This is a genomic window from Streptococcus sp. 27098_8_134, assembly GCF_041431675.1.
Classification (GTDB): Bacteria; Bacillota; Bacilli; order Lactobacillales; family Streptococcaceae; genus Streptococcus; species Streptococcus sanguinis_R.
In genome coordinates this window covers 346,029-576,714 of sequence record NZ_JAPVYD010000001.1, presented here as the reverse complement: position 1 = coordinate 576,714, position 230,686 = coordinate 346,029, and the positions used below count along the sequence as shown (strand labels likewise).

At 44.6% G+C, this 230,686-nt stretch carries 232 protein-coding genes, 3 pseudogenes, 1 riboswitch and 1 other annotated feature (2 of these 237 only partly in view); of the genes and pseudogenes, 206 read left to right on the top strand and 29 right to left on the bottom strand.

Features of this window, described 5'->3' with window-relative positions; all coding sequences use genetic code 11:
• The 32 genes from cobK to O3620_RS02585 form a co-directional block, all read left to right on the top strand.
• Positions 1-168, top strand: the end of a protein-coding gene (gene cobK / locus O3620_RS02740; protein WP_002919592.1) for a precorrin-6A reductase. Its footprint begins 582 nt before the window's first position; the window shows 168 of its 750 coding nt (coding positions 583-750); its start codon lies beyond the left edge, outside the window; the stop codon is at positions 166-168.
• A gap of 18 nt (positions 169-186) precedes the next feature.
• Positions 187-1,626 (top strand): uroporphyrinogen-III C-methyltransferase, encoded by a 1,440-nt coding sequence (gene cobA, locus O3620_RS02735; RefSeq protein ID WP_032912991.1) that lies wholly within the window; start codon positions 187-189, stop codon positions 1,624-1,626.
• 13 nt (positions 1,627-1,639) lie between these two features.
• Positions 1,640-2,407 (top strand): sirohydrochlorin cobaltochelatase, encoded by a 768-nt coding sequence (locus tag O3620_RS02730; RefSeq protein WP_002919589.1) that lies wholly within the window; start codon positions 1,640-1,642, stop codon positions 2,405-2,407.
• A gap of 9 nt (positions 2,408-2,416) precedes the next feature.
• Positions 2,417-3,118 carry a cobalt-factor II C(20)-methyltransferase gene (locus O3620_RS02725; protein WP_002919588.1) on the top strand — a complete coding sequence of 234 codons (702 nt, stop codon included), beginning with the start codon at positions 2,417-2,419 and terminating at the stop codon, positions 3,116-3,118.
• 69 nt (positions 3,119-3,187) lie between these two features.
• The gene (locus O3620_RS02720; protein ID WP_002898257.1) at positions 3,188-3,922 is read left to right on the top strand and encodes an energy-coupling factor ABC transporter permease; all 735 of its coding nucleotides are present in this window, start codon (positions 3,188-3,190) and stop codon (positions 3,920-3,922) included.
• On the top strand, positions 3,919-4,224 hold the full coding sequence (locus O3620_RS02715; RefSeq protein WP_002917642.1) for an energy-coupling factor ABC transporter substrate-binding protein: 306 nt from the start codon (positions 3,919-3,921) through the stop codon (positions 4,222-4,224). Before O3620_RS02720 ends, O3620_RS02715 begins: the two co-directional genes overlap by 4 nt.
• A 117-nt stretch (positions 4,225-4,341) precedes the next feature.
• Entirely contained in the window at positions 4,342-5,016 is a 675-nt protein-coding gene (locus O3620_RS02710; protein WP_032909763.1) for a CbiQ family ECF transporter T component, read from the top strand.
• A 62-nt stretch (positions 5,017-5,078) separates the two neighbouring features.
• Entirely contained in the window at positions 5,079-5,894 is an 816-nt protein-coding gene (locus tag O3620_RS02705; RefSeq protein ID WP_002919587.1) for an energy-coupling factor ABC transporter ATP-binding protein, read from the top strand.
• The gene (locus O3620_RS02700; protein WP_002919586.1) at positions 5,879-7,378 is read left to right on the top strand and encodes a cobyric acid synthase; all 1,500 of its coding nucleotides are present in this window, start codon (positions 5,879-5,881) and stop codon (positions 7,376-7,378) included. Before O3620_RS02705 ends, O3620_RS02700 begins: the two co-directional genes overlap by 16 nt.
• Positions 7,375-7,950 carry a cob(I)yrinic acid a,c-diamide adenosyltransferase gene (locus tag O3620_RS02695; protein ID WP_002919585.1) on the top strand — a complete coding sequence of 192 codons (576 nt, stop codon included), beginning with the start codon at positions 7,375-7,377 and terminating at the stop codon, positions 7,948-7,950. Before O3620_RS02700 ends, O3620_RS02695 begins: the two co-directional genes overlap by 4 nt.
• A gap of 11 nt (positions 7,951-7,961) precedes the next feature.
• Positions 7,962-8,393, top strand: coding sequence for a bifunctional precorrin-2 dehydrogenase/sirohydrochlorin ferrochelatase (locus O3620_RS02690; protein WP_002919583.1), 432 nt, complete (start codon positions 7,962-7,964; stop codon positions 8,391-8,393).
• A gap of 15 nt (positions 8,394-8,408) precedes the next feature.
• Entirely contained in the window at positions 8,409-9,662 is a 1,254-nt protein-coding gene (hemA, locus tag O3620_RS02685; protein WP_371601405.1) for a glutamyl-tRNA reductase, read from the top strand.
• The gene (gene hemC, locus O3620_RS02680; RefSeq protein ID WP_371601404.1) at positions 9,649-10,569 is read left to right on the top strand and encodes a hydroxymethylbilane synthase; all 921 of its coding nucleotides are present in this window, start codon (positions 9,649-9,651) and stop codon (positions 10,567-10,569) included. Before hemA ends, hemC begins: the two co-directional genes overlap by 14 nt.
• A complete protein-coding gene (locus O3620_RS02675) occupies positions 10,554-11,279 on the top strand; it encodes a uroporphyrinogen-III synthase (RefSeq protein ID WP_371601403.1) in 726 nt (241 codons plus the stop codon). The genes hemC and O3620_RS02675 overlap by 16 nt, the downstream gene beginning before the upstream one ends.
• Positions 11,266-12,237, top strand: coding sequence for a porphobilinogen synthase (hemB, locus tag O3620_RS02670; protein WP_002910526.1), 972 nt, complete (start codon positions 11,266-11,268; stop codon positions 12,235-12,237). The genes O3620_RS02675 and hemB overlap by 14 nt, the downstream gene beginning before the upstream one ends.
• 43 nt (positions 12,238-12,280) lie before the next feature.
• The gene (gene hemL, locus O3620_RS02665; RefSeq protein WP_371601402.1) at positions 12,281-13,579 is read left to right on the top strand and encodes a glutamate-1-semialdehyde 2,1-aminomutase; all 1,299 of its coding nucleotides are present in this window, start codon (positions 12,281-12,283) and stop codon (positions 13,577-13,579) included.
• Positions 13,572-14,156: a bifunctional adenosylcobinamide kinase/adenosylcobinamide-phosphate guanylyltransferase gene (gene cobU / locus O3620_RS02660; RefSeq protein WP_371601401.1), complete on the top strand. Its 585-nt coding sequence runs from the start codon at positions 13,572-13,574 to the stop codon at positions 14,154-14,156. Before hemL ends, cobU begins: the two co-directional genes overlap by 8 nt.
• The gene (cobS, locus tag O3620_RS02655; RefSeq protein ID WP_002922141.1) at positions 14,153-14,881 is read left to right on the top strand and encodes an adenosylcobinamide-GDP ribazoletransferase; all 729 of its coding nucleotides are present in this window, start codon (positions 14,153-14,155) and stop codon (positions 14,879-14,881) included. The genes cobU and cobS overlap by 4 nt, the downstream gene beginning before the upstream one ends.
• Entirely contained in the window at positions 14,878-15,450 is a 573-nt protein-coding gene (locus O3620_RS02650) for a histidine phosphatase family protein (RefSeq protein WP_371601400.1), read from the top strand. The genes cobS and O3620_RS02650 overlap by 4 nt, the downstream gene beginning before the upstream one ends.
• Before the next feature lie 55 nt (positions 15,451-15,505).
• Positions 15,506-16,609 (top strand): NADH-dependent flavin oxidoreductase, encoded by a 1,104-nt coding sequence (locus tag O3620_RS02645; RefSeq protein WP_371601399.1) that lies wholly within the window; start codon positions 15,506-15,508, stop codon positions 16,607-16,609.
• A gap of 116 nt (positions 16,610-16,725) precedes the next feature.
• Positions 16,726-18,321, top strand: coding sequence for an ABC transporter substrate-binding protein (locus tag O3620_RS02640; protein WP_371601398.1), 1,596 nt, complete (start codon positions 16,726-16,728; stop codon positions 18,319-18,321).
• A gap of 3 nt (positions 18,322-18,324) precedes the next feature.
• Complete coding sequence (locus O3620_RS02635; RefSeq protein WP_371601397.1) at positions 18,325-19,107, top strand: ATP-binding cassette domain-containing protein; 783 nt, start codon at positions 18,325-18,327, stop codon at positions 19,105-19,107.
• On the top strand, positions 19,104-19,874 hold the full coding sequence (locus O3620_RS02630; protein ID WP_125336452.1) for an ABC transporter ATP-binding protein: 771 nt from the start codon (positions 19,104-19,106) through the stop codon (positions 19,872-19,874). The genes O3620_RS02635 and O3620_RS02630 overlap by 4 nt, the downstream gene beginning before the upstream one ends.
• The gene (locus tag O3620_RS02625; RefSeq protein WP_371601396.1) at positions 19,864-20,847 is read left to right on the top strand and encodes a M14 family metallopeptidase; all 984 of its coding nucleotides are present in this window, start codon (positions 19,864-19,866) and stop codon (positions 20,845-20,847) included. Before O3620_RS02630 ends, O3620_RS02625 begins: the two co-directional genes overlap by 11 nt.
• On the top strand, positions 20,840-21,835 hold the full coding sequence (locus O3620_RS02620; RefSeq protein WP_002902484.1) for an ABC transporter permease: 996 nt from the start codon (positions 20,840-20,842) through the stop codon (positions 21,833-21,835). Before O3620_RS02625 ends, O3620_RS02620 begins: the two co-directional genes overlap by 8 nt.
• Positions 21,828-22,637: an ABC transporter permease gene (locus O3620_RS02615; protein ID WP_002902485.1), complete on the top strand. Its 810-nt coding sequence runs from the start codon at positions 21,828-21,830 to the stop codon at positions 22,635-22,637. Before O3620_RS02620 ends, O3620_RS02615 begins: the two co-directional genes overlap by 8 nt.
• 85 nt (positions 22,638-22,722) lie before the next feature.
• Positions 22,723-24,330 (top strand): nickel ABC transporter substrate-binding protein, encoded by a 1,608-nt coding sequence (gene nikA / locus O3620_RS02610; RefSeq protein ID WP_002902487.1) that lies wholly within the window; start codon positions 22,723-22,725, stop codon positions 24,328-24,330.
• Positions 24,331-24,421: 91 nt separating this feature from the next.
• The gene (locus O3620_RS02605) at positions 24,422-25,363 is read left to right on the top strand and encodes an ABC transporter permease (protein WP_002919563.1); all 942 of its coding nucleotides are present in this window, start codon (positions 24,422-24,424) and stop codon (positions 25,361-25,363) included.
• Complete coding sequence (locus tag O3620_RS02600) at positions 25,356-26,162, top strand: ABC transporter permease (RefSeq protein WP_002911839.1); 807 nt, start codon at positions 25,356-25,358, stop codon at positions 26,160-26,162. The genes O3620_RS02605 and O3620_RS02600 overlap by 8 nt, the downstream gene beginning before the upstream one ends.
• Positions 26,150-26,941 (top strand): ABC transporter ATP-binding protein, encoded by a 792-nt coding sequence (locus O3620_RS02595; RefSeq protein ID WP_002919562.1) that lies wholly within the window; start codon positions 26,150-26,152, stop codon positions 26,939-26,941. The genes O3620_RS02600 and O3620_RS02595 overlap by 13 nt, the downstream gene beginning before the upstream one ends.
• A complete protein-coding gene (locus tag O3620_RS02590) occupies positions 26,928-27,638 on the top strand; it encodes an ABC transporter ATP-binding protein (RefSeq protein WP_002919561.1) in 711 nt (236 codons plus the stop codon). The genes O3620_RS02595 and O3620_RS02590 overlap by 14 nt, the downstream gene beginning before the upstream one ends.
• Before the next feature lie 52 nt (positions 27,639-27,690).
• The gene (locus tag O3620_RS02585) at positions 27,691-28,266 is read left to right on the top strand and encodes a flavin reductase family protein (RefSeq protein ID WP_002919560.1); all 576 of its coding nucleotides are present in this window, start codon (positions 27,691-27,693) and stop codon (positions 28,264-28,266) included.
• A 32-nt stretch (positions 28,267-28,298) separates the two neighbouring features.
• Here the strand turns inward: O3620_RS02585 and queG are convergent, their stop codons facing one another.
• Positions 28,299-29,441: a tRNA epoxyqueuosine(34) reductase QueG gene (gene queG / locus O3620_RS02580; protein WP_002919559.1), complete on the bottom strand. Its 1,143-nt coding sequence runs from the start codon at positions 29,439-29,441 to the stop codon at positions 28,299-28,301.
• A gap of 189 nt (positions 29,442-29,630) precedes the next feature.
• On the opposite strand from queG, the gene O3620_RS02575 reads away from it, so the two are divergent.
• The 41 genes from O3620_RS02575 (at position 29,631) to recG (ending at position 70,681) form a co-directional block, all read left to right on the top strand.
• A complete protein-coding gene (locus O3620_RS02575; protein ID WP_002919557.1) occupies positions 29,631-30,272 on the top strand; it encodes a hypothetical protein in 642 nt (213 codons plus the stop codon).
• Between the two features lie 472 nt (positions 30,273-30,744).
• On the top strand, positions 30,745-31,467 hold the full coding sequence (locus O3620_RS02570; protein WP_002919555.1) for a hypothetical protein: 723 nt from the start codon (positions 30,745-30,747) through the stop codon (positions 31,465-31,467).
• A 306-nt stretch (positions 31,468-31,773) separates the two neighbouring features.
• Positions 31,774-33,090, top strand: a complete 1,317-nt coding sequence (locus O3620_RS02565; RefSeq protein WP_032912989.1) for a phosphoserine phosphatase — start codon at positions 31,774-31,776, stop codon at positions 33,088-33,090.
• A gap of 39 nt (positions 33,091-33,129) precedes the next feature.
• Positions 33,130-33,564, top strand: coding sequence for a EutP/PduV family microcompartment system protein (locus tag O3620_RS02560; RefSeq protein ID WP_080558718.1), 435 nt, complete (start codon positions 33,130-33,132; stop codon positions 33,562-33,564).
• Positions 33,565-33,627: 63 nt separating this feature from the next.
• Positions 33,628-34,722, top strand: coding sequence for a threonine-phosphate decarboxylase CobD (gene cobD / locus O3620_RS02555; protein ID WP_002919551.1), 1,095 nt, complete (start codon positions 33,628-33,630; stop codon positions 34,720-34,722).
• A complete protein-coding gene (locus O3620_RS02550; RefSeq protein WP_002919550.1) occupies positions 34,715-35,581 on the top strand; it encodes a hypothetical protein in 867 nt (288 codons plus the stop codon). The genes cobD and O3620_RS02550 overlap by 8 nt, the downstream gene beginning before the upstream one ends.
• Before the next feature lies 1 nt (position 35,582).
• Positions 35,583-36,650, top strand: coding sequence for a nicotinate-nucleotide--dimethylbenzimidazole phosphoribosyltransferase (cobT, locus tag O3620_RS02545; protein WP_002919549.1), 1,068 nt, complete (start codon positions 35,583-35,585; stop codon positions 36,648-36,650).
• 12 nt (positions 36,651-36,662) lie between these two features.
• Positions 36,663-37,262, top strand: coding sequence for a cob(I)yrinic acid a,c-diamide adenosyltransferase (locus O3620_RS02540; protein ID WP_002919548.1), 600 nt, complete (start codon positions 36,663-36,665; stop codon positions 37,260-37,262).
• Positions 37,263-37,521: 259 nt separating this feature from the next.
• Positions 37,522-37,670, bottom strand: a riboswitch (adenosylcobalamin (AdoCbl) riboswitch).
• A gap of 310 nt (positions 37,671-37,980) precedes the next feature.
• On the top strand, positions 37,981-39,123 hold the full coding sequence (locus tag O3620_RS02535; protein WP_002919547.1) for a 1-propanol dehydrogenase PduQ: 1,143 nt from the start codon (positions 37,981-37,983) through the stop codon (positions 39,121-39,123).
• A 96-nt stretch (positions 39,124-39,219) separates the two neighbouring features.
• The gene (locus O3620_RS02530) at positions 39,220-39,564 is read left to right on the top strand and encodes a BMC domain-containing protein (protein ID WP_371601394.1); all 345 of its coding nucleotides are present in this window, start codon (positions 39,220-39,222) and stop codon (positions 39,562-39,564) included.
• A gap of 24 nt (positions 39,565-39,588) precedes the next feature.
• The gene (locus O3620_RS02525) at positions 39,589-40,164 is read left to right on the top strand and encodes an ANTAR domain-containing response regulator (RefSeq protein ID WP_002902510.1); all 576 of its coding nucleotides are present in this window, start codon (positions 39,589-39,591) and stop codon (positions 40,162-40,164) included.
• A complete protein-coding gene (locus O3620_RS02520) occupies positions 40,164-41,600 on the top strand; it encodes a sensor histidine kinase (RefSeq protein ID WP_371601393.1) in 1,437 nt (478 codons plus the stop codon). The genes O3620_RS02525 and O3620_RS02520 overlap by 1 nt, the downstream gene beginning before the upstream one ends.
• Before the next feature lie 113 nt (positions 41,601-41,713).
• Entirely contained in the window at positions 41,714-43,147 is a 1,434-nt protein-coding gene (eutA, locus tag O3620_RS02515; RefSeq protein ID WP_371601392.1) for an ethanolamine ammonia-lyase reactivating factor EutA, read from the top strand.
• 31 nt (positions 43,148-43,178) lie between these two features.
• Positions 43,179-44,549, top strand: coding sequence for an ethanolamine ammonia-lyase subunit EutB (locus tag O3620_RS02510; RefSeq protein ID WP_002903902.1), 1,371 nt, complete (start codon positions 43,179-43,181; stop codon positions 44,547-44,549).
• A 16-nt stretch (positions 44,550-44,565) separates the two neighbouring features.
• Positions 44,566-45,486, top strand: coding sequence for an ethanolamine ammonia-lyase subunit EutC (gene eutC, locus O3620_RS02505; RefSeq protein ID WP_371601391.1), 921 nt, complete (start codon positions 44,566-44,568; stop codon positions 45,484-45,486).
• A gap of 15 nt (positions 45,487-45,501) precedes the next feature.
• Positions 45,502-46,155, top strand: a complete 654-nt coding sequence (eutL, locus tag O3620_RS02500) for an ethanolamine utilization microcompartment protein EutL (RefSeq protein ID WP_009659835.1) — start codon at positions 45,502-45,504, stop codon at positions 46,153-46,155.
• 15 nt (positions 46,156-46,170) lie between these two features.
• On the top strand, positions 46,171-46,734 hold the full coding sequence (locus tag O3620_RS02495; RefSeq protein WP_371601390.1) for a BMC domain-containing protein: 564 nt from the start codon (positions 46,171-46,173) through the stop codon (positions 46,732-46,734).
• 6 nt (positions 46,735-46,740) lie between these two features.
• Complete coding sequence (locus O3620_RS02490; protein WP_002901059.1) at positions 46,741-48,219, top strand: acetaldehyde dehydrogenase (acetylating); 1,479 nt, start codon at positions 46,741-46,743, stop codon at positions 48,217-48,219.
• Between the two features lie 34 nt (positions 48,220-48,253).
• Positions 48,254-48,535 (top strand): propanediol utilization microcompartment protein PduA, encoded by a 282-nt coding sequence (gene pduA / locus O3620_RS02485; protein ID WP_002898203.1) that lies wholly within the window; start codon positions 48,254-48,256, stop codon positions 48,533-48,535.
• A gap of 55 nt (positions 48,536-48,590) precedes the next feature.
• Positions 48,591-48,866, top strand: a complete 276-nt coding sequence (gene pduA, locus O3620_RS02480) for a propanediol utilization microcompartment protein PduA (protein WP_002896373.1) — start codon at positions 48,591-48,593, stop codon at positions 48,864-48,866.
• A 195-nt stretch (positions 48,867-49,061) separates the two neighbouring features.
• Positions 49,062-49,703 (top strand): hypothetical protein, encoded by a 642-nt coding sequence (locus O3620_RS02475; RefSeq protein ID WP_371601389.1) that lies wholly within the window; start codon positions 49,062-49,064, stop codon positions 49,701-49,703.
• A 23-nt stretch (positions 49,704-49,726) separates the two neighbouring features.
• A complete protein-coding gene (gene eutD / locus O3620_RS02470) occupies positions 49,727-50,353 on the top strand; it encodes an ethanolamine utilization phosphate acetyltransferase EutD (RefSeq protein ID WP_371601388.1) in 627 nt (208 codons plus the stop codon).
• A 31-nt stretch (positions 50,354-50,384) separates the two neighbouring features.
• Positions 50,385-51,032 (top strand): ethanolamine utilization protein, encoded by a 648-nt coding sequence (locus O3620_RS02465; RefSeq protein WP_371601387.1) that lies wholly within the window; start codon positions 50,385-50,387, stop codon positions 51,030-51,032.
• A gap of 14 nt (positions 51,033-51,046) precedes the next feature.
• Positions 51,047-51,328 carry a EutN/CcmL family microcompartment protein gene (locus O3620_RS02460; protein ID WP_002896356.1) on the top strand — a complete coding sequence of 94 codons (282 nt, stop codon included), beginning with the start codon at positions 51,047-51,049 and terminating at the stop codon, positions 51,326-51,328.
• A 16-nt stretch (positions 51,329-51,344) separates the two neighbouring features.
• The gene (locus O3620_RS02455) at positions 51,345-52,439 is read left to right on the top strand and encodes an ethanolamine utilization protein EutH (protein WP_002896353.1); all 1,095 of its coding nucleotides are present in this window, start codon (positions 51,345-51,347) and stop codon (positions 52,437-52,439) included.
• Between the two features lie 17 nt (positions 52,440-52,456).
• Complete coding sequence (locus O3620_RS02450; protein ID WP_002896350.1) at positions 52,457-52,906, top strand: cupin domain-containing protein; 450 nt, start codon at positions 52,457-52,459, stop codon at positions 52,904-52,906.
• Between the two features lie 396 nt (positions 52,907-53,302).
• Positions 53,303-54,052 carry a propanediol utilization microcompartment protein PduB gene (gene pduB, locus O3620_RS02445; RefSeq protein WP_371601477.1) on the top strand — a complete coding sequence of 250 codons (750 nt, stop codon included), beginning with the start codon at positions 53,303-53,305 and terminating at the stop codon, positions 54,050-54,052.
• Between the two features lie 21 nt (positions 54,053-54,073).
• The gene (locus O3620_RS02440; protein ID WP_371601386.1) at positions 54,074-55,735 is read left to right on the top strand and encodes a propanediol/glycerol family dehydratase large subunit; all 1,662 of its coding nucleotides are present in this window, start codon (positions 54,074-54,076) and stop codon (positions 55,733-55,735) included.
• An 11-nt stretch (positions 55,736-55,746) separates the two neighbouring features.
• A complete protein-coding gene (locus tag O3620_RS02435) occupies positions 55,747-56,415 on the top strand; it encodes a propanediol/glycerol family dehydratase medium subunit (protein WP_002898192.1) in 669 nt (222 codons plus the stop codon).
• 30 nt (positions 56,416-56,445) lie between these two features.
• Positions 56,446-56,961: a diol dehydratase small subunit gene (locus O3620_RS02430; RefSeq protein WP_002903911.1), complete on the top strand. Its 516-nt coding sequence runs from the start codon at positions 56,446-56,448 to the stop codon at positions 56,959-56,961.
• 98 nt (positions 56,962-57,059) lie between these two features.
• A complete protein-coding gene (locus tag O3620_RS02425; protein WP_371601385.1) occupies positions 57,060-58,916 on the top strand; it encodes a diol dehydratase reactivase subunit alpha in 1,857 nt (618 codons plus the stop codon).
• The gene (locus tag O3620_RS02420; protein WP_002910467.1) at positions 58,897-59,277 is read left to right on the top strand and encodes a glycerol dehydratase reactivase beta/small subunit family protein; all 381 of its coding nucleotides are present in this window, start codon (positions 58,897-58,899) and stop codon (positions 59,275-59,277) included. The genes O3620_RS02425 and O3620_RS02420 overlap by 20 nt, the downstream gene beginning before the upstream one ends.
• Positions 59,278-59,335: 58 nt before the next feature.
• Complete coding sequence (locus tag O3620_RS02415) at positions 59,336-59,869, top strand: heme-binding protein (protein ID WP_111676307.1); 534 nt, start codon at positions 59,336-59,338, stop codon at positions 59,867-59,869.
• A gap of 184 nt (positions 59,870-60,053) precedes the next feature.
• Entirely contained in the window at positions 60,054-60,767 is a 714-nt protein-coding gene (locus tag O3620_RS02410; RefSeq protein WP_125352167.1) for an MIP/aquaporin family protein, read from the top strand.
• A 133-nt stretch (positions 60,768-60,900) separates the two neighbouring features.
• A complete protein-coding gene (locus O3620_RS02405) occupies positions 60,901-62,100 on the top strand; it encodes an acetate/propionate family kinase (protein ID WP_125377425.1) in 1,200 nt (399 codons plus the stop codon).
• Between the two features lie 289 nt (positions 62,101-62,389).
• Positions 62,390-64,909: a preprotein translocase subunit SecA gene (secA, locus tag O3620_RS02400; protein ID WP_125357155.1), complete on the top strand. Its 2,520-nt coding sequence runs from the start codon at positions 62,390-62,392 to the stop codon at positions 64,907-64,909.
• Positions 64,910-64,929: 20 nt separating this feature from the next.
• On the top strand, positions 64,930-65,961 hold the full coding sequence (locus O3620_RS02395; RefSeq protein ID WP_002901054.1) for a 3-deoxy-7-phosphoheptulonate synthase: 1,032 nt from the start codon (positions 64,930-64,932) through the stop codon (positions 65,959-65,961).
• 1 nt (position 65,962) lies between these two features.
• Positions 65,963-66,994, top strand: a complete 1,032-nt coding sequence (locus tag O3620_RS02390) for a 3-deoxy-7-phosphoheptulonate synthase (RefSeq protein ID WP_371601384.1) — start codon at positions 65,963-65,965, stop codon at positions 66,992-66,994.
• Between the two features lie 107 nt (positions 66,995-67,101).
• Positions 67,102-67,464: a holo-ACP synthase gene (gene acpS, locus O3620_RS02385; protein ID WP_223315211.1), complete on the top strand. Its 363-nt coding sequence runs from the start codon at positions 67,102-67,104 to the stop codon at positions 67,462-67,464.
• Complete coding sequence (gene alr, locus O3620_RS02380; protein ID WP_371601476.1) at positions 67,454-68,560, top strand: alanine racemase; 1,107 nt, start codon at positions 67,454-67,456, stop codon at positions 68,558-68,560. Before acpS ends, alr begins: the two co-directional genes overlap by 11 nt.
• Before the next feature lie 105 nt (positions 68,561-68,665).
• Positions 68,666-70,681 carry an ATP-dependent DNA helicase RecG gene (gene recG, locus O3620_RS02375; RefSeq protein WP_371601383.1) on the top strand — a complete coding sequence of 672 codons (2,016 nt, stop codon included), beginning with the start codon at positions 68,666-68,668 and terminating at the stop codon, positions 70,679-70,681.
• Between the two features lie 713 nt (positions 70,682-71,394).
• Here recG and O3620_RS02370 read toward each other — a convergent pair.
• On the bottom strand, positions 71,395-72,357 hold the full coding sequence (locus tag O3620_RS02370; RefSeq protein WP_002919527.1) for an asparaginase: 963 nt from the start codon (positions 72,355-72,357) through the stop codon (positions 71,395-71,397).
• Between the two features lie 180 nt (positions 72,358-72,537).
• On the opposite strand from O3620_RS02370, the gene O3620_RS02365 reads away from it, so the two are divergent.
• A complete protein-coding gene (locus O3620_RS02365) occupies positions 72,538-73,929 on the top strand; it encodes a Cof-type HAD-IIB family hydrolase (RefSeq protein ID WP_032912987.1) in 1,392 nt (463 codons plus the stop codon).
• Between the two features lie 25 nt (positions 73,930-73,954).
• Here O3620_RS02365 and O3620_RS02360 read toward each other — a convergent pair whose 3' ends face one another.
• Positions 73,955-74,407 (bottom strand): universal stress protein, encoded by a 453-nt coding sequence (locus O3620_RS02360; RefSeq protein WP_002896311.1) that lies wholly within the window; start codon positions 74,405-74,407, stop codon positions 73,955-73,957.
• Between the two features lie 345 nt (positions 74,408-74,752).
• On the opposite strand from O3620_RS02360, the gene O3620_RS02355 reads away from it, so the two are divergent.
• From O3620_RS02355 to O3620_RS02300, 12 genes and pseudogenes are all read left to right on the top strand, one after another.
• Entirely contained in the window at positions 74,753-75,967 is a 1,215-nt protein-coding gene (locus O3620_RS02355) for a pyridoxal phosphate-dependent aminotransferase (RefSeq protein ID WP_032908228.1), read from the top strand.
• A 321-nt stretch (positions 75,968-76,288) separates the two neighbouring features.
• Positions 76,289-78,874 carry an SEC10/PgrA surface exclusion domain-containing protein gene (locus tag O3620_RS02350; RefSeq protein ID WP_080558672.1) on the top strand — a complete coding sequence of 862 codons (2,586 nt, stop codon included), beginning with the start codon at positions 76,289-76,291 and terminating at the stop codon, positions 78,872-78,874.
• A gap of 201 nt (positions 78,875-79,075) precedes the next feature.
• On the top strand, positions 79,076-79,864 hold the full coding sequence (codY, locus tag O3620_RS02345) for a GTP-sensing pleiotropic transcriptional regulator CodY (RefSeq protein ID WP_002896308.1): 789 nt from the start codon (positions 79,076-79,078) through the stop codon (positions 79,862-79,864).
• Positions 79,864-80,421 (top strand): cysteine hydrolase family protein, encoded by a 558-nt coding sequence (locus O3620_RS02340; RefSeq protein ID WP_002911884.1) that lies wholly within the window; start codon positions 79,864-79,866, stop codon positions 80,419-80,421. Before codY ends, O3620_RS02340 begins: the two co-directional genes overlap by 1 nt.
• 311 nt (positions 80,422-80,732) lie before the next feature.
• A complete protein-coding gene (aspS, locus tag O3620_RS02335) occupies positions 80,733-82,469 on the top strand; it encodes an aspartate--tRNA ligase (RefSeq protein WP_002919524.1) in 1,737 nt (578 codons plus the stop codon).
• A gap of 203 nt (positions 82,470-82,672) precedes the next feature.
• On the top strand, positions 82,673-82,975 hold the full coding sequence (gene gatC, locus O3620_RS02330; protein WP_002896305.1) for an Asp-tRNA(Asn)/Glu-tRNA(Gln) amidotransferase subunit GatC: 303 nt from the start codon (positions 82,673-82,675) through the stop codon (positions 82,973-82,975).
• Entirely contained in the window at positions 82,975-84,441 is a 1,467-nt protein-coding gene (gene gatA / locus O3620_RS02325; protein ID WP_002919523.1) for an Asp-tRNA(Asn)/Glu-tRNA(Gln) amidotransferase subunit GatA, read from the top strand. The genes gatC and gatA overlap by 1 nt, the downstream gene beginning before the upstream one ends.
• A complete protein-coding gene (gene gatB, locus O3620_RS02320; protein WP_002919522.1) occupies positions 84,441-85,874 on the top strand; it encodes an Asp-tRNA(Asn)/Glu-tRNA(Gln) amidotransferase subunit GatB in 1,434 nt (477 codons plus the stop codon). The genes gatA and gatB overlap by 1 nt, the downstream gene beginning before the upstream one ends.
• Before the next feature lie 144 nt (positions 85,875-86,018).
• On the top strand, positions 86,019-86,849 hold the full coding sequence (locus O3620_RS02315) for a GIY-YIG nuclease family protein (protein ID WP_002919519.1): 831 nt from the start codon (positions 86,019-86,021) through the stop codon (positions 86,847-86,849).
• Between the two features lie 525 nt (positions 86,850-87,374).
• A pseudogene (locus tag O3620_RS02310) lies at positions 87,375-87,923 on the top strand (PASTA domain-containing protein); the annotation flags it as partial.
• A 137-nt stretch (positions 87,924-88,060) separates the two neighbouring features.
• The gene (locus tag O3620_RS02305) at positions 88,061-88,417 is read left to right on the top strand and encodes a hypothetical protein (RefSeq protein WP_002915785.1); all 357 of its coding nucleotides are present in this window, start codon (positions 88,061-88,063) and stop codon (positions 88,415-88,417) included.
• 121 nt (positions 88,418-88,538) lie between these two features.
• A complete protein-coding gene (locus O3620_RS02300) occupies positions 88,539-89,585 on the top strand; it encodes a 2,3-butanediol dehydrogenase (RefSeq protein WP_032906405.1) in 1,047 nt (348 codons plus the stop codon).
• Positions 89,586-89,690: 105 nt separating this feature from the next.
• Here O3620_RS02300 and O3620_RS02295 read toward each other — a convergent pair.
• Both O3620_RS02295 and O3620_RS02290 read right to left on the bottom strand, forming a co-directional pair.
• Positions 89,691-89,795 (bottom strand): annotated as a pseudogene (locus tag O3620_RS02295) (transposase); the annotation flags it as partial.
• Positions 89,796-89,864: 69 nt separating this feature from the next.
• Positions 89,865-90,491: a TVP38/TMEM64 family protein gene (locus O3620_RS02290; RefSeq protein WP_371601381.1), complete on the bottom strand. Its 627-nt coding sequence runs from the start codon at positions 90,489-90,491 to the stop codon at positions 89,865-89,867.
• Positions 90,492-90,668: 177 nt separating this feature from the next.
• On the opposite strand from O3620_RS02290, the gene O3620_RS02285 reads away from it, so the two are divergent.
• The 33 genes from O3620_RS02285 (at position 90,669) to O3620_RS02125 (ending at position 116,357) form a co-directional block, all read left to right on the top strand.
• Complete coding sequence (locus tag O3620_RS02285; protein WP_002919511.1) at positions 90,669-91,358, top strand: hypothetical protein; 690 nt, start codon at positions 90,669-90,671, stop codon at positions 91,356-91,358.
• Positions 91,359-91,532: 174 nt separating this feature from the next.
• Positions 91,533-92,060 (top strand): YqeG family HAD IIIA-type phosphatase, encoded by a 528-nt coding sequence (locus tag O3620_RS02280; protein ID WP_032912986.1) that lies wholly within the window; start codon positions 91,533-91,535, stop codon positions 92,058-92,060.
• Between the two features lie 2 nt (positions 92,061-92,062).
• Positions 92,063-93,169 (top strand): ribosome biogenesis GTPase YqeH, encoded by a 1,107-nt coding sequence (gene yqeH, locus O3620_RS02275; RefSeq protein WP_002919508.1) that lies wholly within the window; start codon positions 92,063-92,065, stop codon positions 93,167-93,169.
• Positions 93,170-93,276: 107 nt separating this feature from the next.
• Positions 93,277-93,588, top strand: coding sequence for a ribosome assembly RNA-binding protein YhbY (yhbY, locus tag O3620_RS02270; protein ID WP_002896287.1), 312 nt, complete (start codon positions 93,277-93,279; stop codon positions 93,586-93,588).
• Positions 93,589-93,616: 28 nt separating this feature from the next.
• A complete protein-coding gene (locus O3620_RS02265) occupies positions 93,617-94,249 on the top strand; it encodes a nicotinate-nucleotide adenylyltransferase (protein WP_002919507.1) in 633 nt (210 codons plus the stop codon).
• Positions 94,246-94,845, top strand: a complete 600-nt coding sequence (gene yqeK, locus O3620_RS02260; RefSeq protein ID WP_002919506.1) for a bis(5'-nucleosyl)-tetraphosphatase (symmetrical) YqeK — start codon at positions 94,246-94,248, stop codon at positions 94,843-94,845. The genes O3620_RS02265 and yqeK overlap by 4 nt, the downstream gene beginning before the upstream one ends.
• A complete protein-coding gene (locus O3620_RS02255) occupies positions 94,842-95,345 on the top strand; it encodes a cysteine hydrolase family protein (RefSeq protein WP_002919505.1) in 504 nt (167 codons plus the stop codon). Before yqeK ends, O3620_RS02255 begins: the two co-directional genes overlap by 4 nt.
• A gap of 9 nt (positions 95,346-95,354) precedes the next feature.
• Positions 95,355-95,720, top strand: a complete 366-nt coding sequence (gene rsfS, locus O3620_RS02250) for a ribosome silencing factor (RefSeq protein WP_002919504.1) — start codon at positions 95,355-95,357, stop codon at positions 95,718-95,720.
• Between the two features lie 75 nt (positions 95,721-95,795).
• Positions 95,796-96,530 (top strand): class I SAM-dependent methyltransferase, encoded by a 735-nt coding sequence (locus O3620_RS02245; RefSeq protein WP_002919503.1) that lies wholly within the window; start codon positions 95,796-95,798, stop codon positions 96,528-96,530.
• Position 96,531: 1 nt separating this feature from the next.
• Positions 96,532-97,626, top strand: coding sequence for a nucleotidyltransferase (locus O3620_RS02240; protein WP_002919502.1), 1,095 nt, complete (start codon positions 96,532-96,534; stop codon positions 97,624-97,626).
• Positions 97,627-97,832: 206 nt separating this feature from the next.
• The gene (locus tag O3620_RS02235) at positions 97,833-98,636 is read left to right on the top strand and encodes a DUF6612 family protein (protein WP_002919501.1); all 804 of its coding nucleotides are present in this window, start codon (positions 97,833-97,835) and stop codon (positions 98,634-98,636) included.
• Positions 98,637-98,862: 226 nt separating this feature from the next.
• Positions 98,863-99,228, top strand: coding sequence for a hypothetical protein (locus O3620_RS02230; protein ID WP_002919499.1), 366 nt, complete (start codon positions 98,863-98,865; stop codon positions 99,226-99,228).
• Between the two features lie 267 nt (positions 99,229-99,495).
• On the top strand, positions 99,496-100,212 hold the full coding sequence (locus O3620_RS02225) for a YebC/PmpR family DNA-binding transcriptional regulator (RefSeq protein ID WP_002907099.1): 717 nt from the start codon (positions 99,496-99,498) through the stop codon (positions 100,210-100,212).
• Between the two features lie 375 nt (positions 100,213-100,587).
• Positions 100,588-101,730 carry a M20 peptidase aminoacylase family protein gene (locus tag O3620_RS02220; protein ID WP_032909758.1) on the top strand — a complete coding sequence of 381 codons (1,143 nt, stop codon included), beginning with the start codon at positions 100,588-100,590 and terminating at the stop codon, positions 101,728-101,730.
• Between the two features lie 117 nt (positions 101,731-101,847).
• The gene (locus O3620_RS02215; RefSeq protein ID WP_032909757.1) at positions 101,848-102,675 is read left to right on the top strand and encodes an amino acid ABC transporter substrate-binding protein; all 828 of its coding nucleotides are present in this window, start codon (positions 101,848-101,850) and stop codon (positions 102,673-102,675) included.
• 117 nt (positions 102,676-102,792) lie between these two features.
• Entirely contained in the window at positions 102,793-104,175 is a 1,383-nt protein-coding gene (locus tag O3620_RS02210) for a M20/M25/M40 family metallo-hydrolase (RefSeq protein WP_002919498.1), read from the top strand.
• Positions 104,176-104,191: 16 nt separating this feature from the next.
• Entirely contained in the window at positions 104,192-104,785 is a 594-nt protein-coding gene (locus O3620_RS02205; protein WP_371601380.1) for an MptD family putative ECF transporter S component, read from the top strand.
• A gap of 31 nt (positions 104,786-104,816) precedes the next feature.
• Positions 104,817-105,662 (top strand): S-adenosyl-l-methionine hydroxide adenosyltransferase family protein, encoded by an 846-nt coding sequence (locus O3620_RS02200; RefSeq protein WP_002896272.1) that lies wholly within the window; start codon positions 104,817-104,819, stop codon positions 105,660-105,662.
• Between the two features lie 11 nt (positions 105,663-105,673).
• Entirely contained in the window at positions 105,674-106,216 is a 543-nt protein-coding gene (locus tag O3620_RS02195; protein WP_002907093.1) for an ECF-type riboflavin transporter substrate-binding protein, read from the top strand.
• Between the two features lie 135 nt (positions 106,217-106,351).
• Complete coding sequence (locus O3620_RS02190; RefSeq protein WP_002896269.1) at positions 106,352-106,549, top strand: hypothetical protein; 198 nt, start codon at positions 106,352-106,354, stop codon at positions 106,547-106,549.
• On the top strand, positions 106,533-106,730 hold the full coding sequence (locus O3620_RS02185) for a helix-turn-helix transcriptional regulator (protein WP_002896268.1): 198 nt from the start codon (positions 106,533-106,535) through the stop codon (positions 106,728-106,730). Before O3620_RS02190 ends, O3620_RS02185 begins: the two co-directional genes overlap by 17 nt.
• Before the next feature lie 14 nt (positions 106,731-106,744).
• Entirely contained in the window at positions 106,745-107,233 is a 489-nt protein-coding gene (locus O3620_RS02180) for a DUF6773 family protein (protein WP_002910386.1), read from the top strand.
• A 141-nt stretch (positions 107,234-107,374) separates the two neighbouring features.
• Positions 107,375-108,361: a rhodanese-related sulfurtransferase gene (locus tag O3620_RS02175; protein WP_002910385.1), complete on the top strand. Its 987-nt coding sequence runs from the start codon at positions 107,375-107,377 to the stop codon at positions 108,359-108,361.
• A gap of 15 nt (positions 108,362-108,376) precedes the next feature.
• A complete protein-coding gene (locus O3620_RS02170) occupies positions 108,377-108,685 on the top strand; it encodes a putative quinol monooxygenase (protein WP_002903981.1) in 309 nt (102 codons plus the stop codon).
• A 239-nt stretch (positions 108,686-108,924) separates the two neighbouring features.
• On the top strand, positions 108,925-109,728 hold the full coding sequence (locus O3620_RS02165; protein WP_002919496.1) for a helix-turn-helix transcriptional regulator: 804 nt from the start codon (positions 108,925-108,927) through the stop codon (positions 109,726-109,728).
• A 56-nt stretch (positions 109,729-109,784) separates the two neighbouring features.
• Positions 109,785-110,198, top strand: coding sequence for a VOC family protein (locus O3620_RS02160; protein WP_002919495.1), 414 nt, complete (start codon positions 109,785-109,787; stop codon positions 110,196-110,198).
• A 9-nt stretch (positions 110,199-110,207) separates the two neighbouring features.
• On the top strand, positions 110,208-110,567 hold the full coding sequence (locus tag O3620_RS02155; protein ID WP_002919494.1) for a TfoX/Sxy family protein: 360 nt from the start codon (positions 110,208-110,210) through the stop codon (positions 110,565-110,567).
• A gap of 293 nt (positions 110,568-110,860) precedes the next feature.
• Positions 110,861-111,778 (top strand): DUF4299 family protein, encoded by a 918-nt coding sequence (locus O3620_RS02150; protein WP_002919493.1) that lies wholly within the window; start codon positions 110,861-110,863, stop codon positions 111,776-111,778.
• A gap of 180 nt (positions 111,779-111,958) precedes the next feature.
• On the top strand, positions 111,959-112,219 hold the full coding sequence (locus O3620_RS02145; protein ID WP_002898091.1) for a SemiSWEET family transporter: 261 nt from the start codon (positions 111,959-111,961) through the stop codon (positions 112,217-112,219).
• Positions 112,220-112,439: 220 nt separating this feature from the next.
• The gene (locus tag O3620_RS02140; RefSeq protein WP_002919492.1) at positions 112,440-113,201 is read left to right on the top strand and encodes a nucleoside phosphorylase; all 762 of its coding nucleotides are present in this window, start codon (positions 112,440-112,442) and stop codon (positions 113,199-113,201) included.
• Between the two features lie 9 nt (positions 113,202-113,210).
• Positions 113,211-114,896, top strand: a complete 1,686-nt coding sequence (locus tag O3620_RS02135; RefSeq protein ID WP_371601379.1) for an ABC transporter ATP-binding protein — start codon at positions 113,211-113,213, stop codon at positions 114,894-114,896.
• Positions 114,889-115,725, top strand: coding sequence for an energy-coupling factor transporter transmembrane protein EcfT (locus tag O3620_RS02130; RefSeq protein ID WP_002919490.1), 837 nt, complete (start codon positions 114,889-114,891; stop codon positions 115,723-115,725). The genes O3620_RS02135 and O3620_RS02130 overlap by 8 nt, the downstream gene beginning before the upstream one ends.
• Before the next feature lie 50 nt (positions 115,726-115,775).
• Positions 115,776-116,357, top strand: a complete 582-nt coding sequence (locus O3620_RS02125; RefSeq protein ID WP_002919489.1) for a hypothetical protein — start codon at positions 115,776-115,778, stop codon at positions 116,355-116,357.
• Between the two features lie 51 nt (positions 116,358-116,408).
• Here O3620_RS02125 and rsmG read toward each other — a convergent pair whose 3' ends face one another.
• The 5 genes from rsmG to O3620_RS02100 form a co-directional block, all read right to left on the bottom strand.
• Positions 116,409-117,122: a 16S rRNA (guanine(527)-N(7))-methyltransferase RsmG gene (gene rsmG / locus O3620_RS02120; protein ID WP_002919488.1), complete on the bottom strand. Its 714-nt coding sequence runs from the start codon at positions 117,120-117,122 to the stop codon at positions 116,409-116,411.
• Positions 117,123-117,203: 81 nt separating this feature from the next.
• Entirely contained in the window at positions 117,204-117,947 is a 744-nt protein-coding gene (locus O3620_RS02115; protein ID WP_002919487.1) for an ABC transporter ATP-binding protein, read from the bottom strand.
• Positions 117,948-118,004: 57 nt separating this feature from the next.
• The gene (locus tag O3620_RS02110) at positions 118,005-120,341 is read right to left on the bottom strand and encodes an ABC transporter permease (protein ID WP_002919486.1); all 2,337 of its coding nucleotides are present in this window, start codon (positions 120,339-120,341) and stop codon (positions 118,005-118,007) included.
• Positions 120,316-121,599 carry an MFS transporter gene (locus O3620_RS02105; RefSeq protein ID WP_002919485.1) on the bottom strand — a complete coding sequence of 428 codons (1,284 nt, stop codon included), beginning with the start codon at positions 121,597-121,599 and terminating at the stop codon, positions 120,316-120,318. Before O3620_RS02105 ends, O3620_RS02110 begins: the two co-directional genes overlap by 26 nt.
• Before the next feature lie 62 nt (positions 121,600-121,661).
• Positions 121,662-122,279: a TetR/AcrR family transcriptional regulator gene (locus O3620_RS02100; protein ID WP_002919483.1), complete on the bottom strand. Its 618-nt coding sequence runs from the start codon at positions 122,277-122,279 to the stop codon at positions 121,662-121,664.
• A gap of 153 nt (positions 122,280-122,432) precedes the next feature.
• On the opposite strand from O3620_RS02100, the gene O3620_RS02095 reads away from it, so the two are divergent.
• The 4 genes from O3620_RS02095 (at position 122,433) to O3620_RS02080 (ending at position 130,024) form a co-directional block, all read left to right on the top strand.
• The gene (locus O3620_RS02095; RefSeq protein ID WP_002915741.1) at positions 122,433-123,002 is read left to right on the top strand and encodes a LemA family protein; all 570 of its coding nucleotides are present in this window, start codon (positions 122,433-122,435) and stop codon (positions 123,000-123,002) included.
• 1 nt (position 123,003) lies between these two features.
• The gene (htpX, locus tag O3620_RS02090) at positions 123,004-123,900 is read left to right on the top strand and encodes a zinc metalloprotease HtpX (RefSeq protein WP_032912066.1); all 897 of its coding nucleotides are present in this window, start codon (positions 123,004-123,006) and stop codon (positions 123,898-123,900) included.
• Positions 123,901-124,360: 460 nt separating this feature from the next.
• Positions 124,361-125,242 (top strand): helix-turn-helix domain-containing protein, encoded by an 882-nt coding sequence (locus tag O3620_RS02085; RefSeq protein WP_002917577.1) that lies wholly within the window; start codon positions 124,361-124,363, stop codon positions 125,240-125,242.
• A 69-nt stretch (positions 125,243-125,311) separates the two neighbouring features.
• The gene (locus O3620_RS02080; protein ID WP_371601378.1) at positions 125,312-130,024 is read left to right on the top strand and encodes a glycoside hydrolase family 70 protein; all 4,713 of its coding nucleotides are present in this window, start codon (positions 125,312-125,314) and stop codon (positions 130,022-130,024) included.
• Between the two features lie 130 nt (positions 130,025-130,154).
• Here O3620_RS02080 and O3620_RS02075 read toward each other — a convergent pair whose 3' ends face one another.
• Both O3620_RS02075 and O3620_RS02070 read right to left on the bottom strand, forming a co-directional pair.
• Positions 130,155-131,396 carry a transporter gene (locus O3620_RS02075; RefSeq protein WP_371601377.1) on the bottom strand — a complete coding sequence of 414 codons (1,242 nt, stop codon included), beginning with the start codon at positions 131,394-131,396 and terminating at the stop codon, positions 130,155-130,157.
• A gap of 348 nt (positions 131,397-131,744) precedes the next feature.
• Complete coding sequence (locus O3620_RS02070) at positions 131,745-132,614, bottom strand: XRE family transcriptional regulator (RefSeq protein WP_371601376.1); 870 nt, start codon at positions 132,612-132,614, stop codon at positions 131,745-131,747.
• Between the two features lie 100 nt (positions 132,615-132,714).
• On the opposite strand from O3620_RS02070, the gene O3620_RS02065 reads away from it, so the two are divergent.
• Both O3620_RS02065 and O3620_RS02060 read left to right on the top strand, forming a co-directional pair.
• Positions 132,715-133,245, top strand: a complete 531-nt coding sequence (locus O3620_RS02065; protein WP_002904009.1) for a DUF177 domain-containing protein — start codon at positions 132,715-132,717, stop codon at positions 133,243-133,245.
• Between the two features lie 104 nt (positions 133,246-133,349).
• Entirely contained in the window at positions 133,350-134,828 is a 1,479-nt protein-coding gene (locus O3620_RS02060; protein WP_371601375.1) for a flotillin family protein, read from the top strand.
• Positions 134,829-135,083: 255 nt separating this feature from the next.
• On the opposite strand, the gene O3620_RS02055 is transcribed toward O3620_RS02060, so the two are convergent.
• From O3620_RS02055 to O3620_RS02040, 4 genes are read right to left on the bottom strand one after another with little or no spacing between them, the layout of a single operon-like run.
• Positions 135,084-135,377: a DUF5960 family protein gene (locus O3620_RS02055; RefSeq protein WP_371601374.1), complete on the bottom strand. Its 294-nt coding sequence runs from the start codon at positions 135,375-135,377 to the stop codon at positions 135,084-135,086.
• Positions 135,355-135,729: a hypothetical protein gene (locus O3620_RS02050; RefSeq protein WP_371601373.1), complete on the bottom strand. Its 375-nt coding sequence runs from the start codon at positions 135,727-135,729 to the stop codon at positions 135,355-135,357. The genes O3620_RS02055 and O3620_RS02050 overlap by 23 nt, the downstream gene beginning before the upstream one ends.
• On the bottom strand, positions 135,726-137,141 hold the full coding sequence (locus O3620_RS02045) for a Y-family DNA polymerase (protein WP_371601372.1): 1,416 nt from the start codon (positions 137,139-137,141) through the stop codon (positions 135,726-135,728). Before O3620_RS02045 ends, O3620_RS02050 begins: the two co-directional genes overlap by 4 nt.
• A 3-nt stretch (positions 137,142-137,144) precedes the next feature.
• A complete protein-coding gene (locus O3620_RS02040) occupies positions 137,145-137,822 on the bottom strand; it encodes an XRE family transcriptional regulator (RefSeq protein WP_247908778.1) in 678 nt (225 codons plus the stop codon).
• A 142-nt stretch (positions 137,823-137,964) separates the two neighbouring features.
• Between O3620_RS02040 and O3620_RS02035 the strand changes: the two genes are divergently transcribed.
• The 15 genes from O3620_RS02035 to trpA all read left to right on the top strand — a co-directional run bounded on the left by O3620_RS02035 (position 137,965) and on the right by trpA (position 151,168).
• Positions 137,965-138,453, top strand: coding sequence for a YcxB family protein (locus tag O3620_RS02035; RefSeq protein WP_371601371.1), 489 nt, complete (start codon positions 137,965-137,967; stop codon positions 138,451-138,453).
• 70 nt (positions 138,454-138,523) lie between these two features.
• Positions 138,524-139,072: a 16S rRNA (guanine(966)-N(2))-methyltransferase RsmD gene (gene rsmD / locus O3620_RS02030; protein WP_371601370.1), complete on the top strand. Its 549-nt coding sequence runs from the start codon at positions 138,524-138,526 to the stop codon at positions 139,070-139,072.
• Positions 139,062-139,556: a pantetheine-phosphate adenylyltransferase gene (coaD, locus tag O3620_RS02025; RefSeq protein ID WP_371601369.1), complete on the top strand. Its 495-nt coding sequence runs from the start codon at positions 139,062-139,064 to the stop codon at positions 139,554-139,556. The genes rsmD and coaD overlap by 11 nt, the downstream gene beginning before the upstream one ends.
• The gene (locus tag O3620_RS02020) at positions 139,543-140,586 is read left to right on the top strand and encodes a SepM family pheromone-processing serine protease (RefSeq protein WP_125348381.1); all 1,044 of its coding nucleotides are present in this window, start codon (positions 139,543-139,545) and stop codon (positions 140,584-140,586) included. The genes coaD and O3620_RS02020 overlap by 14 nt, the downstream gene beginning before the upstream one ends.
• Before the next feature lie 181 nt (positions 140,587-140,767).
• Entirely contained in the window at positions 140,768-141,349 is a 582-nt protein-coding gene (locus O3620_RS02015) for a YutD-like domain-containing protein (RefSeq protein WP_002932663.1), read from the top strand.
• Positions 141,346-142,434, top strand: coding sequence for a 23S rRNA (adenine(2503)-C(2))-methyltransferase RlmN (gene rlmN, locus O3620_RS02010; RefSeq protein ID WP_002911938.1), 1,089 nt, complete (start codon positions 141,346-141,348; stop codon positions 142,432-142,434). Before O3620_RS02015 ends, rlmN begins: the two co-directional genes overlap by 4 nt.
• A complete protein-coding gene (locus O3620_RS02005; protein WP_371601368.1) occupies positions 142,421-142,960 on the top strand; it encodes a VanZ family protein in 540 nt (179 codons plus the stop codon). Before rlmN ends, O3620_RS02005 begins: the two co-directional genes overlap by 14 nt.
• Positions 142,961-143,028: 68 nt before the next feature.
• Positions 143,029-143,264 (top strand) — a binding site (T-box leader).
• 63 nt (positions 143,265-143,327) lie between these two features.
• Positions 143,328-144,509 (top strand): tryptophan synthase subunit beta, encoded by a 1,182-nt coding sequence (gene trpB / locus O3620_RS02000; protein ID WP_371601367.1) that lies wholly within the window; start codon positions 143,328-143,330, stop codon positions 144,507-144,509.
• 402 nt (positions 144,510-144,911) lie between these two features.
• Positions 144,912-146,270 (top strand): anthranilate synthase component I, encoded by a 1,359-nt coding sequence (gene trpE, locus O3620_RS01995; protein WP_268697771.1) that lies wholly within the window; start codon positions 144,912-144,914, stop codon positions 146,268-146,270.
• Positions 146,267-146,830, top strand: a complete 564-nt coding sequence (locus tag O3620_RS01990; RefSeq protein ID WP_004187911.1) for an aminodeoxychorismate/anthranilate synthase component II — start codon at positions 146,267-146,269, stop codon at positions 146,828-146,830. Before trpE ends, O3620_RS01990 begins: the two co-directional genes overlap by 4 nt.
• 10 nt (positions 146,831-146,840) lie before the next feature.
• On the top strand, positions 146,841-147,845 hold the full coding sequence (gene trpD / locus O3620_RS01985) for an anthranilate phosphoribosyltransferase (protein WP_371601366.1): 1,005 nt from the start codon (positions 146,841-146,843) through the stop codon (positions 147,843-147,845).
• Positions 147,842-148,609, top strand: coding sequence for an indole-3-glycerol phosphate synthase TrpC (gene trpC / locus O3620_RS01980; RefSeq protein WP_371601365.1), 768 nt, complete (start codon positions 147,842-147,844; stop codon positions 148,607-148,609). Before trpD ends, trpC begins: the two co-directional genes overlap by 4 nt.
• The gene (locus tag O3620_RS01975; RefSeq protein ID WP_371601364.1) at positions 148,596-149,183 is read left to right on the top strand and encodes a phosphoribosylanthranilate isomerase; all 588 of its coding nucleotides are present in this window, start codon (positions 148,596-148,598) and stop codon (positions 149,181-149,183) included. The genes trpC and O3620_RS01975 overlap by 14 nt, the downstream gene beginning before the upstream one ends.
• The gene (gene trpB / locus O3620_RS01970; RefSeq protein WP_371601363.1) at positions 149,173-150,396 is read left to right on the top strand and encodes a tryptophan synthase subunit beta; all 1,224 of its coding nucleotides are present in this window, start codon (positions 149,173-149,175) and stop codon (positions 150,394-150,396) included. The genes O3620_RS01975 and trpB (O3620_RS01970) overlap by 11 nt, the downstream gene beginning before the upstream one ends.
• A complete protein-coding gene (trpA, locus tag O3620_RS01965) occupies positions 150,389-151,168 on the top strand; it encodes a tryptophan synthase subunit alpha (RefSeq protein ID WP_371601362.1) in 780 nt (259 codons plus the stop codon). Before trpB (O3620_RS01970) ends, trpA begins: the two co-directional genes overlap by 8 nt.
• Here trpA and O3620_RS01960 read toward each other — a convergent pair.
• A pseudogene (locus O3620_RS01960) lies at positions 151,137-151,292 on the bottom strand (prepilin peptidase); the annotation flags it as partial. The gene trpA and the pseudogene O3620_RS01960 sit on opposite strands and share 32 nt — an antisense overlap.
• An 82-nt stretch (positions 151,293-151,374) precedes the next feature.
• On the bottom strand, positions 151,375-152,274 hold the full coding sequence (locus O3620_RS01955) for a helix-turn-helix transcriptional regulator (protein ID WP_371601361.1): 900 nt from the start codon (positions 152,272-152,274) through the stop codon (positions 151,375-151,377).
• A gap of 78 nt (positions 152,275-152,352) precedes the next feature.
• Here O3620_RS01955 and O3620_RS01950 point away from each other — a divergent pair, with 78 nt between their 5' ends.
• Positions 152,353-152,802: an effector binding domain-containing protein gene (locus O3620_RS01950; RefSeq protein ID WP_011836639.1), complete on the top strand. Its 450-nt coding sequence runs from the start codon at positions 152,353-152,355 to the stop codon at positions 152,800-152,802.
• On the opposite strand, the gene O3620_RS01945 is transcribed toward O3620_RS01950, so the two are convergent.
• On the bottom strand, positions 152,796-153,458 hold the full coding sequence (locus O3620_RS01945; RefSeq protein ID WP_011836640.1) for an A24 family peptidase: 663 nt from the start codon (positions 153,456-153,458) through the stop codon (positions 152,796-152,798). The genes O3620_RS01950 and O3620_RS01945 overlap by 7 nt on opposite strands.
• 166 nt (positions 153,459-153,624) lie before the next feature.
• Between O3620_RS01945 and O3620_RS01940 the strand changes: the two genes are divergently transcribed.
• From O3620_RS01940 to O3620_RS01925, 4 genes are all read left to right on the top strand, one after another.
• Positions 153,625-154,140: a DNA starvation/stationary phase protection protein gene (locus O3620_RS01940; RefSeq protein ID WP_002900930.1), complete on the top strand. Its 516-nt coding sequence runs from the start codon at positions 153,625-153,627 to the stop codon at positions 154,138-154,140.
• A 91-nt stretch (positions 154,141-154,231) separates the two neighbouring features.
• The gene (locus tag O3620_RS01935; RefSeq protein WP_002898045.1) at positions 154,232-154,450 is read left to right on the top strand and encodes a YqgQ family protein; all 219 of its coding nucleotides are present in this window, start codon (positions 154,232-154,234) and stop codon (positions 154,448-154,450) included.
• A 1-nt stretch (position 154,451) separates the two neighbouring features.
• Positions 154,452-154,832 (top strand): rhodanese-like domain-containing protein, encoded by a 381-nt coding sequence (locus O3620_RS01930; RefSeq protein WP_002904037.1) that lies wholly within the window; start codon positions 154,452-154,454, stop codon positions 154,830-154,832.
• Positions 154,833-154,921: 89 nt separating this feature from the next.
• Positions 154,922-155,161: a DUF4190 domain-containing protein gene (locus tag O3620_RS01925; protein ID WP_002896181.1), complete on the top strand. Its 240-nt coding sequence runs from the start codon at positions 154,922-154,924 to the stop codon at positions 155,159-155,161.
• 32 nt (positions 155,162-155,193) lie between these two features.
• Here O3620_RS01925 and O3620_RS01920 read toward each other — a convergent pair whose 3' ends face one another.
• Entirely contained in the window at positions 155,194-155,919 is a 726-nt protein-coding gene (locus tag O3620_RS01920) for a 16S rRNA pseudouridine(516) synthase (RefSeq protein WP_002919454.1), read from the bottom strand.
• Between the two features lie 180 nt (positions 155,920-156,099).
• Between O3620_RS01920 and typA the strand changes: the two genes are divergently transcribed.
• The 13 genes from typA to ileS all read left to right on the top strand — a co-directional run bounded on the left by typA (position 156,100) and on the right by ileS (position 171,112).
• On the top strand, positions 156,100-157,947 hold the full coding sequence (gene typA / locus O3620_RS01915; RefSeq protein ID WP_002932699.1) for a translational GTPase TypA: 1,848 nt from the start codon (positions 156,100-156,102) through the stop codon (positions 157,945-157,947).
• Between the two features lie 23 nt (positions 157,948-157,970).
• Positions 157,971-158,240, top strand: coding sequence for a DUF3165 family protein (locus O3620_RS01910; protein WP_002898040.1), 270 nt, complete (start codon positions 157,971-157,973; stop codon positions 158,238-158,240).
• Between the two features lie 230 nt (positions 158,241-158,470).
• Positions 158,471-159,823, top strand: coding sequence for a UDP-N-acetylmuramoyl-L-alanine--D-glutamate ligase (gene murD, locus O3620_RS01905; RefSeq protein ID WP_032912981.1), 1,353 nt, complete (start codon positions 158,471-158,473; stop codon positions 159,821-159,823).
• Between the two features lies 1 nt (position 159,824).
• On the top strand, positions 159,825-160,895 hold the full coding sequence (locus tag O3620_RS01900) for a UDP-N-acetylglucosamine--N-acetylmuramyl-(pentapeptide) pyrophosphoryl-undecaprenol N-acetylglucosamine transferase (RefSeq protein ID WP_002919451.1): 1,071 nt from the start codon (positions 159,825-159,827) through the stop codon (positions 160,893-160,895).
• Positions 160,892-162,097, top strand: a complete 1,206-nt coding sequence (locus O3620_RS01895; RefSeq protein WP_002919450.1) for a cell division protein FtsQ/DivIB — start codon at positions 160,892-160,894, stop codon at positions 162,095-162,097. Before O3620_RS01900 ends, O3620_RS01895 begins: the two co-directional genes overlap by 4 nt.
• Positions 162,098-162,218: 121 nt before the next feature.
• A complete protein-coding gene (gene ftsA / locus O3620_RS01890; RefSeq protein ID WP_371601360.1) occupies positions 162,219-163,577 on the top strand; it encodes a cell division protein FtsA in 1,359 nt (452 codons plus the stop codon).
• Between the two features lie 16 nt (positions 163,578-163,593).
• Positions 163,594-164,871 (top strand): cell division protein FtsZ, encoded by a 1,278-nt coding sequence (ftsZ, locus tag O3620_RS01885; protein WP_011836648.1) that lies wholly within the window; start codon positions 163,594-163,596, stop codon positions 164,869-164,871.
• A gap of 8 nt (positions 164,872-164,879) precedes the next feature.
• The gene (locus tag O3620_RS01880; protein ID WP_002919449.1) at positions 164,880-165,551 is read left to right on the top strand and encodes a YggS family pyridoxal phosphate-dependent enzyme; all 672 of its coding nucleotides are present in this window, start codon (positions 164,880-164,882) and stop codon (positions 165,549-165,551) included.
• Between the two features lie 9 nt (positions 165,552-165,560).
• Positions 165,561-166,148 carry a cell division protein SepF gene (locus O3620_RS01875; protein ID WP_002896164.1) on the top strand — a complete coding sequence of 196 codons (588 nt, stop codon included), beginning with the start codon at positions 165,561-165,563 and terminating at the stop codon, positions 166,146-166,148.
• A 5-nt stretch (positions 166,149-166,153) separates the two neighbouring features.
• Complete coding sequence (locus tag O3620_RS01870) at positions 166,154-166,429, top strand: YggT family protein (RefSeq protein ID WP_002896162.1); 276 nt, start codon at positions 166,154-166,156, stop codon at positions 166,427-166,429.
• Positions 166,426-167,211, top strand: coding sequence for an RNA-binding protein (locus tag O3620_RS01865; RefSeq protein WP_002919448.1), 786 nt, complete (start codon positions 166,426-166,428; stop codon positions 167,209-167,211). The genes O3620_RS01870 and O3620_RS01865 overlap by 4 nt, the downstream gene beginning before the upstream one ends.
• Before the next feature lie 9 nt (positions 167,212-167,220).
• Complete coding sequence (locus tag O3620_RS01860; protein WP_002907042.1) at positions 167,221-168,015, top strand: DivIVA domain-containing protein; 795 nt, start codon at positions 167,221-167,223, stop codon at positions 168,013-168,015.
• Positions 168,016-168,298: 283 nt separating this feature from the next.
• On the top strand, positions 168,299-171,112 hold the full coding sequence (ileS, locus tag O3620_RS01855; RefSeq protein ID WP_002919447.1) for an isoleucine--tRNA ligase: 2,814 nt from the start codon (positions 168,299-168,301) through the stop codon (positions 171,110-171,112).
• A gap of 129 nt (positions 171,113-171,241) precedes the next feature.
• On the opposite strand, the gene O3620_RS01850 is transcribed toward ileS, so the two are convergent.
• Positions 171,242-171,697 carry a MarR family winged helix-turn-helix transcriptional regulator gene (locus tag O3620_RS01850; RefSeq protein WP_002919445.1) on the bottom strand — a complete coding sequence of 152 codons (456 nt, stop codon included), beginning with the start codon at positions 171,695-171,697 and terminating at the stop codon, positions 171,242-171,244.
• A gap of 22 nt (positions 171,698-171,719) precedes the next feature.
• On the opposite strand from O3620_RS01850, the gene O3620_RS01845 reads away from it, so the two are divergent.
• A complete protein-coding gene (locus O3620_RS01845) occupies positions 171,720-172,154 on the top strand; it encodes a GNAT family N-acetyltransferase (RefSeq protein ID WP_002919444.1) in 435 nt (144 codons plus the stop codon).
• 25 nt (positions 172,155-172,179) lie between these two features.
• Here O3620_RS01845 and O3620_RS01840 read toward each other — a convergent pair whose 3' ends face one another.
• On the bottom strand, positions 172,180-172,482 hold the full coding sequence (locus O3620_RS01840; RefSeq protein WP_002919443.1) for a DUF1827 family protein: 303 nt from the start codon (positions 172,480-172,482) through the stop codon (positions 172,180-172,182).
• Between the two features lie 67 nt (positions 172,483-172,549).
• The gene (locus O3620_RS01835; protein WP_002919442.1) at positions 172,550-172,999 is read right to left on the bottom strand and encodes an NUDIX hydrolase; all 450 of its coding nucleotides are present in this window, start codon (positions 172,997-172,999) and stop codon (positions 172,550-172,552) included.
• Positions 173,000-173,223: 224 nt separating this feature from the next.
• Between O3620_RS01835 and O3620_RS01830 the strand changes: the two genes are divergently transcribed.
• Complete coding sequence (locus O3620_RS01830) at positions 173,224-174,123, top strand: YafY family protein (protein ID WP_002919441.1); 900 nt, start codon at positions 173,224-173,226, stop codon at positions 174,121-174,123.
• Positions 174,124-174,182: 59 nt separating this feature from the next.
• Positions 174,183-174,797 (top strand): GyrI-like domain-containing protein, encoded by a 615-nt coding sequence (locus tag O3620_RS01825; RefSeq protein ID WP_002919440.1) that lies wholly within the window; start codon positions 174,183-174,185, stop codon positions 174,795-174,797.
• A gap of 48 nt (positions 174,798-174,845) precedes the next feature.
• On the opposite strand, the gene O3620_RS01820 is transcribed toward O3620_RS01825, so the two are convergent.
• The gene (locus O3620_RS01820; RefSeq protein WP_002919439.1) at positions 174,846-177,119 is read right to left on the bottom strand and encodes an ATP-dependent Clp protease ATP-binding subunit; all 2,274 of its coding nucleotides are present in this window, start codon (positions 177,117-177,119) and stop codon (positions 174,846-174,848) included.
• A 249-nt stretch (positions 177,120-177,368) separates the two neighbouring features.
• Between O3620_RS01820 and O3620_RS01815 the strand changes: the two genes are divergently transcribed.
• The 31 genes from O3620_RS01815 (at position 177,369) to icd (ending at position 211,464) form a co-directional block, all read left to right on the top strand.
• Entirely contained in the window at positions 177,369-177,599 is a 231-nt protein-coding gene (locus O3620_RS01815) for a DUF1797 family protein (protein WP_002896146.1), read from the top strand.
• Positions 177,600-177,789: 190 nt separating this feature from the next.
• Positions 177,790-178,644 carry a bifunctional methylenetetrahydrofolate dehydrogenase/methenyltetrahydrofolate cyclohydrolase gene (locus tag O3620_RS01810; RefSeq protein WP_002919438.1) on the top strand — a complete coding sequence of 285 codons (855 nt, stop codon included), beginning with the start codon at positions 177,790-177,792 and terminating at the stop codon, positions 178,642-178,644.
• Positions 178,641-179,414, top strand: a complete 774-nt coding sequence (locus O3620_RS01805) for an HAD hydrolase family protein (RefSeq protein WP_002919437.1) — start codon at positions 178,641-178,643, stop codon at positions 179,412-179,414. Before O3620_RS01810 ends, O3620_RS01805 begins: the two co-directional genes overlap by 4 nt.
• A gap of 94 nt (positions 179,415-179,508) precedes the next feature.
• Positions 179,509-180,351, top strand: a complete 843-nt coding sequence (locus tag O3620_RS01800; RefSeq protein WP_002919436.1) for an NAD(P)H-hydrate dehydratase — start codon at positions 179,509-179,511, stop codon at positions 180,349-180,351.
• The gene (locus tag O3620_RS01795; RefSeq protein WP_002919435.1) at positions 180,327-180,563 is read left to right on the top strand and encodes a hypothetical protein; all 237 of its coding nucleotides are present in this window, start codon (positions 180,327-180,329) and stop codon (positions 180,561-180,563) included. Before O3620_RS01800 ends, O3620_RS01795 begins: the two co-directional genes overlap by 25 nt.
• Positions 180,508-181,848, top strand: a complete 1,341-nt coding sequence (gene xseA / locus O3620_RS01790; protein ID WP_002919434.1) for an exodeoxyribonuclease VII large subunit — start codon at positions 180,508-180,510, stop codon at positions 181,846-181,848. Before O3620_RS01795 ends, xseA begins: the two co-directional genes overlap by 56 nt.
• Positions 181,826-182,038: an exodeoxyribonuclease VII small subunit gene (locus tag O3620_RS01785; protein ID WP_002896137.1), complete on the top strand. Its 213-nt coding sequence runs from the start codon at positions 181,826-181,828 to the stop codon at positions 182,036-182,038. Before xseA ends, O3620_RS01785 begins: the two co-directional genes overlap by 23 nt.
• A complete protein-coding gene (locus O3620_RS01780; RefSeq protein WP_002919432.1) occupies positions 182,035-182,910 on the top strand; it encodes a polyprenyl synthetase family protein in 876 nt (291 codons plus the stop codon). The genes O3620_RS01785 and O3620_RS01780 overlap by 4 nt, the downstream gene beginning before the upstream one ends.
• Complete coding sequence (locus tag O3620_RS01775) at positions 182,903-183,718, top strand: TlyA family RNA methyltransferase (RefSeq protein WP_002919430.1); 816 nt, start codon at positions 182,903-182,905, stop codon at positions 183,716-183,718. The genes O3620_RS01780 and O3620_RS01775 overlap by 8 nt, the downstream gene beginning before the upstream one ends.
• Positions 183,711-184,142, top strand: a complete 432-nt coding sequence (locus tag O3620_RS01770; protein WP_002911979.1) for an arginine repressor — start codon at positions 183,711-183,713, stop codon at positions 184,140-184,142. Before O3620_RS01775 ends, O3620_RS01770 begins: the two co-directional genes overlap by 8 nt.
• A gap of 8 nt (positions 184,143-184,150) precedes the next feature.
• On the top strand, positions 184,151-185,809 hold the full coding sequence (gene recN, locus O3620_RS01765; protein WP_002919428.1) for a DNA repair protein RecN: 1,659 nt from the start codon (positions 184,151-184,153) through the stop codon (positions 185,807-185,809).
• 52 nt (positions 185,810-185,861) lie between these two features.
• Positions 185,862-186,590, top strand: a complete 729-nt coding sequence (locus O3620_RS01760; RefSeq protein WP_002919427.1) for a metallophosphoesterase — start codon at positions 185,862-185,864, stop codon at positions 186,588-186,590.
• A 282-nt stretch (positions 186,591-186,872) separates the two neighbouring features.
• Positions 186,873-187,706, top strand: coding sequence for a DegV family protein (locus O3620_RS01755; protein ID WP_002919426.1), 834 nt, complete (start codon positions 186,873-186,875; stop codon positions 187,704-187,706).
• A gap of 112 nt (positions 187,707-187,818) precedes the next feature.
• Positions 187,819-188,094, top strand: a complete 276-nt coding sequence (locus tag O3620_RS01750) for an HU family DNA-binding protein (RefSeq protein WP_002896125.1) — start codon at positions 187,819-187,821, stop codon at positions 188,092-188,094.
• A gap of 332 nt (positions 188,095-188,426) precedes the next feature.
• The gene (locus O3620_RS01745) at positions 188,427-192,002 is read left to right on the top strand and encodes an LPXTG-anchored SHIRT domain periscope protein (RefSeq protein ID WP_002919425.1); all 3,576 of its coding nucleotides are present in this window, start codon (positions 188,427-188,429) and stop codon (positions 192,000-192,002) included.
• A 218-nt stretch (positions 192,003-192,220) separates the two neighbouring features.
• Positions 192,221-192,541 carry a hypothetical protein gene (locus O3620_RS01740; RefSeq protein WP_002896121.1) on the top strand — a complete coding sequence of 107 codons (321 nt, stop codon included), beginning with the start codon at positions 192,221-192,223 and terminating at the stop codon, positions 192,539-192,541.
• A gap of 203 nt (positions 192,542-192,744) precedes the next feature.
• Positions 192,745-193,188, top strand: coding sequence for a Fur family transcriptional regulator (locus O3620_RS01735; protein WP_002896119.1), 444 nt, complete (start codon positions 192,745-192,747; stop codon positions 193,186-193,188).
• 471 nt (positions 193,189-193,659) lie between these two features.
• Positions 193,660-194,403, top strand: a complete 744-nt coding sequence (locus tag O3620_RS01730; protein ID WP_002919423.1) for a hypothetical protein — start codon at positions 193,660-193,662, stop codon at positions 194,401-194,403.
• A gap of 149 nt (positions 194,404-194,552) precedes the next feature.
• The gene (locus tag O3620_RS01725) at positions 194,553-195,245 is read left to right on the top strand and encodes a phosphoglycerate mutase (RefSeq protein WP_002919422.1); all 693 of its coding nucleotides are present in this window, start codon (positions 194,553-194,555) and stop codon (positions 195,243-195,245) included.
• 209 nt (positions 195,246-195,454) lie between these two features.
• On the top strand, positions 195,455-197,521 hold the full coding sequence (gene pbp2b / locus O3620_RS01720; protein ID WP_371601359.1) for a penicillin-binding protein PBP2B: 2,067 nt from the start codon (positions 195,455-195,457) through the stop codon (positions 197,519-197,521).
• Positions 197,522-197,624: 103 nt separating this feature from the next.
• Complete coding sequence (gene recR, locus O3620_RS01715) at positions 197,625-198,221, top strand: recombination mediator RecR (protein ID WP_002897999.1); 597 nt, start codon at positions 197,625-197,627, stop codon at positions 198,219-198,221.
• 219 nt (positions 198,222-198,440) lie between these two features.
• Positions 198,441-199,487, top strand: coding sequence for a D-alanine--D-alanine ligase (locus O3620_RS01710; RefSeq protein WP_371601358.1), 1,047 nt, complete (start codon positions 198,441-198,443; stop codon positions 199,485-199,487).
• A 75-nt stretch (positions 199,488-199,562) separates the two neighbouring features.
• Entirely contained in the window at positions 199,563-200,933 is a 1,371-nt protein-coding gene (murF, locus tag O3620_RS01705) for a UDP-N-acetylmuramoyl-tripeptide--D-alanyl-D-alanine ligase (protein ID WP_371601357.1), read from the top strand.
• A complete protein-coding gene (locus O3620_RS01700) occupies positions 200,923-201,534 on the top strand; it encodes an NUDIX hydrolase N-terminal domain-containing protein (protein ID WP_293834989.1) in 612 nt (203 codons plus the stop codon). Before murF ends, O3620_RS01700 begins: the two co-directional genes overlap by 11 nt.
• Positions 201,535-201,641: 107 nt before the next feature.
• On the top strand, positions 201,642-202,328 hold the full coding sequence (locus O3620_RS01695) for a TIGR02206 family membrane protein (RefSeq protein ID WP_371601356.1): 687 nt from the start codon (positions 201,642-201,644) through the stop codon (positions 202,326-202,328).
• An 18-nt stretch (positions 202,329-202,346) separates the two neighbouring features.
• The gene (locus O3620_RS01690) at positions 202,347-203,033 is read left to right on the top strand and encodes a TIGR02206 family membrane protein (RefSeq protein ID WP_002913786.1); all 687 of its coding nucleotides are present in this window, start codon (positions 202,347-202,349) and stop codon (positions 203,031-203,033) included.
• A gap of 446 nt (positions 203,034-203,479) precedes the next feature.
• Positions 203,480-205,024, top strand: a complete 1,545-nt coding sequence (locus tag O3620_RS01685; RefSeq protein WP_002919415.1) for a peptide chain release factor 3 — start codon at positions 203,480-203,482, stop codon at positions 205,022-205,024.
• 336 nt (positions 205,025-205,360) lie between these two features.
• Positions 205,361-206,269, top strand: a complete 909-nt coding sequence (locus O3620_RS01680) for a magnesium transporter CorA family protein (RefSeq protein ID WP_002919414.1) — start codon at positions 205,361-205,363, stop codon at positions 206,267-206,269.
• A gap of 212 nt (positions 206,270-206,481) precedes the next feature.
• The gene (gene acnA, locus O3620_RS01675; RefSeq protein WP_002919413.1) at positions 206,482-209,145 is read left to right on the top strand and encodes an aconitate hydratase AcnA; all 2,664 of its coding nucleotides are present in this window, start codon (positions 206,482-206,484) and stop codon (positions 209,143-209,145) included.
• Between the two features lie 2 nt (positions 209,146-209,147).
• Positions 209,148-210,266 (top strand): citrate synthase, encoded by a 1,119-nt coding sequence (locus O3620_RS01670; RefSeq protein WP_002919412.1) that lies wholly within the window; start codon positions 209,148-209,150, stop codon positions 210,264-210,266.
• The gene (gene icd, locus O3620_RS01665) at positions 210,253-211,464 is read left to right on the top strand and encodes an NADP-dependent isocitrate dehydrogenase (RefSeq protein ID WP_002919410.1); all 1,212 of its coding nucleotides are present in this window, start codon (positions 210,253-210,255) and stop codon (positions 211,462-211,464) included. Before O3620_RS01670 ends, icd begins: the two co-directional genes overlap by 14 nt.
• A 32-nt stretch (positions 211,465-211,496) precedes the next feature.
• Here the strand turns inward: icd and O3620_RS01660 are convergent, their stop codons facing one another.
• Positions 211,497-211,895, bottom strand: coding sequence for a hypothetical protein (locus O3620_RS01660; protein WP_002919409.1), 399 nt, complete (start codon positions 211,893-211,895; stop codon positions 211,497-211,499).
• A gap of 357 nt (positions 211,896-212,252) precedes the next feature.
• On the opposite strand from O3620_RS01660, the gene O3620_RS01655 reads away from it, so the two are divergent.
• The 3 genes from O3620_RS01655 to O3620_RS01645 all read left to right on the top strand — a co-directional run bounded on the left by O3620_RS01655 (position 212,253) and on the right by O3620_RS01645 (position 215,676).
• Positions 212,253-213,824 carry a DEAD/DEAH box helicase gene (locus tag O3620_RS01655; RefSeq protein WP_371601355.1) on the top strand — a complete coding sequence of 524 codons (1,572 nt, stop codon included), beginning with the start codon at positions 212,253-212,255 and terminating at the stop codon, positions 213,822-213,824.
• Positions 213,825-214,212: 388 nt separating this feature from the next.
• On the top strand, positions 214,213-214,959 hold the full coding sequence (locus O3620_RS01650) for a DeoR/GlpR family DNA-binding transcription regulator (RefSeq protein ID WP_371601354.1): 747 nt from the start codon (positions 214,213-214,215) through the stop codon (positions 214,957-214,959).
• Positions 214,960-215,142: 183 nt separating this feature from the next.
• Positions 215,143-215,676 carry an isoprenylcysteine carboxyl methyltransferase family protein gene (locus O3620_RS01645; RefSeq protein ID WP_002902643.1) on the top strand — a complete coding sequence of 178 codons (534 nt, stop codon included), beginning with the start codon at positions 215,143-215,145 and terminating at the stop codon, positions 215,674-215,676.
• Between the two features lie 44 nt (positions 215,677-215,720).
• Here O3620_RS01645 and O3620_RS01640 read toward each other — a convergent pair whose 3' ends face one another.
• The 4 genes from O3620_RS01640 to O3620_RS01625 form a co-directional block, all read right to left on the bottom strand.
• Positions 215,721-216,587, bottom strand: coding sequence for a DapH/DapD/GlmU-related protein (locus O3620_RS01640; RefSeq protein ID WP_002902644.1), 867 nt, complete (start codon positions 216,585-216,587; stop codon positions 215,721-215,723).
• A complete protein-coding gene (locus O3620_RS01635; protein WP_002902645.1) occupies positions 216,580-216,843 on the bottom strand; it encodes a GIY-YIG nuclease family protein in 264 nt (87 codons plus the stop codon). The genes O3620_RS01640 and O3620_RS01635 overlap by 8 nt, the downstream gene beginning before the upstream one ends.
• On the bottom strand, positions 216,833-217,579 hold the full coding sequence (locus O3620_RS01630; RefSeq protein ID WP_002897979.1) for a tRNA1(Val) (adenine(37)-N6)-methyltransferase: 747 nt from the start codon (positions 217,577-217,579) through the stop codon (positions 216,833-216,835). Before O3620_RS01630 ends, O3620_RS01635 begins: the two co-directional genes overlap by 11 nt.
• Before the next feature lie 127 nt (positions 217,580-217,706).
• Positions 217,707-220,046 (bottom strand): cation-translocating P-type ATPase, encoded by a 2,340-nt coding sequence (locus O3620_RS01625; RefSeq protein ID WP_371601353.1) that lies wholly within the window; start codon positions 220,044-220,046, stop codon positions 217,707-217,709.
• Positions 220,047-220,203: 157 nt separating this feature from the next.
• On the opposite strand from O3620_RS01625, the gene O3620_RS01620 reads away from it, so the two are divergent.
• The 11 genes from O3620_RS01620 to O3620_RS01570 form a co-directional block, all read left to right on the top strand.
• Entirely contained in the window at positions 220,204-220,944 is a 741-nt protein-coding gene (locus O3620_RS01620; protein ID WP_002900842.1) for a 1-acyl-sn-glycerol-3-phosphate acyltransferase, read from the top strand.
• Positions 220,945-221,016: 72 nt separating this feature from the next.
• Positions 221,017-221,565 carry an HXXEE domain-containing protein gene (locus O3620_RS01615; RefSeq protein WP_169449407.1) on the top strand — a complete coding sequence of 183 codons (549 nt, stop codon included), beginning with the start codon at positions 221,017-221,019 and terminating at the stop codon, positions 221,563-221,565.
• Positions 221,566-221,712: 147 nt separating this feature from the next.
• The gene (locus tag O3620_RS01610; protein ID WP_032908863.1) at positions 221,713-222,393 is read left to right on the top strand and encodes a helix-hairpin-helix domain-containing protein; all 681 of its coding nucleotides are present in this window, start codon (positions 221,713-221,715) and stop codon (positions 222,391-222,393) included.
• Positions 222,377-224,617 (top strand): DNA internalization-related competence protein ComEC/Rec2, encoded by a 2,241-nt coding sequence (locus O3620_RS01605; RefSeq protein ID WP_371601352.1) that lies wholly within the window; start codon positions 222,377-222,379, stop codon positions 224,615-224,617. Before O3620_RS01610 ends, O3620_RS01605 begins: the two co-directional genes overlap by 17 nt.
• 128 nt (positions 224,618-224,745) lie before the next feature.
• Positions 224,746-225,873 (top strand): DUF805 domain-containing protein, encoded by a 1,128-nt coding sequence (locus O3620_RS01600; protein ID WP_004191883.1) that lies wholly within the window; start codon positions 224,746-224,748, stop codon positions 225,871-225,873.
• Positions 225,874-226,124: 251 nt separating this feature from the next.
• Positions 226,125-227,171 (top strand): DNA polymerase III subunit delta, encoded by a 1,047-nt coding sequence (gene holA, locus O3620_RS01595; RefSeq protein ID WP_002900833.1) that lies wholly within the window; start codon positions 226,125-226,127, stop codon positions 227,169-227,171.
• A 62-nt stretch (positions 227,172-227,233) separates the two neighbouring features.
• Positions 227,234-227,839 (top strand): superoxide dismutase SodA, encoded by a 606-nt coding sequence (sodA, locus tag O3620_RS01590; protein ID WP_002900832.1) that lies wholly within the window; start codon positions 227,234-227,236, stop codon positions 227,837-227,839.
• Positions 227,840-227,974: 135 nt separating this feature from the next.
• Positions 227,975-229,054, top strand: coding sequence for a serine hydrolase (locus O3620_RS01585; protein ID WP_282184977.1), 1,080 nt, complete (start codon positions 227,975-227,977; stop codon positions 229,052-229,054).
• Positions 229,055-229,185: 131 nt separating this feature from the next.
• On the top strand, positions 229,186-229,962 hold the full coding sequence (locus tag O3620_RS01580) for a YhfC family intramembrane metalloprotease (RefSeq protein ID WP_032908860.1): 777 nt from the start codon (positions 229,186-229,188) through the stop codon (positions 229,960-229,962).
• Positions 229,952-230,233 (top strand): autorepressor SdpR family transcription factor, encoded by a 282-nt coding sequence (locus tag O3620_RS01575; RefSeq protein WP_002900829.1) that lies wholly within the window; start codon positions 229,952-229,954, stop codon positions 230,231-230,233. The genes O3620_RS01580 and O3620_RS01575 overlap by 11 nt, the downstream gene beginning before the upstream one ends.
• Positions 230,220-230,686, top strand: the 5' portion of a protein-coding gene (locus O3620_RS01570) for a DUF1648 domain-containing protein (RefSeq protein WP_371601351.1). It continues 31 nt past the right edge of the window; only the first 467 of its 498 coding nucleotides appear in the window; it begins with the start codon at positions 230,220-230,222; its stop codon lies beyond the right edge, outside the window. Before O3620_RS01575 ends, O3620_RS01570 begins: the two co-directional genes overlap by 14 nt.

Below are 230,686 nucleotides of genomic sequence, written 5' to 3'. Positions count from 1 at the left end.
GCAGATGTCTTTGTTTCCAAGGAGAGCGGTACCGTCGGTGGTATTCGTGAAAAGATTGATGGCTGTCAAGAGCTGGGGATGGACTGCATTATCATCTCTCGGCCAATTGTGGCCTATCCTCAGATGGTTTCTAGCTTAGAAGAGTTAGAGGCTTATCTGACAAAATAGCTGATGAAAGGAGAAAAAATGTCCGGTTTAGTAACATTACTGGGAGCAGGTCCAGGCGATGCGGAGTTGTTGACCCTCAAAGGCAAGAGACGGCTTCAAGAAGCAGATGTATTGGTCTTTGACCGTTTAGTCAATCAAGAGCTCTTTCAGCATCTAAAGTCTGACTGCGAAAAGATAGATGTCGGTAAAAAGCCAGGTCAGCCTTGCATCCGACAGGAAGAGATTGAAAAGATTCTTATCGAAAAAGCCCGTCAGGGTAAGCGGGTAGTCCGCCTCAAAAGCGGTGATCCCTATATCTTTGGCCGAGGCGGAGAAGAAGGAGTCAAGCTGGTGGAAGCTGGTGTGGACTTTGAAGTGGTGCCAGGCATCACCTCTGCTGTGGCTGGTCTGACCTATGCAGGGATTCCTATGACTTATCGGGATGTAGCGACTAGCTTCCATGTCTTTACAGCCCATCTCAAGGATGAGACAGAAATGCTCAATTGGGAAGCAATTTCTGAGCTCAAAGGAACCTTGGTCTTCCTCATGGGCATGAAAAATCTGCCTTCCATCGTCCAAGAGCTGACGGCTAGAGGCTATGGCAAGGACAAGCCAGCCGCCATCGTTGAATGGGGAACCCATCCTCAGCAGCGCTCAGTGGACGGAACCTTGGGCAACATAGTCGAACTAGCGGAAGCTGAAGACTTTAAGGCGCCGAGTGTCATCGTGGTAGGTGATGTCGTGGCCTATAGACAGCAGCTGAATTTCCATGAGAATCTGCCGCTTTTCGGCCGGAAAATCCTCATCCAGCAGTCAGAGACGGGCAGACTTCCGCGTTTACTTAAGGATGCTGGAGCTGCGCTGACTACTTTCCCAGCTCGAGATTTGGTTGAAGAGTTAGACTTGCAGCTGCCGGATTTGGAGCAGGTAGACGGTCTCCTCTTTGCAGACATGCAGAGCTGGCCGCTCTTCTTGAAAGCCCTCCGCAAGGCAGGCAAAGACTTGCGCAGTCTGCCGCACATCCGCTTTGCAGCTATTGGTCATCATACGGCCAAGTCTATCGAAGCGAGCGGGATTGTACTGGATCGGATGACGCCTCAGCAGTCGGATGCGGATTTTGCAGCTGCTCTGGAAAAAGAAGGCGGCAACTGGTATATTCTGACAGCTGAGCATAAGAAAGCCAGTCTGGCAGAACTCTATTCGCTGCCGATTATTGCTAGCCATAGGCTGGCCTTTGACAGTCAGATTAACAGTGCCAATTGGTCAGAGATTGAAGTTGTCTGTCTTCCGAACTCTGCTGCGGCCATGAACTTTGTGGCGGCCAGTCAAGAAGCTGGATTTGACTGGACAGATGTTCCTATCGTTGTCATGGGTGCCAGCACGCGGGCTGTTTTAGAGGAAGCAGGCTTTAGCGAGATTGTTGAGACAGATGAAGCGACGATTGCTTCCATCCTTGATAAATGTCGGGAAATTCTCTGAAAGGAGGTGAATCATGAGTAAAGCTATAGTAGTTGTCAGTTTCGGAACAACCTATCCCGAGACCAGACGCAAAACAATCGAGGCTTGTGAGCAGGCTATTCAGGAACATTTTCCAGACTATCCGGTCCACCGAGCTTTTACTTCCAATGTCGTTAGACGGCGGATTAAGAAGCAGGAAGGGCTAGATATTCCTACGGTCAAAGAGGTGTTAGAGCAGCTCTTGGAAGCGGGCACTGAAGAGGTCTATATCCAGCCTCTCCATGTCATTTTGGGCAGCGAGTATGAAAAGATTCTTGCCCAAGCCAAAGAGTTTGAATCAGCTTTTAAAAAGCTGGTCGTTGCCAAGCCTCTGCTCAACAGTCAGGAAGACTATGAGGCTGTCAAGGATATTCTGCTGGAACGGTATGGCCATAAAGGTCATGATGCAGCAACCGTTCTGATGGGGCACGGCAGTCAGCATTATGCCTTTACAGCTTATGCAGCCTTGGATCATATGATGAAGGGAAACTCAGTCTATATCGGATGTGTAGAAAGCTATCCTCCGGTTGAGCTGATTGAGCAGGAACTGAAGAAAGAAGGTGTCCGAGAAGTTCATCTAGCACCCTTTATGCTGGTAGCGGGTGACCATGCGACCAATGATATGAGCTCAGATGAGGAAGGTTCTTGGTATCACTTCTTCAAGGAGCGGGGATATGAGGTCAAGGCCCATCTGGTCGGTCTGGGCGAATATCCTGAAGTTCAGCAGCTCTACATCCAGCATTTGGAAGAAATCATCGAATAGGAGGAAGGCATGGCAAAATTTTACGGAATTGGTGTGGGACCGGGTGATAGCGAGCTAGTGACTATCAAGGCCAGTCGGCTTTTGGAAGACTTAGATATTCTCTATACACCTGAGGCTAAGAAAGGGAGTAAGAGCTTTGCATTAGGCATTGCAGAGCCCTACCTGAAAGAGCATCTGGAAATCAAGCAGCGGCATTTCCCTATGGTCCGTTCCAATTCGACCAAAGAAGTCCAGTGGCAGGCCATCTCTGCTGAAATCGCAGAGGATGTGAGGTCTGGCAAGAATGTCGGCTTTATCACACTGGGTGACCCCATGGTCTACAGCACTTACAGCTATCTGCTGGCCCTGTTGGAGAAGGAAATCGACTGTCAAACCATCCCTGGTATCACCTCTTTCTGCAGCATGGCTTCCGAGCTAGGTCAGCCCCTGACCATGGATGAGGAGTCTCTGGCGGTCATGCCGGCTACGGCTTCTGCTGAGAAGATTGAGGCGGCGCTTGAGCTGCATGACTCGATTGTGATCATGAAGGTGGCAAATCACCTAGATACTGTCCTGCCCCTGCTCGAAAAGCTCGGTCTCTTGCAGCAGACTTTTATGGTTAGCAATTCTTCAACGGACAAGCAGCAGACTCTGCTGGGCCTTGAAGGAATCACACCAGAAACCAAGCTGCCTTATTTTACTACCTTCCTCGTGAAAAAGAAGATTTTTTAATATCAGAACCCATGTTCATGGATAGACATTCATCTTTTTGAGCTTAGGTTCTTAGTAAAGGAAAAAAATATGAAACTATTGAAAAATAAAAAAGTAACTTTTGTGGCCTTGTTGGCTATTTTGGCGGTACTGAGTACCCAGTCTGTGTCAGCTATGCATATCATGGAAGGCTATCTTCCACTCTTTTGGTGTATCTTCTGGTTCGCCGTATTCCTGCCTTTCTTTGTGGTCGGCTTGATGCGCATCAAGAAAATCGTTGCAGAGGATCCAAATTCCAAGACCATGCTAGCCTTGTCCGGTGCCTTTATCTTTATCCTGTCTTCTTTGAAGATTCCGTCTGTTACAGGATCCAGTTCGCATCCGACTGGGGTTGGTCTGGGGACAGCTATGTTTGGTCCGTCCGTTATCAGCGTTTTGGGAACCATCTGCTTGCTCTTCCAAGCCCTCCTCTTGGCTCACGGCGGCTTGACTACTCTGGGTGCCAATGCATTCTCAATGGCAGTGGTTGGTCCATTTGTCGGTTATTTTGTCTATAAGTTTGCTAAATCCATCAAGCTGTCTACACCGGTATCTATCTTTATCTGTGCGGTGATTGCGGACTTGGCGACTTATGCGACAACTTCTATCCAGCTCGGTTTAGTCTTCCCAGATGCTAACAGCGGTTTTGTTGGTTCTGCATTGAAATTCATGGGTGTCTTCTTGACCACTCAAATCCCGATTGCTATCGTAGAAGGATTGCTGACAGTTGTCCTCTATAACTTGATCTCAGAAAATATCAAAGAAAGAGCAGGTCTGTTCAAATGAAAAAATATAAGAATATCATCTTAATCTTGGCTGCAGTAGCAGTCACTCTAGCTGCCTTTATCTTTGCCCCTAAGGGTGTGGAATACAGTGGAACAGATGACGCTGCTGAAAAAACCATTAGCACTATCCAAAAAGACTACGAGCCTTGGTTTTCACCGATTTTTGAGCCAGCAGGTCCGGAAGTAGAGAGTCTGCTCTTTACCCTGCAAGGCAGTATCGGAGCGGGGATCATCTTCTATGTCATTGGCTACCACAAAGGGAAAAAACAAGGCCAACAAAAGGAAGTTTCTGAACATAAATAAAAGCCTTCAACAGTAAGAGCGAGCTCTGGTTCTTGATAGCGATTCAGCTTGTCTGGGACCGGAGTTGCTCTGTGCTGGGAGGTATTGCAAAACATAGCTAGAAAGGAGAGCTACCTCATGTTTGCGATTGATAAATACGCCTATCAAAACCGGTTGAAAAATCTGCCGGTTGCTTATAAATTTGTCATCTATGTACTCTTGTTAGCTGTCAGTTTTTCTGGTGTCAGGAGTCTGCAGCTAGGGCTCATTGTCTTGGTGGCGCCTCTGACTTGCTATCTAGCTCGGCTTCCGTGGTTGCGCTATCTAAAGTGGTATCTGCACGCCAGTATTTTTATTCTGATTAGTCTCTTGACCTTTATCTTGACCTATCAGAATAATCAGGAACAGCTCTTGCTGGCCTTGCCTTTAGGTCAGGGTTATCTGGGCATCAGCCAATCCTCTGTCCAGCAGACCATTTTTATCCTTTTGCGCATCTACTCATCCTTGGTTTCGACTTATTTCTTTGTCCTGACGGTACCTTTTGCTCAGATGCTGCGGCTTTTTAAAGCCATGCACGTCCCGCGGGTACTGCTAGACTTGATTGTCCTCATGTATCGCTTCATTTTCCTGGTCTTCTATGAGTTTGTGACCATTCGGGATACCTTGGACTTGAAATTCTCCTTTTACAATAAAAGGAAGCAACACCAGGCTTGGGGTAGATTAGCCAATACTCTCTTTGTCAAACTGCTGGATGATAATCAGCATTTAAATGAGGTGCTGACGCTAAGATTTGATGCAGAGCACAGTGAATAATGAAAGCGCATTTACAAGAAGACTGCTTTTATACTATAATGGAAAGTAGATAGGAAACTCAGATGTTACAAGTGAAGAATATTTCTTTTGCGTATGACGAAAATCCAACGCTGCACGATATTTCTATGGACTTCGAAGAAGGCCGGATTACCGGCATTCTAGGAGTTAACGGCTCAGGTAAGTCTACCATCATGAAAATCATTACCCGCCTGCTCAAACCGCAGAAGGGCAGCATTTTATATGATGGTCAGCCTGTGGGCGACTCTAAGAAGGCCTTGTTTCAGTATCGGCAGCATGTCAATATGGTCTTTCAGAATCCAGAGCAGCAGCTCTTTTATACCATTGTGAAGGACGATATTGGTATGGCCTTGGAAAACTTAGGCTATGAAGAAGACGAGATAGCAAGCAGAGTCGCGACGGCTTTAGAGATGATGGACATTTCCCATCTGCAGGACAGACCCTTACAGTATTTGAGCTACGGCCAGAAAAAGCGGGTGGCTATTGCAGGTATGCTGGCCCTGCAGCCCAAGTATTTGCTGCTGGATGAGCCGACAGCTGGATTGGATCCAAAAGGGCGGGACCAGATGGCTGAGACTATGAAAAAGCTAGTCCAGGCTGGAACCAACATCATCGTATCTAGCCATGACATGGACCTGATGTATGATTGCTGTGACTATGCCTATCTGCTGCAGAAGGGGCATTTGATTGCGGAGGGCAGTAAGTTTGATTTCTTCCAGCAGGGAGATTTGCTAGTAGAGGCAGGCTTGGCTGTACCTTGGATTGTCAAGCTTCATCAGACTATTCAGACGCCACTGGCAGAAAATGAAGCTGCTTTCTTTGAGCAGCTAGGAGGAAATGGAACATGGTCAAATCATTGATGGTACAGGGAACTGCCTCAGATGCTGGGAAGAGCATTATTGCGGCGGGGCTCTGCCGGATTTTTAAGCAGGATGGCCTGGAAGTGGTGCCTTTTAAGTCGCAGAATATGGCGCTTAATTCCTTTATCACCAAAAAAGGAGATGAAATGGGCCGGGCACAGGTCGTTCAGGCCGAGGCAGCTGGCAAAGAGCCGGATGTCCGCATGAATCCAGTCCTGCTCAAGCCCACCTCAGACCGCAAATCCCAGGTCGTCTTTTTAGGCCGAGTGCTGCGGGATATGGATGCAGTAGAATACCATGAATACAAGCAGCAGCTCCTGCCTAAGATTAAGGAAGTCTATGAGGAGCTGGGCGCTGAAAATGATATCATCGTCATCGAGGGTGCTGGCAGTCCAGCTGAAATCAACCTCAATGACCGAGACATTGTCAATATGGGAATGGCCAAGCTAGTCGATGCGCCAGTGATTTTAGTGGCGGATATTGATAAGGGAGGCGTCTTTGCCTCTATCTACGGAACGATTGAGCTCATGCCGCCTGAGGACCGCAAGCGGATCAAGGGGGTTATTATCAATAAATTCCGAGGCGATGTTGCCCTGCTGCAGTCCGGTATTGACATGATTGAGGAGCTGACTCAGGTGCCGGTCATCGGAGTCGTGCCTTATGCCCAACTGGATATTGACAGCGAAGACAGCGTGGCATTGGTACAGAAGAGCCGGCGCTTTGATACGAGAAAGAGTCTGGATATCGCAGTTGTCAGCCTCAAGCGCCTGTCTAACTTTACGGATTTCCACAGTTTAGAAATCCAGCCGGATGTTTCTGTCCGCTATGTCCAGCCTGGTGATGCGATTGGTCGGCCGGACCTCTTGATTCTGCCGGGCAGCAAAAATACCATCGAAGACATGAATTACCTGCGCGAGTCTGGTCTTGAAGCCGAGATTCTCGAGTGTCTGGAGCAGGGCGTGCGAATCTTTGGTATCTGTGGCGGCTATCAGCTGCTAGGGCAGAAGATTAGCGATCCACTTCACCTAGAGTCCGACTTAGAAGAGATTAGCGGTCTAGGGATTTTAGAGACAGAGACGGTGCTTCAGCCGGTCAAGCGGACGACTCAGGTCAGAGCCCTGCATGAGGGGCAAGAGCTAGAGGGCTACGAGATTCACATGGGTGAAACCCAGCTGGCGGATAGTCTGGAGCCATTCTCCATCATCAAGGAGCAAAATGGTGAGGCAACCGAGCGTCTGGATGGAGCTGTGGCTTATGGCGGGCAGGTGCAAGGAACCTACCTTCATGGGGTCTTTGACAATCTAGAATGGACTCGTCAGTACCTGAATGAACTTCGGCTGGCTAAGGGCTTAGAGCCGCTAGAGGACCAGCTTGTCAGTATCAAAGACTTTAAAGATAGAGAGTATGATAAGTTGGCAGATGTCCTGCGCCAGTCTTTGGACATGGAGCAAATTTATCAAATCATCAACAGAGAAGAAAAATGAGAATTTATACGAAATACGGTGACAAGGGCTTTACACGGCTCTACGGTGGGGATCGAGTATCCAAGACTCATATTCGGGTCGAAGCTTATGGAACGATGGATGAGCTATGCTCTCATCTAGGCTATGTCGTATCTGAGATGCGAGACTATCCTATTTTGGATGACCTGCGTCTGGAATGCGAGGAAATCCAGCAGCATCTCTTTGACTGCGGCAGCGACTTGGCTACGCCGAGGGAATTGCGTCCCTACAAGCAGGAGCCAGCCAATGTCAGCTGGCTGGAGGAGCGGATGGATGAATATATGCATATTCCTCCGAAAATCGACCGCTTTATCATTCCGGGCGGCCATCGGATTGCCAGTCTCCTGCATGTGGCCCGCACCATGACCAGACGCCTGGAGCGCCGTATGGTAGCTGTTATAGAGGCAGAAGAAGCGGTCAATGAGGTAGGATTAATCTATATCAACCGCCTTTCGGATTACTTTTTTGTACTGGCTCGCTTGGTCAATGACCGTCTAGAGGAGCCGGATACAGTCTACAAACGCAGCGCGAAAATCTTTCGGGAAAAGAAATAGGAGAAGCTAGCATGTATCCAGTCATGATTAATATCAGAGAGAAGAAAGTCGTGGTAGTGGGAGGCGGCAAGGTCGCAGCGCGGAAGATTAAGACCCTGTTGACTGAGCAGGCTGCTGTGACGGTGGTCAGTCCGACTCTGCATGCCGACATTCCTCAGGCGGAGGTCCAATGGCTAGCTAGACCCTATCAGACAGGCGATTTGAAAGGCGCGAAGCTAGTCTTTGCCTGTACCGATCAGGAGGAAGTCAACCGTCAGATTATGGAGGAGGCGGCACCCAGTCAGTTGGTAAACAATACGGGCGACAAGACCTTCTCTGACTTTTACAATGTAGCCATTGCGCGAAAGAAGGATGTATCTGTCATGATCTCGACCAATGGTCTCTCGCCTAGTCGCTCCAAGGAGATTCGCAAGAAGATAGAAGCAATTTTAGACCAACTTTAAAAGAAGGAAAGAAGCATGCACCTATTATATGTGGGTTTGACCCATCGGGAAACGCCGCTGACATTTTTGGAAAAAGCGCATTTTTCAGATCAGGAGGGGCTGAAAGCTCTGAAGCTCCTGAAAAGAGAAAAAAGTATCTTGGAAAATATTATTCTGTCCACCTGCAATCGGACCGAGCTCTATCTAGTGGTGGACCAGCTGCACACTGGCCGCTACTATTCCAAGCATTTTTTGGCAGACTGGTTTCAAATTCCTGTCAAGGAGCTGGAAGAGTATTTAGTCTTTCGTGAGGGGGATGAGGCCTTGCGGCATCTGCTGCGGGTTTCTATCGGATTGGAATCCAAGATTGTCGGTGAAAGTCAGGTCTTGGGCCAGCTCAAGCAGGCTTTCTTGACAGCGCAAGATGCTGGTACGACTGGAATTGTTCTCAATCAGGCTTTCAAGCAGGCGCTGACCTTTGCCAAGCGCATGCATGATTCTTATCGAATCAATGACCGGCCCATTTCTATCGGCCTAACTGCCATCCAAGAATTGGACCGACTGGGGCTGGATTACAGCACTAAAAAGGTAGCTGTGATCGGTCTGGGAGAGATTGGTCAGCTGGTGACTAAGTATGCACTCCAGCGGCCATTCGAATCCGTCATGCTGCTTAATCGGACAGTCAGCAAGGCCCAGCCTTTTCTGACAGAAGACAGGGTATCTGCCCATGGCTGGGATGAATTGGAAGCGGTGCTGGCGGATGCGGATGTGGTTTTTTCGGCAGTTAAAACGGACGAATACATTATCTTTCCCTCCATGCTTAAGGCGGATGCGGTCGTGTTTGATCTCTGTCTGCCTCGTTCCTGCCATCCGAGCTCGTCTCTCAAGCTCTATAATATCGAAAATCTAACCAATCAACTGGAGCAATATAAGGCAGAACGGCAAGAGATTGCCGGTCGGATTGCCTTGGAGATTGATGAGGAGCTGGTCAAGTTTGCTGACTGGCGTCAGCAGTTGGGCATTATTCCTCTGATTCAGGAAATCAGGGATAAGGCTTTGGAAGCTCAAGCTTCGGCCATGGAAAGCCTTAATCGCAAGATTCCGGATTTGACCGAGCGGGAGCAGAAGCAGATTTCCAAGCACATGAAGAGTATTATCAACCAAGTCTTGAAGGAGCCAATCTTGCAGCTCAAAGAGCTGTCAGTCGGAGAGCATTCAGACTATGACATTGCCTTGATTGCCAAGATATTTGGCTTGCACAGAGAAAGGGGAAAAGATGAAGATCATTAAGGTAGGAACCCGCAAGAGTAAGCTGGCCATGACCCAGACCCAACAGTTAGTGGACCAGCTCAAGGAGCTCCATCCAGAGCGGGACTTTGTCCTCGTACCCTATACCACAAAAGGAGATCGCTTGACCCACGTCAGCCTCCAGGAAATTGGTGGCAAGGGAGTCTTTGTCAAGGAAATCGAACGAGCCCTCTTGGCTGGTGAGATTGATATGGCGGTTCATAGTCTCAAGGACATGCCGGCTAAACTAGCTGAGGGCTGTGCGCTCGGTGCGATTAGTCAGCGAGAAGATGTCCGGGATTGCTTGATTTTCCGTCAAGCTGGCCAGACGCTGGCTGACCTGCCTGAGGGCGCTCTTATAGGAACCAGCAGTATTCGCCGACAGGTTCAGCTGCAGGCTCAGAGGCCGGATTTGACGTTCAAGCCACTGAGGGGCAACATTGATACACGCATTAAGAAGCTGGAAGAGGGTGAATACGATTCAATTGTCTTGGCTATGGCCGGTCTTAAACGTTTGGGCTGGCTGGACCAAAGCCGTCTTCACATTCAGCCTTTAGAGACCAGTCTTTGTCTGCCAGCTATTTCTCAGGGAGCTTTGGCAGTGGAATGCCGGGAAGAAGATAAGGAACTGCGGCAATTGTTGGCAACTGTTCAGGATGAGAAGACAGCTGCTGAAGTGGCAGTTGAACGGGCAGTTTTGGCTCAGATGAATGCAGACTGCACCTTCCCTATCGCTGCTTTGGCCCAGAAAAAAGGTCAGGACTATCAGCTAGAGGCCATGCTGGCCAAGGAGGACGGCCAATGTGTCTTTGTCAGCCTTCAAGGTCAGGATGGTCAGGAATTGGCAGAGCAGGCTGTACGCCAGTTAGCCGATAAGGGAGCAGTAGGAATGCCATGGTTAAAAAAATAATCTTTACCAGAGAGCAGGCGCCAGACTCTGCCTGGCTAGAAAAGATCAGACAGGCTGGGTTTGAGACGCACCATGTCCCTCTCATTCGCTGCCAGTCTCTGCCCTTGCCAGAAGCTGTCCAAGCAGTTCTGCCAGAAGCCGACTGGGTCTTTTTTACCAGTGCTGTCGCAGTAGAGGCTTTCAGTCCTTATCTGAAAGCTGACTGCCAGATTGCGACCATCGGGCCGCAGACCAGTCAGGCGCTGGATAAGCTAGGCCGAGACTGTGCTTTTCAGGCCAGCAGCCACTATGGTCTTGACTTTATTCAGGAGTGGCTGGCTTTGGCTCTGCCGACGCAGAAAATCTTGCTGCCCCAAAGCAGCTTGTCCAATCCCAGTCTGGCTGAGAAATTAAAAGAAGCAGGCCATGAGGTCTGGGCTTGGCCTATGTACGAAACGACCTCAAATCCTGCTGGTCAGGACCAGCTCGAGACCTATCTGTCCCAAGAGGATGTGATTTGGACCTTTGCCAGTCCGTCGGCTTGGCAGAGTTTTTGTGCTATTAAGCCCCATCTAGCATCTAGCCATCAGATTGCAGTGATTGGTCAGACAACGGCTCAGGTGGTTAAGGAGTCTGGCTATGGGGTAGATTACCAGCCCCAGAGTCCTTCTGTTGAGGAAATGGTCAAGGAAATAATCAAGAAAGAAGAGAAGAAGCATGGAATTTTATAGACATCGCAGACTGAGGAGAAGCAGCAGTCTGCGGCAGCTGGTTCGAGAAACCAAGCTGTCTGTGGATGATTTTATCCAACCCTTGTTTGTCAAGGAAGGGTTAACTGAAAAGCAAGAGGTAGCTTCCATGCCGGGAGTTTATCAGTTCTCCCTCGAGGATTTGCTGCCAGAAGTGCAGGAATGCGTGGACTTGGGCATTCGGGCTTTTATCGTCTTTGGCATTCCGTCAGAAAAGGACGAAATAGGCAGTCAGGCTTCAGCTGAAAATGGTATTGTCCAAGAAGCTATCCGTCTAATCAAGAAGCATTTTCCTGAGACGGTCGTCATTGCAGACACCTGTCTCTGTGAGTTTACCAGTCACGGCCATTGCGGTATTTTGCGAGGGGAGGAAGTGGACAATGATCTGTCTCTGACTAGACTGACAGAAGTCGCTGTCAGCCAAGCCAGGGCTGGAGCAGATGTCATTGCGCCTTCCAATGCCATGGACGGTTTTGTGGCGGCTATCCGTCAGGGGCTTGATGCGGCTGGCTTTGAAGACATTCCCATCATGTCCTATGCGATTAAGTTTGCCTCTAGCTTTTATGGACCTTTCCGAGATGCAGGTGAGAGTGCTCCGGCCTTTGGCGACCGCAAGACCTATCAGATGGATCCGGCCAATCGCTTGGAGGCTTTGAGAGAAGCCAAGAGCGATGAGGAGCAGGGAGCAGACTTTCTCATGGTTAAGCCGGCTCTGGCCTTTCTGGATATCCTTAGAGAGCTGCGCCAGGAAACCCGGCTGCCTCTGGTGACCTATAATGTCAGTGGAGAATACGCCATGGTCAAGGCAGCAGCTCAGCAGGGCTGGATCAATGAAAAAGCCATTGTCATGGAAACCTTGACCAGTATGAAGCGGGCTGGTGCAGACTTGATTATCACTTATTTTGCCAAAGATGCGGCCGGTTATCTGAAAGAAGGATAGAGACTGCGGAAAATCAGCAGTTTTCTAGATAAGGAGGACGAACTTGAAGAGAGAACATTCCAACCAATATTTCACAGAGGCTCAAAAGCTCTTTCCAGGAGGGGTCAACAGTCCTGTCAGGGCCTTTAAGGCTGTGGGTGGTCATCCGCTTTTTATCGAAAAAGCCAGCGGAGCCTATCTGCATGATGTCGATGGCAACCGCTATATTGACTACGTCCTGTCTTGGGGACCCATGATTTTGGGGCATGCTCCTAAGGATGTGTTGCCGGCAGTTGAGGAATCTATTTGGGAGGGGACCAGCTTTGGTGCTCCGAGTCCCAGAGAAATCGCTCTTGGCCAGCTGGTGCAGGAGCGTCTGCCTTTCATGGAAAGAATGCGGATGGTCAATTCGGGAACGGAAGCGACCATGAGCGCCATTCGGGTAGCACGTGGAGTGACCAAGCGATCTAAAATTGTTAAATTTATCGGCTGCTATCACGGCCACAGTGATTCCTTTTTGGTTCAGGCTGGTTCAGGCTTGGCCAGCTTTGGGATTGCTGATTCTGCCGGAGTCATTGCTCAGGTAGCTGGGGAAACTCTGGCCTTGCCGTACAATGACAAAGATGCTCTCAAGGCTTGCTTTGAAAAGTACGGAGATGACATTGCCTGTGTCATTTTAGAAGCCGTTGCTGGCAATATGGGCTTGATTCCTGCGGATGCGGACTTTATCAGTACTATTCGCTCCCTCACTCAGGAATACGCCTCTCTCTTCATCGTGGACGAGGTCATGAGTGGTTTCCGAGCTCATTATCAGGGGGCAGTCGGCCTCTATCAGACAGAGCCAGATCTGGTCTGCTTGGGCAAGGTTATTGGTGGCGGCTTCCCAGTCGCAGCCTTTGGCGGCAAGGCCGTCTATATGGATCAGGTAGCGCCTCTAGGCAGCATCTACCAGGCTGGTACCTTGTCGGGCAATCCAGTCGCCATGACGGCCGGTTATGAAACCCTGAAACAGCTAACACCGGAGCTCTTTGCTGAGATTGAAGAGAAAACAAGCTACCTCTGTGATGGCTTGCGAAATCTAGCAGACAAGTACAGTATTGATTTGCAAGTCGTATCAAAAGGGACCATGTTTGGCTTCTTCTTCAGTCAGAAGCCGGTTCTTAACTTTGAGGATTCTAAGGCGGCTGACCATGCTCAGTTTGCGCGACTGCACGGTCTCTTGCTGGAAGAGGGCATTTATCTGGCGCCATCTCAGTATGAAACCAACTTTATGTCCAGTGCCCATACTAGAGCGGATCTAGACCAGACCTTGGCAGCCTTTGAGCGGGCATTTCAAGAAATGAAAGAAGAAGCAAATGGCTAAGATTGTGTTAGTGACGGGCGGGGCCAGAAGCGGTAAGTCGGCATTTGCGGAGGAGCAGTTGGCGGACCGAGAACGGGTCTGTTACATTGCGACTGGCCTGCCTCGAGGAGAGGATCCAGAATGGCAGGAGCGGATTCGGTTACACCAAGAACGGCGGCCGGCTTCCTGGACAACTCAGGAACAGTATGCAGGGCTGGCGGACTGGTTGCGAGAACAGTCGCATCCAGTTTACCTGCTGGACTGTGCCACCCTTCTGACCAGCAATCGCCTCTTTGATTTAATTGCTCAGCATTTTCCAGACAAGCTAGAGCTGACCGAGGAGCATTTTCTCAGCCGGCAGGAGCAGTCTTTCCTGCTGCAGCTCTTGGAAGAAGAATGGCAAGAGCTATTGTCTACAATCCTTCAGACAAATGCTGAGTGCTGGATTGTAACGGACGAGGTTGGCCTGGGCATTGTCCCAGAGACCAGACTAGGACGCTTCTTCCGTGATGTGCAAGGCAAGATTAACCAACTGATTGCAAAGGAGGCGAGTGAGGCTTATCTAGTCATCTGTGGCCTCGCTCATCAGTTGAAATGATAAAGGCATTGATTATCTATACCCAATTTTTTAGCCGGATTGTGATTCCAAAGGCAGTGGATATCTCCTACCTGCGACGGGGACTTCCTTTTCTGACCCTCTTTGGTCTCTTGCTGGGTTTGATTTCAGGTGGATTTTATTTCCTGATGAGTCTAGTTCTGCCTGGAATGGTTGCTTGGGTTCTGACCCTTGCTTTCGATGTTCTGCTGACAGGTGGTTTTCACTTAGATGCCTTGGCGGATACGGCGGATGGGCTCTTCTCCTCTCGTAAGAAGGAGCGGATGCTGGAGATTATGAAGGACAGTCGGATTGGCAGCAATGGCGTTCTGGCGCTCATTCTCTACTATGCTCTGATGCTGGTTCTCTACCCTTATCTGCCGGAGCCTCGCTGGTTTATCGTGGCCAGTCTGACCATGATTGGCAAGGCCGGTCTGAGCCTACAGCTTTACCGGATGACCTATGCCAGAGAAGGCGGCGGCTCGGGGAATTTCTTCAGTGGCAGCAAGACTAGTCATATCCTGCTTGCCCAGCTTTTACCTTTGCTCCTGTCTCTGCTGGTTTTCAGCTGGAGAGGCCTTCTGGCTTACGGCTTGGTATTTCTGGGAGCAATTGGCTATCGTCGTTTCGTTTATAATAAAATTGACGGCCACACAGGCGATACGCTAGGGGCCTATGTCGAAATTGCACAGCTCCTCTATCTCTTGGGATTGGTGGTGCTAGGATGAAAAGATGGTATCTGATGCGACATGGTCAGACAGACTACAACCGCAGGCGCTGTTTCTATGGCAGCCATGACGTCTCTATCAACGAGCAAGGCCAAGCGGATGCCAAGCAACTGCGACTTTTGATGCAGGAGCGCACGGTTGATGTGATTTACACCAGTAGTCTCAAGCGGACGCAGGAAACAGCCCAGCTGGCTTTTCCAGACAGGCAAGTCCAGCCCATAGCTGACTTTGACGAGCGGGGCTTTGGACAATGGGAAGGCTTGACAGCTGATGAGATTCAGGCAGCCTTTCCAGAAGTCTGGCAGGCTTGGCTGGAAGCTCCCTTTGAGGTCACGCCTCCTGAGGCAGAAGTTTTCTCAGACTTTCAGACCCGAGTCTGGGCAGCAACGGACCGCTTGCTGGGTAGCGGGGAGGAATCAATCGCTCTAGTGGCTCATTTGGGAGTCCTTCGCTTGATTTACCAGCATTTAGTTGATGGAGAGGCTGTTTTTTGGAACATTGATGTCCCCCAAGGACGAGTGCTGCTCTTGGAAGAGCGGGACCAGACTTGGCAGGCGACCTTACTCTAAGGCTTTATTAATTAAAAACAAACAACAGGATTTATCTTGGGAAAGAGGTGACCAGATGAATACACAGATTCAGGATAAATTTACTTTTAAAAATGGTCAGACCATGCGCAATCGCGTTGTCTTGGCTCCTATGACCATCTGTGCTAGTGAGCCCGGTGGCTATGTATCTCAAGCAGATATTGACTTTTTTGCCCGCCGGTCGAGGTCGGTTGGTATGGTCATTACTGGCAGTACCTATGTTCATCCTCTAGGCAAGTCCTTTGCGGAGAGCTTCAGCGGCGCCGAGGACGATAAGATTGAGGGGCTTAGCCGTCTGGCCAAGGCCATCAAGGACCAAGGGGCTCTGGCTATTGTTCAGCTCTATCATGGTGGTCGTATGGTTCTGCCTGATTTGATTGACGGTCAGCCAGTAGCACCCAGTGCTGTTAAGGCTCCACGCGATTATCTGGCGGAGCCGAGGGCGTTCAAGAATTCTGAAGTAGAGCAGGTGATAGAGGACTTTCTGTCAGCTATTAGACGGGCGCTTCAGGCTGGCTTTGACGGGGTCGAGCTTCATGGCGCCAATACCTATCTGATCCAGCAGTTTGTCTCTCCCCATTCCAATGTCCGTCAGGACAAGTGGGGCGGCAGCCTTAACAACCGCCTGCGCTTTCCAAAGACCTTGCTGAAAAGAGCCAAGCAACTAGTCAAAGAAGAGGCTGACCGCCCCTTCCTGATTGGCTACCGCTTTTCTCCAGAAGAGATTGAAGAGCCAGGTATCCAGCTTTATGACACCCTGCAGTTGCTGGAGCAGCTCATCTATCATCAAGTGGACTATCTGCATATTTCGACCTCTGATGTCTGGCGATTGTCTATCAGAGATTCTCAGGACTCAGAGCCAGTGATTCAGAAAATTATCAAAAAAATTAATGGTAGAGTGCCCCTGATTGGTGTCGGTCAGATAGAGACCAAGCAGGATGCCCAGCGAGTATTGGATGCGGGGATTCCGCTTTTTGCCCTGGGCAAGGCCCTGCTCTTAGACCCCGACTGGGCAGAAAAGGTTGTCTCTGGCCGAGAGGCAGAAGTTATCCGAGCTTATCGCGATGAGTTGCAGGCTGACCTGGCTTTGCCAACTGCCTTTGTCGAAGATGCTAGAAGCTATCTGGAAGGAAAAGATTAAGACAAGCACATCCCCAAGGAGGAAAGAGGATGAGCAATCATTTGTTTTTCACTCGTCTGCTCTCTCATCTTCAGGACATAGAACCACCTTAGACAGAGAGCGAAGCGTATTTAGATTTGACTAGGACAGAACGTCTAAAAGTAGTTTACAAAATAGAAAAGGAATTTGAATATTTTATGAAATATTTAAAAAAAATAATGGTTTTAACCTTGGCAGGCCTAGCCCTAGCTTCCTGTGTAAACCCTAGCAAAACCAGCGAGCCTGCTGGCGATGGTGACAGCAAGACTGTGACTATTGGCTATACACAATTTCCAGAAAATATTGACCCAGCAGCGGAATACAATGGCTGGTTCACGGTCCGTTACGGAGTGGGAGAAACCCTCTTTAAGATGGACGACAAACTTGAGGTGAAACCTTGGTTGGCTGAGAAAATCGAAGCAGTCTCAGACCTAGAGTGGAAAATAACCCTCAAGGATAAGGTTGTCTTCCAAAATGGTGAAAAAATGACCGGTGAAAAGGTCAAAGCTTCTCTAGAACGTCTGGTTGAGAAGAGTGAGCGGGCAGCTGCTGATCTGGGCATTGACAGCATCTCTGCGGAGGGTCAAACCGTGACCATCAAGACAAAGGCTGTGCAACCTATCATGGCGAATCTCTTGGCAGAGCCATACTCCGCCATTGTCGATACGACTGGCAAGAGTGCATCTGACAAGGCTCCTGTCGGAACTGGCCCTTACATGGTGACCAAGTACACTCCTGAGAGCGGAGCAGAGCTCAAGGCTTATGATGACTACTGGGATGGCAAGCCAAAAGTTGCTAATCTGAAGATCAAATACTTCTCTGATCCAACAGCTATTTCTGCAGCCCTCAAGTCTAAGGAAGTTGATGCCGTCTATGGTCTGCCTTATGCAAATCTAAGTACCTACTCTTCCGACAAGAACTACAAAATCTCTGAAGTAGAAGGTTCCCGCTACCTAGCTTATTACTATAACTTTGAAAATCCTTACGTAGCAGATGACAAGTTCCGTCAGGCTTTAGATACCTTGGTAGACAAGAAGACCTACTCTGAATCCCTCTTTAAAGGCTCAGCTGTGCCTGCTGTTGGACCTTTCCCTACTGGCTTCGCCTTTGCCCTACAAAAGAGCGTCCATGAATTTAACGTAGAAAAAGCTAAAAAACTCTTGGATGAGGCTGGCTACAAGGATACTGACGGCGATGGCTACCGTGAAAAAGACGGTCAAAAAGTCAGCATTGAGCTGCTGTCCTTTACTCGTCTGCCTGAAATGCCGCTGGCTGTAGAAGCAAGCCAGCAACAGCTCAAGGAAGTCGGAATCGAAGCGACTATTAAGAAAGTTGAAGTCAGTGCCGTTGCCAGTGAAAAGGACTATGCCTTCACACCTTACGCGGTGGTAGCAGCTCCTATCGGTGATCCATATGCCTTCTTCAACAGTGCCGTTAAGACCAATGGTACAGCCAATATCGGTCACTACAGCAACCCAGAAGCAGACAAGAAAATCGAAGAGTTAGCGACTGAAACTGATCCAGCTAAGCGCAATCAGCTCAGCAAAGAAATCCAAGAAATCATGGATAAGGACTACGGCTTTACTATTATCGGCTTCTTCAAGGTCGCTCTGGTAATGGACAAGTCCGTCTCTGGTCTGGAATCCCATCCGACAGACTACTACCACGTCAGCAACAAACTATCAAAGGAATAAAACATGCTGGAAATAAAAGATCTTCTGGTGCAGTCAGCAGACAAAGTCATTCTCAATCGGGTCTCCCTCTCTCTTGCTGAGGGGGAGTCCCTTTCGATTGTGGGCGAGAGTGGCAGTGGCAAGTCCACCCTGCTCAAGATGCTGCTGGGTCTCCCACTCAGGGGACTGACAGTAGCAGGGGGCAGTATGGTCTTTGAAGGGCAGAAGATTCAGCCCCAAGACCATCGCATTTATCTGCCTTTTGTGGGCCGAGAAGTGGCTTGGATTAGTCAGCATGCCAGTCTCAGCTTCAATAACCGCCGTAAGATCAAAAAGCATTATCAGGACTTAGTGAAAAATCAGGGCCAGCAAGCAGCAAATTTCCGCCCCTTGGAAGAATGCCTAGAGATGGTGGGGCTGTTACCTGAAAAAGTTGTCAATAAGTATCCTTTCGAGCTCAGCGGTGGTATGATGCAGCTAGTCGGTGTAGCGCTAGCTCTAGCCAGCAGACCCAAACTGCTGCTGGCTGATGAGCCGACCAGCGCTCTGGATGTCCTGTCGAAAATGAAGCTGCTTGATCTCTTGAGCCAGCTTCATCAAGAGGAAAACATGGCTATTCTCTTTGTCACACATGATATCAGCGTAGCTGAGCATCTGGCACAAAAAGTAGTCGTCATGAAGGAAGGGCAGATTGTCGAAAGTGGTCCAGCCCATCAAGTTCTTCGCCATCCTGAGCAGGCCTATACCCAGAAATTGCTGAAGGCTGTGCCCAAACTGGCAGAGTTTAGAGAAAGGGAGCAGCTATGAATCAAGTATTGGTCGGTCGCCAGCTGACCTACGAGTACGGTCAGATTGGCGATCGGAGAGTTGGTGTCTTTGATATTGATGTTAGCTTAGAAAAGGGACGAGCTATGGGGTTGGTCGGAGAGTCAGGATCTGGCAAGAGTACCATTGCCAATCTTATCTGCCGCTTTTTAAAGCCGGACCAAGGGGAGCTGACTCTACTGGGCCAGCCAGTCTCTGCCTACAAGGATAGGGACTACTATGCTCGGGTCCAGTATATCGCCCAGCAGCCCCAGTCGACCTTTCATCCCAAGCGCAGCATTCAGCAGAGTCTAGAAGAGGTCTGTCGAAACTTCTCTCTCTATCAGCAGCAGTCAGATAGAAAGCAGGCCATCCATGATTTGCTGAGTTCGGTTGGTCTGACACCTGAGCTTGCCCAACGGCTTCCGCATCAACTGAGCGGAGGAGAATGTCAGCGGGCAGCTATTGCCCGTGCCCTGCTGATTAATCCCGACGTGCTCATCTGCGATGAAATCACCAGTGCTCTGGATGTGACCGTTCAGTATGAAGTCATGCAGCTGCTGGCAGATATTAAGGAGCGCTCGCAGACCTCCTTTCTCTTCATCTCTCATGACATCGCTCTGGTCAGCAATTTTGCGGAAGATTTGGTCGTCCTCAAGGACGGAATCGTGCAGGAGAAAGGCAGCATGCGAGAGGTCGTCTCTGCTCCCAAGAGTGACTATACCAAGCTCTTGCTCAGTCAGTACAGGGAGGATAAAGATGAGGATTAAGCAACAACTAGACTCTATGGCTCCATGCAGCAGCTATCAAGGAAGTCTGTCTATCACGGATGAGCTGGCTATCCAGTACACTCTGCTTAAAGGACAGGCTACCCAGCCCTTGCTGACCATCAGTGCTGCAGTCCATGGCTGCGAGTATGTCGGAGTTAAGGCGCTGATGGACTTGGCGCATGAATGGGACTTTAACTTTCAGGGCTCTGTCCTCCTCCTGCATGCAGTCAATGTCAGCGGCTTCTGGGCTCGGGAGACGACGCTTGTACCTGAGGACGGTCTCAATCTAAACAGGATCTTTCAGGACCAAGGGCCAGTTTCCAGCCTCAGCTATCAGATTCGGTCTGTGATTGAGAGCCAGGTCTTTAGTGTCAGTGACTTCCTCATTGACCTGCACAGTGGTAATCGGGAAGAACTGCTGACACCGCATGGTTACTATTCCCTGCGGGCAAATCCAGAGGTGGTCGAAAAGTCCTATCAGATGCTGCAGGCTTCTGGGACACCGATTATCTATCAATCTCAGGACCGTGGCAATCTTTACCACGCTGCCTCGGTGGACTATGGTTTGCCCAGTATCCTGCTGGAGCAGGGGGAAAACGGCACTTGTCTGCCAGAGGATGTGCTGGCTATGAAAGAGTCAGTCAAGCAAGTCGCCAGCTATCTTTTTGAAGGGACCATGCCCTATTATAAGCAGACACCGCTAATCTTTGACGACAGTTATTATCTATTCTGTCAGAGGTCGGGCTGCTGGATGTGCTTTGTCCGGCCCAATCAAACAGTACAGGCTGGTCAGGTCATCGGCGAAATCTGTGATATTTATGGCAATATTTTAGAAAAGGTGACTGCCAAGGAAGACGGTCTGGTCCTCTACCAGAAAGCGACCTTGGTCGTCCACCAAGGCGAAGTGCTGTTGGCTGTAGCTAGCAAGAAGCCTGGAAGCTACCAGACATATGAAAGGGAGGCGCATGATTAAATTTATTATCAAAACGATTCTGCAATTCGTCCTCATCCTGCTCTGCGTCAGCTTTATCTCCTTTTTACTGGTTTATCTAGCACCGGGAGATCCGGCTGAGAGCATCCTCAACGCTCAGGGCATTCCTTTTACCAAGGAACTGCTGGAAATCAAGCGGGCAGAGATGGGACTGAATGGCAGCTTTATGGAGCAATATCTGGCCTGGCTGGGCAGGATTGTCCATGGTGACTTTGGTGTGACCTATAATTCTGGAGCTTCGGTCTGGGAGCAGCTGGTTTTCTATTTTCCCAATACAGTCTACCTAGCTTTTTATACCCTGCTAGCGACTCTGGGGATTTCCCTGCCGACAGCTCTCTACACATCCTACCATGCTGGAAAGCCAGTTGATCGTTTCCTGATGGCTGGTCTGGCCTTCCTAAATGCCATTCCTAGCTTTGTTATGGGGATTATCTTGATTCTGATTTTTTCCGTTCAGCTGCACTGGTTTCCCATTCAGGCGACAGCCAATGAGCTGGGCTTGGTCTTGCCAGTCATAACATTGGCCATGATCATGTCCACTCGTTATATCCCGCAGCTGCGAACCGCTTTGATAGAAGTGTTGCATTCGCCAGAAGTAGAAGGTGCGCGTGGTCGGGGGATTCGAGAGGGGCATATCCTGCTGCATGATGTGATTTACAATGTTCTGCCCTTTCTCCTGACCTTGGTCAGTCTTTCTCTGGGCTCGCTCTTGGGTGGCGTGGCTATTATCGAGCACCTCTTTTCCTGGCCGGGCATCGGCAAGATGCTGATTGGCGTAGTTGCCAAGCGGGATTATCCCCTCATTCAGGGAGCAGTCCTCTTTATCACAGCTGGGGTCTTGACTGTAAATCTAGTCTTTCAACTGCTTACGGTTTGGCTCAATCCTCGCGTCCGACTGGCTCAGGAAAATCCCAAACTGCTGCCACGCACGAAGAAATTAAAAGCAAGCAAGGAGGGTTCGTATGGATAAGAAAATCAATCGAAAACTCTTGGTTTTGGGCGGCCTTATCATCCTAGCCCTGATCCTATCCTCCTTGGCTCCTCGTCTTTTGGGTGACAGTTTGACCAAGGTCAATCTGGGACAAGCCCTGCAAGGACCAAGCAGCAGTGAGTGGTTCGGAACGGACGCTCTAGGCCGGTCTGTCTTTGCGCGTGCAGTGAGCGGAGGTGCGGAAACAGTCCTGCCAGCCCTGATGATTCTAATGCTGATTGCGGCGGTGGGCTCCTTTATCGGGGTGACCAGCGCCTTCATCGGCGGGAAATTCGACCAGCTCATCTTGCTGGTTATCACGGCTTTTCAGTCTTTCCCATCTATCATTTTGGTCATTGCCATCGTCAGTATCTTGGGCATCGGTCTCCAGCAAACCCTCATCGCTATCTGCTTGACGGCCTGGACCAAGTATGCCTACCTGATGCGCTCCATGACCCTGCAGCTGAAAAATGAACCCTATATCCAGTCCTCGAAAATGTATGGCAATAGTTTTTGGACGACTCTGAAAAACTATTATTTCCCCAGTCTTTTTCCTCAGATTCTGACAACTATGAGCTTTGACATTAGCACCATTATCATGGAAATCGCTGGTCTCAGCTTTGTCGGATTAGGAGCTCAGGCACCGTCACCTGAGTGGGGAGCCATGATTAATGACGGCCGGATTTACATTCAGGAGGCCCCTTGGATTGTGGTCTTCCCTTGTATCTTGCTGATTCTGACCATTCTCCTCTTTACCAAGTTCGGAGACGCTCTGAACAGCAAGTACAACCGCATGAATTGATCATCAAAAAAACATAAACTATAGCCCCTATCTTTTGGGACTGCAATCATAAAAAATATGAATACAAGAAAGTGATTCAATAAAAATGAGAAAAAAATTATTTTTATTAGTTGTCCTCTTGCTGCCTTTATTCCTGGTAGCCTGCCAGCAAAACTCAAATTCTTCCAAACAAGCCAATGAGAAAGACAAACTCACCATGGTCTGGGGAGAGGACTTTGGGGATGTCAATCCTCACCGCTACAATCCAGACCAATTTGTCATTCAGGATATGGTCTATGAAGGCCTAGTCCGCTACGGTGACAATGGTAAAATCGAGCCAGCCTTGGCTGAAAGCTGGGATATCAGCGAAGATGGTAAAACCTATACCTTCAAGCTGAGAAAGGCAAAATTCTCAGACGACTCTGACTTTAACGCAGAAAATGTCAAACGGAATTTCGATACCGTATTTTCAGAGGAAAATAAGAAAAACCACACTTGGTTTGACTTCACCAATCAGCTGGAAAGCTATCGAGTTGTAGATGATCATACTTTTGAGATTAAACTCAAACAAGCCTACAGTGCGACTCTCTATGATTTATCAATGATTCGTCCAATCCGCTTCATAGCTGATGCTGCCTTCCCTGATGGAGACGACACGACCAAGGACAATCTCAAGAAGCCAATCGGAACAGGTCAATGGGTTGTCAAAGACAAGAAGCAAAACGAGTACATTACCTTTACCCGTAACGAAAATTACTGGGGTGAGAAGCCTAAACTGAAAGAAGTAACGGTCAAGATTATTCCAGACCCACAAACCCGTGCTCTTGAGTTTGAGTCTGGCAATGTTGACTTGATCTATGGAAATGGCGTTATCGGTTTGGATAACTTTGCCAAGTATGCCAAGGATGATAAGTACACGACAGACGTATCTCAGCCAATGTCCAGCCGCCTCATGCTCTTGAATGCCAAGCAGGAAATCTTCAAAGACAAGACTGTCCGTCAGGCTATGAACCATGCGGTTGATAAAAAGTCTATCGCGAAAGACATTTTCCGCGGAACAGAAACACCAGCTGATACCATCTTCTCTAAGTCTACACCACACTCTGACGCCAATCTGACTCCCTATGACTACGACATCAAACTGGCTGAAAAGATGCTGGATCAAGCAGGCTGGAAGAAAGGTTCTGACGGTATCCGCGAAAAAGATGGCAAGAAATTAAGCCTAAATGTTCCTTATATTTCTTCTAAGGCGACAGACAAGGACTTGGTTGAGTACTTCCAAGGCGAATGGAAGAAAATCGGAATTGACGTTCAGCTTAAAGCTATGGAAGAAGATGACTACTGGGAAAATGCCAAGACAGGAAACTTTGACCTGATGTTGACGTATTCTTGGGGAGCACCGTGGGATCCACATGCTTGGATGACCGCCCTGACTTCACCAGCAGACCATGGCCACCCAGAAAATGTTTCCCTAGAAGCTCTGCCATCTAAGCCAGAAATTGATAAAATTATCAAGGCAACTCTGGTCGAACCAGACGAGTCAAAAGTTGATGAAGGCTACAAGAAAGTCCTCACCATGCTCCATGATGAAGCTATCTATATCCCTCTGACTTACCAATCCGTTGTTTCCGTTTACCGCAAGGGAGAAATCGAGGGCATGCGCTTTGCTCCAGAAGAAAATGCTTTCCCGCTGCGCTATATTGAGAAAAAATAAAAACTGGCTTCATAACTACAAATTTTAATATAAAGGGAGTAGTGCTGCTGAGTTGAAAAGCTTATCAGCCGCCCCTTTTCTTTTAAGGACTATGAAAAAAGATTTATTTAAAAAAATAGTTTCTTTCCTAGCTGCCCTATTGATGATATCAGTATTGACCTTTCTCTTGGCCAAGCTATCCTCGGCTGATCAAGCAGAAAATTATTTAAGGGTATCTAAGATTCAAGTGACTCCTCAATCCTTGGAAAAGGCCAGAGAATATCTGGGACTCAATCAACCTTGGCCCCAGCAGTATCTAGCTTGGCTGACTAAGGCCCTTCGTGGGGATTTTGGGACGTCTTATCTATTAAAGGTTCCTGTCCTGCCTTTGGTGCTGGAACGTTTCCAGTCGACCCTTTCTCTGGGCTTGACTTCCTTTGGTCTCATTTTGCTTACGTCTATTCCTTTGGGAATTTTTAGTGCAGTCTACAAGGGTTCTCTCTTTGATAAGGTCACTCGTTTTCTATCCTTTTCCAGCGTTTCCATGCCTAGCTTTTGGTTAGGCTACATGCTGATTGTGATTTTTGCTGTTCAGCTCAGATGGCTGCCCGTTTCGGGCAAGCAGGATTTTAGCAGCTTGATTCTTCCTAGTCTGACCCTCAGTATGTCATTGATTGGCCAGTATACCGCTTTGATCCGCAAGGCTGTGCTGGAGCAGATGAACAGTGTCCATGTCGAAAATGCCCTCCTGCGCGGAGTCAGCAAGTTCTTCCTGGTCAAGAATCATCTCTTGAGAAATTCCCTGCCAGCCATTGCGACAGGCCTGAGCCTGACCTTGGTCTATCTCTTGACAGGATCCTTGATTGTCGAAGAAGTCTTCTCCTGGAATGGTGTCGGCTCCCTCTTTGTAGATGCGCTGCAGGCTGTGGATCTGCCCATTATTCAGTGCTGCATGCTTTTATTTGGCCTATTATTCTTGGGAAATAATATTCTAACCCAGCAGCTGCCGCTCTGGATAGACCCTAGAGTCAGAAAAAGGAGGAGCAATGTCTAAACGATTTATTTTTTCAAGTGTCATTTTGCTTGCCCTCTTCATCTGCGCTCTCTTTGCTCCCTATCTATCGAGTTTCGACCCCCAGCATGTGGAGATTTCAAAGAAACTAATGGCACCTGACGCTGTTCATCTGCTGGGAACCGATCAGCTGGGCAGAGATGTCTTGTCTCGTCTGCTGCACGGGGGTCGTTATTCCCTCTTTTTATCCTTGACTATCAGTCTGCTGGAAGTGGTTATCGGTGTGACAGTCGGCTTGCTGATTGGATGGTACCAGGGAAAGGCTGAAGCAACCTTCTTATGGTTTGCAAATGTTATTTCTGCCTTTCCTAGCTTCCTGCTATCGCTAGCTACTGTTGGGATATTGGGGCAAGGAATGACCAATATGATTCTAGCTATTGTCATCATAGAGTGGGTCTACTATGCAAGGGTGACGGCCAATCTGGTCAAGAGTGCCAAAGAGGAAGCCTATGTTATTTCTGCCCAGACTATGGGACTTTCTCAGATTCATATCCTCAAAACTCATATCCTGCCCTTTATCTACAAGCCCATTTTGATTATTGTGCTGATGAATATTGGGAATATCATTCTCATGATTTCTGGCTTTTCCTTTTTGGGTATCGGTGTCCAGCCCAACATTACCGAGTGGGGCATGATGCTGCATGATGCTAGAAGCCATTTTCAAACGGCAACTTGGATGATGCTGGCGCCTGGACTGGCTATCTTTCTGACTGTGGTCGCCTTTAATCTATTTGCCGAATGCTTTGAAGAGAAAGGCTGGAAACAGATATGGAAAAAATAGCTGTAAAGAAACTGACAGCCCAGATTGAGGGAAAGACCATACTGCAGGACATCAGCTTTGAAGTGGAGGCGGGGCAGTCTCTGGTCATCATTGGAGAGAGTGGTTCTGGTAAAAGCCTCTTAACCAAGATATTGATTGGCCAGCTGCCTTCATCCTTGAGCATGCAAGGAGAAGTTCACTATGGCTCCATGTCTCTAGAGCGCAACTCTCTCAAGGACTGGCAGCAGCTGCGGGGGAGACGAGTGGCCTATATGTCTCAAAATCCGATGGCTATGTTCAATCCTTTTCAGACCATTCAAAGTCATTTTTGGGAAACCCTGCGCAGCCATAGCAAGATTTCAAAAAGCGCTTGTCTGGCTAAGGCCATAGCTTCTATGAAAGAAGTCAGACTGGGAGAGCCGGAAGAGCTTTTGAAGAAATATCCTTTTGAGCTCAGCGGCGGTATGCTGCAGCGTGTCATGCTGGCTATCTTGCTTTGCCTAGAGCCAGAGACTATTATTTTGGATGAGCCTACTTCGGCGCTAGATATCCACAATCGCGAGCAGATTATTCTCATCTTAAAGGAGCAGTTAGCTAAAGGAAAGACCCTCATCACAGTGACCCATGATTATCATTTGGCGCAGGAGCTAGGAGGCAAGATGCTTGTCATATATCAGGGGGCTATCATGGAGGAAGGTCCAGTGGACAAGATCCTCGAAAGTCCTTCGCAGACCTATAGCCAAGACCTTATCTTAGGAAATCCATACGAACGGTTGGTGAGACAAGATGCTGGAATGTAGACATGTTTTTAAAAAATTCGATGGTAAAATGGTTGTCAAAGACTGTAACTTCTCCGTCCAGAAGGGTGAAATGATCGGTCTGATGGGCGAGAGCGGCAGTGGCAAGAGCACGCTGGCTAAATTACTGCTTGGCTTAGAAAAGCCCAGTCAGGGCGAAATCCTACTGGATAGCCAGCCCTACTCAGTCAAAAAGTCTGGCGTGAGAATTCTACTGGTCTTTCAAGACTCGCTTCACTCAGTCAATCCGAACTTTACAGTCGAGCAGGTCTTGACAGAGGCCCTGCCTAAGGATGTAGCTAGAGGAGAGATAGAAGCTATTCTAGAAGATGTCGGCTTGGAAAAAAGCTTTCTGAATCAGCCTGCGCGCCAGCTCAGTGGCGGTCAGCTCCAACGGATTTGCATTGCCCGCGGTCTGCTCTTAAAGCCAGATATTCTCATCTTTGATGAGGCTCTAAGTGGCCTGGATCCCATTGTTCAGGGAAGGTTGTTACGCCTCTTATATGATTTGTGGGAGAAATACCAGCTGACCTATCTTTTCATCTCGCATGACTTCAAGCTGAGCTATGCTCTCTGTCATCGTATTTTAGTCATGGCAGACGGGGAAATCGTTGATGAGATAAAGGACTTTGAGCTTCCTATCCAGGCTCATCACCCTGTGACAAAAAAATTAATAGGCGACAAGGGACATTTCAGTTGATGCATGCCCCAGCCAGCTAATCTATTTTAGAATTAAAAATAAAGGAACATATATGAAACGTACTTTTGAAACGAGAAAACTTTACTTCGGCTTTCCAGTCTTCTTTTTAGGCTATAAAGACGATGTGCACGGCTATAATATTTCGACCTCAAGCTCGGTTTATTCCTTGGGCAGCATGATGGTTATTGCCATGCGTACTAAGGGAAATGCCATTACAGAGATTACCAAACACCAGCAATTCACAGTCAATGTCCCTGAGAAGGATTTGACCAAAGAGTCTGAAATTGCTGGCTTCAACAGTCGCAAGGACAAGTTTGCTCTGACCGGTCTCAGCTACACAATCGGCGAGACGGTGGATGCTCCGCTGGTAGACCAATGCCCTGTGTCCATTGAGTGTCAGGTGCTGGATATGGTCGAATGCGGTGCCTTGACCAATGTCATCGCCCGTGTCACTCGGCGCGTGGTTGATGAGGACTTGATTGATGAGAATGATGCTTTCCGCAGCGACCGCTTTTCCCCTATCAGCTACATGGGAGACGGAGATGGCCGGCTTTACCGCTATTTCAGCGACGATTCAGTCAAGATGGGCTCCATTATCAAAGAAATCCGCAAACAAGAAGAAAAATAAAGAAACCGCTGGGATATTTAGGTCTCAGCGGTTTAGTTTTCTATCAAAAGTTTTTCTTCTAGGCCAAATTTCTCTAGAAAACGGTCTTGCTCTTCTTGGATTTGCGGGGTCGGATTTTTGATGCCCATGACCAGTTCTATCATCTCCGGATGGACCTCACGCACCAGCTGACACAGAGCCCAGATAGCTGTAGCGACATGAATCGGATTTTGCCCCTTGTCGATAATTTCCAGCATTTTAGGAATGGCAGAGCGGTCATTGGCATTTGCCAGAGCGATAATGGCATTGCGCTGCAGGATATTTTTCCCCCGCCAGCTGCCGGCCACATGACCGAATTTCTCTTTAAACTGACCGTTGGAAAGCTCCAAGAAAGGCAGGAGTTCTGGATGAGAAAGGTCGGGGTCAATCTCTGTCGCCAGAGGATTGTCCAAACCTTTATTGTAAGGGCAGCAAATTTGGCAGATATCACAGCCATAGATGACCGTTTTAATCTTCTTGCGAAATTCCAAATCCATGACGCCCTTGTCCTGAGTCTGAAAGGACAGACAGCGCTTGGCATTCATGCTGCCATCGCCAATCAGGCAGGAAGTAGGGCAGGCTGTCACGCAGCGGTTGCAGTCTCCACAGCCGTAGTCGACAGGCTGATCAGGCTCGATGTCCAGATTGGTAATGAGCTCTCCTAAAAACATATAAGAACCAAATTCCTTGGAGATGACCAAGCCGTTCTTGCCGATAAAGCCGATTCCTGCTCTCTGGGCTACAGCAGTATCGACCAAGGCGCCCGTGTCCACCATGCCCTTGTATTCAAAGTCAGCGGTCAGCTCTTCGATTCCCTTGGCAAGCCGGTCCAGCTTGTCCTGCAGGACATAGTGGTAGTCTAATCCCCAGCTGTTGGGGGTGAATTTGCCCCGCTTGTAGGCCGTTTTCTGAGGCTGTTGCTTGAGCTTGTGGGGGTAGGCGACTGCGATAGAGATGATGGTCTTGGCTGAAGCTAGACTCAGCTTAGGCTTAATCCGCTCCTCAATGTTCTTATGTTCAAATCCTGAATTTCGTCCTTCTTCTACAGCCAAGCGCAGCGACTTCTCCAGATAGTCAAAATCATCCGCTGTCGTAAAGCCAATCTTAGAAATCCCAATTTCTTTTGCTAAGTTAATAATGTCTTCTTTGATGTTCATTGTTTCTATTATAGCGGAAAAATGCCAACTTGGCGAATGATTGAGAAAGGTATCTATACTTTATTGATATACCAATATTTTATAAGACTTCCTTAGCCTATATACTGTATGATATAATGAAATATGGAATTTTTTTATAGAAAGTTCCGAAAAGTTTAGGGAATTTTTTTAATAAATGGGAGTTATAATATGAAAAAGAGATATTATGAATTTTTGAATGTTCTTGTTACGGATTGTAATCCAATCAGAAACTTAGATTTTTATAAGGCTGGTTTAGTTGAGTTATTTTTCATCTCACTGGTATTTATCGTTTCTATTTTCTTACGTGGTGAGATGCATGAGCGGAGCATGATGGTCATGCAGTTTACTATTGGGCACATCGCTATCTTGTTGCTAGCCTTCTTATTGTTCCAAAAGTTTTTTGATACCAAGGTACTGCAGGTCGTTCCGACTAGCTCTTACCTATTTCTTCATTTTGAATTGCTTTTTTGGGGTTCCATCTTTTTTGGTGAGAACTACTTAGCATTTTTTATGATTTTTATCATACTCAGCTTGTCTTATCAGCTGATCAATTTGCTCTATCAGATGGTGATCGTTTCAAAATTGAGATATTTTGAACAGAAACAAAAGATCAACATTTTGCAGATTCACGCCATCGTCCTGTGCTGCCTGTCAGCAGCAGTAGCAGTCATCACTCGCCTGTTTATGCTGTCAGGAATCTATATGATTATTGCATTAGTAGGCTTGAGCATTGCATTGACGCCCTTGTATCTATTGGGCTATGCACAAGTTTTCACAGGCTGGAGAAATCAAGTGCCTGATAAATGGTAGAATTGAAGGGGGATTGTCGAAGAAACGATTTCCCTTTTTTTATTAAGAGTGAAGAAGTAAATGTCAATGCATCCGCTATAACTGGATTGTTTATCAAGAAACATTTAAAATGGATAATAATTATACTGAGATGTTTAGAAGAAACAAAAATATCAATTCAGGAGTTGCGAAATGAATAAAAGATAATAAGACTTTTTAAATATGATTATTATAGATTATTCAAGTTGCCAACAGCTTATGATATAATTTCTTAGCTGTCTCTTGTTATTGGGCTTCTTTTCGTTGATTTTAGGTATGTTACCGCTCAGAGAAAGTTACGAAAAGCAAGATATTATTTTTGAAAAAATAGAAAAATTATAAACTGGAAGGTAATAAAATAAATGTCTATGTCTTCGAAAGAATTTAGGAAATTAAATGAATTCCTTGATTCATACATTAAATTACGTCAGAAAGTGTTTGGTTGGTCTCTTTAATGGTAAAGATAAATAGAAAAGATAAAGCAAAGATTACTAATATAGAAAGAGAAAGATACCATGGTCCTTTGATTACACATGGTGTCAGTTTAGGTTATATTAAATTATATCCATGGATTAGCTTACCAATTAGTTTATTTTTATATTTTGGTGGGGGCTATGAGGATAATATTGGCACTATTAAAGAAGTATTTCTTATATGCATTATTATTAATGTGACTAGTGCTTTTTTTGCTTGTTTTAACTCTTTAATCAATCGCTTTAAGTCGTTGACTTATATTTTAATTGCTTTAGTGTCCTGGACAGTACTGGTCTGCCTAACCTTTATCGGATTATTGATGTTCATCTCAAACGGAGATTCTATTAGTGCACGAACTGTCTATGATTCAGATTTGAGTCTATTTTATGTTATACCAATGTTGTTACTTTTTATCTTTGCTTGTGGCCTCTATGCTTGGTACTACCTCCCAAAGAATCAGGGGAAAGTCTGGGCTTTTAATCAAGTAAAAGAGGGAGATAGAAAGAAAACATGGTGGAATAATTTTGCTATAGCTTTTGCTGGGGCAACAATCATTCCTTCCCTCCTAACAGGCTATATTCAGAATGCCTTTGGTATTTTATTGGGAATTTTATTTACCTTGACTTTGCCAGCTGTTATGGTAGATGCGGTTTATGCAGCTATTTATATAAGGAAGCATCCGAAAAGTGATGAACTTATTTGAGGTATGTTTAGTAACTGACAAAAAGTTGAGTGGTGTTCCGAATATCTCCTATGTAGTTAAACATTTATAGCGTTTATATTCTAAAACTTTGCTAAGGCAGAGAAATAATTTTTCTCTGCCTTTATTTTTTTATAAATTTGAAAGCGCTTCATTGACAAAGTCTGCCAGATAGTTTATAATATAATAACAGTATAGAAAATGGCAAGGAAGCCTGATTTGATCGCAATGAAGCGAGTGTTTCAGAATCAAAGGGTTTTTCTATGCCATTTTTTTGCGCACTATTATTTTTTATGGAGGATTGTTTCTATGCGGACAAAAGGAATTGTGCTGCTTTGTAGTTTGGCTTTGCTTCTGGGAGCTTGTCAAGCGGGGAATAATAAGACGACGACGGAGTCATCCTCGGCTAAGACAGAGACAACGGATAAGGACAAGGCTAAGACTTTGGATAAGGGCGTTTGGGAAGACAAGCTTTATGCCCGCCTGACTAAGCTCATCAAGGAGAATGGGAACACCAGCTCTAGCTATGATAAAAATAAAAAACCTTATGCCGTCTTTGACTGGGACAATACGACAGTCATTAACGACATCGGCGAAGCAACCTTTACCTATCAAATTGAAAATCTGGCCTTTAAGATGACGCCGGAAGAATTTGACCAAGCAGTGCGGACCAATATACCGAGCGACGATTTCGTTGAGGATTACCATAACAAAGATGGTGAGCCAGTAAACATCGACAAGATTGCAGCTGACTTGCTTTCTGACTACACAGCTATTTACAATAGCTATAAGGGAATGCAAGGGGACAAGTCTCTGGAAGAAGTCAAAAAGACTGATGAATACCAAGACTTTGCTGCTAAACTCCGCTATCTTTACGAAGCGATTGGTGACACCTTCAGTTCTGACATCAGCTATCCATGGGTGACCTACCTCTATGCAGGTATGACTTCTGAAGAAGTTCAAGCCCTATCTGAAAAGTCTATTGACCAGGCTCTTGAGGACAAGCTGACTTCTGAAACCTGGGAAAGTCCTGAAGGCTTGAAAGGTGAATCAGGCCAAGTCAGTGTAACCTTCAAGCGCGGTGTTCGCTCAGTCAAGGAAATGCAAAATCTCTACAAGACTCTGATGGCCAACGGCATTGATGTCTATATCTGCTCAGCGTCTTATATCGATGTGATTATCCCTTATGCTAGCAATTCTAAGTATGGCTACAATATTCCTAAAGAAAATGTTACTGGTATGCGCCTGAAAAAGGATGATAAGGGTGTGATTCAGCCGGAATACGATACCAACTATGCTCAGACTCAGGGTGAGGGCAAGACAGAGACCATCAAGAAGCTGATTGCTGTCAATCATGACAATCAAGAACCAATCCTGATTGCCGGCGACAGTAATGGTGACTATGCTATGCTCACGGACTTCCCTAAACTGCAAATGGGTATCATCTTCAATCTTTTGAGAGACCCTAGCAAGGGAATCGGTCTTTTGCAAACTAAGGCAATTGAAACTTACGGCCAGGAAGATGCCCTTTACTATCTGCAAGGCCGCGATGAAAATAAAGGTGTACTGCTCAACGGCAGGGAAACTATCAAACTAGATAGTAAGGAAGCCCAGCTAAGCAGATAGCAGGCAGTTCCCTGTCATAGAGAGGAATGGATGCAAAATATGAAAAAAATCATGTTTGTCGGTCCAGTCGGAGTGGGTAAGACTACTCTGACCCAGCGACTGAAAGGCTTGGAGCTAAGCTACTTTAAGACTCAGGCTATTGAGTTCTATGATGCCATCATTGACACGCCTGGAGAATTTCTCCAGCATCGTAAGTATTATAATGCTCTGAACGTGACAGCAACAGAAGCTGATGTGATTGGTCTCTTGGTGGCGGCTTCCAATCAGATGCAGACCTTTCCTCAGGGTTTTTCTTCCCTCTTCAATAAAGAAGTGATTGGCATTGTTACCAAGATTGATATGGCTGAACAGCCGGAGCAAATCGAAAAAGCACGGCGGCAGCTGAAAGCGGCTGGAGCCAAGGAAATTTTTGAAATATCAGCGACGGAAAACGAAGGAATTGACCGTCTCCAGGCTTATCTGGAGTCAGACTAGGGACGAGAAGTCGAATATGGTATACTAGATTCTAACAAGGAAACGAGGAAGGAATGTCTATTTATGAAAGTAGAGCACGGAGGAAATGCGGCAGCTTTGGCTGAGGAATTTGGTTTTTCTCTAGAAGACTGTCTGGATTTCAGTGCCAATATCAACCCTTTGGGGATTTCTCCAAAGCTGAGAGCTTGTCTGACCGAGTCCATTGATTGGCTGGTTCATTATCCAGACATCAGCTACAGCCGCTCCAGAGAGCTTTTGGCACATCATCATGGCCTAGAAAAGGACAAGGTCCTGTTGGCAAATGGTGCGGTAGAAGTCTTTTATGAGCTGGCCCGCTTCTTGCGCCCAAAGACTGTCCTGACTCTGAGCCCTACTTTCATGGAATATGAAAAAGCCTTTTCGCAAGTGCAGGCCAAGGTGGAGCGCTTTAGCCTTCCTTCTCCATCCTATGAGTGGAATCTTGCTGACATGTTGCCGGCCTTGGATTTACTGACTGCAGGAGACGCTGTGCTCATCTGCAATCCCAATAATCCGACGGGCACCTTGATTCGGCGTACTGAGTTAGAAAAGCTAGCTGAGGACCTGCTGGAGCGGCAAATCTTTTTGATACTGGATGAGGCTTTTATGGACTTTCTGGACGATGAGGAGGCCTATAGCTTCGTCTCATGTCTGGCTGCCTATCCAAATGCAGTAGTGGTGCGGTCTCTGACTAAGTTTTATGCCATTCCTGGTCTGAGATTGGGCTATGCTCTTAGCTGCCATCCAACTTGCTTTGATGAGATAGAGGGGAGCCGCGCTCCTTGGTCGGTCAATGCTATGGCGGATCGCGCCCTGCCTGTCCTTTTGGGGGATCAGGCCTATCAGCAAGCTACCAAGCAGTGGCTTCGAGTAGAAAGAGATTTCCTTTTTCAAGGGCTGACTGCATTTTCACAGATTCGGCCGGTCAAGCCTAGTGTCAACTATATCTTCTTTGAGTATCTAGGTCGGCTGGACCTGCGTCAGGAGCTTCGGCAGAGAAAGATTTTCATCCGTTCCTGTCAAAATTATCATGATCTGACAGACCGGCATTACCGCATAGCCATCCGCAGCCATCAGGAAAATGAACAGCTTCTGGCTTGTCTGACAGAGGTCTTGGCGAAAGAGGCAGCTTATGACTAAGGGCATCGTTTCCTGTCCAGGTTCCTGCGGTGAGTTATTTCAAGGTTTAGTAGGAGAGCAGGAGGTTCTGCTCTCCTATGGGATTGAGAAGCGAAGTCGAGTGAGATTGGATGGAGCTTCTTCTCTCGCAAGGCAAGCCCAAGGTGAAAAGGTAAGGCGAGCTTTGGAGCTCCTGCCTGTGGCCAATGCTTTCTCTTTTGTTCAGGAGTCAGACCTGCCTATCAGCAAGGGCTATTCTAGCAGCACAGCAGATATGGTTAGCTGCTTGCAGGCAGCTGCTCTGGGGCAGAAGCAGCCTCTAAAGGCAGCGGATTTGACGCGTCTCTGTGCCAAGATTGAGCCTACTGACTCGGTGGCTTTTGCGGACTGGACGGTCATTAATCCCCTGACTGGTCAAGTGGTCTGGCAGACAGACTGGCGACCGGAGCTCTATGTTTATATCTTGGAGCCTGTGGAGATGGTGACTACCCTTGACTTGGTTCGGATGAAGGACAGTCCTAGCTATCCGGCTGAGGAATCCAAGCGCTTGCTTCCTCTCTTTCAGGAAGCTTGTCAGGAGAAGAGTCTGGAAAAACTTGGCCATTTGGCGACCTATAGTGCTTTGTTGAATAACAAACGGCTACCCAAGCCCTACCTGAAAGAATTACTGAATTTGGTAAAAGAATACCAGTGTTTAGGCCTCAATGTTGCCCATAGTGGTACATTGGTTGGTCTGTTGCTGAGCAGGGAACAGCTAGAAGTCTTGCCTCAGTTAGAGGCTGAACTAGCTCGCTCAGCCAGTGGGGCTTATTATCAGACTCGGACCTTGAGCAGGATTATTTTTGAAGGGGTGCAGCCGGTCAGGGAGGAGACAGACTAGTTTGAAAGACTTAGAAAAAATTATTGAGCAGATTCTTCCGATAGACAGAGACAAACTTCAAGAAGGCCAGAGCTACTGTGATCAGCTAGGAAAGCCGCCAGGTTCCTTGGGAAAGCTCGAGACTATCTATGCTCGCTTGCATGCCATGTTTTCTGGTCCCATTGATTTGGAGAAGAAGATTGTCCTCGTCTACGTAGCGGATAATGGCATCGTGGCTGAAGGCGTTTCAGCCAATCCTCAGGAAACGACCTATACTGTTGCTCGTAATATTCTAGCAGGGAAATCAGGCCTGTGCGCTATTTCCAAACATGCAGGTTCAGACATCTGCCTAGTAGACATTGGCTGCAAGAAGGATATTTTTGAGGAAAATAAGGACAAGGTCTGTCATGGGACGCGTAACATGCTCAAGGAGCCGGCCATGGCCCGCGAGCAGGCTATAGCGGCAATTCTAGTCGGCTACAAGAAGACAGAGGCCTTGATTAAAGACGGCTATCGTCTCTTTGGAACAGGAGAAATGGGGATTGGCAACACCACCACCTCAGCTGCTGTTATTGCTGCAGTTCTCGGTCTTAAAGCAGAAGACGTCACAGGCTATGGAGCTGGTCTGACTCAGGATATGAAGGCTCATAAAACTGCCGTTATCCAGCAGTGTTTGGATCGTCACGCTCCTTATGGAGATATTCTGGATCTGACCGCTAAGCTCGGTGGGCTAGATATGCTGGCGATGGCAGGCACTCATCTCGCCTGTGCCAGCTATCAGCTGCCTTGTGTAGTGGACGGTCTTATCTCTCTAACGGGGCTTCTGATTGCCCATCAGCTGACTCCTCATGTCTTGGACTATACCTTTGCTTCCCATGCTTCGACGGAGCCTGCTTACAAACTGGTCAGTGACTTTCTAGGACTGGAGCCTATGCTTTTGCTGGACATGCGGTTGGGTGAAGGCTCGGGCTGTCCTTTGGCTTTCTTTCTGCTGGAAAATGCTGTCTACACCATGGAGCACATGCCAACCTTTGCAGAAGGCAGCTTGAAAGAAGAAGATTATGTTGATATTCGCAAAAATGTGACTTAAAGGAGGAAAAATATGCAACTCTATACAAAAACAGGTGACAAGGGCTTGACCAAGCTAGTTGGCGGTCAAAGTGTCGCCAAGGATGCAGAACGGGTTAATGCTTACGGAACTATTGATGAGCTGAACTCTTGGATTGGTTATACTATTACCAAGCTGAACAAGGATGATAAGCTGAGAGATGAGCTACTCCAGCTGCAGCATTATCTCTTTGACTGTGGTTCAGACCTCTCTACTCCTAAGGGAGTTTACCCTTATAAGGTCGATCAGCAGCTGATTGACTGGATTGAGGAGAGGATTGATACCTACGCAGAAATTCCACCAGCTTTGGAAAGGTTTATCCTGCCGGGCGGTGACGAGATTGCTTCCATGATTCATGTGGCTCGGACCATTGCAAGACGGGCAGAGCGTCATATCGTAGGGGCTATGTGGACTACAGAAATTAACAATAATGTCCTGATTTTTGTCAACCGTCTATCAGATTACTTCTTTGCCTTGGCTCGAGTAATCAACTTTACTAAAAATCAAGAAGACATCGCCTATGAAAGAGGTGCTAAGGTCTTCCACAATATCACCAAGGCAGATGTTGAGCGTTGGGCAAGCAAACGCCAGTGACAAAAAGAAACAGAAAAAGTTCTGTCTTTCCAAATTGACTTTACCAAGTCTTGGAAGGACAGAACTTATTTTAATCTTCTAAAAAAGAAAGCCGCCTATACATCATTGTATCTTCATGCTAAGCTTCGTTGATTAGCACTAGCTTTCCAATTATTGACTCTGCTCCTTTGCAGAAAGACAAGTGAAACCTCATCTTTAGAAAATTAACGTACTTAAACGTAGAGTCAATAATGGAAACTAAGCTAAAATGTTTGTTCCAAACTGACATCACTACCTTACATCGAGGCATGAAATCTACTAAAATTTAAGAATAAAGACCTGACTTAAAGCTGAAAAGCTTATCACAGTGGCGGGACCGCGCTGGATTTGCACCAGACTTCCATACCCTTAAAAGTACTAAAATCAATTTCCTAGTAACTAAATTGTAACACCTTTCACAGGGAATTACAAGGAAAATGAACTAAATTTTAATAAAAATTTAATTCTTCAAATAAACTTGGCTTTGTAAGGAGATTCGGCAGTAAAAATTTCTTATATTAATGACTTTTTCATTGCCTTGAAAGCGCTTTTGTGTTATAATTCAATATAGTACAAAGGGGTACTGAAGATAAATAAGCAATGAAGCTATATGAAAATGCTGTGACGTGTGTAGGGGAGCAGTCTTATTTTCATATAGTTTCTTTTTGTTTAAAAATAGATACAACAGAAAGGAGAAAAGATGTATAAGATTTCCTATAAGACTGAATTGCATGTGGGAAAAGGCGCTCTGCAGCAATTAAGCCATTATAAAAACGAGCATATTCTAGTCGTTGCCGATCCTTTTTTGAAGACATCTGGCACGTTGGATGCCATTTTAGCCAACTTTGATGACAGCAATGACATTGTTGTTTTCACAGACATTGTGCCTGATCCGCCAATCGAAACGGTTGTGGCTGGTATCAAGAGTGCAGGAGACAAGCCAATCAGCATTGTGCTTTCTATTGGTGGCGGATCTGCCATTGATGCTTCCAAGGCTATGTATTATTTTGCCAAGAAGCAGGGTGCCTTCTCAGAGGCTATTCTCATCGCCATTCCTACAACAAGCGGAACTGGATCTGAAGTAACGTCCTTTTCTGTCATCACGGATGCAGAGAGAGGTACCAAATATCCTTTAGTGACCAAAGAAATCCTTCCGAATGTAGCTATCTTAGATGCGGATTTGGTTCTGTCACTTCCTGGTAACATCACGGCTGACACTGGAATGGATGTACTGACCCATGCCATTGAAGCTTATGTATCGACCAAGGCTACGGACTTCTCTGATGCCTTGGCTGAAAAGGCAATTAAGCTGGTCTTTGAATACCTGCCTAAAGCCTACAAAAATGGTCAGGATGTAGAAGCGCGTGAAAAGATGCATGCAGCATCCACTCTGGCTGGTATGGCCTTTAACACAGCTTCTTTGGGTATCAATCACAGTCTGGCACATGCGGCAGGAGCTAAGTTCCATGTACCTCATGGTCGTTTAAACAGTATTTTAATGCCCCATGTCATTCAGTATAATGCTGGTATCGAATTCAACAATCGGAACCGGCAGGCGACAGACAAGACTGTAGCAAGTCGCTATCAGGATATTGCCAAACTACTGGGATGCAGTGCTTCAAGCCCTGTGTCAGGAGTGAGACAGCTGGTTGAAGCTATCAAGAAGCTGCAGAGAAAGTTGGAGATGCCAACTTCTCTCAGAGAATATGGTGTGAAAGCAGATGCTTTTGCTCAGTACAAGGTAGAAATTTCAGAAGCTGCTCTGCATGATGGCTGTACTCCGACTAACCCTCGCGTCCCTACGGCAGAAGAACTGCTTAAAGTATTAGAGAAAGCGTTTTAATCCTCTGAATTGCTGTTATGCCAAAATTATTGTATAATGATTAAGAGCGTGCAGTACACTTCTGAAGGTTTAAAATCATGAAGAAGGTTTACTAAATTGGAAGAAAAACAAAGAATGATACAGGAATACGTTCCTGGGAAACAAGTGACCTTGGCGCACCTTATCGCTAATCCTGATGAAGTCATTTTTGAAAAATTGGGATTGCAGGCAGAAATCAAGGATGCGATTGGAATCTTGACGATCACTCCGAGTGAAGCGGCTATCATTGCGGTTGATATTGCGACCAAGGCTGCGGATGTTCAAGTTGGTTTTGTGGATCGTTTCAGCGGCTCTGTCGTGATGACAGGTGACATTTCTTCTGTTGAGGCAGCTCTCATTGCCGTTTTACAAGGTCTGGAAGAGATTTTGGGCTTCTCCAGCACTGTCGTAACACGGACATAAAAAATCAAACTGTCGAGGGGAAGTATGAAAGGCAGAATACTAATTGTTGATGATGATCCAATTGTAAGATTAGATATCCGAAATATATTAGAAGCAGCTGATTATGAAGTGGTGGCTGAGGCATCCGATGGCTTTGAGGCTATTGATTTGTGCCAGAAATATCGTTGTGACTTGGTCATGATGGACATCAAGCTTCCGCTTTTGGATGGCCTGACAGCGGGTAAGAAGATACTCGAAGATGCGTTAGCCTACAGTGTGATTCTACTGTCAGCCTACAGTGATGAACACTATGTTCAAAAAGCTAAAACCAATGGGATTAGTGCTTACTTGGTTAAACCTTTGGATGCCAAGTCCTTGATTCCTATGGTAGAGGTCTGCATTGAGAAGGGGCGCCAGCTTCAGCAGATGTCCAATGAAATGGTCAAGCTGTCGAAAAAGATAGACGATCGGATTGTGATTGAAAAGGCCAAAGGCTTACTGATGGCTCGTGATCATTTGTCAGAGCCAGAGGCTTTCAAACGCATTCGGACAATTAGTATGCAAAAGAGAGTGCCGATGATTGAGATTGCTAAATTGCTGGTGCTCCAAGATGATGTGTAATGATGTATAAAGATAAGATAAAGCAGCTTTGTCAGGAACAGACAAATTTGGATGAGGCTGATATCGAGCATCTTGTCCAAGAGGCTGACGAATTATTGAAAAACTCAGCTTATGCCAATGAAGATGTCTTCATTGATGTAAAGAATATCTTTTCGGAACATGCCATTGTCATCTTTCACAAAAAACCGGAAAGCAAGCTCAGCTTGTACGAAAACTCGGTCGTAGGTGCTATGGCCTATCTGGAAAATGAGCCAGGTGTTATTCGGACCTTGGAGACGGGCGCTCCCTCGATAGGGCTTTCGGCCAGATCGCAGGAGGGCTTAGCCATCCATCAGACGGTCTTTCCGATAGTGAGAGAAGAGCGCGTCATTGGAACGCTGATTATCGAAAGAAATGCTCCCCAGACTTTACCAGACCACTTTTCTTTAGATAAAGAGGACGACGGTTTTGAGTTGCGGAGCACTCCTGAGATTTCAGCTCAAGAGCAGTTTGTTTTATTTGATCATATAGACGAAGCTTGTTTGGTCTTTGACCGGCAGGGCTATCTCAAGTATTTCAATCAAGCAGCTGCCGACTCTTATCGTCATAAGCTGGGCTATATGGACTCGATTGAGGGAATGCACTACAGCAATCTAGTCTTAGACAGTCTGACTTTTGAAGAAATCCAGCAACTGGGACCGCAAGCCCCTCAAGAAAAACCTCACCAAGTTGAGGTACATTATGGCACTTATTGCTTTTTGGTCAAACGCTATCTGCTGGCTGAGAGTGAAAATGTGGTCATGATCTGTAAGGATATTACAGACATCAAGGAAAAGGAAGCACAGCTCTTAACCCATACAACTACCATTCGTGAAATGAACCATCGGGTAAAGAATAACTTGCAAACCGTTGTTTCCTTGCTGCGACTACAGGCTCAGCAAAGTCCAGGAGCAGACACCAAAAAAGCTCTTAATGACAGTATGAATCGTGTGCTCTCCATAGCGGCGACTCACGAGCTCCTGTCTTCTCAGCAGGATGACAGCATTCAGATTGAGCATCTGCTGAAGAGAGTTATCGAAAATGTTCAGCGTTGTTTTTCCGGGCATAGGGAAATAACCCTTACCTATAGCCTGGAACCGGAACTCTGTCTCGATAGCAGCCGGGCCACTTCACTGGCGCTAATCGTCAATGAATTACTGCAGAACAGCTATGAACATGCTTTTAAGGACAAAAAAAATCCAGAAAAACCGCAAATCCGTTTGCAGGTTGGACTTAAAAATGATATAATAACTTTAAAAGTACTGGATAATGGTAGCGGTTACAATAAAGAGCATTCCTTTGAGAATCATCTGGGTCTACTCTTGGTGGAGCGCTTTGTCCAAGGAAAATTGTTTGGAACCTTGTCTATCCACTCAGACCATGAGGGAACGGCAACGACCATTCGTTTTAAAAAATAAATACTACCAGACTAACAATGATGTCAGTCGAAAAAAGCAATGACGCTTGAAGAATGTAAATGAACTCTGTTTGTTTGCATTGCTTTGAGCGTCTTTTTTTGGAGGTTTTTAGTATGTCAGATAAAATTTTGAGTGTGGGGCTCGATATCGGGACAGCCACTACACAGCTGATCTTGTCAGAGCTTACCATCGAGAATATTGCTTCTGTGTTTACTATTCCTCGTGTCTATATTACAGATAAAAAAGTTCTTTATAAAAGTGAAATTATCTTCACACCAATTTCGGATCAACTCTTGATCGAGGTGGATAAGATCAAAAACTTTGTTCTGAATGAATATGCGAAAGCAGGCATTCAGAAAAAAGATATTCAGATGGGAGCAGTCATCATTACTGGTGAGACGGCTCGCAAGGAAAATGCCAGTCAGGTGCTCCAAGCACTGAGTGGCTATGCTGGTGACTTTGTCGTTGCGACGGCTGGTCCAGATCTTGAAAGCATCATCGCTGGTAAAGGGGCCTGCAGCCATCAGTATTCTCAAGAGCATCATACATCAGTAGTCAATATTGATATTGGTGGGGGGACTTCCAATCTGGCAGTCTTCCGAGAAGGAGATGTGATTGATACAGGGTGTTTTGATATCGGAGGTCGGCTGATAAAGATGGATCCGCAGACCCAGCGGATTAGCTATATTGCTCCAAAACTGCAGACTATCATTGCAGAGCAGGGACTTCAGCTGGCAGTTGGTGAAACGGTCCATCGGGCTGATTTGGATCGGCTGATTCAAGAAATGGTCTCCGTATTAGAACAGTCTGTAGGAATTGACAATCACAGTCCTTACTATGAGCTTCTACAGACCAACCACGGTCTCAAGTTGAACTATGATCTCCACTGCGTATCTTTCTCTGGTGGTGTAGCTGATGGAATATACTTGGAAACGACCTCGGCGGATGATTTCCGCTATGGGGATATCGGTATCCTGCTTGGCAGGGCGCTGAGAAAATCCAAGATTTTTGATCAAAAGAAAGTCATCCAGTCAGCTGAGACCATCCGGGCAACCGTTGTTGGAGCGGGCAGCCATACGACTGATGTCAGCGGCAGCACCATTACCTACATCTCTGATATCCTCCCTATTAAGAACATTCCAGTTCTCAAACTGGCTGCTTCTGATGAGCATGAGGATAAGGAGGGGCTGCAGCAGATTATCAAGGACAAGGTGGCTTGGTTCACACTGGAAAATGAAGTCCAGCAGGTGGCTTTGGCAATCAATGGAGAAAAAAGCCCAAGCTTCGCCCGGGTTTTGGAATACGCAGAGGCTATTGTCAAGGGAATGAGAGAAAGCATTGAAAAGAAAATTCCGTTGCTAGTGGTGGTCAGAGAAGATATGGCCAAGGTTCTAGGCCAATGTCTCTTTGCTCAATTGCCTAAGGATTATCCATTTGTCTGCATTGACTCAGTGGATGTTCAAAATGGCGACTATATCGATATTGGTAATCCAGTCATTGAAGGATCGGTCTTACCGATTGTCGTGAAAACATTGGTGTTTAATTAAACTTTTATTTACACAAAGGAGGAAGTAATCCATGATTTTGAAAACAAAATTGTTTGGTCGGCTTTACGAATTTAAATCCGTAAAAGAAGTGCTGGCCAAAGCCAATGAGTACAAATCCGGGGATCAGCTAGCCGGAGTAGCAGCAGAATCTGCTGAAGAGCGTGTCGCTGCTAAGGTTGTACTAGCTCAGCTAAAACTGTCTGATTTGTTCAATAATCCAGTAGTTCCTTATGAAGAAGATGAGGTAACACGGATTATCATTGACGACGTCAATCTTCGTACTTACGAAAAGATTAAGAATTGGACAGTAGAAGAGCTGCGTGAATGGATCTTGGATAACAAGACTAAGAACGTGGACATTCAGTGGCTGTCTCGTGGGTTGACTTCTGAAATGGTAGCAGCGGTTGCTAAGTTGATGACCAACTTGGACTTGATTGTAGCTGCCAATAAGATTGTCATTACCAAACATGCCAATACAACGATTGGTATGCCGGGAACATTCTCTTCTCGTCTTCAGCCTAACCATACCACAGATGATCCAGACGGTATCATGGCTTCTACTATGGAAGGTTTTGCTTATGGATGTGGGGATGCTCTCTTAGGATTGAACCCAGTAGATGACTCAGTAGAAAGTACCAAACGCGTCTTGCATAAGTTTAACGACTTCATCGAAGAGTACAAGATTCCAACTCAGCACTGTGTGCTAGCTCACGTTACTACTCAGATTGAAGCTATGAATCAAGGTGCTCCGACAGGATTGGTCTTCCAATCTATCGCTGGATCTGAAAAAGGAAATGAAGCCTTTGGTTTTGATGCTAAAATCATTCAGGAAGCTTGGGATACAGCTCTGAAAGTGGGAACAGCTGCTGGACCGAATGTCATGTACTTTGAAACAGGTCAAGGTTCTGAACTTTCATCTGATGCTCACCATGGAGCAGACCAAGTGACTATGGAAGCTCGTTGTTATGGCTTCGCTAAACGCTTCGATCCATTCTTGGTAAATACCGTTGTTGGATTTATCGGACCTGAGTATCTCTACGATTCTAAGCAGGTTATCCGTGCTGGTTTGGAAGACCACTTCATGGGCAAACTGACTGGTATCTCAATGGGTTGTGATATCTGCTACACTAACCACATGAAAGCTGACCAAAACGACGCTGAAAATCTCTTGGTTCTTCTCGGAGCAGCTAATGTTAACTACATCATGGCGATTCCTCATGGTGACGATATCATGCTTAACTATCAAACAACTGGTTACCATGAAACAGCAACCATGCGTTCGCTTCTCAATAAACGTCCGATCAAGGAATTTGAAGAGTGGATGGAAAAGATGGGCTTGATGGAAGATGGTCACCTGACAGAAATCGGCGGAGACGGCTCCATCTTTATGAAATCAAATTAGCAAGGAGGAAATCATTGTGGATGAATTGCAATTAAAAGAAATGATTCGCTCATTGTTAAATGAGATGGGCGGCGACTCAGCTGTTAAAGAAACAGCAGCGACTGACCAGAACAAAGCAGAAAAACCTGTGGTTTCTCTGCAGGAAGAAGTCAAACAAGACACTTCAGTGATTGAAGATGGCATCATTCCGGATATAACAGAAGTAGATATCCAGGAACAGTTCTTAGTTCCGAATGCCATCAATGAAGAAGCTTACCGGAAGATTAAGAAATTTACTCCGGCACGTCTGGGCTTATGGCGGGCAGGTGATCGTTACAAGACACAAAGTGTTTTGCGTTTCCGTGCAGACCATGCGGCAGCTCAGGATGCGGTCTTCTCCTATGTTTCAGATGACTTTATCAAGGAAATGGGCTTCATCCCTGTACAGACCAAGGCGACTACTAAAGATGAATATTTGACACGTCCAGATTTTGGCCGGGTCTTCCCTGAAGATCAGCAGGCGATTATCAAGGAAAAATGCAAACCTAATGCTAAAGTTCAGATTGTCGTTGGTGATGGTCTTAGCTCATCAGCTATCGAGGCTAACGTCAAAGACTTCCTGCCAGCTCTGAAGCAAGGTCTGAAAATGTTCGGACTGGACTTTGGTGAAGTACTCTTTATCAAGCATGCTCGGGTTGCAGCTATGGACCAAATCGCAGAACTGACTGGAGCAGAAGTTGTCTGTATGCTGGTCGGTGAGCGTCCAGGTCTGGTAACAGCTGAGTCTATGAGTGCTTATCTGGCTTACAAGCCAACAGTTGGTATGCCAGAAGCGAAACGGACCGTTGTTTCCAATATTCATAAAGGCGGAACACCAGCCGTTGAAGCTGGAGCCTATGTAGCAGAAATCATTAAGAAGATTCTTGATAATAAGAAATCAGGAATTGATTTGAAATAATAGGAGGTAGTGGCTTTGAAAAATGATCGATTAGGTGCAAATGTATTAAGTGCCCTTCTGATTTCAAACGTGGATGCAGGTTTGGCAGCTTCTTTGGAGCTGAAACCACATCACAGAAGCCTGGGAATTATCACTTCTGACTGTGATGATGTCACTTATGTAGCCTTGGATGAAGCAACCAAGGCAGCAGATGTCGAAGTGGTCTATGCTCGCAGTATGTATGCTGGTGCAGGCAACGCTTCAACTAAGCTGGCTGGTGAAGTCATCGGTATCTTGGCTGGTCCAAACCCAGAAGAAGTTCGCAGCGGTCTGGATGTAGCAGTCTATGAAATCGAAAATGGGGCTAGCTTCTACAGTGCGAATGATGATGACAGTATTCCTTATTTTGCTCATTGTATCTCTCGTGCAGGTTCTTACCTGTCAGAGGGGGCTAATGCAGAAGAAGGAACAGCGATTGCTTACTTGATTGCTCCACCGGGTGAAGCTATGGTGGCACTGGATGCGGCTTTGAAAGCGGCTGATGTGCAGGTTGGAGCCTTCTACGGACCACCAAGTGAAACCAACTTTGCCGGCGGACTTCTGGTCGGATCACAGTCAGCATGCCGAGCTGCCTGCGACGCATTTGCGAATGCAGTTATCGCAGTAGCAAATGATCCTAAAAGTTATTGATTAGGAGTTGATTAAATGGCAGATAGAGCACTAGGTTTAATTGAAGTAAAAGGTTATCTAGGTGCTGTAGTTGCGGCAGATGCGGCTTTGAAGGCTGCCAATGTATCATTGCTTAATATTGAAACGGTCAAAGCTGGTTTGAATACGGTTCAATTGATAGGCGATGTCAGTGCAGTCCGCTCAGCGGTTGATGCAGCAGTTGAGTTGGTACAGGATAAACCTTACTATCTGGCCAGCCATGTAATTTCTAGGTTGGATAACCAGACAGACCTTCTCTTTGTACCAAAGAGAAACAGTAAAACAGCTAAAAAAGAGATTGCTTCTACGGCGGAAACAATCCCTTCAGAAAAAACCGAAGAAAAGCCTCAGCCTGTAAAGGAAACTAAGGCTGAACCAGCAGAGAAGCTTGAAGGAGAGACAAGGACCTACACCAGAGAAGAACTGGAAAAACTAAAAGTCGTCGAACTACGCAGCCTTGCCTATCATCAAGAAGGTATCCGTCTCAGCAAGAAAGAAATCAAATTTGCCAACAAGAAACTTCTCGTTGAGACTTTGATGGAAACAATAGGAGAGGAGTAATTGCGGATGTTTTTAGAAGATAAAGATTTGGTATCGATTCAGGAAGTAAGGAATTTGATTCGGGATGCAAAGAAAGCCCAAGCAGAACTTGCTAAAATGAGCCAAGAGCAAATTGATACCATTGTAAAAGTGGTAGCGAAAGCTTGTTATGATGAGCGTGAACGCCTAGCTAAAATGGCGGCTCAGGAAACTGGCTTTGGCCGCTGGGAAGACAAGGTGTTGAAAAATGCTCTTGCTTCCAAAGGTATTCTTGAAGAAATCAAGGATATGAAAACGGTTGGGGTTCTCAGCGAAGACAAGGAAAAGAAAGTCTTGGAAGTTGGAGTTCCAGTCGGTGTCATTGCTGGCTTGATTCCATCAACCAACCCGACCTCAACGGTTATGTATAAGGCTTTGATCGCTTTGAAGGCAGGAAACAGTATCGTCTTCTCTCCTCACCCAAATGCTCTTAAGTGTATTGAGGAAACGGTGGAAATCATCAAGAAAGCTGCTAAGTCAGCTGGATGTCCGGATGGAGCCATCAGTGCGATTCATCGGGTATCCATCGCAGCTACAAATGAGTTGATGCGACACAAGGATACAAATCTGATTTTGGCGACTGGTGGAAATGCCATGGTCAAAGCAGCTTACTCATCTGGTACACCAGCAATCGGTGTAGGTCCTGGTAATGGTCCAGCCTTCATCGAAAGAACAGCAGATGTGCCAAAAGCGGTTCGTCAGATTTTGGATTCTAAAACCTTTGACAATGGTGTGATTTGTGCATCTGAGCAGTCTATCATCGTCGAAGAAGATATGAAGGAAAAGGTTGTAGCAGAGTTCAAGAAACAAGGTGCTTACTTTGTTCCAGCAGAAGATGCTAAGAAACTAGGCTCCTTCATTATCCAGCCGAGTGGTGCAATGAATCCGAAGATGGTTGGTAAAACACCTCAGGTGATTGCTGAGTTAGCTGGTATTTCAGTTCCAGCTGATGCTCGGGTCTTGATTGCAGAAGAAACTGGCGTCGGTAAGCAGTATCCATATTCTATGGAAAAACTAGCTCCAGTCTTAGGCTTCTACACTGTCAAGGACTGGTTGGAAGCTTGTGAGCTGAGCATTAAGATCTTGCATCACGAAGGTGCAGGCCACACTCTTGCTATTCATAGTCAAAACGAAGAAATTATTCGTGAATTTGCACTGAAAAAACCAGTATCTCGTCTGCTGATCAATACGCCAGCAGCTCTGGGTGGTGTCGGTGCAACGACGGGTCTTTTCCCAGCCTTTACTTTGGGTTGTGGAGCTGTGGGTGGCAGCGCGACATCTGATAATGTCAGCCCGCTCAATCTCTTTAATATCCGTCGTGTAGCTTACGGTACATCAGAACTGTCAGACCTGCGACAAGCAGAAAATATGGCAGTGGAAGAACCAAAAGCAGTAGCAGTTGACGGATCAAACGAAGAAGAACTGGTAACCTTGTTGGTTCAACGCGTATTGGAAAAACTAAAATAGTCAATATTAAACATTAAAATTGGAGGATACAATCATGGCAAACGCAAATGCATTAGGAATGGTAGAAACAAGAGGACTTGTCGGCGCAATCGAAGCAGCTGATGCAATGGTCAAAGCCGCTAACGTAACTTTAGTTGGTAAAGAACAAGTCGGCGCTGGATTGGTAACAGTCTTGGTTCGTGGTGATGTCGGCGCAGTAAAAGCAGCGACAGATGCTGGAGCAGCTGCAGCTGAAAATGTTGGTGAATTGATTTCAGTTCACGTAATCCCACGTCCACACGCAGAAGTAGAAGTAATCTTGCCTCATCAAGAATAAGATTACAGACTTTCGGATAAAATTAAAAACAAGAAAATAATCGGAGGAAATAAACATGGCAAACGCAAATGCATTAGGAATGGTAGAAACAAAAGGACTCGTCGGCGCAATTGAAGCAGCTGATGCAATGGTCAAAGCCGCTAACGTAACTTTGATTGGTAAAGAACAAGTCGGTGCTGGTTTGGTAACTGTAATGGTTCGTGGTGATGTCGGCGCAGTCAAAGCAGCGACAGATGCTGGAGCAGCTGCAGCTGAAAATGTTGGTGAATTGATTTCAGTTCACGTAATTCCACGTCCACATGCTGAAGTGGAAGTCATTCTGCCCAAATAATCTGGGACAGATAAATATTTGCTGAAAGGGCCTGTATTGTAGCGTTTAGGCCTGATACAGGCCCTGAGGCAAATAGAATACTCAGTGAAAATGAAGCTTATGGGCAGCAGCCCGATACTAGACAGAAATATTGATTTTCGGAGAGTATCAGATTGATTTTCACAGAGTATCAACGGAGTAGAAGGATGTGAATACATGTCAGTTTTTACAGAAGCTAAGATTAGAAAGCTTTATAGAGAATCCGTTCTCGCTGATAACGGTGTCTTTGAATTAAACAAAGATGAAAAACTGACGCCAGCAGCCAGAGGTTTTCTCAATGATCACCATATTCGAATTATCTGTTCAGGTCAGACCAAAGGGAAAACAGACTCAGCTGCTGATGCTATCAGGGTGCCGATTACAAACCTTGAGGACTCTGCTGTGTATCCACGACTATTTAGACTGACTAAACTTTATACTTGCTTTTTGAAGAACCAGAGAGAATTGCATCAGGCTTTTCAGGATGAAAAGTGTGAGCAAGTTGGCCAACTATTGAACATAGTAGAACAAATCGTCGGCCATCATATTCTGGATGATATTTCTGATTACCAGACAGACCTGCCTAGCAATGCAGAATTGCAGGCCATTCGGGTCAGTCGACAGCTCGATCAAGAAACGGTTATGATGAGTTATCAGGAGCCGACTTGGCAGCTGAATTGCTATGAAACATATATCGAAACGACCCTCCTGCGCAAAGAATTGGAGCAGGCTGCTGATGGTGACAGAGATCAATTTGCTTGTAAGGTTTCTCAATTATTAAAATCAATTGAAGTCTTGCTCTGGTTGATAGCAAGCTAATAACAAGAGAAAGAAGAACAGCAATGACTTTAGAAAATTTGGTAAATAAAGTAATTGATAAAGTTCAGGAAGAATTGCAGGGGTCATTTGAGGTAGAAGCGAGCGGACGTCATGTCCATTTGAGTCAGGAAGATTTGGAAGCCTTGTTTGGTCCCAACTATCAATTAACAAAAGCAAAAGACCTATCACAGCCAGGCCAGTTCGCTAGTCAAGAAAGGCTGACGGTTGTCGGTCCAAAAGGCGCTTTTCACAATGTGGTCATTCTAGGACCTGTTCGCAAACATTCTCAGGTAGAAGTTTCCCTGACCGATTGTTTGCAGCTGGGTACCAAGGCACCCATTCGCGAAAGTGGCGATATTGAAGGAACACCGGGTGTTATCTTGGGTCATGGAGACAAGGCAGTTTGTCTGGATAAGGGCCTGATCGTAGCTAAGCGTCATGTTCATATGACACCGGAAGATGCCGAACGTCTGAATGTAAAAAATCACGAGATTGTACAAGTCAGAGTAGAAGGTGCTCGTCCGCTGATTTTTGACGATGTGGTTATCCGTGTTAGTCCCAAGTTTGCGACTTATATGCATATTGACTACGATGAAGCCAATGCTTGTGGTTTCAAAAAAGGAACACGCGGACGGATTATTAAAAAATAAGTCGTATGAGCAAATAAAAGGTAGGTAAAGAATGGAAAATCTAGATCATTTAGTAGATTTGATTACAGACCGCCTGATGGAAAAGTTGAAGAAAAAGCCTCAGAAACCCTCAGTATACGTCATTGGAGGCGATAAGATTCCTGATTTATTAGAAGGGGAAGGCTTTCAAGTTGTAAAAGATTCTTGCACAGCAGAGATTGTTGTTGTTGAGACACTTGGTTTTGATGCTTTTCTGAGACTCTCATCCCTTTGCCCTTTAGCGGTAGAGGAAGCAGTCATTTTAAAGAGTCTTTTGAAAGGCAAAAAAGTCCTCGTGTCGGACAGCACCTTTGCTATTCAACAGTACAAGCAATCTTCTAAAGTGCACTTGTATCAGGAACTGCAGGGACAGCGAGAAAAGCTGATTCGCTACGGTCTGCAATTTTATAAAGAAGGCCAGCTCTTAGCACTCCTAGAAAGCAATCAGGCTGAAGAGCCTCGTCCGGAAGTGAAACGGGCGGTGGCAGAAGGAGTCAGCCCGAAGACTAAAGCTCCGGGCAAGCCGGTTTTGCTGACAGAGAAGAGGCTGAGAGAGATGGGCTTGCCTGAAAGCGGAAGCTTTAAAATAGAAAAAGGAATGATTGTGACAGCCTTGGCGAGAGATTATCTAAAACGTCAAAAAATAGAAATCATAGAATAAAGGAGTGGGTAGAGATGTTTGTTGGTAAAGTAAAAGGAAGCCTTTGGGCGACTAGAAAAGACGAAAATTTAAATGGTTTGAAATTTTTAGTGGTCGAACGGCAGCTAAATGAACATCAAAGTGACCCAGCTCTGCTTATTGTGGCCGACTGCATCGGTGCAGGCGAAGGAGACCAAGTAATGGTAACCACTGGCAGTTCTGCCCGGATGAGCCTAAATAAGACGAATATCCCTGTGGATATGGTCGTTGTGGCTATCATTGACAAGGTTGACTATCACAGTGATGAAGAATATTAGAAACTAAGGTAATGTTATGAGTATCAATGAAATTATCATTTATATCATGGTTCTATTCATGCTGATCGGTGCAGTGGATAAATGTATCGGTGGCAAACTAGGACTAAGTGAAAAATTTGAAGAAGGAATCATGGCTATGGGAGCTTTGGCTCTGTCTATGGCTGGGATTATGGTAATCGCTCCCCTCTTGGCGGATGTCTTGAAACCAATTGTCGTGCCTTTGTATGGCTTGGTGGGCGCTGACCCGTCTATTTTTGCGACAACCTTCATTGCCAATGATATGGGAGGAGCTCCTCTGGCTCTCAGTCTGGCTCAGGATCCAGCAGTAGGAAACTTTGCTGCCTTTGTACTGGGTTCTATGATGGGGCCAACCATCGTCTTTACGATTCCAGTTGCCTTGGGTATTATCGAAAAAGATGACCGTCCGCTTTTGGCTCGCGGAATCCTATATGGTTTGGTAACTGTTCCGATTGGCTGTCTCCTTGGAGGAATTTTCGTGCCAGGTCTGCCTTTTGGAACCTTGGTTGTCAATCTTATCCCGATTATCATTGTATCTGCTTTGATTTTCATAGGTTTGCTTTTGGCACCTAATGCCATGATTAAAGGTTTTGAAGTATTTGGTCAGATTATTGTTATCTTGGCAACGCTTGGTTTGGCCTTTGGTGCAGCGCAGCTTCTGACTGGAAATGAATGGCTCATCAGCCTCTATCCAAAAGGTGCTGAGACACTGAAGGAAGCCTTTGAAGTTGTCGGAACGATTGCCGTAACCTTGGCTGGAGCCTTTGGTCTGGTAGCTGTCTTTACCAAGGTAGCCAACAAACCGCTTTCTGCTATCGGAAAATCCCTAGGAATGAACGAAGTTGGTGCAGCTGGTTTGGTAGCTTCTCTGGCTAATAACATTGCCATGTTCCAGATGATGAAGGATATGGACAAACGCGGTAAGATTATCAACGTAGCTTTTGCCGTATCTGCTTCCTTTGTTATCGGAGATCACCTAGGCTTCACAGCTGGTCAAAAACCGGAAATGATTGTGCCGATGATGATTGGTAAATTTGTCGGCGGTATCACAGCGGTATTACTGGCTTTCTTCTTAACGAAGAAGGAAGCTTAGACTTGGAGGTATGAAGTATGGCAGATATTAATCGTTCTGACCTAGAAACATTGGTTCGTAAGATTTTATTGGAAGAATTAGCCACTAAAGATGGTGGGAAGAAAGTCAGCAAGGCAGGCGTAGCTTCTATCGCCCTGCCTGGTCTGGATGTTCGTCCAGAAGATCGCTTGGATACAGGTGATGCGAGCCATCAAGTTTATACGCGAGACTTGCTGACCTTAGATGAAAGCCCAAGATTGGGCTTGGGTCTGATGACCATGGAAAAGACAACTTTCCCTTGGCATCTGGACTATGATGAAGTGGACTATGTTATTGAAGGGCGTCTTGATATTATCGTTGGTGACGAAGTCATGACAGCTGGCCCTGGCGAAGTACTCTTTATCCCTAAAGGCAGCGACATTCAGTTCTCTGTCAGAGATAAGGCCCGCTTTATCTATGTGACCTATCCGGCTGACTGGCAAGGCTAGTTTGTTGGAGGTTTGAACTATCAGATTTACTAGAATGGCAGGACAGCGGCCTGCTGTCCTGCCATTCTGTAATGATGGAAAATAAAAAAACAGATAGAAGATGAGCAACCCTGCGAAAAGTTTATCATCTGTTATCTGTCTCTGCGATTGTTATTTTTGAAGGGAAAGGCCTGTCAAGTATATTTCTTGTAGGCTTAGCTTAGCATTCCTAAAAAAGTTGGTTAGGCTCTTTTTGAGAATGCAGAATTTTTTCCTTTATAAAAAACAACCATACTCATTTTAACAGAAAACCTTAGAATAATCTATTCTTTTGACCCAAAAAAAGTAAGAAAAAAAGAATCAGAAAGAGGCGTATAGCTATGGTGCTCCTCTTATCTGATTTGCCTATTCTCTAAAATTGTAAGCGCTTCAAAAAAACATGTCAGCGAAAGGAGCTGTCTTATGGAAAACAAATGCAATATTACAGAATTTGTCGGTGTTAATCCGATAGGCGATACAATTGGACTTGTCATTGCCAATGTGGACCAGCAGGTGCTGGATGCTATGAAGCTAGAAAAGAGCTATCGCTCAATTGGTGTAGTCGGTGCTCGTACCGGTGCGGGTCCTCATATCATGGCTGCTGATGAAGCGGTCAAAGCAACCAATACAGAAATTGTTAAAATCGAACTGCCTCGTGATACCAAGGGAGGTGCTGGACACGGAAGTTTGATTATCTTCGGTGGTGAAGATGTATCAGATGTCAGACGAGCTGTGGAAGTAACCTTGGAGGAAGTGGATCGAACCTTTGGCGATGTTTATGCTAATGATGCAGGACATATTGAACTCCAATATACTGCGCGTGCTAGCTATGCTTGCCAGACTGCCTTTGGTGCTGAATACGGCCGTGCTTTTGGATTGATTGTTGGAGCACCTGCAGCTATTGGTGTTGTTATGGCGGATACAGCTGTTAAGGCTGCAAACGTTACTGTTGTCGGCTATGCTTCTCCAGGAAATGGTGGTACCAGCCACTCAAACGAAGCCATCCTCTTTATCAGTGGGGATTCTGGAGCAGTTAGACAATCAGTTATCTCAGCGCGTGAAGTTGGACTGGCACTTCTAGGCAGTATGGGTGATGAGCCAACCAACTCACAGCCATCTTACATTTAAGAGTGAGAGGGAGGAAACGGTATGAGATCCAAACGTTTTGAAGTATTAAGCAAACGCCCTATCAACCAAGATGGGTTTGTAAAAGAATGGGTTGAAGAAGGTTTAGTGGCTATGGAAAGCCCAAATGACCCTAAACCCAGTATCAAGATTCAAAATGGAAAAGTGGTTGAGTTAGACGGCAAACCAAAAGAAGAATTTGACCTGATTGACCAGTTCATTGCCAATTATGGGATTGACCTGAGCCGAGCTGAAGAAGTTATTCAGATGGACTCACGAGAGATTGCCAATAAAATATTGACACCGAGTGTACCTCGTACAGAAATCATCAAGCTGACCAAGGCCATGACTCCGGCTAAAATCATTGAAGTGGTCAATCAGATGAATGTCGTGGAAATCATGATGTGTCTGCAAAAGATGCGGACCCGTAAGCAAACAGCTACTCAAGCCCACGTCACTAATGTTAATGATAATCCAGTGCAGATTGCAGCAGATGCGGCTGAAGGAGCTCTGCGTGGTTTTGCAGAGCAGGAAACAACGGTTGCCGTAGTGCGTTACGCTCCATTTAATGCTCTGTCTCTGATGATTGGCTCACAAGTGGGCCGTCCTGGGGTACTGACTCAGTGCTCCTTGGAAGAAGCGACAGAACTAGAATTTGGTATGCGTGGTTTTACGGCCTATGCTGAGACTATCTCTGTTTATGGTACAGAAGATGTCTTCACCGATGGAGATGATACACCTTGGTCCAAGGCCTTTCTGGCTTCCGCCTATGCTTCTCGCGGACTCAAGATGCGCTTCACTTCCGGTACAGGGTCTGAAGTGCAGATGGGACAAGCCGAAGGCAAGTCCATGCTCTATCTGGAAGCTCGCTGTCTCTATGTCACGAAAGCGGCTGGGGTTCAAGGAACTCAGAATGGATCAGTAAGCTGTATCGGTATTCCTGCAGCTGTTCCGAGTGGTATTCGGGCGGTCGTTGCTGAAAACTTGATTGCCAGCATGCTGGATTTGGAATGTGCATCATCAAATGACCAAACCTTTACTCACTCAGACTTACGCCGCTCCGTTCGGACTTTGATGCAGTTTGCACCAGGTACAGACTTTATCAACTCTGGCTACTCTGCTACACCAAACTATGACAATATGTTTGCCGGCTCTAACTGGGATGCGGAAGACTTTGACGACTACAATGTCTTGCAACGTGACCTGCGGGTAGACGGTGGTCTTCGTCCTGTACGTGAAGAGGAAGTTGTGAAGGTTCGGAACAAGGCAGCACGCGTTATGCAAGCTCTTTTCAAAGGCTTGGGCCTGCCGCCGATTACCGACGAAGAAGTCGAAGCAGCGACCTATGCTCATGGCTCTAAAGATATGCCAGAGCGGGATAAGGTTGAAGACATCAAGGCTGCTCAAGGTATTCTGGAACGCGGAGTTCAAGGGGCTGATTTGATCAAAGCCTTGGCTAATAATGGCTTCCCTGAAGTTGCCAATGAGCTGCTCAATTTGTTCAAGCAACGTGTAGCAGGGGATTTCCTGCAAACATCTGCTATCTTTGATCGGGATTGGAATGTTATTTCAGCGGTGAATTCACCGAATGACTATGTTGGTGTCGGTACAGGCCATCGTCTGGTCGGCGAAGAATGGGAAAAAGTCAAAGACATTCCTAAAGCGATTGACCCGCGTGATGTATAGGAGGAGCTAAGATGACAGAGATAAATGAAACTTTACTGCGCTCCATTATTGCAGAAGTGATGAAAGAGATGAGCGTCAATACCAACGAAACAGCTGCTGAAACAAGCGAAAAGCCTGTCACAAAGCCTGTGTCCAATGAAAAAGCTGTCATCCGTACAGTTGGTGTGGCTAAACCTAGCCAGTCAACGGATGAAGTCGTTATTGCAGTTGGACCTGCCTTTGGGGAACAGCAGGTGAAGACGATGGTGGACATTCCTCATACGGAAGTACTGCGTCAGCTGGTGGCTGGTATCGAAGAAGAAGGGCTCAAGGCTCGCATTGTCAAGGTCTATCGTTCTTCTGACGTTGCCTTTGTAGCGGTAGAAGGAGACCACTTGTCTGGTTCTGGCATTTCTATCGGTGTTCAGTCTAAGGGAACAACGGTTATTCACCAACGTGATTTGCCACCGCTCAGTAATCTGGAACTCTTCCCGCAGGCACCTTTGTTAACTCCTGAAACCTATCGTTTGATTGGTAAAAATGCTGCTAAGTATGCTAAGGGTGAAACACCAAATCCGGTGCCAACCCTTAACGACCAAATGGCTCGTCCTAAGTACCAGGCCTACTCAGCCTTGCTGCATATCAAGGAAACGAAACTGGTTAAAAGAGGAAAACCAGCTGATGAATGTCAGGTGATTTGATGCATATGATGTCTACAAGGAGAAATCAGAATGAGTGAATCAGTAGAAACATTAGTAAAACAAATATTAGCCGAGCTAAGCGACAGCGGCTCAACTAATCAAGGAGCAGCCAATCGTCCTGTCAGTTCTGATGAAGCGACAGCGGCTGATTATCCTATTTCTAAAAAACACCCAGACTGGATAAAGGTTGGTCAGGATAAGAAATTCGAAGATATTACACTGGAAAATATCTTGTCTGGCTATGTGACTGCAGAGGATTTGCGGATTAAGCCAGAGATTTTGATCAAGCAAGGTGAAATTGCTAAGAATGCCGGCCGCGAAGCAATCCAGTATAACTTTTCTCGGGCTGCGGAACTGACCAAGGTTCCGGATGCGCGTGTGCTGGAAATCTACAATGCCCTGCGCCCTTACCGGTCTTCCAAACAGGAATTATTGGACATAGCCAATGAACTGGAAAATCAATATGGAGCTGTTATCTGTGCGGGCTTTGTCAGAGAAGCCGCTGAAAATTATGAACGCCGCAAGAAGTTGAAAGGCGACAACTAATCCGGTTTTACCAAGGCTATTTTGGGTTGAAAAAAGATTATTGTCACTTCTTTTATAAATGCTGCTCAAAATAGCCTAATCTTGGTGGAGGTGAAAATGTGAAACGAATCATTGGAGTAGACATAGGAAATTCTTCGACCGAGTCTGCCTTAGCTGAAGTGCAAGATGATGGAAGCATTCACTTTCTTGCCTCAGCCATTGCGGATACAACAGGTATCAAGGGGACCAAGGAAAATGTCCACGGGATTTATCAATCTCTGAGAAAATTGATGGAGCAAACACCGCTTGAGTTGGGACAAGTTGATTTGATTCGGATCAATGAAGCGACGCCTGTTATCGGCGATGTTGCCATGGAAACCATCACAGAGACGGTCATTACTGAGTCTACCATGATTGGTCATAATCCCCGTACTCCAGGTGGTCTGGGTCTGGGGATTGGACTGACAGTGGATATTCTTGATTTGGTTCATCATCCGATTGATGGGAAATACATTGTAGTAGTGCCGAAGGTCATTGATTTTGACTTGGTTGCCCAGCTGATCAATGCCTATCTAGCCAAGGGCTATCAGATTACCGCTGCCATTCTGCAGGCGGATGATGGGGTCCTGGTCAACAACCGCATTAGCCAAAAGATTCCAATCGTGGATGAGATTCTCTTTATTGACAAGGTTCCTTTGGGCATGCAAGCTGCTGTTGAAGTGGTAGAGCAGGGGAAGGTGATTTCCCAATTATCCAATCCCTATGGCATTGCGACGGTCTTCGGCTTGAGCGCAGAAGAGACGAAAAGCATCGTTCCCATTGCCCGTGCCCTCATTGGCAACCGCTCGGCTGTCGTAATTAAGACACCAGCAGGTGATGTTCAGGCTAGGACGATTCCAGCAGGCAGTATCCAAATTATCGGTAAGGAGCATACCTTAAAGGTGGATATTTCCAAGGGTGCCGATGAGATTATGGAGAAAATCGTCTATGCTGGTGAGATTAGCAATGTTGTCGGAGAAGCGGGAACCAATGTTGGAGGCATGCTGGAGAAGGTGCGCCAAACCATGGCTGACTTGACCGAGAAAGAGCCTTCCGACATTTATATCCGTGACTTACTGGCCGTCAATACTTTTGCTCCGATTTCTGTGCGCGGTGGTGTGGCTGGAGAATTTTCTATGGAGCAGGCTGTCGGCATTGCCTCTATGGTAAATTCTGACAAGCTGCAAATGTCCATCATTGCCCAAGAAGTCGAACGTGAGCTGGGTATTACCGTAGAAATCGGTGGAGCAGAAGCTGAATCAGCTATCCTCGGGGCTCTGACTACACCAGGGACGGATCGCCCCTTGGCTATTTTGGACTTAGGAGCAGGCTCGACAGATGCTTCCATTATCGATAGCAGGGGTCAAATCTTGGCTGTCCATCTAGCCGGTGCCGGTGATATGGTAACCATGCTGATCAATTCGGAATTGGGACTGGAAAATCATCATCTGGCAGAGGACATCAAACGATATCCTTTGGCTAAGGTAGAAAGTCTTTTCCATATCCGGCATGAAGACGGGACTGTTCAATTTTTTGACAAGCCGCTGTCTGGAGATTTGTTTGCCAGAGTCGTCATCGTCAAGGAAAATGATGAATTTGTTCCTATTGATGACGGAGACTACTCTATCGAGAAAATCAAACTCGTTCGGCAGTCAGCCAAGGAAAGAGTCTTTGTTATCAATGCGGTTCGGGCTCTCAAGCGTGTCAGCCCCACTCAAAATATTCGAGACATTCCTTTCGTTGTCATCGTGGGTGGCTCAGCTTTGGACTTTGAAATACCTCAGCTAGTGACCGAAGCCCTCTCTCAGAATGCCATTGTAGCTGGTCGAGGTAATGTGCGTGGCTTGGTAGGGCCTCGAAATGCAGTAGCGACCGGACTGATTTTGACCTATGTCAGAGAGAAATGGGGGGCCGACTATGGAATTAGCTTATACTAGAAAGCCCACCATTAGGCTGATAGCTACGGACAATGCTCCTGCGGATAAGGTGGCACAAATCGGCTACGGTATCGAAGAGGAAGGTATCCCTTTTAGCCTAGTCAGTCCAGATGAACTTAGCGATCCTGTGTCACTAGCGCATGTGGCTGCAACTCAATCCCAGCTGTTAGTAGGGATTGCCTGTGACGGGCGAGACGCAGTCCTCCATTATCGTAACTTGCCGCTTGAAAAATTTATCTATCGTATCAAAGATTATTCCGCTATACCCGACCATGTCTTGCGCTTATTTGGTTCAAATGCAGCGCGTCTGGTCAAGGGAGTCCCGTTTAAAAAATCTGACCTGTTAGAAGCATCTTTTTGACTTGTTCCGATCGACTCAAAAAGATGGCCGAGCTAACTACTGAAAAGAGGTGAAATGGATGGCTAGAGATAGAGAGAAAGACGAGCTCAGCAGTCCAGAACTATCAAGCTGGGAAGGAAACTCAGAATTGCAGGACAGCATTATCCAAAAAGTTCTTGCCAGATGCCAAACCTTACTGGATAAAGAGCCTGTTCTTTTCACAAATATCTATCAGGATGCCTGGGAATTGGTAACAAGGGCCAGACGCAAGGCTGAAGAGCTGGGACTAGCTGTCGTGATAACGGTGGTTGATCCAGCAGCACAAGTCGTGATGACCTATCGTATGGAAAATGCCTTGTTAGTGAGTAACGATATGGCTTATAAGAAAGCTTACACAGCTGTCGGCATGAGGATGCAGTCCAAGGATCTAGCACCTTTAACTCAGCCTGGCCAGTGGCTCTACCAGCTGGAAACGATGACTGACAATAAGGTCGTTAGTTTAGCAGGTGGCATTCCTATTTATTGCCAGTCAGAGATGATTGGTGGTATCGGCGTCAGCGGAGGAAGTTCTGAAGAAGACCAGTCCATTGCTGAGTATGCTGTAGGTCTGTAGAGAAGCAAGCTAATTAAATAATATCAGAGGAGAGAATACCACTTGCAATCCATGCTTTGGAGCTAGGGATTTTCTCCTATTTTACGAGCATATTTCTCTTATACTTTCTTAGACTCTCTATTGCGCTGTGGAAGCAATATAGAGGAGAGAGTATAAAATATTTCGAAATGAAGGAGTATGGAGTATGGAAAAATATCTAGGTGAATTTTTAGGCACCATGGTTCTGATGGTTTTTGGGAATGGAATCGGAGCGTCTATCAGTCTTAATAAAAGCATCGCAAAAGGTTTCTCTCCCAATTGGTTTACCGTTGTATTTGGTTGGGGCTTAGCAGTGACCTTGGGTGTCTATACGGCAGGATTTTATAATACTGGCGGTCACCTTAACCCAGCTGTCACTATTGCCTTTGCGGTGGGTGGCATCTTCCCCTGGGAGCAAGTGGTGGGCTATATCATTGCTCAGATTCTAGGAGCCTTTGTCGGAGCGGCTATTGTAGTGCTCTTCTATTATCCCCATTTCAAAGAAACCAAGGCGGAAGAAGGCAACTCAGTTGGCGTATTTGCTACTGGACCAGCCATCCAGAATCCAGCATTTAATCTGCTTAGCGAAATCGTTGCGACTTTCTTCTTCATCTTTGCACTTTTGATGATAACGCACGGCGAAATCACGCCTGGACTCACTCCACTCTTAGTTGGCTTCCTCATTATGGCGGTCGGCTTGTCTTTGGGTTCGACGACAGGTTTTGCCCTCAACCCAGCCCGGGACTTCGGTCCGCGCCTTGCTTATGCCCTCTTACCAGTTCCGAATAAAGGAGATGCAAACTGGGCTTATGCTTGGGTGCCAATTGTAGGACCGACTATCGGCGCTGTCTTGGCTGTCTTAGCAGTCAATGCTATGTAATGTACAAAATAGTAAATAAGCTAGCCGACCATTTGAAGCTAGCTTATTTATCTAACAAGCAGCAATGAAAAGTTTCAGTTTTCAAAAAACGTTATTTGGAAAAATCACTGTTTTCATTGCTCAGGAGAAAAATATGTCTAAAAAAATTTTTGCGATTAATGCGGGCAGTTCGTCATTAAAATTTCAACTGCTCAGTATGCCTGATGAAAGCCTTTTGGTGAAAGGAATTTTTGAAAAGATTGGCTTAAAGGAAGGCATTTTTAAGATTGAATTTGAAGGTCAAAAAGAAAAGGAACTGCTGGCTATTCCTTCGCATCAATTTGCCGTGGATTACTTGCTGAACTTTCTTTTGGAGCGGAAGCTGATTGCTTCTCTGGACGAGATAGATGGAGTCGGTCATCGCGTAGCCCATGGCGGAGAATCCTTTGATGATTCTGCTTTGATAGACGAGCAAGTGCTATCCATCATTGAGAAGCTGTCCTTCCTAGCTCCTAGCCATAACCCTGTCAACTTAGTAGGGATTCGAGCTTTCCAAAAGGCCTTGCCGGAGACAGGACAAGTGGCTGTGTTTGATACGGCCTTTCATCAAAGCCTTTCAGAAGCCTATTATCTTTATCCTCTTTCCTGGGATTACTATCATAAATACGGTTTAAGAAAGTATGGTTTCCACGGAACAAGTCACAAGTATATTGCTCAAAAGGTACAGGAGATTTGGGAGGGCCAAGGAGAAGCTTCAGAGCATTTGAAGATTATCAACTGCCATTTGGGCAATGGTGCTAGTATCTGCGCCATTAAAAATGGTCAGTCTGTCAATACTTCAATGGGCTTTACCCCCTTAGCTGGCCTGATGATGGGCTCCCGCTCGGGTGACATAGATCCCATGATTCTTCCTTTTTTGCTAGAACAGGAAAAATTATCAGCCCAGCAATTAAGCGATGTCCTCAATAAAGAATCTGGTCTGCTGGCCATCTCCCAACTCAGCAATGATTTAAGAGATGTTTTGGAGGCTTGTGACAGAGGCGATGAAAAAGCTAGTCTAGCAGTTAATATGTTTGTCAACCGTATTGCTCAGACCATTGCAAGCTACATTACAGATTTAGATGGTTTGGATGCCTTGGTTTTCACTGCTGGAATTGGGGAGAATTCAGCCTTGATCCGCAGCTTGGTCGTTCAAAAGCTCAATTGCTTAGGACTTTCTTTAAATCAGGCAGCTAACGAGCAAGGACAGCTCTTTATCCAAAATTCCCAGTCGCAGGCTAAAATTCTCATTCTTCCAACCAATGAAGAATTGATGATTGCCCAAGACACCATGCGCTTGTTGGATTTTAAGTAGCCAAAAGAGGGGTAGAATGTCCAAGGAGTGTTAGACACTATCGGAAAAAGGTCTCTTTATCAAAAAGAAAAAACACTTGTTTATCCTTGTGCTGTTTGGACTCGAAAAGACAGAGTAAAACCTCTGCCTTTTCTTTTTTATCCTCTAATCTCCTGCTATCTCCCGGTTCTGTAAGCACAGTCTGATGGAGCTTTTTTGCTTTTTTCATTCTTGAAAGATATAGGAAAACATGCTATAATGAAAAGAACATTCTAAAAATCAGAAAGATTATTATATAGTAAGGAAAAAAATGGCGAATATTTTAAAGACTATCATTGAAAATGATAAAGGTGAATTAAGAAAATTAGAAAAAATGGCTGACAAGGTCTTGGCTTATGAAGACGAAATGGCAGCCTTGTCTGATGAAGAACTTCAGGCAAAAACAGAAGAATTCAAGAAACGCTATGCTGATGGTGAAACTCTCGATCAGCTCTTATTTGAAGCTTTTGCGGTTGTCCGTGAAGGAGCTAAGCGAGTGTTGGGGCTTTTCCCTTATAAGGTACAGGTTATGGGTGGGATCGTTCTCCATCATGGTGACGTTCCGGAGATGCGTACTGGTGAAGGAAAAACCTTGACTGCGACAATGCCAGTTTACTTAAATGCCCTTGCAGGCAAAGGTGTGCACGTTGTCACAGTCAATGAATACCTGACTGAGCGTGACGCGACCGAAATGGGTGAACTCTACTCTTGGCTGGGTCTTTCTGTCGGTATCAATCTGGCAGCTAAGTCTCCATCTGAGAAGAAAGAAGCATATGCTTGTGACATTACCTATTCAACCAATGCTGAGATCGGCTTTGACTATTTGCGTGATAACATGGTAGTCCGCGCTGAAAACATGGTACAGCGTCCGCTCAACTATGCTTTGGTCGATGAGGTGGACTCAATCCTGATTGACGAAGCCCGGACACCATTGATCGTATCCGGACCGGTTTCTTCAGATACCAACCAGCTTTATCATATGGCTGACCACTATGTCAAATCTCTGGATAAGGACGACTACATCATCGATGTTCAGTCTAAGACGATTGGTCTGTCTGACTCAGGTATTGACAAGGCAGAAAGCTACTTCAAGCTAGACAATCTCTACGATATTGAAAATGTTGCCTTGACTCACTTTATCGACAATGCTCTGCGAGCTAACTACATCATGCTCCTTGACATTGACTATGTGGTCAGTGAAGATCAGGAAATTCTGATTGTCGATCAGTTTACTGGTCGGACAATGGAAGGTCGTCGATACTCCGACGGTCTCCACCAAGCGATTGAAGCCAAAGAAGGTGTGCCGATTCAGGAAGAAACAAAGACTTCTGCTTCTATCACTTATCAGAACCTCTTCCGTATGTATAAGAAGCTGTCCGGCATGACAGGTACAGCTAAGACAGAGGAAGAAGAGTTCCGCGAAACATACAACATTCGTGTTATCCCGATTCCAACCAACCGTCCGGTAGCACGTATTGACCATTCTGACCTGCTCTACCCAAGTATCGAATCGAAGTTCAAAGCAGTTGTTCAGGATGTTAAAGAGCGTCATGAAAAAGGGCAGCCTGTTCTGGTCGGTACCGTTGCGGTTGAAACCAGTGATTATATTTCTAAGAAATTGGTAGAAGCTGGGGTTCCTCACGAAGTTCTTAATGCGAAAAACCACTATAAAGAAGCACAAATTATCATGAACGCCGGCCAACGTGGTGCGGTTACTATTGCGACCAATATGGCTGGACGGGGAACCGACATCAAGTTGGGTGAAGGTGTTCGCGAACTGGGGGGACTCTGCGTTATTGGTACAGAGCGCCATGAAAGCCGCCGGATTGACAATCAGCTGCGTGGACGTTCAGGTCGTCAGGGTGATCCAGGTGAGTCACAATTTTACCTGTCACTGGAAGATGAGCTTATGCGCCGCTTTGGTTCAGAGCGCATTAAAGCCCTCTTGGATCGAATGAACCTTAGTGACGAAGATTCTGTTATCAAGTCTGGCATGCTGACCCGTCAGGTAGAGGCAGCTCAGAAGCGTGTCGAAGGAAATAACTACGATACGCGGAAACAAGTCTTGCAATATGATGACGTGATGCGTGAGCAGCGGGAAATTATCTATGCTGAGCGCCACGATGTCATTACTGCTGACCGTGACCTCAGTCCTGAAATCCATGCTATGATTAAACGGACGATTAACCGCATCGTTGATGGCAGCAGCCACTCAGATCAGGATGATAAGATTGAAGCAATTTTAAACTTTGCTAAGTATAACTTGGTTTCAGAAGATTCTATTTCTGACAGCGATTTGGAAGGCAAATCTGACCAAGAAATCAAAGATTATCTGTTTGAACGTGCATTGGAAGTCTACGACAGTCAGATTGCTAAACTGCGAGATGAAGAAGCTGTACGTGAATTCCAGAAGGTCTTGATTCTGCGCGTGGTGGACAGCAAGTGGACTGATCATATCGACGCCCTTGACCAGCTGCGCAATGCTGTTGGACTGCGCGGTTATGCACAAAATAACCCAGTTGTCGAATATCAAGCAGAAAGCTTCCGTATGTTCAACGACATGATTGGCTCCATTGAATTCGATGTAACTCGTCTGATGATGAAAGCGCAGATTCATGAGCAAGAGCGCCCTCGGACAGAGCGGGCTATCAATACCACAGCTACCCGCAATATCTCTGCCAAGGCGCCAAATATGCCTGAGAATGTAGACCTATCTAACGTAAAGAGAAATGACCCTTGTCCATGTGGTTCTGGCAAGAAGTTCAAGAACTGCCACGGCCGCAAAAAGTAAACATAAAAGAAGGAGAATAGATGACCTTTAAAGCAACTAGTCAACCCATTGATGTGGCAGAAGTTCGCCAACTTGCTAAGCTAGAAGGCGACATGTTAGCTCGCAAGGAAAAGCGTGACCGAGAGTTGGAAGCCATTCTGCGTGGTCAAGATGACCGCATTCTCTTGGTTATCGGTCCCTGCTCTTCAGATAACGAAGAAGCGGTGCTAGAGTATGCCAAGCGTCTATCTGCTCTCCAAGAAGAAGTAAAAGACCGCATTTTCATGGTCATGCGGGTTTATACTGCTAAGCCTCGGACGAACGGAGATGGCTACAAAGGGCTTATTCATCAGCCTAATGCGACAGCCGCTCCTAGTCTGATTAACGGTATCAAGGCAGTCCGCAATCTGCACTATCGGGTTATTTCCGAGACAGGCATGACCACAGCTGATGAGATGCTCTATCCAGAAAATCTGCCTCTGGTAGATGATTTAATTTCTTACATGGCTGTAGGAGCTCGCTCGGTCGAAGACCAGCAGCACCGATTTGTAGCTAGTGGAGCGGATCTTCCGACTGGCTTGAAAAATCCGACTTCTGGTAATCTCAATGTCATGTTTAACGGTATCTATGCAGCTCAGAACAAGCAGAGTTTCCTATTCGCTGGTAAGGAAGTAGAAACATCTGGCAATCCCTTGGCGCATGCCATCTTGCGTGGTGCTCTGAATGAATACGGTAAGAATATTCCTAACTACTATTATGATAATTTGCTGGATACCATTGCTCAGTATGAAAAAATGGGCTTAGAAAATCCCTTTATCATCATTGACACCAATCATGATAACTCTGGTAAGCAGTATCTGGAGCAGGTTCGTATCGTTCGCCAGACTCTGATTAACCGAGACTGGAATGAAAAGATTAAGGCTACAGTACGGGGCTTTATGATTGAGTCTTATCTGGAAGACGGCCGTCAGGACGAGCCAGAAGTCTTTGGTAAGTCCATTACTGACCCTTGTCTGGGCTGGGCTAATACAGAACAGCTGGTTCGAGAAATTTATGATACATTAGGAAAATAGTATGGCATTTATCGAAAAAGGTCAGAAAATTGACATTGAGCAGATTAAGTCCAGAACCAGACTGACTGGTCAGGCCTTGACTCATAAAAACAAGCGAGACCAAGAACTAGCTGAGATTCTCAGTGGGGAAGACGAGCGTATTCTCTTGGTGATTGGTCCTTGCTCATCAGACAATGAAGAGGCTGTGCTGGAGTATGCCCGCCGTTTGTCAGAGCTGCAGAAGAAGGTCGCAGACAAGATTTTTATCGTCATGCGCGTCTATACTGCTAAGCCGCGGACCAATGGGGATGGTTATAAGGGCTTGGTTCACCAGCCGGATACTTCTAAAGCACCTAGTCTTATCAATGGTTTGCAGGCAGTTCGTCAGTTGCACTACCGCGTCATTACAGAGACTGGTCTGACGACGGCTGATGAGATGCTCTATCCGTCCAATCTTGTGCTGGTAGATGACTTGGTTAGCTATCATGCTGTGGGTGCTCGCTCAGTTGAAGACCAGGAGCACCGCTTTGTGGCGTCAGGTATTGACGCTCCAGTCGGCATGAAGAATCCAACTTCTGGTAATCTGGGAGTTATGTTTAACGCTGTCTATGCGGCACAAAATAAGCAGACTTTCCTTTTTCATGGCCAGGAAGTAGAAACCTCTGGAAATCCTTTGGCTCATGTTATTCTGCGTGGGGCAACCAATGAATACGGTAAGAACATTCCAAATTTCTACTATGAAAATATGCTGGATGCCATTTCCTACTATGAAAAGATGGGCTTGGAGAATCCTTTCATCGTCATCGATACCAATCACGATAACTCTGGCAAGCAATATCTGGAACAGATTAGGATTGTACGTCAGACCTTGCTGAATCGGGATTGGAACGAAAAGATTAAGAGAGCGGTTCGTGGTTTTATGATTGAGTCTTATCTGGAAGACGGTCGGCAAAATGAGCCTGAAGTCTTTGGTAAATCTATCACTGACCCTTGCCTAGGCTGGAACAATACAGTTCAGCTTATTGAAGAAATTTACAACACTTTAGATAAATAAGGAAAATTGAAAGGGACAGTCTTGACCTGTAAAGAGGACTAACTGTCGGGTGAAGACGAACTCAGCTGGCGGCCCAGCTGAGTTTTGTCGCCTTTCCAGAGAATGATATGATAAAAGGACACGGAATTGACATAGAAGAACTGGCTGCCATTGAGCGAGCCTATCTGAAAAATGCCCGTTTTGCAAAGAAGGTCTTGACGGAGGCGGAGCTTTCTCGTTTTGAGGAGTTATCCGGCAAGCGGAAAATAGAATTTCTAGCTGGACGTTGGGCTGCCAAGGAGGCTTTTTCTAAAGCTTGGGGAACTGGTATCGGTAAGCTCAGGTTTCAGGACTTGGAGATTTTAAACGACCGTCAGGGAGCGCCTTATTTTAGCCGGTCACCTTTTACTGGCAAGGTTTGGATTTCGATTAGCCACGCTGCTGGCTTAGTTACAGCCAGCGTTATTTTGGAGGAAAATGATGAAAGCTAGTCTGCATAGACCCAGCAAGGCAGTGATTGATTTAGCTGCCATTGCATTTAATATTAGACAATTGAGTGCCCATCTGCCTCAGAAGACAGAGAAGTGGGCTGTCGTCAAGGCCAATGCTTATGGTCACGGAGCTATTGAGGTTTCTAGGCACATTGAGCCCCTCGTAGATGGATTTTGTGTGTCTAATATCGATGAAGCCTTGGAGCTGCGCTCAGCCGGCATTGGCAAAAAAATTCTGGTGCTAGGAGTATCAGATCTGGCTGCGCTTCCGCTGGCTAGAAAGGGAAAGGTCTCTCTGACCGTAGCTAGTTTAGAATGGCTGGATCTAGCTTTAGCTGCGGAAAAAGACTTAACAGGTTTGAATTTTCATATCAAGATTGACTCTGGTATGGGGCGGATTGGTTTTCGAGATAGTCAGGAAGCTCAGGAGGCAATCCATCGCTTGCAGGCTGCTGGAGCTGTCGCGGAGGGAATTTTTACTCACTTTGCAACGGCAGATGAAGCGGAGCACCAAAAGTTTGAAGCCCAGCTAGCTCGTTTTCATCAGATCTTATCTGAGCTGGACAGTGTTCCTCCTCTCGTTCACGCTAGTAATTCTGCCACCTCTCTCTGGCATAGTGAGACTGTTCTAAATGCCGTCCGGCTGGGGGATATCATCTATGGTCTCAACCCCAGCGGAAGAGTCTTGGAACTTCCTTATGAATTCAAGCCGGCTTTGTCGCTGGTCTCAGAATTGGTACATGTCAAGGAAGTAGAGGCTGGAGCAGATGTTGGCTATGGAGCCACCTACACCAGCAAGTCTCAAGAGTGGATTGGCACCATTCCTTTGGGTTATGCGGATGGCTGGACACGGGATATGCAGGGTTTTGATGTCTTGATTGATGGTCAGCGTTGTCCTATTGTCGGCCGCGTTTCCATGGACCAAATTACAGTGCGCCTGCCTCAGGCTTATCCCCTTGGCACGCCGGTTGTGTTGATTGGAAATAGCGGAGCGGAGACCATTACGTCGACAGATGTGGCAGAAAAACGTGGCACCATTAACTATGAGGTGGTTTGCTTGATTAGCGACCGTGTACCGAGGGTCTATAAAGACTAAGAACATTAATGCAGGGAACCGCTTGAAGTATTTGATAATGTTCTAGCTTTTTCCCCCTGTCTGTGATTTTAGATCCGCAGCAGTATCAGAACTGAAAGAGGAATTATGAATTTACACCAACCTTTGACGGTTCTGCCTGGTGTGGGACCGAAATCAGCAGAAAAATTTGTCAAGCTGGGTCTAGAGACCTTGCAGGATTTACTGCTTTATTTTCCTTTTCGTTATGAGGATTTTAAGAGTAAGAATGTCCTAGACTTGGAGGATGGAGAAAAGGCGGTTGTTTCTGGCCAGGTCGTGACTCCAGCTAATGTCCAGTATTATGGCTACAAACGCAACCGCCTGCGCTTTACCATCAAGCAGGGAGAAGTCGCTCTGGCAGTTAATTTCTTTAATCAGCCTTATCTGGCAGAGAAGATTGAAGTGGGAGTTAATATAGCCGTCTTTGGCAAGTGGGACAAAGCCAAGGCTAGTCTGACTGGCATGAAACTTCTGGCTCAGGTAGAGGACGACTTGCAGCCTGTCTATCGGCTGGCTCAGGGAATTAGTCAGGCTAGTTTGGTCAAGCTGATTAAGACAGCCTTTGACCAAGGTTTGGACTTGCTCTTAGAGGAAAATCTGCCCCAGCCCCTGCTGGAACGCTACCAGCTAGTGAGCAGAGTTGAGGCTGTGCGGGCTATGCATTTTCCAAAGGATTTGACTGATTACAAGCAAGCTTTGCGGCGGGTTAAATTTGAAGAACTCTTTTATTTTCAAATGCAGCTGCAGGTCTTGAAGAGAGAAACCAAGGCTGTCAGCAATGGATTAAAAATTGATTGGCAGTTGGATGCTGTGGCCGAGAAAAAGAAGAGCTTACCTTTTGAACTGACTTCAGCTCAGGAGCGCAGTCTGACAGAGATTTTGCAGGATTTGCGGTCGCCTGGACACATGAATCGTCTGCTGCAGGGGGATGTGGGAAGTGGAAAGACTGTTGTCGCTGGTTTGGCTATGTATGCTGTTTATACAGCTGGCTTTCAGTCAGCTCTGATGGTTCCAACAGAAATTTTGGCTGAGCAGCATTTTGACAGTCTAGCTCAGCTTTTTCCAGAATTGAAGCTTGCCCTGCTAACTGGTGGGATGAAAGCAGCTGAGCGCCGGGAAACCTTGGCAGCGATTGAAAACGGTCAGGTGGACATGATTGTCGGAACTCATGCCTTGATTCAGGAAGCAGTCCGTTACCATGCATTGGGCTTGGTCATTATTGACGAGCAGCATCGCTTTGGGGTGGAGCAGCGCCGGATTTTACGGGAAAAGGGAGACAATCCTGATGTCCTCATGATGACGGCGACACCAATTCCCAGAACCCTTGCTATTACAGCTTTTGGTGATATGGATGTGTCCATTATTGACCAGATGCCGGCAGGACGCAAGCCTATCATCACTCGCTGGGTCAAGCATGAGCAGATGGAAGTCGTCCTCGACTGGCTGAAAAAAGAGCTCCACAAGGGCGCTCAGGTCTACTTTATTTCTCCCTTGATTGAGGAATCTGAGGCGCTGGATCTTAAGAATGCCATTGCCCTAGAAGAAGAACTGACAGCCTATTTTGGTCGGCAGACCCAAGTGGCTCTGCTTCATGGCAAGATGAAGAACGAGGAAAAAGAGGCGATTATGCAGGACTTCAAGGAAGGACGGACTGATATTCTGGTCTCTACCACGGTCATTGAGGTCGGAGTCAACGTCCCCAATGCTACGGTGATGGTCATTATGGATGCGGACCGCTTCGGGCTCAGCCAGCTTCATCAGCTGAGAGGCCGTGTCGGCCGAGGGAACAAGCAGTCTTATGCCGTCCTTGTTGCCAATCCTAAGACGGAGTCGGGCAAGCGTCGCATGAAAATCATGACTGAAACGACCGACGGTTTCCTGTTGGCTGAAGAGGATTTGAAAATGCGAGGCTCTGGAGAAATCTTTGGCACTCGGCAGTCTGGTATTCCTGAGTTTCAAGTGGCAGACATCGTAGAAGATTATCCGATTTTAGAAGAAGCCAGAAAGGTTGCCAGCCAGATTACAGCTGATCCGAACTGGCGGACAGATCCTAGTTGGCACTTGATTGCTCTTCATTTGGACAAGCGAGATTACCTAGATTAAGAGTTCTTTGGATTAAGTTTCCTGCAAGTTATTTATAAGTAGGCTTTAAGTTTGAGGAATTATACTATTGTCAAATCAAAGAAAGAGGTAGGACCAATGACAAAGTAAACATCCCTTAAAATCCTGTAACCAAAGCTTGAAGACTAGAAGACTTGCGAGGTATGAGCCACTCAAAGAATAAGAATAATTTAGAATTTTTTCATCATAAATCTCCTAACAATCACAAGCTTCACCCAATCGGTGAAGTTTTTTGTATTTAATTGAAAAGACTTGTTCCTTTCAAATAGTAGATAGGGATTGCTGCCGGATTTCGTTGACTATAAGCTTTCCCTAAGAAATCTATAAGAGATTCTTAAGTTTAGGGCTGTATCCTTATATCCAAGTAAGAACAAAAAGATTAGAGACCAAACTTGAAGCTAAACACTCCAAGAGTTTCGTTTTTGCTCTTAAAGAATGAATGATAAGCGAGGTAAAAGCTATGAAAGTTACAATCAAAGTCCACTATCCGAAGACATTTAAGCAAGCTCAGAAAATGGAGGTGACCTATGGTAAGTGACTATATTTTTGAAATTCTAGAGTCTCTGTTTGAGGTTATCTTCTAAGACCAGCGATCCAATGAAGTTTTCCCAGTGTTAGAATATGAAAGAGTCAAAAAAGTGCTAAGCAACCTTAGCAATTTTTGATTTAAAGAAAATAAATAGGGACTTTTTCTCTCAGCCTTCCATATAATCCCGGAGTTCTTGGCCTTTGAGTTCAGCGTTCAGGGCGATGAGCAGTTTGATTCTGGCTTTTTGGGCATTGAGCTCTTTGACGAAGAAGATACCAGCCTGGTGCAGCTGGACACCGCCTCCTTCATAAGCATAGACTGGCTCAGCGATTCCGTTGAAGCAGCGAGAGACCAGAGCGATTGGCAGTCCGGCTGCTATCATATCAGCCAGCTTGTCAGCTACTTCCTTGGGGAGGTTGCCAGCACCGAATGCTTCTATGATGAGGCCGTCTATTTTGTCTAAATCCAGCATGTCTAGCAACTCTGTCTTCATACCTGCATAAGCTGGAATGATGGGCACCAGACCAGAAATGCTGTTCAAGTCAAAGCGGACTCGAGGCTCCGCTGTCTTAAAATAGAGAATCTCCTGCTTCATAATCAAGCCGAGCGGTCCGTGAGTCGGTGTCTGGAAGGTGCTGACATTGGTCGTATGGGTCTTGGTTACATACTTGGCAGCATGTGCCTCGTCATTCATAACGACAAGCACGCCTTTATCACAGGCTTTTTCATCACTAGCCACCCGCAGGGCTGTCAGGTAGTTATAGACTCCGTCGCTCCCCAGCTCATTGGAACTGCGCATAGCCCCGGTCAGAACGACCGGAATCTTCGGCAGCTGCATAGTATCCAGAAAGTAAGCCGTCTCTTCTAAAGTGTCCGTCCCATGAGTAATGACCACTCCGTCAAATTGGTTAGCACTGGCTTTGATTTTCTGGTAGAGCTTGAGCATATGCTGGGGCGTGATATGGGGACTGGGAATGTTAAAAAAGTCAATGACTTCTGTCTCAATCCCTTCAAGCGGAACTGTCACATGGTTCATGGGGTTATCAGCATTGGTAACGACAGCCCCAGAGCCGTCAGCCTGCATGGAAATGGTTCCTCCTGTGTGCAGGACCAAGATTTTCTTTGTCATAAATCTTTTTTCTCCTTGTAGTTATGATGCAGATTTGAAAGCTTACATTCTGTTTTCATAGAGTTTTCAATCCTGTTGCATAGATATTACTCCAGCTTTTCTTTTCTGCAATTCATGTGATTGTATGTCATTTTTGTGTTATAATTTATTGTATCATAAAAGGAAAGAATGAGAAAATCAATGGAAGTAAAGGCCGTCTTTTTTGATATTGATGGGACACTGGTCAATGACAGTCGAACGGTTTTGAAATCTACAGAAAAGGCTATTCAGAGTTTAAAGGAGCAAGGAATATTAGTCGGTTTGGCAACCGGCCGCGGTCCTTTCTTTGTCAAACCTTTTATGGAGCAATTGGACTTAGATTTTGCTGTGACCTATAATGGCCAGTACATTTTTTCAAGAGACAGAGTGATTTCTGCCAGTCCCATTGACAAGCAGAGTTTGCGGGATTTGATCGCCTATGCTAAGAAGCATCGGAAAGAAATTTCCTTGGGGACGGCTGAGGCTATGCTGGGCTCCAAGATTATGTCCTTCGGCATGAGCCCTTTCTCCCAGTGGACTAGCCGCTTCATCCCTAAGCGAATGGCGCGAACAGTCAGTCATGGATTTAATAAGGTTATCAGTAAGGCCTTACCACAGCATGAAAAGGATCTCCTGCAGTTGATACAGGAGCCAATTTACCAAGCATTGATTTTGGCAAGCCCAGAAGAAAGCCGTAAGATTGAAGCAGACTTCCCTGATTTGAAATTTACCCGCAGCAGCCCCTATGCGGTCGATATTATCAATAAAGACACGTCTAAGCTAGAGGGAATTCGCCGAGTCGGCAAGGAATACGGCTTTGACATTCATCAGGTCATGGCCTTCGGCGACTCTGACAATGACTTGGAAATGCTATCGGGAGTTGGCCTATCCATTGCTATGGGAAATGGGACCAGCTCGGTCAAGGAAGTGGCCAAGCATACAACTAGCAGCAATAGTCAGGATGGGATTCATAAGGCTCTGGAGCATTTTGGTATCCTAGCGAGGGAAAAGGTCTTTACCAGCAGCGACCATCACTTTAATAAGGTTAAAGAGTTCCATAGTGTCATGGATGAAAGCACTCAAGAAGAACCGATTGCCTGGACGCCTCAGGACGCTCGCTATCGGGCAGGCTTTAAGCTGGAAGAGCTGGTCGAGTTTCTGCGAGCAGCTAGTAATTCAGAGGAAGACTTTAACAGTTCTGTAGCCTATCTCCATCAAGCGCTTGACAAGGCTGCTGACAAGGTTCGCTCCAAGAGTCAGGCTGAGGTTTCTCTAGTCGGTCAGGTAGATGCCTTGATTGATACTCTATACTTCACTTATGGCAGTTTTGTCCTGATGGGAGTAGATCCAGAGCAGCTGTTCGATATTGTCCATCGGGCCAATATGGGCAAAATTTTCCCAGACGGGAAGGCTCACTTTGACCCCGTCACCCATAAAATCCTCAAACCAGATGATTGGGAAGAAAAATACGCTCCCGAAGGAGCTATTAAAGAAGAACTGGAACGACAGATTCAGGCCTACCAGCGTAGCATAGAGCAGAAAGAAGAAAACTAGAGCAGTCATTGAACTGCTCTAGTTTTTATAAAGTTTTTTCTGGGTCTCTGACCACTAGCAAGTCAACCTTGGCGTGGCGCAGGATATATTCGGAGGAAGAACCGACTAGCAGCCGTTCAAAGGCATTGAGACCGGTAGCACCAACCATGATCAGATCTACCTTGTGCTCTTCTGGGATATCTGTAGCCAAGAGAGTCTTGGGATTGCCCATCTCAATGACAATGTCAACATACTTGATACCGGATTTTTGAGCCTTTTCTTTCAACTCAGCTGTCAGCTTTTTGGCATCTTCTTGTAAGTCTTCATAGACATCTGCATCAAAGGTTGAGACACTTTGCAAAGCCCGGGTGTCAATGACATGGGCGATAGTGAGACGAGATCCGTTTCGGAGAGCCACGTTAACGCCCTTTTCAAAGGCTAGTTCGGATTCGTGAGAACCATCTACAGCAACCATAATGTTTTCATATTTCTGAGTCATAGAGCTACCTCCTTTTAAAATGGTCGGCAAAGGACGTCGCATCATTCGCAGAATGATTGGGCTGACCAAAAATCAATCAGTCCATAACGTCCGAGTGATTTGCAACTATTTTCTTGTTTCTATTGTAACCCTTTTCAGAAAAAAAGTAAAGATAAAATGGAAATGCTGTCAGAAAATTGCAAGCTGAGAAAGAGTCCGTTGCTTTGAGGGATTAGAAAAGGAATGGGTCTTTTTGTTCAATAATTCTCTTTTTAATTACATGAAAAGCGAGTTTATTTTATTGTTGTCAATCGCTTTTTCTGGTGGTATAATGGTAACATTCTGATGAATAGAGGAAAAATAAGAATGAAAGAATTTGACAAGTCCAGCAAGCTGGAACATGTTGCCTATGATATTCGCGGTCCAGTTTTGGACGAAGCTATGCGCATGCGGGCCAATGGTGAAAAGATTCTCCGCCTCAATACAGGGAATCCGGCTGAATTTGGTTTTACCGCTCCAGATGAGGTCATTCATGATTTGATTATGAATGCGCGTGACAGTGAGGGCTACTCTGATTCCAAGGGAATTTTTTCAGCCCGTAAGGCTATCATGCAGTATTGTCAGCTTAAGAATTTTCCTAATGTAGATATTGATGACATTTATCTGGGAAATGGTGTCAGCGAGCTGATTGTCATGTCCATGCAGGGATTGCTGGATGACGGAGATGAGGTGCTGGTACCAATGCCAGACTACCCACTCTGGACGGCTGCAGTCAGTCTGGCTGGTGGGAATGCTGTTCACTATGTCTGTGATGAGCAGGCAGAATGGTATCCAGATATTGACGATATTAAGTCAAAAATCACATCTAATACCAAGGCTATCATTATCATTAACCCTAATAATCCTACGGGAGCGCTTTATCCTAAGGAACTGCTGCTGGAGATTGTGGAAATTGCTCGCCAAAATAATCTCATTATCTTTGCGGATGAAATTTATGACCGCATGGTGATGGACGGCAATGTCCATACGTCTGTGGCTAGTCTGGCTCCTGATATCTTCTGTGTCAGCATGAATGGTCTTTCCAAGTCGCACCGAATCGCAGGCTTCCGGGTTGGCTGGATGGTGCTATCTGGACCTAAGCATCATGTTAAGGGTTATATCGAAGGGTTAAACATGCTCTCCAATATGCGCCTGTGCTCCAATGTCTTGGCTCAGCAAGTCGTCCAAACCTCACTTGGCGGTCACCAATCTGTGGATGAACTGCTTTTGCCAGGTGGTCGTATCTATGAACAGCGTAATTTCATCTATCAGGCTATTCAGGACATCCCGGGACTGTCAGCCGTAAAACCTAAAGCAGGTCTCTATATTTTCCCGAAAATTGACCGTAACATGTATCGTATCGACGATGATGAGCAGTTTGTGCTCAATTTTCTCAAGCAGGAAAAAGTCCTTCTCGTCCATGGACGAGGCTTTAACTGGAAGGACCCAGATCATTTCCGAATCGTTTATCTGCCTCGAGTAGATGAGCTAGCTCAAATCCAAGAAAAAATGACGCGCTTCTTGCGCCAATATCGCCGTTAATAAGCGGATGCTACAAAAAGGCTGGACAAGGTTCCGGCCTTTTTCTTATCTATCTTACATATTTTTTAGTTTAATGTCTGTCTTTGAATTGCAAAAATAAAAAAATCAAGATGCTCTGAAAATTGAATTTGAGGTCGATTGGTAAAAATTATAGGCGGTTTTACCGACATTTTTTAGGAATTTGTCCAACATTTTTTATGTATCTGTCCAAAAATGCTTAAAAAAATGTGTTAGCGTCTTCCTTCCAGAAGACAAACATGATAGAATGTGTTTGTCAATGTTTTTAACAATGATGAAAAAGTGGAGGAGATTATATTGACAATGAAAAAGACACTTAGTGCTTTTTCTGTCAGTGCAGCGGCATTGTCTTTGGTGCTCGCAGAAGGAGTTCAGGCTGATCAATTAGTTGATAATCAGTCTTATTCTGATGCGCCCGTTAGTCAAAGCCAACCACAGGCGGAAAACACACAGAAGGATGAATCTGTTTCGAAAGAACAGGTAGACGCTGCTCAGGCTCTTGTACAAGAAGCCGACAGCAATGTTGCACAAGGGAAAGCTGATTTGGCTCAAGCTCAGGCAAATACTGCTGCGGCTCAAAGTCAGGTCGAGCAAGCACAAGCTGAAGCTAACCGGGCACAGGAGGCAGCTGATAAAGCTGGTCCGGAAGCTATTGAAACAGCTAGGCAAGAAGAGAGCAATCAAAAAGCTCAAGTGGACAGCAACAAGTCAGAACTGGCTAAAGCTGACCAAGCAACTAAGACGGCTGAAGCTGAGCGCGATGCCCAGGCAGCCAAGACTAAAGAAGCTCAAGAGCAAGCGAAAACTCAAGAAGGACGCCTTGCTAAAGCTCAAAATGACGTGAAGGAAGCTCAGGCCAACCTAAGTGGGGACGCTACAGCTAAAGCAGAAAAAAATGTGAAAGCGGCCCAAGACAAGGTGGCAGCTGACCAGTCTGCTGTTGAAACAGCTCAAGCAAAAGTAGCTACAGCTCGTCAGACTGACAGTCAGAAGCAGGCTGAGGTTGCAAAAGCTCAGAACAACCAGACTCAAGCTAAGACGGCTCGTGATGCTTCCCAAAAGAACTTGCAGGAAAAAACTGCTGCAGCTGAGAAGACTCAGTCAGATCTGAACCAAGCTCAACAGGCTTTGCAAAAGGCTCAAGCTGGAAAAATTACTACTGAAGCTTCTAGCAATAAAAACCGTGTGTCTATGACGCCGGAATACATTGCAGCCTTGAGAGAGCTAATCGCACCGAATTTATCAGAGCAAAAAACTAATGAGATTCAAAATAGACTGGCTGCACTTAATGCCAGTGCTAAGGCTCTCAATCGTTACGTAGCAGATCCTACAGATAGCAAAGCTTTGATTGATACCAACAATATTCCACAGAATGTTCGTCAGGAACTTTCACAGTTTGCTTCAGAACTCATCAACCAGCTGCGTGCTCAGATGGGAACAGGCGAAGTAGTTGTAACACCGTCTTCAATTGATTTCGCTGATAAGGTGGCAACAGAATACCGCAAAGACAACTGGAACTGGGATTTGATGGAGAAATACCATCACGATGCTAAAGCAATTAACCGCGTAGCGCGTGAATATGGTTTAATGACCACAAGTGCTGAGCAAGAGAGCAAAGGTCTCCAGTATTATGAAAACGCTTATATTTGGAGAGAAAAAGCTGGCCAAATGAGTGTGGCTGAAATGAAGAGACGAATCTATGATTCCGTTGTTGAATTCATGTTTAATGGCTATGAATGGCTACATGCTACCTCTATCTCTGGTCTCAATACTGGTCGCCAGAAAAACTATCTGGGTGTTGATTTCTCAATGGAAAGCGACATCACTATGGCTCATTTCACCATGGTGTCAGAAGATCAGGTCAAATATGCCAGCAAAAAGAACTTCAATGCCAGCCCGATTACAGGCAAAGCTGCAACAGCAAAAGTAGATCCGCAGGAAGTAGCTAAGGCTCAAACTGCCTATGACTCTGCCTTCAAAGCCAATCAACTGGCTCTGGCATCTAAGGGAGTTGCTCAAACCACTTACAATCGGAAGGCCGCAGCCTTAGAGCAAGCCAACCAGCAACTGGCTCAGGCACAAGCTAAAGCAGGTGAGTCAGCAACTGCTCAGGCTCAAGCAGCTCTTGCTGCAGCTCAAGAGAAGTTGGCAGCTGATCAAGCGGCTTTGGCAGTAGCACAAGCAGCCCTGCAAAACTCAAACTTGGATGACAAGACTAAAGCAGAAAAATTAACTCAGGCCCAAGCAGCTCTGACTGCTGTTCAAGCGACAGTTGCCGCAGCTCAAGAAGCTCTAAAAACCGAATCAGATAAGTTGGCTCAGCTAGACGCAGCTTTGAATGCAGCAAAAGAAAGAAAGACTACTCTTGAAAAAGCTGTTACAGATGCTGAAGCAGCTTTGCAAATGGCTAAAGAGTCATTGTCAAATCTTGAAAATGCAGAAGAAAACTTGGAACAAGCTAAAACTAAACTAGCCGCAGCTCAGGCTGCTTACCAAGCAGCTCTTACAGCTCAAACAGATCAAGAAGCAAAAGTAGCAGTTTTAACTGCAGTTCAAGCACAAGCTAAGGCGACATACGACTTGCTAGCTCAAACATATGCTGAGCAAAATAAGGAAGAAGATATTCGCTATTATCAGTCTGTTTTGGCTCACACAGAGGAGCGCTTCGCTAGCTATCCGCTTACTGGACAAGTAGGAGATCCTCAGCATACAGCTCTTGGAACTACTGGAGATGCTGGAAGTGCTAGCCCTGTAAATCATAAACAGGCAGCTGCTTCAGGTCATGTCTTACCTAAGACAGGGGAACATTCTTCTTGGCTTATTCTAGCAGGCCAAATGCTTCTGCTCATGGCTATGAAATTGTTCTACAAGAAACGTTTTCTTGATTAGAAAGAACAAAAGTAATCAAAAACAGTCAAATTCTTGACTGTTTTTTGTTTAATATAACTTGACATATCAAGACATATACCTGAAAAATTCTTTATTTTATAGAATTGTATGTAATTGTTTTTCAATAAAAAATTTTCAGATAATTATTGAAATTTCACTGCTTTTATGTTACAATGAAGCTAATAAATATGAGGTAAAAATATGGCCGATTTACTAGAAAAAACACGAAAAATTACGTCTATTCTGAAGCGCTCGGAAGAGCAGATGCAGGAAGATTTGCCCTATAATGCTATTACGCGTCAGTTGGCTGATATTATCCACTGCAATGCCTGCATTATCAATAGCAAGGGACGTCTTCTAGGCTATTTCATGCGCTACAAGACCAATAATGACCGTGTAGAAGCTTTTTTCCAAGATAAGAATTTCCCAGAGGAGTATGTCCAAGAAGCCAATCTGGTTTATGAAACGGAAGCTAATCTGCCGGTGACGCATGATTTGACGATTTTCCCAGTGGAGACCAAGGATGATTTTCCAGATGGCCTGACTACCATTGCTCCCATTCATGTTTCAGGTATTCGTTTGGGTTCATTGATTATCTGGCGCAATGACAAGGAATTTGCGGACGATGATCTGATTTTGGTTGAGATTGCCAGCACAGTGGTTGGTATCCAGCTGCTTAACTTCCAGCGGGAAGAGGATGAAAAAAATATCCGCCGCCGGACGGCAGTGACCATGGCAGTCAATACTCTGTCTTACTCAGAACTGAGAGCTGTTTCAGCAATTTTGGGAGAGCTCAATGGCAATGAAGGCCAGCTGACAGCATCTGTCATTGCTGACCGTATCGGGATTACCCGCTCAGTGATTGTTAATGCCTTGCGCAAGCTGGAAAGTGCTGGGATTATTGAAAGCCGCTCACTGGGAATGAAGGGAACTTATCTGAAAGTTCTGATTCCAGATGTCTTTGATGAAATTAAAAAGAGGGACTACTAATGGCTAAAGCACTGATTTCCATTGATTATACAGTTGATTTTGTCGCAGATGAGGGCAAGTTGACAGCAGGAGCGCCAGCACAGGCAATTTCTGAAGCCATTGCTCAAGTGACTAAGGCAGCTTTTGACAGAGGCGATTATATCTTCTTTGCTATTGATGCCCATGATGAGAATGATGCCTTTCACCCAGAAAGCAAGCTGTTTCCGCCTCACAATATCAAAGGAACTAGCGGTCGCAATCTTTATGGTCCTTTGGCTGATTTTTATGACAAGCATCAAGCAGACTCTCGGGTCTTTTGGATGGATAAGCGTCATTATTCTGCCTTTTCTGGCACGGATTTAGATATTCGATTGCGGGAAAGAAAGGTAGATACAGTTATTTTGACAGGAGTCTTGACGGATATTTGCGTCCTGCATACAGCAATTGATGCCTATAATCTTGGTTATCAGATTCAGGTGGTAGAGCCAGCTGTGGCTTCTCTGTCAGAGGAAAATCACAAATTTGCCTTAAACCACTTGCAAAATGTTCTGGGTTCGACTATAATAGATACAATTTAAAAGTAAAAGAGAAGCAGAGTAGGCTTGCTGACTTGCACAGAGAGTGCTGATGGCTGAGAGCAGCACCAAGAAAGCAAAAGCCGAAGAACATGTTTCGTAATCTTTTGTGTGATTAAGCACAAACGTCGCTCACGTTACGAGTTCAGAGGCTGCCTTTTAGGGCGGCGAATAACAGTGGTACCACGGCTTTCGTCTGTTTTAGAGACGGAAGCTTTTTATTTTGCAGTAGGTCCAGTGAAGACGATGGGGAAATATAGCTAATATCCTGAACAGCAGGGTGGAGCTACGAATTGATTTGAGAGGGAAAGAACATGAAAGAAATTTTTATCGGAAATTATGGTTTAGAGCAGGTCGGACAGACCATGACCGCAACTGGCTGGGTGGCCAATATCCGCAATCACGGCAAGCTAGCCTTTATTGAATTGCGGGACCGCGAAGGCTTGCTTCAGGTCTTCGTTGGCGGTGAAATCGAAGATTTTGCTAAGCTGGAAGACATTGGTAAAGAGGATGTCATTGCAGTGACTGGGCAAGTAGTTCAGCGGGAAGAGCGCTTTGTCAACAAGGCTATTAAGTCTGGTCAGGTTGAGCTAAGGGCTGAGAAGATTGAGGTCATTGCTAGCAGCAAGGCCCTGCCTTTTGAGCTGGACCAGCATGCCCATACTGGGGAAGACCTGCGTCAGAAATACCGCTATCTGGACTTGCGCCGTGAGAAGATGACACATAACCTCAAACTTCGTCACCAGGTCACATCAACCATTCGGGAATATTTGAATGATTTGGACTTTTTGGAAGTGGAGACACCTTATCTGACCAAATCAACTCCTGAAGGTGCTAGAGATTTCTTAGTTCCTAGTCGGGTCTTTAAAAATCAATTCTACGCGCTGCCTCAGAGCCCACAGATGCTCAAGCAGTTATTGATGGGCGCTGGACTCGAGCGCTATTATCAGATTGTTCGTTGTTTCCGTGACGAAGACCTGCGGGGAGACCGTCAGCCAGAGTTTACCCAGGTGGACTTAGAGCTGAGTTTTGCCAGCGAGGAAGAAATCCGAGCTCTGGTTGAAGCCATGCTCAAGGCTGTTGTCAAGAAAACTCATAGTTTAGAACTGACAGAAGCTTTTCCGACTATCAGCTATGAAGAGGCTATGAGCCGCTTTGGTTCTGATAAACCGGATACGCGCTTTGGTCTGGAGCTAAAGACTTTGACGGATTTGTGTCAGTCCAATGACTCGCTGCTCATCAAGAAAGCCTTGGATAATCAAGAAAAGGTGATGGGGATCTGTGTGCCAGATGCGGCTAGTGCTTTTAGCAAGAAACAGCTGAGTCACTACTATCAGGAAATGAAGGAATTTGGTTGCAGTCGTTTTGCCAATCTAAAGGTTGAAAATGGCCAGTTGGTTGGAGATTTGGCTAGTACCTTTGAGGCTGAGAGTCAGGATTTACTAGCACGTTTTGAGGCCAAGGATGGAGATTTGATTCTGCTAGTCATGGCTAAGAAGCGTCGGGCTCAGGAAGCTTTGGGACATCTGCGTATAGAAGTCGCAAAAGCTTTAGATTTGATTGACCCGAGTCTGCTTCATTTCCTCTGGGTTGTGGATTGGCCGCTGCTGGAGCGGAATGAAGACCAAAATCGCTATCAAGCCATGCACCATCCTTTCACACAGGGGATTTTTGAAGATAGACAGGAGCCAGACCAATTCCGCAGCCATGCCTACGACATCGTCTTGAATGGCTATGAAATTGGCGGTGGGAGTCTGCGGATTCATGACCGGAAGGCTCAGGAAGCTATGTTTGAGCTTTTAGGCATGAGCCGAGAAGACTATGAACGGGACTTTGGTTTCTTCCTGGAAGCCTTAGAATACGGCTTCCCACCACACGGCGGCTTGGCTCTGGGCTTAGATCGCTTGGTTATGATTTTGGCTGGGGAAGAAAATATCCGCCAAGTCATCGCCTTTCCGAAAAATGGTACTGGCTTTGATCCTATGCTGGAAAGTCCAAGTTTGGTGGATCTAAGACAGCTCAAAGAACTGCATTTGGAATTGAAGAATTAGCCTGAAATATGGTAAAATGAAATGATGCGAATTCCTGAAGAATGGCAGGAAGAAGCTGAAGAAAAGAGCTAGCGGATGGCAAATAAATGAGCGTCCCTAGCTTGTCAAAGTAAAGGTGAGCTGAAGCTTGGAAATAAAGATATCATCTAGAAATTCTTATTTTCAGTCGCTAAAGCTCACATATCTTATGAAAGGAATCAGAGATGAAGATTACTCAAGAAGAAGTAAGTCACGTAGCAAAGTTGTCAAAACTGGCTTTTTCACCAGAAGAAACTGCTGAGTTTGCGACGACCTTAACCAAGATTGTCGATATGGTCGAATTGCTCAATGAAGTGGACACGGAGGGTGTGCCTTTCACTTCTAATGTAGCTGCTAATATCAACTATATGCGAGAAGATGTGGCTCAGCCGGGCTGGAACCGGGAAGAGCTTTTCCAAAATGTACCTGAAAAAGAGCGGGGCTACATTAAAGTGCCTGCCATCCTAGATGACGGAGGAGATGCCTAATGACTTTTAATCACAAGACCATTGAAGAACTGCATGATTTGCTGGTCAAGAAAGAAATTTCTGCGGTAGAGTTAACTCAGGCAACCTTGACGGATATCAAAGAACGTGAAGCAGCTGTGGACAGCTTCATTACTGTCAGCGAAGAGGAAGCTTTGGCTCAGGCTGCGGCTCTAGATGCCAAGGGCATTGATGCGGACAATCTTATGAGCGGGATTCCGCTGGCAGTTAAGGACAATATCTCAACCAAGGGAATCTTAACGACGGCTGCCTCCAAGATACTCTATAATTACAAGCCGATTTTCGATGCTACTAGCGTAGAGAAGCTCTATGGTAAGGACATGATTATCGTTGGGAAGACCAACATGGACGAGTTTGCCATGGGTGGATCCAGCGAAAATTCTTACTTTAAGACGACTAAGAATGCTTGGGACAGCAGCAAGGTTCCTGGTGGATCATCTGGTGGTTCAGCAACAGCTGTTGCTTCTGGTCAAGTTCGTCTATCACTGGGTTCTGATACGGGTGGTTCTATTCGTCAGCCGGCTTCCTTTAACGGTGTAGTTGGTCTCAAGCCAACCTACGGCCGGGTTTCGCGTTTTGGTCTCATTGCTTTTGGTTCTTCTTTAGACCAGATTGGGCCTTTCTCTCAGACAGTTAAGGAAAATGCTCAACTTCTGAATGTTATTTCTGGTAATGATCCTAAGGATTCGACATCATCACAAGAGGAAGTGCCAGACTTTACCAGCAAGATTGGCCAAGACATCAAGGGTATGAAGATTGCCCTGCCTAAGGAATACATGGGTGAGGGAATTGACAGCAAGGTCAAGGAAACGATTCTGGCAGCAGCCAAGCACTTGGAAAGTCTAGGAGCTATCGTTGAAGAAGTTAGCCTGCCTCACAGCAAGTACGGCGTGGCAGTCTACTATATTATTGCTTCTTCTGAAGCCAGTTCTAACCTGCAGCGTTTTGACGGTATTCGCTATGGCTACCGTGCAGAAGGCATTGAAAATCTAGAAGATGTCTATGTCAAATCTCGCAGCGAAGGCTTTGGTGAAGAAGTGAAACGCCGTATCATGCTGGGAACTTTCAGTCTGTCATCTGGTTACTACGATGCTTACTTCAAGAAAGCTGGTCAGGTTCGGACCTTGATTATGCAGGATTTTGCCAAGGTTTTTGAGAAATATGATTTGATTTTAGGTCCAACTGCACCAACGGTAGCTTATGACTTGGGCAGTCAAAACCAAGATCCAGTGGCCATGTATCTGGCTGACCTTTTGACCATTCCAGTCAATCTGGCTGGCCTGCCGGGCATTTCAATCCCAGCCGGCTTTGCAGATGGTCTTCCTGTCGGCTTGCAACTGATTGGTAACCACTTCGATGAAGCGACCATCTATCAGGCAGCCGCAGCATTTGAAGCGACGACTGACTATCACAAACAGCAGCCAGTTATCTTTGGAGGTGAAAAATAATGAACTTTGAAACAGTTATCGGACTGGAAGTCCATGTTGAATTGAAGACCAATTCAAAAATTTTCTCACCAGCTCCAGCTCACTTCGGTGAAAATCCAAATGCCAACACCAATATCATTGACTGGTCCTTCCCTGGTGTTTTGCCTGTTATGAATAAAGGTGTTATCGACTATGGTATCAAGGCTGCTCTGGCTTTGAACATGGATATTCACCAGAAGATGCACTTTGACCGCAAGAATTACTTCTATCCGGACAATCCAAAAGCCTATCAAATTTCTCAGTTTGATGAGCCGATTGGCTACAATGGCTGGATTGAGATTGAGTTAGAAGATGGCACGACCAAGAAAATCCGTATCGAGCGGGCCCACTTGGAAGAAGATGCCGGAAAGAATACCCACGGTAGTGACGGCTATTCTTATGTTGACCTCAACCGTCAAGGAGTGCCACTGATTGAGATTGTATCCGAAGCAGATATGCGCAGTCCAGAAGAAGCTTATGCCTATCTGACTGCTCTCAAGGAAATCATCCAGTACACGGGCATTTCTGATGTCAAGATGGAAGAGGGCTCCATGCGTGTTGACGCCAATATTTCTATCCGTCCTTACGGTCAGGAAGAATTTGGTACCAAGACTGAGCTGAAAAACCTCAACTCCTTCAACTTTGTCCGCAAGGGTCTGGCATTTGAGGAAAAACGCCAGGCAGAAATTCTACGCAGCGGTGGCCAAATCCGTCAGGAAACCCGTCGTTATGACGAAGCTACTGGCGAAACCTTGCTCATGCGGGTTAAGGAAGGTTCAGCGGACTACCGTTACTTCCCAGAGCCTGATCTGCCTATCTTTGAGATTGAAGATACTTGGATTGAGCAAGTACGCAGCAGCCTGCCAGCCTTTCCAAAAGAACGCCGAGCTAAGTATGTGGGCGACTATGGTCTGTCTGACTACGATGCCAAGCAGTTGACAGCGACGAAGGCTGTGTCAGACTTCTTTGAAGCAGCTCTTACAGCAGGAGGTGACGCTAAGGCTGTCTCTAACTGGCTCCAAGGAGAAGTGGCTCAATACCTTAATGCAGAAGGCAAGACCATCACTGAGATTGAGCTGACTCCTGAGAACCTGACTGAGATGATTGCTCTGATTGCAGACGGAACGATTTCCTCTAAGATTGCTAAGAAGGTCTTTGTCCATCTAGCCAAAAATGGCGGCTCTGCTAAAGAGTATGTGCAGAAAGCAGGCTTGATTCAAATCTCAGACCCTGCCCAACTTCTTCCTATTATCCAAGAAGTATTTGCAAACAATGAAAAAGCTATCAATGACTATAAGGGCGGCAATAAGAATGCAGCCAAATCCCTGATTGGCCAGCTCATGAAGGCCACTAAGGGCCAAGCCAACCCACAAGTAGCACAAAAACTGCTCAATGAAGAGTTGGAGAAATTGTAGAAATAAGTAGAAAACCAGTCGTGAGGCTGGTTTTTTATGTAGAAATCTAAAAAATTCAACTGTATAAAGCGTTGACCAAGTGACAACTTTGGATTATAATTAAGGAGTAAACACAAATAAAATTGTTTTTTAGGGAGAAAGATTATGGAAGGAAAAATTTTGCTGAAGGATATTCTAGATTTCGATGATAAAGAAATCTCAAGAGTTAAAATAAAGTTTAATAATTGGACAGGGGAGAATCCAGTTGAAACTTATTTAAGAGAGCCAGAATTATTAAATAGTTTCAATTTATTTTGGAGAAACCAAAGACGATATTATAATATAGATGACATTGCAGTTAATCTTGTTCAAATGAGCTATGATACTTGGCTTTTAACAACTATAAAAGAAGTTACTAAAGAATTGGGTGTTACATTTGGTCAAAATTATGAAGGAAGAGAGTTAACTAAATATTCTGGTTTATATGGACGTTTGATTGTTCGTTGCAAAAGGCCTAGTAGAGCACCTGTGTTTCATTTCAAAAATATCGTGGAAAAAATAGAAGTATTTCAAATTTTGCCGGATGTATATGGAGGTGATGATTTTCCTGGTTATGATAATATAAGTTTGTCCTACCATCAATTAGAAACAATTTTACGATTTAAAAAGAAAGATTGGATTACTGCTCTTTCAAATCAGAAAGCAGTATACTTACTTACTGATAAACAGAATGGTAAATTATATGTTGGTTCTGCAACAGGAGATAACGGAATGTTGCTACAAAGATGGCAATCCTATATTGATAGCATACATGGAAATAATAAAGAGCTTAAGGAGCTCGTCTCTTATGAAGGAGTTGAATATATAAAAGAAAATTTTCAATACTCGGTTTTAGAAAATTATAATGGTAAAGTTGATGATTCATTTGTGTTGAAAAGAGAATCTTGGTGGAAGAATATTTTGAAGTCAAGAGAATTTGGCTATAATGCGAATTAGGATAAAAATAAAACGGGAGATATTATAATGGGAAGTTACAATAATTGGGAAAGAGACATGCGTGAACAGGAGAGAAACGCAGAATTAAAACGGCAAGGTGATCTTTTACAACAACAAACAAACCTCCAACACACTCAATTGATATTGCAAGAAAGACAGGCTGAAAAAGAAGAAGAGAGATTCTATGAAGATAGAATTCATCAGTTACGTGTCCTCATGGCACAAACAGATAATCCTGAGAAATTGGCGAAATTACAAAGTCTGCTTGATGATGCGGTTGAAGAATATAATGAAGTTGAAGCAAGAAATAGAAAAAAGGAGAGGTGGAGAAAAATTTACTTTCTAGTTCCTAGTGTAATAATGATATGTTTTGGAATTTATGCTTTTCTAGCTATACAGCATGACTCTTCTAAAAATAATCAAAATGGGAAATTACCATCATCTGTGTTGAAAAGTTCTTCATCAAAGAAGGATTCAAAAATAGACAAGACAAAAAATAATAGTGCTCCAAGTGTAACTAATCAAAAAATATTTACTATGGAGAACTATGTCGGTCAAGCAAAATCAGCCGTAGTTGAAAATCTGAAAACAAACTATAATGTTTCTGAGAAATTGATTGAGATTGTTGAGGAGGAATCGGACGAGTACGAGCCAGGTCAGGTCATTCGCCAGTCACCGGCAGCTGGTTCGACCTATGATTTGACTTCTAATCATAAGATCAAGCTGACAGTGGCAAAAGAAGTGACTAGTGTGGCCATGCCTGACTTTGGCAGCATGCAGTACACCTACGCCAATGCCCGTTCTTACTTGATTCAAATGGGAATTTCTTCGTCTCGAATTGAGCGAGTTGTTGACCGTTCGGTCACTTCGACTCAGGCAGACTTGGTAACTTCCCAGTCACCAGCGGCAGGTCAGACAATTGACCTCAAATCTAATGAAAAAATCACTCTTTACGTGACAGAAGCAACAACACCATCGTCAACAAGCTCGTCATCATATTCTAGCGGCTTTAAAAACAGTTCATCATCTGATGATGAAAGCCATTCTAGTAGCTCTAGTTCTTCCGAGCATTGATTATAAATATCAGTTAACGAATGGAATTGTTAATTTGTAATATGTATGCTATTGATATTTTTGCTGTTTTATAATTCCCTTATTTGTAGTCTCAAGTTTTCTATGTTAAAATAATTAAAAAAAATAAAGGAGTCTTTATGTCGGAAATCAAAGTGAAACGTGGGACAGGTTTTGTAGGGATTATTGGAAAGTTTCCAATCTTTATAAATGAACAGAAAGTTGGCGCAATTAAGAATGGTGACGAGGCTATTTTTCCTATTGAGGGAGAAGAAGCTGTTGTTCGTGTAGGAGCAGCTCCTATGAAAACCAAGCCAGTGACAGTTAAAGCAGGGCAAACCTTGCTGATTGAAACAAATTTTACTAATTTTTCTATTTGTTTGGGAACTTTAGTAGTTGCTTTTCTATTTGGTGGATTGCTTCGTGCGATTCTCTTGATTCTTTATATTGTTTTAATGTTCCTTCTTCCTTTCTACTCTGCTAGAATTGCAGAATAAACTTGATACCAGCAGATGCTGGTTTTTTGTATGTTATTTTTTGAAAATGTAGCTAATCTTTTGACAAGATTTCTGAAAGGGTTTACAATTAAACTAACAAATTATAAAGTGAGGTATGTTTATGGCAAAAATGAATGCTGCGCGTTGGTATGGCGCTAAAGATGTCCGTATTGAAGAAGTGGATGTACCGGAAGTCCAACCGCATCAGGTTAAAATTGCGGTCAAGTATACAGGAATCTGTGGAACTGACTTGCATGAATACTTGGACGGACCGATTTTTATTCCGACAGAAACAGAGCATGTCTATTCTGGCCAGAAAGCGCCTGTAACTTTGGGACATGAGTTTGCTGGCGAAATTGTTGAGGTCGGCAGTGCTGTGACACGGGTCAAAGTTGGCGACCGGGTGACAGTTGAGCCCATTTTGGCTAAGCATAATCTTGTCGGTGATTATAATCTGGACCCCAATCTAAACTTTGTCGGTTTGGCGGCAGACGGTGGTTTTGCCAAATACTGTGTTTTGGACGGAGACATTGTTCACAAAGTTCCAGACAGCCTTAGCTATGAGCAGGCAGCCTTGACAGAACCTGCTGCTGTGGCTGTTTACGCGGTCCGTCAGTCAGCTCTTAAGACGGGCGATACAGCGGTTGTCTTCGGTTTGGGACCAATCGGGCTCTTGATTATTGAGGCTTTGCGGGCAGCCGGCGCCTCTAAGATTTATGGAGTTGAATTATCTCCAGAACGCCAAGCCAAGGCAGAGGAGCTTGGAGCCATCATTGTGCGACCAGAAGAGGGTGAAGACGTGGTAGCTGCTATTCAGCGTTTAACTGGTGGCGGAGCAGATGTGTCATATGAAGTGACTGGGGTGCCGGTTGTGCTGGGACAAGCTTTAGCTGCTGTCCACAAGGCTGGAGAATGTATGGTGGTTTCTATCTGGGAACGAGAAGCCAGCATCAACCCTAATGAATTTGCCATTCAAGAAAAATCGCTCAAGGGAATTATTGCCTATCGGCATATTTTCCCTAAGGTGCTGGAACTGATGGAGCAGGGTTATTTCTCTGCTGACAAGCTTGTGACCAAGAAGATTAAGCTAGAGGATATTGTGCAAGAAGGCTTTATCGAGCTGACTCAGGACAAGGCGCAGATCAAGATTTTGGTATCGCCAGAATAAAATCTTTGCTTAATAATGAGACGAAAATCAGTCAAAACTGGCTGATTTTTCTTTATGGTTTGTGCTATAATAAGCAAAGATATAGAAAGAGGTTTGGGATGTCAAAAGTTTTGAAAGGTTCATTCCATATTTTTCTGAAAGTCGCTTTAAGCTGATTCCTTGTTTTCTTAGTTCATAGATTCGAACTTTATCCTCATAAGTTAATTTCATTTAAAAACACCCCAGAAAGTTAGATTTTTTCTGTCTAACTTTTGGGGTGCGGTTCAATTCAACTTCTTTTCATTTGGAGACCATTTTCCAGAAAAAATCAATGATATAGGTCAATCCGTAGGTATAGATGACGAGGGTGATGGGCTTGCAGAGAAGGATAATCAGCATGTACTTTTTGAAAGTCATCTTGGTCAGGGCCGCCAGCATGCAGAGAAAGTCGGCTGGACTGATAGGCCAAATCATCATGAAGATAAAGAAGCGCTCAAAGCGATTCCCCTTATCCAGCCAGCCGATATATTTATCATAGGTGCGCTTGCTGACGACGGACTGGACAAAAGCTGGACCATAGGTGCGGGCCAGATAAAATATAATGGCGCAGCCAATGACAATACCGATATAGTTATAAATGGTGCCGACGATATGGCCGTAGATGAAAACACCGGCGACAGAGGTCAGGGCTCCGGGGATAATAGGCACGACCGTCTGTAGAATCTGCAGGAAGATAAAGAGAGGAGGTCCCCAGATGCCCGCCTGCTGGATAAAGGCTGAGAGAGTTTCCTTGGACTGGAGAACACCTGCGAAATAGGCCCAAAGACAAAAGGCCACCGTTCCTAGAGCGCCAACGGCGGACGACCAGTTGATAATCTTTTGCAAAAGAGGGGAAACAGCCTGCATCTGCCTGTTTTTTTCTGTCATACAAACCTCCAGGACATTTATACTATCACCACTATAATATCATCTTTTTTCCTTTTTGTAACTCTTGAGGCTGAAGGTGCCAAAAAGCCTCAAAGATGATATAATGATGTAATTAGTAAACCATAAGTTTTCAAATAATCGTTCAAAATCAAAAAATGCGTAAGAGGAGAGCCTATAGTGGAAGAATATCTAAATTTATATCATCAAAAATTATGGGAAATTGCATATGATAATCTCATAAGAGTATTTTCCCACCCTCATACAATTATTCTCTTTGTATTATTTTTAATTATTTGTTCCTTAATTTGTTTCTTATTTTTCGGAAAAACACGTACTTTACTATTTGTAGTTAGTTATTTCTTCTTGTTCCTTTTGGTAGGAGTCGCAGAGTATGTGAATAGCTATAGCAAAATTATGAATCCATCTTCTCCATACAACAATTCTTTTAGCATTGCTTCATTAAGACATGAAACCGTTCTTCCGATGCTTGAGCATGTAGATGAGATTCCCCTAGCTAGTGTCGATGGAGAGCTCAAGAGAGAAGATATTATATTGTTTGCAGTGTCGAATCCTACCTACTACGATGGTCTTTTTAATGATATAGCAATGTTATTAACCGGTGAGTATAAAATAGGAACAGATTTTCTAGTTGCATTAGTAGGCTATGAAGAGAAAAATGGTGAATGGCAATCTGTTGATATTCGCATTGCCCCGGGTATTGAGGAGAAGGATTTTCAGAAATTTTCTAAGGTTCTTCATATAAAAATAGATGAAGCAGAGGGTGCTACCGGTATTATTCTCGATCTTCAAGAATTTTATGAATTAAAATTACGGAAAGAAAAAGATGGCCACTGGCCTAGACTGTGAGTATAAATTTTTATTCCATTTAAAATGAAGCTTCCCGCTTGGGGAGCTGTTTTCATTTGCTTGAAAAATAGAAAGGTGCTCATCACCTAACTGCTCTAGAAGAAATAGGAACATGAGTGCCAAAAAGCCCATTTTATGCTATAATAATGAGAATACGAATTTTTGGAGAGAGATGTGGCGATTGAAGATTATATGCCGGACTTTGCGGTCGAGGCAGTTTACGATTTGACAGTAGAGAGTTTGAAAAAACAGGGGATCAAAGCAGTTTTGGTGGATTTGGATAACACCCTGATTGCTTGGAATAATCCTGATGGGACCCCAGAGATGAAGAAGTGGCTCCATGATTTGCGGGACGCGGGCATTCGGATTATCGTGGTGTCCAATAATAACCAAAAACGGGTCAAGCGGGCTGTTGAAAAGTTTGAAATTGACTATATCTACTGGGCGATGAAACCCTTCACTTGGGGCATTGATCGGGCGCTCAAGCTTTTTCATTTTGAAAAAAAGGAAGTGGTCATGGTGGGCGATCAGCTCATGACGGATATTCGAGCTGCTCATCGGGCCGGAATTCGTTCGATTTTGGTTAAACCACTGGTCGAGCATGACTCTATCAAGACTCAGATCAATCGGGCACGTGAACGCCGTGTGCTCAAGAAAATCACTGAAAAATACGGCCCAATTCAATACAAAAAAGGAATTTAAGCATGGAAGAACTTCTCTGTATCGGCTGCGGAGCCATTATTCAGACAGAAGATAAGGGCAAGCTAGGCTACACGCCCCAGTCGGCTCTAGAAAAAGGATTGGAGGCAGGCGAACTCTATTGCCAGCGCTGTTTCCGCCTGCGCCATTATAATGAAATCAGCGATGTCCAGCTGACGGATGATGACTTTCTGCGGCTTCTCCATGAGGTTGGAGATAGCGACGCTTTGGTCGTCAATGTTGTCGATAGTTTTGACTTTAATGGATCGGTCATTCCTGGCCTGCCTCGCTTTGTCGCTGGAAACGATGTTCTATTGGTTGGGAATAAAAAGGACATTCTGCCTAAGTCGGTCAAGGATAGCAAGGTGACCCGGTGGCTGACGGAGCGGGCTCACGAAGAAGGCCTGCGTCCAGTCGATGTGGTCCTAACCTCTGCTCAGAACAAGCAGGCGATCAAGGACTTGATTGACAAGATTGAGCATTGCCGCAAGGGACGTGACGTTTATGTGGTCGGCGTGACTAATGTGGGCAAGTCTACTTTGATTAACGCCATTATTCAGGAAATCACGGGCGATAAGGATATTATTACGACTTCGCGCTTCCCGGGCACAACTCTGGATAAAATCGAGATTCCTTTGGCAGATGGCAGTCATATCTATGATACACCGGGCATTATCCATCGTCACCAGATGGCTCACTATCTTTCTGCTAAGAATCTCAAATACATCAGTCCCAAAAAGGAAATCAAGCCCAAAACCTACCAGCTCAATCCTGAGCAAACCCTCTTTTTGGGTGGTTTAGGTCGCTTTGACTTTGTGGCAGGCGATAAGCAGGGCTTCACAGCTTATTTTGACAATGAGCTTAAGCTTCACCGGACCAAGTTGCAAGGTGCTAGTGATTTTTATGACAAGCATGTCGGCAGTCTCTTAGTACCTCCCGTTGGCAAGGAAAAGGAAGAATTTCCAGCTTTGGTCAAGCATGAATTTACCATCAAGGACAAGACAGATATCGTCTTCTCAGGTTTGGGCTGGATTCGCGTCAGTGGTCCTGCCCGAGTAGCTGGTTGGGCGCCAGAGGGTGTGGCGGTTGTCACTCGGAAAGCTATTATATAATACTCAAGACACCAAGGGGAAGAAATTCCCTTAAAATAAGGAAGGAAAAGGCCATGAATAGTGGGGAGTAAAGCGAATCCTAGCTGTATCAAGCCTTATAGAAGAACATGACACTAACATCAAAACAACGCGCCTTTCTCAACAGTCAGGCACATAGTCTCAAGCCTATCATTCAGATTGGGAAAAATGGACTTAATGACCAAATCAAAACCAGCGTCCGTCAGGCACTGGATGCCAGAGAGCTGATTAAGGTTACGCTCTTGCAGAATACAGATGAGAATATCCATGAAGTTGCTGAGATTCTGGAAGAGGAAATCGGAGTGGATACGGTGCAGAAGATTGGCCGGATCTTGATTCTCTACAAGCAGTCCAGCAAAAAGGAAAATCGCAAACTCTCTGTCAAAGTCAAGCAAATTTAAGGAAAAATTTCTGTGGAGATGTCAGCCTATGGCTATTGAATTACTAACCCCCTTTACCAAGGTGGAATTAGAACCAGAAGTTAAAGATAAAAAACGCAAGCAGATTGGCATTTTAGGTGGGAATTTCAATCCTGTCCACAATGCTCATTTGGTCGTGGCGGATCAGGTCCGGCAACAGTTAGGCTTGGATCAGGTTCTGCTTATGCCAGAGTATGAGCCACCCCATGTGGATAAGAAAGAGACTATCGATGAAAAGCATCGGCTGAAAATGCTGGAGCTGGCTATTGAGGGTATTGAAGGCCTAGGAATTGAAACCATTGAGCTGGAGCGTAAGGGAATTTCCTATACCTACGACACTATGAAGCTCCTGACAGAGCAACATCCCGATACGGACTATTACTTTATCATCGGTGCGGATATGGTGGACTATCTGCCCAAGTGGTACCGGATTGATGAGCTGGTTGAGCTAGTTCAATTTGTCGGTGTTCAGCGGCTGCGCTACAAGGCGGGGACTTCTTACCCTGTCATCTGGGTGGATGTGCCCCTTATGGATATTTCCTCCAGTATGGTGCGGGATTTTCTTGCTCAGGGACGGACTCCTAATTTCCTGCTGCCTCAGCCGGTCTTAGACTATATTGAGAAAGAAGGACTTTACCTATGACCTATGAAAGCTATATCAGCATGAGTCGTGAGGCCTTACTGGCTAAGATGGAAACCGTCATGCCTGAGAAACGCCTGCGGCATTGTCTAGGTGTGGAAAAGGCTGCTCGTGAATTAGCGGAGCACTTCGGTCTTGATGTTGAAAAAGCGGGTTTGGCAGGACTCCTGCACGACTATGCTAAAAAAGTCTCGGATGAGGAATTCCTATCCTTGATTGATAAATATCAGCTGGATCCTGACCTGAAAAACTGGGGCAATAATGTCTGGCATGGCATGGTGGGCATTTACAAGATTCAGGAAGATTTAGGCATCGAAGATGCTGAGATTCTGCGAGCCATCGAGATTCATACAGTGGGCAGTGGCACCATGTCTGAGTTGGACAAGGTCGTCTATGTCGCCGACTACATTGAGCACAACCGCGACTTTCCGGGAGTGGAAAAGGCAAGAGAGCTGGCCCAGCGGTCGCTTAATCTAGCTGTGGCCTATGAAACAGCAAGGACCGTGGAGCATTTGGCTCACAAAGGAATGCCCATCTATCCGCAGACCTTGGAGACCTACAATGCCTTTGTAGGGTATTTAAAGGAAATAGAAGAATGAAAACAGCTCTAATCATTATAGATGTACAAAATATCTTAGTGGAGACAGGTTTTCAGTCTGATAAAATGATGGATAAAATTTCCTTTCTGCAACATCAGGCTAGGAGTAAAGGTATCGAAATTATCTATATTCAGCATATGGAAAATCCAGAAGACAGTGCATTGGAAGATTGGCAGTTGTCTCCTCTCTTGAATCGAAAGTCAGACGAGAAGGTCTTTCAGAAGAAGTATAATAGTATATTTAAAGAGACAGGTTTGAAGGATTACTTGGATAAAGAAGATATTGATCGTCTAGTTTTATGTGGCATGCAGACGGAATATTGTGTAGATGCATCGGTTAAAGTGGGATTTGAATTTGATTATAAACTTGTCATTCCAGAGGGTGCATTTACAACTTTTGATGGGGAAGATGCTTCGGCAGAAAAAATAAATACTTTTTACCAAAAAATTTGGGACGGACGTTTTGCGGATGTTCGAGATTACAAAAACATTTTTAATTAAAGAGGAACTATGAGAGAACAAGAATTATTGGAACTGGTCGTGAAGGCGGCCGATGAAAAGCGTGCAGAAGATATTGTGGCATTGGACTTGCAAGGTCTGACTACTGTGACAGATTACTTTGTCATCGTCAGCTCTATGAACAGTCGTCAGCTGGATGCGGTCGCTGAAAATATCCGTGAGAAAGCTGCAGCGGCGGGTATTTCTGCTGGCCATGTTGAGGGAGACGCAGCTGGTGGCTGGGTTCTCTTAGACTTAGGTGGGGTGGTTGTCCATGTCTTTTCCGAAGAAATGCGGGCGCATTACAATCTGGAAAAACTCTGGCACGAAGCAACTGGTGTGGATGTTGCAGCCTTATTGGAAGAAAAAAATAAGTGATTTTTTGCCCTTTGGCAAGAAAGCAGAATTCGGCTCAGTCAGCCTGCTGGCTGGGCTATTTTTGAAAGGAAAAATATGGCAACTTATGAAACCTTCGCGTCGGTTTACGATGCGATTATGGATGATTCTTTGTATGAGAAGTGGACGGATTTCAGCCTGCGCCATTTTCCCAAGGATAAGAAAAAGCTGCTGGAGCTGGCCTGTGGTACGGGCATTCAGTCTATTTATTTTAAGTGGGCAGGTTTCGAGGTGACGGGGCTGGATCTGAGTCAGGAAATGCTAGATTTGGCAGAGAAGCGTAGCAGAGAGGCTGGTTTGGACATTCCCTTTATACAAGGGAATATGCTGGATTTGAGTGGCGTCGGTCAGTTTGATTTGGTGACTTGTTATTCGGACTCGATTTGCTATATGGAGGACGAAGTCGATGTTGGTCAGGTCTTCACTCAAGTTTACCAGCATCTAAATGAGGGTGGCCGCTTTATCTTTGATGTGCACTCGATTTACCAGATTGACGAGGTTTTTCCTGGCTATTCCTATCACGAAAATGCTGAAACCTTTGCCATGGTATGGGATTCCTATGCGGACGAACCGCCTCATTCCATCGTGCATGAGCTGACCTTCTTTGTCCAAGACGAAGATGGGCGTTTCACTCGCCATGATGAGGTTCATGAGGAGCGGACCTATGAGATTCTGACCTATGATATCTTGCTGGAGCAGGCTGGCTTTAAGAATGTCAAGGTTTACGCGGACTTTGAGGACAAGGAGCCAACAAACAAGAGCGCTCGCTGGTTCTTTGTAGCGGAGAAATGAGATGACAGTTACCGGTATTATCGCAGAGTTTAATCCTTTTCATAATGGGCACAAATATCTGCTGGAGCAGGCTTCTGGTCTGAAAATTATTGCTATGAGTGGTAATTTTGTTCAGCGAGGGGAGCCGGCTATCGTGGATAAGTGGACTCGGGCACAGATGGCTTTGGAAGCTGGAGCGGATCTGGTTCTTGAGCTGCCTTTCTTGGTCAGCGTTCAGGCGGCAGATTTTTTCGCTAAGGGAGCAGTAGACATCTTAGAGAGACTGGGCATCGAACAGCTGACTTTTGGAACTGAGGAAGTGCTGGACTACGAGAGTATTTCGAGGGTCTATGGCGAAAAAGCAGAGCAGATGGAGGCTTATCTGACTGGTCTGCCTGATTCCCTCTCCTATCCTCAAAAGACTCAGGCCATGTGGCAGGAGTTTGTAGGGCTCAATTTCTCAGGCTCTACTCCCAATCATATCTTGGGCTTGGCTTATGCCAAGGCTGTGGCGGGAAGAGATATAAAACTGTGCCCGATTCAACGTCAGGGAGCTGGCTACCATTCCTTATCAGCTAATCAAGAATTTGCCTCTGCAACTGCCCTTCGTCAGAATCTGGATCAGCCAGACTTTCTCAAGAAATTCACCCCAGACCATCACTTGATTGAAGCGGTTCCCAAGGTGACCTGGTCGGACCTCTTTCCTTATCTCCGTTACCAGATAGTGACCTGTCCGGATTTGACAAGCTTTTATCAGGTCAATCAGGAATTAGCCGTTAGGATTAGAGAGGCCTTGAAAAGCAGTGAGACCATAGAAGAGCTAGTTGAACAGGTGGCAACTAAGCGCTATACCAAGGCACGAGTCAGGCGTCTTTTGACCTATATTCTGGTCGGAGCTAGGCAAGAAGAGCTTCCGTCAGGAATCCACATTTTAGGCTTTTCCGAGCAGGGGCGCCAGCATTTGTCCCAGCTTAAGGGAAATGTTGAATTAGTCAGCCGTATCGGCAAGAAGACATGGGATAGTCTAACCCAGCAGGCTGATAAGGTCTATCAGCTAGGCAATCCTGCACTTATGGAACAGAATTTTGGACGAGTTCCGATTATGAAAGACAAGTAAGGCTGAATATTCAGCCTTTTTGCTTTGTTTGCGATGGTAAATAAAAAATGGTATAATAAACGAATAAACTTGTTTTTACTAAGGAGCATGATTTGCTTTTTAGCGGTTTGACTGTAGGTATGAAAGCTAGCATTCGGTCAATAAAACATTGCTGGGCTTGATTGAATGATTATCTTTTATATCCATGTCTCAAAGGAGGAAGACTCATGAAATTCAAAAAGATTACCTTTATGGCACTTACAGCTTTAATGACGCTTAGTTTAGGGGCTTGTAGCTTGATTGGGCAGAAACATTCTCAAAAGAATCAGGGTAGGACTGAGAATAGCTCCCGTGAGAGCCAAAAGAATACTTCTTCTGACGATATTGAAGAACTCTTGGAGAAAGCAGAAACTGCGAATGAAGATCTAACTTCAATGAAAATGAAGGTGAAATTATCTATCACTGTAGATGGTTCCAATAAAACTCAAACGATGAGCGGGGATCTTCTCTATGATAAAAGCACGGATGAGCTGGCCAAGGGGCATTTAGTCATAGATGGAAAAGAGAGCGGTCAGGAGAGTTATCAAGAAGCGATTATGCCAGGCGGAGAGGATAAACTTTTGTATACTCGTTCTTCTAAAAATGGAACATGGTCTAAGCAAGAAATGGGAAGCGGGGCAGATTATTATGTTCAGCCCGATTATTTCAAACTCATGGATGGCTTTTATCAAATGGCTGATGATGTCACTGTAAAGGAAAGCGGTGATGAATATATCTTTAAATTAAGTAGTAAAAATGCTGATTTACTGGGGCTCTTTGGTGAAGAATTCAAACTAGAGCTGACAGGTGTTACTCAGGCTGATATGGATAAAACGTTAGAAGTACGCTTGGATAAAAAGACCTTATTCTTAAAAGACTTTAAGCTAGGTCTATCTTATAAAGGTGAAGAAGGTAGTTTGGATGTTCAAACAGATACTCAATATTCTGACTGGAATAATGTAGAGGAAGATGAATTTAAGGCGCCTCAGTAAAGCATAAGCAAAACTATTAGCTGAGAAAGGAAAAGTCATGCCTTTATTGTTTTCATTTCGCTACCGTAGAGGACTCTATTTGACCATAGTCATCTTGGCATCTGTCTTCTTAGTCTCAGGCATCATTTTCGGTGCCTTAGCTTCCTTGCTCTTGTTTTCAATTGATAAAGCCATGCCTGGAGCAGGAATACGCTCGTTCAGTTTGCCTTTTATACTTGCTTTTTTCATGACTGCTGTAATCGAAATATTTGCAATAGTTCATGCGGGACGCAAGCTGAGTAAAAAGTGCTTTGTTCTTGCAGGAACAGAATGGGGCCTAACCGTGCGAGGTGCTTTCTTGAAAAAGCATAGCTTTGCTTGGAATCAGCTGGAAAGTGTCTTTTACCGGCCGGCTTGGGGCAGAACTTCTGATGGGCAGCCTTCTTTTCGACTGGGGGTCAGGCGCTATCGGAGAGACTACCTATATGTCAAGCCTTATCATGGCAAGTCCGTTCGAGTAGATGTCACTTTTTTAGATGGCAGAATAGAGGATGTTTTTGACTGTTTAAGCAGGTGCAAACCGGATTTATCTATTGTGAAAAATTATCAGTGATATTATTGATGGATTTCGGTAAAGGTCCGTTATGACAGACCTGCCGGTTTCGGGAAATAGAATGTACCGTCCAGTTGCTCTTTTAGCGACTGGATTTTTTATGAAAGGAAAACAGAAATCAATTTTGTCTCGATTTCAGTCCAGCAGGAGTTGAACAATACAACCAGAATCTTCTAGGAGCTATCATTTTTTCTTAGTGATTTTTCTGATTCCCTGTGTTATAATAAGAAAGATTAAAAATGTAATTTATCAAAAGGAGAATCTCCAATGGGACGTAAATGGGCCAATATTGTGGCAAAGAAAACGGCCAAAGACGGCGCGAACTCAAAAGTATATGCTAAGTTTGGTGTGGAAATCTATGTAGCAGCTAAAAAAGGTGATCCAGATCCAGAGTCTAACACAGCTTTGAAATTCGTTATTGATCGAGCTAAGCAGGCTCAGGTGCCTAAGCATGTCATTGACAAGGCCATTGATAAGGCAAAAGGAAACACGGACGAAACCTTTACTGAAGGCCGCTATGAAGGATTTGGGCCAAACGGTTCTATGCTGATTGTCGATACTCTGACTTCAAATGTCAATCGGACTGCAGCCAATGTCCGTGCTGCTTTTGGTAAAAATGGCGGCAATATGGGAGCTAGTGGCTCTGTAGCTTATCTTTTTGATAATAAAGGTGTGATTGTCTTTGCGGGTGACGATGCTGACAGTGTCTTTGAACAGCTGCTGGAAGCGGATGTGGATGTTGATGATGTTGAAGCAGAAGAAGGAAGCATCACTGTCTATACAGCGCCAACTGACCTTCATAAGGCCATCGTGGCTCTGCGTGAGTCTGGCATCCAAGAATTCCAAGTAACGGAGCTGGAAATGATTCCTCAGTCTGAAGTAGAGTTGACCGGTGAAGACCTCGAAACCTTTGAAAAGCTTTATAGCGTTTTAGAAGACGACGAAGATGTCCAAAAAATCTATACGAATGTAGATGGATTCTAAAGATACTTGACCTGTAGTTGGAGCTACAGGTTTTTCTATGATGATAAGCTTCAAATTATATTTACTAGCTCAGCTAAGTAGGGTAAAATACAAAAGTCATAGTATTAACTTGTTAAGGAGATGAGCTTGGCGGCCTGTGACTTGCTTCCAAACCAGAACGAGATTATCAGTTAAAATTTGTAAAGACAGATGGTAAGTGGGTCTTGGAGTGTGATTTTTCTAATGAATCCATTGTCATCTCCTTCGAAGGCGATATATCATAATACAAAAATTAGAGGGCTAATTATTGATTATTTGCTCTCTATTTTTGTTTCTGCGTCCAGCTTTGTGCTATACTGGATGGTAGATAGGTGTATTCGAGTAAAGGAGTCGGCCATGAAAAAATTTTATGATAAACTGATACAAACACGGCATTATCTTCATCAGCATCCAGAGCTGTCTGGGCAGGAATTTGAAACGACGGCTTTTCTAAAAGGCTATCTGGAAGATTTGGATATTAGGATTTTAGAATCCGGTCTGAAAACCGGCCTAGTTGCCGAGGTAGGTTCTGGCAAGCCGGTTATTGCCCTGAGGGCTGATATCGATGCTCTGCCCATTTTGGAGCAGACTGGTCTGCCTTACGCCAGTCAGAATGCAGGCGTCATGCACGCTTGCGGTCATGATTTTCATCAGACCAGCCTTTTGGGGGCAGCGGAGCTACTCAAGGCTATGGAAGGAGATTTGAGAGGGACGGTTCGTCTGATTTTCCAGCCGGCTGAGGAAACTTCTCAGGGAGCCAGTCAGGTACTTGCGACTGGTTTGCTGGACGATGTGTCTGCGATTATCGGCTTTCACAATATGCCCCAGCTTAAGGCGGGGCAGCTGGCACTTAAAGCTGGAGCCATGATGGCTGGGGTTGAGAAGTTCAAGGTTGAGGTAGAAGGAGTCAGCAGCCATGCGGCTAGACCAGATCTGGGGGTTGATACAGTATTGACCTTGACTAGTATGATTCAAAATCTGCAGGCTCTAGTGGCTCGTACTGTGTCTCCTTTTGAAGCAGCTGTCTTGTCTGTAACTCATATAGAATCGGGGGCAACTTGGAATGTACTGCCGCAGTCGGGCTTTTTTGAAGGAACGATTCGCAGTTTCAATCCGACCTTGCAGCAGCGTCTCAAGGAAGACTTTATCCGAATTGTAGAGAATACAGCAGAGAATTTTGGGGCTCAAGTCAGGATTTCTTGGGACCATACTCCTCCAGTGACCTATAATGATCCCGAATTGGCCGAGCTGCTTTATGAGCATTCACAGAATCTAGCCGAGGTCCTGCCAGCCAATCCATCCTCAGCTGGAGAAGATTTTGCCTTTTATCAGGAGAAACTTCCAGGTGTCTTTGCCTTTATCGGCTCAAATGGGGCAGAAAATGCTCCTGACCTCCATCACGACAGCATGGTCATTGATGACGAAGCTTTCAAAGTTTCCGTTCCTTACTATGTCGAAAGCGCCCTCTTCCTCCTGCAGCACTACAAGCAAAAAGCCTAGAAATAGCTGCCTCAAAGCTGATAAAGAAAAGCTATCACCTCCATAAAAAATATATAATGGTCAAGTTTCTCCTTATTTGATATGATAAAGAAAGACTTTTTAGGAGGAATTCGAAATATGAACCTGAAGAAAACCTTGAAATACTTCTCTCTGGCGGCTGTCAGTGTCTTGGCCATTGGTGCCCTAGTGGCCTGCTCATCATCAAGTGAGAAGAAAACAGAGAAAATAAAGGTAGAAGTCGGAACAGTGGGAACGACCAAACCATTTTCATACGAGGATAAAGATGGTAAACTGACTGGATACGATATCGAAGTCCTTCGCGCTATCTTTAAGGACTCAGACAAGTATGAAGTCAATTTCAATAAGACCAAGTGGGCTTCTATTTTCTCAGGTCTGGACAGCGACCGCTACCAGATCGGTGCTAATAATATCAGCTACTCTGAAGAACGGGCTAACAAATATCTCTATGCTAGTCCATATGCGAAAAATCCAACAGTTCTAGTTGTCCGTAAAGGCGAGGGAATCAAATCGCTGGATGACATTGGCGGCAAGTCTACTGAGGTTGTTCAGGGGACTTCAACAGCTCAGCAACTAGAGGACTACAACAAGGAGCATAGCGATAAACCGACAAAAATCAATTATACGGACGGAACCATTCAGCAAATCTTGGCCAATCTCAATGACGGTCGTACGGACTATAAGATTTTTGAGCGCATAACTGTAGAGTCTATTATCAAAGACCAAGGCTTGGATAATCTGGAAGTGATTGAGCTTCCAAGCGACCAGCAACCTTATGTCTATCCGATTATTGCTAGCGGTCAAGAAGACTTGCAAAAATTTGTCAACAAGCGAATCAAAGAACTCTATGAGGATGGTACGCTTGAAAAACTATCACAAGAATTCTTTGGCGGCTCTTACCTGCCAGATGCAAAAGACATCAAGTAAGAAATCCCATCAAGTCCAGTCTGCAATTTGGCTGATTAGACTTTGATACAAGAAATACGATAAGGGCGGGGAAGCTGATTTCCCCAGCCCTTTATCTGCTGTTAATAGGAGTAACGCATGCCTTTCTCAACTGAGACTGAACAAATCAAGAAATTTGAAAACGACGAGGTGGCCCAGCATTATTTTGAAGTGCTACGGACCTTGATTTCTAAAAAATCGATCTTTGCCCAGCAGGTTGGTCTGCAGGAAGTAGCCAATTATTTGGGAGAGATTTTTACAGCTGCAGGTGCCAAGGTCATGATTGACGACAGCTATACTGCTCCATTTGTTTTGGCGGAGTTTCTTTCTTCAAATCCTGCTGCTAAGACCATTATTTTCTACAACCACTACGATACAGTGCCGGCAGATGATGACCAGCCTTGGACCAATGATCCCTTTACACTGTCGGTTCATTACGGGATTATGTATGGGCGAGGAGTGGATGATGACAAGGGGCACATTACTGCTCGTTTGACAGCCGTTCGCAAGTATATTCGAGAGCACGGTGATTTACCAGTCAATATCATCTTTATGATGGAAGGGGCAGAAGAGTCTGCTTCGACAGACTTGGATAAATATTTGGCCAAGCATCGCAAACGCCTGCGAGGAGCGGATTTACTGGTCTGGGAGCAAGGCAGCCGCAATAATCTGGGACAGCTGGAAATCTCGGGCGGTAACAAGGGAATTGTTACCTTTGACATGACGGTTAAAAGTGCAGATGTAGATATCCATTCCAGTTTTGGCGGGGTTATCAATTCTGCTTCCTGGTATTTGGTCAATGCTCTATCCAGCTTGCGCAGTCCAGACGGCCGCATCTTAGTTGAAGGCATCTATGAGCAGGTTCAAGAGCCAAATGAACGGGAGCTGGCTTTGATTGAGGAATATGCCCTGCGGACTCCTGCAGAGTTGAGTCAAGTCTATGGCTTGAAATTGCCGGTTTTGCTGGACGAGCGGAAGGAATTTCTCCGTCGCTTTTACTTTGAGCCTTCGCTGAATATTGAAGGTTTCGGATCAGGCTATCAAGGCCAAGGGGTTAAAACCATTTTGCCTTCAGATGCCCAGGCTAAGATGGAGGTTCGTCTGGTGCCAGGTCTGGAGCCACAAGATGTTTTGGACAAGATTCATCAGCAACTGGATAAAAATGGTTATCCAGCGGTTGAACTGACCTATACCTTGGGAGAGATGAGTTATCGCAGCGACATGAGTGCGCCTTCCATTCTCAATCTTATCGAGCTGGCTAAAGATTACTACCAAGAGGGCATCTCTGTTCTGCCGACTTCAGCTGGAACTGGTCCGATGCACACGGTCTATGAAGCCTTGGAGGTTCCTATGGCAGCTTTCGGACTTGGAAATGCCAACAGCCGAGACCATGGCGGAGATGAGAATGTGAAAATTTCTGACTACTATACGCACATAGAGCTCATTCAGGAGCTGATTGGCAGTTACCGTCAAACTGACTAGCGGGAAAGGAGGTCTTATGCTATACTCTACAAGAAAAGACAAACTGAAGCAGGCTGGTTTCTTTTACCTCTTTTATTTCCTAGCCATGATCTTAGGCGTCTTGGTTGGGCTTCTATTTGACCGCTCAGGCAATATGTTTTATGCTCCGGCTTTTACAGCTTTCTTTGGCGGAGTTCTGTTCATCTTCTATACAGAGAAAATAAAGACCTTCGGTCTAATCAGCAGCCTAGGTTGTCTGCTGGTTCTCTTCTTTCTGCTTAGTCGACATGGCTTTGGAGCCTTTCTACCAGGTTTGATTTGTGGTGTTTTAGCGGATCTGATAGCTCGGTCAGGTGGCTATCAAAAGACTGTTAGAAGCTTGCTGGCTTTTATAGTTTTCAGCTTTAGCACAGCGGGTCCTATTTTCCTAATGTGGCTGGCGCCCAAGCAGTATGAAGCTAGTCTTCTTGCCAGAGGAAAGACTCAGGCTTATATCGAGCAAGTCATGCTTAAGCCGGAACCCAGCTTAGTCCTCTGGTTTGTAGCCAGCATTTTACTGGGTGCTTTACTTGGAGCCCTGTTAGGAAGGAAGATCCTTAAAGCTAGACATTCCAAGTCAGCTTCAGACTAAATATCATCGAAAATATAACTAAGGAGAAAACATGAACAATTTACTCGTACTCCAGTCGGACTTTGGTCTGGTAGATGGAGCCGTGTCAGCCATGATCGGAGTGGCTTTAGAAGAATCGCCCACTCTGAAAATTCATCATCTGACTCACGATATCACCCCTTACAATATCTTTGAAGGGAGCTATCGTCTCTTTCAGACGGTTAATTACTGGCCGGCAGGAACGACCTTTGTGTCGGTAGTGGATCCGGGCGTTGGCTCTAAGCGTAAGAGTGTGGTAGCCAAGACTAAAAAAGGACAGTACATCGTCACGCCTGACAATGGTACCCTGTCTTTCATCAAGAAGCATGTCGGAATTGAGGCCATTCGGGAAATTTCTGAAGTGGAAAATCGCCGCAAGGATACTGAACATTCCTACACTTTCCATGGCCGTGATGTCTATGCCTATACGGGTGCTAAGCTAGCCAGCGGCCATATCAGCTTTGAAGAAGTCGGACCAGAACTCAAGGTCGAAGACATCGTCGAAATTCAGGTAGTTGAGACCACGCTTGCGGAGAATTATGTCAGCGGAGCTATTGATATCCTGGATGTCCGCTTTGGTTCTCTCTGGACCTCTATCACCCGCGAGGAATTCTGCACCTTGAAACCAGAATTTGGTGACCGCTTTGAAGTTACCATTTACAATAATGACATGCTGGTCTATCAAAACCAAGTAACCTATGGCAAGTCCTTTGCGGATGTCCGCATCGGCCAGCCTATCCTCTATATCAACTCCCTCTATCGGGTTGGCTTAGCGATTAACCAAGGTTCCTTTGCTAAGGCTTACAATGTTGGCGTCGGTGCCCAATGGCATATTGAAATCAAGAGAATTGAAAATTAAGGAAGAAGAAAATGAAAAATAATACAATCAGAAACGTAGTCGCAACAGGAATTGGAGCTGCCCTATTCGTGGTCATCGGAATGATCAATATTCCAACGCCTGTACCCAATACCAGTATCCAGCTCCAATACCCTCTGCAAGCTCTTTTTAGCGTCATCTTTGGACCAATTGTCGGTTTCCTGATGGGCTTCATTGGCCATGCCATTAAAGACGCTATGAGTGGTGGCGGACTTTGGTGGTTCTGGATTGCTGGCAGCGGAGTCTTTGGTCTATTGGTTGGTTTCTTTAGAAAATTCTTCCAAGTAGAAGATGGCAAATTTGAAGTCAAGGATATTATCCGCTTTAACTTGATTCAGTTTGGAGCCAATGCAATCGCTTGGCTAATCGGCCCGATTGGTGACGTGATTGTATCTGGTGAGCCGGTCAATAAGGTTATTGCTCAAAGTATTGTAGCAATTCTGGTGAATTCTGCGACAGTAGCAGTAATCGGAACTGTCTTGCTGACTGCTTACGCTCGCACCCGCACCCGCGCAGGAAGTCTGAAAAAAGATTGATTACATCAAAAATTGACAGATTGGGAGAATTCCCAGTCTTTTTTTGCACAAAATAAAAGATAAAAAGCAATTTATATATTGCATTATTTAAAATATATTGTATAATAGACTTAGAAAAATGAAGGGAGAAGCGATATGAAAAACATCAAAAATATATATTCACCACTTATTTGGCTTGTTTTGGGTATCATTTTTTTGGTTATAGGACTGAACAATCAAAATCAGACTTTTCTTATTTTTGCTGGCAGTGATATTACAATTGGTTGTGCACTTTTAGGCATAGCAACAAAGAAGAAAAATGATAAGGATGATGACCATGGCAAAAAATCTTAGACTAAAAATGGCACGAGCTGAGCATGATATGACCCAGGGGGACTTGGCAGATGCTATCGGAGTGACCCGCCAGACCATTGGCCTGATTGAGGCAGGTAAGTACAATCCCAGTCTCAGTTTATGCTTAGCGATTTGCAAATGTCTCAATAAGACGCTGGATCAATTGTTTTGGATTGAATAGAGAAAGGACTAGTCATGAAAATTAAACTTATTAAACGACAGATCTTGGACGAGCGGGAAGAGCAGCTTGTCAACAAGGCCGGTATGGAGGCTTTTAGTCTTTTGTTGTATGGTGGTTTAGCCCTATATGCTGGTTCTGTATCTATGAATGCTGGAGCTATTCACTATCAGCCCTTCTTGGTTTTGATCATTATCGCCTGCTTATATTTCTTCTTTCGGGCTCAGTATCTGGGAGCCAATTATTACAATAGTTTCAGTCTGACTATTTGGGGTATAGCAGCTTGGACGGGGTCTCTAACTCTTTTGATTGCCTGCCAGAATTTCCAACTGAATCATGTTATTTATCATAACAGTGTTTTTCACCCCATGTTTCTATTTGTTATTTTTATTACGTTTGTCATTCACTTTCCCTTTATGCTGCTGGTCAATATTTTCTTGGAGTATATAAATAAATGGCAGAAAAAGCGCTTTGAGAAGTATTTGGATCAATTGGAAGAAGAGTGATAACTTGTCCTTCTCGCTTAAACTTTCCAGCTCTGCTATTTTTCAAACAAATATTTTGCCCAGTTTTTTCAATCAGGTTATAATAAATAGATGAATTAAAAAATTCAGAAAATTTTATAGAGAAAAGAGAGTTGAAATCTTATGGCAAAAGATATTCGCGTCCTACTTTACTACAAATATGTTCCGATTGAGAATGCTGAGAAATTTGCAGCTGATCATCTGGCCTTCTGTAAGTCCATTGGTCTTAAAGGCCGCATCCTAGTAGCAGATGAGGGAATCAATGGAACGGTTTCTGGTGATTATGAAACCACTCAAAAATACATGGATTATGTGCACAGCCTTCCGGGCATGGAAGACCTTTGGTTCAAGATTGACGAAGAAAATGAGCAAGCCTTCAAGAAAATGTTTGTTCGCTACAAGAAAGAAATCGTGCACTTGGGCTTGGAAGACAATGATTTTGATAATGACATCAACCCGCTGGAAACGACAGGAGCTTACCTATCACCTAAGGAATTTAAGGAAGCCCTCTTGGACGAAGATACTGTTGTCCTAGATACTCGTAACGACTATGAGTACGATCTAGGTCACTTCCGCGGTGCTATCCGTCCAGACATCCGCAACTTCCGTGAGTTGCCACAATGGGTCCGTGATAACAAAGAGAAGTTCATGGACAAGCGAGTGGTTGTTTACTGTACCGGTGGTGTTCGTTGTGAGAAATTCTCAGGCTGGATGGTTCGTGAAGGCTACAAGGATGTTGGTCAGCTTCATGGCGGTATCGCGACTTACGGCAAGGATCCAGAAGTTCAAGGTGAGCTTTGGGACGGCAAGATGTATGTCTTTGATGAGCGTATCTCGGTTGATATCAACCATGTTAATCCAGTTGTGATTGGGAAAGACTGGTTTGACGGTACTCCTTGCGAGCGCTATGTCAACTGTGGCAATCCGGAGTGTAACCGCCGCATCCTGACTTCAGAAGAAAATGAAGACAAGTACCTCCGTGGCTGTTCTCACGAATGCCGCGTTCACCCTCGCAATCGCTATGTGGCTGAAAATGGCTTGAGCCAGGCAGAAGTGATGGAACGTTTGGCTGCGATTGGAGAAAGCTTGGAAACACTGGTAGCTCAGTAATAAGGAGAGATCCTAATGGAAAAATTTTGTGTTTATGGGAAATTAATGGCCCAAGAAGGAAAGGTGCAGGAACTTACTGCTTACATGCAAGAAGTTGTCAAAGAAATGCAAAATCTTGACACTTGTTTCTGCTATATCTTAGGTGAGAAGGCAGATGAACCCAACAGCATCTATATTTACGAAGTTTGGGAGAGCGAGCAAGCTCACAATGACAGTCTGACCTTGGAAGTTTTTCAAAATCTCATTGCAAAAGCTAGACCCATTATTGCAGGCATGGAAAATTTGCATAAGCTGACTATTTTTGATGGTAAGGCAAGTTTCTAAATTCCTAAGAAAAACTAAAAACTTTAGACGATTCAAACGTCTAAAGTTTTTTTATCATTTATCTACAGGTAAAAGTCTTGTTGGACAGAGATTTTGGAAAGCAGACTATTTCCGCCAGTTCTTAGATCATCTCTCAGAGTATCACTTGATTTCTGATTTTCTTTCTGCGGTTTCGATTTTTTGTCCTTTCTTTTTGATGTGATATAATGGGCTTAAATAAATGGGAAAGGAGCAGGTCTATGTCTAAAGCCATCATGGAAGAAGTGGCAGCCTATCTGCGTCAGCATGCAGATCAAGAGCTGAGTCTGACTGATTTGGCTCAGTATTTCCACTATAGTCCTTCCCATCTATCCAGAACTTTCAAGAAAAAGATGGGCTTTTCTATCAAGCAATATGTGGAAGCTCTTAAGATGGAAAAAGGGATTCAGGAAATTGTGGAAGGCCGGCAAAATGTGACTGAGACCTCTATAGAAGCTGGTTATGATAGTCTAGGCAGTTTTTCCAATACTTTTAAGCGGCATACTGGACTTTCTCCTAAAAAATATTACCAGGAATCAACCAAGGCTTATGATTTTATGGTCAAACAGTTGGATGAGAAGGGAGCTTTGTTGCATCAGGATCCCGACTGTAAAAGTGGCAATCGATTGACTGTGGCGCTATCTTATCCTGAGGGGTATGAACCACGCATTAGCTGTGTCGGGCTTTTTAAAACCCGCATACCCAAAGAAGAGCCAGTTATCGGAGTAGCACTGAGTCAGAAGAGAAAGTTTACTTTTGAAAATGTACCGGATGGTCACTACTATCTTTTGGCCTGTGAATTGCTGGAGGATTTACGCCTAACTAAAAACTATGTCTTGAAGCATAACTTTCGCTGGGGCAGCGATGAGCCTCTCACTTTTTCAGGCGATAGCATCTATCAGGAGGAAATCATCATGCGCAGGCCCTTGCCCAGCGATCCACCTATTACAGTTAATCTTCCAGTTTTAATCATGCGTTCCCTAGCCAAACAAGCGCAATTGAGAATAAGAAAATTTTTATCTTAATTGATAAACTGATACTAGAGATTTATTCTCAGATATAAAAAATTGGAGGAACAATAATGAAATTAGACGTATTTTTAAGTTTTAACGGTCAGGCCGAAGAAGCTTTTCGTTTTTATGCAGATCTTTTTCAGACAGAGATAAAGGGACTTGTACGAGCCATTGAGATGATGGATTCAGCAAACCTTCCTGCAGAAAAACGGGATAAGATTGCCTGGATTGCCTTAGATACGGAAAACTTGACCCTGAATGGTGAGGATGTAGGCATTTTTAACGACCTATCTATTCCTAGCAATCATCAGCCCAATCAATGGTTAGTTCTGAGTCCAGATAGTAGAGAAGAAGCCGATGAGCTATTTGCTAAGCTTGCTGAAGGTGGACAAATTCTCTATCCTTTAGAGGAACAAGCTTTCGCAGAGTTTTATGGCCGCTTGATTGACCGTTTTGGTATCGGTTGGGATGTGATGAAATGAGGTAGAAGGATGGCTTATAGTGAATCCTTAGCCCAGCAAGTCCGTGCCATTTTAGCTACTGAACTTCCTCCTCATGTTTTTGAAGAAGAGGTAGAAGAGAAGAAGGTGTTTGGTGGCTTGGCTTTCATGGTTCGAGGTAAGATGACCGTTACTGTGAGTTCGAGAAGTCAAGATCTTGTCATGGTACGCATCGGTAAGGAAATGGAAAAGCAGGTCCTGCCTAAAAATGGTGCCAGTGTCACAGTGATGAAAGGCAGGCTTTATCATGGCTATATTGATTTAGATGCCGAAGGACAAAAGGAACTGTCTTACTGGATCAAGCTAGCCTTGGACTACAATCAGGAGTTGACACAGCAGGATAAAAAGTAAGAAGTACTCAGATGAGCTTGGCCTTCTTAGAAGTTTATTCGTTGCCTTTTTATCAAGTTCAAATATATTCTTAGAATCTGTATTGATGAAGCTTTCAATCGGAAAGTCTCTTCATGGATACAGGTTTTTTCGTCTTTTTCTTCCAAAAATGTTATACTAATACCAGAGTCCGTTTTGCGAATGAAGTTTATCCTTAAAAGTCTTGGAGAAAATCTAGTTTGTACCTGTATTGAGTGTTGATTTTGCATTTTCTCGCTTTCTGAAAGGCTTTTGTCGTTAGAAAGGAGCATGGTATGAGTATTTCTTTTTACATTCAGAACCGAAAGGGCTTGTTTAGCTATAAGGCGATCGAAACACCCTTGTCTTTGGTTTCCCTAGTAGAAGGGCTGGAGGTCGTAGGCCTCGAGGGCGATAAGGTTTATCAATCCTTGGATCAGGTCGGAACTTTTCTGGCTGTCTACTGGGAAGGGGCAGGCCGTGGGTTTGAAGTTTATTATCTGTCAGACCGGGAAACCTACCAGGTTCGCGTCTTGACACCATCAACGGTGGGTGACTGGAAAGGGGCCATTCTCTTCATGAGTCGTTTGGCTCAGAAGATGAAGCAGGATATTGTCGATGAATACGGCACCACTTACACTGCTGACGGGATTTTTAATATTGATTTTGAAGCGGATATTCTCTACGGCCTGAACGATGCCAGAGTTGCAGCTGCGCCCATTCATGTTTTCGAAGGCTATGCTCATGATTTGTACATGTCGCAGGAAAAACTTCTGGAACTTTTCAAGGCAGAAGATCCTGTGGAGGAGTTTGGCAGGCAGATGGCTGAGATGCAGCAGGTTCAGAGTCAATTTTCTACTCCTAAGTATTATAAGGATCAGGGTGGGAAATACCTGGGTTCTTATGTCTTGGCAGAAGGAGTGGATACAGTCCTTCCGACTCAGCCCATGCCCAAGGGCTACTTGGTTAAAGAGATGATTGAGAGCGGTGCTAGTCAAGATATGGAATGGCATCTTCATATCCTGATAGAGGATGCCAGCAGTCCGCAGGGCTATAAATATCTGACAACAAAGGATTTAAAAGCTTTTTTGGAGAAGATTCCAGAGACTCACCGCAGCTATCTGGATTCTAGTCAGATTCGGATTCAGCCACTCAATCGGCTGGAACTGGAAGCCATTTTGGACCAGCTTCCAGAGGGAGAACCGAAGTTTTAGCGCTAGGAAAATTTACTTTTTGAATCTTAACAGAGCTGCCAAAAGGCGGCTTTTTTAGGTCTGTCAGCAGTTCTCACAATTTTGTGACTCTTTTCGTTTTTGTAACATATTTGAAAATATCTTGAAAATTTCAGAAATAAGCTATAGAATAGAGGTCAGTTTTATAAAAAGGAGAACGAAATGAAAGAAAAACACATGCTAATCTTGGGCTGGGTGGCCACGTTTATGTCTGTTATGATGTATGTTTCCTATATCCCACAGATTATGAATAATCTAGCTGGCAATAAGGGTGACTTTATCCAGCCTTCAGTAGCTGCTCTAAACTGTACTCTCTGGGTCATTTATGGTCTATTTAAAGAGAAGCGGGACATTCCTTTGGCAGCGGCTAATATGCCGGGTATTGTATTTGGCTTGATTACTGCTGCTACAGCCCTTATGTAAGATGAGATTGGGATTTATGCCCAGTCTTTTTTTGTTGGAAAATCATTGGACAAAGTATTCACCTTATTTGTAGCTATAGAGTCTACCTATGGCTTTTGCTATGTAGAAAATATGCAGGCAGCGTTCAGCAGACCGCCTTTTTATGATACAATGGTAAGATGAAGTCAGCAGAGTTCTGCTGGTTCTTTCATCAGGAAGAGAGGGATAAGAGCGCGCGCCTATGATACTTGAAGAATTTGACCAAAGTCACAAGGCCATCATCAACCCAGAAGACTTGAATGAATCCATAGAGGGTTTTCCGGAGACGGCTGTCTCTTGCTTTGCCAGAGAGACTTTTGCGCGGATGCTAGAGGATTTTGAGCATGAGCTGATTACGACGACCAGCATGGCAAATATTGAAATTCCTATCTATCGTGTTTTCCTGGATGGACGGGAACTGGCTCTCTTCAATGCACCTGTTGGAGCTTCGGCCTGTGTGGCTATTCTGGAAGACCTAATTGCGTTTGGTATGAAAAAGCTGGTACTTTTCGGGACTTGCGGCATCTTGGATGAGGAGATTAAGGAAACGTCCGTCATTATCCCGACGGAGGCCCTGCGAGATGAGGGGACTAGCTATCACTACCAGCCAGCTAGCCGTGAGCAGGAAGTCAATCTTGGCTTGAAAGATTTTCTGACGGCTTTTCTGGATGAGCGCGGTATTTCCCACAGCAAGGGCAAGGTCTGGACGACAGACGGCATTTACCGTGAGACGCCAGCTAAACTCCGCCAGAGAAAGGCTGAGGGAGCGATCTGTGTGGATATGGAATGCTCAGCTGTAGCGGCCTTAGCAGCTTTTCGAGAGATAACCGTCTGCCAGTTCTTCTATGCAGCCGACCACTTGTCAGAGGAAGCTTGGGATATGCGCAACCTGGCCAATCATGCAGACTTAGACGAAAAAGATAAGATTGCCAATCTAGCGATTCAAATCGCTCTGGCACTATAGAGAAATAAGATGAAAAAACCAATTATCCAATTTGAAGACTTTAGCTTTCAATATCAGGCTCAGTCTGAGCCGACCCTGAAGCAGATTAATCTGACTATTTACGAGGGGGAGAAGGTTCTGATTGTCGGACCATCTGGCTCTGGTAAGTCAACGCTGGGCCAGTGTCTCAATGGGATTATCCCCAACATTTATAAAGGAGAGGCCAGCGGACAGCTCTTGATTAAGGGACAGCCAGCCTTTGAATCCAGCATTTATGATAAGTCCAATCTAGTCAGCACGGTCTTGCAGGACACGGATGGCCAGTTTATCGGGCTTAGCGTAGCAGAAGATCTGGCCTTTGCGCTGGAAAATGATGTGATGGAGCTGTCGCTTATACGCGAAAAAGTCCGAACCTGGTCAGAGAAGCTGGATTTGGCAGAGCTTTTGCAGCATCGGCCCCAGGATCTATCCGGCGGTCAAAAGCAGCGCGTCAGTCTGGCTGGGGTTTTGATTGACGAGAGTCCTATTCTGCTTTTTGACGAGCCCTTGGCCAATCTGGATCCCAAGTCGGGTCAGGATACCATTGATTTGATTGACCAGCTTCATCAGGAGACGGAAACGACGACTCTGATTATCGAGCACCGCTTGGAAGATGTTCTTTACAGACCGGTAGACAGAATAGTGCTTGTCAATGACGGACGCATTCTCTTTAATGGACAGCCGGATGACCTGCTCAGAACCCAGCTGCTAGCTGAAAATGGCATCCGCGAACCGCTCTACATTACGACCCTGCGCCTGCTGGGCGTTGATGTGGAAAAGACTGAAGGATTGTCACGCTTGGATCAGCTGCAGCTGGCAGATGTGACCTTTGAGGGCAGAGGCTGGTCTGACTCTGATAAAGAGTCTCAGGAGCCCTTACTGGAATTGGAACATGTTTCCTTTTCCTACCAAAGCGGTGGCAAACCCATTTTACAGGATATTAGTCTGAAGATTTTCAAGGGTGAGCGGATAGCCATCGTTGGTAAAAATGGAGCTGGCAAGTCAACTCTGGCCAAGGCCCTCTGTCAGTTTATTGAGACTGAGGGGAGCTATAGCTGGCAGGGTCAGGATATCAAAGGAGACTCCATCAAGGAGCGAGCTGAGCGGATTGGCTATGTCCTGCAGAATCCCAATCAGATGATTTCGGCAGCCATGATTTTTGATGAAGTGGCTCTAGGCTTGCGCTTGCGCGGACTGGCAGAAGCGGAAATCGAAGAGCGGATCCATGCGGCTCTTAAAACGTGCGGCCTCTATGAATTCCGTAGTTGGCCGATTTCGGCCCTGTCTTTCGGCCAGAAGAAGAGGGTGACTATTGCGTCTATCTTGGTGCTGAATCCGGAGATTATCCTCTTGGATGAACCGACAGCTGGCCAGGACCAGCGCCATTATACCGAGATGATGGACTTTCTAGACGAGCTCAACCAGCAGGGACATACGATTATCATGATTACCCATGATATGCAGCTAATGCTGGATTACTCAGATCGGGCAGTGGTTGTGGTGGATGGTCAGATTTTAGCCGATAAGGCGCCTGCTCAGGTGCTGACAGATCAAGAGTTGATTTCGGCGGCTCATCTAAAGGAAACGTCAATCTTTGCTCTGGCTGAGAAGATTGGTGCCGACCCTCTGGCTTTGACTGAGTTTTATATGCGAGAAAAGGAGGACAAGCATGCTTAATCAGCGAAAATTAATCGGCTACCATGCAGGCGAGACGTTTCTTCATGGTTTGTCCGGTGCCAGCAAGATGCTGTTCTTCGTTCTGGTATCAGTGGCAGCCATGATCAGCTATGATACTCGCTTTTTGCTGGGGCTAGCCCTGCTGTCCCTCTGTCTCTTTCGGCTGTCCCATATCCGCATTCGAGACATTTCATTTGTTTTAGTCTTTGCGGAATCCTTTGCGGCCCTTAACTTAGTGATGGTCTATCTTTTCGCGCCTCAGTATGGTGTCGATATCTACGGAGCCAAAGATGTCCTCTGGACTGGATGGGGAGCCTATAATCTAACAGCTCAAGAGCTGTTCTACCTCTTTAATCTCCTGCTCAAGTATGTTTCGACCATTCCTCTGGCAGTGATTTTCCTCATGACAACCCATCCCAGTCAGTTTGCTTCCAGCCTTCATCAGCTTGGTATTTCCTATAAAATTGCTTACGCAGTCAGTCTGACGCTCCGCTATATTCCAGATTTGCAGGAAGAATTCTTCCTGATCCGGATGTCTCAGGAAGCGCGTGGGCAGGAATTATCCAAGAAAGCCAAACTGGCTCAGCGCGTGAAGGGAAATCTGCAGATTATCATTCCGCTGATTTTCAGCTCCCTAGAGCGCATAAATACCATTGCCACAGCAATGGAGCTGCGTCGTTTCGGAAAAAATAAAAAACGCACCTGGTATACCTATCAGGCTCTAAGCAAACGAGATATGCTGGTGCTGACACTGGCAGTCGCCTTTCTATTACTTTGCTTTGCCCTCTTCGCAGTTAATCACGGCCGCTTTTATAACCCGTGGAGGTAGGATAAAGTGTGTGAACTTCGTTTAATATATATTAGGAGGATAACTACTAGGTGGAAGAAAGAATAAAGAGTAGATTCCGTAAGGACTTATTATTTCCTGTTTTATATGGTTTAGGAGGTATAATTTTTCTCTTCTATATGCCACATGCGGACGAATTTGGTTTTTGGGCATCCTTGATTTTTGCTGCTTTGCTACTACTGATGAGTGCACTCTTTACCTGGCTTGCTTGGATTACTAAGCAAAAGAGCTTGCAGAGCTATCAGAAGCTTTATTCTCAATATCCGGAGCTGGAGAAGAAGTTTTACAAGATTTATAGCCAGTCTCGCTATTCACGTGAAAAACTATCTCTTTATCTTTATAAGGATGCAATCATACGGGATGATACCTATTTTCAGTTTCTTATGCTTTCTGATTTAACTGATTTGACTATTAAGATTGAGAAAGTTCAAAAGAACAAGTACGTCAAGTATCCTCATCTATATTTGTATTATAGTCCCATGAGTGCCAATAAAGATATTCGTCTGCATCTGGGACGATATACTAATCAAAATTATGTTGAACTATTACAGTTTTTAGATGTGGTGAATCAAGTCGCCCCTCAGATTAGAATCTATAATGAAGCAAAAAAATAATATTCTTTAATAGCGAAGAAAAATCAGACAATCCTTGCCTGATTTTTCTTTTTATAATGGTCTTTTATTTGGCATACCGGCCTTGCGGGGGTATTTGTTGGGCGTTTCTTTCTTCTTTTCAACCACTGTGATAAAGCGGGGGTCACCGTTTGGCAGGGCATAGCTGAGGTTGTCTTGGACCTTGCTAAAGAGTAGGTTGAGGGCATTTTTTGCTTCTTCCAGTTCTTCTGGAGCATTAGAAGCCTTGAGAGCCAAAAGCTTCCCGCCAACTTTTAGATAGGGAATGGTCAGCTCAGACAGGACCTGCATGCGGGCGACTGCACGGGCAGTGACGAGGTCAAATTGGGTCCGAAAGGCCTTGTCCTGAGCAAAGTCTTCTGCGCGGCCGTGGTAGAAGTGAACCTTGTCCAGCGCCAGCTCCTCTGCCAGCAGTTTGAGGAAGTTGATGCGTTTGTTGAGCGAGTCAATGATAGTCACATCAAGCTGAGGATAGATAATTTTCATAGGGAGGCTAGGAAAGCCAGCACCGGCTCCGATATCCAGCAGCTTGAGCTCTTGATTATCAATCAGGCCTTGCAAAACGGGGGCAATTGAATCATAGAAATGCTTGAGATAGACTTCGTTTTTCTCAGTGATAGCTGTTAAATTGATTTTTTCATTCCATTCGACCAAGAGTTCAAAATAACGCTCAAACTGGTTTTTCTGGCGGTCAGTCAGCTCGATTCCCTGCTGGCTCAATAGCTGGTAAAATTCTTGCGGTGTCATAGTTTCATCCTTGTTTGTCAGTATTCATCTTATTATATCATAAAAAGGAGACCCCAGCATTCTGCCAAGGGGCCTCTTTTCTTATATGCCAATTTGATTGAGCTCCGCCAAGAGCAGCTGGCGCCGTTCATCCTGATTAGCAGCTGGGTCAAATAGAACTTCTTTTTTTATCTTGCCATCTAAAATGAGCAGAACCTTGTCTGCATAGGTAGCCACACTGGCATCATGCGTCACTAGGAGAATGCTTGCACCCTGCTGGTGGAAGTGCTGCATGAGCTCCATAGCTTGACGGCCAGCCTGAGAGTTGAGCGCTCCTGTCGGCTCGTCAGCAAAAATGATTCGAGGCTGGTTCATGAGAGCCCGGCAGATGCCGGCTCGCTGGAGCTGGCCGCCCGATACCTGATGGATAGAGCGGTGAGCAATGTCCTTAATGCCAGTCAGAGCCATTAACTCCTTGGCTCGCTTATAGGCTGCCTTTCGCTCGCTGCTTTTCTTACCAATGATACTCGGTAGGCAGATATTGTCTAAGATATTGAGATTTTTCAGGAATGTTGCCTGCTGGAAGACAAAACCGAAAGCCTCTCTGCGAAGGAGGTCTAGGTCTTTATCTTTCATAGCCAGCAGGTCCTGTCCCTCGTAAAGAATCTGGCCTTGGTCAGGTCTGTCAATGGTGGACAGAAGATTGAGAAGAGTGGATTTCCCACAACCAGAAGGTCCCATGATGGCGATGAATTGGCCGCTTTCAATCTCTAGCGACAAATCACGGAGAATGGGCTCCTGATTTTCCTGATAGCTTTTGCTGAGGTTATGTGCTTCTAATAACATAGGCTTCTCCTCGGATGTAAAATAAATGCTAAGCGCTCGGAAGCTAGCTGCTTAAGGTCAATGTTCCTTTAGATAACGTCCAATTTCCAGCTTGTTCAGCGCTCGGAGACTGATGTGTGCTGCTGTGAGTCCGCTAAGAAGCAGAGCCAGCGGTGTCCATAGAAAAGTAAGGGACTTATTGATGATGAGCTGGAGTTTGCTGATACCGAAGCTGTTGAGCAGTAGACTGCAGACTTCTTGCCCCAGACTAAGGAGCAGCAGGTCGGCTATCGCCAGAGCCAGCATCAAGATGAAGCAGACAGCGAGCAGGTAGTAGCTCCTGAGTCGTTCAGTGCCAAATCCCAGCATCCGATAAAGTGCCAAGTCAGCTTGGTCCTTGGTGAGAATCATATAGACAAAGAGAGTCATAAGGATGAAGACAATGCCGAGCCCTGTCCAGAAAACGCTGGTCTGAATCAGGCGGAGCATGGCAAGAGTATCATCAAAAGTCTGATGGAAAAAGTCTTCTACGTCGGTCAATTTATAATTGGAATAGCGTTTTTTCCATTCGTTGATTTTTTGAGTTTTGTTGCTAGCATCTTTAAGGTGGATGGTCGTCAGACTATTGAGTGTTTGCGCTTGCTTTGTCACAAAGACAGCCTTGGCGGTCTTGCCGCCGTAGGTCAGGTCTGAGTAAATACCGACTACTTTTAGTTTTCTGGCTTGACCGTCTACCGTCAAGGTCAGGCTGTCTCCTACTTTTAGCTTGAGCTCTTCTGCCTTAAGCTTGGAGAGGGCAATTTCATGCTCGTTTTTAGGATAGCGGCCTTGGCTGTATTTGACTGGAAATCCCGCATGGTTTCCCAGAGTTACCCGCAACTGCTGGGTCTGACCTTGCTGGTCTTGATAGGAGAAATTCTGGCTCTGGTACTGATTAATCTCTGCGATATCCTTGTCTGCCTGCAGTTCTTTCAGAAGCTGGGCAGTCTTGGTATCGATATCTTCAGTCTGAGAAATATCAACCAACACATCTGCCTGACCGGCTCCCAGATACTGACTGAAATTCTTGTCCATCACAGTACTGTAGAGACTGGCTGGCAGCAGGATAAGCAGGCTAATCAGACTGACAATGAGCAAGATAGTCAAATAGAGTTTTTTATGATTCAGAATCGTTTTCAGAGCGAAATAGGGCCTGTCTAAGAGGGGGATAGTCGGTAATCCCATTTTGGGAGTAGAACACGTCTCGGTCAGACTGTTGGAAGAAGCTAATCTTAAAGCTTGGCCGGGGGTCTTTTTCTTAAAAGAGCTGAGAGGCCGGGCAGTCAGCCAAAAGACCAAGAGACAGAGCAGTAGAGCCACTAGCATTTCCAGAAGATAGCTATAGAAGGGCGTCGGACTTTGCCCCATAGACAGTGCCATTTGCTTTTTAAAAGGACTACTCAGAAGAAAGGACAGTCCCCATCCAGCGATGGTTGCTAGAGCCAGGCAGAAATAATACTTGGTCAGGTAGACTCTGCTGATAAAGCTTTGGGGTAGTCCCATCACCTTCATAACCGCAATCTGCTGCAGGTCTTCTTGAATCTTGGTCAGGAGGGCAAAGCGCATGCAGAGAAAGGTGATGTCAATGATGGCCACAACCAGCAGCCCCATGACTAGGATGACTAGAGCATCATTGAAGCCGTTAATCATCTTGATCGTCGGATAAGTAATCATGGGCGGCCCATTGGACTCAAGCTCTGCATTTTTATAGGCCTGCTCGATAGCTGAGATTTGGCTAAGCTTATGCACTCGAAAGGCAATCAGGTTCTCATTAGATGCAAATGCTTCTTTTTTCAGAGTCTGCAAATCAGTTTGCGAGATGAGGAAGCGCTTGGAGGAGACTAGACCAGCATTCATCTGGGCATCACGGATAAAGCCCTGGACAGTTAGCTGTAGCTTGCCGACCCTTATTTGGTCGCCAATCTTGATTTTACCGCTGTTGTAGTAGTAGAGCGGAATATATACTTGACCTGGCTGAGGTTGAGCGGGTCGGTTATGTTGATCCAGCAGAAAGTCAAAGTGTTGGTTCTGACTGGAAAAACCATTATCTTGGGAACTGTCCTGAAGCGAGTCCTGTCCATTGATGCGGATGGCTGTTCCTTCTAAATTGACAAAGTCGGTCACTTGCCAATCGGCAATTTCAGCATGCTGCTGGACAAAGTTTTTCAGGCGTTCTCGGTCAATGCTTCCGCTGTGCATTTGTAAGAGATGAGGACTTTTAGCTGTTTCCACAAAGCGCTCAATCGAGCTAGTGAGACTAACGGTCAGGCGAGTGGCTGCAAAGCTCAGAGTCAGAGTCAGAAGAAGGAAAAGCCCGATGACCAGCATGCTGACTTTGTTTTCTTTTAAATCATTTTTTATCAAGCGTTGAAACATATTCCAGCTCCTTTACTGAACGTGCTCGGGAGAGCAGATAAGCACCAATGCTGATAGAGATACCGGATAGGATAAAGAGCAGACCATAGCCTCTGCCTCCTCCGACACCGATGATTTTTCCGACAGAATTTGCCAGCCAGCCAAAGTAAGTCAGTGAGGGCTTGAAAAGAGTGTCCGCGACCCAACCCATGCCGGCATAAGCTAGCACATAGCCCAGCTGAGAAATAATCCCTATGGTCCCCCAGACCTTGCCTTGGTCAGCTTTGTTAATATTGATGCGGACCAGATAGTCAATGGCTGTATTGGCGAAAGGCAGGGCAGCAAAGAGGAGGAAGCCAAAGCTACAAATCCAGATGAAGCTTTCCTTCATTCCCAGCCAAACCATGAAGAGTCCCAGTAGAAATAGTGAGAGGCAGAGCATACGATGGAAGTGTTTTTTGATAGCAAATATCCCCAGAACCAAGCCTCCTATCAGCATTCCGCTGCTGGAGATAGTCATGACCCAGCCGGCTGTTTTAGCGTCTGCGAAAGCCAGTACCAAGGGAGAAAGCAGGATTTGGACAGTTCCCAGAAAGAAGGAAAAGCCTGTTCCGGCTAGGACTAAAATCCAGATGCCTTTTTTCCCATAAACGATTTGAAAACCTTTAAGGAAATCCGCCCAGAACCGGCTATCACTGCTATAAACTTGTGTGTGAATGGCCCTACGAGCCAGCAAGGTGCAGGCTACTGTCACGAAAATGGTCGAAAAATCCAGCAACAGAATTGTGCTGATATGCCCACTCGCTAAAATCATTCCAGCCAAGGCTGGTGAGATCAGATAGCGGGCAATGCCATTAATCTGGGACAGACCGGTTGCTTTTGATAACTGATCCTCAGGCAGCAAGTCGGAAATTGTAGCTCGAAAGGCCGGATTGACCAAGGCTGAAAAGAGCGAACTAATGGCAGCTCCGATACAGATAAAAATCAAAGCAGGATTCTTCAGACTAAAGTAAATCCAGAGAACGCCTAAGCCTGACAGGCCATCTCCCAGAGCCATTAGCAATCTTCGGTCATAGCGATCTGCCAGAATTCCAGCCAGAGGAGTAACCAAAAGACCGGGTAGAAAAGCACAAAGCGTAACAAAAGAAGAAACAGAAACCAAACCGGTCAGCTGGAATATATAAACACCTAAAGCGAAAGAAGTCATACCAGAGCCGATTTCCGAGATGAGACTCCCAATCCAAATCAATAAAAATAGCCTAAAGCCTGATTGTTTCATAGTTACCTCCTTATGCTTGCAATGTCAAGTAAGTGTAAATAGTAAATCTAGTACCTAGCTTTCTAGCTGCTTTGAGTCTGAATCAGGGATAGAAAGGGATTGAAGTAGCCTTGCCGGCTGTGAAAAAGAGTTTCTAAAAGATAGAGAAAAGCTTGCAGTTTTTGCTGCTGTTTTTCTGGAGGTAGTGCCTGAAAACTGCTGCCAAAAGCTTGCAGGGAATAGGTAAGAATCATTTCCAAGCTTTCGTAGGGATAGTCGGTCCTCATATCTCCGGCGGTGATGCCGTCTTGGATGATGGGAAGTAGAATCTGGGGTGCTCGTTCAAGAAGAATTTGATTGGTCTTTTCGTGCAGGAGCGCATTTTGTGGCTGATTGAGATGCAGTAGTACTTCCTCTCCCTCTTGGTGATTGAGATTCAGTGCAGCTATGCTGCCAGCCAAGCGCTCTATGATAGTCAGTTCACGATTATCAGCAAAGGCTTGAGAAGCCGTAAATGCTTGTTCAATGGTTCGCTCAATGATGGCATCCATTATCTCTTCCTTAGAAGAAAAGTAATAGTAGAGAGTACCGCGGGCGATTTGAGTCGCTTCTAAAATCTGGGAGATAGAGGTCTGGTCAAAGCCTTGCTCCATAAAAAGCTTTTGTGCGGTATCTAAGATAAAGTCTTTTTTATTGGCCATGGTTGCATCCTTTTTGGTAGTAAAATTTTATTCGACCGACAGTCGGTTTATTCTTTCCTTTATCATACATCTTTTCTAAATCCATGTCAAGAATAAAGACAGTTCCACTATTTTTTGATATAATAAGTCTAATCAAAATTGAAGGAGTATATCATGACTTTTATTATTGTTCTTATTATTGTCGCGGTTTTAGCATTCTTCGTTGTTGGTGCTTACAATACCTTGGTTAAAAGCCGCATGCAGACTCAGGAAGCTTGGAGCCAGATTGATGTGCAGCTCAAGCGTCGTAATGACCTGATTCCTAACCTCTTGGAAACGGTCAAAGGCTATGGCAAGTACGAGCAAGCAACCTTGGAAAAGGTAACCCAATTGCGCAACCAGGTAGCTTCAGCTGCTTCACCAGCCGAAGCTATGCAAGCCAGTGACGCCCTTTCTCGTCAGATTTCTGGAATCTTTGCAGTTGCTGAAAGCTATCCAGATCTGAAAGCTAACACTAACTACCTGAAGTTGCAGGAAGAGCTGACCAATACTGAAAATAAAATTGCTTATTCTCGTCAGCTTTATAATTCAGTAACTAGCAACTACAATGTCAAGCTGGAAACTTTCCCAAGCAATATTGTTGCAGGAATGTTTGGCTTTAAAGCTGCAGACTTCCTCAAGACACCAGAAGAAGAAAAGGCTGTACCAAAAGTTGACTTTGGCAGCACTGGACTAGGTGACTAAGATGCTATTTGATCAAATTGCCAGCAATAAAAGGAGGACTTGGCTCCTCCTTATCGCTTTTTTCGGACTCTTGGCTCTCCTTGGAGCAGCTATTGGCTATCTCTGGCTGCGCTCTGCTGTTGGTGGTGTCTTGCTAGCCTTGATCATCGGAGCGATTTATGCCGGAGTGATGATTTTTCAGTCTACAGAAGTGGTCATGGCTATGAACGGAGCTCGCGAGGTCTCTGAGCAGGAAGCACCTGAACTCTATCATATTGTTCAAGATATGGCCATGGTCGCTCAGATTCCTATGCCACGTGTCTATATCGTAGAGGATCCCTCTCCCAATGCTTTTGCGACTGGCTCTAAGCCTGAAAATGCAGCTGTTGCAGCAACTACAGGTATCTTGCAAATCATGAATCGTGAGGAGCTTGAGGGAGTGATTGGCCATGAAGTCAGTCATATTCGCAATTATGATATTCGAATTTCAACGATTGCTGTGGCTTTGGCCAGTGCTATTACCATGTTGTCTAGCCTAGCTGGCCGTATGATGTGGTTTGGTGGCGGACGGCGCAGTAGTAATGATCGAGATAACGATAGTGGTTTGGGAATTATTCTCCTTATCGTATCGCTGATTGCTATCGTTTTAGCTCCTCTGGCAGCTACCTTGGTGCAGTTGGCCATTTCTCGTCAGCGGGAGTTTCTGGCTGATGCTTCCAGTGTAGAGCTGACCCGCAATCCGCAAGGGATGATTAATGCTCTGCTCAAGCTAGATCGCAGCGAGCCTATGGAACATCATGTTGATGATGCCAGTGCAGCTCTCTATATCAGCGATCCCAAAAAAGAAGGCGGACTGAAGAAACTTTTCTATACGCACCCTCCTATCTCAGATCGGGTGGAGCGCTTGAGACATATGTAAAACCAGAGGAAACTTAAATTATTCCCAAAAGTTAGATAAATAACCAGTAAAAGGATTTAGTTCTGCATTGGACAGGGCTAAGTCCTTTTCATTTTGCTTCCTTTAACTCATGTCTAAAAGATGTTCACTCAGATTGTGTTACAATTTTATTTCAGTCATCTATAAACCTTGGATTATCCAAGTTTATTTTTGTATAAGTAAGGAGGCTAGATTTAAAAAAGCCAGTGTTTTCAAGTTGTCAGGTTGAACCCTCCTGACTTTCTTGTAAAATTAGCATTTTCTTGAAAACCATAAAATTTTCAAAAAAAATCACTATATTGAGTTATTTTATTGTTCAAGTTAATCTATTTGTATCATTTAGAAATACAAAGTAGTTTTTTTGTAACAAAAATGAAATATATTACTAGTATATTAAATTTAGTAAAAAATTTTATTGCATATATGAAACCGGGGGTTCGGTATGTTGAAAACATTTGGAAAAATTTTCAAAGTCATTAGAGAATCAAAAAACATGTCTCTTAAAGAAGCGGCGGCCGGAGATATTTCAGTGGCTCAATTGTCCCGTTTTGAGCGGGGAGTCAGCGGTATCACGCTTGATTCTTTCTATTGCTGCTTGAAGAATATGGCTGTTTCTCTAGACGAGTTCCAGTATGTTTACCATAACTACATTGAGGCAGATGATGCGCTTTTCTCAAAAAAAGTAGCTGATGCTTATCAGGAAAACAATGTCGTCAAGCTCCAAAGTATTTTGGCTAGCTCAGAAGCTTTGGCTGAAAAGTTCCCTGAGAAGAAGAACTATAGGCTCAATACAATTGTTGTTAGAGCAGTATTGTCTTCCTGCAGTCAAGATTTTCAGATTAGCAAGAAAGATACAGAATTGCTGACTGACTATCTCTTTTCCGTCGAGGAGTGGGGACGTTATGAGCTCTGGCTCTTTACTAATAGTGTCGATCTACTGACCTTGGAAACACTGGAAACCTTTGCTAGTGAGATGATTAATCGCACCCAGTTTTATAATGACCTACCAGAGAACCGCCGGCGTATTATCAAGATGCTGCTTAATGTTATCAGCGTCTGCATAGAGGGAAACCATTTGCAGGTTGCTATGAGATTCCTCAATTATCTTGATCATTCTAAAATCCCTGAGACAGATCTCTATGAACGGATGCTGATTAAGTATCATAGGGCTCTTTATTCCTACAAGGTTGGAAATAGCCATGCTCTAAGTGATATTGAGCAATGCTTATATTTTTTGGAATTCTTAGATTCCTTCGGTGTTGCCCAGAAGCTTAAAGCTCAGTTTGAAAGAATTTGCCGTTCACAGTTGCAGATGTGCAAATAAAATAGACTCATTTCTAAAAATATACTAGAATAAGAGTATAACTTTATACCAAATTCAGAAGGAGGTTTTATGATGGAGAAAAAAATTCATTATAAGATGCATAAAGTTAAGAAGAACTGGGTAGCCATCGGTGTGACTACCTTAGCACTTATCGTAGCACCAAAAGTACTCGGTCTCGAAGCAGGTCTTGTCCACGCTGATGATGTTAAGCAGGTGGCAGTTCAAGAGCCAGCTGCAGCTCAGGATAGCAGTTCAGGGCAGCCAGTTCAAGTACAAGCCAACTCAGCTTTTCAGTTGGAAGCAGAAAAAGTAACTTCTGCAGACAAGGTAACTGATGCTGCTGTAGCCAATGAAAAAACTGCTGAAACTGCAGCAATACGGGAAGCAGCGACTCAAACAGATGCTCAAGAGCCAGCTAAGCCGGCAGTAGCAGAAGTAGCAACTACAGAAAAAGCAGCCGTTGCTGAAGAAGCAAAAGCAGCTAATGCAACATCAGAAACTGCTAAACCAGAAGCAGCTGATCAGGATAGACAAGCAAGTCCAGCAACTGCTGATAAACAAGCAAAGAAGACTGTTACAGACAAGATTGTTGCAAATCCAAAGGTTGCAAAGAAAGATCGCTTGCCAGAACCTGCTCAAAGACAGGGAGCGATAGCTGAAAGAATGGTGGCTGATCAAGCCCAAGCGGCGCCTGTTAATACTGAGCATGATGATGACGTCTTATCTCACATCAAGACCATTGATGGCAAGAAATACTATGTTCAGGACGACGGTACAGTTAAAAAGAATTTTGCAGTTGAGCTCAATGGAAAAATTCTTTATTTCGATGCAGAGACTGGAGCATTGATTGATTCAGCTGAGTATCAATTCCAGCAAGGTACTAGCAGTCTCAATAATGAATTCACTCAAAAGAATGCTTTTTATGGTACAACGGACAAGGATGTTGAAACAATAGACGGCTACTTGACAGCAGATAGCTGGTATCGTCCAAAGTTCATCTTGAAAGACGGAAAAACATGGACAGCCTCAACAGAAACAGACCTACGTCCGCTTTTGATGGCTTGGTGGCCTGATAAGCAAACGCAGGTTAGCTATCTCAACTATATGAATCAGCAAGGTCTGGGAGCAGGAGCTTTTGAAAACAAAGTGGAACAAGCTATCCTGACAGGTGCTTCTCAGCAGGTTCAGCGCAAAATTGAAGAAAGAATCGGTAAAGAAGGCGATACTAAATGGCTGAGAACACTGATGGGCGCATTTGTCAAAACTCAGCCAAACTGGAATATCAAGACAGAGTCTGAAACAACTGGTACGAATAAGGACCACTTGCAAGGCGGAGCTCTGCTTTATAGCAATAGTGATAAGACTTCTCATGCTAATTCTAAGTACCGTATCCTGAACCGCACACCTACCAACCAAACTGGTACACCTAAGTACTTCATTGACAAGTCAAATGGTGGTTATGAGTTCCTGCTAGCTAACGACTTTGATAACTCTAATCCAGCTGTTCAGGCTGAGCAACTCAACTGGCTGCACTTTATGATGAACTTCGGCAGCATCGTAGCCAACGATCCGACTGCTAACTTTGACGGAGTTCGTGTCGATGCGGTAGACAATGTCAATGCTGACTTGCTCCAAATTGCCTCTGACTACTTCAAGTCTCGCTACAAGGTTGGAGAAAGTGAAGAAGAAGCCATCAAGCATCTGTCTATCTTGGAAGCTTGGTCTGACAACGACCCTGACTACAACAAAGACACCAAGGGTGCACAATTACCGATTGATAATAAGCTTCGTCTATCCTTGCTTTATTCGTTCATGCGCAAGCTTTCTATCCGTAGTGGTGTAGAGCCAACGATTACGAATAGTCTGAATGACCGTTCTACTGAAAAGAAAAATGGCGAACGGATGGCCAACTATATCTTTGTTCGGGCTCATGATAGTGAAGTGCAGACCGTTATTGCCGACATCATCCGGGAAAATATCAATCCAAACACGGATGGTTTGACCTTTACCATGGATGAGCTCAAGCAAGCCTTCAAGATCTACAACGAAGATATGCGAAAGGCGGACAAGAAGTATACACAGTTCAATATCCCAACTGCTCATGCTCTTATGCTCTCCAACAAAGACTCCATCACTCGGGTTTACTATGGTGATCTCTATACAGATGACGGTCAATATATGGAGAAAAAATCTCCTTACCACGACGCTATCGATGCCCTGTTGCGTGCTCGGATTAAGTATGTAGCTGGTGGTCAGGACATGAAAGTCACATATATGGGTGTGCCTCGTGAGGCTGATAAATGGTCTTACAATGGTATTTTGACTTCTGTTCGTTACGGTACTGGTGCTAACGAAGCAACAGATGAAGGAACAGCAGAAACTCGTACCCAAGGGATGGCAGTTATTGCTTCTAACAACCCGAATCTCAAGCTGAATGAGTGGGATAAACTGCAAGTCAATATGGGAGCAGCCCATAAGAATCAATACTACCGTCCTGTGCTCTTGACGACCAAAGATGGTATTTCCCGCTATTTAACTGACGAAGAAGTGCCTCAATCCCTCTGGAAGAAGACTGATGCTAATGGTATTTTGACCTTTGATATGAACGATATCGCAGGCTACAGCAATGTCCAAGTTTCTGGTTACCTGGCTGTTTGGGTACCAGTTGGTGCTAAGGCAGATCAGGATGCTCGTGTAACAGCCAGCAAGAAGAAAAATGCCAGCGGTCAGGTTTACGAGTCTAGCGCTGCTCTTGATTCTCAGTTGATTTATGAAGGTTTCTCTAACTTCCAAGACTTTGCAACTCGTGATGACCAATATACCAATAAAGTCATTGCTAAAAATGTCAACCTCTTCAAGGAATGGGGAGTGACTTCATTTGAGCTTCCGCCGCAGTATGTATCTAGCCAAGACGGTACTTTCCTAGACTCTATCATCCAGAATGGTTATGCCTTTGAAGACCGCTATGATATGGCAATGAGTAAGAACAATAAATATGGTTCTTTAAATGACCTACTCAATGCTCTCCGTGCTCTTCACAGTGTCAATATCCAAGCCATTGCGGACTGGGTGCCAGACCAAATCTACAACCTGCCAGGTAAAGAAGTGGTAACGGCAACTCGTGTCAACAACTATGGAACCTACCGTGAAGGCGCAGAAATCAAGGAAAAACTTTACGTTGCCAATACTAGAACGAATGGTACAGACTATCAAGGCAAGTATGGTGGAGCCTTCTTGGATGAACTCAAAGCTAAATATCCAGAAATCTTTGAACGAGTACAAATTTCTAACGGTCAAAAGATGACGACTGATGAGAAGATTACCAAGTGGTCAGCTAAACACTTCAACGGTACCAATATCTTGGGTCGTGGTGCTTACTATGTTCTTAAAGATTGGGCTAGCAACGAATATCTCAACAACAAGAATGGTGAGATGGTACTGCCTAAGCAACTAGTCAATAAGAAAGCTTCCACTGGATTTGTTAGTGATGCTAATGGTACTAAGTACTATTCAACTAGTGGATATGAGGCTAAGAATGCCTTTATCCAAGATGAAAATGGAAATTGGTATTACTTCAACAACCGTGGCTATCTTGTGACAGGCGCGCAAGAAATTGACGGCAAACAGCTCTACTTCCTCAAGAATGGTATTCAGTTGCGAGACTCTCTCCGTGAAGATGAAAACGGCAATCAGTACTACTACGATAAGACTGGCGCCCAAGTTCTCAACCGTTACTACACTACTGATGGTCAAAACTGGCGTTACTTTGATGTCAAGGGTGTCATGGCTAGAGGTCTGGTAACCATGGGCGGCAATCAGCAATTCTTTGACCAAAACGGCTACCAAGTCAAAGGCAAGATTGCGCGTGCCAAAGATGGTAAACTTCGTTACTTTGATAAGGATTCAGGTAACGCTGCTGCTAACCGCTTTGCCCAAGGTGATAATCCAAGTGACTGGTACTATTTCGGAGCAGATGGTGTTGCTGTGACTGGTCTGCAAAAAGTTGGTCAGCAAACTCTTTACTTTGATCAAGATGGCAAGCAAGTCAAGGGTAAAGTCGTGACACTTGCAGACAAGAGTATCCGTTACTTCGATGCCAACTCCGGTGAAATGGCTGTCAACAAGTTTGTCGAAGGTGCCAAGAATGTATGGTATTACTTCGATCAGGCTGGTAAGGCTGTGACTGGTCTACAAACCATCAACAAGCAAGTGCTTTACTTTGACCAAGACGGCAAGCAAGTCAAAGGTAAAGTAGTAACTCTGGCTGATAAATCAATCCGTTACTTCGATGCTAATTCAGGAGAAATGGCAGTCGGCAAGTTTGCAGAAGGTGCCAAGAACGAATGGTATTACTTTGATCAGGCTGGTAAAGCAGTGACAGGTCTGCAGAAGATTGGTCAACAAACCCTTTACTTCGACCAAAATGGTAAGCAAGTCAAGGGTAAAGTAGTAACTCTGGCTGATAAATCTATCCGTTACTTCGATGCCAACTCAGGAGAAATGGCATCCAACAAGTTTGTTGAAGGTGCCAAGAACGAATGGTACTACTTCGATCAGGCTGGTAAAGCAGTGACAGGTTTGCAGCAGATTGGCCAACAAACCCTTTACTTCGACCAAAATGGCAAGCAAGTCAAAGGTAAGATTGTCTATGTCAATGGTGCTAACCGTTACTTTGATGCCAATTCAGGCGAAATGGCGCGCAATAAATGGATTCAGCTAGAAGATGGAAGTTGGATGTACTTTGACCGCAATGGTAGAGGCAGGCGCTTCGGCTGGAACTAATAGCAATAGAATAGGCTAAATGAAACTTAATCTTTAGCTTTCTAATACACAAAAACGATAACTTCTTGTTTGGAAGTTATCGTTTTTAGCTGTGTTCTGGGAGAATAAATTTAGAAACAAGATTGATCTATCATCTTTCTTTAACATCTTTCTTTTTTTCGATAGATAGGAGTAGAGCAATCACACCGATAATGCTGAAGATGAGCCAGCTAGCGTTCATATTCCAGAGGGCTAGGCTGCTGAAGACCATAGTGCCAAAGGGAACAGAGAAAGAAAAGAGCAGACTCAGAAAGCTGGAAGTCTGAGCGAGAACATCAGAAGGCAATTTGCTCAGTAAGAGGGTGTTGATTTTGGGATTAATCTTGCCGGAGATATAAGCTAGTAAAAATCCAAAAGCAATGCCGACGAAAACAGGCAGATGCAAGAAATTGCTGACAGCAAGCAGAATCATTGTGAGAGCAGCCCAGAGGGTTAGTTGATTTAGAGAGAGGCGGCTAAAGTAATCGTTGGGAGCCAGACTGGCTGCGATCATGGCTAGGACAAGAGTGGTCTGAAGAACCAAGAGAGACTGACTAAAGGACAGCTGGAAGATGGGGTTATCCAGCAAGTAGAGATTATAAAGAGCTATAAGAGAACCTGCCATAGCGTTGACGATCAGGATTTGAGCCAGCAGTTTGAGAAAATTGTTAGAACCTTCCTGCTCAAAAATGAGCTTGGACGATGTGTACATTTTCTTCAATTCTTCTTTCAGAGGAGCCTTTCTCTTAGAAATTGCCACTGGGTCATGGGTCAATCTGCGACGGACTAGGTAGAGGATGGTGGAGGATAGGAGAAAGGTTAAAGCGTTAACCAAAGCCACCAGAAAAAAGTCTTGCTGGCTGATGGTTAGGAGCCAAACTCCCAAAGCTTGTCCGGCCAGGCTGCAAAGAAAGCTGATGAGTTGGGTAAAAGAGAAGGCTTCCATAAGGTCTTTCTCTGGAACATTCTTTTTCAAAATCGGCATTTGCAGGCCGCTGCGGTAATCGCTGATGATATCTGAAAGAATATTCATCAAGCAGACGGCTGAAAAGGCTAGATAAGAGCTGGAGCGAGTCATGAAGGCAACAAGGACAAAGATCAAGGCTTGAAGATAACCAAAATGAATCAGCCAACGAGCTTTATGAACGGTCTTGTCAGCTTTGATACCAGCAAAGATAGTAAAGAAGGTCGGAACCAGAACGATAAAATTAGCCACGGCAATAGCAAACTTGGGATTGGGCATGCTGGAAGCAAATACCACAAAAACAATATTGAAAATAGAAGCTCCCAAGGTGTTGAAGATTCGGGAAAGGCTGAGTGAGGCATAGACTCTATTTTTAAAAAATAATTTCATCGTAGACTCCTTTTCTAAACTGCAAGAATGAATGAAAGCTGATTGGGTACATCTGTAATCTGGCTTTTGTTTTTCTCTTTCTGATGACCATTATAGACCGTTTAAAGCCAAAAACAAGGGCTTTTCGGCAACCGGTTAGGTCTCATAAGTAAGTGGTAAAATTCTGAAAGTGACTTGCGCTAGCTCTTTATGCTTTTAGTATAAAATAGAGAATCCAATCTGCAGGAAACGTTGCATATATTCAACGATTTTCGGGTAGAAACTTTTAAATCAGAAAGGTGGAGCTCGAGTAGGAATAAAAACCACTTTCCAACTCAAAATAGCTGAGCTTAAAAGTGGAGATTTGCATTATTTGCTATATTTTTGAAAAGCAGTATCAAGGGCTTCTTGATAGTAGTCAGCACTATGCTGACAGTTCAAGATTCGGAAAATATCAATAGCTTGCTTCATTTGCGTGAGCCCCTCTTCTGTTTTCCCTTTCAAACAGATCAACTCTCCCTGAGCAAAGAGATAGACAATTCGGAAGCAAGTCTCATTTTCTTCATAAAAGTGTCGCTCAATGACTTGTTGGAAATAGTCTGCCTGAGTGATATTTTCCTGACTGATGGCCAGAAGATAGCCATTAAGAAAGGTGGTATGCAGGGTGTTGCGGTTGTTGGCAAACAAGGCGGCAAAATCCTTTCTTGAGAGGATTTCTTTGGTGTATTGGGAAAACAAGTCTAGAGATAAAACCGGAGTGCAGACAGAGAAGAGATTGAGTTCGTAGCGCCCCCAAATATCAACTGAAAAGAGGTAATCATGCAGGAAATCCAGCTCGCCTGGGCTAGCCTTCTCAGACTCTTTGAGGGCACAGAGATAGGCCTTTACAATCAGGCGTTCAACCCAATCACTAGCCTTCTTGCTTTTTTGAGTGATTTTTTCTTTTTTCAGATAAAGTTCTTCTAAGAGATCAAGCTGATTGGCTTGCAACAGGTCTTGAATGTGGCTTAAGAGTTCCTTGTGAGAATGATGATTCTGGATGCCGGCTGCAACGGTAAATTCTTCCGTTTCCGTGCGGATGGCGCTGAGAGCGCTAAAAAGTTTCTGTGCCGACAGTTCGCTCTGCCCATTTTCAAAGCGAGAGAGCATAGATTTTGAAAATTCTCCGCCAGCCGCCTCGGATAAAGAGATGTGCCTTGCCTCGCGAAAAAATCTAAAAACCTGTCCTAGATGTTCCATTGTCTTCCCTCCTTACAATTTATTATAACAAAATAATTTTCAATAACATCGAAGCGCTCAAACATGATATAATATAAAGAAAAAAAGCAAAGAGGAACTTATGTTGCATATTCAAGAAATTCGGAAGAATCCAGATGGACTAGCCTTTGAGAAAAAGCTGGACTTGGCGGAGGAGTTAAAAGAGCGCAATCCTGAGATTTTAGATGTTCAGGATATTGTAGCCAAAGGCAAGGTTCAATATGAAGACGGCCTCTATTTTCTGGATTATGACTTGTCTTATACCATCACTCTGACGTCCAGTCGCAGTATGGAGCCGGTGGAGCTCAAGGAGTCTTATCTAGTCAACGAAATTTTCATGGAAGAAGGACAGGCTGCATCGCAGGATATGATTGATCAGGACTTGGTACTGCCGATTGAAAATGGCGAGATTAATGTAGCCGAGAGTGTAGCTGATAATATCCTGCTGAATATCCCGCTGAAAATTCTAACAGCTGAGGAAGAAGCCGGCCAAGGCTTTCTGTCAGGTCAGGACTGGCAGGTTATGACAGAAGAAGAATTCGCCGCTGCCCAGGAAGCTCAAAAAGAGAAGAACAATCCTTTCGCTGGTTTGCAAGGACTTTTTGATGAATAAATCTTGTAAAAATTTTGAAAATAATTTGAGAATTTGAAATAATTTGTTATACTAAGTATAAAAAGAAAATAGACAATGAAAATTGTCTTATAGAAGGAGATTTAATGGATACATTTTTCTTTCCAACCTGGTTGATTCCAGTAATTATTGGTTTGGTTGTCCTTGTCGTACTTTTAGTGAAAGGCTATGTTAACGCACGCCCTAACGAAGTAGTTGTAATTACAGGTCTTCGTAAACAGCGTCATCTTCGCGGTAAAGCTGGATTTATGATTCCTTTTGTAGAGCAGCGCTCTTATTTGGATATTGAGCAGTTCTCAACAGATGTTCGCACTTCTGAAGCGGTACCGACTCTGGATTTTATCAATGTTCGTGCTGATGCAGCTGTTAAGCTGAAAATTGGAACGACCGATGAAATGATTGCTCGTGCAGCAGAAAACTTCCTTAATTGGAATACAACTGATATTTCTAACTCTGTTCAAGATGTCTTGGAAGGAAATCTTCGGGAAGTAATTGGTCAGATGGAATTACGTAAGATGGTCAATGACCGTCAGGAATTTGCCTCAAAAGTTCAGGACAACGTAGCTCCGGATCTGGCTAAGATGGGATTAGAAGTCATTGCCTTTACCGTTCAGTCTTTCTCTGATGAAGGTGGTGTGATTGATAATCTTGGTATCGAAAATGTCGAAACCATCAAAAAAGATGCCTTAATTGCGAAGGCTAAAGCTGAACGTGAGCGCAAGGAAGTAGAAGCTGAGCAAGACAAATTGGCTAACGATAAGCGCGTAGCTGCTGACTTAGAAATCGCTCAAAAGCAAAATGAGTTGAAATTGAAGCAAGCAGCCCTCAAGCAGGAAGCGGATATAGCTCAAGCTAAGGCTGATGCAGCTAAAGGGATTGAGGCGGAAGTGCAGCGTCGCGAGCAAGAACGTGTGGCTGCCGAAGCTAATATCATGAAGCAAGAGAAAGAAGCTGAAGTCAAGGAACGCGAAGTTAAGGTTCGGGAGCAAGAACTGGATGCTAACATCCGCAAACAGGCTGAAGCGGAGAAATACTCTCGTCAACAAGCAGCGGAAGCACAATTGATTGAGCGTCAACGTCAAGCCGAGGCGGAGCTCTTTGAAACACAAAAAGAAGCCGAAGCACGCAAGGCTCAAGCCGAGGCTGAGAAATTTGCGCAACTGCAAGAAGCTGAAGCTATTGAAGCTAAGGGACATGCTGAAGCGGAGGCTATTCGTCTTAAATTAGAAGCCGAAGCAGAAGGTTTGGATAAAAAAGCAGAAGCCATGAAGAAGATGCAGGAAGCTGCGATTACTGAGATGATTGTAGACAAACTGCCAGAAATTGCCCGTGCTGTAGCAGAGCCGCTTACTAAAGTGGACAAAATCACTATGTATGGTGAAGGCAATGCTTCTAAGATGGTTGGTGATATCATGCAGAGTATTGACCAAGTGTCGCAAGGTGCAGGCTTCGATATTCGTCAACTCCTAGCAGGAGCTCTTGGTGTTAATATGACTGTTAACAAGCTAAAACAAGATGAGCAGCCGGTTATTGAAGCTGCAAATCTTGACACCGATAAAAAATAAAAGAAAAGATAATTCGCTTTGACTTTCACCCCAAAAGTTAGACAGAAAATCTAACGATTGGGGTGTTTTTGGTATGAAATTAGTTTATACAAATGAACTGAATAGATAACCTAAATAGAATGGCACTTCTTGGCTTTAAATATAGCTGGTTCAAATCTTTAATGTTATTTGCCTGACTTAAAGCAAGAAAGAATTGAGAAGATTCTAGTAGATGGCCAACTCCATACAATAAGCTCCCAGACTTAGTTTGGGAGCTTATTGCTTTATATCTTCTGTTTGGCCTTGATAGTGGTAAATGCAGAGTCGGTTTGCTTGGTCTGGGCGACTGACGGTAAAGTGGAAGTAATGGTCCTTCTTGTCCAAACTTTTGGTCTTGGAAAGTTTGAAATGAGTGACTTGGCGGCTGGCCATGTGGAGTAGGATGTCGTCTTCCATGACCATTAGAGGCTGGGGAAGATTGGAAAATTGATAAAAATCCTCTTGAAATTGATGGTAGTTCTGGGAAAAATAGTCAAATTGAAGTTCCTCATGTACATTTTGAGTGGTCATCTACGCCTCCTGAAGCTTGTATCGAAAGAATCTGATGGATAGCAAGGCCTTTGTAATGGTCACCTTCCTGCAGGAGGACCTGCTTGCAGTCCAGATGAAAGACGGTAGCAGTAATGTCGGTCAGCTTTCCCTGATTAAGAAAGGTGATTCTGATGGGAACTTGATGACTGTAGGCTTGGTTGAGTAACTGGAATTTCTCCTGTCTGTCAAGCTGGGCCAGGCGACTGATATCTAGTTCTTTTTTGGCCAAAGCAGTGCTATGCTCAGAGAGGAAAAAGCCAGCCCATTTAGCCATGCCCCGATCCTGAAAGTCACGAGCAGACTGATAGGGGAGATAAGAGCGGTCAGTCATGATAAGCCCTCCAAACCTCCAGCAGAATGGCCACCGGTTAGCTTGCTTCTAGCAATAGCACGGGAGGAGTCCAGCAAGGCATTTCCCTTAAGCAGAGAGGCAAAGCCGAAGCAATCTCTGATGCGGTCAATCGTCTGTTGGAGCTCCTCTTCTTTTTGAATTTGCAGAGGATCGTCAAAGAGAGAAATCAGACCATATCCTTGATCGACAAAGTCACTGTAAAAAACGCCAATCTGTCGGATAGCCCCGCCCTGATATTTGGAACGAAAAAGCTGAACGACGATTTGAGCCAATCGATCGCTGTTGTTAGTGGGCTCAATTTTTTTCTGTGTATGAATGGAAGGCAAGCGCTCCTGTTTGGAATAGCGGGCATAGATTGAGACACGTTGGCATTTTTTGCCAGAGCGTCTGAGACGAATGGCGACCTGCTCAGCCATTTCTCGAAAAACCAGCTCAATCTCTGCCTTCTGTCTATAATCTCGGGGGAGAATTTGCGAATTCCCTAGGCCGTGTGACTTGACCTGATAAGGCTTGTGCACATTGCTTTCATCAATGCCGTGAGCGTGAAACCAAAGCTGCAGGCCCATGACCCCCATTTCTTTTTTGAGAATGTCGGGGTTAAAGTGAGCCAAATCATAAATGGAATGGATGCCTAGCTTCTTAAGGCGGGTGGCTGTTCGGTGGCCGATGCCCCAAAAATCAGTCATTGTCGGAATAGTCCAAACCTTGCTGGGAACATCCTCATAGGACCAGTTGGCCCGCATCTTTTTTGTATGTTTGGCTTCAATGTCCAAGGCTAGCTTGGCGAGAAGAGGATTGGCGTTGCTCAGGCCGATAGAGGCATAAATCCCGGTCTTCTTCCAGATAGCCTGTTGAATGCGGGCAGCCAGCAGGTCCAGTTTGGTCCTGCGGTCCAGCGTCTGATCGGGAATGAAGTAGTTGATAGAGCTTGTCAAATCTAAGAAGCCCTCATCGATTGAGTAGGGGAAAATATCATCGGGAGCTGCGAAATCCTGGAAAATTTTTTGGATTTCCATATTTTTCTGGATGTAGTAATTCATCCGAGGTGGGACCAATAAGGTCTTTTGAGCAGCATCTTCAATAAAGCGCACATAATCTGCTGTAATCGGCAGTCCTTGCTTGCGGGCAGCAGCATAGTTGAACTTACGGGTGTGGACATCAAAAGGAAGATTATAACTTCGGATGACATTTTGGCTGCCGAAATTCTTTTTAAAGAGAGGGGTGGCAGCTAGTATCAGTCCGGCAGAATTTTCAATTCGGCTCATGACACAGAGCGAGGTTTTTAAAGGGTCAAGTCCAAGGGCGATGCATTCGCAAGAGGCATAAAAACTTTTCATATCCACAAAAGCAATGTCTGAACGAGGCTCGCGTGAATAATCAAATAGGACCATAGCTTATACCTCAATTGGCAGAAAATGTCCGACGACGATACCAACAATGCTAGGCTGGTCTTCATAGGGAGCAAAGAGATCCTCGTAGTCAGGATTGATAGACTCTAAGCGTAGGCCTTCAGCTTCGCGATAGACTTTTTTGATATAGGTCTTGCCATTCCACATGAGAGCATAGACCGCCCCATCATAGTCGAATCCCGTCTGTTTCATAAGGGCAACAGAGCCATTGGGATACTTGGGCTCCATAGAATCTCCAGAGACCCAGGATGCAAAGTCGTGCTGGATATCTTGATCAAAGTAGACAGTTTCGTAGTCTGTTTCATTATCATAATAACTGTTACCGCGACCTGCAGCCAGCTCAACAGATAGAACCTTATAGGCTGTAAGGGAGCTAACCTTGCGCTGTCTCTCTAGGAGCCGACTAGCGAACTGGTCGACTTCCTTTTTATGGGGTGAGGTTAATAAAGGGTAGGTGTAGAGCGCGCTGGTCTCATCCACAAAGTAGTTCTCCTGGACCTTGAGACAGGTGGCCAACCTCCTGAGATTTTTTGCGTGGGGTTCTGCTAGACCATTTTCCCAAGCAGAGTAAGTCTTTCGAGAGATGCCCAGCTCTTGGTAAATGGAAGCCTGAGTCAAATGAAGCTCCAGCCGGCGTTTTTTTAATTTTTCATGCGAAAACATATCACACCTCCTATGTAACGTTTTAAAAGTTACATATAGTATACCAGATGAAATCGAGAAAAGCAAGCTCTTTATTGAATATTGTTATTTCCAGCAAGAGTGTGGTAAACTGTAGGGAGGAATATAACTTGGAGGTAGAGAGATGTTTCCTATGACAGCAAAAACGATTATGACAGAAGAAGCTTATCGCCGTTTCGCTTGGACCAATTTTTGGTATAAAAAGAATGGCCTCTTTTCACTGATTCTCCCTGAGATAGTGGTGCTGATATGCGGTGCAATCTGTTTTTTCATCGGGGAACCTTTGCGAGGCGTAGCTTTTCTTGTTACTGTGGCTTTCCTTCCTTTTCTTTACTATCTGTCCATGAATCGCCATATTAAAAAGTTTTATAGAGGCAACCCCCTCTGGCATGATATAGAGCAGGAGTTTAGCTTCTATGAGACAGACTTTCGTGTCGTTAATCGGAATAACAATGCCAGATTTGACTACCAAGATATTATAGCAATTATAGACAAGCCAGAAACTTTTTATATTATGGTTGGCCGGTCAATAGGGCTGATCTTGGATAAGGCAGACTGTCAGCCTGAATTAATTGATTTTTTACTAAAACTAAAAGAAAACAGAAGTCTCTAATTTTGGGGGACTTCTGTTTTTTATCTGTCCAGTTTTCAAAAAATTGGCCTCCTGTGCGATGTGTGTTATAATGTTTTTTATGAGAGTTGTTGCAGGTAAATACGGGGGCAGGCCCCTCAAGACTTTGGACGGCAAGACGACCAGGCCTACGACTGATAAGGTCAAGGGGGCGATTTTTAATATGATTGGTCCCTATTTTGACGGCGGTCGGGTGCTGGATCTTTATGCTGGGAGCGGGAGTTTGGCCATTGAGGCTATTTCGCGAGGTATGGAGACAGCTGTCTTAGTCGAAAAGGATCGCAGAGCTCAGGCTATTATTTCAGAGAACATTCAGATGACTAAGGAGCCGGAACGTTTTGATTTGCTCAAGATGGAGTCTGGTCGAGCCTTGGAAATGTTGACAGGGTCTTTTGACTTAGTTCTCTTGGATCCGCCTTATGCCAAGGAGCAGATTGTGGAGGACCTTGAGAAGCTAGAGGAAGGCCAGCTCTTGAGTCAAGATGTTCTGGTAGTCTGTGAGACAGACAAGGAAGTAGAGCTGCCGGAGGAAATTGCAGGGCTGGGCATTTGGAAGCAGAAGATATATGGAATTTCAAAGGTGACGGTATATGTCAGATAAGATAGGATTATTCACAGGGTCTTTTGACCCGATGACCAAGGGCCATGTGGACCTGATTGAGCGAGCCAGCAGGCTCTTTGATAAGCTCTATGTAGGGATTTTCTATAACCGAGAAAAGTCTGGTTTTTTCACAATTGAAGCCAGAGAGCGCATGGTCAAAGAAGCTCTAGAACATTTGGATAATGTCGAGGTCATCACTTCACAGAATGAGCTAGCAGTGACAGTGGCCAGAAGACTGGGAGCTAATGCCTTTGTGCGCGGTCTCCGAAATAGTCAAGACCTAGACTATGAAGCCAATATGAACTTTTTCAATCAGGAATTGGCAGGAGAAATGGAGACGATTTTCTTGCTCAGCAAACCAGTCTATCAGCATATCAGTTCATCACGTATTCGTGAGCTGATTGCTTTTCAGCAGGATATCGCGGCCTATGTGCCCCAAAGTGTAATCAAAGAATTAGAAAGAATCAACAATGAAAAGAATTAAGAAGTTTATATTGCCAACGGTCATTGGCGTCACTATTGCCTTTTTTATAGCAGCTCTTTACGTTCGTCTGCCTTATTACATAGAAGTTCCTGGTGGTGCCGAGGATGTTCGTCAGGTCTTGATAGTTGATAATAAGGCCGACAAGGAAGCGGGCTCCTACAATTTTGTGACGGTCGGAGTAGAGCAGGCAACCTTTGCTCATCTGGTCTATGCTTGGCTGACTCCTTTTACAGATATTTATTCCGCCAAGGATATGACGGGTGGCTCCACGGACGATGAGTTTAATCGGATCAACCAGTTTTACATGGAAACATCGCAAAATATGGCCAAATATCAGGGGTTGACGACAGCTGGTAAAGAGATCAAAATGGACTATTTGGGGGTTTATGTCCTGCAGGTAGCTGATAACTCAACCTTCAAAGGAGTTCTCAATATTGCTGATACGGTAACCGGTGTCAATGACAAGACCTTTGAAAGCTCTGAGGAGCTGGTCAAGTATGTCAACTCGCAGAAGCTTGGAGATAAGGTCAAGGTGACTTTCCAAGAAGATGGTCAGGAGAAATCGGCAACCGGCAAGATTATTAAGCTAGAGAACGGTAAGAACGGGATTGGGATCAGTCTGATAGACCGGACGGAAGTCAGCAGTAATATTCCAATTACATTTTCAACTGAGGGTATCGGAGGTCCTAGTGCTGGTCTCATGTTCAGCCTGGCTATTTATACCCAGTTGGCTGATCCGACTCTTCGTGATGGCCGCGATATTGCAGGGACCGGCAGCATCAGCCGGGAAGGTGAAGTTGGCGAAATCGGCGGAATCGATAAGAAAGTCGTTTCAGCAGCCCAAAGCGGAGCGGATATCTTCTTTGCACCGAACAATGAACTTACAGAGGAAGAGAAGAAGCTTTCTCCTAATGGGAAAAACAACTACCAAACGGCTCTGGAGACAGCCAAGAAGATTAAAACAGATATGAAAATTGTTCCAGTTAAAACGCTGCAGGACGCCATTGACTATCTGAAAAAGAATAAGTAAGATCTTAGCTTTTGCTAAGATTTTTCTTGTGAGACAGACAAGATCAGCTGGTCTTCTCTGCTTTAAATCGTCTGACTTTTTTCAGAAAGATATTTTTGATGAAAAGTCCGCGAAATACTGGCTGATTTATGATAAAATAAAGTGTTGTAGATAAACTATCCAAGATTGTTAAAGGAAGAGTATGCGTAAAGATATTTCACCTGAATTGTATAATTATAATAAATTCCCAGGACCGGAGTTTAAACAGATTGACAGCAAGATTGTTGCAGAAAAATTCGAGTTTGAATTGATTGAGAACTATAAGGAAGGCTTTGACTTGACTGCCTTTCATCAGCGCTTTTCAGAAATTCTCACCAAGTTTGACTATATTGTCGGTGACTGGGGCAATGAGCAGCTGCGCCTGCGTGGTTTTTACAAGGACGAGCGGGCTAATGAAAGCGATGAGAAGATCAGCCGCTTAGAAGACTATTTGCTGGAGTACTGCAGCTACGGCTGTGCTTATTTTGTCTTGGAAAATCCAAATCCCCAGCGCGCTTCCTTTGATAAAAAATCGCATGGCAAGAAAGAGACAGAAGGTCGGTCAAAACGTTCTCGCAACAGCCGTTCGGGGAGCAACCGTAATCGTAGAAGCGAGCGAGACCGAGACAGTCGTTCTAAAAGGGATAATAAGCGCTCTCGCAACAATTCCCAGCAAGATAGGCAGAAAAAGCAAAAAGACAGCAATCGCCATTTTGTGATTCGCCAGAATAAAGGAGAAAAATGAAACCATCTATTTATAGCTTAACGCGTCAGGAAATGATTGAATGGGCGGAAGCTCAAGGAGAAAAGAAATTCCGTGCTGCCCAGATTTGGGAGTGGCTCTATCGCAAGCGGGTCCAGTCTTTTGAAGAGATGACCAATCTGTCCAAGGACTTAATTGCCAAGCTAAATGATCAGTTTGTCGTCAATCCGCTTAAACAGCGCATTGTTCAAGAGTCTGCTGACGGTACGGTCAAGTACCTCTTTGAGCTGCCGGATGGTATGCTGATTGAGACCGTACTCATGCGCCAGCACTATGGACTTTCGGTCTGTGTGACCACCCAAGTTGGCTGTAATATTGGCTGTACTTTCTGTGCTTCTGGCTTGATTAAAAAGCAACGCGACCTCAATAACGGTGAGATTGTAGCTCAGATTATGCTGGTTCAGAAGTATTTTGACGAGCGTGGTCAGGATGAGCGGGTCAGCCACATCGTAGTCATGGGAATCGGCGAGCCATTTGACAACTATGACAACGTGCTCAAGTTTGTTCGGACGGTCAATGATGATAAAGGTTTGGCTATCGGTGCCCGCCATATCACGGTTTCGACATCAGGGCTGGCTCATAAGATTCGTGACTTTGCCAATGAAGGTGTGCAGGTCAATCTAGCTGTATCCCTCCATGCCCCAAATAATGATCTGCGGACCAGCATCATGCGGATTAACCGGTCCTTCCCTATCGAAAAGCTTTTTGCAGCTATTGAATACTATATTGAGACGACCAATCGCCGGGTGACCTTTGAGTACATCATGCTCAATGAAGTCAATGACGGGGTAGAGCAGGCCAAGGAGCTGGCTGAGCTGCTCAAGAACATTAAGAAGCTGTCTTATGTCAATCTCATTCCTTACAACCCCGTTAGCGAGCACGACCAATACAGTCGCAGTCCCAAAGAGCGCGTGATGGCTTTCTACGATACCCTCAAGAAAAACGGAGTCAACTGCGTGGTTCGTCAGGAACATGGTACAGATATTGATGCAGCCTGCGGTCAGCTACGTTCTAATACCATGAAGCGTGATCGCGAGAAAGCATTGGTAGAAAATGTTCAGCCTTAAGAACTATCTGACTTCAGACGGTGAGCTAACAGCCAAAGGACGGAGATTGCTGATAGGGGGAAGCTGGCTCTATTTCTTGATGCTTTGCATTTTGTGCTTTATTCCTCAAGTTCCAGAGCCGGGAATGGAGACGCCGGGAATCCAGTACTTTGGCCGAATAGTGGTTTTGTTAATCCCTTTTAATTCCTTTGTTAATATTGGCGAGATTACTTCTTGGATCCAGCTGGTCAAGGTCTTTATCCAAAATCTAGCCAATATCTTCTTGTTGTCACCCTTAATTTTTCAATTGCTTTGGCTCTTTCCAAAATTGCGGAAGACAAAGAAGGTTGTATGGCTGAGCTTTGGGATGAGTCTGTCTATCGAAGTGACTCAGATTCTGCTGGACCTTCTTATCAACGCTAATCGAGTTTTTGAGATTGATGATCTCTGGACCAATACTTTGGGGGGTTATCTGGCTTGGCGGGCATTTCAGCTTGGTCAGAAAATCTGGAAAAATCGTCAAGACGACGCTTTCAAAAGAGATTAGTGAGAGAAAGGTTCGGATTTAGGAGAAAAATTAAATTTTTTCTTGACAAGAAAAAGGGAAAGGCCTATAATAAAATAAATCATCAGAAAAGTAATAATTTTTTCTACTTTCAGGGAGCCTGTGGTTGGTGGAAACAGGCAGTGGAAGGTTATGAAGTGGGCTGATGCAAAAAATGAATTTGAAGCAATAAAAATTCGGTGAGCACACCTTACAGTGCAGCTTGTTGTTAGACAAGACAGAGATATGGAGGCAGTCTATACTTTGCTCCATAATTGAGGTGGCACCGCGATTTTACGCCCTCACACAGAGTTTTTTTCTGTGTGTGGGCTTTTGTTTTGCTTGAAAATAAAGAAATGAGGCAATCAAGATGACAGAAACTAAAGGATATTTTGGACAATTCGGAGGCTCCTTTGTACCGGAGCCTATCCAGGCCTTACTGGATGAATTGGAAGCTACTTTTGAGAAATATAAGGAAGACCCAGAATTTTTAAATGAATATCGACATTATTTGGCAGATTATTCAGGCCGGGAAACTCCGCTTTACTTTGCAGAAAGTCTGACCCAGCATCTGGGTGGAGCTAAGATTTATCTGAAGCGGGAAGATCTCAATCATCTGGGCTCTCATAAGCTCAATAATGTTTTGGGGCAGATTCTTCTAGCTAAGCGCATGGGCAAGACCCGAGTCATCGCTGAAACTGGAGCTGGTCAGCATGGTGTGGCAACTGCGGCAGCTGCAGCTAAGTTTGGTATGAAGTGCGATGTTTACATGGGTGCAGAGGATGTAGAACGCCAGCGCCTTAATGTCTTCCGCATGGAAATGATGGGCGCGACTGTTCACGCTGTGGAAACAGGAACTAAAACCCTCAAGGATGCGGTGGATGCAGCCTTTGGAGCTTGGATGAGCGATTTGGAAGCCTTCTATGTTTTGGGTTCGGCTGTCGGACCTCACCCCTATCCGACGATTGTCCATGAGTTCCAAAAGGTGATCAGTGAAGAATCTCGTCGGCAGATTTTGGATAAGGAAGGCCGCTTGCCAGACTATGTCATTGCCTGTGTAGGTGGCGGATCCAATGCTATCGGCGCCTTCTCTCAGTATGTGGCAGATGAAGAAGTCAAGCTGGTTGGTGTTGAAGCGGCTGGGCGGGGCCTTGATACAGACCAGCATGCGGCGACCATGACCAAGGGAAGTGTCGGAGTAGTGGACGGTATGAAGACCTACGCTGTCTTTGCTGAAGATGGTCAGGTGGCACCGGTTTACTCCATTTCAGCAGGCTTGGACTATCCGGGAGTTGGTCCTGAACATGCTTTCTTTAAAGATTCTGGTCGAGTAGAATATGTAGCAGCGACAGATGATGAAGCTGTAGATGCTTTGCTCCTCTTGACACAAAAGGAAGGAATTTTGCCGGCAATCGAAAGTTCTCACGCCATTGCTGAAGCCATCAAGCGAGCTCCGCAACTGTCATCTGACCAAATCATCATTATCAATGTATCTGGTCGTGGAGACAAGGACGTGGCAGCCATTGCCGACTATCTAGAAAAACGAAAATAAAATACCCAGCAGAAGAGTAGTAACATCCCTCCTTTCAGAGAGTCTGTGGTTGCTGAGAACAGGCAGGAGAAGTTATGAAATGGGCTGTTGGAGTCAAAATTTTGTCCATTAGTTGAACTTTTATTACTTTGTTAGCATGCTTTGTTGTAAACCAGTATGCTGCCTTCTACTAAAAGGGATCTAAATGACTGTAAATAGGTAAATGAGATGTGGAGCCTAAAAACTCCATAACTGAGGTGGCACCGCGATGATACGCCCTCACAGGATGAACTGTGCGGGCGTTTTTCTGTAGTTTTGGAGCAAGTTATGACCGTGGACAGGTGCTATCTGTTCTTGTGAATGCAGTCATGGCTAGCAGATTGTTCCTCCTTAAACGTTTTTGATTAAATAGAAAGAAACATTATGCAAAAGATTTTACCAGCTGATATTTTATCGCCGATTCTGGCTTATATGCGGATTCAGGGCGACCACAAGGTGATTTTGGAAAGTATTCCAAGAGATAGCGAGACAGCTCGTTTTTCTATCCTAGCCTATAATCCAGTCTTTGAAGTCCGCTATGAAAATGGCCGTTTAACAAAGAATGGGCAAGTTATCGAGGCAGATCCATTGGACTATCTGCATGAGTTGGCAGTAAAAAAAGCTCATCATTCAGACCTGCCTTTTGGAGGCGGAGCCATCGGTTTTGTCGGCTACGATATGATTTCCCTCTATGAGGAGATTGGCCAGATTCCAGCTGATGTGATTGGGACGCCGGACATGCACTTTTTCGTCTATGAGAGTTACATGGTTTTTGACCATAAAAAAGACAAGGTCTATATCGTTGAGGAGGCGCTCTACAGTGATAGGAGCGAAGCTGATTTGGCTGCTAGGCTGGAGAGGATTATGGCTGAGCTGGCGCAGCCAGCAGCAGATGAATTTTCACCACTGGAACTGTCCAGTTTGAACTTTCAGAGTCATATCGAGCAGACAGCTTTTGAAAAAATGGTGGAAGAAGCGCGTAGCTTGATTCGGCAGGGCGACATGTTCCAATGTGTGCTTAGTCAACGCTTTTCAGCAGAATATTCTGGTAGGCCGCTGGATTATTATCGCAATCTGCGCGTAACCAACCCTTCCAACTATCTCTACTTTTATGATTTCGGGGATTATCAGATTATCGGAGCCAGTCCAGAGAGTCTAGTGTCTGTCAAACAAGATAAGGTTACGACCAATCCTATCGCTGGAACTAGACCGCGCGGGAAGGATGAGAGAGAAGATAAAGTCTTGGCAGAGGAGTTGCTAGCTGACGAGAAGGAAGTGGCGGAACACCGCATGTTAGTTGATTTGGGGCGTAATGATATCGGTAAAATTGCCCAGAATAACAGCGTAGAAGTCACTAAGTACATGGAGGTGGAGTATTTCCGCTATGTCATGCACCTGACCAGTGTAGTTCGTGGTCAGCTTCTGCCTCAACTGACAGCCATGGATGCGCTCAAGTCCACCCTGCCGGCCGGCACCGTTTCGGGTGCGCCTAAGATTCGAGCTATGAAACGCATTTATGAGCTAGAGCAGGAAAAACGTGGTGTTTATGCGGGTGCCATTGGCTATCTGTCTGCGACAGGGGATATGGATTTTGCCATTGCTATCCGGACCATGATTTTGAAAAATGGCAGAGCTTACGTTCAAGCTGGAGCGGGTATTGTTTATGACTCGATCCCTGCTAATGAATACCAAGAAACCATCAACAAAGCCAAATCAATGACCAAGATAGGAGAGATGCAATGATTTTATTGATTGATAATTATGATTCTTTTACTTACAATCTAGCCCAGTATATCGGCAATTTCGCAGAAGTTAGGGTCTTGCGAAATGATGATGCAGACCTTTATCAAGCAGCAGAAGAAGCGGATGCCTTGGTTCTGTCTCCGGGTCCAGGCTGGCCAGCAGATGCAGGACGGATGGAAGAACTTATTCGAGATTTTGCTGGTAAGAAACCGATTTTGGGGATTTGCTTGGGGCACCAAGCCATTGCAGAAGTATTTGGCGGAAAGCTAGGTTTGGCTCCCAAAGTCATGCACGGCAAACAAAGTATTCTGCGTTTTGAGGGCAAATCTCCTATCTATGAGGGGCTAGAGGATGGACAGCCGGTTATGCGCTATCATTCGATTTTGATTGAGGAGATGCCAGAGGACTTTGAAGTGACGGCTCGGGCGGCTGATGATAACTCGATCATGGCTATCCAGCACAAGAGCCTGCCCATTTATGGTTTTCAGTATCATCCAGAAAGTATTGGCACGCCGGACGGCTTGTCGTCTATCAAGAATTTCATCGATTTAGTAAAATAAAGGAGGATGTATGAAAGAGATAATTGCAAAACTAGCTGATTTTAAGGATTTAAGCAGCGCTGAGATGACAGATGTTATTGAGCGTATTGTCACTGGACGAGTGACAGAGTCTCAAATTGTAGCTTTCTTGCTGGGGCTTAAGATGAAGGGGGAGACGATTGAGGAACGAACTGCTTTGGCTCAGGTCATGCGAGGTCATGCTAAGCAGATTCCAACCACTATTCGCACTGCAATGGACAATTGCGGTACCGGTGGAGACAAGTCTTTCAGCTTCAATATTTCGACTACGGCAGCTTTTATACTGGCAGGTGGCGGGATTAAGATGGCCAAGCACGGCAATCGCTCCATTTCTTCTAAGTCAGGCTCAGCTGATGTGTTAGAAGCTCTGGGTATCAATCTAGACTTGGACGCTGCTAGCTTGTGCAAGGTTTTTGAGCAGACAGGTATCGTCTTTCTCTTTGCAAAGAATATGCACCCAGCCATGAAATACATCATGCCAGCCCGTCTTAGCCTTGGCATTCCCACTATCATGAATCTAACTGGTCCGCTCATCCATCCCATGAGTCTAGAAACTCAGCTTTTGGGGACTAGCCGACCAGATATGCTAGAGAGCACGGCAGAGGTCTTGAAAAATATGGGCCGTAAGCGTGCAGTAGTCGTGTCGGGACCGGATGGTCTTGACGAGGCGGGTCTTCATGGCCGAACCCAGTATGCTCTGCTGGGAAATGGGCAAATCAGCCTGCACAGCTTTCTGCCGTCAGATATTGGCATGGAAGAAATACCTCTTGAAGCGATTCGTGGAGGCAATGCCAAGGAAAATGCAGAAATTCTGCTATCTGTCCTGCAAAATCAAGCCAGCCCCTATCTGGAAACGACAGTGCTGAATGCGGGATTGGGCTTCTATGCTAATGGGAAATCAGACAGTATAGAAGCGGGAATAGCTTTGGCCCGCCAAGTGATCGCTAGTGGCGCAGCCTATGAAAAACTCAAGCAACTACAGGAGTATCAAAAATGAGCAAAGAATTTCTCCCGACCATTCTAAAGCAAAAAGAGCAGGAAGTGGTGGCTATGTCCTATGAAGAGCTGCAGCCTCTGCGCTCAACCTATTCCCTCTATGAGTATCTCAAAAGCCAGTCCCAAGAGCTGCAGCTGATTGCTGAGGTTAAAAAAGCCAGCCCCAGTCTGGGAGATATTAATCTCGGTGTGGATATTGTGGAGCAGGCTCGCACCTATGAACGATGCGGTGCAGCTATGATTTCGGTCCTGACAGATGAGGTTTTCTTCAAAGGACATCTGGATTACCTGAGAGAGATTTCCAGTCAAGTGACCATTCCAACCCTCAATAAGGACTTTATTATTGATGAAAAGCAGATTGTTCGTGCCCGCAATGCAGGAGCGACAGTTATTCTTCTGATTGTGGCTGCTTTACCTGAAAAGCGGCTGCAAGAACTCTATGATTTTGCGACGGGGTTAGGCTTGGAAGTTCTGGTCGAAACCCATAATCTGGCGGAGCTGGAAATTGCCCATAGAATAGGAGCACAGATAATCGGTGTCAATAACCGCAATCTAGTTACTTTTGAAACAGATATCAATACAAGTCTCCAGCTGTCTGCCCATTTCAAAGATGACAGGGTTTACGTATCTGAGTCCGCTATTTTCAGCAAGGAAGATGCTGAGCTAGTAGCTCCTTATTTCCATGCGATTTTAGTTGGAACAGCCCTGATGCAGGCTGAGGATGTGGTAGAAAAAATTAAGGAGCTGAAAATTGACAAAGGTTAAGATTTGCGGCTTATCAACGGCCAGCGCTGTGGAAACGGCATGCCAGGTTGGTGCAGATTACATTGGATTTGTCTTTGCTGAGAGCCGTCGGAGGGTTAGTTTAGAGCAAGCTCAGGAGCTAGCTGCCTTGGTGCCGCCTGCTGTCCGAAAGGTAGGAGTTTTCGTCTCTCCGAGCTTGGCAGAGCTGCGGGAAGCTATTTCAGTGGCAAATCTAGATTTGGTGCAGATTCATGGCGATTTTAATGAAGATCTTCTGACTGAGATCGGCCGGTCGGTTATTCGAGCTTATCAGGTCAAGGGAGCGTTAAAAGGAGTCAGCCAACAAGCGGATTACCTGCTCTTTGATGCCCCTCTTGCCGGTAGTGGTCAGACCTTTGACTGGCAAGCTTTTGATAAAGGTCAAATCCACCAGCCCTTCTTTATTGCCGGTGGTTTGAATGCAGGAAATGTCCGAGAAGCTATTCAGCACTTTGCCCCTTACGCAGTTGATGTCTCTAGCGGGGTTGAGACTGACGGCCAGAAGGACTTAGAAAAGATAAAAGAATTTATAGAAAGAGTGAAACATGGCATATAATCAACCCAATCAAGAAGGATTTTATGGTGAGTTTGGTGGGCGCTTTGTTCCCGAAACACTGATGACAGCAGTTTTGGAGCTGGATAAAGCCTACCGTGAGAGTAAAAAAGACCCAGCCTTTCAGGCTGAGCTGGACGAGTTGCTGAAGCAGTATGTAGGGCGAGAAAATCCTCTCTATTTTGCAAAAAATCTGACAGCCTATGCTGGCGGTGCTAAGATTTATCTGAAGCGGGAAGACCTCAACCATACTGGAGCTCATAAAATCAATAACGCCCTAGGCCAGGTCCTATTAGCCAAGCGAATGGGCAAGAAGAAAATCATTGCAGAGACTGGTGCGGGTCAGCACGGAGTGGCCACCGCCACAGCTGCAGCCCTTTTCAACATGGACTGTACTATCTATATGGGCGAAGAAGATGTCAAGCGCCAAGCTCTTAATGTCTTTCGGATGGAACTTCTTGGAGCCAAGGTGGAGTCTGTGACCGATGGCTCTCGAGTCCTCAAGGATGCAGTCAATGCTGCCTTGCGAGCTTGGGTGGCTCAGGTGGATGATACTCACTATATTATGGGTTCAGCTTTAGGACCTCATCCCTTTCCAGAGATTGTCCGCGACTATCAGAGCGTGATTGGTCGTGAGGCCAAGCGCCAGTTTGCTGAGCAAAATGCAGGGGCATTACCAGATGCTTTAGTCGCCTGTGTTGGCGGTGGTTCTAATGCTATTGGACTCTTTTATCCCTTTGTAGACGATAGCTCAGTGGCTATGTATGGAACAGAAGCAGCTGGGCGGGGCGTGGATACAGATGAACACGCTGCGACCTTAACCAAGGGCCGGCCGGGTGTTTTACACGGTGCCTTGATGGATGTCTTGCAGGATGAGCAAGGACAGATTCTGGAAGCTTTCTCTATCTCTGCCGGGTTGGATTATCCAGGCATCGGTCCCGAACATTCTCATTTTAATGCTATCCAGCGCGCCACTTATGTTCCAGTAACGGATGAAGAAGCCTTGGAAGCCTTTCAGCTCCTGTCTCGTATCGAAGGGATTATCCCTGCTCTAGAGTCTAGCCACGCTATTGCTTACGCAGTTAAGCTGGCTAAGGAGTTGGGACCAGATAAATCAATGATCGTCTGCCTATCCGGCCGTGGTGACAAGGATGTCGTTCAGGTAAAGGAACGCTTGGAAAATGAAGCGGCTCAAAAAGGAGGTGCCCATGACTAAAACACTCACTCAGCATTTAGAAGCCATCAAAAAAGCAGGTAAGGGGATTTTCCTTCCTTATATTATGGCTGGTGATCACGAGAAAGGTTTGGCAGGTTTGCCGGAAACTATCGCTTTTTTGGAAAACTTGGGTGTGTCAGCCATTGAAATCGGCCTGCCATTTTCAGATCCTGTTGCAGATGGGCCGGTTATTGAAGAAGCCGGTCTGAGAAGTCTGGGTCACCATACTTCCGCCAAGTCTTTAGTCGCAAGTTTGCAGAAGTTGGGCACTCAGCTGCCTCTCATTATCATGACCTACTTCAATCCCATTTTCCAGTACGGTCTCAAAGATTTTGTCAAGGATTTGGCTACGACACCGGTTAAAGGATTGATTATTCCGGATCTTCCCTACGAGCACAGGAATTTTATTTTGCCCCTGCTGGAAGATTCAGATATAGCTCTAGTTCCTTTAGTGAGCCTGACGACTGGTCTAGAACGTCAGCAGGAGCTGATCAAGGAAGCGGAAGGTTTTATCTACGCTGTAGCCATCAACGGTGTGACAGGTAAGAGCGGAAGCTACCGCAATGATTTGGACCAGCATTTGAGCAAGCTTCGTGATATTGCAGAGATTCCAGTACTGACTGGCTTTGGCGTTTCAACTTTAGAGGATATTGACCGCTTCAATCAAGTCTCAGATGGCGTCATTGTCGGATCTAAGATTGTCAAAGCTCTTCATGAAAAGGACGCCAGTATAATAGCCTTTATCCAAAAAGCAGCAGCTTATAAGAAATAATCACCACGACACCAAACAAAAGACAGGGGACAAATGCCAGCCTGTCTTTTTTCTTTTTAAAGCAGAAACAGGCTAGGCCAGAGAAACTAGCGATTTGGATAAGAATGAGAATCTGTTCCATGTTCTTGAATTTTATCATCATAAAAAAGTAACTTTCGTCTAATTCATTTTTTAAGAAACGTTTGATTTTTGATGTTGATTGAATATTAGTTTGGATATTGCTTATGAATGGTATCTATATAGCTAGTGAAATGTTTCAAGAAATGCTTAGGAGATATAACAGTGATGTATTTTCCAAAAGCAAGCAAGGTATTGTATCCCCAATCATTGTCGTTTAAAGGATAAGTAATCTCGTAAATATTGCTATTAATAGGTTTTATGGCATTATAGCCTAAGAGTTCCACAAATCGATCAAGGACAATTTTCTGGACATGTAGGATGACAGGTACTTTGTTTTCATTCATCCATGTACCACCATCATAGGGAAGTGGTGTAAAATGTCTTTTTGAAAAAGTATCAGAGAGAGTAAGTTCACTAATTCTAGCAACTTTAAAAACAGAAAAACGCGCTTTATCAGTATCGTAGGCATCCATATACCAACTCCGGTCCTTATAGACAATACGGTAAGGCTCACAATTTTTTTGACTCACCAGTCCTTGTGAATTAATATAGGAAAATTTTATTTTTACTCTACCTCTGATAGCTTCCAATAACTTAAAAATCAAAGTTCGTATTTCCAAGTTCCCTTGAGATAGAGACAAATCAATTTCGAAATCAGAGTATGTATTGGTAGCATTTAATTTCAATATAGCATTGAAAGTAGAGATATCTTCCAATACTTGATAGCGACTTTTTAAACCGGATTCGATTGAAAGTCGTTCGGATTGAGTCAAGGGAGGTTTATCAGTTTGAAAGTCTTCCATAAGAAAAATTCCTCCGTTTTTTCCTTTCATTACATAGAGAGGAATGCCTGCAAGAGATAAATCATCAATATCTCTCATAATAGTTCGGGTGCTGACTTTAAAAAGTTCTGATAGTTCTTTAGCTGTTGTTTTTCGTTGATTTACTAAATGAGAAATGATTCCCATTTGACGGTCAATTTTCATGATTTTCTCCTTAAATATGACAGATAGATGTCATATTACTTTTGTTATGATTATACCATAAAGAAAGGAGTTCATATAATGAAACATCAAACCAAACCATCGTTTACCCTGATTGGCAGGAGTATTTTGATAGAAGGAACTACGGTTCATGAACAGCACTATTCTAAAGAGAAGACAGCGTTCTACGCTCAGTTATTTAAAGAAGGAATGCTGGGGAAATTGATGCCCCATTCTCTAGACAAAAAAGGCTATGCTTTGATTGTTCCTCATAAAGATGGTATTCAATACTACGCAGGAGTTGCGGCAAAGAATGCTGTGGCAGACTACGAAAGCATTCTCGTCCCAGAGAAAGATTATTTAGTAAGTTCAGCCAGTGGTGATAAATCAAGACTCCTGTTTGACCAATTGGAGGATAATTTTTTTGAGGAAGAAAGCAGTTCCCTTTACCAAGATGGAATTATCTTAGAAATACTTTTAAACGGGAATCCTATGGATGCAGAAGTTGAGCTTTGGGTTCCAGTTCAGTAAAAGAGTAGGGATTTATAAGAAATAATCACCACCACACCAAACAAAAGACAGGGTACAAATGCCAGCCTGTCTTTTTTCTTTTTAAAGCAAAAACAGGCGAGACCAGCGAAGCTAGCGATTTGGATAAGAATGAGAATTTCCGTCAGACTGAAAATGGCTGAGCAGGAAGCAAGGAATAGAAAGTCGCCAGCTCCAATACGAAGATTACAAAAGAAGGCCAGAAGTCCTAGGGCTAAAAAGAAGAGCATGAGAAGGTTGATGCTCGCTGTCACTATCAGCAAGAGATGAAAAACCAACCAGACCATCAGGGGATATTGCTGCTCTCTTTGATCATAGATGGCTAGGGTCAAGCCCATGGTGAGTAGTAGGAGTTGACTGATGGAAATCGTACCAAGTGAGGATGCCAGAAAAAGACCGCCCAAGATAGATTCAAAAAATAAATAGCGTAAGGGAATCTTGTCTCCGCAGAAGCGGCAACGAAGCCGGTTCATGACTTGGGAAAAAATAGGAATCAAATCACGCGGTGCCAACCTTTTCCCGCAGGCATTGCAATGACTAGCTGGGGTGATGATAGACTGCTCTGGAAAGCGGTCTATGACCAAGCCTAGGAATGAGGCAAAGACAGTGCCAATAATAAATAAGTATAGATGAATCATACTTATTTATTCGTAAATTTAAACAGAAAAATTCTGAAATTTTGCAACTTTTCTAATAAAGTCTTTTTTTGAATCTTTTGTCTTGACTTTCTTATTTAGAAGCATTATAATTAAACCATAATCTAAAAAGATTAGAATCATTATAAATAAAAACGAGGTAAATACAATGACACAAGTAAAAAATGGTGCAGCAACTGACGTAGCAACTTTCAGCAATCAAAAGGCTTTGCCAAAGACTAAGGCTATTCTTAACCAAGTAGTGGCAGACCTTTATACAGCTCATATCGCTCTTCACCAAGTTCACTGGTATATGCGTGGCGCAGGCTTCATGGTTTGGCATCCAAAAATGGATGAATACATGGAAACTTTGGATACAACTTTGGATGAAGTCAGCGAACGCTTGATTACATTGGGAGGCAAGCCTTATTCTACGTTGACCGAGTTTATCCAACACAGCAAGATTGAAGAAAAAGCTGGTGAATTCAGCAAGAATGTAGAAGAAAGTCTGGCGCGTGTGATTGAGATTTTCCGTTATCTGACAAGTCTTTACCAAGAAGCTTTGGATGTAACAGACGAAGAGGGGGACGATGTAACCAATGATATCTTTGTCGGTGCCAAGGCTGACCTAGAAAAGACTATCTGGATGCTGACAGCTGAAATTGGTCAAGCACCAGGTTTATAAAAAGTTATCCATGCCAAACAGAAAGGAAACAGGCTTTCCTTTCTGTTTTTTCATCTTGAAAAGCGCTGGAAAATCTGATAAAATATAGCTCATGAAAACCCTGTATGATGTTCAGCAATTTCTTAAAAGTTTCGGAATCATTATCTATATGGGCAAGCGCCTTTACGATATTGAGATGATGAAAATTGAGCTGAAGAGGATTTACGATGCCGGTCTAATGGATAAGCTAGCTTATTTTGAGGCGGAGGCAGTCTTGCGACGAGAACATCGCTTAGAGTTAGAATATTTAGAAAAGAAAAAGGAGACTTGAGATGACAATTTGGATTTTGTGGGCGGTACTTTTAGGAATAATTGGCTGGATGGGCTTTAATTATTTGCGCCTTCGTCAGGCAGCAAAAATCGTGGATAACGGAGAATTTGAAGGCTTGATTCGCCAAGGTCAGTTGGTTGATCTGCGGGATCCATCAGATTTTCACCGGAAGCATATCTTAGGCGCTCGCAATATTCCATCTCAGCAGCTCAAGGATAGTGTCGGTGCACTTCGTAAGGACAAGGCTGTTCTCCTCTATGAAAATAGTCGTGGTCAGCGCGTGACCAATGCGGCTCTGTATCTGAAAAAACAAGGATTTAAAGAAATCTATATTCTTTCTTATGGGTTGGATTCTTGGAACGGTAAGGTGAAGGCAAGTTAACATAAATCAAAAATTTGTCGCATTATATATACAAAGCTGGTTTCTTATGTTATAATAAATTAATATTAATTTTAAGGAGTTTTTAGAACATGCAAGAAAAGAAAAAATCCTCTCTTGTTTTAGGTATCCTATCTATCATCTTTGGTTTTTTCATTCCATTGGTAGGTCTTATTTTGGGTATTATAGGTTTGGTGTTGGCTAATTCACATCAAAAAGAGTCTAAATTAGACTATAAAACAGAAAAAATTCTGGGTATCGTAGGGATTGTAATTTCCGTAATTGTTTGGATTCTAAATGTCATGGTACTTATGAACGGAGCAGGCTACTAACAAAAAAGCTTTATTTTTAAAGCTTTTTTGTTTTACCGACTTTTCTCTAAATGTTTTTTAATAATCCCTAATTCTTCTTGGTTCAAAGCACGGTAATCGCCTTTTGCTAGATCTGGGTCTAATGTAAAATCTCCGAATTGAATTCGCTTGAGATAGGTGACCTTGACACCAATTGCCAGAAACATCTTTTTAATCTGGTGGAATTTCCCCTCGGAAATCTTGACGGTAGCACGGCTCAGACTGGAGCTGGTAGAGAGGATAGAAAGCTGGGCAGGCTGACAGATGGTACCGTCTAAAAAGCGAATGCCTTCTTGAAAGGCAATTTTGTCCTGAGGGGTCAAAGGTCCATTGACTTCTACATAGTAAGTTTTTTCGACATGATATTGAGGGTGCAGCAGCTGAAATCCCAAAGGACCATTGTCGGTAATCAGAAGAAGGCCTTCGGTATCTCTATCCAGCCGTCCGATAGAGTAAAGATTTTCTTTCTCTATCTCCTTGTCCAGCAAATCCAGAACGGTCAATTTTTCAGCGTCACGATTGGCAGTGACAGCACCTGCGGGTTTATTCAGCATGTAGTAACGGTGGGCAGGGCCGCTGACATGCTTTCCTTGAAAATTAATCTGCTGCAGGCCAGTATCAACGTTTTGGCTGAGTTTGCAGGCGGGCTTACCATCCACTAAAATCTGTTTTTGTAAAAGGCTTTGTTTCATCTTTTTTCGGCTGATATGATTGGCAGCCAGCAGTTGGTCGATGCGCATCTGTTTTCCTTATTTTTTTCTAAATCATATCATAAATTTTCAGGATGGGAAATGCAAATCCTCATGGAGCTCCCATATTTTTTAATGAAAACATTTACACTTATCAAAGCCGTGTTTTTTGCCTGCGTCTGTGGTATAATTGTTCAGTTAGAAATAAAATTTAAAAATTCAGAGGAAATCATGACAAAATTAAGAGAAGATATCCGTAACATTGCGATTATCGCCCACGTTGACCACGGGAAAACAACCCTCGTTGACGAATTATTGAAGCAGTCTGAAACTCTTGATGCTCGTACAGAGTTGGCAGAGCGTGCTATGGACTCAAACGATATCGAAAAAGAGCGCGGTATTACGATCCTTGCTAAAAATACAGCCGTTGCTTACAATGGAACTCGTATCAATATCATGGACACACCAGGACACGCGGACTTCGGTGGAGAAGTTGAGCGTATCATGAAAATGGTTGACGGTGTTGTTTTGGTGGTAGATGCCTACGAAGGAACCATGCCACAAACTCGTTTCGTATTGAAAAAAGCTCTGGAACAAGACCTTGTCCCAATTGTTGTTGTCAACAAAATCGACAAACCATCAGCTCGCCCAGCAGAAGTAGTGGACGAAGTTTTGGAACTCTTTATCGAGCTTGGTGCAGATGATGATCAGCTTGATTTCCCAGTTGTTTATGCTTCAGCTATCAACGGAACTTCTTCATTGTCAGACGATCCAGCTGATCAAGAAAAAACAATGGCACCAATCTTTGATACCATTATCGACCATATCCCTGCTCCAGTGGACAACTCAGATGAGCCTTTGCAGTTCCAAGTCTCACTCTTGGACTACAATGACTTCGTAGGTCGTATCGGTATCGGGCGTGTCTTCCGTGGTACTGTTAAGGTTGGGGACCAAGTTACCCTTTCTAAACTAGATGGCACCACCAAGAACTTCCGTGTCACAAAACTCTTTGGTTTCTTTGGTTTGGAACGTCGTGAAATCAATGAAGCCAAAGCAGGTGACTTGATTGCTGTTTCAGGTATGGAAGATATCTTTGTTGGTGAAACGATTACTCCAACAGATGCCATTGAACCTCTTCCAATCCTTCACATCGATGAACCAACACTTCAAATGACCTTCTTGGTAAACAACTCACCATTTGCTGGTCGCGAAGGGAAATGGGTAACTTCTCGTAAGGTTGAAGAACGCTTGCAAGCTGAACTGCAAACAGACGTATCCCTTCGTGTTGATCCAACAGATTCACCAGATAAGTGGACCGTTTCAGGTCGTGGCGAATTGCACTTGTCAATCCTGATCGAAACCATGCGTCGTGAAGGATATGAGTTGCAAGTATCTCGTCCAGAAGTTATCGTAAAAGAAATCGATGGCGTTAAGTGCGAGCCATTTGAGCGCGTCCAAATCGATACTCCAGAAGAATACCAAGGATCTGTTATCCAAAGTCTTTCTGAACGTAAGGGTGAAATGTTGGATATGATTTCAACTGGTAATGGTCAAACTCGTTTGGTCTTCCTAGTTCCAGCGCGTGGATTGATTGGTTACTCTACAGAGTTCTTATCCATGACTCGTGGTTACGGGATTATGAACCATACCTTTGATCAATACTTGCCACTCATCCCAGGTGAAATCGGAGGCCGTCACCGTGGTGCTCTAGTATCTATCGATGCTGGTAAGGCTACAACCTACTCTATCATGTCTATCGAAGAGCGCGGAACTATCTTTGTCAACCCAGGTACTGAGGTTTACGAAGGAATGATCATCGGCGAAAACTCTCGTGAGAATGACTTAACTGTTAATATCACCAAGGCTAAGCAGATGACCAACGTTCGTTCTGCAACCAAGGATCAGACAGCAGTTATCAAGACACCTCGTATCTTGACCTTGGAAGAATCTTTGGAATTCTTGAATGACGATGAATACATGGAAGTAACGCCAGAATCTATTCGTCTGCGTAAGCAAATTTTGAACAAACAAGAACGCGAAAAAGCCAATAAAAAGAAAAAATCAGCTGCAGCTGAATAAGCAAAAGGGAAAGGAGCAGCAAGATGGTTTATCTTATCATTGGGATTTTAATCCTCTTTTTCTACATTTTTGCTGTTCCATCCAGTATTAAAGGGACTGTTAATGCTGTGACTATGGTTTTACTGATTGTGGCCTTGATTATCTTATTTGGCTTAGGCATTTTTAAAATTTTCCAGTTGCCGGCTGAATATTTTGTAGGTTTCGGCCTATCCGTAGTGACCGTCTTGGCTTTGCGGGATATTAATCGTCTCAAGCCGCCTAAAAAATCAAAAAAGAATTTTGATGAAGAATAATAAATGAGCAAGAACTTAGAAGGTCGGATAGATGTTTTGAGATCTTGCTTTTTTGTTAATTTATATTTTTACAAAAACAATAGGTTTATGTTACAAAATATTTCAAATAGATGAAAACATATCATTTTTTTCAAAACTTGCTTACAGTCGAAAATAAAAGACTCCTATGTCTTTTTTATTTTCACAAAAAAAGGTAAAATAGAGTGAAGTATGAATGGAAGAGGTTGCTTATGAAAAAAATAGCAAATTTTGCCAATAAGAAGGTCTTGGTCCTGGGATTGGCCAAGTCGGGTGAGTCAGCAGCTCGCCTTTTAGATAAATTAGGAGCCATCGTGACGGTTAATGACGGTAAACCTTTCGAGGAAAATCCTGCTGCCCAATCTTTGCTAGAAGAAGGTATTAAAGTGGTGACAGGAGGTCATCCCTTGGAGTTGCTGGACGAAGATTTTGAACTAATGGTGAAAAATCCAGGTATTCCTTATGACAATGCTATGGTCGTTCGAGCTCTTGAAAAGAAGATTCCTGTTATCACTGAAGTAGAGTTGGCTTATCTCATTTCAGAAGCGCCGATTATTGGTATTACGGGTTCAAATGGCAAAACGACGACCACAACCATGATTGCGCAAGTCTTGACAGCTGGTGGTCAAAATGGTCTCTTGTCTGGTAATATCGGCTTTCCTGCTAGTCAGGTAGCCCAAACAGCCAGCAGCAAAGATACGTTGGTCATGGAACTGTCTTCCTTCCAGTTGATAGGGATTGAAGATTTTCATCCGCAAATCGCTGTTATTACCAACCTCATGCCGACTCATTTGGATTATCACGGCTCTGTTGAGGAATATGCAGCTGCTAAGTGGAATATCCAGAAAAACATGACAGCTGATGATTATCTGGTTTTGAATTTCAATCAAGACTGGGCCAAGGAAATGGCTAGCCAGACTCAGGCTACTGTTATGCCTTTTTCAACGACTGAAAAGGTGGATGGTGCCTATTTAGAGGGTGATGTCTTGACCTTCCGTGGAGAAGCGATTATGCAGGCGGCTGAAATCGGCGTTCCTGGCAGCCACAATGTCGAAAATGCTCTGGCTACGATTGCAGTAGCCAAGCTTCGTGGTATTGACAATCAGACGATTAAAGAAGTCTTGTCAGCTTTTGGGGGTGTTAAGCACCGTCTCCAGTATGTGGGGCAGGTAAATGAGGTTGCCTTTTACAACGACAGTAAGTCTACCAATATCTTGGCAACCCAGAAAGCCCTATCTGGTTTTGACAATAGCAAGGTGATTCTGATTGCAGGCGGCTTGGACCGTGGCAATGAATTTGACGAGTTGGTGCCTGACCTCAAAGGGCTCAAGAAAATGGTTATCTTAGGACAATCAGCTCCGCGTGTAAAGAGGGCAGCTGATCAGGCTGGTGTTTCTTATCTAGATGCGACTGATGTCCGGGATGCAGCTCATAAGGCCTTTGCGCAAGCGGAGCCAGGAGACATTGTCTTGCTTAGTCCTGCCAATGCCAGCTGGGATATGTATAGTAATTTTGAAGTCCGTGGCGATGAGTTTCTCGCTGCATTTGAAGAATTAAAAGGTTAAGATGAAGAAGATTGTATTTACAGGTGGAGGAACGGTCGGGCATGTAACCCTCAACCTTCTCCTGATTCCAAAATTTATCAAAGAAGGCTGGCAGGTCCACTATATTGGTGATAAGCATGGTATTGAGTATCAGGAAATCCAAAAGTCTGGATTGGACGTGACCTTCCATTCGGTAGCTACGGGTAAGCTTCGTCGCTACTTTTCTTGGCAGAATCTGTTGGATGGCTTTAAGGTCGTTTGGGGAATTTTCCAGTCGCTGGGTATTATGCTCAAGGTACGGCCGCAGGCCCTCTTTTCTAAGGGAGGATTTGTATCCGTTCCGCCCGTGATTGCAGCTCGACTGTCCGGAGTGCCTGTCTATGTTCATGAGTCGGATCTATCCATTGGCTTGGCCAATAAAATCGCCTATAAGTGTGCGACCAAGATGTATGCGACCTTTGAGCAACCTTCCAGTCTGAACAAGATTGAGCATGTCGGAGCTGTGACCAAGGTCGGCAGTCAAGAGTCAGTCCTACCGCAGGAGTTAGAAGAAATCCGTCAGTATTTTGACAAAGAGCTGCCCACCCTGCTTTTTGTCGGTGGTTCTGCTGGTGCTAAGGTCTTTAATGACTTTGTCAGCCAGAATCAAGCTGCGCTGACCGAACGTTATAACGTTATCAATCTGACAGGCGATGCAAGTTTGGATGTTCTGTCTGAACGTCTCTTTCGCAGAGCCTATGTGACTGACCTCTACCAGCCTTTGATGGACTTGGCAGATGTGGTGGTGACCCGAGGCGGTTCCAATACAATCTTTGAACTCTTGGCTATGGCTAAGCTTCATATTATCGTTCCTCTGGGACGCGAAGCCAGCCGCGGCGATCAGATTGAAAATGCGGATTATTTTGTGAAAAAGGGATATGCCAAGCAATTGGCAGAGGAACAGCTGGATATGAGCCATTTACAGGCAGCTCTTGATGACCTTTTGGCTAACCAAGCTTCTTATCATCAAGCTATGAAAAATTCTCAGGAAATCAAGTCTGTAGATGAATTTTATGCTTTATTGAAAGCGGATATTGACAAGGGAAAGAAATGAGCAAGAAAAACAATGATGAGCCAAAGGAAGAGGTAAGTGAGCACCTCTCTGAATGGCAGAAACGAAATAAAGAATATCTTGAAAAGAAGGCTCAGGAAGAGGCCAGTAAACAAAAGGAGCTGGAAGAAGAGGAAGTAAAAGAAGCTGAGGACTCAATCGAAGGCGGAGAAATAGCTGAAGAGACGGAAGAAGATGACTCATCTTATGAAGAGGAAGAAACAGAATATTTGGAAGATGAATCATCTGAATCTGAGCTAGAGACTGAATTGAGTGAGAAAGAGCGCAAAAAACTGGAGAAACTTCAGAAAAAGGCAGAAAAAGAAGCTGCTAAGGTGCATATCTCGAGGATTCATATTTATCGAGCACTGCCAGTTTTGCTGGGCAGTGGCTTGATTTTTCTCCTGTCAGTTTATTTTTTGACGCCACTGGCGACCATGAAGACAATCGAATTTTCAGGGAATCAAATGGTCAGTCAGGAAGACCTGCTCAAAAGCAGTAAAATTGATGAGAAGGACTATACTTTAACAACCTTTATCAATGGCGGTAATCATATCCGCAATATGAAAGCTTCTAGTCCTTGGATTAACAATCTGGAGATGGCTTATCAGTTTCCGATTACTTTTCAGGTAAAGGTCAAGGAGTACGGTGTTCTGGCCTATCTGCATGAGGGTGGGCAGTACTATCCTATTCTGACAAATGGGGAGATTATTTCGGACCCGACTGCTGCAGATTCTTTGCCAGAAACCCATATTTCGATAGAGTTTTCAGATAAAAAATTGATTAAAGAATTTGCTCTTCAAATTGAAAAGGTACCGGCTTCGGTCAAGAAAAATATTAAGACAGTTCAGCTGACCCCGAGCAAGGTGACACCGGACTTGGTTACGCTGACAATGCATGATGGCAATAAAATTTTGGTACCAATTTCGCATATTGCTAAGAAACTGCCATATTACAAGGGAATCCAATCGCAGCTGGAAGAGGGTGTACCTAGTGTCGTAGATATGGAAGCAGGGATTTTTAGTTATGTTGAAGGAGCTCAAAACGAGTCGTCTTCTTCTGATGAAGAAAAGCAGAAAGCAGAAGAGGAATCGACGGGACAGCCAACAGAACAAGCGGCTGAGCAGGTGACAGAAAGTCAGGAACAAGAACCTGCAGAGACGCAAAATTCGACAGAAAACCCGGTAAATACCGAAAATCGCTAAATTATATGTAGAAAAACTGCGCATTTTCAGTTTCTTTATGTTATAATAAAGTTTGGGTAACTCTAATTTTTAGCGTTATTAGTATAGACCGGAAACATGGAAGATAGAGAGGACTGGTGTAATGGCTAGAGACGGCTTTTTTACTGGATTAGATATAGGAACTAGCTCAATTAAAGTGTTGGTGGCAGAGCACATCAACGATGAAATGAATGTTATTGGGGTCAGCAATGCAAAAAGCGCTGGCGTTAAAGATGGAATTATTGTTGATATTGAGGCTGCTGCTGCTGCTATTAAGACAGCTATTTCTCAAGCAGAAGAAAAGGCAGGCATTTCAATTGGTTTAGTTAATGTCGGACTTCCGGCTAATCTCTTACAGATTGAGCCAACTCAGGGTATGATTCCTGTGACTAGTGATTCTAAGGAAATCACAGATACAGATGTAGAGAATGTTGTTAGATCTGCTCTGACTAAGAGTATGACTCCTGACCGCGAAGTGATTACTTTCATCCCAGAAGAGTTTGTAGTGGATGGTTTCCAAGGGATTCGTGACCCACGTGGTATGATGGGGATTCGTTTAGAAATGCGTGGACTTCTCTACACTGGACCACGGACTATTCTCCACAACCTCCGCAAGACAGTGGAGCGTGCGGGAGTTCAGCTTGAGAACGTAATTATCTCCCCATTGGCAATTACTAAGTCAATCTTGAACGAAGGGGAACGTGAGTTTGGTGCAACTGTTATTGATATGGGCGGCGGTCAAACTACAGTGGCTTCTGTTAAAGGTCAAGAGCTTCAATATACGAATATATACCAAGAAGGCGGCGACTACGTAACCAAGGACATCTCCAAGGTTTTGAAGACTTCGCAAAAGTTAGCTGAAAGTCTCAAGTTTAACTATGGTTCTGCTTATGTTCCTGAAGCTGGCACAGAGTCTTTCCAAGTAGAAGTGATTGGAGAGATTGAGCCGGTTGAAGTAACTGAAAAGTATCTGGCTGAAATTATTTCTGCTCGTATCCAACATATTTTTGAGCAAATCAAACGCGATTTGGATAGAAGGCATCTCCTCGAGTTGCCAGGCGGCATTGTGATTATTGGTGGAGCAGCTATTCTTCCAGGAGTGGTTGAGCTGGCTCAGGAAGTGTTTGGCGTGAATGTCAAGCTTTATGTGCCAAATCAAATCGGCATTCGCAATCCTGCTTTCGCACATGTTATAAGCCTGTCAGAGTATGCTGGAAACTTAACAGATGTGGATATGCTGGCTCAGGTTGCTGTTCATGGTGATGAGCAACTGCGCCATCGACCTGTATCCTTTGAGCGTCCTGCTCAGTCAGTACCACGCTTTGAACCTCAACCAGCTGATGAGATTCCTGAGGAGCCGGTCCAAGAAGTTCCAGTTGCCAGTGCTGATGTGCCAAACCAAGAACCCAAAACAGGTATTACAGATCGGATGCGCAACCTAATTGGCAAAATGTTTGATTAAGGAGAATACAGAGAATATGACATTTTCATTTGACGCTGCTGCTGCACAAGGCGCAGTAATTAAAGTTATTGGTGTCGGTGGAGGTGGCGGTAACGCCATCAACCGAATGATTGATGAAGGTGTTGCTGGTGTTGAATTCATCGCAGCAAATACAGATGTTCAAGCTCTTAGCAGTGCCAAAGCTGAAACAGTTATTCAGCTCGGTCCTAAGCTGACTCGCGGACTTGGTGCCGGAGGGCAGCCTGAAGTAGGACGTAAGGCAGCTGAAGAAAGCGAAGAAGTCCTGACCGAAGCTCTGCAAGGAGCAGATATGGTCTTCATCACTGCTGGTATGGGTGGTGGATCTGGGACAGGTGCTGCTCCAGTGATTGCTCGTATCGCCAAAAATGTTGGTGCTCTGACTGTTGCTGTAGTTACACGTCCTTTCGGTTTCGAAGGAAGCAAGCGTGGAACTTTTGCGGTAGAGGGAATCAACGAACTTCGCGAGCATGTAGACACACTCTTGATTATCTCAAATAACAACTTGCTTGAAATTGTAGATAAGAAGACTCCGCTCCTTGAAGCACTCAGTGAAGCAGATAATGTTCTTCGCCAAGGTGTCCAAGGGATTACTGACTTGATTACCAGCCCAGGACTGATTAACCTTGACTTTGCCGATGTGAAAACAGTTATGGCAGACAAGGGTAATGCTTTGATGGGAATTGGTGTTGGTAGTGGTGAAGAACGTGTCATTGAAGCTGCTCGCAAAGCTATCTACTCACCTCTTTTAGAAACAACCATTGATGGAGCAGAGGACGTAATTGTCAACGTTACTGGTGGCCTAGATATGACTCTGATTGAAGCTGAAGAGGCTTCAGAAATTGTCAACCAAGCAGCAGGTCATGGTGTGAACATCTGGCTCGGTACTGCGATTGATGAGTCCATGAAGGATGAAATCCGCGTGACTGTTGTAGCTACTGGTGTCCGTCAGGACAAGGTTGAAAAGGTCAGCGGCATTCGTCAGACACCACAACCTACTAGTCCAAGCCGTCCGCAGCAAGTTGAGCCAAATCGCGAAGTTCGCTCAGGACAGTTTGAACGAAACTTTGATATGACCGAAACGGTTGATATTCCTGCTCCAAGCCGTCAAAGAACGGATGCGCCTAAAGGTTCAGCCTTTGGTGATTGGGATCTTCGCCGCGAAGCGATTGTTCGTCAGGCTGAACCAAGTTCGTCAGCCCGCGTGGAACGCTATGCAGAAACTAATGAAGATGATGATGAATTGGAAACACCTCCATTCTTCAGAAATCGTTAATCTAAATCATGAATTTGCAGAATAATAAAGAGTTGGTCTTTCAATCCGTCGCTCAAGCGGCGGAGCAAGCCCATCGTTTGAAAGATTCAGTAAATATCATTGCAGTTACCAAATATGTTGACTGCGAAACAACTCAGGAGCTTGCACGTACAGGTATTCAGCATATCGGAGAAAATCGGGTAGATAAATTTCTAGATAAATACCATGCTCTGAAAGATGAGAATCTGACCTGGCACCTGATCGGCAGTTTGCAGAGGAGAAAAGTCAAGGATGTGATTAACTATGTTGATTACTTTCACGCTTTAGATTCTGTAAAATTGGCCAAGGAGATTGACAAACGGGCTGAACATGTGATTAAATGTTTCCTGCAGGTGAATATTTCTAAAGAAGAGAGCAAGCATGGCTTTTTGATTGAAGAACTTGAAGTTGTCCTGCCTGAACTTGAAAAATTAGAAAATGTTCAAATTGTGGGATTGATGACTATGGCTCCGTTTGAAGCTAGTCATGAGGAGCTGAACCAAATTTTTGAAAAGGCTCATCAACTACAAAAAGAATTAAAAAAGAAACAGTTAAATAATATGCCCTTTTCTGAATTAAGCATGGGAATGAGCCGTGATTATCCAGAAGCAATTGCCCATGGCTCGACCTATGTCAGAATCGGTACAGCATTTTTTAAATAGGAAAGAAATATGTCATTAAAAGATAGATTTGATAAATTTATAGATTATTTTACAGAAGATGGAGATGAGACTGAGGTTCAGGAGCAGACTGTCAGCAGACCTGCAGCGCCTGTTAAGCAGAAGCCTGAATTGGTTCAGCCTAAGCCAGTCAGAGAGAGCAAGCCAGCTCCTCGTCCGGTTGCTGCGGCCAAGCCACAGCCTAAACCACAGCCACAACAGAAATCTTCGACAGAGAATATTACCAGACTGCATGCACGTCAGCAGGAATTGGCTCAGCACCGTGCAAATGCGGATGAGAAGATTACGATTGATGTTCGTTATCCGAGGAGATATGAGGAAGCGACTGAAATTGTTGACCTGCTTTTGGCCAATGAAAGCATCCTGATTGACTTCCAGTATATGACTGAGGTACAGGCTCGTCGCTGTTTAGACTACCTAGACGGTGCGCGTTATGTCTTGGCTGGAAATTTGAAAAAAGTTGCAAGCACTATGTATTTGCTGACTCCGATTAATGTAGTGGTAAATGTGGAAGATATCCGCCTGCCAAACGATGTTGAAATCAGCGAATTCGACTTTGATATGAAGCGCAGTAGATAAGAGATATGTTATATTTTGTAATTCGTGCCATCTCTAATCTTTTCGATCTTTATAGCATTGCCTTGATTGTCTATGCACTTCTGTCTTGGTTTCCAGGAGCCTATCAAACCAAATTCGGAGAGTTTCTAACACGAATTGTAGAACCGTATTTAAAACTTTTCCGCCGTCTTCCCTTGCAGTTTGCAGGGCTGGACTTTACCGTTTGGGTTGCAATTCTGGCTTTAAACCTTTTAAATCGTGTGGTCTTTTATTTAATAAGCGTCTTACTAATGTTATTATGATGAAAGATTTATATCAACACTTTTCGCATGAGGATCGAGAGTTTATTGATAGGAGTCTGGAGCTGCTTCAGCGGGTTCAAGATACCTATGCGTTTGAAACAACGTCTTTTCTGAATCCCCATCAGGTCTCAATCCTGAAGAATATTGGCAAGCAATATGATGTGCAAGTCTTTGCTAGTTCGGGTTATTATCCAAGTGAACTGGCAAGAGTTCTTGTGGCGCCTTCTTATTACCAACTGAATATGGATGATTTTGAATTGAGCTTGCTGGAAATTTCCTATGCAAGCAAATTTTATAAAATCAGTCATTCGCAGATTATGGGGACTCTTCTCAATCAATTAGGGATTGAAAGACGGACCTTTGGTGATATTCTTGTGGTTGGAGACCGCGCTCAGCTCTTTGTAGATAAGAGACTGGCCCAGTATTTTATAGATCATGTCACAAAAGTAGCAAAGATGCCTGTTAGACTAAAGGAAGTTTCCTTTGCAGAGCAGCTGAAAGAGCAGAAGCAGGCTGTCACCAGAGAAATTTTAGCATCTAGCCTTCGCTTGGACAAGTTGGTAGCCAGTACCTTTAAGTTATCAAGGAGCCAGGCCGCTCAGCTGATTTCTGGTAAGCATGTGAAAATGAACTACGCTGTTAATGACAATCCCAGCCAGCAGGTCGGGCTTGAAGACTTAATTAGCGTTAGACGATTTGGAAGATTTAAGGTTTTAAGAGAAAATGGCCTTTCCAAGAATGGAAAACATAAGTTAACCGTTGAATTATTAGCTAGTAAATGAGGAGGAACTATGACACTTACAGCATTAGAAATTAAAGATAAATCCTTTGGAACCAAGTTTAGAGGCTATGATGTTGAAGAGGTAGATGAATTCCTTGACATCGTTGTCCGCGATTATGAGGACTTGGTTCGTGAAAACCACGAAAAAGAAGCAAAAATTCGTAATCTGGAAGAACGTCTGACTTATTTTGATGAGATGAAAGACTCTCTCAGCCAGTCTGTTTTGATTGCTCAGGATACGGCTGAGCGCGTTAAAGTTGCTGCCAATGAGCGATCTACAAATATTGTCCGTCAGGCAGAGCAGGATGCGCAGCATTTGTTGGATGGAGCTAAGTACAAGGCTGATGAAATTTTGCGTCAGGCGGCTGACAATGCTAAGAAAGTAGCCATTGAAACAGAAGAACTGAAAAATAAAACACGTGTCTTCCATCAACGCTTGAAATCAACTATTGAGAGCCAGCTCAGTATTGTGGATTCGTCTGAGTGGGAAGAAATCCTGCGTCCGACAGCTACTTATCTGCAAACCAGCGATGAAGCTTTCAAGGAAGTTGTATCTGAAGTTCTCGGGGAAGAAGCAGTTGTCCGTGAGGAAGAAGTGGATGTGACTCGTCAATTTTCTCCAGAAGAAATGGCTGAGCTGCAAGAGCGCATTGAAGCTGCTAACCGTGAATTAGCTGCGACCCAAGCTTTTTCTCCGCTTAGCGATGAAGATATAGAAGCTCATGCAGCTGAGGAAAACTCAGAAGCTGACCATCACGATGATGATACAAATGGGGAACAAAAAGTTCCAGTAAATATTTTATAATTTTTAAAGAAACTAAGATTGTAAAAACACAGACCAAGCAAAATACTTTCAGCGAGCAGATGATGGTGAAAGATCTGCAGTCCATCTTGCTTGGGCTATCATTTTACAGAATTTTCGTCTGAAATCAGTAGGATGAGACGGCAGTCCACGTTACGGACAAAGAGGGGTAAGAGGAGCATCATGTTATTGTCTTGCCTAAACAAAGGTGGTACCGCGAATTTTCGTCCTTTTTTGAGAAGTTTGCGGTTTTTAATTTGTAATAAAAAAAATAAAGAGGAATAAAATGAAACTGAAAGAAACACTCAATCTTGGGAAAACTGCTTTCCCTATGCGGGCCGGTCTTCCAAATAAGGAGCCAATCTGGCAGAAGGAATGGGATGAAGCTAAGCTTTATCAGCGCCGTCAGGAACTGAATGAAGGCAAGCCGCACTTTATCCTGCATGATGGCCCTCCCTATGCTAACGGGAATATTCACGTCGGCCATGCTATGAACAAGATTTCCAAAGATATCATTGTTCGCTCAAAGTCTATGGCTGGTTACTATGCGCCTTACATTCCAGGATGGGATACGCATGGTCTTCCGATTGAGCAGGTATTGGCAAAACAAGGCGTTAAGCGCAAAGAGTTGGACTTGGTAGAATACCTCAACATGTGTCGGGACTATGCGCTTAGCCAAGTCGAAAAGCAAAAAGAGGACTTCAAGCGTTTGGGTGTTTCTGGTGACTGGGATAATCCTTATGTTACTTTGACTTCTGATTATGAAGCGGCTCAGATTCGTGTCTTTGGCGAAATGGCTAAGAAAGGCTACATCTACCGTGGCGCTAAGCCAGTTTACTGGTCTTGGTCTTCTGAGTCAGCTTTGGCTGAAGCAGAAATTGAATACCATGATTTGGTTTCTACCTCTCTCTACTATGCTAACCGCGTCAAAGATGGTAAAGGAGTATTGGACACAGATACTTACATCGTTGTATGGACAACAACTCCATTTACCATTACAGCCTCTCGCGGTTTGACAGTTGGAGCAGATATTGATTACGTAGTCGTTCAACCAGCTGGTGAATCTCGTAAGTTTGTGGTTGCTTCAGAATTGTTGAATAGTCTATCTGAGAAATTTGGCTGGACTGATGTTCAAGTTTTAGCTACCTACCGTGGTCAAGAATTAAACCAGATCGTGACAGTTCACCCATGGGATACTGCTGTAGATGAACTTGTTATCCTGGGTGACCACGTTACGACTGACTCTGGTACCGGTATCGTTCATACAGCGCCTGGTTTTGGTGAGGACGACTACCATGTCGGTGTAGCCAATGGACTGGAAGTTGCTGTGACAGTCAATGAGCGCGGTATCATGATGGAAAATGCTGGTCCTGACTTTGAAGGCCAGTTCTATGATAAGGTTGTGCCGACGGTTATTGAAAAGCTTGGTGATTTGCTCCTTGCTCAGGAAGAAATTTCTCACTCTTATCCATTTGACTGGCGTACTAAGAAGCCAATCATCTGGCGGGCAGTACCTCAGTGGTTTGCATCTGTTTCTAAATTCCGTCAAGAAATTTTAGATGAAATTGACAAGATTAAATTCCATTCTGAATGGGGGAAAGTACGCCTCTACAATATGATTCGTGACCGTGGTGACTGGGTTATCTCTCGTCAGCGAGCTTGGGGAGTTCCACTTCCAATCTTCTATGCCGAAGACGGAACACCAATCATGACAGCAGAAACCATCGAACATGTCGCTCAGCTTTTTGAGGAGCACGGCTCTATCGTCTGGTGGAAGCGTGAAGCCAAAGACCTCTTACCAGAAGGATTTACTCATCCAGGTTCTCCAAACGGCGAATTTACCAAGGAAACGGACATCATGGACGTTTGGTTTGACTCAGGTTCATCATGGAATGGTGTAGTGGTCAACCGTCCGGAATTGACTTACCCAGCTGATCTTTATCTAGAAGGTTCAGACCAATACCGTGGTTGGTTTAACTCATCTCTTATCACATCAGTTGCTAACCATGGCGTGGCTCCTTACAAACAAATCTTGTCACAAGGATTTGCCCTAGATGGTAAGGGTGAAAAGATGTCTAAATCCCTTGGGAATACCATTGCTCCAAGTGACGTGGAAAAACAATTTGGTGCGGAAATCTTGCGTCTCTGGGTAACCAGTGTCGACTCCAGCAACGACGTTCGTATCTCTATGGATATCTTGGGTCAAGTTTCTGAAACCTACCGTAAGATTCGGAATACCTTGCGTTTCTTGATTGCCAATACCTCTGACTTTAATCCAGCTGAGGATGCCGTAGCTTACGAAGAACTTCGTTCTGTTGATAAATACATGACTATCCGCTTCAATCAATTAGTAGAGACTATTCGCAAGGCTTATGCGGACTTTGAGTTTCTGACTATTTATAAAGCAATTGTCAACTTTGTGACTATTGACTTGTCTGCTTTCTATCTGGACTTTGCCAAAGATGTTGTCTATATCGAAGCAGCTAAATCATTGGAACGACGTCAGATGCAGACTGTTTTCTATGATGTTTTGGTTAAAATCACCAAGCTTCTGACTCCAATTTTGCCACACACAGCAGAAGAAATCTGGTCTTACCTAGAGCACGAAAAGGAAGAATTTGTTCAGTTATCTGAATTGCCAGAAGCTCAGACTTTCCCAAATCAAGAAGAAATTTTGGACACTTGGTCTGCCTTTATGGACTTCCGCAGTCAGGCTCAGAAAGCCTTGGAAGAAGCCCGCAATGAGAAGGTTATCGGGAAATCATTGGAAGCGCACCTGACTGTCTATCCAAATGAAGTCATCAAGACTTTGCTGGAAGCGGTCAACAGCGATGTGGCACAGCTTCTTATCGTTTCTCAATTAACAATTATAGAAGGACCTGCTCCAGAAGGCGCTCTAGTCTTTGAAGATGTAGCTTTTGTCGTAGAGCATGCGCAGGGGCAAGTCTGTGATCGCTGCCGCCGTAATGATTCGACTGTTAAAACATTTTTAATTCATAATACAGAAGACGGTGAATCTCTAAATAGTCAACTCTGTGACCATTGTTACGACATTCTGAGAGGGTACGATTACCTCGTTATTGCAAATGTAGATTATTAAAGAGAAAATGGCTTTGCCCTTTAATGGCAAGCCATTTTTTTTAGATAGATTGATTTGAAAATTTGTTAAATTAAAATTAAATTAGAAAAAACAAACAGTTGCAAACGCAACTATCTTCTGCTATACTAGTTATACCTTAGGAGTGTCTATTTTGGTTAGAATATTTTGGAGCTGAAAGAGCTCAGAGGAAGTCAGTTGCTGCAGAGCCTGACTGGCATAGGTATTTTCAAAGCCAATCAGCTGGTCGTAGAGTTTGAGAGCCTGATTGCTAGGATAGAGCTCTTTGAACTTCTTATTTTGAGCTTTGGTCTTTTTGATAATCAAGCCCCTATCTTCCAGCTTTCCTAGGGATCGACTGAGGGTAGTCTTGTCAATCTGCACCATCTCTGCCAGTTGTGATTGGCTGAGACCTTCATTTTCGACGATGCGAATGAGAAGTAGAAACAAATTATTGTCTAGGCCGTAGTTACCGGCTTTCTGATTCATTTTCATCATAGCCTGTCTAGAAATAAAGCCCATTTGTCGGAAAAGTTGACGGTAATCCATAGGAACTCCTTTATAGTTGCATTTGCATTTATTATACATTAAAAAGTTAGAGGAAACAAGTATGTGGTCTAGGAAAAAATTAACTGAGTTGAACCCGATAGAATTTTATCAAATCTTAAAATTGCGCATTGACACCTTTGTGGTGGAGCAGGAGCGCATTTATCATGAACTGGATGAGAAGGACCTAGAAGCAGTGCATGTTTACCATGCTAATAAACAAGGGGAAATTGATGCTTATGCTCGGGTCTTTGAAGAGGGAGAGCATTTAGTCTTTGGTCGAGTAGTCACAGCTCAGTCTGTACGAGGACAGGGATTAGGAGGACAGCTTATTAGAGAAATCTTGCAATTATGTGCTGAAAAATGGCCAGGAAAGGAAATTGAAATAGAGGCTCAGGATCAGGTGGCTGCTCTCTATGAAAAGTATGGCTTCAAGGCAGTTGGTCAACCCTTTATTTTTGAATCGACACCTCACATTACCATGATCTATAAACAATAAAAAAACTAAGGCCAGGCCTTAGTTTTTACTGTTTAACAGGAATGGAAATTTCGATTAGATTATTAGCGTAAATCGTTCGGATAGCAGCTTTATCAATAGCATTTGCATCAATTTTTCTCTTCAAGAAAAATTCTCTAATTTTTTCGATTTCCTGTTCGCGTACAGCACGGTGCATGTTTGAAATCAAAATTTCATAGTGAAGAGGAGCTTGTGTAAAAACAACATCGCTGTTTCCAGCAGAATAAACTTCGACTAATATCGCATCGGTGCTTTCCAATTGGCTTTTGACAAGGTCAGCATGACTGTTTGTTGTATTAATAAGCTTCATACGATTTCCTCCTGCTTTATACCTGCTATTATTATAACATGTTTGCTATAAATTGTGAATGATTTCTTTAAGCTTTAAGTGTATTTTTCCAGGCTTGGATACCCCATTTATGGCTGCCGCGTTTTAGTGTTTCAATAGCTTCTTCGACTGGGAACCAGGCAAGCTGGTTGAAATCTTCCAGCGGTTTTTGGACTTCTTGGAAAGAGGTGACCTGATACAGGTAGGCCGGGTTGTAGAAATGGGTGTCGCGATGGCGAGAGTAAAAATATTCATCAGCTTGTCCAAGATAGCGTCCAAGCTGGGCTGTGAATCCAAGTTCTTCCATCAGCTCGCGTTCAAGGGCAGTCTGATGGTTTTCCCCCTCTTCAATCTCTCCACCGGGCAGAAACCAAGCCCCATTAGGCGCCTGGACCAAAATAATCTTTTCTTTCTTTTCGTCTGGGATAACGGCATAGACTCCGTAGCGGGTCACATATTCTACATTTGCTTCCTTTTCACCAAAGGTTGGATTTGTCATTCTAATATCCTCAATCTCTAGTCAGTTTACTATCTATCATAATGGACTAAGGACCAGCTGTCAAGAATTTACTCAGTTTATTGGACAGAAAAAGAATGATAGTCGTTTAAAGAGATGTTCTTCAAATTATAAATTCTTTCCTCCGACCGTTTAAAAAAATCTTCTTTATGGGAATGGTAAAACATTTATAGAAGAAATTGTTATAATAGTAGCGAGGTGGTTTTATGACAGAAAGCAGACTTTTTAAAATCTTATATCTTCTTTTAGAGCAAGGCCGCACAACAGCTCCCGAATTAGCCTCACTATTTGAAGTATCTATTCGGACCATCTATCGAGATGTAGACAAGCTGAGTTTGGCAGGAATCCCTATCTATTGCAGCCCAGGCAAGGGCGGGGGTATTTTTCTGATGAAGGATTTTGTCTTAGACAAGGCCTTGTTTTCAGAGTCTGAGAGGGATGAGCTATTAGCTGCTCTTCAAGGCTTGCAGGTTATAACTGATGGCAAGCAGGTAGAGACCTTGGCTAAGCTGCAGTCCTTGTTTCAAGTTCAGGCCACATCCTGGCTGGAGGTGGATTTCACTGATTGGCGCAAGAAAGCAGATCAGAAAGAACTGTTTGATACCATTAAGCAAGCAATCTTGCAAAGAAGAGTCTTGTCTTTTTCTTACTTGAATGGGCGTGGAGAAAGAGAGCAGCGCAAGATAGAGGCGCTGAAGTTAGTATTTAAAAGTCAAAACTGGTATGTTACTGGCTTTTGTCGTTTAAGACAAGCTCCGCGCTTTTTTAAACTCAACAGAATGAGAGACTGTCAGATGTTAGAGGAAAGATTTAAGCAGAGAGTCTTGGATGAGAAATTGAGTCCTGAGGAGCGGCTAGGAGGCACTGTAAAAGTCCTCTTGAAATTTGACCGGAAGCATGCCTTTCGAGTGTACGAGGAGTTTTCAGAAGCAGAGATAGAGGAGACTGATGGGAGCATTTATGTCGAGACGCATTTGCCGAGTCACGATAGTCTTTATACCTACTTGCTATCCTTTTTGGATGGAGTTGAAATCATGGAGCCGTCTCGGTTACGGGAAGAATTCAAAGAAAAGTTAAAAGCTATTGCCGATATTTATAAAAGCTGACAGAGGTTGTCAGCTTTTCTTTGCTATACTGTTTGTAGTAAAGAAAGGAGGGCTCTCTCATGAAATATGAATGGAGAAAAGCCAATCGAGAATTCTATCAAATCAAGTCTGCACCCTGTCTCATAGATGTTCCTGCCCAGTCTTTTATCATGATTGACGGCAAGGGCAATCCTAATGCTGCTGACTTTTCGGAACGAGTTGGTGCTCTGTACAGCTTAGCCTATGCTATCAAGATGAACTACAAAAAGACAGCGGCCGAGCAAGAATTTACTGATTTTACAGTTTATCCCTTGGAAGGACTTTGGCAGCAAGAGCAAGCAGGAGAACTCATTAAAGAAGAATTGATCTATACTATTATGATTGGGCAGCCGGACTTTATCACTGGAGAGATGGTGAAAAAAGCTCTGGAACAAGTCCGTGTCAAAAAGCCTAATCCTCTCTATGACGAGATTCGCTTTGAAGAAATGACGGAAGGAGCGTGTGTCACCGTGTTGCACTTAGGACCTTTTGACGAAGAACCTCAATCCTTCGCTAAAATGGATGCCTTTTGCCAGTGTCACCAGCTGACACGGATTTCAAATACTCATAGGGAAATCTATCTCAATAATCTGAATCGGACAGACCCTAGCAAGCTGAAAACAATTCTGCGCTACAAGGTTCAGAAAGATCAATAAAGAACTAGAGCAGAAAACTAAGTGTTTTCTGCTCTAGTTTGTCGACATTTATTTTTCTTCTTGAGATGAATTAACGGACTCTGTGCTTTCTGTTTTCTTAGCTGACTTGATGAGAATCTTGCCATTGCTGGTCATGATAGCTTTGAGCTCTTTTTCACTTGGATTTTCTAGATAGAAGTCGGTAATAGCATCTTCGATATGGTCTTGAATGGTGCGGCGCAGTGGGCGAGCGCCCATTTTTGGATCGTAGCCCAGATCAACCAATTTTTCCTTGACCTTCTCCGTAACATCCAGATGAATATCGTTGGTTGCCAAACGTTGATTGACATCGTCCAGCATAAGGTTGACGATTTGCAGCAGATTGTCCTTGCTGAGCGCCTGGAATTCGATAATACCGTCAAAGCGGTTCATAAACTCAGGACTGAAGAAGTTACCCAATTCACCTAAGACGGAGTTGGTGCGGCCTTCACGCGCTGCCCCAAAGCCAACGCTAGCTTCAGCTTTGCCAGTTCCGGCATTGGATGTCATGATGATAATGGTGTCCTTGAAGCTGACAGTCCGTCCTTGGCCATCAGTCAGGCGGCCATCATCTAGAACCTGCAGGAACATGTGCATAACATCGGGATGGGCCTTTTCCACCTCATCTAGCAGAATGAGTGAGTAGGGATTGCGGCGGACGCGCTCAGTCAATTGACCAGCTTCATCATAGCCGACATAGCCCGGAGGGGCACCGACCAGCTTGGCCACGCTGTGTTTTTCCATATATTCACTCATATCAAAGCGAATCATGCTGTCAGCCGAGCCAAAGAGCTCAATGGCTAGTTGCTTAGAAAGCTCAGTCTTACCGACGCCAGTTGGTCCGACAAAGAGGAAGCTACCGATTGGGCGATTAGGACTTCCTAGTCCGACTCGGTTGCGGCGGATGGCCTTGGCAATCTTATCCACAGCATCGTCTTGGCCGATGACATGAGCCTTTAAGTCGCTAGCGAGATTGACTAGTTGAGACTGTTCCTTTTCTTTGAGATCGCCAACTGGGATATTGGTCTTTTGCTCTACGATGTGCTCAATCGTTTTCTCGCTGATAATCGGAGTATCCTTGTCTAGCACACTTGTCTGCTGGAGTTCCTTGTACTTAGCAATCTGGTCACGGAAGTAAGCTGCTTTCTCGAAATCTTCGTCACGAGTCGCCTGAGCTTTAAGATTTTCGGCCTCAATCAGACGCTGGTCAATGACCTTGGAATCAACAAAGTTGAGGGTCAGATTCATCTTGGATCCAGCCTCATCCAAGAGGTCAATAGCCTTGTCTGGCAGGAAGCGATCTTGGATGTAGCGGTTGGAGAGAAGCGCAGCAGCTTCAATGGCCGCATCTGTGTACTTGACGTGATGGTAGTCTTCGTATTTTTTCTGAATCCCTTTGAGGATGATAATCGTTTCCTCTACCGTCGGCTCGTCTACCTTAACTGGCTGCATCCGGCGCTCCAGTGCTGCATCCTTCTCAATAATACGGTATTCATTGAGGGTGGTTGCTCCGACCATCTGGAGCTCACCGCGAGCCAGAGCTGGTTTAAGGATGTTCCCAGCGTCCATATTGCCATCGCCAGCAGAGCCTGCTCCGACAATTTCATGGATTTCATCAATGAAGAGAATGACATCCTGACGAGAACGAATCTCATCAATGAGCTTCTGCATTCTCTCCTCAAATTGGCCACGGATACCAGTTCCCTGTACTAAGCTGACAACGTCTAGGCGGATAACTTCTTTACCTTGGAGTTTATGAGGCACATCACCATCAACAATCTTCTGGGCCAGGCCTTCCACCACGGCTGTTTTTCCGACTCCTGGCTCTCCTATGAGAACAGGATTGTTCTTGGTGCGGCGGTTGAGGATTTCAATAACACGGACGATTTCTTCATCACGGCCAATAACAGGATCAATCTCGCCTCGGCGAGCCAATTCAGTCACGTTGATACCAAACTCTTCAAGCAGGCCTTTTGGCCTTTGCGGACTTGGCTGAGGCTGACCACCCTTGCTAGGATTGGAGCCGTAGCCGCCACCGCCCCCATAGGCTGCTCCGCCAGATTGGGTGGGAGGAGTAGTTGGTTCCTGAGGCTGTTGAAAATTGCTAAGGCTGTTGAAGAAATCATCGATAGGATCTGTTCCGTGATTATTGGCATTGGCAATTCCACCGAACAAGGAATGTTCAGGGTCTGTTTTCATGATTTGGTAGCAGTTTTGGCACAAATCCACCTGCTGTTTATGGCCATTTACGTTGGTATAAAGGTGAATCGTAGATTCATTGATTTTACAATTTTGACAAAGCATGCAGATACCTCTTTTCTTTTAGTGTGCAAGCTATTTATAAAAATAATTAAAGGTCAAAAATAGTCAAAGTTTTATAGTTTCATTATATCAGTATTCTCGAACTTTGCAAGAATTTACTACAAAATCCTCCCTTAGACCGAGCAGAATGAAAACAAATTCTTGAAAAATTACAAAAAATTGGCTTTTAGTGGTATTTCAGTCGCTATTTATGGTAAAATAAGAGGGAACTAAGTAAATAGGAGAAACAAAATGGAATCACATTTAGTTAGAATTATTAACCGCTTAGAAGCTATGGCTAAGGATGGCGGAAATTTGAAACGTAATTTTGAGCGTGAAGGAGTGGTTGTAGCAGAAGTAGCTTACAGTTATGACGAAGAAAACGGCTCTGTCTTCACCTTGCGTGACGTTGCAGCGCGTGAGACCTATACTTTCGACAGCATCGATTTGATTGCAATGGAAATTTATGAATTACTCTACTAAAAAGCACTTAGCTGCTTTTTATTTTTACCCTTTTTATCTTAATTTTGAAAAAGATTTAGTAGGTCTGAAAATTTTACAGCTAGCTGCCAATGAATCCTCGTCTTATAACCTTATATAAGAAAAAGTTATAGGCTGGGCCCAGATTTTTTTGGTATAATGAAAAAGATAATGAAAAAGAAATGAGAATGACATGGCGCAGATTATTGATGGTAGAGGTTTGGCAGAGAAGCTTCAGAAAAAATTAGCCGAAAAAACGGCTCGCCTCAAAGAAAAGACAGGTCAGATACCGGGCTTGGTAGTGATTGTGGTGGGAAATAATCCAGCCAGTCAAATCTACGTGCGTAATAAAGAGCGCTCAGCCTTGGCTGCTGGCTTTCGGAGTAAGGTAGAACGTCTGCCAGAAGAGACCAGCCAGGAAGAGCTCTTGAGCTTGATTGAAACCTATAATCAAAATCCTGACTGGCATGGGATTTTGGTTCAGCTGCCCTTGCCTGAGCATATTGATGATGAAGCTGTGCTGCTGGCTATTGATCCAGACAAGGATGTTGATGGTTTTCATCCTCTTAATATGGGCAAACTATGGAGCGGCCATCCGGTTATGATTCCGGCTACTCCAGCAGGTATTATGGCAATGTTCCATGAATATGGCGTTGAATTGGAAGGCAAGCGAGCGGTCGTCATCGGGCGGAGTAATATTGTCGGTAAGCCCATGGCTCAGCTCCTTTTAGCTAAGAATGCGACAGTGACTCTGACGCATTCGCGAACCCACAATCTAGCCAAGACTGCTAAGCGGGCAGATATTTTGGTGGTGGCTATTGGACGTGGACATTTTGTGACCAAGGACTTTGTCAAGGAAGGAGCTGTTGTCATTGATGTCGGTATGAATCGAAATGAAAATGGCAAGCTGATTGGCGATGTTCAATTTGATGAAGTGTCTGAAATTGCTAGTTTGATTACCCCTGTACCTGGAGGTGTTGGGCCTATGACCATTACCATGCTGATGGAGCAGACCTACCAAGCCTTTAAACGGAGTCTTGAATCATGAAATTTGTTTTTGATTTGGATGGGACCTTGTCCTTTGATTATATGACGACTGATGAGGAGATTAAGCAGGTCCTGCTGACGGCTCCTCAGTTTGGGCATGAAGTTCTGTTTGCTTCGGCGCGTTCCTATCGAGATTGTCTGGGACTATTGGGTCCGGAATTGAGCCAGCAGATAGTGATTGGCCTGAACGGCGGAGTAGCTTATCAGAATGGACAGCTGATGTTTGAACGTCAGCTGCATCAGTCAAGTTATCAAGCCATTCTAGATACTTGTTTGACCTATAATTTACCTTTTTTCGTTGATAATACTTTTGACTACAGCGGCCAGATTTTAGAAAAAATCCCTTTTATTGCTAGTGTAGATCCTCTCAAGCGGGCAAGACGGCTGGAACTGACTGAACTCCAGCATCCTATTAAGCTTGTTATTTACATGGGGAATCATGAGCAGCTCTTAGACGATTTACAGGCTCGTTTTGCAAACTTGCCTAACCTGAGTCTAGACTATCATGAACATGAGAAATGTTTTTATATCAACCCGGCTGAAACCAATAAAGCTTCAACTGTAAAGGAACTCTGCGGTTCGGATTATGTGGCTTTTGGTAATGATCAAAATGATATCCAGCTCTTTAAGAATTCTCTCTATGCTGTGCAGGTTGGGGATTTCCCAGGCTTGAGCGATTATGCGGATGAGCAGGTCGCCTTTCAGGAAAATTTACCCAAGGCAGTCGCAGCAAGAATCTTACAAAAATTTGCAGATTTCCGAAGAAAATAACTTTCTTGCGATACGAGGCACCTGTTTAGGTGCCTTTTGGTGTATAATGAAGATAGGTTTGAAGTGCAGGATGAAGTTGATCTAGGAGAATATCATGTCAAAAAATGCTGGAAATATTTTAAAAAGAGTCATTAGGGAACGCCCCTTGGATAGCCACAAGGGCGATTACGGCCGTCTCTTATTGATTGGGGGGACCTATCCTTATGGGGGCGCCATTATCATGGCAGCTTTAGCGGCGGTCAATAGCGGAGCAGGTCTGGTGACTGTTGCTACAGACAGAGAAAATATCGCCCCTCTGCACAGTCATTTACCGGAGGCCATGGCCTTTGACCTAGAGGAGCAAGACCGATTGACAGAGCAACTAACCAAATCAGATCTAGTCTTGATTGGTCCTGGCTTGGCGGAGAATCAACTAGGTCTAGATATCCTACAAAAGGTAGTCCAGACTGTGGCAGAACAGCAGATACTCATCATGGATGGCGGAGCCATTTCACTCTTTAGCAAGGCAGCTTTGCCATTTCCAAAAGCCCAAACAGTTTTTACCCCTCACCAGAAGGAGTGGGAAAGCTTAGCGGGTTTGAGCTTGTCAGATCAGACAGCGGCAGCCAATCAGGTAGCAGTCAATCAGCTGCCTCTAGGTAGTATTGTTGTGCAGAAAAAGCATGGGACGACCATCTATCAAAGTGGGCAAGAACAAGTCTTTGAGCTGACAGTAGGCGGACCTTATCAGGCAACTGGCGGCATGGGGGATACGCTTGCTGGTATGATTGCCGCATTTGCAGGACAGTTCAAGTCCAGCAGCCTCTTTGAGCGAGTGGCGGCTGCAACACTTCTTCACTCCCTTATCGCAGATGATTTGAGTCAGGAAGCTTATGTCGTCCTGCCAACGGCAATCAGCAGGGTCATTCCAAAGTGGATGAAGGAGATGAGTCAGTAGACTTTTTCTTGGGTTTTAAGTCAGCTGGGTTTCTTTTGTGGAAGCCCAGTTTTTTTCTTGCTTTTCAGGGAATTTTTAGACTTTGTAATCGGTTTTTTATGCAGTTTTTTGTTATAATAAAAGTTACGGAAAAACTAGAAAAGAAAGGAAAAGGGCATGCCAGAGTATTTGTCGGTTTCGACCTTGACCAAGTATCTGAAGATGAAGTTTGAGCGGGATCCTTATTTGGAGCGGGTCTATCTGACTGGCCAAGTGTCCAATTTCCGCCGGCGTCCCAATCACCAGTATTTTTCATTGAAGGATGAGAAGACCGTCATTCAGGTCACGATTTGGTCTGGTGTCTACCAGAAGCTGGGCTTTGAGCTGGAAGAAGGCATGAAAATCAATGTCATTGGCCGGGTGCAGCTCTATGAGCCGAGCGGTTCCTATTCTATTATCATTGAAAAGGCAGAGCCGGATGGTATCGGTGCCTTGGCTATCCAGTTTGAACAGCTCAAGAAAAAACTGGGCGCAGAAGGGCTTTTTCAAGAGAAATTCAAGCAGGCCTTGCCCCAATTTCCTAAGAAAATCGGCGTCGTAACCAGTCCCAGCGGAGCGGTCATTCGGGATATTATCACGACGGTCAGCCGTCGCTTTCCGGGAGTGGAGATTGTCCTTTATCCGACAAAAGTGCAGGGAGATGGGGCTGCAGCTCAGGTTGCTGACCACATCAGACTGGCCAATGAGCGGTCCGATTTGGATGTGCTGATTATTGGTCGAGGCGGTGGTTCTATCGAAGATCTCTGGGCTTTCAACGAAGAGGAAACAGTTCGGGCTATTTTTGAGTCTCGGATTCCTATTATTTCTAGTGTCGGCCATGAGACCGATACGACTTTGGCGGACTTTGTAGCAGATCGCAGAGCTGCGACTCCGACGGCTGCGGCTGAGCTAGCAACATCGGTCACCAAGCTAGACCTGCTGGGACATTTGCAGCAGCAGGAAAACCGCATGTCTCGAGCGATTTCCAATCGCCTGAGCTATTATCGAGAGCGATTGAATAAGCTAACCCAGTCTGTTATCTTCCGACAGCCAGAGCGGCTTTACGATGGCCATCTGCAGAAGTTGGATCAGCTCAACCTGCGACTAAAGCAAAAAATTCGCGAATATTATAGTGAAGAGCAACAGCGGGTCAAAATCTTGCAGCATCGTTTGGAAGCATTGAATCCACTCAGTCGCGTTCAGCGTTTTCAGGAGCAGACTGCCCAGTTGGAGCGTTTGCTGCGCAGCAATATGGCGGTCATTTATGATAACAAGGTGGCTCAAGTCAGGAGATTGTCCGAGGCCTTGCTTATGCTGGATACCAGTCGAATCGTGGCGCGTGGCTATGCTATTGTCCAAAAGAATCAAAAGGTTGTCGAGTCAAGTGCTGGCATTGAAGAAAAAGATGAGCTGACCCTGCTTATGCGGGATGGGCAGCTGGAAGTAGAGGTAAAACATGTCCAAAGAAAAGAAATTTGAAGAAAATTTAGCAGACTTGGAAGTCATTGTTCAAAAGCTGGAAAATGGTGACGTAGCGCTGGAAGAGGCAATTGCGGAATTTCAAAAGGGAATGAAGCTTTCAAAAGAACTTCAGGCTAGTCTGGACAAGGCTGAAAAGACCTTGGTTAAGGTCATGCAGGCAGACGGCACAGAAACGGAAATGGAATGACAAGAAACGAGAAACTGGAAAAAATTGGTCTGACGATTGAAGATTTTTATAGGTCTCAGCAAGTGTCTTCGGATTTATCAGAAGTTATTTTGTACTCGGTGAAGGCAGGCGGCAAGCGAATTCGTCCCCTATTGCTATTGGAGTTGATTCAAGCATTTGGCCTAGAGCTAGCTGAGGCTCACTATCAGGTCGCAGCGGCTCTTGAGATGATTCACACTGGCAGCCTTATTCATGATGATTTGCCAGCTATGGATGATGACGACTATCGTCGAGGCCGCTTGACTAGCCATAAGAAGTTTGGAGAGGATATGGCTATTTTGGCGGGTGATTCTCTCTTTTTGGACCCCTATGGACTATTGGCAAGGGCCGAGCTGCCCAGTCAGGTCAAGGTGGACTTGATTTCTGAATTGTCTCTGGCAGCAGGGAGCTTTGGTATGGTCGCAGGACAAGTTCTGGACATGCAAGGTGAAGGCCAAGCAATTAGTTTAGAAGATTTAAAAAACATCCATGCCAATAAGACTGGTAAGCTACTGACCTATCCTTTTGTCGCAGCTGGTTTGATTGTTCAGGCTCAGCAGTCTGTTCAAGACAAGCTTCGTAGGATTGGAGAGCTCTTGGGCTTGGCCTTTCAAGTGCGGGATGATATTTTGGATGTGACAGCTAGCTTTGAAGAGCTGGGTAAAACCCCGCAGAAAGATTTAGCTGCGGCCAAGTCGACTTATCCAGCCTTTCTGGGACTGGATGGAGCTAAGAACTTTTTCAATCAGACCCTTGATGAAGCTGTGCTTATTCTGTCAGACTTGGAAGAGAAGACAGAGTTTTCAGGCGAAGAAATTCAAAAGATAATAGAAAGTTTAAGATTGAATGGCTAAGGAAAGAGTAGATGTGCTGGCCTACAGACAAGGGCTCTTTGAGACCAGAGAGCAGGCTAAGCGTGGTGTGATGGCTGGACTAGTCATTGCTGCGGCCAATGGCCAGCGCTTTGACAAGCCAGGTGAAAAGATTGACGCAGCCACAGAGCTGCGCTTAAAAGGTGAGAAACTCAGATATGTCAGTCGTGGCGGCCTCAAGCTAGAAAAGGCTTTGCAAGTATTTGATATTTCGGTAGCGGACCGAGTGACCTTAGATATCGGAGCTTCGACCGGCGGTTTTACAGATGTCATGCTGCAGCACGGAGCTAAGCTGGTCTATGCAGTAGATGTCGGCACCAATCAGCTAGCTTGGAAGCTCAGACAAGATGAGCGGGTTGTCAGCATGGAGCAGTTTAATTTTCGCTATGCCCAAAGGACTGACTTTGAGCAGGAGCCGAGCTTTGCCAGTATTGATGTCAGCTTTATATCGCTGAGTATGATTTTACCAGCTCTGCATGAGATTTTGGCTCGGGATGGCCAAGTGGTTGCATTGATCAAGCCCCAGTTCGAAGCGGGCCGCGAGCAGATTGGGAAAAAAGGGATTATCAAGGATAAAAAGGTCCATCTGGCAGTTCTGGATAAGGTCACAGCATTTATGATGGAGGCTGGCTTTTCTGTCAGGGGACTGGATTTTTCGCCTATTCAGGGCGGTCAGGGCAATGTGGAATTTCTGGCCTATTTAGAAAAGAGTACAGAGCCGCAGTCCCTTGATACAGAACTGATGACAGCTGTCGTAGAGGCGGCACACAAGGAATTTAAGGATGAATAAGAAGGATAGATTAGAAAAGATTAGACGCTTTGTCAGTGACTATGACATTGGCACACAGGAGGAAATTGTAGAACATCTCAGGGAGTCTGGGATTACAGCGACCCAGGCTACGGTCTCTAGGGATATCAAAGAACTGGGCATTGTCAAGATACCTCTCAAGGACAACACCTATATCTATGAGCTGCCTAAGACCATGACTAGCAGTCTGGGTTTGGCTGAAAATAACATATTGTCCTGTCAGGTTTTGGGAAATATGATCAATCTCAGTCTGGTACCGGGGAGCACAGCACTGGTCAAGCGCCATCTTAGAAATGAATTTGCTGAGGATATTTTCAGTATCTTGGCAGACAACGACAGTATTTTGATGGTTATGATGACAGAGGAAGCAGCCGCAAGGGTTGCAACCATCATTCACCATTGGTAGGAAAGCCTATGTTATTAGAAATTTCGATTAAAAATTTTGCCATTATTGAAGAGATTTCCCTTAATTTTGAGCAAGGTATGACGGTTTTAACCGGGGAAACCGGAGCCGGTAAGTCTATTATTATTGACGCGATGAACATGATGCTGGGCAGCCGTTCTACGACGGATGTTATTCGTCATGGGGCACCCAAAGCTGAGATAGAGGGACTTTTTTCGCTGGAAAATAGCAGAGCTTTGCGAGAGATTTTTGAGGAGCAAGGCTGGGAGCTGACCGATGAGCTGATTATCCGTCGGGAAATTCTGCAAAACGGCCGTAGTGTCAGTCGTATCAATGGCCAGATGGTTAATCTGTCTGTTCTTAAGGCTGTTGGTCAGCACTTGGTGGATATACATGGTCAGCATGATCAGGAAGAACTGATGAGGCCCCAGCTTCATATTGCCATGCTAGATGAGTTTGGATCAGCAGACTTTTTGAATCTCAAAGGCCGCTATCAGGAAACCTTTGACCGCTATCGAAGCCTGCGCAAGCAAGTCCTGACTTTGCAGAAAAATCAGCAGGAGCATAAGGCCAGAATTGAGATGCTGGAGTTTCAGATGGCGGAGATTGAGAGCGCAGCTCTCAAAAGCGGTGAAGATACTGCCCTGCATCAGGAGCGAGATCGTTTGCTCAATCACAAGCTCATTGCCGATACGTTGACGAACGCCTATACTATGCTGGATAATGAAGATTTTTCCAGTCTGGCCAATGTCCGCTCAGCAATGAATGACCTTGAGTCTATCGAGGATTACGATCCAGCCTACAAGGAGCTTTCAGGCAGCTTGTCAGAGTCTTATTATGTCTTGGAAGATGTCAGCAAGCGCCTAGAGGATATTTTAGATGGACTGGACTTTGACGGAGAACGGCTGCTGCAGGTGGAGAGTCGCCTAGACTTGATTAACAGCATCACGCGTAAATACGGCGGACAAGTAGATGATGTGCTGGATTACTTTGCTCAGATTTCTAAAGAATACAGCCTTTTAACTGGAAGTAACTTGTCCTCAGAGGATATGGACCGAGAGCTGAAGGCCTTGGAGAGAGAGCTGGTAGAGCTGGCCCAGGAATTGAGTCAGGCTCGTCACGACCTAGCAGCCCAGCTGGAAGCGGAAATCAAGCAAGAGCTGCAGGACCTCTACATGGAAAAGGCGCGCTTTAAAGTGCAGTTCAGTAAGGGCAAGTTCAACCGTGAAGGCAATGAACAAGTAGAGTTTTACATCTCAACCAATCCAGGCGAGGATTTCAAACCTTTGGTGAAGGTTGCGTCTGGCGGGGAGCTCTCCCGTCTCATGTTGGCTATCAAGTCTGCCTTTTCTCGTAAGGAAGGCAAAACCAGCATTGTCTTTGACGAAGTGGATACGGGCGTTTCTGGCCGAGTGGCCCAGGCTATTGCTCAGAAGATTCACAAGATTGGCTCCAATGGCCAAGTCTTGGCCATTTCCCATCTGCCGCAGGTCATTGCGATTGCCGATTATCAGTTCTTTATTGAGAAGATTTCGGATGAGAATTCGACCGTCTCAACGGTTCGCCTGCTGACGGCTGACGAGCGTGTTCAGGAAGTCGCTAAGATGCTGGCTGGTGAAGATGTGACGGAGGCTGCTTTGACTCAAGCCAGAGAATTATTAAAAAAATAAACAAGCGAGGCTGAGACACTAGTGTTTCGGTCTCCTTTAGGAGGTGACGAGTATGACAGAATATTTTGCAATCGGTGATGTCCATGGCAAGGCTGGTATGCTGGATGAGCTGATCCAGCATTGGGACGGTCGCAGCCAACTAGTCTTTCTAGGGGACTTGATAGATCGTGGCGAGGACAGCCGAGCGGTTTTGGAGCGGGTCAAGGATTTAGTGGATCAGAAAGGAGCTATCTGTCTTTCTGGCAATCATGAGTATATGTTTCTGACCTGGCTGGACAATCCTGAAAAGTCTTATGACCACTACCGACGCAATGGCGGAGATACGACGATTAATTCGCTTTTAGGCCGACCTCTTAATGCTCCTGTAGATGGAGTAGCAGACGCGGAACGTGTCAAGACGGAGACGGCCAATTTAGTAGATTTTATTCGCCAGATGCCTTTCCTATTGGAGACGGAACAGTACATTTTTGTTCATGCTGGTCTAGATTTGGAGCTGAAAGACTGGCGAGAAACCAGTGATTATCAAAAGGTTTGGATTCGTGCTCCTTTTCACGAAGGCAGCAATCAGACTGGCAAAACGATTGTCTTTGGCCATACACCGACATTTTACCTCTTGCATAAGGCACCGGGAACTGATCAGCTATGGATGACTGAGGATGGCAAGATTGGCATGGATGGCGGAGCTGTTTATGGCGGAGTACTCCATGGAGTTCTCTTCGGGCATAATGGCATCATAGAGCAATATGCCATAAAAAATGATGGTTTGGTAGCTGAAGACTGAAAAAAGATTGGATTTTCCCAATCTTTTTTGCTAAGTTTCTCTCTGAAAACCAGGCTTTTATAAAAAATTTCCCCAATAAAGCTAAAAATGCTGCATGTAAACACTTTTTCATCTAATTTTAAAGAAGCGTAAAAAGATTAAAAATCTAAAACAGGCAGATTAAATTTAGGAAACGCTTGGCCTGAGCTGTGATTTTAGCGAATATTCCCCCACAAAACCATAAAAATTTGGTATAATGTAGTGTAATAACAAGTTAAAATTTAGATACAGAGTAGGAAATCTATGACAAAAATAAAAATCGTAACTGACTCATCTGTAACCATTGAACCGGAGGTTGCTAAGGAATTAGACATTACAATTGTGCCTCTCTCTGTTATGGTGGACGGGGTGGTCTATTCGGATGCAGACCTAGAGGAAGGTGAGTTCCTTCGTCTTATGCAGTCTAGTCGCAATCTTCCTAAAACCAGTCAGCCGCCTGTCGGAGTCTTTGCTGATGTTTTTGAGCGCTTGGCAGAGGATGGAGCACAGATTATCTCCGTTCACATGTCTCATGCCTTGTCGGGAACTGTTGAAGCGGCCCGTCAGGGAGCGACTCTGGCTAATGCTGATGTGACGGTTGTTGATAGTTCTTTCACTGATCAGGCTATGAAGTTTCAGGTCACTGAAGCAGCTAAACTGGCCAAAGAAGGAGCTAGCCTAGAGGAGATTCTGGCTAAAATCGAGGAAGTGAAGGAAAAGACAGAGCTCTACATCGGTCTCTCTACCTTAGAAAATCTGGTTAAAGGAGGCCGCATAGGCCGAGTTTCTGGTCTGATTAGCTCCCTGCTTAATATCCGGGTCATCATGCAAATGAAAGATCATCAGCTGGAGCCCATTGTCAAGGGGAGGGGAGCTAAGACCTTTAAGAAATGGTTGGATGATTTGACAGCAAGTCTGCAAAATAAGCAAGTGGCTGAAATTGGAATTTCCTATGCAGGCAGTCCAGAATTGGCGCTAGAAATGAAGGAAAGTTTACAGCCGTATGTCAAGAAACCTATTTCAGTGCTGGAAACAGGGTCCATTATTCAGACGCATACTGGGGAAAATGCTTGGGCTGTGCTGATTCGTTACGAATAAAACCATAATAATTTAGAAAATAGCGGTTTAGTACTTGACCTGAATGCTTTTTTTAGATATGATAATATTTGTTAGGGTTATTAACCCAGAAAAAATTTGGAGGATTTGTTAAATGGCTAACAAACAAGATTTGATCGCAAAAGTAGCAGAAGCTACAGAATTGACTAAAAAAGATTCAGCAGCAGCAGTTGACGCTGTATTCGCAGCTGTAACTGAGTATCTTTCAAAAGGTGAAAAAGTTCAACTTATCGGTTTTGGTAACTTTGAAGTTCGTGAGCGTGCAGCACGTAAAGGCCGCAACCCACAAACTGGTAAAGAAATCAAAATCGCAGCTTCTAAAGTACCAGCTTTCAAAGCAGGTAAAGCTCTTAAAGACGCTGTAAAATAATTTTGGTTAATAAAGCCTGATACACTTGCCTCTGGCGAGTATGTCAGGTTTTTCTTTTTGCTCTCATTTCTTGAGCTTAATAAGAGATTTAGGTGATTCGAGAAAGTTGATTTATGAACTTTCTTGGAGTTTTTACTTTGCATTAAAGTGAAGGAATTTGTCTCTAAACAAAAGAAAATGATAAGAGACAAACTTTTTTAAAGACTTAAAATAAAAAGTTTAAAATTTTAGCAAAAGTGCTTTTAAATCATAGGTGTTTATGATAAAATGAAGAGAGCATTTCTTTTTGTGTAATGATTGCGAGATCATTGAAAAAGTTTAGGAGGTAAGAAATGAAATGGAAACCACTTCAGGGCTCATTGCGTCCTGTTAATCCTTATGGCAGCAAATTTCGCTTGCTGATGGGATTATTTGTTGTGCTTTTTTCAATCTTTCTGCTCCCCATTCAGACCTTGTCTGCCTTGGAGGAGCTGAAGGATGGCACGGATTTGTCCAAGTTGAATATTCATAAGTTTGACTTGAATGTTAACAATGTCAGTGTTCTTTCTAAGTCAGAGGCGATTGAACAGGTTCATTTGACTAATCCAAACTATGAGTATCTGGGAGCAGTTTATCCTGGAGAAATGGGAAATTTCACCATCAAAGTAGACAAGTCTCAAAAAGCAGATCAGGTCTTTAATAAGCCGCTTTCTCTTAAGTTCTCTAATGTTGGAACGGCTTATGGAAAACAAGTAGATGCCTATCTGACTTTTAATAAGGTAACACTCCACTATCTGAACTCATCTACAGCAGAAGCTCAGATGAATGATGCTCAAAAAAATGCAGTTGAATTTTTCTCTATTTCAGAGTTGTGGGAAAGAAGCGCTTTTGAGATTGGGAATATCCCATATGTGGATGCGGCCCATAATAACATTATGAACAAAGCTTTCTGGGTGGAGGCTGATGTTACAGCAGAGCTACGCTATGCGGATGGTTCGGATACAGATTTGAAGTTGGTTATGAAACCGACTGACATTGATGTAGTTGACGGCTTTGGTCTAAAAGAGTCTTTCTATATTAATGATTATAAAAATGCTGTTGATAAGCGCTTGATGAACAATGCCAATGCTTTGAATCAAACAGATCAGAGCGGTCGGACAATTTGGGAAGCAACGACTTCAACTAGCGGTGCTGCTAATGAAAACAACATCTCTGGTTTGGCCGTTCGTTCTGCAGATAACACATTGAATTTCGGTTATTTATCAACAGAAGCTTGCTCGGCAGTCTTTGGTCTTTATATTGAAAAAGTTGATCCCAAGCCAGTCTTAGAAGCGGATCCAGTTAAGATTCCAGCTAAGGAAGGTCAAGATGTGACTTATAAGGGAACCTTCAAGATTCCAGTTCCTGGTAAGGATATTTTGGCTACCCCGACTACTATTGAGATGACTGAAACCTTTGACGAGCGTCTGGATTACAAGGAGCTCAAGGTTGAGGCTGGCGGTAATGCCTTGCAGGAAGGTCATGATTACACGATTGAAAAGAAAGGCCAGACCGTTACGGTCAAGATGACACCGGAGTATGTTAAAGCAAATTCTTCTCAGGATATAGTCATTACCTACAAGACTGCAACCAATCAAAAGGTAGCAGAAAAGGATGCTGCAACGATTGAAAATACAGTGACTTTAAAAGTAGATAATCTTTCAGCACCATCTAATCAAGTTACTACTGACTTGCTCTATGAAAAGAAACACGAATTTGTCAGTGGTACTACTGGTAAGGAACTCCCGCAGGAAATCAAAGACCTAACACCAGAAACAGAAAAGAATCTGGAGAATGGCACTAAGGCCACGCCGACACAACCGGCTAAGACGGAAGTGCAGACCGCCGATGGCACTTGGACCTTTAAGTCTTACGACAAGGCAGAAGAGACGATCAACGGAGCGGATGCTCACTTTGTCGGCACTTGGACCTTTACACCAGCGCCAACTTATAAGGCGACCCATGAGTTCGTCAGTGGTACAGCAGGTAAGGAACTGCCCCAAGAAGTGAAATCCTTGCTTCCAGCCGACAAACCTGATTTAGCAGATGGTACTAAGACCACCCCGACACAGCCAACTAAGACAGAAGTGAAGACCGCTGATGGTACTTGGACCTTCAAGTCTTACGACAAGGCAGAAGAGACGATTAATGGAGCGGATGCACACTTTGTTGGAACATGGGACTTTACTCCAGCGCCAATTTATAAGGCGACCCACGAGTTCGTTAGTGGAACAGCAGGTAAGGAATTGCCCCAAGAAGTGAAATCCTTGCTTCCATCCGACAAGCCTGATTTAGCAGATGGCACTAAGGCCACTCCAACCCAGCCAACTAAGACGGAAGTGCAGACCGCCGACGGTACTTGGACCTTCAAGTCATACGATAAGAACGAAGAGACCATCAATGGGTCAGATGTGAAGTTCGTCGGCACTTGGGACTTTACTCCAGCGCCAACCTATAAGGCTACTCACGAATTCGTTAGTGGCACAGCAGGTAAAGAACTGCCACAAGCAGTGAGGGATTTACTTCCAGCCGATAAGCCTGATTTGGCAAATGGCACTAAGGCAACTCCAACCCAGCCATCTAGTACAGAAGTGAAAACCGCCGACGGTACATGGACCTTTAAGTCTTACGACAAGACAGAAGAGACTATCAACGGAGCGGACGCTCACTTTGTTGGTACATGGGAATTCACAGCAACTCCGTCATCAACTTATAAGGCTGTGCATGAGTTCGTCAGCGGTACAGCAGGTAAGGAATTGCCACAAGAAGTGAAAGCTTTGCTTCCAAGAGATAAATCTGATTTGGAAGACGGTAGCAAGACCACTCCAACCCAGCCAGTCAAGACAGAAGTTGAAACATCTGATGGCACCTGGAGCTTCCAGTCATATGACAAGAACGAAGCAACCATTAATGGTGCAGACGCTAAATTTGTTGGAACTTGGACGTTTGCAGCGAAGCCTAGCCCAGCACCAACTTACAAGGCTACACATGAATTTGTCAGCGGCACAGCAGGTAAGGAATTACCGCAAGAAGTGAAAGCTTTGCTTCCAAGTGATAAACCTGATTTAGCCGACGGCACTAAGACCACTCCAACACAACCAGTGAAGACAGAAGTTGAAACATCTGATGGCACCTGGAGTTTCCAGTCATATGACAAGAACGAAGTAACCATTAATGGTGCAGATGCTAAATTTGTTGGAACTTGGACGTTTGTGGCAAAACCTAGCCCAGCACCAACTTACAAGGCTACATATGAATTTGTCAGCGGTACAGTAGGTAAAGAACTGCCACAAGAAGTGAAATCCTTGCTTCCAAGCGATAAATCTGATTTGGCCGACGGCACTAAGACCACTCCAACCCAGCCAGTCAAGACAGAAGTGAAGACCGCAGACGGCACTTGGACCTTCAAGTCATACGATAAGAACGAAGAGACCATCAATGGAGCGGATGCGCACTTTATCGGTACTTGGACTTTTGCAGCTGACTCAACTACGCTTACTGGCAGTGTGATCTGGATTGATAATGATAACGGTGCAGGTCGCCGACCACAGAGTGTCCTTGTTCACTTGCTTGCAGATGGACAGGATACAGGCATCAGCGTAACTGTTGATGAGGCGATGGGCTGGAAATACAGCTTTGAAAACTTGCCACGCTTCAAGGATGGGAAAGAAATCATCTATAGCGTCCGCGAGGACGAAGTGGATGGCTACAGCAATCAAGTTGAAGGTATGAATGTAACCAATCGCTTGCTTGTAGATGCTCAAGTTAAAGAGATTGGCAAGAAACGAATTCTGCCTAAGACCGGCCAAGATACATCTATCTGGATGCTAATTCTTGGATTCTTGACTCTTGGAGGAGCAGTTGGCTTGACCAAACGTCAGCGTGACTAAGATTAAGCTTCAGTAAAAAGCTTTGAAAATCTAGAATATATGAAAAGTCTGTTGTCTCAACTTTTGTTGGGAATAGCAGGCTTTTTATTTTTCAGGGAAAGATAAGCATTATAAGCAGTCAAATACTTGAATTTTTCATAAAATTAAAAATAAGCTTGTATTTTTCTAGTAAGTATGGTAAACTATTTTAGTAAAAAATTATACAAAGGAGACTGTTGATGAAGACAAAAACATTAGCACTCGTAAATGGACTTGTTGGACTTATTGGTGGTATTATTCTACTTTTATGGCCTTTCTTCATTTGGGTTATTTATTTTATGCTAGGTGTATTTGACATCCTGAAAATTGCAATCCTAGCTTTGGGGATTGCTGGTATTGTCTACTATAAGGATGACAATCGTGTGGGACCAGCAGGCTCTATCTTGATGATTGTAGGTGGAATTTTTACCTTTAATGACTTCTTGGGCTGGATTGGTGCTATTCTTTCTATCATAGGCGGTTCCCTTTATTTAGCAAGCTTGAAGAGATTCCAAGCATAGAGCGATGATTGAAAAAATACTAGTTTAAAGCTTGCATTGCCTTAAATGGATAAGCAATCATGCAGAAGCAGGATGATGAACTTTGGTTAGTTCTGTCCTGCTTTTTTCTTTTTAGCTTATTTACAATCATTCTTAATAGCCAAGTAATCCTAGTCATGGTATAATGGTAATGACTTAGATAAGAGGCTATAACGGAGTAAATAATGAAACAAGAACATCAGCATGACTTTGACCAAGTAATTGGCCATTTGCGCGCCAAGGGTGTGCGCATTACAGAAACGCGGAAGGCGGTAATTGACTATATTATCCAAAGTCACGACCATCCTAGCGCTGAAATGATATATCAGGACTTGAAGCCCAATTTTCCTAATATGAGTCTGGCAACAGTTTATAATAATCTCAAGGTTCTGATTGATGAGGGTTTTGTCGCTGAGCTCAAGGTTCGCAATGATACGACGACCTACTTTGACTTTATGGGCCATCAGCATCTCAATGTCATCTGTGAAAAATGCGGCCGTATCGCTGATATGGAGCTGGAACTTCCAGATGTGAAGCATGAGGCTGAAGTGCAGACTGGCTACCACATCACCCAAAGCCAAACGACTGTCTATGGCCTATGCCCCCAATGCCAGCAAGAGGCGGTGTGACTGCGAGGATGATTAGCAGCTTTTTGGAGTCTAAAGACGAACAAGGTTGTGACTCGCTTCGCAAATTCAATCTGCAACTTCAAAGCAGTACTTGAGCAATCAGCTACTGCGTCAAGATTCTATTTCTAATAAAAAAAAGGCTAGAATTTATGTCTCTTAGCCTTTTTCTATGTGTTTTAGCAAGGCATGTTCGCAGGACAAGGATATCCTCTGAGCTTAGAGATGTTGATACCTAGTCAAGTACAGCACTTAGCAAGATCAGATATTTTGAGCACAACCCCTTATATACTTATGCTATTATTTTACAGGCCAATTCTCTTTTGATATAATGAAAGCAGAATAAAGCCTTGTACAAAGAGATTCAAAGAGTTCTGAAGGATTTACAATATAGGTAAATTCGTCATAAGTCTGTAGTATCGAAATCTTTAAGGGGTATTACTTTGTGGGTAGGGTAGATTTTTAGGAGGTCTTATGTTCTGGTGGAGAAAGAAATGGCTGGATGAGTTGTCAGACAGTGATGAATCGCCTCTTTTGGAATGCCGTCATCTTCTCTTTGAGGATGAGGCGGGCTATCCTATTTGTCCTTCCTGCGGCAAGCTAATAAAGGGAAATCTTCCTCAAAAAAGTGTGGATCGCTCACGTCTTTTTCTGATTTATCAAAAAGTGAAGCGAGTATGGAGTGTCAAAATTGGAATTTCTTCGACACTGCTCGTTATCATTCTATCTTATTGGTTGCCACAGGTTATAGGTGGCTGGTTTCTATGGACAGGCGACTATGGATTTAGTAGATTTATTCCTTCTAGTTCTCATAATCCCACCTTATTTAGTGTGACACTTTTTGGCTACATTCCCTTATTTATCCTTTTTGTAGCAAGAGAGCGTGTTAAGCGATTTTTTACCTTCTCTTTGAGGATTGAGCATTTTCATAAAAATCTTTATTCTTGGCCAGTTCAGCTTACTCTCTTTATCTTTGTTATCATCTTATTAAGTGCTTATATGCCTAAGTTTTACGAAATGGAAGGAGAATCGTTGATTGTCAAGCAAATTCAGCTAACTCCGGCCCAGCATGCTAAAGGTGTAGAACTTTTCATCTTTGTCAATATGCTCTCCATCTGGATTGTATCTGGCTTACTACTTATTTATCAGTTGATAGACAGGCGGCGGACTTGGTGGCTCAAGGAAGCCAACGAGGCTTATCTGTCTGGCGGGTGTTAGGGCAAAGGTTTCTGCTCGGAAATACAAAAGCGCTTTTTTGCTGAAAAAGGTCTGATTTGACGAAATAGGCTAGCTTTTTAGGCGAAAATTTTGTAAAATAGAATAGATAAACGGGGACTGCCTCGGAAAATAAAAGGAGAATCCATCTAATGGTAAAATTAGTTTTTGCTCGCCACGGTGAGTCTGAATGGAACAAAGCGAACCTTTTCACTGGTTGGGCTGATGTTGACTTGTCTGAAAAAGGTACACAGCAAGCAATCGACGCTGGTAAACTGATTAAAGAAGCTGGTATCGAGTTTGACCAAGCTTACACTTCAGTATTGAAGCGTGCGATTAAGACAACTAACCTTGCTTTGGAAGCAGCTGATCAGCTTTGGGTACCAGTTGAAAAATCATGGCGTTTGAACGAGCGTCACTATGGCGGCCTGACTGGTAAAAACAAGGCAGAAGCAGCTGAGCAATTTGGTGATGAGCAAGTGCATATCTGGCGTCGTTCATACGATGTATTGCCTCCAGCAATGCCACGCGATGATGAGCACTCAGCACACACTGACCGTCGTTATGCTTCACTTGACGACTCAGTAATTCCAGATGCTGAAAACTTGAAAGTTACTTTGGAACGTGCCCTTCCATTCTGGGAAGACAAGATTGCTCCAGCTTTGAAAGATGGCAAAAATGTCTTTGTAGGTGCACATGGTAACTCTATCCGTGCCCTTGTAAAGCACATCAAACAATTGTCTGACGATGAAATCATGGACGTGGAAATTCCAAACTTCCCACCATTGGTATTCGAATTTGACGAAAAATTGAATGTAGTAAAAGAATACTACCTTGGAAAATAAGCTTAAAGGAATCTGAGATTATTCTCAGGTTCTTTGCTTTTCCAGATAGGAAGAATAAGTCTTGCTGGAAGCCTAGCCGGCAAGTCTTTTAGGTTCCGTGGTTTGACGGAATTCCTCTTAACTCGTCCACATTTTCAGCTTTTCTATCAGTTTTGAAACATTCATCGAGCTGGATTTATGGTAAAATAAAGGTCAGAACTTTTACTAGAATGAGAGAGAAGATGGCAAGGAAGAAGAGAAAATTTGACAGTCATTCCATCACCAGAAGGCTTTATCTGCTGTTTGGAATCGTGATGCTTTTGTTTTTAGCCTTGATTGCTCGTCTGGGCTATATGCAGGTGGTCAATCAGGACTTTTACACGGATAAGTTAGCTAAGGCCAGCAAGACCAAGATTACTACTAGCTCAGTACGTGGGCAGATTTATGATGCTACTGGCAAGCCCTTGGTGGAAAATACGACCAAGCAGGTGGTGACCTATACACGGGATAATCGGCTGACGGCTGAGGAGATTCGGGCGACAGCTCAAAAGCTCCTGACCTATGTCAGTGTCAGCGATACAGAGGTGACAGACCGCCAAGAGGTGGATTATTATTTGGCGGACAGCGCAGTCTATCAGGAAGTAGTAGAAAAGCTGCCCAAGGATAAGAAATTTGATACAGACGGCAACCGTCTGCCTGAGTCGAAAATCTATAAAGCGGCAGCTGAGAGCATTGACCCTAAGCAGCTGGGCTATACGGATGAGGAAAAGAAGGTCATCGTTCTCTTTAGTCAGATGAATGCAATTTCCAACTTTGCGACGGGGACCATCCAGACAGATCCGCTGACAACAGAGCAGGTGGCTGTACTGGCTTCTAGCAGCAAAGAGTTGCCGGGTATCAGTGTCTCAACGGGCTGGGACCGCAAGGTCTTAGATACCTCACTGGCGTCTATCGTGGGCAATATCTCGACAGAAAAGACTGGACTTCCGGCTGAGGAAGTGGATGATTACCTGAAAAAAGGCTACTCCCTCAATGACCGGGTGGGGACCTCCTATCTGGAAAAGCAGTATGAGTCAGTCCTTCAAGGCAAGCGAGCTGAGAAGGAGATTCATCTGGACAAAAATGGTAATATGGAGAGCGTGGAAAATATTTCTGATGGCAGCAAGGGAGACAATCTCAAGCTGACGGTGGACTTGAACTTCCAGCAGGGAGTGGAGGACATTCTCAAAAATGCTTTTAATGCAGAGTTGGCTAGTGGCAATGCGACCTACTCTGAGGGTGTCTATGCCGTAGCTATGGATCCCAATACTGGCGCTGTCTTGGCTATGGCAGGCATCCGGCATGATCTGGAAACGGGAGAAAGCTCAGTCGATGCTCTGGGGACCATGACCAATGTTTTTGTTCCGGGATCTGTGGTCAAGGCTGCAACTCTGACCTCAGGCTGGGAGAATAACGCCATTAGCGGCAACCAAGTCCTGACAGACCAACCGATTAGCTTTGGCGGTACGGACAGTATCACTTCTTGGTTTACCCAGTATGGTTCGCGTGCTATCACAGCCCAAGAGGCCTTGGAATACTCTTCCAATACCTATATGGTGCAGGTGGCACTGAAGATGATGGGAACGCCTTACTCAGCGGATATGAAGCTGGATTTTGATGAGCTGGATTCGTCCATGAAAAAGCTGCGGTCGACTTTTGCGGAGTATGGTCTGGGCACTTCGACAGGGATTGATTTGCCAAATGAGTCCACAGGCTATCTTCCAGACAAGTTTACCTTTGCCAACTATTTGACCAATTCGTTCGGCCAGTTTGACAACTATACAACGCTTCAGCTGGCCCAGTATGCCTCAACAGTAGCTAATAATGGCAAGCGTGTGGCTCCGCATATCGTTGAAGGCATTTACGGCAACAGTGACCAAGGAGGACTCGGTGATTTGGTGCAGAAAATTGATACCAAGGAGCTGAACCAGGTCAATATCTCTGACGAGGATATGAGCATTATCAAGCAAGGCTTCTATCAAGTGGTTCATGGCAGCAGTGGCTTTACAACTGGTCGGACTATTTCTCAGGGAGAGAGTGTGCCAATCAGTGCCAAGACTGGTACGGCTGAGACCTTCGTGGACAAGGGCAAGAAAGAAGCCATCAATACCAATGTCGTGTCCTATGCACCAAGTGAGAAGCCGCAGATTGCGGTGGCAGTGGTGTTCCCTCACAATACAAACCTATCTTCTACTGTCAGCCACAGTATCACTCGCGATATTATCAATCTTTACAACCAACAACACCCTATGAATTAGTGCTCAATGAAAATCATCAGCAAACATAGAAAGCTAATGCAGTCAGTGCTCAAGTAGAGCAATCTGGTTTGAGGAGATTTTTTGAGAATAGAGAAAGGATTTTATGCTTTACCCAACCCCTATTGCCAAGCTGATTGACAGTTTTTCAAAGCTACCCGGCATTGGCATCAAAACAGCCACTCGATTGGCTTTTTACACTATTGGCATGAGCGATGACGATGTCAATGAATTTGCTAAGAATCTGCTGGCTGCTAAGCGTGAGCTGAGCTACTGCTCTGTCTGCGGCAACCTGACGGACGAAGACCCTTGTGCTATCTGCCAAGACCAGTCACGCGATCAATCAACTATTTTGATCGTTGAGGACAGCCGAGATGTGTCAGCCATGGAAAATATACAGGAATATCATGGACTTTATCATGTCCTGCACGGTTTGATTTCACCTATGAACGGCGTTGGACCGGATGACATCAATCTCAAGAGTCTAATCACTCGTTTGATGGATAGTGAAGTGACGGAGGTTATCGTCGCGACCAATGCGACTGCGGATGGCGAAGCGACCTCCATGTACATCTCTCGGGTCTTGAAGCCCGCTGGGATTAAGGTGACTCGCCTAGCGCGTGGTTTGGCGGTTGGCTCCGACATTGAATATGCGGACGAGGTTACGCTGATTCGCGCTATCGAAAATCGGACGGAATTATAAACATAAAGGATTTTTCTGGCTTTAGCTGGCTGGAAGAGTCCTTTTTTTCTGTTCAAAAATGCTGGGAATTGTGATATACTAAAACGGACTGATACAGAAGCTCCTGCTTAGAAGAATCGACCAGCTAGGTAGATGCAAAAACAAGCTTTTTAGGTTGTTTTATTTCGAGCTGGCAGCTTTTGTAAATCGTACTATTTTTAGAAAATGATAGGAAAAATCATGGCAAAACAAAGATTGATTTTATTGTATGGCGGACGCAGTGCAGAGCGGGAAGTTTCGGTTTTATCAGCTGAGAGCGTCATGCGGGCTGTCAATTATGATAGATTCTCGGTGAAGACTTACTTCATCACCAAGGATGGAGATTTTATTCAAACTCAGGAATTTGAAGCAAAGCCAGCGGCTGATGAGAAGCTGATGACCAATGCGACAGTGGACATGTCTCGGAAGATTAAGCCCAGCGATATTTACGAAGATGGAGCAGTGGTCTTTCCGGTCCTGCATGGTCCTATGGGCGAAGATGGTTCTATTCAAGGTTTCCTTGAAGTACTCAAAATGCCTTATGTCGGCTGTAATATTTTATCTTCTAGCCTGGCCATGGATAAAATCACGACCAAACGAGTGCTGGAATCGGCAGGCATTGCCCAAGTGCCTTATGTAGCGCTGGTCGATGGTGAGGATCTAGAGCAAAAAATCCAGGAAATCGAGGAGAAATTGACCTATCCAGTCTTCACCAAACCTTCCAATATGGGCTCCAGTGTCGGTATTTCTAAATCGGAGAACCAAGCAGAACTGCGTGCTTCTCTGGAACTGGCTTTCAAATATGATAGTCGGGTACTAGTCGAGCAAGGTGTAACAGCTCGTGAGATTGAGGTCGGGCTTCTTGGTAACGCTGATGTCAAAAGTAGTCTTCCAGGGGAAGTTGTTAAGGACGTGGCTTTCTATGACTATCAAGCCAAATACATTGACAATAAAATCACCATGGCAATCCCAGCTCAGCTTCCTGAAGGTGTTGTGAATACTATGCGTCAAAATGCCGAGACAGCTTTTCGTGCTCTGGGTGGTCTGGGGCTGTCCCGCTGTGATTTCTTCTATGCAGAAGATGGTCAGGTCTTCCTTAATGAGCTCAATACCATGCCAGGTTTTACCCAGTGGTCTATGTATCCATTGCTTTGGGAAAATATGGGGCTGGCCTATCCTGACTTGATTGAGAAACTAGTTGGCCTAGCTGAAGAGGCATTTGCCAAGAGAGAGGCGCATCTTCTCTAAAATATGATATAATAGAGGGGCTGAAAATTTTCGGTCCTTTCTTTTTGTGAGCAAACCGAAAAACGAGGAAGAAGTATGAAATTAGATTTATATGAAATTGCAGAAGTCCTGTCTGCGAAAAATGATGTGACTCAGTTTGAAAACGTCGTGCTAAGAAATGCTGAGTTTGACAGCCGCTTGATTGAGTCGGGTGACCTTTTTGTGCCACTCAAGGGGGCGCGTGATGGTCACGATTTTATCCCAACAGCCTTTGCTCAAGGAGCTGCTGCCACTCTATCTGAGCGTCCAGTGGCAGAGGGAGCTTATATCTTAGTTGACGATGTTCTGACGGCCTTTCAGCGCTTGGCCCAGTACTATCTGGAAAAGATGCAGGTGGATGTGGTGGCAGTGACAGGCTCCAACGGTAAAACGACAACCAAGGATATGCTGGCACATCTACTAGCAACCACTTACAAGACCTATAAGACCCAGGGCAATTACAATAACGAAATCGGTCTGCCCTACACGGTTCTTCACATGCCTGAGGACACAGAGAAACTTGTCTTAGAAATGGGGCAGGACCACTTGGGCGATATCCATCTCCTGTCTGAACTTGCCAAACCTAAGACAGGCATTGTAACTCTGGTTGGAGAAGCCCATCTGGAATTTTTCGGCAGCCGAACGGAAATTGCTCAAGGCAAGATGCAGATTGCAGACGGTTTGAGAAAAGATGGTCTCTTGATTGTTCCGGCGGATAAGATTGTCAATGAATTTCTGCCAGCAGACTGCAAACTGGTTCGCTTTGGTCCTGATGCGGATATCTTCCTGACGTGTCTGGAAGAGCGCAAGGACAGCTTGAGCTTTGACTGCAACTTTTTAGAGAAAAGGATTGACCTGCCTGTGACCGGCAAGTACAATGCAACCAACGCTATGATTGCAGCCTATGCGGCTCTGCAGGAGGGGGTATCTGAGGTGGCTATTGCTCAAGCCTTTTCTGAGCTAGAGCTGACCCGCAATCGAACGGAGTGGAAGAAAGCTGGTAATGGCGCAGATATCCTATCGGATGTCTACAATGCCAATCCAACAGCCATGCGCTTGATTCTTGAGACCTTCTCGACCATTCCGGCTAATCCAGGCGGACGAAAATTAGCGGTGCTGGCGGATATGAAAGAGCTGGGAGCGGACTCTAAGTCCATGCATGGCTCTATGATTACCAGCCTCAATCCAGAAATTGTGACCGACCTTTTCCTCTATGGGCAGGATATGGAAGCCCTCTATGACTATGCCAAGGAGATTTACCCGCCAGGAAAGGTGCATTACTTTATCAAAAATGACGAGAAAGACCAGTTTGAACAGCTGAAACAAGCTGTCAGAGAGAAGCTTACTCCTGCCGACCAAATCCTTCTCAAAGGCAGCAATTCCATGAATCTGGCTAAGCTGGTAGAGGATTTGGAAGATGGAAACTAAAGAAGCTGCAAAAACCATTCAACGTCTCCTTTCTATTACAGAGACTGGACTGGCATTTAGTCGTGATGAATTTGATCGAGAGCGTTACTTAGAACTCCGTCAGCTTTTGGGACACCTTCTGGCTGATTGGTCAGATTTGGATGGGAAAGAATTGGCAGAGCTGTTGCGCCCAACGGATTTTTATGCCACTCCCTTGATTGATGTCCGAGCTGTACTGGTTCGAGACGGAAAAGTCTGTTTAGTCAAGGGCAAAAATGAGAAAACTTGGGCTTTACCTGGCGGCTTTTGTGAAGTCGGCCTATCTCCTAAGGAAAATATCGTCAAGGAAGTCCAAGAAGAAACGGGATTTAATGTTTCAGTTTCTCGTCTGCTTGCAATTTTTGATACTAATAAATTTCAATTTCAGAGTAAGCAATATGCTAAACTGGTCTTCGAGTGTCAGATAGAGGATGGAGATTTTCAGCCTAACACAGAAATAGAAGAGTTAGCTTTCTTTGATATCCAATCTTTACCAGAATTATCCTCTAAGCGGACGACAAAAGAACAGTTGGAAATCCTTTGGGAGATTTATCAAGGAGACAGAGAACAGTATTTGGATTAGTTAAGTAAGTTTCTGGGATACTTTTTGTCTGAAAAAGCTAGAAATTATTGCAAAAACAGGCAAACTCAGACTTGTTCAAAGTTTATACTAGAATGGGAATCTAGGAGATGGGAATAAGAGATATGTTTACAACCTATAAAACCGAACCGCCTCAGCTGGGACTTTGGTATTTTGTTCTTTTGGGGCTGGTCTTTGCGATTATCTGGCTTTCCTATCGCTACTACAATCGGAAGCCTTACCAGCAGCTATTTGTCGGGATGCAAGCTTGCCAGCTGATAGGTCTCTACTCTTGGTATACGCTGACTGCTGCCCCACTGTCTGAGAGTCTGCCTTTTTATCATTGCAGAATAGCCATGTTTGCCTTGATGTTTCTGCCTAATCGCTCAGTGTATAAATTCTATTTTGCGCTTTTGGGGACTTTTGGCTCGATTGTAGCCTTTATCTATCCGATTTTTGATCCCTATCCTTTTCCCCATATCACTATTTTGTCCTTTATCATCGGCCATCTGGCGCTCTTGGGAAATTGTTTGATTTATCTTTTCAGATATTATCATACTTTCTCTATGAGCTGGCAGCGAGTGGTGTGGACGACCTTTATGATGAATGCTTTTTTGCTTGTTATCAATATGTTGACAAAGGGTTCTTATGGATTTCTCACAGATCCGCCGCTTGTTGGCAATCACGGACTCCTGCTCAATTATCTGCTTGTCTCAATCGTCTTAAGTGTAGCAGTCTGCTTGGTTTCTGAAATTTTTAAGCGCGTGGAGCAGACCAAGACAGTCACCCTAACTTAATTATCTCATGGAGGATTTATGAAAGATTTTTTAACTACGACAAAAACGGTGGCACCGCCTATCTCGATTTTATGGTATGCTGTGATGATTGCTCTGGTCTTGCTGTCTATTTGGAGCTCGCTCAAATATCATGATAATCCACGTTTTGTCAAGGCTTTTAAGTGGATTCAGATTGCTCAGCTGCTGATGCTTTATAGCTGGTATTTTGGTTTTCGGATTCCCTTTACCAACAGCTTGCCTTTTTATCATTGCCGCCTGGCTATGTTTGCAGTGGTTTTTCTGCCAGACAAATGGCGCAGTAAGCAGTATTTTGCTCTATTAGGAGCCAGCGGAGCGGTCTTTGCCTTGGGTTATCCAGTCTTTGACCCCTATGATTTCCCGCACATTACCAGCTTCTCTTTCCTGATTGGCCACTATGCCCTCTTGGTTAATTCCTTGATTTATCTGATGAATCACTACGACAAGACCCTGCTCAAGAAATACATGATTGTAGCCTACACCTTTGGGCTCAATCTTTTCCTAGTCGGCGTTAATCAAGTGACCGGAGGTAATTACGGTCTGCTAAAAAGCCCGCCTTTTATCCCTAACGCACCCCTATGGATAAAGTATCTTCTTGTGTCAGTCATCCTTTCTTTGGCCCTGGTTCTCTTTGATATATTGTTTAAGATACGGTGGAAAAAGCAGTTAAGTCTGGTCCACAGTTAATTCACTTTAAATTTATAGCTCCTGTCAAGTTAATGTCGCAGGAATTTTCTTAATTAGATAGTTTTATCATGACTTGCTTTGCTTCTAGTAACAAATGGACTGTTTGTCTATCAACTCTTTAAGCTGGTCGAGCTAGACGCTTCTGTGACAGCTGAAGAAAAGGAAGAGCTGGAAATCAGAAAAACGCCTGCTCTATTTACTGGGTTTAATCTTCATCTTTACAATTTTCCTCTTTAGCAGTGTCATTGTCAGATTATAAGAGAAATTTCATTGACATAGGAGAATAGAATCGCTCGGAAGGGCGATTTTTATCTTCTTTAGATAATTGAAAAAAAGCGCTAAATCCGCTATAATAGGTAGGTTGAAAGGATTGAAATACTCCGATGTAAAATAAAAAAACAAATACTAAGATTCACCATTATCCTAAATGAAAGAAAGAGAAGAAGATGACTTTACACGAAGAAATTAAGAAACGCCGAACCTTTGCCATTATCTCCCACCCAGACGCGGGGAAGACGACTATTACGGAGCAGTTGCTCTACTTCGGGGGCGAGATTCGTGAGGCTGGGACAGTCAAGGGGAAAAAAACTGGTAACTTTGCCAAGTCGGACTGGATGGATATTGAGAAGCAGCGGGGGATTTCAGTGACTTCCTCTGTCATGCAGTTTGACTACGATGGTAAGCGGGTCAATATTCTGGATACACCAGGGCACGAGGACTTCTCAGAAGATACTTATCGAACCTTGATGGCAGTGGATGCTGCGGTCATGGTTATTGACTCGGCTAAGGGTATTGAGGCCCAAACTAAGAAATTGTTTGAGGTTGTGAAACACCGTGGCATTCCAGTCTTCACTTTTATGAACAAGCTGGATCGTGACGGTCGCGAGCCCTTGGACTTGTTGGAAGAACTGGAAGAGATTTTGGGAATTGCCAGCTATACGATGAATTGGCCGATTGGCATGGGTAAGAGCTTTGAAGGTCTTTATGACCTTTACAATGAGCGGCTGGAGCTTTATAAGGGCGAGGAGCGCTTTGCGACTCTGGCAGAAGGTGACCAACTGTTTGCTTCTAACCCTTTCTATGAGCAAGTTAAGGAAGACATTGAGCTCTTGAGCGAAGCTGGAAATGAATTCTCGGAAGAAGCGATTTTGGCCGGTAAGCTGACACCAGTCTTCTTTGGTTCAGCCCTGACCAACTTTGGGGTACAGACCTTCCTTGAGACTTTCCTTAAGTTTGCTCCGGAACCACATGGTCACAAGAAGACAGATGGCGAGGTAGTCGAGCCACTCAGTCCAGACTTTTCAGGCTTTGTCTTTAAAATTCAGGCCAATATGGACCCGCGCCACCGCGACCGTATCGCCTTTGTCCGTATCGTTTCTGGCGAGTTCGAGCGCGGTATGAGTGTCAATTTGCCTCGCACTGGCAAGTCTGCCAAGCTATCCAATGTCACTCAGTTTATGGCCGAAAGTCGGGAAAATGTGACCAATGCTGTAGCTGGTGATATTATCGGGGTTTATGATACGGGGACTTATCAGGTCGGTGATACCTTGACTGTAGGCAAGAATAAGTTTGAATTTGAGCCTCTGCCAACCTTTACTCCTGAAATCTTTATGAAGGTTTCAGCTAAGAATGTCATGAAGCAAAAATCCTTCCACAAGGGGATTGAACAGCTGGTGCAGGAGGGAGCCATCCAGCTTTATACCAACTACCAGACAGGCGAGTACATGCTGGGCGCTGTTGGTCAGCTCCAGTTTGAAGTCTTCAAGCACCGTATGGAAAATGAATACAATGCTGAAGTGGTCATGAATCCCATGGGTAAAAAGACGGTTCGCTGGATTTCACCTGATGACCTGGACGAGCGTATGTCTTCTAGCCGTAATATCCTAGCCAAAGACCGCTTTGATCAGCCAGTCTTCCTCTTTGAAAACGACTTTGCCCTGCGCTGGTTCGCGGACAAGTATCCAGATGTTAAATTAGAAGAGAAGATGTAACTCAGTACCAACAATTGAAACTAAAGTTCCTACTTGTTGGACGCTAGGTACTATTGTATAGACTAGCTAACTGCCTTACTAACTCATTGACGAATAATAATCGTTTTCGCCTCTTCGTGTCGTAGTGAATGGGATTGTTATGATTGTATAACAAACTAAAGTTATTAACGCCGAGCTCTGTTGGACCCTTGCTAGCCACTTGACTAATTTCATCAGGCGAAGTAGTTAATTTGATTGGTTTTGTGCTTCGACATTGCATATTTACTTGCAGAAAGAGTTTATGAAGTTGGGCGCTAGTTTATTAGAGAATCATTCTACCTCATAGAAAGGAGTTCCATGTTTCTGGAAAGAAAACTAAAAGATCAGTCTGTCTGGATCAACATTGACTCAGATAGTTTCAAAAAGAACGCCCGGATTTATCAGGATTATGAAATTGATAAAGAGACCATCGAGTATGCGCTGGATAAGAACGAGCGAGCTCACATGGACTACAATCGTGAGAATGGAACGGTTGTCTTTATCTACAATGTCCTTAATCTAGCGACAGACAAGGAATATTATGAAACAATTCCCATGACCTTTGTAGTGCAGCAGGGGCGTCTCATCACCATTAGTAATCAAGACAATGCCTATGTTGTGGATATGATGAAAGCCTATACTGAGCATCATGTGCCAGTATCGGTCTATAAGTTTCTCTTCGCTAGTCTGGAGTTGATCTCCAATTCTTACTATCCAGTCGTTGAGCGGATGGACAAGCGTAAGGATGAGATTAATGCTCTCCTGCGTCAGACAACTACCAAAAAGCATCTTTTTGCTCTGTCCGACTTGGAAACATCTATGGTCTATCTGCTTGCTGCTGCCAAGCAGAATCACATGCTCCTAGAACATATCAAAAGCCATGGCATTTACCGCCGTTTTGATGAATTAGAAACCGAGCAGTTTGAGGACGCCATGATTGAGGCTCGTCAGCTCGTCTCCATGACCGATTTGATTGCTCAAGTTCTCAGCCAGCTTTCTGGCTCCTACAATAATATCCTAAATAACAATCTGAATGACAATTTGACGGTTTTGACCATCATTTCTGTCCTTCTGGCAGTACTCGCAGTTATCACTGGTTTCTTTGGTATGAATGTTCCTCTGCCTTTGTCAAATGATAAAAATGCCTGGATTTATATTGTTGTTATTAGTCTAATCATCTGGGGCCTCCTGACCAAGCTTCTTAAATGGCTGGCCAATAAGAAGTAAGCATTTGAAATTATTTTTACTATAGCAAGCACCGAGAATGGTGCTTGTTTTTTCTTGTTTGGAAAAGAAAATGATTAGTACAGTTTGCCTGTATTTAAAAAACTGTTATTTTGTGTTAGAAAACATAACATAAAAATTATGAATTTTTATTGCATAAAATTTCATAATAAAGTATAATATAAAACAATTTAAAATAAGTGAGGGGGAGAAATATGGCAGAATACCTAAGCGATTTAAATTATAAAGGCAATGTATACCAGTATACAAACCTTATAAAAGTCTCAGCTCTACTAGGAGGGGATATAGAAGGGCTTCCTTATTCTATACGAATATTATTAGAAAGTGTTCTCCGTAAGGAAGATGGCATTGACGTAACAAAAGATAACATTAGGTCTTTGATTCATTATCAAGCTAAATCACCAAGCGGAGAAGTTCCTTTTAAGCCTAGTCGAGTTATTCTCCAGGATTTTACGGGTGTTCCTGTTGTGGTGGATTTGGCAAGTATGCGCGATGCGATTGTTGGACAGGGAGGTCGGGCCAACCAGATTAATCCGGAGATTCCGGTTGATTTAGTCATTGACCACAGTGTTCAGGTGGATTTTTATGGCTGTGACACAGCTCTGGAGGCCAATATGACCCAGGAATTTGTCCGAAACAATGAGCGCTACGAATTTCTCAAATGGGCAGAAAAATCATTTGATAATTACCGAGCGGTTCCCCCTGCTACTGGGATTATCCATCAGGTCAATATCGAGTTTCTCAGTGATGTCATCATTGAAAAGGATGGCCAACTTTATCCGGACAGCATGTTTGGGACGGACAGTCATACGACCATGATCAATGGGATCGGTGTTCTGGGCTGGGGAGTCGGTGGGATTGAGGCCGAGGCTGCCATGCTGGGTGAGGCTTCTTATTTCCCTGTTCCTGAGGTGATTGGTGTTCGTCTCTTGGGCAAGCTGCCTAAGATTGCGACAGCGACGGATTTGGCTTTAAAGGTCACGCAAATCTTGCGGCAGGAAAATGTTGTTGGCAAATTTGTCGAGTTCTTTGGGCCAGGCTTGTCTCATCTAAGTCTGGCTGACCGGGCAACGGTGGCTAATATGGCGCCAGAATATGGAGCTACCTGCGGTTATTTTCCGATAGATGAGGAAACGCTTAATTACATGCGTCTGACCAATCGATCAGAAGAACATATCGAGCTGACCCGTCTCTATGCTCAAAAAAATCACCTCTTCTATAATGAAAAGGTTGAGCCGAACTATACCAAGGTAGTCGAAATTGATTTGTCCAGCATTGTGCCGAGCATCTCTGGACCCAAGCGTCCCCAAGATTTGATTGAATTAACAGCTGCTAAAGAAGAGTTTCAAGCTAGTCTAGTCAGAGAAGTGGGGGTCCGAGGCTTTGGGCTAGATGAGAGCGAGCTGGAAAAGTCAGCAGTGGTTCAGTTTTCTGACCATGAGGAGACGATTAAGACCGGTCATGTGGCTATCGCTGCCATTACTAGCTGTACCAATACATCTAATCCCTATGTCCTGATGGCGGCGGGGCTTTTGGCCAAGAAAGCAGTAGAAAAAGGCTTACGGGTTTCAAAGGCTGTCAAGACTTCTTTGGCTCCCGGCAGCAAGGTGGTCACAGGCTATCTCAAGAAGAGCGGTCTTCAGTCCTATCTGGATCAGCTTGGTTTCAATCTTGTCGGCTATGGCTGCACCACTTGTATTGGAAATTCAGGCGATCTCCGACCGGAAGTGGCTCAGGCGATTACGGATACTGACTTGCTGGCTAGTGCTGTTCTTTCAGGAAATCGGAATTTTGAAGGGCGGATCAATCCACTGGTCAAGGCCAATTTCCTAGCTAGTCCGCCCTTGGTGGTTGCCTATGCTCTGGCTGGAAATACCAATATTGATCTGACCAGCGAGCCACTAGGTTATGATCAAAAGGGGCAGCCAGTTTATTTGATGGATTTGATGCCGGAGCACGACTTGGTTGCAGATTATGTTCAAAAATATGTGACGCGCCAGCTTTTTGAAAAAGAATATGCTCATGTGTTTGATGACAATGAAAAATGGAACCAGATTCCGACAGCCTCTTCTCAAAATTATCAGTGGAACCAGGCTTCGACCTATATTCAAAATCCACCTTACTTTGATAGCTTAGCTAATGATTTAGCCATTCAGCCTCTGAAAAATCTTGCAGTGCTGGCAAAATTTGGGGATACGGTGACGACAGACCATATCTCCCCAGCAGGAAATATTGCCAGAAATAGCCCAGCAGCTTCCTATTTGATGGAGCATGGAGTGGATTACCAAGAGTTTAATTCTTATGGCAGCCGTCGGGGCAATCATGAGGTCATGATGCGGGGGACTTTTGCCAATATTCGAATAAAAAACGAACTGGCGGATGGGAAAATTGGTGGGTACACAGATTATAAAGGAGAGTTGCTATCCATTTATGAGGCAGCCATGCGCTACAAGGAAGAGGAAATTGACACCATTGTCTTAGCTGGCAAAGACTACGGTATGGGATCCAGCCGTGATTGGGCAGCTAAGGGGGCTAATCTTTTGGGTGTCAAGGTGGTGCTGGCAGAGAGTTTTGAGCGTATCCACCGGTCTAATCTGGTCATGATGGGGATTCTTCCTTTGCAGTATCTAGAGGGCGAAGATGCGGATAACCTAGGCTTAACAGGCAAGGAGACTTTCGACATTAATCTCCCGCAGAACCCGCAAGTTGGCCAGCTAGTTGACGTGGTAGCGCGGAAAGGTGCTGAAGAAATAGCTTTTCAAGCTCGGTTGCGCTTTGATGCAGAGGCGGATATCCGTTACTATGAAAATGGGGGGATTTTGCCCATGGTTGTTAGAAAGAAATTAGAGGAGGTGTGAGCATGAGTCAGACGGACGGTTTGAAAGATACCATTGCCTGCGATACTCGGATTAGCCAGATTGTGGATGATTCTTTGTCTTATGCAGGCTACAATATTTCTGAATTGGTAGAGCACCATGCGAGTTTTGAAGAGGTGATTTATCTGCTGTGGCATTTGCATTTGCCGACTCAGATTGAGCTCAAGCATTTTGAAGAAGATCTGCGAGCTAATTATGCCATTAGCGATGCGGTGGAGCAGTGCATCCTTATCCAGTCCCGCAAGCACCTTCATCCCATGAGTGTCTTGCGCTCAACGGTCAGTCTTTTGGGTGTTTATAATGTCCATGCTGAGGAAGCATCTCTAGAAGCTACCTATGAGCAGAGCATCCAGCTTATGGCAAAGATGCCGACTATTATTGCGGCTTTTGCCAGACTGAGGTCGGGTCAGACTCCGATAGAGCCGCGGGAGGATTTAGGTTTTGCGGCTAATTTCCTCTATATGCTCAAAGGACAAGAGGCGAGTGAGCTTGAAGTCAAAGCCTTCAACTGTGCCTTGGTGCTCCATGCAGACCATGAACTCAATGCTTCAACTTTTGCAGCTCGAGTCTGCGCCTCAACCTTGACCGATATTTATTCCTGCGTGACAGCAGCTGTTGGAGCGCTCAAGGGCTCCCTCCATGGAGGTGCTAATGAATGTGTCTTTGATATGCTGAAAGAGATTAGAGCGGAAGGAAATTGTCAGGCCTACCTAGACCGCAAGCTGGCCTCTCACGAGAAAATTATGGGCTTTGGTCATCGAGTTTACAAGACCCAAGATCCGCGTGAAAAATACCTTCGTCAAATGGCCAAGGACTTGACACAGGGAACCAAGGACGAGGTCTGGTACCAGCTTTCAGAAGAAATTGAAGCCTATATGAAGCATACCAAGCACCTGATACCGAATGTCGATTTTTATTCGGCTACGGTTTACCATGTGTTGGGCATTGATAGCAGTATCTACACCCTGATTTTTGCCATGAGTCGGGTGGCTGGCTGGATTGCCCATATTCAGGAACAGCGCAAGAACAATAAGCTGATTCGACCACGTTCTAACTATATCGGTGCTCAAGGTTTGGAGTATCTTCCCATTGGAAGGAGATAAAATGGCAGATAAGATTTTGTTTGAGAAAGGCCGATTGCAGGTACCGGATGCTCCTATTATTCCTTACATCCAGGGTGATGGGATTGGGGTTGATATATGGAGAAATGCCCAGCTGGTCTTTGATAAGGCTGTAGAAAAGGCTTGTGGTGGCCAGAGAAAAGTTGTTTGGAAGGAAGTTTTGGCTGGGAAAAAAGCAGCAGACCTGACGGGTAACTGGCTACCGGATGAAACGCTGGCAACGATTAAGGATTGTATGGTGGCAATTAAGGGCCCGCTAGAAACCCCAGTCGGAGAAGGGATTCGTTCGCTGAATGTCGCGCTGAGACAAGAATTGGATCTCTATGCCTGCTTGCGGCCAGTTCGTTATTTCAAGGGAGTTCCTAGTCCGCTCAAGCACCCAGAGAAGACTGACATCACAATTTTTCGGGAAAATACAGAAGATATCTATGCAGGGATTGAGTGGGAGAGTGGAACGACTGCAGTCAAAAAAGTTATCGATTTCCTGCAGGAGGATATGCAGGTTTACAAGATTCGCTTCCCAGAAAGCTCTGCTATTGGAATCAAGCCTATCTCTAAGCAGGGCAGCGAGCGGCTAATACGGGCGGCTATTGACTATGCACTAGCCAAAGGACTGAGCCGGGTGACTCTGGTCCACAAGGGCAATATCCAGAAATTTACAGAGGGCGGCTTTCGGAAATGGGGCTATGAACTAGCTCAAAGAGAGTATGCGGATGAGTTAGCTTCTAGAAAACTAATCATCCAGGACGTCATTGCGGACAATTTTCTGCAACAGATTTTGCTCTATCCCGAGAAATTTGATGTAGTCGCCTTGACCAATTTAAATGGTGACTATGCCAGCGATGCCTTGGCTGCTCAGGTGGGCGGGATTGGTATCGCTCCAGGGGCCAATATCAATTACGAGACTGGTCATGCTATTTTTGAAGCTACTCACGGGACGGCGCCAGATATAGCAGGTCAAAATAAGGCTAATCCTTGTTCTCTTCTCTTATCAGGGGTCATGCTCTTTGCTTACATTGGTTGGCCGGAGGTATCTCATCTCCTAACTAAGGCTGTTGAGAAGGCTCTCTTTGAGCAAAAAGTGACAGGGGATTTTGCCAGTCAGCTGGAAGGAGTAGCAGCTTTGACCACTAGTCAATTTGCTGAGGAGTTACTGGCTAATATAGAAAAGTGTCCATAATGAAGAAAAAAAGTGGTGAAGAAACTGCCTATCTAGACAATCTCTTCATCGCTTTTTTGTCTTTTTCGATATTCCAGTCCCCAGCCGATGATCCAGCAGAAGACTAGTAGATAATTTTCAATCCAGCCCAGAAAGTTTGCTTGATTCGCCTTTTCCAGATAGCCTAGCAGATGGTTGGTGCCAAAGCCCAGCCCACCCAGAATCAGTGCTAGCAAGGTCATACGCAGATAGAACCAATCATACTTTATGTTGGTGGCAATGACTAAAGGCAGAATAGCCAGATTCCAGAAACCAATTTCCCGCTGCCAGTAGGGAGCTAGACCATAGATGGATTCATTGCCCAAGAGCTGGGGTTGGAAAATCTGGATCATAGCCGCGCCCAGCATAGCTAAAATCAGTAAAATGAAAGTCACTCGTAAAAATTTATTCATACCTGTCTCCTTTCTTCTTTGTAGATTATAATGTTTTTGAAAATGATTTTCAAGTTTTCATTTTTTACAAAAGAAACCTCTAATAAAATATTTTACAGGCAAGTCCTATCTTTTTAGGTGCTTTTGTGGTATACTAGATTAGTTGCAGAAATACAGTTTTTCTATTCAGTGGGAGCTAGCGACCGAGTCGGCGCTTTTTTAGTGCTTGGACTTGAGAGCCCATATTTATGAAGAGAAGAGCGAATACTCTCAGAAAATCGAGATTTAGAAAGCGACAAGTGCTTGGTATGTTTCGATAGTTGAGTATCAAAAGCCTTATAAGGTGGCTTCGCACCGCCTTTAGAAAGAAGAAGAACATTGAAATTTAATGAATTACATTTATCTACTGAATTACTAGCAGAGATTGAAAAAGCTGGCTTTGTAGAAGCGAGTCCTATTCAAGAAAAGACAATTCCACTTGCCATGGCAGGTAAGGATGTCATTGGTCAGGCCCAGACAGGGACAGGAAAGACAGCGGCCTTTGGCTTCCCAACTCTGGAGAAGATTGATACAGATAATCCTGCTGTGCAGGCTTTGATTATCGCTCCAACCCGTGAATTGGCTGTGCAGAGTCAGGAAGAGCTTTTCCGTTTTGGCCGCAGTAAGGGTGTCAAGGTGCGTTCTGTCTACGGTGGCTCCAGCATCGAAAAGCAAATCAAGGCCCTCAAATCTGGTGCTCATATCGTCGTAGGAACACCTGGCCGTCTCTTGGACTTGATCAAACGCAAGGCGCTTAAGCTGAATCAGATTGAAACCTTAATCTTGGACGAAGCGGATGAAATGCTTAACATGGGATTTTTGGAAGATATTGAGTCTATCATTTCCCGTGTGCCAGAAGAGCGTCAGACCTTGCTCTTTTCAGCAACCATGCCGGATGCTATCAAGCGTATCGGTGTCAAGTTCATGAAGGAGCCTGAGCATGTCAAGATTGCTGCTAAAGAGCTGACGACGGAGCTGGTAGATCAGTATTATATCCGTGTCAAGGAAAATGAAAAATTTGATACCATGACCCGCCTGATGGACGTGGACCAGCCTGAGCTTTCTATCGTCTTTGGCCGGACCAAGCGCCGGGTGGATGAGCTGACTCGCGGTCTGAAAATCCGCGGTTTCCGAGCAGAGGGTATCCATGGTGATTTGGACCAAGGCAAGCGCCTCCGCGTTCTCCGAGACTTTAAAAATGGCAATCTGGATGTCTTGGTGGCGACAGATGTGGCCGCGCGTGGCTTGGATATTTCTGGTGTGACCCACGTCTACAACTATGACATTCCGCAGGATCCAGAAAGCTATGTTCACCGGATTGGTCGGACTGGTCGTGCTGGTAAGTCAGGTCAGTCTATCACTTTCGTAGCGCCAAATGAAATGGGCTATCTGCAGATCATCGAAAATCTGACCAAGAAGCGTATGAAAGGCCTTAAGCCAGCGACTGCAGAGGAAGCTTTCCAAGCTAAGAAAAAAGTTGCTCTTAAGAAGATTGAACGCGATTTTGCGGATGAAAGCATCCGTTCTAACTTTGAGAAATTCGGCAAGGATGCCCGCAAGCTGGCAGCAGAATTCAGCCCAGAAGAGCTGGCTATGTATATCCTCAGCTTGACGGTGCAGGATCCAGATGCTCTTCCTGAAGTAGAAATTGCCCGTGAAAAACCATTGCCATTTAAACCGTCTGGCGGTGGCTTTGGCGGAAAAGGCAAGGGCGGTCGTGGCGGAAATAGCAACCGTCGCAACAATGACAATCGCCGTGACCGAGGTGGCCGTCGCGACCAATTTAAGAAAGGTCGTAAAGAAGAGCGGTTTGATAAAGAAAATCGCTACCGCAAGGACCACAAGAAGCCACGCAATACTTCTAGCGAAAAGAAAACCGGCTTTGTCATCCGTAACAAGGGTGATAAATAAGGCGGGTTGTTAACTAGAGTTGGCGGCAATTTTAGCGCCGAGAGAGAATGCAAGTTCTCTCTTTTTTTCGTTTGTTCGATGAGTCCGCTTATCGTCTGTCCTATAGAAATATAAGTCTGAGTCAATGTAGTTTCCTTAATCATGCTGATTGAACTAGCCCTGTTTTTCAAAGTAGATTATAGTCCCCTTATTTCTGCTGTGAACAGTTCTTGGTCTTCTTGCTATAGAACAGGATTCGAAGTATTTGAACTAATTTCGACATCAAAATTCAACATATCAGCTATTTGAAATAAAAAAATTCACAAATCTTTGTTTATATGCTGGAACTGTTGTATAATAAGGTGAAGGTGAGTCTGTAAGAAATTCAGGAGCAAAAGGAGAATGTAAAATGAAAGAAAGTAGACATAGAATCATTCTGCAAGAACTGGATCAAACAGGTGTGGTTGCTGTTAAAAACCTCAAGGAAATGCTGGGTGTCACGGATATGACCATCCGTCGGGATTTGATTGATTTGGAGAAGCAGGGCATGCTGACCCGCGTTCATGGCGGAGCCCATAAGAAGGTCAAAAATGCTCTCAACGAGATTTCCCACTCAGAAAAGCAAATGCTGAATGTTGAGGAGAAGAAGCAGATTGCCCGTAAATGTGCGGATTTGATTGCTGATGGGGATACGGTCTTTATTGGGTCAGGCACCACAACCGATTTTATAGGAGACTATTTGGATGGCAAGAATATCAGCATCGTCACCAATTCGCTGCCAATTTTTGAAAAGTTAAAAGAAAGAGCCAACTTAGATTTAATTCTGATTGGAGGACGTTATCGTGCTAAGACTCAAACCTTTGTCGGTCAGTTTGCCAATAATCTTTTGAAAGAAATCAAGGTTTCTAAGGCCTTTATTGGAGCGAATGGCATTGACGGTCATAATGTTACGACCAGCAATGAAGAGGAAGGCAACGGCGACGCGATTATCCTTAACAATGCCATCAGCAAATATATTGTAGCCGATAACAGCAAGTTTGACAGCTATTCTTTCTATTCTTTTTACCGGCTGGACAGCCTCAGTGCAGTTGTGACCGACGACAATATCGCTCCGAAAGTCAAGGAAAAATACAGCACCTATATTGAAATTTTGTGATGTCTGACCGGTGAGAGAAACTTGCTTCAAATAAATATTTTATAGAGGTTGTGACTGGGATTTTGTCTAGAAATTCTAGTCGCAGCTTTTTTATATCTTTATCTCATTTTGTAAACAACAGTCTTGACTTTGCTGCAGAATTCCTTATATAATAAAATGTATTACTAAATTTTAGGAGGTCTTATGACAATCATTATAGTGATTTTTGCAGCTGTGTCGCTTTTTCGTTTGGTGTTTTTGAGGAAATCCTCTCAGAATGAGCAGGATATTCTGGCCAAGGGTGGCATGGAGTATGGGGTGAAAAATTCAAATATCATGAAGTACCTGCACATGCTTTTTTATGCGGTCTGCTTTCTGGAATTGCTGCTGAAAAAGCCAGCTTTTGACTTTGTGAGTCTATTGGGCGCTGTCTTGTTGCTCTTTTCTATGTTTATGCTCTACCTTGTTGCTAAGCTCTTGGGACCAGTTTGGACCATCAAGCTAATGCTGGTTAAGGATCATAAGTTTGTTGACCACTGGCTCTTTCGCAATGTCAAACATCCTAATTATTTCCTGAATGTTGTACCAGAATTGGTGGGCTTGGCCCTGCTCAGTCATGCTTACTTTGCTCTTTTCATCCTCTTTCCGCTCTACTGTATCACCCTCTATGTCCGTATCAAGGAAGAAGAGCAGTTACTCAAGGAAGTTATCATTCCAAATGGCATTGCTGGCGAATAAAGTTAATAAAATGCGTATCGACTGCAAAAGAAAGGCTAGGATCTTTATGTCCTAGCCTTTTCTTTCATTATTTTTCTTATTTCATCAGCCATTTGCTGGGGTTGGTCCGATTCGAAAAGTAAAGTATTTTCTTCAGGCTGGTGGGCAGTTTGGCTGAAAGCCAAAACTGGCTTCCCCTTGCTGATAGCTCTTTGAACAATCTGGTCGACTTCTCCCCAGTGATTGATATCCAAGTAAATATCCGCCCTATCGAGCAAGTCTTCAATAAAGTCATCCTGGTGGATATTGGTGTAGAGGTTGATATTGGGATAGTCATTAAAGCTGGCTAAGTAAGGAGAAATATTGGTCTTAGCAGCTATGTGAAATTCTAATTCTGGCAGATTTTCTGCTAAATAAGCCAATTGTTCCAAGGTATCAGAAGCTGTCAGCGTAAAGGCATGGAAATTGCCCTGTGGACGCTCCTTAATGATAAGTTCTTCCTTGCTCATAGCGATAGAGTTGCTGGGAATATCCTGGAAAATCAAGCTGTTGGCTCCAATGATGACATTATCGCCAATGGTCACACCTTTGAGAATCACAGTATTGGCCCCAATCCAGCAGTTAGCTCCAATCTTGACTGGCGCAACAGTAAAATCAATCTTCTCAATGTGATAATTAGAATACTGATGATTATGGTCAAAAATGCGGACCCCATCACCAAACATGGTGTCCTTGCCGATTTCGATAGAGTGCTGACAGCGGACAGTACAATGGTCGTTAAAGAAAGCCCTGGTTCCTAGCTTGAGTTGTGCGCCGCTGGCTACATTGAGGCTGGTAAAAGATTGGAAAATGACATCTTGACCGATATCAAGCTGGCTGTCTGGGGAAATTTCGATATGATGAAAGTCGCCTTTAAACTGGATTTCAGGCATTTTGAGTCCTTTCTTTGATGTAAGCCAGTTTGGCTTGTCTAGTTTTCTTTTTAAAAAGTGCTTCAGCCGACATGGCAGCCGGCTTATTAGGGTGTTCCTCTTGGTAAAGTAAGGTAACTGGCAGGCGAGCACGGGTGTACTTGGCTCCTTTGCCAGCTTGATGTTTTTTGAGTCGGGCTTGGACATCCGTTGTGTAGCCAGTATAGAGGGAGCCGTCCCCGCATTCAAGCACGTACATATAGGCTTTATTTTCCATAGTAAATCTCGTGAATCTCCGGAGTGTAGCTGCCGTCCTGATTGTGAATAAAGAGAGGGGGCAGGATTTTTAGACCGTCGCGGGAACCATCTTTAATAGCTTCGATAAGCAGCATATTGGCCTCTTTACCCAACTTTGGATAGACAAACTGGATGCGCTTGGGAGCCAGGTTGTGGGCTTGCATGGTATCTAAAATATCTAAAAAGCGTTCTGGTCGATGAACCATGGCCAACCGACCATTAGATTTGAGGACTCGTTGGGCAATCTTGCAAATCTCTTCCAGATTGGTTGAGATTTCATGGCGGGCTAAAAGGTAGTGCTGGCTTTCATTGAGATTGGATTTCTTGTCAACCTTGAAATATGGCGGATTGCAGAGAATCATATCAACCTTGCTGCCAGTGATATAGCGTCCTAGATTTTTCAGATCGTCCTGAATGACCTGCATTTGCTGAGTCAAATCATTGAGCTCGATGGAGCGCTCGGCCATGTCTGCCAAACGTTCCTGGATCTCGACTGCGAGAATCTGAGCCTTGGTGCGAGTGCTGGCAAAAAGTCCGACAGCCCCATTTCCAGCACAGAGATCGACAATCAACCCCCGCTGGGGCAGTTTGGGAAAGCGGGAAAGCAACACGCTGTCTACCGAATAGCTGAAGACCTCACTATTTTGAATAATCTTGACATCCGTCGAAAAGAGCTGGTTGACTCGTTCTCCGTCTTTTAGTTTTGCTTCGTTCATAAGTCAATTATAGCATGATTTAGCAAGGATTCCAAAGGGATATGGGAAGTTTTTGCACAATTAAAAAACATGCGAAGGCTCTCGCATGTTTTCATGAGCTTAAATGACAATCTTTTTTAGCTAGCTCTTAATCAAATCTGTATTTCTGCTTGATGGTGCAGGTAACAAAGACAAGTCCGAAAACAACCATGAGAATCAGATAGACTGGCAAAGTTGCGGCTGTCAGCGTTGCAATTTCCAAAAGGTGCTGCAGGACAAAGGCTGATAGATAGAAGCCAAAGACAGAGAAGATAATGAGCAGGCTGCGCCAGAGGTTGAGTGGCAGGCAGGCCCGGATGACGGACAGGAAGCTGATGCTGCCTAGCAAGTAGTAGGTCAGGGTGGACATTTCTATGTCACTCCAGCCATGGCTGCTGCCCCAGATGCGAACAAATAGCACGCTGAAGACAATCATGAGGGAGCTTGGCAGAGCTAGCTGCAGGGAGCGTTTGAGGAAGTGCTTTTCAACCGGCTTAATATTGCGCTCAAAGGTGAGGACAAAGGGTGGGAAACCTTCGACAAACTGGTCAATCAAGGTGATCTGAATCGGGATGAATGGGAAAATCAAGAGGTATTCAGGTTTTCCGAGCAGGATACTGGCGATACAGATGATAGCCAGGATAAAGGAATAGATCGTCTTGATGAAGAAAATCGGAGCAATCCGGCCGATGTTGTTAACAACTCGGCGGCCTTCAAAAAGAATCTCAGGGACATCGTTAAAGTCGGAATTAAGAAGGACCAAGTTGGCAATTTGCCGAGTTGCGGGGTCGCCCTCCGCCATGACGATGGAGCAGTCTGCTTCACGCAAGGCTAAGATATCATTAACCCCATCTCCGGTCATGGCTGTTGTCCGACCAGCGGCCTTAAGAGTCTGGATGAGCAGCTTCTTCTGATGGGGAGAAACACGGCCAAAGATGGCTGTTTCTTCGGCCTGCTCAACCAGTTCTTGATCGCTGATTTTAGAGCAGTCGATGTAGCTGTCGTAGTTGGCAAATCCAGCTTGGCTCGCGATATGGGAAACAGTCACAGGATTGTCACCAGAGATGATTTTCAGATCAACATCCTGAGAACGCAGGTAGTCTAGTGTCTCGGCCGCTCCCTCCCGAATAGGATCAGTGATTTCCAGAACAGCCAGAGCAGTCATATCTTCAGGCAGTTGGATGCTGTGTTTGTCTAGCACTTGCTCGCTGTGAGCCAGCACCAAAACCCGTGATCCGCGTTTTTGAGCCTCTCCAACCGCTGCAGGATTGCTGTTCAGCAGCATTTCGGGAGCCCCCAGAAAGATAGTTCCGACACTGGATAAATGCATAGCGCCCCATTTTCGGTCACTAGAAAATGGGATGACATTGTCGCTAGTATAGGTGTGTTCTAAATGGCCGTATCCCTTGCGGATAGCCTGAGCAGTTGGGTTATTATCCTCGCTGGTTTGGATGTAGGCTGCTAAGATTTGACCGACTGTCTCATCAGAAAACTTATCTGACAGACTATGCAAGGCTTCAACAGTCATTTTACCTTGGGTAATTGTCCCGGTCTTATCTAGACAGAGAGTATCCACCCGGGCCAGAGTTTCAACAGAATACATTTCCTGAACAAGAACTTTGCGCATACCTAGCTTGATGACAGCTGTCAGGAGTGACGTGACTGTCAGCAGGGCAATTCCCTTAGGCAGCATACCCAAAAGAGCTGTCGAGCTAGTAATGACAGAGTTTTTGACAGGCAATCCCTTTATCATCAGGGCTTCAAAGAAGAGAGCCATTCCGAAAGGAATGATAATTTTTCCGGTAAAGCGGGAAATTTTCCCAAGATTGTAAAGAATGCGCGAGTTGATAGGCTTGAGTGTTTTAGCTTCAGTCATGAGCTTGTTGGCGTAGTTATCTGCGCCGACATGGTGCACCTCAGCATAGATCTGCCCACTGGCCAGAAAGCTACCAGACAGCAGCTCAGCGCCTTCTTCCTTGAGAACCAAGTCACTCTCCCCTGTCAGCATGGCTTCATTGGCCTCGGCAACACCTTCTACCACACGGGCATCACTGGGAATCTGCTCGCCAGCTGACAGCTTGATCAGATCGCCCAGCACAATTTCTTCTGGCTGAATTTTGACTTCCTGGCCGTCTCGGATGACTGTGACCAGCTCTCGGCTGACCAGATTGAGCTTGTCAATCATGTGTTTGGCTCGCAGCTCTGTAATAATACCAGTGACGGCGTTAAAGCTGATGACGGCGAAGAAGACTAGATTGCTCCAGGCTTGGACAGAGACCAAGGCTACAGCAATAACAAAGTTAAGGGCATTAAAAAGGGTGAAAACATTCCGCTTAACGATTTGCCAGTTGCTGGTACTGGTGTCACTTGTAAAATCATTGGTCAAGCCCTGCGAAATCTTTTCATCTACTTGGGTTTGGTTTAAACCAATTAATTCTTTCTTGTTCATGAGATTAATGATACCATTTTTTTATGGAAATGGCTATCAGAATCAGCTGTTACAGCCAAAGTTTGGAAAAATATTGCAGACTATAATGGGATAGGGTATAATGGGAAAGGATGTAATAAATTTCAAGTATAATTTTGGTTTGAAATAAGGAGAGTTTATGTTTTATACTTATTTGCGAGGTTTAGTGATTTTTATCCTGTGGACCTTAAACGGCAATGCACATTACCACAATAAAGAAAAGATTCCTTCAAAAGATGAAAATTATATCTTGGTGGCCCCTCACCGAACATGGTGGGATCCAGTTTACATGGCTTTTGCGACCAAGCCCAAGCAGTTCATTTTCATGGCCAAGAAACAGCTCTTTGAAAATCGGGTGTTCGGCTGGTGGATTCGCATGTGCGGTGCTTTTCCTATCGACCGGGAAAATCCTGGTCCGTCAGCTATCAAATATCCTGTCAATATGCTGAAAAAGAGCAATCGTTCTCTGATTATGTTCCCAAGCGGCAGCCGCCATTCTACGGATGTCAAGGGAGGAGTGGCAGTGATTGCTAAGATGGCTAAAGTCCGTATCATGCCAGTGGTCTATGCTGGTCCTATGAGCCTCAAAGGCTTGGCAGCTGGGGAGCGTGTGGATATGAATTTTGGTAATCCCATTGATATTTCAGACATTAAGAAGATGAATGATGAGGGAGTTGAGGAAGTGGCCCGCCGTGTTCATGCTGAGTTTGACCGTCTGGATGCTGAAGTAGCCCCTTACCAGACACAAAAGAAAGGCAATATCTTCTTACGGATTTTACGTGCCTTTGTCTTTATTCCTGCTATTTTGATTGGAATTTTGACCATCATTTTCAGCTTTTTTGCTAGCTTTGTCTGGGATCCAGATAAGCATAGAAAATAAGATACTAATCAGCTTGCTGAGCAATTTTGCTTGGGAGCTGATTTTTGTATGCAAGTGAGTTATAATGTTGGTATGTTTTATAAGGAGGATGCCATGTCTCTTGCATTTTTATCTTTTGTAACCTTATCACTGTTTATGCTGCACGAGTTTGATGAGATTATCCTGATTCGGCCTTGGATTTCTCAGAATCAAGACCATCAAGACTATCAAAAGGAGATGTTCATTTCTAGGAGAGGAAGTTATCTTTCTGCTGAAAGTATTGCTCTGATGATTGCAGAGGAATTTCTACTGGCTTTTATCCTTTTGTTACTTGCCATTCTATTTCGCATTCCCGAGCTGGCTCTGGCTATTGGCTTCTGTCATACTCTCCATCTGCTGGGCCATATCATGCAAGTGTTTCGCTTTCGTCGCTGGGTACCGGGCGGCTTCACAGCTTTGACGACTTTTCCTATACTCATCTTAGTCTTGGTCCTTTATCTATGCAAGCAGTCGATTTCTTGGCCGCTGCTTCTGATTCTAAGTGTGCTAGTGATGGCTTTTCTTTTGGCAAATCTGGCTTTTTTACATAGCAGAGCTCATAAGTTAGAAGCTTGGATATACAGGATAAGCAAAGCAGACTGATATTACAGCTCCTATTTTCAACAATGCACCTTCTATCTATACGACTACTTGTAAAATAAAGATTTTAAAATATGACAAGCTGAAAATATTCTCGGCTTGTTTTATTTTTTTGAATTTTTTACGAATAAAAAGACAAAGGAGAAAAATATGCTTGAAGAAATCATTGAAAAGCTGAAAGAATACAAGCTCTTTGTTGGTCTAGCAGTAGTTGGCGCTGTGCTAGGTGCTTTTTTCCTCATCAAGGGAAATCACCAGCCGCAAAATCAGGTAGCCGCCTTGAGCCAAGATGTAACTTCCTCATCCAGCTCAGCTGATGAAGAAAGCGAAAAGATTGTCTCTAAGGCCAAGGCGGACGAAGAGGAGAGTGGGCAAGTCACTGTGGATATTAAGGGAGCAGTCAAGAATCCTGGTGTCTATGAGCTGAGAGCAGGAGCGAGAGTCCATGAAGCCATCCAAAAAGCTGGCGGATTGACAGCAGACGCCGAGGCTAAGTCCATCAATCAGGCACAAAAATTAACGGATGAAGCAGTAGTCTATGTGGCAAAGATTGGTGAAGAAGGAGCTGATGTCACACAGACTGGCCAGCATCAAGCAGGAGCTTCTGATTCTGCTGGTGCTAGCGGTGGAAAGTCGGACAAGGTCAATCTAAATACTGCGACAGAGGCTGAATTGCAGACCATCTCAGGTATTGGACAAAAGCGAGCTTCTGACATCATCGCCTACCGCGAAAGCAGTGGCCGCTTCAAGTCAGTAGATGATCTGAAAAAGGTGTCAGGGATTGGAGATAAGACCTTAGAAAAGCTGAAAGAATATGTCACAGTGGATTAAAAAGTTACCCCTCACCCCTATCTATCTGGCTTTCATCCTTGTATGGGCCTATTTTGCAGTCTATTCTGGCAGTTCTTTGGCTTATTTTGGGCTGGGTGTCCTTCTGCTTCGTCTCTTTTTCAGCTATCCCCTCAAAAAAAGTCTAGCTGCTTTGGCATTCCTGTCCCTTTTTGTCTTCTTTTTCTTGCTTCGTCGGGAAATGGCAGAGCAGGCCTTTAGGCAGGAAGCTCCGTCAGCTAGCTCGGTTAAAGTCTTGCCAGATACAATCAAAGTCAATGGAGATTCCCTATCCTTTCGAGGGCGAACGGATGGTCGACTTTATCAGGTCTTCTACAAGATCAAATCAGCCGGTGAAAAGAAAGTTTTTCAGCAACTGACAGATTTGGTCGTACTTGATATTGAAGGAGAGTTTGAACAGGCCCAGCAACAACGAAATTTTTCGGGCTTTGACTATCAGGCTTATTTAAAGAGTCAGGGGATTTATCGTACCTTAAAAATCAATAAGATTCAGTCACTAAGACCAATTTCCAGCCTGAATCCACTGGATTGGCTGTCTGTCTGGCGCAGAAAAGCGCTGGTCTATATTCGAAGTAATTTTCCTAGTCCAATGAGCCATTACATGACAGGACTCTTGTTTGGTGACTTAGATACGGAGTTTGCGGAAATGAGTGACCTGTATTCTAGCTTGGGTATCATCCATTTGTTTGCCTTGTCTGGTATGCAGGTAGGTTTCTTTTTGGATGGTTTTCGCAGAATTCTTCTACGTTTGGGGATGAAGAGGGAGACAGTAAATGCTTTGCAGCTGCCTTTTTCATTTATCTATGCTGGACTCACAGGCTTTTCTGTTTCTGTCGTCAGAAGCTTAGTTCAGAAGTTGTTGGCCCAGCAAGGACTGACCAGATTAGATAACTTTGCTCTGACACTGATGGTTCTCTTTATCATCATGCCCAATTTTCTTCTGACAGCAGGCGGTGTCTTGTCCTGCGCCTATGCCTTTTTGATTTCTATGATGGATTTTGAAAAGTTACCGCCGATTCGTAAGCTTTTAGCGGAAAGTCTGACTATTTCATTGGGGATTTTGCCTATACTAATCTACTACTTTGCAGAATTTCAGCCTTGGTCCGTGATTTTAACTTTTTTATTTTCACTACTCTTTGACCTGCTGATGCTACCAGGGTTAACCCTCATTTTTATTTTGTCACCACTTTTAAAAATCACTCAAGTCAATTTTTTCTTTGACTTACTCGAAGATGTGATTCGTTGGGTAGCTGATTTTGCTCCGCGCCCTTTGATTTTTGGGAAGCCCAACCTCTGGTTACTGTTCGCTTTGCTTTTGGTTTTGGCTTTAATCTATGACTTTCGGAGAAAGAAAAGCTGGCTTTTATCTTTTAGTTTGCTTGCTCTTCTCTTATTTTTCCTAACAAAGCATCCGCTGCAAAATGAGATTACAGTAGTGGATATTGGTCAGGGAGATAGCATTTTTCTCCGGGAATGGCAGGGCAGGACGATTTTGATTGACGTTGGGGGACGAGTCGAGATAGGAAAGAAAGAGGCTTGGCAGGAGCGACAGACTTCATCCAATGCAGAAAAGACCTTAATTCCCTATCTCAAAAGTCGTGGTGTTGCTAGTCTGGATGTATTGGTCCTGACTCATACCGATACCGATCACATGGGAGATATGCTGGAGGTAGCTAAGCATTTTTCCATCAAGGAAATCTATGTTTCCAAAGGAAGTCTCACTCAGCCTGATTTTGTTCAAAAGCTGGAGCAGATAGAAACTTCTGTCCATGTCGTAGAAGTGGGAGATGAGATTCCGGTATTTGACTCAGCTTTGCAGGTTCTCTATCCTAGTGGGACAGGCGACGGTGGAAATGATGATTCGATTGTACTCTACGGGGAGTTCTTTCAGACAAAATTTTTGTTTACAGGTGATTTGGAAAGGCAGGGAGAAATTGAACTGCTGCAGCGATTCCCTCAGCTGAAAGCAGATGTCTTAAAAGCAGGTCACCATGGATCCAAAGGCTCTTCCAGTCCAGAGTTTTTAGAGCAAATTCAGCCGAAGCTGGCCTTGATATCAGCCGGCCAGAATAATCGTTATCGACATCCGCATCAGGAAACTTTGCAAAGATTTGAGAAATTTAATACTGCTATCTATCGAACTGACCAGCAGGGGGCCATTCGTTTGATTGGTTGGAATTCCTGGAGGATTGAAACGGTACGCTGATATCTAGACTGAAGATGCCAACTGATACTTTTTCTCATGTCCATGTAGCTTCAGTCAGGAAGTCATATTGATTTATTTATGCATTTGTGATAAGATAATGGGTATAAAAAATTATAGAGGAGAATTTTATGTTTGCTGCATATAAAAAATTCTGGACACACTATGCTGATTTTTCAAGCCGGTCTAGCCGGTCAGACTATTGGTGGGTAGTTTTATGCCATGTTATTGTTACTGCACCGCTATTTATCATTTTTTGGGCATCTGCTTTTGGAAGTATTCTTTCAGCAGCAGTTCAAGACTCAACTTATGGATATGAATCAGATCCATCAGCAATCTTGGCTGGAGCAGGATTCGCTGTAATCTTTATTTTCATCTTAATTCTCTATGCTCTGGCAACTTTTGTACCTAATTTAGCTATCATTGTCCGTCGTTTACGTGATGCTGGTTATCATTGGGCATTTCTTTTCTTGTATGTTGGTCCTTTTTTACTATCATTTATTCCAGTTCTAAATATTATTGCAGGAATAGTATCTCTTCCATGTAGTATTGCTTTGATTGTTTTGCTTTGTCAAGGATCTAAGCCTGAAATGGTTGGAAATTCATATGGTCAGCAAAACTTCCAAGGACAACAGTTTGGCCAACAGCCATACAATCAAGGTTTGAACTATGAAAAACAACCACAACAAGGCGGTTTCCAAGGTCAGCAGTTTGGCCAACAGCCACAGCAAGGCGGTTTCCAAGGACAACAGTTTGGTCAGTCACAACAACCTGTTCAAAATCAACAGTTTGGCCAACAGCCACAGCAAGGTGGTTTCCAAGGACAACAATTTGGTCAACAACCACAGCAACCAGTCCAAAACCAATCATTTGGTCAACAACCACAACAACCAGTTCAAAATCAACAGTTTGGTCAACAGCCGCAACAAGGTGGTTTCCAAGGCCAACAGTTTGGTCAACAACCACAGCAACCAGTCCAAAACCAACCATTTGGCCAACAGCCACAGCAAGGTGGCTTCCAAGATCAGCAGTTTGGTCAACAACCACAACAACCTGTTTCTGAACAAAGCCAGGCAGTGGAGCAAGCGGAATCAGTTCAAAATCCATTTACTGCTGAAACACCTGAGCAATCAACACCTCAGGATTTTGGAACTCAAGCACCTGTTCAAGATAATCCTTTTGTTTCATCAGTTCAAGAGGAGCAGACTTCTACTCCAGCTGAAAACAGTGTAGAGGATACAACTGAAAATCATGAATAAACAAAGAAAGAGTTGGAATATTTCCAGCTCTTTTTGCTCTGTCGTTCGCAGAAAAGTTTTAACAGAACGAGGCATTGATTGCTTTTCATAACAAAGAAAAATGAAGCAAATAACAGTTTCTATTTATATAGCAGATCTATTCAAAAATTAGATTTCGTTTGCAAAGAAAAAAGCAGACTTTCCGACTCTTTTTTGTTACAATCAATACATGAATAAAATTGACAAGAAATATAAAGCAGGGGAGACTTTCGGTGTTAGCTATTGAGGAAATTAAAAAAATCACGCCAAGCAATCTTCCTGCTTTGACCATTTTGGCTGGGGATGACTTGGGACAGTTTGAGTTGTTGAAGGAGCAGTTTCTCCGCCAGATTCAGTTTCAACCGGGTGATTTGAACACGGCTATTTTTGATATGAAAGAAGCAAACTATCAGGATGTGGAGTTGGACTTGGTCAGTCTGCCTTTTTTTGCGGATGAAAAAATCGTAATTTTGGATCATTTTGCTGATTTGACAACAGCCAAGAAGCGGTATCTGACTGATGAAGAACTAAAATCTTTTGAAAATTATCTGGAAAATCCAGCGGATACAACTCGTCTGGTTATCTTTGCAGAAGGCAAATTGGATAGCAAGCGCCGTCTGGTCAAACTGCTGAAACGGGACGGAAAAATATTTGAGGCTACAGAACTCAAGGAAGCAGATCTACGGGCTTATTTCAGCAAAGAGGCACAGGCAGAAGGATTACAATTTGCTCCGACAGCTTTCGATCAGTTGTTGCTGAAATCAGGTTTTCAGTTCAGTGAAGTCAGTAAAAATTTAGCCTTTCTGAAAGGTTATAAAGAGTCTGGTCAGATTGGTTTAGAAGACATTGTTGAGGCCATTCCCAAGACTCTTCAGGATAATATTTTTAACCTGACCCAGCTGATTTTGCAGCAGAAGATTGATGAGGCCAGAAGCTTGGTGCGAGATTTGACTCTTCAAGGCGAGGATGAAATCAAGCTTATTGCCATTATGCTGGGGCAGTTTCGTATCTTTACGCAAGTCAAGATTTTAGCGGAAAATGGCAGAGCTGAGAGTCAGATTGTATCTGATTTGTCCGACTATCTAGGCCGCAAGGTCAATCCTTATCAAGTCAAGTTTGCTTTAAAAGATGCTCACTCGCTGAGTTTAGCCTTTCTTAAAAAGACCATGGCCTGTCTGATTGAAACAGATTACCAAATTAAATCGGGGCTGTATGATAAAGATTACCTGTTTGATTTGGCTCTGCTCAAGATTGCGACGGGTGAGTTACAAGCAAAATAGTTGAAAAATTCTAATGATTGCGTTATCATTTTTATAATCATATAGAAAAAGAGGTCTATCAAATGGCAATTATCTTACCTGATCTTCCTTACGCTTACGATGCTTTGGAGCCTTACATTGATGAAGAAACAATGCACTTGCATCATGACAAGCACCACAATACCTATGTAACGAATGTTAATGCTGCGCTTGAAAAACATCCTGAAATTGGTGAAGACTTGGAAAAATTATTGGCTGATGTGGGGTCTATCCCAGCTGATATCCGTCAAGCAGTCATTAACAACGGTGGTGGTCATCTTAACCACGCTCTTTTCTGGGAATTGATGACACCAGCAGAAACATCACCATCTGCAGAGTTGGCAGCGGATATCGAAGCTACTTTTGGATCATTTGAAGACTTTAAAGCAGCTTTCACTGCAGCGGCTACAACTCGTTTTGGTTCTGGCTGGGCTTGGTTGGTTGTCAACAAAGAAGGCAAGTTGGAAGTAACTTCAACAGCAAATCAGGATACTCCTATTTCAGAAGGTAAAACTCCAATCTTGGGACTGGATGTTTGGGAACATGCTTACTATGTGAAATACCGCAATCTTCGTCCGAACTACATCCAAGCTTTCTTCTCAGTTATTAACTGGAAAAAGGTTGACGAACTTTACGCTGCTGCTAAATAAACAGGCAGTTTCAATAGATAAAAAGGCGAATCGATTAATGATTTGCCTTTTTTGATGCTTAAAATGCCTTTTTTCTGGGTTTCACTTGTTATTTTCCTCATAATTTTTTATAATACAAATGCTAGGAGAAATGTTTTGAGTAAAAAAATTGTAACGATTATCGTAGCTGTCCTTTCTTGTCTTTGTCTGCTGGGCTTCATCTTCCTTTTTATAACCCAACGAAATAAGGCTATTGAAAAGAAAGCACAAGAGGCTGCCCAACTTGCAAAGTCTGGCGAGCAAGAACAGGAAGAAGAGAAAGTCAAGCCTGATTCCAAACTAGTTGAAGAAAAGCCGAAGCCTGTTGAGAAAAGTCCAGAGGAGAAGCAGAAGGTCATGGAGGCGGACGGCCCGACTATGGATGCTTTGGGGCTGCGATTTGACTATGCAAATTTGGATTTGACTCAGGTCATTCAGGCTTATATGACTGAAATGGGAATTGAACCCTCCCAGGTTGCATTTTCATATAAGGATTTGACGACTGGCAAGACCTTTGCCATGAATGACACCCAGCCTATGACTGCAGGATCGACTTACAAGCTTCCTCTCAATATGCTGGTAGTAGACGAGGTTGCTGCCGGCAAACTTTCTATGGACGAGCGGTTTGATATTACCAATACAAACTATGAATATAGGGGCGAGCATGATAACTATGTCGGTGCTTTCAACGGTGCTATGAGCATATCAGACATGCAGGAATATTCCTTGGTTTATTCTGAAAATACTCCAGCCTACGCTTTAGCAGAGCGTCTAGGCGGCATGGAAAAGGCCTATGATATGTTTAGTCGCTACGGTCAGTCCAAGGCTGATATTAAGACGATCAGCCGTGAGAATAATAAGACCACGACGGACTACTATATTCAGGTCCTTGAGTATTTGTCTAAAAATCAGGAAAAGTACAAGGATATCCTTTATTATATTGGCGAATCTTTCCCAGGTGAATACTATAAGCGCTATCTGCGTGACATTACCATCTATCAAAAGCCTGGATATGTTCGTGAGGCGCTCAATGTGGATGCATTAGTTATGGAAGAGAAGCCCTATATTATAGCTCTCTATACGGCTTATTTAGGTGGTAGCACCGAGGCCAGTGATGAGATCAGTGGTGTCGGAATTGAGCAAGTTGGTCAGTTAGCCTACGTCATCAATGAATGGCATCGGGTTAATATGAACTAAGAGCAATCTAGTCTAGACAGGCTAGATTTTTTGATAGCTATTTAGAAAAAAACCAAAATAGATTTGACAGAAAGAAAGGAAAGATGTATAATCTATTTAGAAAAAAATCTAAACAGTTCAGGAGAAAAACGATGATTTCCATTCATATCTTGATTGCTATGCTGCTTATTTTAGGAGCAGTCCTTGTTCCTTTGGTTTATTTTAAAAAGACCAAGCACATTTCTCTATTAGTCTTCCTTTTAGGGGGAGTTGGCTTTTATCTGTCTAGTCAGGTTCTGGAAAATATCTTGCACCGTATCGTCTTACAACCTCAGGCTGATGGGACTATCGCTTTGCGGACGGAAAATCCTTGGCTATATGTCCTTTATGGTATTGCTGCGGCAGCTATTTTTGAAGAAACAGCCCGCTGGGTCATCTTTTACTGGCTGCAGAAGAAGCGCCCACTGACCTTTAGGGATGGTATAGCCTATGGCTTGGGGCATGGTGGTATTGAGGCTTTGTTTGTTGGTATTGTCAGTCTCTTAAACTTTTGGGTTATAGCTCAAGTAGTGACTCAGGGGAATGCCCAGACGCTGGCTCAAATTCCTCAAGCAGTTATTGACAATGTCCGCTCCATGAGCGCTGGCAGCATCTATCTTTTGGCTCTTGAGCGGATCTTGGCTATTCTCATCCAAATTTTGCTGACTTTCTGGGTTTGGAAGGCGGTCAAGGAGAAGGCTCCAGTGTATTTTTTAGCCGCTCTGGGACTTCACGCCCTGATTGACTTAGCGCCTGCTCTGGCTCAGGTAGGCGTTCTTCCGCCGCTTGCAGTTGAAGCCCTGCTCTTGGTAGAAGTAGTGGCGCTAGTCTTTCTGACCAAGAAAATCTTGAAAGTTTACCTGAAAGAAAGGTCTAATCATGGGGATTAGTCAAACGCTTAAAGCTCTAGCTGACCCAGTTCGAAGGGGGATTCTGGAAATGCTCAAGCATGGTCCGAAGTCTGCTGGGGAAATTGCTCAAGCTTTTGAGCTGACTCCTGCGACGGTATCCTACCACCTCTCTCAGCTAAAGAAAGCCGGTCTGCTCATAGAAGAAAAGCAGAAGAACTTTATTTATTACAGCTTAGATGTAACTGTTTTTGAAGAAATTCTTGCTTGGTTTCAATCTCTTGGAGGAGGAAACGAAAATGAAAAAAAATAGTTTACAAGAATTAGGTTGGGCGCTTGGCGTCATGCTCTTGCCAGTTTTATATGCCATCTGGGTCTATCAAACATTACCAGAAAACTTGGCTATTCACTTTGACTTATCTGGAAAAGGAAATGCTTTTTTACCTAAGTTTTTAGTAGTTTCGGCTTTTCCAATTGTCATGATGCTACTAGAAGTTATGATTTATTGGTCTACTGTTGCTAAAGATATCTTAAATAGAACCTTTAAGCACCTTATTCGCTGGATATTTCCTTTTACCTTTGTTTCGCTGTATCTAGCTACCATTTATCGGGGTTTAAATGAGGAATTTGATATCCGTAAAACAGCAGCGATGGTGGTTGCTTTGGTTTTCATAATTGTGGGCAATTATTTGCCCAAAAAAGTACAGGCTGACAGAGAGCCCATAAATAGAAAATGGGCATACCTCTTTGTTTTGTTAGGATTTCT

Coding starts and splice junctions, on each gene's coding strand:
- cobA (WP_032912991.1), top strand. CDS start 187: ATGTCCGGTTTAGTAACATTACTGGGAGCAGGTCCAGGCGATGCGGAG.
- O3620_RS02730 (WP_002919589.1), top strand. CDS start 1,640: ATGAGTAAAGCTATAGTAGTTGTCAGTTTCGGAACAACCTATCCCGAG.
- O3620_RS02725 (WP_002919588.1), top strand. CDS start 2,417: ATGGCAAAATTTTACGGAATTGGTGTGGGACCGGGTGATAGCGAGCTA.
- O3620_RS02720 (WP_002898257.1), top strand. CDS start 3,188: ATGAAACTATTGAAAAATAAAAAAGTAACTTTTGTGGCCTTGTTGGCT.
- O3620_RS02715 (WP_002917642.1), top strand. CDS start 3,919: ATGAAAAAATATAAGAATATCATCTTAATCTTGGCTGCAGTAGCAGTC.
- O3620_RS02710 (WP_032909763.1), top strand. CDS start 4,342: ATGTTTGCGATTGATAAATACGCCTATCAAAACCGGTTGAAAAATCTG.
- O3620_RS02705 (WP_002919587.1), top strand. CDS start 5,079: ATGTTACAAGTGAAGAATATTTCTTTTGCGTATGACGAAAATCCAACG.
- O3620_RS02700 (WP_002919586.1), top strand. CDS start 5,879: ATGGTCAAATCATTGATGGTACAGGGAACTGCCTCAGATGCTGGGAAG.
- O3620_RS02695 (WP_002919585.1), top strand. CDS start 7,375: ATGAGAATTTATACGAAATACGGTGACAAGGGCTTTACACGGCTCTAC.
- O3620_RS02690 (WP_002919583.1), top strand. CDS start 7,962: ATGTATCCAGTCATGATTAATATCAGAGAGAAGAAAGTCGTGGTAGTG.
- hemA (WP_371601405.1), top strand. CDS start 8,409: ATGCACCTATTATATGTGGGTTTGACCCATCGGGAAACGCCGCTGACA.
- hemC (WP_371601404.1), top strand. CDS start 9,649: ATGAAGATCATTAAGGTAGGAACCCGCAAGAGTAAGCTGGCCATGACC.
- O3620_RS02675 (WP_371601403.1), top strand. CDS start 10,554: ATGGTTAAAAAAATAATCTTTACCAGAGAGCAGGCGCCAGACTCTGCC.
- hemB (WP_002910526.1), top strand. CDS start 11,266: ATGGAATTTTATAGACATCGCAGACTGAGGAGAAGCAGCAGTCTGCGG.
- cobU (WP_371601401.1), top strand. CDS start 13,572: ATGGCTAAGATTGTGTTAGTGACGGGCGGGGCCAGAAGCGGTAAGTCG.
- cobS (WP_002922141.1), top strand. CDS start 14,153: ATGATAAAGGCATTGATTATCTATACCCAATTTTTTAGCCGGATTGTG.
- O3620_RS02650 (WP_371601400.1), top strand. CDS start 14,878: ATGAAAAGATGGTATCTGATGCGACATGGTCAGACAGACTACAACCGC.
- O3620_RS02645 (WP_371601399.1), top strand. CDS start 15,506: ATGAATACACAGATTCAGGATAAATTTACTTTTAAAAATGGTCAGACC.
- O3620_RS02635 (WP_371601397.1), top strand. CDS start 18,325: ATGCTGGAAATAAAAGATCTTCTGGTGCAGTCAGCAGACAAAGTCATT.
- O3620_RS02630 (WP_125336452.1), top strand. CDS start 19,104: ATGAATCAAGTATTGGTCGGTCGCCAGCTGACCTACGAGTACGGTCAG.
- O3620_RS02625 (WP_371601396.1), top strand. CDS start 19,864: ATGAGGATTAAGCAACAACTAGACTCTATGGCTCCATGCAGCAGCTAT.
- O3620_RS02620 (WP_002902484.1), top strand. CDS start 20,840: ATGATTAAATTTATTATCAAAACGATTCTGCAATTCGTCCTCATCCTG.
- O3620_RS02615 (WP_002902485.1), top strand. CDS start 21,828: ATGGATAAGAAAATCAATCGAAAACTCTTGGTTTTGGGCGGCCTTATC.
- nikA (WP_002902487.1), top strand. CDS start 22,723: ATGAGAAAAAAATTATTTTTATTAGTTGTCCTCTTGCTGCCTTTATTC.
- O3620_RS02605 (WP_002919563.1), top strand. CDS start 24,422: ATGAAAAAAGATTTATTTAAAAAAATAGTTTCTTTCCTAGCTGCCCTA.
- O3620_RS02600 (WP_002911839.1), top strand. CDS start 25,356: ATGTCTAAACGATTTATTTTTTCAAGTGTCATTTTGCTTGCCCTCTTC.
- O3620_RS02595 (WP_002919562.1), top strand. CDS start 26,150: ATGGAAAAAATAGCTGTAAAGAAACTGACAGCCCAGATTGAGGGAAAG.
- O3620_RS02590 (WP_002919561.1), top strand. CDS start 26,928: ATGCTGGAATGTAGACATGTTTTTAAAAAATTCGATGGTAAAATGGTT.
- O3620_RS02585 (WP_002919560.1), top strand. CDS start 27,691: ATGAAACGTACTTTTGAAACGAGAAAACTTTACTTCGGCTTTCCAGTC.
- queG (WP_002919559.1), bottom strand. CDS start 29,441: ATGAACATCAAAGAAGACATTATTAACTTAGCAAAAGAAATTGGGATT.
- O3620_RS02575 (WP_002919557.1), top strand. CDS start 29,631: ATGAAAAAGAGATATTATGAATTTTTGAATGTTCTTGTTACGGATTGT.
- O3620_RS02570 (WP_002919555.1), top strand. CDS start 30,745: ATGGTAAAGATAAATAGAAAAGATAAAGCAAAGATTACTAATATAGAA.
- O3620_RS02565 (WP_032912989.1), top strand. CDS start 31,774: ATGCGGACAAAAGGAATTGTGCTGCTTTGTAGTTTGGCTTTGCTTCTG.
- O3620_RS02560 (WP_080558718.1), top strand. CDS start 33,130: ATGAAAAAAATCATGTTTGTCGGTCCAGTCGGAGTGGGTAAGACTACT.
- cobD (WP_002919551.1), top strand. CDS start 33,628: ATGAAAGTAGAGCACGGAGGAAATGCGGCAGCTTTGGCTGAGGAATTT.
- O3620_RS02550 (WP_002919550.1), top strand. CDS start 34,715: ATGACTAAGGGCATCGTTTCCTGTCCAGGTTCCTGCGGTGAGTTATTT.
- O3620_RS02540 (WP_002919548.1), top strand. CDS start 36,663: ATGCAACTCTATACAAAAACAGGTGACAAGGGCTTGACCAAGCTAGTT.
- O3620_RS02535 (WP_002919547.1), top strand. CDS start 37,981: ATGTATAAGATTTCCTATAAGACTGAATTGCATGTGGGAAAAGGCGCT.
- O3620_RS02525 (WP_002902510.1), top strand. CDS start 39,589: ATGAAAGGCAGAATACTAATTGTTGATGATGATCCAATTGTAAGATTA.
- O3620_RS02520 (WP_371601393.1), top strand. CDS start 40,164: ATGATGTATAAAGATAAGATAAAGCAGCTTTGTCAGGAACAGACAAAT.
- eutA (WP_371601392.1), top strand. CDS start 41,714: ATGTCAGATAAAATTTTGAGTGTGGGGCTCGATATCGGGACAGCCACT.
- O3620_RS02510 (WP_002903902.1), top strand. CDS start 43,179: ATGATTTTGAAAACAAAATTGTTTGGTCGGCTTTACGAATTTAAATCC.
- O3620_RS02495 (WP_371601390.1), top strand. CDS start 46,171: ATGGCAGATAGAGCACTAGGTTTAATTGAAGTAAAAGGTTATCTAGGT.
- O3620_RS02490 (WP_002901059.1), top strand. CDS start 46,741: ATGTTTTTAGAAGATAAAGATTTGGTATCGATTCAGGAAGTAAGGAAT.
- pduA (WP_002898203.1), top strand. CDS start 48,254: ATGGCAAACGCAAATGCATTAGGAATGGTAGAAACAAGAGGACTTGTC.
- pduA (WP_002896373.1), top strand. CDS start 48,591: ATGGCAAACGCAAATGCATTAGGAATGGTAGAAACAAAAGGACTCGTC.
- O3620_RS02475 (WP_371601389.1), top strand. CDS start 49,062: ATGTCAGTTTTTACAGAAGCTAAGATTAGAAAGCTTTATAGAGAATCC.
- eutD (WP_371601388.1), top strand. CDS start 49,727: ATGACTTTAGAAAATTTGGTAAATAAAGTAATTGATAAAGTTCAGGAA.
- O3620_RS02465 (WP_371601387.1), top strand. CDS start 50,385: ATGGAAAATCTAGATCATTTAGTAGATTTGATTACAGACCGCCTGATG.
- O3620_RS02460 (WP_002896356.1), top strand. CDS start 51,047: ATGTTTGTTGGTAAAGTAAAAGGAAGCCTTTGGGCGACTAGAAAAGAC.
- O3620_RS02455 (WP_002896353.1), top strand. CDS start 51,345: ATGAGTATCAATGAAATTATCATTTATATCATGGTTCTATTCATGCTG.
- O3620_RS02450 (WP_002896350.1), top strand. CDS start 52,457: ATGGCAGATATTAATCGTTCTGACCTAGAAACATTGGTTCGTAAGATT.
- O3620_RS02440 (WP_371601386.1), top strand. CDS start 54,074: ATGAGATCCAAACGTTTTGAAGTATTAAGCAAACGCCCTATCAACCAA.
- O3620_RS02435 (WP_002898192.1), top strand. CDS start 55,747: ATGACAGAGATAAATGAAACTTTACTGCGCTCCATTATTGCAGAAGTG.
- O3620_RS02430 (WP_002903911.1), top strand. CDS start 56,446: ATGAGTGAATCAGTAGAAACATTAGTAAAACAAATATTAGCCGAGCTA.
- O3620_RS02420 (WP_002910467.1), top strand. CDS start 58,897: ATGGAATTAGCTTATACTAGAAAGCCCACCATTAGGCTGATAGCTACG.
- O3620_RS02415 (WP_111676307.1), top strand. CDS start 59,336: ATGGCTAGAGATAGAGAGAAAGACGAGCTCAGCAGTCCAGAACTATCA.
- O3620_RS02410 (WP_125352167.1), top strand. CDS start 60,054: ATGGAAAAATATCTAGGTGAATTTTTAGGCACCATGGTTCTGATGGTT.
- O3620_RS02405 (WP_125377425.1), top strand. CDS start 60,901: ATGTCTAAAAAAATTTTTGCGATTAATGCGGGCAGTTCGTCATTAAAA.
- secA (WP_125357155.1), top strand. CDS start 62,390: ATGGCGAATATTTTAAAGACTATCATTGAAAATGATAAAGGTGAATTA.
- O3620_RS02395 (WP_002901054.1), top strand. CDS start 64,930: ATGACCTTTAAAGCAACTAGTCAACCCATTGATGTGGCAGAAGTTCGC.
- O3620_RS02390 (WP_371601384.1), top strand. CDS start 65,963: ATGGCATTTATCGAAAAAGGTCAGAAAATTGACATTGAGCAGATTAAG.
- acpS (WP_223315211.1), top strand. CDS start 67,102: ATGATAAAAGGACACGGAATTGACATAGAAGAACTGGCTGCCATTGAG.
- alr (WP_371601476.1), top strand. CDS start 67,454: ATGAAAGCTAGTCTGCATAGACCCAGCAAGGCAGTGATTGATTTAGCT.
- recG (WP_371601383.1), top strand. CDS start 68,666: ATGAATTTACACCAACCTTTGACGGTTCTGCCTGGTGTGGGACCGAAA.
- O3620_RS02370 (WP_002919527.1), bottom strand. CDS start 72,357: ATGACAAAGAAAATCTTGGTCCTGCACACAGGAGGAACCATTTCCATG.
- O3620_RS02365 (WP_032912987.1), top strand. CDS start 72,538: ATGGAAGTAAAGGCCGTCTTTTTTGATATTGATGGGACACTGGTCAAT.
- O3620_RS02360 (WP_002896311.1), bottom strand. CDS start 74,407: ATGACTCAGAAATATGAAAACATTATGGTTGCTGTAGATGGTTCTCAC.
- O3620_RS02355 (WP_032908228.1), top strand. CDS start 74,753: ATGAAAGAATTTGACAAGTCCAGCAAGCTGGAACATGTTGCCTATGAT.
- O3620_RS02350 (WP_080558672.1), top strand. CDS start 76,289: ATGAAAAAGACACTTAGTGCTTTTTCTGTCAGTGCAGCGGCATTGTCT.
- codY (WP_002896308.1), top strand. CDS start 79,076: ATGGCCGATTTACTAGAAAAAACACGAAAAATTACGTCTATTCTGAAG.
- O3620_RS02340 (WP_002911884.1), top strand. CDS start 79,864: ATGGCTAAAGCACTGATTTCCATTGATTATACAGTTGATTTTGTCGCA.
- aspS (WP_002919524.1), top strand. CDS start 80,733: ATGAAAGAAATTTTTATCGGAAATTATGGTTTAGAGCAGGTCGGACAG.
- gatC (WP_002896305.1), top strand. CDS start 82,673: ATGAAGATTACTCAAGAAGAAGTAAGTCACGTAGCAAAGTTGTCAAAA.
- gatA (WP_002919523.1), top strand. CDS start 82,975: ATGACTTTTAATCACAAGACCATTGAAGAACTGCATGATTTGCTGGTC.
- gatB (WP_002919522.1), top strand. CDS start 84,441: ATGAACTTTGAAACAGTTATCGGACTGGAAGTCCATGTTGAATTGAAG.
- O3620_RS02315 (WP_002919519.1), top strand. CDS start 86,019: ATGGAAGGAAAAATTTTGCTGAAGGATATTCTAGATTTCGATGATAAA.
- O3620_RS02305 (WP_002915785.1), top strand. CDS start 88,061: ATGTCGGAAATCAAAGTGAAACGTGGGACAGGTTTTGTAGGGATTATT.
- O3620_RS02300 (WP_032906405.1), top strand. CDS start 88,539: ATGGCAAAAATGAATGCTGCGCGTTGGTATGGCGCTAAAGATGTCCGT.
- O3620_RS02290 (WP_371601381.1), bottom strand. CDS start 90,491: ATGACAGAAAAAAACAGGCAGATGCAGGCTGTTTCCCCTCTTTTGCAA.
- yqeH (WP_002919508.1), top strand. CDS start 92,063: ATGGAAGAACTTCTCTGTATCGGCTGCGGAGCCATTATTCAGACAGAA.
- yhbY (WP_002896287.1), top strand. CDS start 93,277: ATGACACTAACATCAAAACAACGCGCCTTTCTCAACAGTCAGGCACAT.
- O3620_RS02265 (WP_002919507.1), top strand. CDS start 93,617: ATGGCTATTGAATTACTAACCCCCTTTACCAAGGTGGAATTAGAACCA.
- yqeK (WP_002919506.1), top strand. CDS start 94,246: ATGACCTATGAAAGCTATATCAGCATGAGTCGTGAGGCCTTACTGGCT.
- O3620_RS02255 (WP_002919505.1), top strand. CDS start 94,842: ATGAAAACAGCTCTAATCATTATAGATGTACAAAATATCTTAGTGGAG.
- rsfS (WP_002919504.1), top strand. CDS start 95,355: ATGAGAGAACAAGAATTATTGGAACTGGTCGTGAAGGCGGCCGATGAA.
- O3620_RS02245 (WP_002919503.1), top strand. CDS start 95,796: ATGGCAACTTATGAAACCTTCGCGTCGGTTTACGATGCGATTATGGAT.
- O3620_RS02240 (WP_002919502.1), top strand. CDS start 96,532: ATGACAGTTACCGGTATTATCGCAGAGTTTAATCCTTTTCATAATGGG.
- O3620_RS02235 (WP_002919501.1), top strand. CDS start 97,833: ATGAAATTCAAAAAGATTACCTTTATGGCACTTACAGCTTTAATGACG.
- O3620_RS02230 (WP_002919499.1), top strand. CDS start 98,863: ATGACTGCTGTAATCGAAATATTTGCAATAGTTCATGCGGGACGCAAG.
- O3620_RS02225 (WP_002907099.1), top strand. CDS start 99,496: ATGGGACGTAAATGGGCCAATATTGTGGCAAAGAAAACGGCCAAAGAC.
- O3620_RS02220 (WP_032909758.1), top strand. CDS start 100,588: ATGAAAAAATTTTATGATAAACTGATACAAACACGGCATTATCTTCAT.
- O3620_RS02215 (WP_032909757.1), top strand. CDS start 101,848: ATGAACCTGAAGAAAACCTTGAAATACTTCTCTCTGGCGGCTGTCAGT.
- O3620_RS02210 (WP_002919498.1), top strand. CDS start 102,793: ATGCCTTTCTCAACTGAGACTGAACAAATCAAGAAATTTGAAAACGAC.
- O3620_RS02205 (WP_371601380.1), top strand. CDS start 104,192: ATGCTATACTCTACAAGAAAAGACAAACTGAAGCAGGCTGGTTTCTTT.
- O3620_RS02200 (WP_002896272.1), top strand. CDS start 104,817: ATGAACAATTTACTCGTACTCCAGTCGGACTTTGGTCTGGTAGATGGA.
- O3620_RS02195 (WP_002907093.1), top strand. CDS start 105,674: ATGAAAAATAATACAATCAGAAACGTAGTCGCAACAGGAATTGGAGCT.
- O3620_RS02190 (WP_002896269.1), top strand. CDS start 106,352: ATGAAAAACATCAAAAATATATATTCACCACTTATTTGGCTTGTTTTG.
- O3620_RS02185 (WP_002896268.1), top strand. CDS start 106,533: ATGGCAAAAAATCTTAGACTAAAAATGGCACGAGCTGAGCATGATATG.
- O3620_RS02180 (WP_002910386.1), top strand. CDS start 106,745: ATGAAAATTAAACTTATTAAACGACAGATCTTGGACGAGCGGGAAGAG.
- O3620_RS02175 (WP_002910385.1), top strand. CDS start 107,375: ATGGCAAAAGATATTCGCGTCCTACTTTACTACAAATATGTTCCGATT.
- O3620_RS02170 (WP_002903981.1), top strand. CDS start 108,377: ATGGAAAAATTTTGTGTTTATGGGAAATTAATGGCCCAAGAAGGAAAG.
- O3620_RS02165 (WP_002919496.1), top strand. CDS start 108,925: ATGTCTAAAGCCATCATGGAAGAAGTGGCAGCCTATCTGCGTCAGCAT.
- O3620_RS02160 (WP_002919495.1), top strand. CDS start 109,785: ATGAAATTAGACGTATTTTTAAGTTTTAACGGTCAGGCCGAAGAAGCT.
- O3620_RS02155 (WP_002919494.1), top strand. CDS start 110,208: ATGGCTTATAGTGAATCCTTAGCCCAGCAAGTCCGTGCCATTTTAGCT.
- O3620_RS02150 (WP_002919493.1), top strand. CDS start 110,861: ATGAGTATTTCTTTTTACATTCAGAACCGAAAGGGCTTGTTTAGCTAT.
- O3620_RS02145 (WP_002898091.1), top strand. CDS start 111,959: ATGAAAGAAAAACACATGCTAATCTTGGGCTGGGTGGCCACGTTTATG.
- O3620_RS02140 (WP_002919492.1), top strand. CDS start 112,440: ATGATACTTGAAGAATTTGACCAAAGTCACAAGGCCATCATCAACCCA.
- O3620_RS02135 (WP_371601379.1), top strand. CDS start 113,211: ATGAAAAAACCAATTATCCAATTTGAAGACTTTAGCTTTCAATATCAG.
- O3620_RS02130 (WP_002919490.1), top strand. CDS start 114,889: ATGCTTAATCAGCGAAAATTAATCGGCTACCATGCAGGCGAGACGTTT.
- rsmG (WP_002919488.1), bottom strand. CDS start 117,122: ATGACACCGCAAGAATTTTACCAGCTATTGAGCCAGCAGGGAATCGAG.
- O3620_RS02115 (WP_002919487.1), bottom strand. CDS start 117,947: ATGTTATTAGAAGCACATAACCTCAGCAAAAGCTATCAGGAAAATCAG.
- O3620_RS02110 (WP_002919486.1), bottom strand. CDS start 120,341: ATGTTTCAACGCTTGATAAAAAATGATTTAAAAGAAAACAAAGTCAGC.
- O3620_RS02105 (WP_002919485.1), bottom strand. CDS start 121,599: ATGAAACAATCAGGCTTTAGGCTATTTTTATTGATTTGGATTGGGAGT.
- O3620_RS02100 (WP_002919483.1), bottom strand. CDS start 122,279: ATGGCCAATAAAAAAGACTTTATCTTAGATACCGCACAAAAGCTTTTT.
- O3620_RS02095 (WP_002915741.1), top strand. CDS start 122,433: ATGACTTTTATTATTGTTCTTATTATTGTCGCGGTTTTAGCATTCTTC.
- htpX (WP_032912066.1), top strand. CDS start 123,004: ATGCTATTTGATCAAATTGCCAGCAATAAAAGGAGGACTTGGCTCCTC.
- O3620_RS02085 (WP_002917577.1), top strand. CDS start 124,361: ATGTTGAAAACATTTGGAAAAATTTTCAAAGTCATTAGAGAATCAAAA.
- O3620_RS02080 (WP_371601378.1), top strand. CDS start 125,312: ATGATGGAGAAAAAAATTCATTATAAGATGCATAAAGTTAAGAAGAAC.
- O3620_RS02075 (WP_371601377.1), bottom strand. CDS start 131,396: ATGAAATTATTTTTTAAAAATAGAGTCTATGCCTCACTCAGCCTTTCC.
- O3620_RS02070 (WP_371601376.1), bottom strand. CDS start 132,614: ATGGAACATCTAGGACAGGTTTTTAGATTTTTTCGCGAGGCAAGGCAC.
- O3620_RS02065 (WP_002904009.1), top strand. CDS start 132,715: ATGTTGCATATTCAAGAAATTCGGAAGAATCCAGATGGACTAGCCTTT.
- O3620_RS02060 (WP_371601375.1), top strand. CDS start 133,350: ATGGATACATTTTTCTTTCCAACCTGGTTGATTCCAGTAATTATTGGT.
- O3620_RS02055 (WP_371601374.1), bottom strand. CDS start 135,377: ATGACCACTCAAAATGTACATGAGGAACTTCAATTTGACTATTTTTCC.
- O3620_RS02050 (WP_371601373.1), bottom strand. CDS start 135,729: ATGACTGACCGCTCTTATCTCCCCTATCAGTCTGCTCGTGACTTTCAG.
- O3620_RS02045 (WP_371601372.1), bottom strand. CDS start 137,141: ATGGTCCTATTTGATTATTCACGCGAGCCTCGTTCAGACATTGCTTTT.
- O3620_RS02040 (WP_247908778.1), bottom strand. CDS start 137,822: ATGTTTTCGCATGAAAAATTAAAAAAACGCCGGCTGGAGCTTCATTTG.
- O3620_RS02035 (WP_371601371.1), top strand. CDS start 137,965: ATGTTTCCTATGACAGCAAAAACGATTATGACAGAAGAAGCTTATCGC.
- rsmD (WP_371601370.1), top strand. CDS start 138,524: ATGTTTTTTATGAGAGTTGTTGCAGGTAAATACGGGGGCAGGCCCCTC.
- coaD (WP_371601369.1), top strand. CDS start 139,062: ATGTCAGATAAGATAGGATTATTCACAGGGTCTTTTGACCCGATGACC.
- O3620_RS02020 (WP_125348381.1), top strand. CDS start 139,543: ATGAAAAGAATTAAGAAGTTTATATTGCCAACGGTCATTGGCGTCACT.
- O3620_RS02015 (WP_002932663.1), top strand. CDS start 140,768: ATGCGTAAAGATATTTCACCTGAATTGTATAATTATAATAAATTCCCA.
- rlmN (WP_002911938.1), top strand. CDS start 141,346: ATGAAACCATCTATTTATAGCTTAACGCGTCAGGAAATGATTGAATGG.
- O3620_RS02005 (WP_371601368.1), top strand. CDS start 142,421: ATGTTCAGCCTTAAGAACTATCTGACTTCAGACGGTGAGCTAACAGCC.
- trpB (WP_371601367.1), top strand. CDS start 143,328: ATGACAGAAACTAAAGGATATTTTGGACAATTCGGAGGCTCCTTTGTA.
- trpE (WP_268697771.1), top strand. CDS start 144,912: ATGCAAAAGATTTTACCAGCTGATATTTTATCGCCGATTCTGGCTTAT.
- O3620_RS01990 (WP_004187911.1), top strand. CDS start 146,267: ATGATTTTATTGATTGATAATTATGATTCTTTTACTTACAATCTAGCC.
- trpD (WP_371601366.1), top strand. CDS start 146,841: ATGAAAGAGATAATTGCAAAACTAGCTGATTTTAAGGATTTAAGCAGC.
- trpC (WP_371601365.1), top strand. CDS start 147,842: ATGAGCAAAGAATTTCTCCCGACCATTCTAAAGCAAAAAGAGCAGGAA.
- trpB (WP_371601363.1), top strand. CDS start 149,173: ATGGCATATAATCAACCCAATCAAGAAGGATTTTATGGTGAGTTTGGT.
- trpA (WP_371601362.1), top strand. CDS start 150,389: ATGACTAAAACACTCACTCAGCATTTAGAAGCCATCAAAAAAGCAGGT.
- O3620_RS01955 (WP_371601361.1), bottom strand. CDS start 152,274: ATGAAAATTGACCGTCAAATGGGAATCATTTCTCATTTAGTAAATCAA.
- O3620_RS01950 (WP_011836639.1), top strand. CDS start 152,353: ATGAAACATCAAACCAAACCATCGTTTACCCTGATTGGCAGGAGTATT.
- O3620_RS01945 (WP_011836640.1), bottom strand. CDS start 153,458: ATGATTCATCTATACTTATTTATTATTGGCACTGTCTTTGCCTCATTC.
- O3620_RS01940 (WP_002900930.1), top strand. CDS start 153,625: ATGACACAAGTAAAAAATGGTGCAGCAACTGACGTAGCAACTTTCAGC.
- O3620_RS01935 (WP_002898045.1), top strand. CDS start 154,232: ATGAAAACCCTGTATGATGTTCAGCAATTTCTTAAAAGTTTCGGAATC.
- O3620_RS01930 (WP_002904037.1), top strand. CDS start 154,452: ATGACAATTTGGATTTTGTGGGCGGTACTTTTAGGAATAATTGGCTGG.
- O3620_RS01925 (WP_002896181.1), top strand. CDS start 154,922: ATGCAAGAAAAGAAAAAATCCTCTCTTGTTTTAGGTATCCTATCTATC.
- O3620_RS01920 (WP_002919454.1), bottom strand. CDS start 155,919: ATGCGCATCGACCAACTGCTGGCTGCCAATCATATCAGCCGAAAAAAG.
- typA (WP_002932699.1), top strand. CDS start 156,100: ATGACAAAATTAAGAGAAGATATCCGTAACATTGCGATTATCGCCCAC.
- O3620_RS01910 (WP_002898040.1), top strand. CDS start 157,971: ATGGTTTATCTTATCATTGGGATTTTAATCCTCTTTTTCTACATTTTT.
- murD (WP_032912981.1), top strand. CDS start 158,471: ATGAAAAAAATAGCAAATTTTGCCAATAAGAAGGTCTTGGTCCTGGGA.
- O3620_RS01900 (WP_002919451.1), top strand. CDS start 159,825: ATGAAGAAGATTGTATTTACAGGTGGAGGAACGGTCGGGCATGTAACC.
- O3620_RS01895 (WP_002919450.1), top strand. CDS start 160,892: ATGAGCAAGAAAAACAATGATGAGCCAAAGGAAGAGGTAAGTGAGCAC.
- ftsA (WP_371601360.1), top strand. CDS start 162,219: ATGGCTAGAGACGGCTTTTTTACTGGATTAGATATAGGAACTAGCTCA.
- ftsZ (WP_011836648.1), top strand. CDS start 163,594: ATGACATTTTCATTTGACGCTGCTGCTGCACAAGGCGCAGTAATTAAA.
- O3620_RS01880 (WP_002919449.1), top strand. CDS start 164,880: ATGAATTTGCAGAATAATAAAGAGTTGGTCTTTCAATCCGTCGCTCAA.
- O3620_RS01875 (WP_002896164.1), top strand. CDS start 165,561: ATGTCATTAAAAGATAGATTTGATAAATTTATAGATTATTTTACAGAA.
- O3620_RS01870 (WP_002896162.1), top strand. CDS start 166,154: ATGTTATATTTTGTAATTCGTGCCATCTCTAATCTTTTCGATCTTTAT.
- O3620_RS01865 (WP_002919448.1), top strand. CDS start 166,426: ATGATGAAAGATTTATATCAACACTTTTCGCATGAGGATCGAGAGTTT.
- O3620_RS01860 (WP_002907042.1), top strand. CDS start 167,221: ATGACACTTACAGCATTAGAAATTAAAGATAAATCCTTTGGAACCAAG.
- ileS (WP_002919447.1), top strand. CDS start 168,299: ATGAAACTGAAAGAAACACTCAATCTTGGGAAAACTGCTTTCCCTATG.
- O3620_RS01850 (WP_002919445.1), bottom strand. CDS start 171,697: ATGTATAATAAATGCAAATGCAACTATAAAGGAGTTCCTATGGATTAC.
- O3620_RS01845 (WP_002919444.1), top strand. CDS start 171,720: ATGTGGTCTAGGAAAAAATTAACTGAGTTGAACCCGATAGAATTTTAT.
- O3620_RS01840 (WP_002919443.1), bottom strand. CDS start 172,482: ATGAAGCTTATTAATACAACAAACAGTCATGCTGACCTTGTCAAAAGC.
- O3620_RS01835 (WP_002919442.1), bottom strand. CDS start 172,999: ATGACAAATCCAACCTTTGGTGAAAAGGAAGCAAATGTAGAATATGTG.
- O3620_RS01830 (WP_002919441.1), top strand. CDS start 173,224: ATGACAGAAAGCAGACTTTTTAAAATCTTATATCTTCTTTTAGAGCAA.
- O3620_RS01825 (WP_002919440.1), top strand. CDS start 174,183: ATGAAATATGAATGGAGAAAAGCCAATCGAGAATTCTATCAAATCAAG.
- O3620_RS01820 (WP_002919439.1), bottom strand. CDS start 177,119: ATGCTTTGTCAAAATTGTAAAATCAATGAATCTACGATTCACCTTTAT.
- O3620_RS01815 (WP_002896146.1), top strand. CDS start 177,369: ATGGAATCACATTTAGTTAGAATTATTAACCGCTTAGAAGCTATGGCT.
- O3620_RS01810 (WP_002919438.1), top strand. CDS start 177,790: ATGGCGCAGATTATTGATGGTAGAGGTTTGGCAGAGAAGCTTCAGAAA.
- O3620_RS01805 (WP_002919437.1), top strand. CDS start 178,641: ATGAAATTTGTTTTTGATTTGGATGGGACCTTGTCCTTTGATTATATG.
- O3620_RS01800 (WP_002919436.1), top strand. CDS start 179,509: ATGTCAAAAAATGCTGGAAATATTTTAAAAAGAGTCATTAGGGAACGC.
- xseA (WP_002919434.1), top strand. CDS start 180,508: ATGCCAGAGTATTTGTCGGTTTCGACCTTGACCAAGTATCTGAAGATG.
- O3620_RS01785 (WP_002896137.1), top strand. CDS start 181,826: ATGTCCAAAGAAAAGAAATTTGAAGAAAATTTAGCAGACTTGGAAGTC.
- O3620_RS01780 (WP_002919432.1), top strand. CDS start 182,035: ATGACAAGAAACGAGAAACTGGAAAAAATTGGTCTGACGATTGAAGAT.
- O3620_RS01775 (WP_002919430.1), top strand. CDS start 182,903: ATGGCTAAGGAAAGAGTAGATGTGCTGGCCTACAGACAAGGGCTCTTT.
- O3620_RS01770 (WP_002911979.1), top strand. CDS start 183,711: ATGAATAAGAAGGATAGATTAGAAAAGATTAGACGCTTTGTCAGTGAC.
- recN (WP_002919428.1), top strand. CDS start 184,151: ATGTTATTAGAAATTTCGATTAAAAATTTTGCCATTATTGAAGAGATT.
- O3620_RS01760 (WP_002919427.1), top strand. CDS start 185,862: ATGACAGAATATTTTGCAATCGGTGATGTCCATGGCAAGGCTGGTATG.
- O3620_RS01755 (WP_002919426.1), top strand. CDS start 186,873: ATGACAAAAATAAAAATCGTAACTGACTCATCTGTAACCATTGAACCG.
- O3620_RS01750 (WP_002896125.1), top strand. CDS start 187,819: ATGGCTAACAAACAAGATTTGATCGCAAAAGTAGCAGAAGCTACAGAA.
- O3620_RS01745 (WP_002919425.1), top strand. CDS start 188,427: ATGAAATGGAAACCACTTCAGGGCTCATTGCGTCCTGTTAATCCTTAT.
- O3620_RS01740 (WP_002896121.1), top strand. CDS start 192,221: ATGAAGACAAAAACATTAGCACTCGTAAATGGACTTGTTGGACTTATT.
- O3620_RS01735 (WP_002896119.1), top strand. CDS start 192,745: ATGAAACAAGAACATCAGCATGACTTTGACCAAGTAATTGGCCATTTG.
- O3620_RS01730 (WP_002919423.1), top strand. CDS start 193,660: ATGTTCTGGTGGAGAAAGAAATGGCTGGATGAGTTGTCAGACAGTGAT.
- O3620_RS01725 (WP_002919422.1), top strand. CDS start 194,553: ATGGTAAAATTAGTTTTTGCTCGCCACGGTGAGTCTGAATGGAACAAA.
- pbp2b (WP_371601359.1), top strand. CDS start 195,455: ATGAGAGAGAAGATGGCAAGGAAGAAGAGAAAATTTGACAGTCATTCC.
- recR (WP_002897999.1), top strand. CDS start 197,625: ATGCTTTACCCAACCCCTATTGCCAAGCTGATTGACAGTTTTTCAAAG.
- O3620_RS01710 (WP_371601358.1), top strand. CDS start 198,441: ATGGCAAAACAAAGATTGATTTTATTGTATGGCGGACGCAGTGCAGAG.
- murF (WP_371601357.1), top strand. CDS start 199,563: ATGAAATTAGATTTATATGAAATTGCAGAAGTCCTGTCTGCGAAAAAT.
- O3620_RS01700 (WP_293834989.1), top strand. CDS start 200,923: ATGGAAACTAAAGAAGCTGCAAAAACCATTCAACGTCTCCTTTCTATT.
- O3620_RS01695 (WP_371601356.1), top strand. CDS start 201,642: ATGGGAATAAGAGATATGTTTACAACCTATAAAACCGAACCGCCTCAG.
- O3620_RS01690 (WP_002913786.1), top strand. CDS start 202,347: ATGAAAGATTTTTTAACTACGACAAAAACGGTGGCACCGCCTATCTCG.
- O3620_RS01685 (WP_002919415.1), top strand. CDS start 203,480: ATGACTTTACACGAAGAAATTAAGAAACGCCGAACCTTTGCCATTATC.
- O3620_RS01680 (WP_002919414.1), top strand. CDS start 205,361: ATGTTTCTGGAAAGAAAACTAAAAGATCAGTCTGTCTGGATCAACATT.
- acnA (WP_002919413.1), top strand. CDS start 206,482: ATGGCAGAATACCTAAGCGATTTAAATTATAAAGGCAATGTATACCAG.
- O3620_RS01670 (WP_002919412.1), top strand. CDS start 209,148: ATGAGTCAGACGGACGGTTTGAAAGATACCATTGCCTGCGATACTCGG.
- O3620_RS01660 (WP_002919409.1), bottom strand. CDS start 211,895: ATGAATAAATTTTTACGAGTGACTTTCATTTTACTGATTTTAGCTATG.
- O3620_RS01650 (WP_371601354.1), top strand. CDS start 214,213: ATGAAAGAAAGTAGACATAGAATCATTCTGCAAGAACTGGATCAAACA.
- O3620_RS01645 (WP_002902643.1), top strand. CDS start 215,143: ATGACAATCATTATAGTGATTTTTGCAGCTGTGTCGCTTTTTCGTTTG.
- O3620_RS01640 (WP_002902644.1), bottom strand. CDS start 216,587: ATGCCTGAAATCCAGTTTAAAGGCGACTTTCATCATATCGAAATTTCC.
- O3620_RS01635 (WP_002902645.1), bottom strand. CDS start 216,843: ATGGAAAATAAAGCCTATATGTACGTGCTTGAATGCGGGGACGGCTCC.
- O3620_RS01630 (WP_002897979.1), bottom strand. CDS start 217,579: ATGAACGAAGCAAAACTAAAAGACGGAGAACGAGTCAACCAGCTCTTT.
- O3620_RS01625 (WP_371601353.1), bottom strand. CDS start 220,046: ATGAACAAGAAAGAATTAATTGGTTTAAACCAAACCCAAGTAGATGAA.
- O3620_RS01620 (WP_002900842.1), top strand. CDS start 220,204: ATGTTTTATACTTATTTGCGAGGTTTAGTGATTTTTATCCTGTGGACC.
- O3620_RS01615 (WP_169449407.1), top strand. CDS start 221,017: ATGTTTTATAAGGAGGATGCCATGTCTCTTGCATTTTTATCTTTTGTA.
- O3620_RS01610 (WP_032908863.1), top strand. CDS start 221,713: ATGCTTGAAGAAATCATTGAAAAGCTGAAAGAATACAAGCTCTTTGTT.
- O3620_RS01605 (WP_371601352.1), top strand. CDS start 222,377: ATGTCACAGTGGATTAAAAAGTTACCCCTCACCCCTATCTATCTGGCT.
- O3620_RS01600 (WP_004191883.1), top strand. CDS start 224,746: ATGTTTGCTGCATATAAAAAATTCTGGACACACTATGCTGATTTTTCA.
- sodA (WP_002900832.1), top strand. CDS start 227,234: ATGGCAATTATCTTACCTGATCTTCCTTACGCTTACGATGCTTTGGAG.
- O3620_RS01580 (WP_032908860.1), top strand. CDS start 229,186: ATGATTTCCATTCATATCTTGATTGCTATGCTGCTTATTTTAGGAGCA.
- O3620_RS01575 (WP_002900829.1), top strand. CDS start 229,952: ATGGGGATTAGTCAAACGCTTAAAGCTCTAGCTGACCCAGTTCGAAGG.